The sequence below is a fragment of the Bartonella sp. AA74HLJMH genome, from assembly GCF_042197045.1.
Lineage (GTDB): Bacteria > Pseudomonadota > Alphaproteobacteria > Rhizobiales > Rhizobiaceae > Bartonella.
Genome location: NZ_JBHIRJ010000001.1, coordinates 1 through 230,686, shown reverse-complemented (window position 1 = coordinate 230,686; position 230,686 = coordinate 1). Strand labels below are relative to the sequence as shown.

The window sequence follows — 230,686 nt, the reverse complement described above, 5'->3', positions numbered from 1 at the left end:
CATAAAAGCCAACCATTTGGCACATTTTGCATAGCAAATGTTGCAATGAATCCAGAGGGGAAACTTTCTATCTTTGGTGGTGTAGGGTTTAATAAATACCAACCCTCATGCTCTTTTATTAAAACACCATTATTGTATACCATTTCATAAATGCCATCTGTTTGAAATTCTCCACCTTCTAATGGTATAACCCCCGTATCAGTGGCTTTATAGATAAGCTTTTCTCCTATATTATTAACAGTTATTGTTGTCACGCCAATATTTACACCACAAGCTTTAAAACGTATGACGATATCATTGTTGTATTTCTTTATAGGCGAAACTGTCTTTAAGGTAATTAATGTTGTTTTATCTTCCAAATTTACTATAAAGCTTGAATTAATAGATCCACCATTATCTGCAAGATATTCGCGCACGCGCTGCATCATCGCCCTTGCACTATCATTAACAGAACTAGGCGGCTGTCCTTCTGCCCAATTAATGATACTATCTGAATAAGCATTTTCATCAGCCTTTAGAGACCAATCATAGATATTAGACATTTTAAATCCCCCATTATTTTCATAGTTTTTCTAACAACTTCTCGTTCTGTGCACTAAAATGTGCTGCCGCTGTTTATTGGTACATCATAACCACTGCACCATCCTTATTTACGCATTTTATCTCTCTTCACTCCTTCCAATTTTATAACCTAAATTCACCAGACGCTTTTCATAACATTAGTATTAATGCTTTCTCTTCTAATGTATAATGTAACCACCTCATCTGATGTTACTTAATATCTTGTTTTGTTGCTTTGCTGTTGTTATATAATTATTTTTTCAATCTTGCATCTTGTTGCAAAATTTATAAATACTTCCAAAATTTTTCTTATTATGGATTTCATATAACCATTACTGAATGTAATAACTTATCATCCACATAGAAAGTTTCTGACTTAAACATTATCTTTTTTTATTTTTTTCAATAGTTTAAATCTATCTCGTCGATATTTTATACCATATATTTTAAACAAAGAAATTCTATCTTTTGGCTATCATTTGTATTAAAACTTTAAAAATTAGCTTCAAATTTTTTGCATGCTTCATTATGTTTTTATTCACATGCAAATACTTTGTTCTATTTTATTCAATTGATTTCTGAAATTGTGTCACAAGATTAGCACCAATGTTTTTTTGAATAAGCTTTTGTTCAATCTAAATGTATCACAGAGAATATATTCAATATGGACATTTGCTCCACACTTTCATTAAACTGGAAATAAAATACTTTGAAATATTAAATATCACACACCTTCACAAAATTTGAAGGTTGTATCCGATCCGGAAAAAATTAAAAAGCATAACCCAGCCCCTCCCCCAATTTTTATGAACAATGTCCTTGTTTTTTAAACGCCCCACAACCAACTTTTCCCCTCCCACACTTAGCACATCTCCCTCTATATATTATTATATGTATATTTTTTTTGCAAGAACAATAAATCATTCTAAACAACATCTTGCAATTATTGGTGTTCTTCTTAATTCAAGGCAATATTAAAAAGCATTCTCTAAACTGTTTTGCTAACTCATCTGCTTCATCAATCCAAACAAAAAAATACGCTCCATCAATTTTACACTTGCTATACCCTTAACTATCAAAGAAAACACCTTACAAAATCTTGCATAAGTAGCCAGACAATTGGACTATCCATGGCTTGTTTTTTCCAAATAGAATATCCCCTCCACTCATTACCGACTTTATTTTCAGTGTTCTCTGCAACTTTAACTTCTATCTTCCCTTTAAAATACACATCATTTATTAGCTACACCCTTTACACGCCTTTACCAGCTCTAGATGGGATTATTCTTTACTGTTTTTGAAGCTATTGCTATATTTTCTAATGTAAGAAATATTTTCTTTAGGTAATAAAAAAACCAGTAATTTCAGACGTTATAGATGTATAACGCTATACATAATCTTACCATACATGAATGAAATGTGATCTACTTTACAAAAGATATAATACGTATTGATATGAATATATTGATGAATCCACAAAATAAACACACAAAAAGAAAGATGGAAATATGAGTTTTGGAGATCTTATCGTATGTAGTATATTAGGATTTTTGTTTACAATCTTTTCATTGGAGCGGGATGCTTAAAATCGTTACAGTAGAATGGAAAAAAGAATATTTTAGGTGTTCTTTTCTATTCCTTCCAGCATTTTCTTCGTTATTTAGCGCAGTCGCACTACTTAAATATGTTTTTTTGAACAAGACCTAAAAAACAAGCTGTTTTTATATCCTTCATAATGTGCATAACGAGTTTTATGATGTGAGTGGGACAATGCAAAGCGATTATAAAATGCTATGGTACTCCAAATAAAGAATTCTCTGATGCATTTATCGATGAAGACCTTATTGGCGCATTTGCCTATCTATGGAGTGTACCAATCATCACTGGCTGTATAGCTGCAGCTTTTATATGGCTACCATTTATAACACTGTTAATAACAGTAATATTAGTGGGAATTTGGTTACTCTTCCTCATAATTCCCTACTTATTCAAAAATTGTTTTTCCGCAAATTTATTCAATTTTTATCTTGTTTTATAATAATAATAAGATAATTACATTATAAGTAGTAAGTTTTTCTTGCATATAACACATAATTAGTTATTTTTTATCTGTAAATATTGTTGCACGATATCATATGGCTCTTAAATGAATTTACGTATACTTTTGTGCTAAGATACATCCTTTTGCTTTCCTTTCTCTTCCAACTATTTAAAAGTGTTGATGAAATCTTCATATGAAAAGCCAACGTCCATTTTTATCGTTATTTTTTTATTCATCTTCACAATTTTCAAAAGATTCAAGGCAATATTATTTTTATAATAAAGATTAGGTATTGTTTCACGCTTTTGTTTATCGCATTCTTAATGGGAACATCCCCCTCATAAAGAATAAAGTACCCCAAACAAAATATAATGATATTGCATATTACGCACTTTTTAAGAAATATTGCTCAAAATATACTCCTTTTATTTTACGACAGCGCACGTCAATAATAAAATAGTAAGCCATTATAGATCATCAGCTTTAAGCTTTTGAAGATACAAGTGGAATCCATCATACATTTTGTTGGCTCCCACGTTTTGACAGCCTCACTCTTAGAATGTTCATTAAATGACATTTGGCTTCCTTTCTTCAAGTGCTTTGCCCCATACGCTCCCACTTATGACGTGCAAGGAAGTGTTTTTATACGAAAAGATATATGATGAGAGGATCTTATGGTATTCTGAGTTATTATTTTAATATGAAAAAAATCTCAATCAAAGCCATAAACTATCTACTTTTCCCTGATAATCCGTTTTTAACTTTATTCTGGTTTATAAAAGCTTCAATATCATAGTTTATCACTTCATAATATCTATTTTCACTCTTAAAAACACACCAAAATCGTTTAAAATATATTTTTATGATTGACAATATAGATATTTAAGCCAACCATATTCGTATTAACAAAAATACTTCAAGTGGGAGGAGGCATGCAAATATTAGAATAGATATTGTATCAGTTTTTCAAAATAACTTTTCTTGAGCTGTATTGGGTTTTCTTTGCTACAAAGCAATATTATTCTTATTCACCCGAATGCTCGTGATTGATAATTTGAATACATCTCCATTAACATCGTAACTCCATTAACATCGCAACCTATTTTTGAACTCCGTGTCTATAAGGAAAAAGTTTGTGCAGAAAAATACTCCATCAATCAGTTGTAGCCCCTTTCCCGCTTCACGCAAAATTTATCAACAGAGCCTTCTCTTTTCTGATGTGCGCGTACCATTGCGTGAAATTTCACTGACTGATGGCAGTGGTGAAAAACCTTTAAACGTCTACGATACTTCTGGCCCCTACACAGATAAAGATATGATCATTGATATTACAAAAGGTTTGCCGGCAATTAGCTTGCCTTGGCTCTCTAAGCGGGATGATACTGAAACTTATCCTGCACGATTAGTTAAACCTGAAGATAATGGATTGACTTCTGATAAAAACCTTACACCAGCCTTTAAACAAAAACGTCCTATTTTACGAGCAAAAAATGGCAAAGCAATTACACAAATGGCTTATGCGCGCGCAGGCATTATTACCGAAGAAATGGAATATGTGGCTATACGAGAAAATGAAGGATTAGCAGTAAAAGAACGGCAGAATGTACCATCAAATGAAACATTTTCTGGATCAATACCAGAAATTTATACTGCCGAATTTGTTCGCAATGAAATTGCTTGTGGACGCGCCATTATTCCACAAAACATTAATCATCCAGAGTGCGAACCCATGATTATTGGGCGTAATTTCCGTGTTAAAATTAATGCCAATATTGGCAATTCAGCAGTAACGTCATCTATGGAAGAAGAAGTTGATAAAATGGTTTGGGCCATTCGCTGGGGAGCAGATACAGTTATGGATCTCTCAACAGGTCGAAATATTCATAATATTCGTGAATGGATTATCCGAAATTCTCCTGTGCCCATCGGAACAGTTCCTCTTTATCAAGCACTCGAAAAAGTACAGGGTATTGCCGAAAACTTAACATGGGATATTTTCCGTGATACCCTTATTGAGCAAGCAGAGCAAGGGGTTGATTATTTTACCATTCACGCAGGATTAAGATTACCATTTATTCCTATGACCATTGATCGTGTAACAGGTATTGTTTCACGAGGCGGTTCTATTATGGCAAAATGGTGTCTCCATCATCACAAAGAAAGCTTTCTCTATGAACATTTTGATGAAATTTGTGATATTGCAAAAACATATGATATCTCTCTTTCATTAGGAGATGGGTTACGCCCTGGCTCTATTGCCGATGCCAATGATGAGGCCCAATTTGCAGAGCTTAAAACCTTGGGAGAATTGACAAAAATTGCTTGGAAAAAGGATGTACAGGTTATGATTGAAGGACCAGGACATGTCCCAATGCACAAAATTAAAGAAAATATGGAGCAACAATTAGATCTTTGTCATGAGGCGCCTTTTTATACTTTGGGACCTCTTACAACGGATATTGCTCCTGGTTATGACCATATTACATCAGCAATTGGTGCCGCTATGATTGGATGGTTTGGAACTGCTATGTTGTGTTATGTAACACCTAAAGAACACCTAGGACTCCCCGATAGGAATGACGTAAAAACTGGTGTGATCACTTATAAAATTGCTGCTCATGCCGCTGACCTTGCTAAAGGTTTACCTAGAGCACAATTGCGCGATAATGCTCTTTCGCGTGCACGATTTGATTTTAGATGGCATGATCAATTTAACCTTTCTCTTGATCCAGAAACAGCCTGTGCCTTTCACGATGAGACAATGCCTAAAGAAGCCCATAAATTAGTGCATTTTTGTTCCATGTGTGGACCAAAATTCTGTTCTATGCGTATTTCCCATGATATTCGTGAGGCAGCTGCAATAAGAAAAACAAAAGGGGAAGGTATGATCGCCATGGCCGAAAAATATCAGAAAAATGGTGACCTTTATATGGAAATTGTTCCTCCTCAAAAAAAGAAAGTAAATAGTTGAAGAACATTCTTATCAAAGGTGCAGGTGTAGGCGGCTTAACAGTTGCCTTTATGTTACAGCAAAAAGGTGCTTCTGTTACTGTATCGGCCCCCCCTCATTCACCTATAGGAAGTGCTAGTTGGTATGCAGGAGGAATGCTTGCACCTTACTGTGAAAGGGAAAGTGCAGAACAAATTGTTGAAGATCTTGGTGTACAAGCTATACAATGGTGGCGTAAAACGCTCCCAAACCTTGTCATACAAAAAGGCACTTTAGTGGTTGCACCTACACGAGATAGAGGAGAGCTTGAACGATTTTCTGTGCGTACGCATAATCACAAAACCGTAGATAATACAGAAATAGCTCATCTTGAACCAGATCTTGCGGAACGTTTTAACTGTGCACTCTTTTATGAAAATGAAGCCCATATTGATCCTCGCAAAGCACTTATGGCTTTAAAAGAAAAACTTCTCAACAATGGAGCCTGTTTTGTTGATGTAGAAATAGCTGAAAAAAATTTTGATATTGTTATTGATGCGACAGGAATAGCACGTTTAGGAAAAGATAAAAATATACGGGGCGTACGCGGCGAAATGCTTCTCGTGCGCTGCACCGATATTAAAATTTCGCGTCCAATTCGTCTTCTTCACCCACGGTTTCCTCTCTACATTGTACCTCGACAAGATAATATTTTTATGATTGGTGCAACGATGATTGAAAGTGACTTTGATGGTGCAATCTCTGTAAGATCAATGATGGAACTGCTCAACGCGGCTTATACTTTACATCCTGCTTTTGCTGAAGCAGAAATTATTGAATCTGGCGTTGGTGTTCGTCCATGTTATCCTAATAACTTCCCTTCTGTGCATAAAGATGGTAACTTTATTTCTATTAATGGATTTTATAGACATGGTTTTCTGTTGTCTCCAGAAATGGCAAAACGAGCAATGGAATTGGCATTGGAATAAAACATGCAAATATTTGTTAATGGTGAAACAGTCCAAACAGAAGTTATGACTCTCGGTCTCTTGCTTGAAGAATTGGGGTATGAAGGAAATTGGCTTGCAACTGCTGTTAACGCTGAAGTTGTTCCCATAGATGCACGAAGCCAATTTGTCTTGCATGAAGGAGATAAAATTGAAATTTTAAGCCCAATGCAAGGAGGCTAAAATTATGCTGAATCTTTATGGACGACAATTCTCTTCCCGTCTTCTATTAGGTACAGCGCAATATCCTTCACCAGCAATCCTTCGTGATGCTATTCATAAATCGAATACGGAAATTGTAACTGTTTCCTTGCGCCGTGAAACTGCAGGTGGAAAACAAGGTGGACAATTTTGGAAATTTCTTCAAGAACTTGGGGTAACAGTGCTTCCTAATACTGCTGGTTGTTATACTGTTAAAGAGGCCGTAACCACAGCCCAATTAGCAAGAGATCTTTTTAAAACGGCTTGGATTAAACTCGAAATTATCGGTAATTCAGATACCTTACAGCCAAATATTTTTTCCTTAATTGAAGCTGCTCAAATTTTAAACAATGAAGGTTTCAAAATTTTTGCCTATACAACGGATGATCTCATTGTTGCTGAAAAACTTTTTGACATTGGTTGCCGTGTTATTATGCCTTGGTGTGCTCCTATTGGTTCTGCCAAAGGACCTCATAATACTGATGGATTGCGTTCTATCCGTGCTTACCTTCCTGATGCTACTCTTATTATTGATGCCGGCATTGGACGCCCATCACATGCCGCCATTGCGATGGAACTCGGTTATGATGCAGTACTGCTTAATACCGCAGTTGCTAAAGCAGGTGATCCTGTCTTAATGGCTGAAGCATTTTCTAAAGCTGTTCAAGCAGGACGTATGGGATATAAAGCTGGCATGATCGAAGCACGCAATGTAGCAGTCCCTTCAACACCAATCATTGGAAAAGCGGTATTTTCATGAAACTGGATCCATTTTACCTCATCGTTGATAACGCTGATTGGATTGAACGTTTGCTTCCTCTTGGTATCAAGCTCGTACAATTGCGTATGAAACATGAAAATCAACAAATAATCCGTCAACATATTAAGCGTGCAAAAAACATATGCAATAAATTGGGAGCACAATTAATTATTAATGATCATTGGGAAATAGCAATTGATGAAAAGTGTAATTTTATTCATCTGGGACAAGAAGACCTGAGCAATGCTGATCTTCACGCAATTCGTAAAAGTGGTATAAAAGTTGGTCTTAGTACACATGATGAACATGAATTGGATATCGCACTCTCTGCTAATCCTGAGTATATTGCACTTGGTCCTATTTATCCGACAATCTTAAAAAAAATGAAATGGATGCCGCAAGGACTAGAAAAAATCAAACAATGGAGAAAGCGGATTGGTGTTTTACCTTTGGTGGGTATTGGTGGTTTAACACCAGAACGCGCAGTTGGTGTTTTAAAAGCAGGAGCAAATAGTGCTGCTGTTGTGACTGATATTATCCTCCATAAAAAACCAGAAGAGCGTGTACAGCAGTGGATAAAAGTGACACAAACATGGCGTTGATACCTTCCATTCTTATTGTTGCGGGCACTGATCCAACAGGAGGTGCTGGTATTGTTCGTGATATAGAAACCTCTGCACATTTTCAAATAAAAGCAAATTTAGCAATTACTTGTGTTAACGTGCAAGATGATCATCGCGTTGTCGAAATCATTCCAATGCGTGGAGACCTCGTCGCTGCGCAAATGCGTGCTGCCCTAGAAGCAAATCCAATAAGCGCAATAAAAATCGGTATGACGGGGACAAAAGCAATTATAGCAGCAATCTGTAACGTACTCAAAGACTATCCCCATGTTCCAGTTATTTTGGACCCTGTACTTGTCGCTTCATCAGGAGGAAAACTAATAACGGAAACAATCATCGACACGATGATCGATAAACTGCTTCCTCATGTTGATCTTTTAACACCGAATAGAGAAGAACTCGCTCTTCTTAGCCACAGTCCATTGGCATCTCATGATAAGCAAGCAATACAACAAGCAAAAAAACTTTTGTCATTGGGAGCTCGCTCTATTTTAGTAAAAGGGGGACATGCAGAAGGTCCTCTTGCAATTGATAGATTCATTGACAAAACTGAAGTCATAAATATCTCTACTCGACGTTTAAAAGGAACAATGCGAGGAACAGGTTGCATTCTCTCAAGCGCTATTGCAGCGCATTTAGCATTAAATGAACCTCTCATTTCAGCGGTAAAAAAAGCAAAAGAATATATCCACACATTGCTTTTAACCCATTGTAAAAATAGTTTATAACGTCTTAGTATTTTTTTTCATATAAAATTAATATTTATATATTCATTAATATATTTATTTTTTTAATAAAAATTATTTAAAAAATATAATAATAAAAAAATTTATACTTTATTTTATAAATAAAATACTACAAAAGTAACTTTAATTAAGTATTAAATATATAATACAATGATAACAAATATTATAACACCACTTGCATTCAGTAAAAAAATCTTTTATTATGAATGAGTTTAGTCTGTTTAAAAAGTTGAAATAGCGCAATTTAAACAAATTGTACATTTAAAGATGTATATAATCGCGAACACTCGCATTTTACGATTTGCCTTTTTTGTGAAAAGAGAGAATCCTATCAGCGTTCTTATACATTAATGGCTAGCGAATACATTTAATAAAACTTGAAGGATAATTTTGTTTGATCTATAATCGCTAGATCATTAGAAAAAGTAAAATGTTAAATCAAACGCCGTGCTCAATTTCCTATGAAGAACTCTTAAACTTTTATAAAGAAAGTGGTGCGGATGCCGTTCTGACGGATTTCCCTATTGATCGTTTTAAGCAGTCTGCTTGTTCAGAGAGAAAATTAATATCTGTCGTGAACATTTCTCATAATCAACAAGCATCTCCCAAAACATCTCCAACCGTAAAATTAGATCATCATCAGCTGCATAACTCTAGGACTATACAAAATGAATCCACAGCTATAGAGAGTGCAAAAAGTGCCAAGACACTTGATGAATTAAAATCTGCTCTCCTTGCATTTAATGGCTGTTCATTAAAATTGACAGCAAAAAATACCTGTTTTTCAGATGGAACAGCAGGAAGCCCCCTGATGCTTATAGGCGAAGCACCAGGACGAGACGAGGATATACAAGGAATTCCTTTTGTGGGAAAAGCCGGGATGTTGCTTAATAAAATCCTCGCATCAATTGGCTTAACAAGAAATAATGTTTACATTGCCAACACTATTCCTTGGCGTCCACCAGGAAATCGTACACCAACACCAAGAGAAGTTGCCTTGTGCCGCCCTTTTATTGAACGGCACATTTATTTAGCGCGTCCTCGTGTTCTTATAGCACTGGGAGGTGTTGCTGCACAGTTTCTTACTGGATCTCAAAATGGGATTATCCGAACAAGAGGGAAATGGCATATCTATGAAAGCGAGGATAATATAAAAATACCTGTTATGCCAACTTTCCACCCTGCTTACCTTCTTAGAACCCCTAGTCAAAAGAAGCTTACATGGATAGACTTCTTAGAAGTAAAAAATCGCCTCGACAACCTTTTGTAATTCTTTAATCCTATCTTGCTTCTAAAATTAACACACCCTTCTTTAACTCTTAAAATACAAATGGGAAAAAACTATGAAACAGCCAATAACATCTATTTATCGTTTGGAAGACTACCAACCAACCCCTTACGTTATCCCTAAAACACAACTTTCTTTCCAATTAGCACCGACAAAAACCTATGTTACAGCCATATTGTCTATTGAATCCCGTCACGATACAAAAGAATTAACACCTCTTGTTCTTTCTGGTGATGATCTTACTTTAATTTCCGTTTCTATTAATGATGAGATATTAGCCCCAAACACTTATAAAGTGACGCCTTCACGTTTAGAAATTACAACGCCACCAACGGTTCCTTTTACATTGAAATTGGTTACGGAACTGAATCCTGAAAGCAACCGCCAACTTATGGGGCTTTATCTTTCAAATGGTGTTTATTGCTCACAATGCGAATCGGAAGGTTTTCGTCGTATTACTTATTTTTACGACCGCCCAGATGTTCTTTCTACCTATAGAGTGAAAATTGAAGCAGATACCCAAACAATCCCAATCTTGCTTTCAAATGGTAATCTGGTGGAAACAGGAACTTTAGAAAATAATCGCCATTTTGCCATTTGGGAAGATCCTTATCCCAAACCATCTTATCTCTTTGCTTTAGTAGGTGGAGATCTTGATAAGTTAGAAGACCATTTTACAACTGTATCTGGACGACGTATCGAGCTTGGTATCTATGTAGAAAAAGGAAAAACCGAACGCGCAACCTATGCAATGGATGCTCTTAAACGTTCCATGCGTTGGGATGAACAATGTTTTGGGCGCGAATATGATCTTGATGTTTTCAATATTGTTGCTGTTTCCGACTTTAATATGGGAGCAATGGAAAACAAAGGCCTTAACGTTTTTAATGATAAATATGTTCTTGTCGATCCTGAAACAGCAACCGATCAGGATTATAGAAATGTTGAACGTGTCATTGCACATGAATATTTCCATAATTGGAGCGGTAATCGTATTACCTGTCGCGATTGGTTTCAACTCTGTTTAAAAGAAGGATTCACTGTTTATCGTGATCAGGAATTTTCATCAGATCAAAATGTACGCAGCCTACAGCGAATTGAAAATGTAAAAGCATTAAAAGCGACGCAATTTGCAGAAGATGCAGGACCTCTTGCGCATCCTGTGCGTCCTCGTCAATATAGCCAAATTAATAATTTTTACACAACAACTGTTTATGAAAAAGGTGCTGAAGTTGTTCGCATGATACGGACTATTTTAGGTCCTACTCTTTTTCGTAAAGGCACTGATCTTTATTTTCAACGTTATGATGGACAAGCTTGTACAATTGAAGATTTTATTACCTGTTTTGCTGAAGTGTCTGGTCAAGACTTCTCCCAATTCATGCTATGGTATGAACAGGCAGGAACACCCAATGTAGAAATCGATAGTCATTATAGCGATGGTGTTTTAACAATTCATGCAAAGCAACATATTCCCGCAACCCCACAACAAAATACAAAAAAGCCTATGCTTATCCCTATCGTATTTGGCTTGTTAGGACCTAACGGAGAAAACCTCACCTATGAAGCAGATACAAATATTCAATCAGATGTTATGCTTTTATCCAAGGAAAGCCAAACCTTTACATTAAAGGAACTGCGTGAAAAACCCGTTTTATCACTGCTGCGAGACTTTTCAGCACCAATCATTCTACACACTCCATTCAATGAAAGAGAACTTATTTTTCTTGCACAACATGATGACAATCACATCAATCGCTGGCAATCTCTTAATCATTTAATGACGCAAGCTTTGATTCAAAGCATTCAAGATAAAACACAAGAAAAAGCAACACTCTCTTCTGCTTTGCTAAAGCTGATTGAAACGATCATAACAGATGAAACCTTAGAGCCTGAATTTCGTGCCTTCTGTTTAAATTTACCTAGTGAAGTTGAGCTTGCTCATACAATCGGTAAAAATATTGACCCAGATCGTATTCATTATATCCGCAATCAGTTTTTAGTTTCACTTGCACAAACTCATCAAGAGCTCTTAACAAAATTCTATGGACAAATGCAAACCCAAGAGCCCTATTCACCAAACACTGCACAAGCTGGAAAACGAGCATTAAAGAATATCATACTGGATTACCTTTCCATTGCTGAAACCAATCCAAATCGAGCTGCTATACAATATGCAACAGCTGATAATATGACTGACCGTATGGCTAGTATCGCTGTTCTCGTGAAGCGTTTTAATGAAAGTGAGCAGGCACAAAATGCCTTAAATGATTTTGAAAACCGCTATCGGCATGACCCTTTGGTCATGGATAAATGGTTTTCTATTCAAGCAATGGTTGCTGGCACATCAACACTCGAGAATGTTCAAAAGCTCATGCAACATCCGCTTTTTTCACAAGATAATCCTAATCGTGTACGTTCCCTAATCGGTGTTTTTGCCTCTAACAATCTCACGGGCTTTAATAGGATGGATGGAGCGTCTTATCATTTTCTTTGCCAAGTCATTTTGGAAATTGACAAAAAAAATCCACAGCTTGCTTCACGATTATTAACAATGATGCGCTCTTGGCGACAATTAGAACCTATTCGACAACAAAAACTTGAAACTGAATTAAAAATGATTGCTGCTGCGCCAAAATTATCAAGCGATGTTGCTGATATCATCAACCGTCTGCTTACTTGAAACAAAAAATTATTTTAAATCAATATGCTATAATATTTTTTTAAATAAATTCTATAAACTATTCGATCATCATTAAATCTATAAACAGGCAATCTAAGCCTGTTTATAGATCACGTTTAAAGTACTTTTTTCTTTTCATATTCCAAAATTATAAAAGTAAAATTATTTTTTTAAAAAAAAGACTGGACAGAAGACTCCTGTTTTGATTCATTGCACTCGATGGGGTTACTATGAATATCGAAGCAGTTTTTAAATCACATTATTCCAGAATTAAAGGAACGCGAGATGGCTAAATTGGACGCATATAATGCGCCAAGGGAGGTGTATGCTGATTCAAAATCAAGCGCTCAAAGTCGCAAGGAGCGGACAGAGCGTACCAATCTGTTTTCTGGTCCTGCCTATCAAAAACTTCTTTTTATTGAACCTTGGCTGCGACGTTCACTCCCATTTGTAATTCTTGCATTTCTTGTTACGCTAGCAGCGATCCGTTTCCTATCAATCTATGATTGGCGCAACACAATTGATAAAAACACGCATTCTACCATCACTCTCTTAGCTTCTCATATTACCAATACGATTGACCGTGACTTACTTGCCGCCACTCGACAAGGAAAAGCTGCTGCTCTTTCTCATAATCATTTACAAAATATCCTAACCAATTTTCGTAACAAAGGTTTTATAAAAACCAGCGCTGTTATTGCTATTGTCGATCAAAAAGGCAATGTCCTAGCTTCATCAAGTTCCGAGATTGTCTTAGGAAAACCCTTACAGGATTTTACCTCTGAAAGCATTACTTTACAAGCTCTAGGAAAACATGCTGGAATCATGAAAATTACAATAGGAAAAGATATTCCTGCTCTTGCTTCCTTTCAGCAAACAGAAAATGGACAATATGGGGTATTCATCAGTGAAAAAATGCAACATATTTACATGGAATGGCGGAAAGCTCTCTCGTTAAATATAACCATATTCATTGGAACTAGTGGCGTTATCCTCGCTCTTCTTTATGCTTATTATAACCAAATTGTACGAGCACGCAAAACAGATCTTGTTTCAGAAAAAATTCAAAACCGTATTGATATGGCAATGATGCGTGGACGCTGTGGACTATGGGATTGGAATATGGCAAGTGGACGCGTCTACTGGTCACGAGCAATGTACGAAATGCTCGGCTATGTCCCTCAAGATGCATTGCTCTCAATTTCCCAAATTAGCGCCATTATCAATCCAAATGATGCGAATTTTTTTGATCTTGCTCAGGAATTAATGAGCGGTAAAAAAAAGCATATCGATATTAACGTTCCTATGCGTCATGCTGATGGTCATTATGTATGGATGCGCATTCGTGCCGAAGTGACTGAAGAAGAAGAACCCCATTTGGTTGGTATTTCCTTCGATATTAGTGAACAGCAACAATTGGCTGAACAAACAGCGCAAGCCGACCTTCGTATCCGTGATGCGATTGAAAACATTTCAGAATCTTTCGTCTTGTGGGATGCTGAAGGACGTTTAGTCATGTCCAACAGCAAATTTTGCGAATATGCCGCTATTCCTAAACAAATTCTCCAATCAGGTATCCAACGTGCAACCGTCGAAGCCATGGCACGCCCTGCACTCAGTGAATATCCCCTTAAAGATGATGGTACTGGTAACTTAACCAGTATTCGCCAAACGGCAGATGGTTGTTGGCTCAAAATTAACGAACGACGAACCCAAGATGGAGGATTGGTTTGTATTGGTACTGACATTTCTGAGCTTAAACAACAACAGGAAAAATTTGAAGACAGTGAAAGGCGTCTTTTTTCTTTCATTCAAGAACTCAAGCGCGCGCGAGGGAGTGCTCAACAACGCGCAACAGAAGTTGAAAAACTTAATAAAAGTTTGAAAGCAGAAAAAGAACGCGCCGAAAGTGCTAATAAGGCTAAATCAGAATTTTTAGCCAATATGTCTCATGAATTGCGCACGCCTCTGAATGCTATTCTTGGTTTTTCAGACATCATGTTGCAATCAACTTTTGGCCCTCTTGGCTCACAACGCTATAAGGAATATATGCATGATATTTACAATTCAGGAACCCATCTTCTAACCCTTATCAATGACATTCTTGATATGTCAAAAATCGAAGCAGGAAGATTTACGCTTGATTGTAAAAATACCGATCTTGAGCCCATCATTAGTGAAGCAGTACGAACACTAACGCCCCAAGCTCAAGAAAAAAATATTGTTGTTACAACAAACATTACCCCAGAACTTCATGCTGAAGTTGATGGTCGTGCAATGAAACAGATTTTCCTTAATCTCATCTCTAATGCCGTTAAATTTACGCCTTCTGGCGGAAATATTGATGTCTGCGCTTTCAAGAAAAAAAATAACCTTATTTTTAAAATTACAGATACAGGTGTTGGTATTCCCCAATCAGCAATTAAAAAACTTGGGCAACCTTTTGAACAAGTTGAAAATCAGCTTACTAAGTCTCATACAGGCTCAGGTCTTGGATTAGCCATTTCACGCTCCTTGCTAGAACTCCACAAAGGAAAACTTGAAATTACTTCAAAAGAAATGAAAGGAACAACTGTAACGATTATAATGCCCATCACACAAAGTTAAAATTCTCCATTTTGTTCTCGTTGTAGTAAAATCTGTTTCCGTTTTTCCCCCCAACGATACCCTGAAATAAAACCATTTTTACGCACAACACGATGACAAGGAATGATAACAGCCAATTCGTTACGTGCACAGGCATTAGCAACGGCACGAAAAGCTTTCGGCATACCAATACGGCACGCTAAGATCTCATAGGAAATTGTTTCACCACATGGTATATCACATAATACTGCCCATACTTGTCGTTGAAAAACTGTACCATTTATATCTAAGGGAAAATTATATTTTTTTACCAGCTTAGGTGTTTCTATCATGGCTATAATATGGGCAACTTCTCTCTTAAATGTATTGTCACCTACAACTTGTTGTACATCACCAAAGCGTATCGTAAACTCCTGTAATAATTGCTCTATAGTGTCTCCTAACGCTATATGACAAATCCCTTTTTGAGACCTAGCCACCAAAAGCTTTCCTATTGATACATCTTTCAGACAGAATACTCTCGTTTGGGAAATATTCAGCATTTTAACCTTCTTTATATTTTAAATAAGTCTTGAACATCATCAATAAAGTAAAAGGAGAGTATTCACTCTCTTTAAAAAACAAATAAAATCATTCTGAAATGATCTCCTTAGCCATTGTATTAAAATACACTCTCATCCTTTTATGAAACGGACACATCTATAGATTGACGTTCCCTACCCTAAAACAGAAACTTCGACCAGAGCTGATTTATCAACAATCTTGCTTTTTATATAACAGATTCCAACTGATCCCATTTGATATGGTTTATTTCATAAGCTCTCTACAGACAAATCTTGTCCTGAATTTTATCATATACTAACAAAAAATACCTTAATGTGGTCAATTTTCATACCTTATATTACAGCTCTAAACGGCAGTATTTTACGGAACAACACGATAAGCTTCCCACTTCATTTTACGAAATCCCATTGAACCATAAATAATGTCTTATGTTTTACAAGCAATAGAAAAAGCGCGTGCTCTCTTAGGCAAAAAATGTCATAAAACACAAAATATACCGGCAATGGATTGGAAAGATGTTCCGGCTTTTTATGCTCCACATATGCTTGAATATTCTAATTTGTTAGAGCACTGTTATTATTTTTTTATCAAAGGTCATACTTTTGATAGACTGACGAGATGACTCAACTCAAAAAAGAAATTTATCTTCAATTTTATGAAAAAAAGCATGGAAAAGGTATTTTAATGCTTACTTTCTTTGTCACTTAACTTATAAAATGATTGTAGCCTCAGAACTGAAATATTTTGCCCGCAACAATCGCACATAGATATTTGTCATAGGAAAAAGTCATGCCCAAACGCACAGATATAAAATCTATTCTTATCATCGGAGCAGGACCTATTATCATTGGTCAGGCATGTGAATTTGATTATTCAGGCACTCAAGCCTGTAAAGCATTAAAAGAAGAAGGTTACCGAATTATTTTGGTAAATTCTAATCCTGCCACGATTATGACAGATCCAGATCTAGCTGATGCAACTTATATAGAGCCCATTACTCCTGAAATAGTTGCCAAAATTATTGCCCACGAGCGTCCCGATGCCCTTTTACCCACTATGGGAGGACAAACAGCCCTCAATACTGCTTTATCATTAAAGCGTATGGGTATTTTAGACCGCTATCATGTTGAAATGATAGGAGCCAATGCTGATGCTATTGATAAAGCTGAAGATCGTGCTTTATTCCGCCAAGCGATGGCAAAAATCGGTTTGGAAACGCCACGCTCTATGTTAGCCAATGCAACAGAACTGAAAGAAGAAAATCGCCAACAACACGCAAAAACGTGTGCTGAACTTAAAGCAAAGCTTTCTGGTGCTGCGCTTGACAAAGCACTCGAAGAACTTGAGCGCAACTGGCGACATACCGAAGCTGATCGCAAACAACATTATATCGCTCATGCAACAGCAAAAGCAGTTCAAGCTCTTGATGTTGTTGGGCTTCCAGCTATTATTCGTCCTTCATTCACCCTTGGTGGAACTGGTGGTGGAATCGCTTATAACCGCTCTGAATTCTATGAAATTATTGAACGTGGGCTTGAAGCTTCACCAACAACAGAAGTATTAATTGAAGAAAGTGTTTTAGGGTGGAAAGAATATGAGATGGAAGTTGTTCGTGATAAGAACGACAATTGTATCATCGTTTGTTCTATTGAAAACATTGATCCGATGGGGATTCATACCGGTGATTCGATCACTGTAGCACCTGCTCTCACCTTAACCGATAAAGAATATCAATGTATGCGCAATGCCTCGATTGCTGTTTTGCGAGAAATTGGTGTTGAAACGGGGGGATCCAATGTACAGTTTGCTGTCAATCCTGAAAATGGTCGCCTCATTGTTATTGAAATGAATCCGCGTGTTTCTCGCTCTTCAGCGCTTGCCTCAAAAGCAACGGGGTTTCCCATTGCCAAAGTAGCGGCTAAACTGGCTGTTGGTTATACACTTGATGAATTAAAAAATGATATCACGGGTGGTGCAACACCAGCATCATTTGAACCTTCTATTGACTATATTGTGACAAAAATTCCTCGTTTTGCGTTCGAAAAGTTTCCCGGTTCATCACCTGTCCTCACAACTGCGATGAAATCTGTAGGAGAAGTCATGGCAATTGGACGCACTTTTCAAGAATCGTTACAAAAAGCACTCCGTGGACTTGAAACAGGGCTTACGGGTCTTGATGAAATTGTGATTCCAGAGCATGCTGAAGGTGATGAAAAAAGTTCTATACGCTCCGCCATTGCCATACCAAGCCCTGATCGTCTACGCTATATTGCTCAAGCCATGCGCACAGGCTTACCCTTAAATGAGATTCACCAAATTAGCAAAATTGATCCGTGGTTTTTAAAACAAATAGCCTCCATCATTGAAATGGAGCAGCGTATCCGCATTCATGGATTACCCCAAGACGCAGATAACTTACGTATGTTAAAAGCTATGGGCTTTTCAGATGCGCGATTAGCCTCCCTTACAGGGAAAGAACCCGATTATATCGCAGCTTTACGCAAATCACTGAATGTTAAACACGTCTTCAAACGGATTGATACTTGTGCCGCTGAATTTTCTTCTCCTACAGCCTATATGTATTCAACATATGAAGTTCCTTTTGCAGGTGTAGAGCACTCGGAAGCACACGTTTCTGAACGCAAAAAAATTGCTATTTTAGGCGGTGGACCAAACCGCATTGGGCAAGGTATTGAATTTGATTACTGTTGCTGCCACGCTGCTTTTGCACTGCGTGATGCAGGATTTGAAGCGATTATGATTAACTGTAATCCTGAAACAGTTTCAACCGACTATGATACCTCTGATCGCCTTTACTTTGAATCTTTAACAACAGAAGACGTTATCGCTATTTTAGAAGCAGAACAGGAAAAAGGAGATTTGGTTGGAGTCATCGTCCAATTTGGCGGACAAACACCCTTGAAATTGGCAAGCGCTCTAGAAAAACACAACATCCCCATTCTAGGTACTTCACCTGACGCTATCGACTTAGCAGAAGATAGAGATCGCTTTCAAAAACTGTTATTTAAACTTAATTTAACACAACCTCAAAATGGTATTGCCCACTCCATTGAACAAGCACGCCTCATTGCCCACGAACTAGGCTTCCCCTTGGTTGTACGTCCCTCTTATGTTTTAGGAGGACGTGCTATGCAAATTATCCGTGATGAACGTAGCTTACAAAATTATTTACTTGAGAGTGTCCCTGAATTAATTTCAGAAGATATCAAAGTCCGTTATCCTAACGACACAACAGGACAAATCAATATATTGCTTGGTAAAAATCCGCTTCTCTTTGATACCTATTTAACAGAAGCAATTGAAGTAGATGTTGATTGTCTATGTGATGGCAAAGAAACACTAATCGTTGGTATTATGGAACACATTGAAGAAGCTGGTATCCACTCTGGTGATTCAGCATGTTCTCTACCAGTCCATACGCTCTCAAATAAAATAGTTACTGAATTAGAGCGCCAAACCAAAGCATTAGCACAAGCACTTCATGTTCGCGGCTTAATGAATGTACAATATGCTATAAAAGATGACACCATTTATGTCTTAGAAGTCAATCCCCGTGCTTCACGTACTGTCCCATTTGTTGCAAAAACGATTGGTCGCCCTATTGCTAAAATGGCTGCACGTATTATGGCAGGAGAAACGCTTCATGATGCTCTTCAAGCTTATGGTGGATTACCTTCTTTGCAAAAAAAACAACATATTGCCGTCAAGGAAGCAGTATTTCCTTTTGCTCGTTTTTCAGGTGTTGATACACTTCTTGGTCCAGAAATGCGCTCAACCGGTGAAGTTATGGGACTTGACTATGAATTTTCGCTTGCTTTTGCTAAAGCCCAACTTGGAGCTGGTGTAAAACTCCCTAAAGAAGGAACTTTGTTCGTTTCTGTAAGGGATGAAGATAAAAAACGCATCTTAAATCCTGTAAAACGTTTAACTGAGCTTGGCTTTTCTGTTGTCGCCACAAGTGGAACACAAAAATTTCTCACCGAACACCACGTTGAAGCAAAAAAAATTAACAAAGTTCTAGAGGGACACCCCCATATTGAAGACGCTATTCGTAATCGCCAAATTCAATTGATTTTTAATACAACTAGCACTGCCAGTGCCATCTCAGACTCAAAATCATTACGTTATGCAGCACTCATGCAAAATGTTCCCTATTATACAACAATAGCTGGAGCCGAAGCCGTCGTAGAAGCGATCAAAGCACTCAAAAAAAGGCACCTTGAGGTACGTTCACTACAAAGTTATTTTAGTTGAATTTTTTTCTACTTAGCAAAATATACACTGTTTTCTTATTTTTTCTTTATATAAAAATTGATTAAGACTTGCTTTTTGTTCTAAAAACTTTTATAGAGGTTTCATCGAATTTTCGGTTACGTGACTTTCTTTCCTGTGCAATCTGCACTTTCGACGAAACTTCTCCCACCTAATTTCGATCTACAACCGTATTGAAGAAATGAAAGCTTCAATGCTCAATATAATTATATATTCTAAGGAGTTTCCTATGTCTACAGGAACAGTTAAGTGGTTTAATACAACAAAAGGTTTCGGATTCATTCAGCCTAGCGATGGTAGTGCAGATGTATTTGTACACATTTCTGCCGTCGAGCGTTCAGGTCTAAACAGTCTTAATGAAGGGCAAAAAATCTCTTATGATGTTCTTCAAGATCGTCGTTCAGGAAAATTTGCCGCTGGTAACCTTGCAGCACTTTAAAGTTTAAATTCTGCAATATTTTATTTAGAAATCTTCGTCTGTAAAGACGAAGATTTTTTTATTTTGTATAAAGCATTATTTTACCTTGTTAAAATAAAAGACTGCTTATCTCCTTTGCACAATTTATCAAACCTCTCTTATACTTCCTCAAAAACTTTCATAAAATCTACGAAGAGATTATCTTGTAAAATATCTCAAAAAAGAAGAATATAAAGCCCGTGTAAGAGTATTTTGGAAGTTTTTTATTGCATACAATATAATCTCTTATAGAATATCCTTAAAGCAATAACCATTTGTTGATATAATATAAGGATTTAAAATTATGGCTTTTATTGCCGACAAACTGTCTCGTATCAAACCTTCTGCAACAATTGCTGCTTCTCAAAAGGCCCGCCATTTAAAAGCATTAGGGCGCAATGTTATTGCTTTAAGTGCTGGAGAGCCAGACTTTGATACCCCAGACAACATCAAAAACGCGGCTATTGAAGCTATTCGAAGGGGAGAAACAAAATACCCTCCCATATCAGGAATTCCAGAATTGCGCCAAGCAATTTCTGCAAAGTTTAAAAGAGAAAATAACCTTCTTTACCAACCAGAACAAATTATTGTTGGTACCGGTGGAAAACAAATTCTCTTTAATGCATTCATGGCAACTTTGAATAAAGGAGATGAGGTCATCATTCCATCCCCTTATTGGGTTAGTTATCCAGAAATGGTCGCACTCAACGATGGTACGCCTGTCTTTTTAGAAACAAAAGCCGAATTTTCTTATAAACTCCAACCACAAGAGCTAGAAGCTGCCATTACCCCCAAAACCAAATGGTTCATCTTTAACTCTCCTTCAAATCCATCAGGTGCCGCTTATACACATAATGAATTGAAAAAACTTACAGATGTTTTAGTAAAATATCCTCATGTTTATATCCTTTCCGATGATATATATGAACATCTCACATATGAGGGTTTTACCTTTGTGACTCCAGCTCAAGTAGAACCAGCGCTTTATGAGCGTACACTCACAATGAATGGTGTTTCTAAAGCCTATGCGATGACGGGATGGAGAATCGGTTATGCAGGCGGACCACAAGAATTAATTAAAGCCATGGATACCATTCAAGGACAGCAAACATCTGGAACAAGTGTCATTTCACAATGGGCTGCGGTTGAAGCACTCAACGGGCCACAAGACTTTATTGCTAAAAATAAAAGTATTTTTCAAGCACGCCGTGATCTCGTTGTCTCCATGCTAAATCAAGCTCCTGGCATTCACTGTCCAACGCCTGAGGGTGCTTTTTATGTTTATCCTTCTTGCACCGGACTTATTGGAAAGAAAACACCCAATGGTCAACGTATTACGAATGATGAAGACTTTGCCATAGCGCTTCTAGAAACAGAAGCTGTTGCTGTCGTCCAAGGATCTGCTTTTGGACTTGGATCAACTTTTCGTATTTCTTATGCAACATCAGAAGAATTACTTGAAAAAGCTTGTATACGTATACAGCGTTTTTGCAACAGTTTAATTTAAAATTTTTAATATCATCTCTTGTGATTGTTTTTTGCCGAATGTTAGTATATCCGAGAAAATATCTGAAACTGTGTCATGGTCTAAATCTATCGATTCAGCAAAAATATCTATGAATAAACACAAAAATAGATGCTGTAGATAAAGATCAAAAAAATTTAGCTATCAAATAAATGAATCGGTCTATTATCATAAGAGATGACAAGCCTATTCTACTTTCTCCATTCAATTTATAACTCTAAAAAAGACCGAGCACTTTTAAACACAATTGCCCTTATAATCAAAGGCCCTTACAATAAAATCTCTTCTATTTCTCAGCTTCTTCTTCGTCCTAAAACGAAGAAGAAGCCACCTCCCATCGTTGTGTAAGCAATCCAGTTTCCTTTAAGTTCTATTTAATAACTACTTGATTTACTTCATAGGCTTTATGAACAAGACCTGCCTTAAATATTCACCTCACATTCTAATAAAAAGCACTTCATGTATAAGGTTTTAAATATTTTATATCACACCCCTAAAAGACAGACTTTTACAGTACAATAGAATATCCCCTCTCAAACTCCTCATTGAATTTTAGTATTCTTAAAAAAATTGTTGGATATCCACCAGTTTCGAAATTTTTTCTTTATCATCTTCCCATATATTGCAATTTCTAGGGACTCTTTCAAAAATTAAAAAAAAAGCCGGACATATGTCCGGCAAATTTGGAAAATCCTCAGAGATAAAATCAATCTGATAGATCTTCGTAAGGGAACACTCAAGAAAACGAAACTGGGAGGCAACATAATCAAGAGATAGTATTCTATGTCATTTTATAAGGAAAAGCACAACAAAGACTTAAGCGTATCTGCTATGCAATAAACACATAGCTTTAAATTTGTCTCCATCATGTACCACTCTCTTTAATTAAATAGTAAAAATGTTAACTACACCATCACACGATTGTCCATTTTTCAATATATAATAACCCTCACGGTTGCTAGCATTCATAAAAAACATTTATCCCTCTTTTCAAAAATATTTACCCGTACGAACTCCCTCCACTTTTAATGTGCAACAAATAATTTTAATTGATTCAATATAGGCAAATTTGAAACGAAAGAATATTACGGGAGTCTCAAGTTGCAAAACAGCTAATTATTCCTTATAAATTAAGATATTAATATTAAAAAGACCACTGGCGAGCTTTTAAAAAAATATAATCTCGAAAAGCATTTAACCTTGCCAAATTCTTTAAATTATAAGGATAACAAAAAAAAGTATCAAAAGAAGGAATATCAACCATATCAGGAAAAAGACGCACTAAATGCTCATCATTATTGACGATATAATCAGGAAGCACAGCAATCCCAAGATCACGCATAAGCGCATTCTTTATTGAGATGATATTGTTGATTTGTAAAACTGAAACGCGCAATGATCCATCACTTCTACCAGCCTTTTCCAACCAATTTAAACCAGACAAATAAGGTGGAACAGGTTCACCGAACGAAATAATACGATGCTCATCGAGATCAGACAATTTTTCCGGCTTTCCATAATTTGCAATATACTTTTCCGAAGCATAGACATGCATATGAATTGTAAAGAGTTTTCTTTGTATAAGATCAGGTTGTTTGGGTTGATGTAAGCGAACAGCACAATCCGCATGACACATTGTCAAATCAAGCTCTTCATCGGAAAGCAAAAGCTGAACCTGCATATCAGGATAAAGACTAAGAAATTCTGGCATACGCTCTGCAATCCACCCTGCCCCCATTCCAAAGGTCGAGGTCACACGCAAGTGCCCCGTTGGTTTTGCATAGCTTTCACTTAATTGCAAACGCACACTTTCAAGCTTCATCAAAACATCATGAGCTGTACGATAAAGAGTTTCTCCCTGTTCTGTAAGAATCAAACCACGCGCATGACGTTGAAATAAGGATACCCCAACCTCTTGTTCTAAAGCCGAAACCTGTCGTGAAACGGCTGATTGAGATAAATGAAGTTTTTGAGCAGCATGCGTAAAAGATCCCGCTTCTGCTGCAGCGTGAAAAACCCTTAACTTATCCCAATCCAACGGTGGCGCCACAATTAATTCTACCTCTATATTCTCTATGTTCTCAATGAGTGACTAACGCCTGGGTATATCCAAAAACCGTTCTGCTTCCAACGCTGCCATACATCCTCTTCCCGCAGCTGTTACAGCTTGGCGGAATGTTTCATCTGTCACATCCCCAGCAGCAAAAACACCAGCAATGCTTGTTGCTGTTGAGTCGGGTGCTGTCCATAAATAGCCGCCTCGTTTTTGTTTCAGCTGTCCTTCAAACAGAGAAACAGCAGGATCATGCCCAATGGCAATAAATATGCCCTCTGCATTCACTTTCATCTCGTGACCTGTCTTAACATTTTTCAGACGTGCCCCTGTTACAACAGCGCCCTTTGAATCTTGAGCTGGCAGCCCCACAATTTCTTCAACCACATGATCCCAAAGAACACGCACATTATTACAAGCCAGCAACCTATCTTGTAAAATTTTTTCTGCCCGAAACTGCCCCCGCCTGTGAACCACGCTTACACTTTTAGCCAAATGCGATAAATAAAGTGCTTCTTCAACAGCCGTATTTCCTCCTCCCACGACAATAACGTCCTTATCACGATAAAAAAAGCCATCACATGTAGCACAAGCGGAAACACCTCCGCCCATAAAGGTCTGTTCACTTTCTAAACCAAGCCAGCGCGCTTGAGCTCCTGTTGCAATAATCAGTGCATCACAAGAATATTGTGTTCCTGAATCCCCATATAAGACAAAAGGATACTTCAACAAATCAGCCTTTATAATTGTATCATAGACAATTTTTGTCCCCATATTCTCAGCTTGTTTTGCCATTTGTTCCATCAACCATGGTCCTTGAATGGGATCTGCAAAACCTGGATAATTCTCAACATCAGTTGTAATTGTTAATTGTCCACCCTGCTGCAAGCCCGTCACCAAAACCGGCTTAAGCATTGCTCTTGCTGCATAGATCGCCGCTGTATAACCAGCCGGACCTGAGCCAATAATCAGCAGACGAATATGCGATTGTACCATTAAATCCCCTTCACTTTATTATAAATTAATTATTCTATAAATGATAACGGAATGCAGCCTTTTAAAAAAATATTTTTCAAGAGCCCTAATTATGTTATGTATACTTCTTTTCAAGTTTTATGAAAAGGTCTGATTACTAATTCATCAAGGCACGCTAATGTTAAGAATTAATCCTTATCCTATAAAGAGAACAATGTAACTTCTTATGAGCACAAAACCATAATAAAAAGAGATACAAAGATAGGGAACGATCATTTTTCAATTTATTATCAATGTCTGTGCACGTTTTGCCTTAATCATGGGAGGAGCAATGCTTTTGCCAATTTTTGTGGATTTGCACGACAACAATCGTAATTGGATAAGCTTTCTCTATTCTTGTGCCATAACCACCATGTTAGCAACGCTGATTCTTTTAGCAACTAAGGGAGCTACTTGTCGCTTTTCAGCACGGCTTGGCTTTATGCTCACTGTTTGTCTTTGGCTTACAGGAAGCATCGTAGGTGCCTTACCTCTTTATCTTTCTCCTCTTCCCATTTCTCTAGCAGGAGCCATTTTTGAATCTGTTTCTGGAATTACAACAACAGGCTCCACAGTCCTTTCTGATCTTGATAATTTATCGCGAAGTATTTTATTATGGCGTTCTCTTATATGCTGGATTGGGGGCATTGGTTTTATCGGTTTAGCCCTCTTAATTTTGCCTTCACTGCGTGTGGGTGGCGTGCGACTTTTTCATATGGAATCATCTGATAAATCTGAAAAAATATTGCCTCGCATCAACCAAATTGCTAACGGAATTATCATCGCTTATGTTGGGTTAACATTGGCTTGTATGCTTTCTTATTTTGCTGCAGGCATGAATTTATTTGATGCCATTAACCATGCAATGAGTACAGTAGCAACAGCTGGTTTTTCAACGCATGATGCTTCTTTTGGCTATTTTTCTGATACACCAGCCATCTTAATTATTTCAACAATCTTCATGTTGCTTTCTGCTTTACCTTTCGTACTTTATGTTAAATTAGTCCTTCCTGGACACTCCAAACGCTTCCTTGACCCACAAGTGATTGTTTTTCTCCATATCGTTCTCCTTTTCAGCTTTGCTTTAGCGGCATGGCTACGGTTTTATGATCATCGCGCGTTCCACTTAATTTTTCTTGATGTCATTTTTCACCTTTCATCCATTATTAGCACCACAGGTTATAGCGCTGAAGATTATCAACTTTGGGGACCGTTTGCGCTTGGAATTTTCTTCATTGTTTCTTTTACAGGCGGATGTGCTGGTTCTACTTCTGGTGGCATGAAAATCAATCGCCTCATTATTCTTTGGCGTATTACACAAACAAATATAGAAAAACTTCTTTCTCCTAATGTCGTTGTAAAAGCGCGCTACGATCACTCAAATATATCAAATGATGTTGCTCAAGCCGTTTTGTTTTTTGTCTGTCTTTATATGTTTTGCCTTGTTATCGGCACTGCACTTTTGCTTACAACCGGTCTTGACTTTACCTCTGCCTTTACGGGGGTCTTAACCGCACTTTCAAATGTTGGTCCAGGCTTTGGAGATATTATTGGCCCCACTGGTAATTTCTCTACAATCAACGACCATGCTTTATGGATTTTAAGTTTTCTAATGTTAGCTGGACGCCTTGAAATCATAACAATATTCGTCCTTTTTATTCCCGCTTTCTGGCGTGAACAATTCTAATGCAGAGAGTATTTTATGCTACCATGATAAAAAATTGACAAGATAAAAAGGCGAGAACAGTATGCGTCATAATATTCACCCCTTACTCAATCCACTGAAGATTTTCTAAAATTTCCATACAAATCATCATATCAATGATATAAAAATAATTCAACAAAAACAATCAAATACCAATATTTTCAAAGCCATAACATATAAAACTTCACTTTATTGATCTTCTTTATCAAATAAAGTGGACGCATAGAACATTCTTTTTTACGAATAATCTCTCATGCAAAAAATATGAATATTTGTTGATAAAAGTGTTTTTTCTCTTTAATAGAGTTACACCCTTATAGAAAAAAATGCTATTATATTACGAACTCACAAGCTTGTAAAAAACATCTCACAATACTCATCACCCCCATTTCACGACAGCCCTCATGAAAGATATAAAATGGGCACCATCATTTTTACTTAAATAACAATAAGGTGCAAGTCGGTACAAAAAAATAAGATATAAATTAGTACCACCATATTATTTTCTTTCTATTAATGTCGTAACAGCCTGCATTTCAGACAATTTATAAGAAATCTCTTTACACCCTGTCTTCAATAGTTTTTATCCACCACATGCCTTCTTCCAATTGTGATGTGCAAGAAGATAGCTCTCATTGTTAATATCAACAGATTTAACATAAGAAAATCTTACGCTACTCAAAGCTCTTATTCAAATTGAAAAGGTAAATTATCTATAAAAATCATATATATATATATATATATATATTGATCTTAAATCCATCTTATCATGAATTTATTGAAAATATGTACGACTATTTTATCCATGGAGATACCATCATTATCTTTTTAAGACAAGAAAACGTTTTTTTTGCTATCTATTTAAGTCTTACAAAACCAACAATATCAGCACGACACCGTATAAGATAGTGCATAAATCCCCAGACTTGAGTTAAAGCATTATTTTCTTATTCTAAAATATCAATGAATAAAAGTAGCTTTCTTCTCTCCTAGTATGCTTTATCATAAACTACATATCGCTCTCAAGCGTATACATTTTTAATCTTTTATCCAAAATTTTGGGAACTTCTTATAGTGTTCTACTAAAGACAATATAAATTTTGTAAAATAACATTTATATCATTGAGCTGTTTTCTTGATAACTATGAAAAACCTTTAAGGAAAATACTTTTATCATTCCTCAAGAAGATTTTTGATATAATAATCAAAGTCTTTTTTCTGCAAACAGTTCTTTGTAAACACTTTCAATCTTGCTTGCCTCTTTTTCCAAAGGAAAGTGCGTACGAACATGGGTTAAAGCTTTCTTTCCGGATGCCAATGTTTTTTCTACATCAGCAAAATAAGGTTCAATTGCTGCTGTTAAAGCCGCTCCATCTCCTGCTTTTACAACTGTTCCTGTCGCTTCTACAACCAATTCTTTATAAGCTCCTGCATCACTCGTTACAACCGCAACCTGTGATGCCATTGCTTCTAATGGTGTTAAACCGAAACCTTCTGTACGAGAGGGTGCAACATAAAGTGTTAAACGACGGTACCATAAAGGGATGTCCAGAATCTCACCAAGAAAAATAATGCGATCATCCAGACCAGCCTTAGCAATCTTTTGGCGTAATTCTTTTTCAAAATGATAATATTGCTCTGTCGTACGACCAGCGATAAGTGCTGTCCATTCAGGATAGTCAGGCAATAATGCTATCATGGCATCAACAAATAAATCTGTTCCCTTTGAGTAGCGCAGACGCCCAAAACATCCTACCGCATATTTTCCTGGAAATCCTGTCGAAGAAAAGCAATCATCAAGAGTGTGTGGTGGAGTAAAACGCCTCACATCCACCCCATGCATAATAACCTTATGAGGCACTTCTAAATAGACGCCCGTACGTGTACTGGTAGCGATAACCCTATCCATACAGCGAATCAACCATTTGGTAAAAGGCTTATGATGACGTTGTGAAGCCGATGTGAAGATAAGTTTCAGCTTCATTCGCAAAACATCGCGCAAAAAGATCCCACAAAGCATCTCAATATTGCGTCGTGCATGCCAAATACGAAACGGCTTCCCTTTCGGACTTTTCCAAAGTCCGAAAAGGTCCTTAAAGGCAAGTGTTGGTAAAGTTCGTGGTAAACCAAACCCCAAAGTGGATATACGCACACCCTGTTCGCGTTGCAGTGGAATAAGCTGAATAATCGTAGATGTTACTCCCGACAAACGCCTTTTAAAGTGAGGCGCAATAATTTCAGTTTCGTCCAAAGATACACGCATAATAATCCATATGTTATTTAGATGTACTGAACCTTAATGATCTCGTAATTATGCGCACCACCTGGTGCATTCACCTCAATCACATCACCTTCTTGCTTGCCAATAAGTGCACGTGCGATAGGCGAAGAAATAGAGATTTTACCAACCTTTACATCAGCTTCTTGATCTCCTACGATCTGATACACTTTTTTTTCTTCAGTGTCCTCATCCAAGAGTTTAATGGTTGCGCCAAATTTTATTTTGTCACCTGAAAGACGCGAGACATCTATAACTTCTGCTCGTGCGATATAATCTTCAAGCTCATTTATACGCCCCTCATTATGACTTTGCGCTTCTTTAGCTGCATCATACTCAGCATTTTCAGATAAATCACCATGCGCACGCGCCTCAGAAATTGCTTCAATAATTCGCGGACGCTCCTGTTGTTGACGCCAACGCAACTCTTCTTTAAGACTCTCAAAACCAGCTGTAGTCATCGGAACTTTTTCCATAATCCGTCCCTTTCTATTACACGGAAGGTTTAATAAAAATACAAAAAACGGCTTCCAAAATTACTTTTGGAATCCGAAAACTACGATCTTTTTTATTATATAGTACAGTATCGCTGTTTTCCATATAAAAATAAATAAAGGAAACAAAACATGCACAAATAGTGATTAAAACATCTCATTTTGGTGTTTAAAACGTTAAACTTCACTCTTCTCTTTAAAGTGTCCTAAAGAAGAAAGAATTGTATTTTTTTCTGTTTTATCATAATCTAGTAAAAGAAATTATATAGAATATGAAGAGAGAAGGATAGAAAATCTCTAAAGAAATTCTTTACAGAAAAATGAAAAAAATCGTCATTTTTTTTATGTTTGGCTCTTTCTTTTTAGCCACAACAATATCAGAGGCAGCAGATGCTTTTGTTACGAGAAATCTTAATTTTAGAACAGGTCCCAGCACTCAATATGCACTTTGCGGCTTAATCTCTGCTGGAGAATTAGTTTTTGTTAAAAACTGTGAAGGAAATTGGTGCCATATCCGATATAACACTCAAATAGGTTGGGTGTCATCTCGTTATCTTTCATTTAAAGATGGAAATGATCTTTATCACACATATACAATGTCTTTAATGCCCAAACGTACCGATTATTCTCCATAACAGCCATAATAACTTATGCCCTCTTGAATATCATCATGGCAAAAATGCAATAGTGTTCACGAACAACCACAAATATGCTCCTTCCAAAGAAATACTTCGAAGAATTTGTCTCATAAAAACTTGATCAATATCCTAATGAAAGCTCTAATAAACCAAAATAAATCTGTTCAATAACGTTTTGCTGTTGTCGTAATAAATTTGTAAAAATTAGTATTTTCTTTAAAATCACCAGCACTTTTCTATCAAAGGATACAACAATGAAAAATGGTGTTACTGCAACAGTAGAAGCTCTTTCTGCTCTTATTGCTTCAGGTAATCCTCTTTTTAAGAATGGTGCATTATGGACACCTCACCGCCCCATTCGTCCTGAAAAATCTGAAGGTGGTATTCCATTTCAACTCGAAACATCTTTTAAACCAGCGGGAGATCAACCTCAAGCCATTAAAACTCTGGTCGAGGGAATTCAAAAAAATGAACGTACACAAGTGCTTTTGGGTGTTACCGGCTCAGGGAAAACCTATACAATGGCCAATATCATTGAAAAAACACAGCGTCCAGCTTTAATATTAGCTCCCAATAAAACTCTAGCAGCGCAGCTTTATGGGGAATTTAAAAGTTTTTTTCCCCATAATGCCGTCGAATATTTTGTTTCCTATTATGACTATTATCAACCAGAAGCCTATGTTGCACGCTCAGACACTTATATTGAAAAGGAATCCTCAATTAATGAACAAATCGACCGTATGCGCCATGCTGCAACACGTGCTGTCTTAGAGCGTGATGACGTCATTATTGTCGCATCTGTATCCTGTATCTACGGAATTGGTTCAGTAGAAACTTATACTGCTATGACCTTCCAAATAGCAAAAGGGGACAAACTCAATCAACGAAAACTCTTGGCTGATTTAGTCTCTCAACAGTATTATCGACAAGATATCAATTTCATTCGTGGTTCCTTTCGTGTTCGAGGGGATACAATCGAAATTTTCCCTGCCCACCTCGAAGATCGTGCTTGGCGTATTTCGCTCTTTGGTGATGAAGTGGAAACAATTACGGAATTTGATCCTCTAACGGGTCAAAAAACAGGCGATCTTCAATCGATTAAAATTTATGCCAACTCACACTACGTAACACCACGCCCAACACTTAACCAAGCGATGAAATCGATCAAAATGGAACTCGTTCAACGCCTCGATGAATTAAATGCGGCTGGACGTCTTTTAGAAGCACAACGTTTAGAACAACGTACAATTTTTGATTTAGAAATGTTGGAAACTACCGGCTCATGCTCTGGAATCGAGAATTATTCACGCTATTTAACGGGACGAAAACCCGGAGAACCACCACCAACCTTGTTCGAATACATTCCAAATAATGCTCTTGTTTTTATCGATGAAAGCCACGTAACCATTCCCCAAATTGGTGGCATGTACCGAGGTGACTTTCGTAGAAAAGCAACCTTAGCAGAATATGGTTTTCGCCTCCCTTCTTGTATGGATAACCGTCCTTTGCGCTTTGAAGAATGGGATGCTATGCGCCCACAAACGATTGCTGTCTCCGCAACACCTGGACGGTGGGAAATAGAACAATCTCACGGCACTTTTGCAGAACAAGTTATTCGCCCCACAGGGCTTGTTGACCCACCAACAGAGGTTCGTCCAGCCAAAAATCAAGTCGATGATGTTGTGAATGAAATTCGTAAAACAATTCAAAAAGGCTACCGTACATTGGTGACAGTTCTCACAAAGCGTATGGCCGAAGACTTAACTGAATATCTCCACGAACAAGACATTCGTGTACGCTATATGCATTCTGACATTGATACATTAGAGCGCATTGAAATTCTACGCGATCTTCGGCTTGGCACCTTTGATGTCCTCATCGGTATTAACTTGCTCCGAGAAGGCTTAGATATTCCAGAATGTGGTTTTGTTGCCATTCTAGATGCCGATAAAGAGGGCTTTTTGCGCTCTGAAACTTCCCTCATACAAACAATCGGACGTGCTGCACGTAACGTAGATGGCCGTGTTGTCCTCTATGCAGATACGATCACTGGTTCCATAGAACGAGCCTTACAGGAGACACAAAGACGTCGACAAAAACAAATAGCCTATAATGAAGAACACCATATCACACCGAAAAGTATCAAAAAAAATATCGGAGATATTCTTAATTCAGGCTATGAAACCAACCATATTCATACAAATATCCCTGATGTCATCGAGAAAAAAAATATGGTTGGCAACAATTTAGCATCTCATATTAAACACCTCGAAAAATTAATGCATGAAGCAGCTGCTGATCTTAATTTTGAAGAAGCAGCACGCCTTCGCGATGAAATCAAACAATTACAAAAGATAGAACTAGAACTCGCGGAAAATCCCTTAACACATCATAGCGAACAATCCACCCATGAGCGCGTATTACAACCAAGTCTTTTCTCCAAACCAGACCTTGCACACATGGGACCAACCATGGACACTGGTATTTTGGAAAATCAAAAAGGAAAATCTCGTAAAAACACCCCTAATCAAGCAACAATAAAACGAAAAAAACGCAATCAATGAAGGAGCAAAAAATTTCAAACCGCATAAAATAATCTTCAGCTCTTCTAAAAAAGACGAAAGCTCAAAAGCAAACAGCGTTATCCGAAAAATAGACAACCTCCAACATCAACGGTGCTTCAATTTGTCTAAAACAACATGAGAGAGAACATTTTATAAAAAATTTCTAAAATATATTATCTTTATAAAGTTATACTCTGATATCTAACTCAATATTATTTATCCTTACAAGAAAATATTCAAATAGGGCACTGTCCTATAACACAAATAAAGTAAAATAAGACTTTATCATAGCACCATAAGCCTATGATAAAAAATGATAACTTTTATTCATATCCCTATTGTTCAATTCATATTGTACCAAACAATAAAAAATTATCCCTAAATAAAGAGTTTATATTCCATAGTAAAAAATCGTGGACTCTCAATACAAACTTATTAATTAACCTCAAGCAGAGTACATTAATTGAAATCAAAATTCTGTTATGATTTCATTTTACTGTCTCCGCGATAGATTTAACTAAATAAATTTTTATTTTTTGTCACAATAAAGTCCAAAATTGTTCAGGCTCTATTCAGTTTGAAACGTGTAGGATGTGAAAAATACGATTTACACAAGGAGCATCATTATGAAAAAAGTGATCAGGTTAGCGGTATTATCAGCAATGTCAACTGTGACCGTTTTGATGCCGCTAAATGCAACGCTTGCGGATATGGCATGGAATCGTAGTGACTCTATCTCGAGAGAAATAGATGATATGATGAGGAAGATGCGTAAAGAAACAGATGATGCGATAAAGGAAATGAGGAAGAAAGCTGATATTCTGCCTTGCGGTTTTTCTCGCTCCCATTGTTCTGATAAAAAACGTAGCTTTTTATCTGATGATTTCCAAAAGTTTGTTGATGATTTCCACAAGAGTTCTGATGACGACAAGAGAAGATTTAAAGCCAAACATGAAAGGTCTGTAGCCAAACATAGTAAGACGGAACAACAACAACACCATCATCACCACCACCACCATTATCATCATGTTGAAAACAAAACATATCATTACGTCGAGCGCAAAAAGACAAAACACAGTAATATTCATATAGATAACTCAGGAGATGCTTTAGCGGTGGGTATTCTTGGTCTTGCAACAGGTACGATTCTTGGTACAATTTTAAAAAAACCAGAACAGCCACAAGTGGTTTATCAAATAGTACCACAAAATCAGGTAATTTATCAAAAAGTTCCGCAAAATCAAAGAGTTTATCAAGTGCAGCAAACGGTGGCATATGAGCCACTCCAGCAATCATTAGAATCTGATTGGCTTAACTATTGCAAGAAAAAATACCGTTCCTTTAACCCTAAAACAGGGACCTTTCGAGACCGCAATGGTTTGGAACACATTTGTTATGCCCCAATAAATTAACTTCTGTTCCGTCCTACTAAAAAGTCTTAAATGGCAAAAAAAAACGCTTCAAAGCGTTTTTTATTTGCTCATATATTAAAATCTTGAAGAAAAGGATTATTTTGGCGCTCATAGCCTATGCTACTTTTGGGACCATACCCACAGATAAAACAAACATCATCGCCTAAGGGTAAAACTTTTTCTCGAAGGGATTGCATCAATTTTTCATAAGAACAGAAGGGGAAGTCCGTACGTCCAATAGAACCACGAAAGAGAACATCACCCAAGAGGGCTAAGCGCTCTTTTTCATTGAAATAAATAACATGACCAGGGGAATGCCCCAGTGTATGTAAAACCCTAAACTCATGTCCAGCAAAATACACACACTCACCATCTTCTAACTATATAGAACAACGCCCCATGATGCTTTCGGGTATAAGCCATGATTTAAGAACCATTCTCACCCGTTTTAAACTTCAGCAAGCGTTAGCAAATACTGACTTTGATATCAAGCCGCTTGAACAAGATGTGAGCGACACGCAAAATATGTTAGAAGATTACCTTGCTTTTGCCCGTAGTGAAGAAAGTGAGTGTGTTAAAACTTTTGATTTAAATGCTCTTATGCAAAAATTCTCTACCGATGCGCATCTTCACAAACGTCAATTTTCCTACACCATTGAAAGCCCTACACCAATACAAGCACGCCCACGTGCCTTCACGCGTCTCATCAGCAATCTTGTGTCAAATGCATTTTGTCATGCCAATACTGTCAAACTAACAGCCATATCCCAACAAGAATGTTTCCCATATATCAAAAAAAGTTCCCGCAATATATTATATTTATACAGTTATAATATGATATCGAACTCAATATTTAGCCTCACAAGAGAGTAGTCAAACAGGACTGTATTCAATCACACAAATAAGGTTCTATCTTAGCACCATAAGCCTATAATAAAAAACGATAACTTTTGTTCATACACCTATTGTTCAATTCATATTGTATCAAGCAATAAAAAAGTACTCATCAATAAATAATTTATAACCAATAGTAAAAAATCTGGTGCTCTAAATACAAGCTGCTTAATTAACCTTAAGAAGAGTACATTAATTGAAATCAAAATTCTGTCATGATTTTATTTTACTGTATTGATAATAGTTTTAACTAAATGAATTTTTATTTTTTTGTCACAATAAAGTCCAAAATTGTTCAGGCTCTATTCAGTTTGAAACGTGTAGGATGTGAAAAATACGAATTTACACAAGGAGCATCATTATGAAAAAAGTGATCAGATTAGCGGTATTATCAGCAATGTCTACTGCAACCGTTTTGATGCCATTAGATCCAACGCTTGCGGATATGGCATGGTATCATAACTATGACATGAGAAGGGAGGCTGGTTTACCGTCTCACAATTTTAGCTCCCATTTTTCTCATAGTGAACATCACTCTTTTGATAACCCCCACACGCGTCATTATGTTAGCCATAAATGGGGAGCACAACAACACCATCATGTTGAACACAAGACATATCATTATGTCGAGCGCAAAAAGACAAAACACAGTAGTATTAATATAAATAACTCAGGAGAAGCTTTAGCAATGGGCATTCTTGCTCTTGCAGCAGGTGCACTTCTCGGCAAAATTTTTAAAAAATCAGAACAGCCACAAGTTGTTTATCAAACCGCACCACAGCATCAAATTGTATATCAACAGGTTCCACAAGAACAGATAATTTATGAAGCTCCGCAAACGGTGGAATATGAGCCAGTACAACAATCATTAGAGTCTGATTGGCTTCAATATTGCAAGAAAAAATACCGTTCTTTCAACCCTAAAACAGGAACTTTCCGAGACCATAATGGTTTGGAACACGTTTGTTATGCCCCAATAAATTAACTTCTGTTCTGCTCTACTAAAAAGTCTTAAATGGCAAAAAAAACGCTTCAAAGCGTTTTTTTTTATTTGCTCATATATTAAAATCTTGAAGAAAAGGATTATTTTGTCGCTCATAGCCTATGCTACTTTTGGGACCATGCCCACAGATAAAACAAACATCATCGCCTAAAGGTAAAACTTTTTCTCGAAGGGATTGCATCAATTTTTCATAAGAACAGAAGGGGAAGTCCGTACGTCCAATAGAACCACGAAAGAGAACATCACCCAAGAGCGCTAAGCGCTGTTTTTCATTGAAATAAATAACATGACCAGGGGAATGTCCTGGGGTGTGAAAAACCTTAAACACATGTCCAGCAAAATGAACGCACTCACCATCTTCTAACCATTGGTCAGGAATACAAATGCAAGCATCAGTGATGCCATAATTTTTTGCGCTTTCGCTCACGGCATCCATCACAGGCTTATCATCGCGATGTGAACCGATAATTTTTACATTAAGCGCTTCTTTCACTTGCATTGCTGCTCCTACATGATCAAAATGACCATGTGTTATCCAAATAGCCTCAACGATAACACCATTCTTTTCGATTACGTCTTGAATCCGCGGCCAATCACCACCAGGATCAACGAGAACCCCCGTTTTACATTCACTATCAAAAAGCAAAGTGCAATTTTGTTGGAATGTCGTAACTGGAATAATATGTATATTAAGACTACCCATAATATCCTTTTCAAAAATAACTTTTTTAAATTTATAAATAAAACTTTCTTTCCTTTAAGGTAAAGGTGCTGCTCGACAGCTTTATACAACTTATGTAAACTTGCATTTTGTGTAAACTAAATTTTTATCAAGGTTTTTTAAGAATGAGCAATCACGTTCAAGTTTTGTGTGACGATGCCCCTCACCTTCTTGTGATTGATGACGATACACGCATTCGCAATCTTTTATTTCAGTTTCTCATTAAAAATGGATTTCGTGTTTCAGTTTCAGCTAATGCGAATGAAGCAAGACGACTGTTAGCAAGTTTAGATTTTGATCTTCTTATTGTTGATGTCATGATGCCTGGCGAAAACGGTATTGATCTCACTCATTCACTCCGCCAAACAAAAGATGTCCCTATCTTTATGTTAACAGCTTTATCAGAAATAGACAATCGTATCCGTGGATTAGAAGCAGGGGCAGATGATTATCTGGCTAAGCCGTTTGACCCTCGTGAACTTCTCCTTCGCATCAACGCCATTTTACGACGTGGTTTTCCCCCTCACCAACCCAAAATTGAGCAAATAGTTTTTGGTCCTTATATATTTTCAATTTCACGACGCGAACTCAAAAAAGGAGGAGAAATTATTAAATTAACAGATAAAGAACAAGAAATGATGGTCATGTTTGCCGAAAATGCAGGCGATACAATTCCGCGCCATAAATTCGCGACCGATGACAACAATATAAGTGAACGTGCCATTGATGTGCAGATCAACCGCCTTCGTCGTAAGATCGAAAAAAACCCAGCACTGCCTATATGGCTCCAAACCGTGCGAGGAATAGGGTATAAACTCTCTATTGAATAGGCACAAGAATGATCAAACCTTTAAGATTTTTTCTTCGATGGTTAACGAAAAAAATGCCTAAACGGCTTTATGCTCGCTCTTTGATCATTATCATTGCTCCCATGGTGCTTCTGCAAACGGTCATTGCTTATGTCTTTATGGAACGCCATTGGCAAATGGTAACGGAGCGTCTTTCAACGGCTGTCGTGCATGATATTTCAGCCATTATTGATATTCTTGAAACATATCCCCAACAAGATAACTATGAAGATATCAAGCGTATTGCACAACAACGTATGGGATTAAATATTTCTATTCTATCTCCTACCTCCTTACCCCCTCCAGGACCTAAGCCATTTTTTGCAATTCTTGACTATTTTTTAAGTGAAGAAATCACCCGCCAAATTAACCGTCCCTTCTGGATCGATACCGTAGGAGATTCTGATCTTGTTGAAATCCGTATCCACCTTGGTCACAACATTTTACGCGTCTTTGCTCCACGCAGCCAAGCCTATGCTTCCAATACTGCTATTTTTTTAAGCTGGATGGTAGGAACAGCTCTTGTTTTATTGCTGATAGCAATTTACTTTTTACGCAATCAAATCAAACCGATTCAACAATTGGCTGAAGCAGCAGAAAGCTTTGGACGCGGTCGTCCTTTACCAAAAGGATTTCAACCACAAGGAGCTGATGAAGTCCGTCGTGCAGGCATCGCTTTTTTACGCATGCGTGAACGTATTGAACGCCAAATTGAACAACGTACCATGATGCTCTCAGGAGTAAGTCATGATTTAAGAACCATTCTTACACGCTTTAAACTTCAGCTGGCATTAGTAAATACTGACTTTGATATTAAACCGCTTGAGCAAGATGTAAGTGACATGCAAAATATGTTAGAAGATTATCTTGCTTTTGCTCGTGGTGAAGGAAGTGAAAGTGTCAAGACTTTTGATTTAAATGCTCTTATGCAAAAATTCTCCGCCGATGCTCATCTTCACAAACGTCAATTTTCTTACACTATTGAAGGTCCTACAGAAATACAAGTACGTCCCCGTGCTTTTACACGCTTGGTCAGCAATCTTGTATCAAATGCATTTTGTTACGGCACGACTGTTAAACTAACCGCTAACTCTCAACAAGAATCTTTTATATTAATAATCGATGATAATGGACCTGGAATTCATAAAAATATGCGCACAGAAGTTTTTAAGCCATTCTTTCGACTTGATAAAGCGCGAAATCAAGATGCAAGTGGAACAGGACTTGGTCTTTCTATTGCTCAAGACATAGCACGCAGCCATGGTGGCAATATACAATTAGATGAGAGCCCACTCGGGGGAGTGCGCGCTATTCTTGATGTCCCCCTATGAGCAATATTTCCGCAAACCATCTGTAAAAATAACAGACTGCATATTTTAGGCATTCCCTACAGTTTCAAACAAAGTGTATTGCAGTGCCTTGTAAGCACTTTCTCCCGACAAAGCAACCATCTGAAATGCAACATAATGGCTTTCACAAGCTTTAAGTGCATGTATCAACAATGTTTCAACCTGTATATGAGATGGATGCATCCCACCAGCCAAAAGAAGACCTTGTCGATAAATGACTGAATTATTCCTTTGCCAGTAATCAAAATGTCCCAACAACAACTTTTCATTAATTGCTAGCAATAAGCGCTGTATTTCAGCTGTTCGAGCATTTTTAATAGAGAGATCAAACGAACAAGCTAAATGAAGTGCTTCATGCTCTTCCATCCATGAAAAAGCAAGACGATAGTTTGCGCGTTTTCCTTCCACACAAACGCTAATTTCATCTTGTGCATCCCGCTCAAACGACCAATCATATTCACAGGCAATCTGTTCGATAAAGTCAACAGGGTGCTCTTTTCTTTCTGTGGCGCAAAATGCAAGCCTCATCACAATCCTCAATCATCTTAAAACATTGTCAACAGAATATAAACCGTCTAAACTGTAACAATATTTTGCTACAATCAGAACCTTTACACCAAACAAATACACATAAAAACATCGACAGTACACAAACACCCAGAACACAATCGCGCTGTTTAGGGCAACCTGATAGTCATAAAACGAATCATCAAGTCTTTTCAGTGTATTGATACAATTTCATAGCGCCAGCCCCCCTGATTCAAAAAAATGTACTTTACCCCCAAAAAAAATCAAAAATAAACAAATGCTCCGCTCTAACAGACTCAAGATTAAGCATTTTTTAGTTTCACGCATCATATTGAAAAATTGGGGATATTTTTTTGAAGATTCTTTTTTTAAAACTATTTTACTTTTTTTGTGTCTGCGTTTTTTTTAATCATCTTTTTTTAAATCATCAAGGCGTCTTTTCAAATCAGCGTTATCAGCATGGATTTTCAGCACCATCTCCTTAAAAGTCTCAAACTCTTCGCGAGAAACAAGATCAAGTTTGTTTGCTATCTTTTCAGCCTGCACACGAAAAGCTGTTCCAGCTTCACGTCGTATGCCTTGCGCAACGTCAGCAGCATCCGTTGCTAATTTTGCTAATTCATCAAGAATACGATTTGATCCATTACGCATAACCTTTTTCCTTAAATTTTAATTATTGACGCACGCATTATAGCGTATTCTCATAACATTTAGATACTGTAATTTGTTCCTTTTACTCTATATTTTACATACTGTGCAGATTTTTCATAATGATTTTGTTTAAGATTTTTTAATATTCCTTTTATCACCATATTTTTACCACGATAAATCAGTGGAAATCTATCTCCCTTTCTGACTAGCCTCCCTACTGACTTGACCATTGTGTATTCATCTGTCATTTCTGACCATCAGAGTCACTTCATATTCATCTCGTATAATGTAAGATGCTTAACTCATGAACAATTCGTCTTGTCCAGCCATTGCTTTTCCGTCTTTTCTTGATCCTGTTATTATCCAGCTAGGTCCCGTAACACTTCATTGGTATGGACTTGGTTACGTGCTGGGTATTCTTTTTGCTTGGTGGTATGCACAAAAATTATTAAAAAAAACATCTCTATGGTATAGAGGCCACCCTCCTATGGATAAAGAAAAGATCGGAGATTTTGTTGTCTGGTCTGCCATAAGTGTTGTTGTCGGAGGGCGTTTAGGACAAGTTCTTGTATGGGATCCCATTTACTATTTTAATCATCCAAGTGCTATTATTGCCGTATGGGATGGGGGAATGTCCTTTCATGGCGGACTTATTGGTATTATCATTGCTATGATCTGGTTTGCCCGTAAAAATCATATTAACATACGAGCCATGTTTGATATCATTGCTGCAGGTGCTCCTATTGGTATCGGCATTGTACGAATTTGCAACTTCATCAACCAAGAATTATGGGGCAATATTACTACACATCCTTGGGCTGTTTGTTTTCCTCTCGATCCTTACTATTTACCGCGCCATCCAAGCCAACTTTATGAAGCATTTATGGAAGGATTTCTTCTCTTCATCATCCTGTGTCTTCTTATTTTTTGGTTCAAAGCATTAAAACGTCCCGGTACTGTATCAGGGATATTTATTATAGGCTATGCAATAGCACGCAGCATTTCTGAAATTTACCGTGCGCCTCAAGAAGATCCAGAATGGTTTTCGACTCTTTTCCATTCTACTGGTTTTACCTATGGCATGGCTTTATCTCTTCCCATGCTTCTTGTAGGGTTTTATCTTCTTCTCCACGCCTTTAAATATAAACCGACAGAAAATGGCCAATCTCAAAGAAAAAATTAAAGAAATTATTGTCCTTAATGGACCAATCACTGTTAGCCAATATATGACGTTGGCACTCACCGATCCCCAATTTGGTTATTATCACACACAAACCCCTTTTGGACATGCTGGTGATTTCATTACAGCACCTGAAATAAGCCAATTATTTGGAGAGATGATTGGCATTTGGACTCTTGCAAGCTGGAAAGCTCAAGGGTGCCCTCACCCTTTTATTCTCGCTGAAATAGGTCCAGGACGAGGAACTTTGATGGATGACATTTTGCGAACTATCCAAAAGCTCTCTCAAACGGCATTTAATGCTGCTGAAATTTTTCTGATCGAAATAAGCAAAAAACTTGCAAAAGAACAAAAAAAACGCCTTTGCTCTTATCAAAAACAAATCCATAGCATTGAAAATTTTAATCAAATTCCTTCAAAACCTCTCTTCCTCATTGCTAATGAATTTCTCGATACACTCCCTATCAACCAATATATTAAAGTCAATGGAGAATGGAAAGAGCGCCGCATTACAGTCAATCAAAATGGAGATTTCATCTTTATTGCTGCCCCGCATAAACTTCCCTCTTCTTGTCTACAAACCTGTTGTTCTAAAGTGCCTGACGGAACAATTTTTGAACATGCCCCCTTACGGCATCAATTCATGCAACAAATCAGCCACCATTTAGTGCAAGTGACAGGTTCTGCTTTACTTATCGACTATGGTGCTTGTGAGCTTGCCTTTGGCGATACCTTGCAAGCACTCTCAAAACATAGATTTCGTGATGTTTTTGATGCCCCTGGTGAACATGATTTAACATCCCATGTTGATTTTTCTTTTTTAAAAAACATAGCTCTTGAACAGGGCTGTTTTGCTGAAATCTTAGAGCAAGGAGATTTTCTTTTTAAAATGGGGCTACTGGAGCGCGCAAACCAGCTTGGAGTTGGCAAAAGTGCTCCTTTGCAAGACAAAATCCGCCAAGACATCGAACGGCTCACTAGTCCAGATCAGATGGGAAAATTATTTAAAGTTTTACATTTCAGTGATAAAAATATCTCCATACCTCCCCAATTTTGGTGATCGGCGCTTTTGTCAATAAGCACATCATTATCTGAAATATTCATTGACAAATATGAACATCTCCATCCTCATTTCAAATAATCTCCATAAGGAACTTTTATGAAATCTATCCCTCATCCCATTCTTGCAAAAAATCTTTCTACTTTACACCCCTATGGAATAAAACATGGATTTTTTACACGTCAAGGTGGTGTTTCAAAAAATCTTTATCATAGTCTTAATGTTGGGAAAGGTTCAAATGATCAACTTGAATATGTTGTACAGAATCGTCTTTTGATTGCCAATTATTTTTCTATTGAAGCGCAAAATTTAGTCACAGTTAATCAAATACACTCCTGTAACGTTGTCGTAGCTCATCAAGCAGCTATCGGTGCCCCTCCTCAAGCTGATGCTCTGGTTACAACCACCCCAGAACTCGTTATTGGGGTTCTTACAGCAGATTGCGGACCCATTCTGTTTGCTGATCCACAAGCTAGAGTCATCGCTGCAACTCATGCCGGCTGGCGCGGAAGCTTAAATGGAATTATCGAGAAAACAATTGCTGTTATGGAAAAACAAGGAGCCAAAAGACAATCAATAACAGCAGTCCTTGGACCTTGTATTGGCCCCTATCACTATGAAGTAACAAATGAATTTTACGACCAATTTATTGATTACCACAGCAAATACCAAAAATATTTTTTAAAAACAGACAAAATAAATCGCTTTTATTTTAATCTATGGGCATTTATTATAAACCAACTCAAAGAAGCAGGTGTTAATGCTTCTTGTGTAGAGCTTTGTACCTATCAAGATGAACAGCGTTTTTTCTCCTATCGCCGTGCAATACACCGCAACGAACCCGATTACGGACGGCAGATTTCTGCTATTATGCTGAAAAACAAAAGATGAGCCCCTTTATGCTTGAGAACAATACCAAAACTGCAAAACTAAACTTTTTACCCAAATGTAAAAATAAATCCCATTGTACTTTGCTTTTTTCACGAAATTATCTAGCAGCCCATAAAATATGATAGCCTTCGCTATGCTCATTTTCAATGTTTGGTTATAATGATTGAAGGCAAGATGATACTTCTTTTTATTACTCCCCTTCATTCATCTTAAATATGAAGCATTCCCCATATTGAAAGTATTTTTATAAAGTAATAACCAAAAAGCTTAATCAATATGTATTTCTTTGCCGCATGGAGAAAAACTTTGCTCTAAAAGTAATAAACTTTTGGAAAAAGAGAAAACATACTGCATAGCTCTTTAATAATAATCGATAAAATTGTAAGGCTTTTGTAATTGTTCTCTTGCAATTTAATAAAAAGAAATTAAAAACCGTGTCGCATTCCCACCATGATGATTCAGAGGTTCTACTATGAAACTTTTCTGCGGAAATTCTAATCCACGCCTAGCTGAAGATGTTGCAAATTATTTGAACATCCCCTTAGGCAAAGCAACTGTAAAGCGCTTTGCTGATCAAGAAATTTTCGTAGAACTGCATGAAAATGTACGTGGACAAGATGTTTTTGTTTTGCAATCTACATCCTATCCCGCAAATGATCATTTGATGGAATTACTCATCATGATTGATGCCCTTCGTCGTTCTTCTGCGCGTCGTATTACAGCTGTTATCCCCTATTTTGGCTATGCCCGCCAAGATAGAAAACCAGGACCACGAACTCCTATTTCTGCAAAACTTGTTGCCAACCTCATTACTGAAGCAGGGGCCCATCGTGTTTTAACATTGGACCTTCATGCAGGACAAATTCAAGGTTTTTTTGATATCCCTACGGATAATCTCTATGCTGTTCCTGTCATTTCTCGCGATGTCAAAGTGCATTATTCTCTTGAAAATGTTATCGTTGTTTCACCTGATGTGGGTGGTGTGGTGCGCGCGCGCGCGCTCGCCAAGCGCTTGAACAGTTTGCTCGCTATTGTGGATAAACGTCGCGAAAGCCCCGGTGAATCAGAAGTTATGAATATCATTGGAGATGTATCGGGAAAAGATTGCCTTTTGCTTGATGATATTGTTGATTCAGGTGGAACTTTATGCAATGCAGCAAGTGCTCTGCTTAAACATGGTGCCAATAGTGTCACAGCTTATATCACGCACGGTGTTCTTTCTGGTAATGCAATCGAGCGAATTGCCAATTCAGAGATGAAAGAATTGGTTATTACAGATTCAATTATGCCAACACAAGCTATTGAGAAAACCCATAATATTCGTGTTTTGCCCATTGCCGACCTTATGGGAGAAGCAATAGCAAGGACAGCAGCAGAACAATCGGTTTCCAGCTTATTTGGTTAAAGTGGTTCCTTGGGGTCTCCCGGCGCTGTTTCAACACCAAGATCAGGAAAGGCAACAATACGTTGACCACTAAAATGCGTGTGAATAACAATAAGTCCACGCTCTTCAAAGTAGGTTAAAAGTCGGCGTGCACGGCTTAAAGAATGAGTCCCATAAAGGCGTGCTAAAAATGCATCAGATGGACAAGGCTTTCCCCCTAATGCGGCCTGTGCCACGTTCAAGAAGACTCCTTGAACATCTTCTTCCAAACTTTCTGATATCTGCAAAATATGTTTCCAATGTTCACTGACAGCCGTTTGTTCATCAACAAAAGCCTGAGCAATAGCCAATTTACGCCGAAATTGTGAAAGATTAAAAGGAACCTTTGACATACCATGGATACGACAACGAACTGAAAAATCTTGATAAAGCACCGCTGTTGAACGATAAAAAGCTTCAGAATCCTCAAGAATTTCCCGAATAATATGTTCTGCTTGCCCGTCACGCTCAACATCAGAAAGTTCAGGAAATAAACTTGGGTTTTCTTCTAACAACTCTTGTTTTTTATGCACGACCTCCTCTAACATCTCGTGCATTGACTTTTCCCTCATCGGTTCTCGTGTTTGTTTAAATGGCGTTAAAATTTCCTCTGGTGAAGCAGTAAAAACGAGCTCTTGCACATCATCCCGCTCTGTTGGAAGTGGCATTAATTTAGGGCTAGAAGAGCGTGCCAAAGTTTCAACAGAACCGATAATGATTGGTAAGGGACGTCGTGATAAAGCAGGGCCTAAAGCTATAAAATTTCCCCGTTCAAGATCTCTAAACATTTCCGCTTGGCGACGCTCCATCCCCAAAAGATCAGCGGCGCGCACCATATCAATATCTAAAAAAGTCCGCCCTATTAAAAAATTTGAAGCTTCAGCAGCAACATTTTTGGCAAGCTTAGCCAAACGTTGTGTCGCAATAACACCAGCAAGACCACGTTTACGTCCTCGACACATAAGATTGGTCATAGCACTAAGAGAAATCTTACGTGCTTCATCAGAAACTTCTCCTGCCGCAGTTGGAGCAAACAATTGTGCTTCATCGACAACGACAAGCATAGGATACCAATAATCACGTTCCACATCAAACAGTGCCCCAAGAAAAGCCCCAACAGCACGCATCTGTTGTTCAGTATCCAAGCCTTCAAGATTAAATACCACCGAAACCCGATGTTGTCGAATGCGATGCGCAATACGTGTCAACTCTAGTTCGCTCCGTTGAGCCTCTACAATAACATGACCAAATTTATCTGCCAAAGTTACAAAATCGCCTTCTGGATCAATTACACAATGCTGCACCCACTTAGCACTTTGCTCCAGAAGACGGCGTAAAAGATGTGATTTCCCTGAACCAGAATTACCTTGTACAAGAAGACGTGTCGCCAATAATTCTTCCAAATCAAGAAGTGCTGGCATCGATTTATGCAAAGCACGACTTTCTGACATCTCACCCAAGGCAATCTCAACCTTCATAACATCTCCAGTGTTTGATTTTGAACATATCAGTGCCAGCACATATTGGTTGATTCTCCATCCACACCGTAATTTGTAACATTTCCTCCTTTTTAACGGTAGAAATCATCGATTTTTCCCACAACTCTTGCATCTATGAATAGTTTGAACTATAGAACAAACTTCTGCGTAGACACCCTTGGAGGCAACGTAGAATGGAGTGATCGCTGTTGGTTAGCGCATATCTTCATATCCATGCAAAAACTATTACTGTTTTTGAAGGATCTCCAATCATGTAAAAAGGACTTAAATTATGAGCAAAAGCTACACTCTTAAGGCCGAAAAACGCGAGCGGGTTGGTAAGGGGTCCTCCCGTGAACTTCGCCGCAACGGTCTTATTCCTGCTGTCATTTATGGTGAAAAACAACCACCTTTGGCAATAACAGTTCCCTATAAAGAAATTTTCTACAAAATTCATGCTGGTGGCTTTCGCACCACCATTGCAACGATTATTCTTGACAAGCAAAAAATTATGGTTTTGCCAAAAGATTATCAATTAGATCCCGTGCGTGACTTTCCCCTCCATGTAGACTTTTTGCGCATTTCAGCAAAATCCGTTGTAGAAGTGAATATTCCTGTCCACTTCCTCAATGAAGATACGGCACCTGGACTTAAAAAGGGTGGTGTCCTCAATATTGTTCGGCACGAAATTGAATGTACAGCTCCAGCAAGTGCTATTCCTGAAGCTATTGAAATTGATCTCTCCAGCTACTCTATTGGTGATTCTATTCACATTTCAGCAGTGCAACTGCCAAAAGATGTGACTCCCATCATCCAAGATCGAGACTTTACCATTGCAACCATTGCAGCTCCTGCTGGCATGGATGTCAGCGATGAAACTTCTGAACAAGAAAATGATGAAGAAGACACACAAACTTCATAAAACTCAAAAGGCGGGAATTTTTCCGCCTTAATTTATGAGACATTACCCTTACTCATACTTTGACTGAAGATACACATGTGGCTTATTGCTGGTCTTGGCAATCCTGGTTTACAATATCAAAATAACCGCCATAATATCGGTTTTATGGCTGTTGATGCCATTTATCAGTCCTTCTCTTTTTCTCCATGGTCAAAGAAGTTTCAAGCAGAAATCTCCAATGGTTTCATAAATAATGAGAAAATTTTTCTTATAAAACCACAAACTTTCATGAATCTTTCTGGTCAAGCTATCGGTGAAGCTTTGCGATTTTATAAATTAGATTTAAAGAATTTGATCATCATTTATGATGAACTAGACCTGTCACCGGGGAAAGTTCGTATAAAAATTGGTGGAGGACATAATGGGCATAATGGCATTAAGTCTATTGATGCCCATTGTGGTACTGACTATTGTCGTATACGCATAGGAATTGGTCATCCTGGAAGCAAAGAACTTGTTCATCAACATGTCTTGGGGAATTTTACCAAATCTGATCAAGAATGGTTATCCCCTCTCTTAGAGACAATTGCAAAAAATATCGCTCTCCTTATAAAAGATGATAAATCCCTCTTTATGAATGAAGTTTCACAAACGATAAAACACAATCAGAACCATTAGCTTGCGTGCCCCTGTCGCGTGAAGAATATGAATAAAAACTCTTAAAAAAATCCTCTTATAAACGTTCTCAAAGGCAAAATCTGTTGGCAACGTGAGAAGCTAGAAAATAGAACAGAATACAAGCTTGTATACACCTTTGAAAAAGAAAGGCTTATATTCTCTTTTGAGAGAAAGAGAAGATTGAACAGCAAACACAGCTCTCTCCAATCTTCTCCCCTAAATTAAAAAAAATCATTTGGCTGAATGGTCGACTGTAGCGGATCGTAACCATTTGATTGTTGACTATAAACTGTAGGAATACTCCTATTGTTTTGCAATACCACAACACGCGAACCAATGGGAACACGATCATAAAGATCGATAATATCTTGATTAAGCAAACGGATACACCCACTTGAAATAGCACGCCCAATTGACCACGATTCGTGTGAGCCATGAATACGGAAAAGTGTATCTTTCCCATTTTTGAATAAATAAAGTGCCCGCGCACCTAATGGATTATCGGGCCCTGGTGGCATTCCTTTCCCAAGATGACCATAACGTTCTGGTTCTCGAGCCATCATAGCTGCAGTAGGAGCCCAATTTGGCCACCGACGCTTGCGCTGTATAACCCCCTCACCTTCAAATGCTAGGCCTTCTTTACCGACACCAATCCCATAACGCAAAGCTTTTCCATTTTCACCAATAAGGTAAAGAAAACACTCTTGCGTATCTATAACCAATGTTCCAGGCGCATAAGATGTATAATAAATCACCTCTTGTCGCCAATATTTTGGATCAATTGTCGCAAGATCAACAGCAGGTAACGAATAGGTCTCATTCGTTACAGGACCATACAAAGCCTGTATTTCTGGTGGAATGTATCGAACTTGTTGAAAAGGTACCGATGACATATCTGACTGACGTGTAGCACATCCAGCCAAAGCCAAAAGTGCTGCAATTAAAAAGGCACAACGAGATAACACTCTTCTATTTTCTCCGATTAATTATTTATGCAGATTTGCATACCATGAAAAACTTAGCACAATATTAACATTAATTCGAAGTTTTCTTATCCTTGTAACTAAGGAGAACAATAAGGTAAGAAGAACTAAGGTAAAAAAGTAGATACCTATTACTTTAGACTTTTTTCTCACTTATCGCAAGACCAGGACTATAACTCTTCTGAAAATATGCTATAAAAAGGAAGCTTTATCTTGACCATAAAATTAATAGAAAAGAAAGACTCTCATGGGCTTTAAATGCGGTATTGTCGGATTACCTAATGTCGGGAAATCAACTCTTTTTAATGCATTAACAAAAACAGCCACTGCACAGGCTGCCAATTATCCTTTTTGTACCATTGAACCCAATACCGGAGAAGTTGCTGTTCCAGATTTACGAATGGAAAAAATTGCATCAATCGCTGGTTCAAAAGAAATGATTCCTACACGCATTAACTTCGTCGATATTGCGGGACTTGTGCGAGGAGCTTCAAAAGGCGAAGGTTTAGGAAACAAGTTTTTAGCCAATATTCGCGAAGTCGATGCTATTGTCCACGTTTTACGCTGTTTTCAAAATGAAGATATTACCCATGTAGAGGGACGTATTGATCCTGTTTGTGATGCGACAACGGTTGAAACCGAACTCATGCTTGCGGATCTTGAAAGTCTTGAGAGACGAATCATACAAATCCGTAAACGAGCAACCGGAAAAGACAAAGAAGCTCTCACAATTTTACCTATTATGGAAAAAGCATTAAACATACTGCAACAGGGAACCCCTGTCCGGTTATTACTCAAAGATATTTCTTCCGATGAACACCACATTCTTAAGAGTTTGAATCTTTTAACCTCCAAGCCTGTACTTTATGTTTGTAATGTAAGCGAAAATGACGCCGCTCGTGGAAATAGCTTTACCCAAACAGTTGAAAAAATGGCAACAGAGCAAAATGCGCAAAGCATTATCATTTCTGCTTCTATCGAAGCGGAAATTACACAACTGAGTGATGCTGAAGCATCAGAATATCTCAATGCGCTAGGACTCTTTGAACCGAGTCTCAATCGCCTCATTCGCGCTGGTTACCATTTACTTGATCTCATTACTTACTTCACCTGTGGGCCTAAGGAAACACGAGCATGGACAATTACGCGTGGTACAAAAGCTCCCCAAGCAGCTGGTATTATTCATTCAGATTTTGAGCGCGGTTTCATTCGTGCCCAAACCATCAGCTATAATGACTATATTGCTCTGGGTGGAGAAAGCGGTGCAAAGGAAGCAGGAAAAGCCCGCGATGAAGGAAAGGAATACATTGTGCAAGATGGCGATATCATGTTATTTAAACATAATACTTAAATCTTCACTCTGTCTTAATAGTTTATTTTGAAAACTTTGGTAATAGCTCCTTGGAATCTTGTCGCAAAAATTCTCAAGAGTTTTTAGAACAAAAAAACTGTTGCTAGCATATGATTGTGATAGCAACAGCTTGGTCCATTAAAGAATAGAAATATAAAATTAGCGTGTCCAACGCCCTTCGTATTTAAATGTTGGAGCGTTCTTTAAAGAATCTTTTGTCGCATTTGTAATAAGTTTCCATTTACCATAATCATTTGTCATCTGGATTGTTTCTGGAGAAACGACCACATAACTCTCGCCTATGCCAAGAAAACCACCAACAGCAATAACAAATCCTGCAATATTATTTTCACGTAAAATAATATCTTTTACTTCACCAATATTTTCATCTTCTATATTATATACATTGGCGCCTATAAGACTGGAAGCAACAAAATCCGTTGCTAAAGGTGTCACATAACGCACAGACTTATCTATCCCCACCTGTACAATACCCGTCGAAGAGATCATTTCAGGTTTTGAAGGCACTTCAAAAGACTGAGCATAAGTACTAGAAACCATCAAAATTGACATAAGAGTAGTACATGCAATTTTTTTCATTTTAACATCTCCATTTTTACTTTGCTTTTACTTTATAAAACCTCAATGCATCATAAAAAGATTTGTTCCTTATGCTCTTTATACTCTATACTCTTTTGAGCCTTATCGCTTTACCCTTTTCTCTTTATTTCGTCTTTTATTTCTTTCTCTAATTCTTCTTCTAAACCACACCAAATACGATTTTTTAAAATATAAACAAACCCTGCAAAAATGATTAAAAATAAAATAACACGAAAACCGGTTTTTTTACGGATTTCCATATGAGGATCGGCAGCCCACATCAAAAAAGCAGAAACATCGCGCGCATAATGTTCAATGATTTCTGGGGTTCCATCTTCATAAGCAACCATACCATCACTCAAAGGAGGAGCCATAGTTAAAGAATTACCGGCAATAAAATAAGGATTATACCAATAACCATTCGCAATTTTTATCTCCTTCGGTGCCTTCTGATATCCTGTTAAAAGAGCTGTAATATAATCTGGACCAGCTGTATCATAATGAGTCAATGCATCAGTAATTAAAGCAGGAAACGGCAAAGATACCCCACGTGCACGTGCTATCAATGTCAAATCTGGAGGATAAGCACTATTCAAAATAAATCTTGCTTCTTCTTCATGTGAAAAGGGAGAAGGAAAATAATCCGTTGCAACCCCAGCACGTTTAAAAAATTTTCCTTCTCGATTAGGACCATCGCGCACTTCATATTGCCCCGCCAAAGCTTTGATCTGTTCTTGATCATACCCAAGATCTTTTAAATTACGAAAAGCCACATATTTTAGCCCATGGCAGCTGGAACAAACTTGTCTATAAACCTTTAATCCGCGCCTCAATTGCGCCTTATCATAAAGCCCAAATGGACCTGAAAAACTCCATTCTTGTTTTTTAGGAACCTGTAAAGGAAAAGAAATAAATCCTTCTTCCTGATCAGAGGCATCACTCGCTAAACTCTGAGCAGAAAAACTCATAGCAACAATAACAACCAGCCCGACAAAAACATTTACCATAGTCTCTTTTTTTTCTGTTTTAAATCTTGCATAATTGAAGAAGGAAGAGAACAATTTTTTTCAAACGCTGGCAAAATCGGCAAAATAACCAAAAAAAATATAAAATAATAAACCGTAGCCAATTGTGTCCATAAAAGAATTTTGTCACTTATTTCTCTTGACCCCAACCAACCAAGAAAAACGACATCAATAACCAACGCCCAAAAGAAAATTTTATAAACAGGTCGATATCTTGCTGAACATATTTTAGAGCGGTCTAACCATGGCACAAAAATTAAAATGCAAATCGAACTGACGAATAAAACAAAGCCAACAAAGTTTGAAGAGAAAATACCGATATCAAAAGTTATAGCACGAAGCATCGCATAAAAAGGCAAAAAATACCATTCTGGAACCACACGAAGAGGTGCCTTTAAAGGATCTGCCACACTATAATTTTCAGCCTGCCCCATATAATCGGGCATATAAAACAAAAACCAGGCAAAGAAGATGAGAAAAACAGTAATAGCAAAAATATCTTTGATAAGCGCATAAGGCGAAAATGGAACTGTTTCCTTATCTGATTGTATAGCAAGACCCGTTGGATTGCCTTGCCCAACACAATGAATTGCCCAAATATGCAGCCCCACAAAAAGAAGCAAAATAAATGATAAAACATAATGGAAAACATAAAAACGATTCAACGTTGGTTGTCCTACGACATAACCACCCAGAAGTGTCTCATGCAACCATGTCCCCACCAAAGGTATCGTTTTTAAAAGCCCTGCAATCACTGAAGCCGCTGAAATAGACATCATCCCCCAAACAAGCACATAACCAAAAAATGCTATTGCCATCATGATGATATAAATAAAAATACCTGTAACCCATACCATTTCTCGCATATTTTTATAAGAACCATAATAAAGTCCACGTGCTAAATGGATATAAACAGCAATAAAAAAAAACGAAGAGCCTACACAATGCCATGGACGAAAAAGCCAACCAAACTGCCCTTCACGCCGAAATCGTTCACTAGTTTCAAAAGCCAAATGAATATCCGGAACATAATGCATAGCCAAGACAATACCAGTCAAGAGCTGTGATAAAAGCATAATGGTTAAAATACCGCCAAATGTATAAAAGTAATTAAGATTACGCGGAACAGGAAAAATCACAAATGCATTATAAAAAAAACGAGGAAGAGGAAAACGCTTATCAAACCAACGGGCAAGTGCATTTTTAGGACAATAAGGAGAAAACCTTGTCATAACCTTATCCTATTTTGAGCAAAGTATCAGAAAGAAATTGGTAAGGAGGAATAGCCAAATTATAGTTAGCTGGACCTGACCGCACTCTTCCAGCAGTATCATAAACAGACCCATGACATGGACACAACCACCCTCCAAATTTCCCAGATTGCCCAAGTGTTATACAGCCTAAATGCGTACAAAGATTAATAACAATAAGCCAATTTTCACGTCCTTTACCTGCTGAACGCGCAAAATCTGTTGCTTCCTTTTCACCTTCAAGATTAGGATTGCGCGCTTGACGATCTTTTAGAAGTCTCAATTCAGTAGCGCGCGCATCAGCAATTTCTTTTGCCGTACGATTTCGAATAACAACAGGCTGTCCTCGCCACTTTACCGTTACAGACATCCCCTCTTCAATACCAGAAAGATCAACCTCAACAGAGGAAGATGCCAAAACAGCTTCATATGGACGCAACTGACGGATAAAAGGCCACACAACCGCTCCCATTCCAACTGCTCCTGCAACAGCTGTTACCAAAAACAGAAAATCCCGCCTCGTTTGCTCACCCATGGACTTAACTTAAAGAGACACTTTGCTAAAACATTCTTTTACCATACCCTCTCCCATTGTACAATGCTTGATCACTCCGTTACCTCAACCATAAAAACATCCCCGTAAAAAACTCCTGCCATTTGTATGGTTTATACAAAAAACTGTTTTATAATGATAATTCATCGTTTTACAGAGTAAATGAAATCCCTAAACACCGTAAGGTTTTTTCATTTCAAACCTATTCATATTAATCAATCAAAATTACTCCCCCGCCCGTGAAAATCAGAGATAGCATGTAAATAAACACTTCTAAAGAAAGAAACATAGTCTTGTTATGACCATATCTCAGTAAACAAGTTGAGCTTATCGGTTATTTCTTTAACACATTTACAGCATCTCTCCCTCCCTCAATTCCAACTGGTTGCATGAGTATTTTTTTCGCTTCTGTTTTTGCATAAAAAGCATATTTTGTTGATTTTAATTAAAATTGATGATCTAACCTCATTAAATATCCCACTTTTCAACATAATGAGCCAAGTCATTTCATGGATTGCTCAATAAAAGGAAGTCCCTAATAGGGAGCTTCTCTCTGATCCCAAACAGACCTGTATACATAACTTTTTCCCTGAAATTTAAAGGGAATAAAAATGAACCGTAAAAAACATGTATTTCTCAAAGCATATTTTTCGAATAAATTGTGGTGCTTCTTTACAAAGTCGAAAGAAAAATCATATTACAGAGAACATGACACTTCATATAGCTCTTTTCCAACCTGATATTGCTGGTAATACTGGAACGATTTTACGTCTTAGCGCTTGCTTTGGTTTACATGTGCACATTATTGAACCTGCAGGCTTTAATCTGTCGGATCGTAATCTCAAACGCGCAGGATTGGATTATCTCGAATATGCTTCCTTAGAACGACACATTGATTGGCAACATTTTATAAGCTCCATGAAACACTTTAACCGCCGCCTGTTGCTTTTAAGTACAAAAGCAAAAACATGCTATACGCAGATATGCTATCAAAGAAATGATGTTTTACTTTTTGGTCGTGAAACAGCTGGCGTTCCCGATTATGTTCATGAAGCGGCCGATTACACATTAAAAATTCCCATGCAACCACAGGCACGCTCTCTAAATCTCGCCATGAGCGTAGCCATAACAACAGGAGAAGCATTACGCCAAATTGGTTATCATGAAAGAAACTGTAATCTATAAAAACATAAATTATCACGAAAAACAATAATACAACATAGAAAGAACAGTTAGAGCGTATAATGCCTATCATTTTCCAACAATTAAGTGCTGGTAAAATAAACATTTCTTAGTGCCCATCACATCCATTTCATATCACCTCATATCACCACCTATGAATGATTAAATACTCCTCATAGTAAAAATCCAGTGAACATCCCCCTCTTTATGGTCATACAAGGTGCAAACCGCTACCACTATTCTCTTTATTCGTTCTCATTTTCGAGAATCCTTATCTTTGAGATGATTCATAAGAGACATTTTTCCTCTCTGTAATCATTTTTCCTCACTTGTGACGTGTAAGGCAATAACTTTGATTGATGTAATATGAACAGGTTTGAAATAACCTTACAATATTGTGAACTCTTATTTCACATGAATAATGATTATTATAAATTAATATGTTGACTTAAAAAATATAAACAACAGTGAGTTTATAAACAGAAATATTATAAATCAATTTTTTCTAATAGTGCATGACGATCCATTAAAAATCCGCTTTCAATCCATATCATTTCTAGCTCTTTAAGCTTTTTTCCTAAAAGTACACCTTTTGTAAAACCTTTCTTTATTAAATCGTTACCATTAATAGGAAAAGTTGGAATTTGCCATTTTTGGGCAAATTGATAAAGCTTGACATAACCCTCTGCTTTTTGCAAAGCATCACTTTTTTCCAGATGATCAAGATGTGATGCAGCGACAGACAACGATAATTGATCTAAAACTGGCTGTCGTCCATGAAAATAAATCAGTTTTTGCACAAAATGATCAGAACAGTTTTGGTTTATTATTTCTAACTCTGCCCATTCTTTTAATCGCGTTGTTTCTTTAAGAGAAAAACGCAAGCGCTGTGCCATTTCATGAAGACGCATGGGATCAGGAGGAAGAAGGCTTTCTAGCCGTAACAATGGATCAACTTTCCAACCAAGATCCTGTTCTGTCTTCACCAATGCGTGAATTGCATCAATACCCCATCGTTCTGTTTCAGGAAAAATGAGTGCCAAAATTCTGCTTTGTCGCATCCATAAAAGAGCACGCGTTGGATCAAACGCCGCAAGAAGCTTTTTCATTTCTGCCCAAATACGTTCAGAAGAAAGTTTTTTTAAACCGTGTTTTAAACGAACACATGCCTTCAATCCTTGCACATCAGGTCGCCCTGCTCCATACCACGCAAAAAAGCGAAAAAACCGTAAAATACGCAAATAATCTTCGCCAATACGATCTTCTGCAACCCCAATAAAACGAACTGTTCGGCTAGCAATATCACTCAAACCTCCCACATCATCATAAAGGTTGCCAGCAGCATCACAATAAAGCGCATTTATCGTAAAATCTCGCCGTTCAGCATCTTTTTTCCAATCACGACCAAATGCCACTTTTGCATGACGACCATCTGTTTCAATATCGCAGCGAAGCGTTGTAACCTCATAAGAACATGAATGAGCAACTACTGTTATTGTACCAAAAGCAATCCCTGTAGGAATAGCTTTAAATCCTGCTTCTTCTACACGTGCAATAACCTGTTGCGGCAAACAGGTTGTTGCAATATCAATATCACTAATAGGCTGCCCTAGCAGTTGATTGCGCACTGCTCCCCCTACAATACGCGCCTCTTCCCCCTCCACAGACAAAACACGAAGAAGTGTTTGGATATCACTTTGTTGTAACCACGCAACCTGTTTGAAGTTCTGTCTTATATTCACCCTTTAACCTTTCAAAAAAGTTGTCTTCATTGCTTTAAAAAACTCTCTTCATAAAACAAATTTTTTAAGACATCCCTTATAAAGCACGTCTATTCTTCCAAAGAAACTTTTCTCTTCTATACGAATATGAAAAAAAACGGCATATGATACTTCATTTCTTCTCATTTTCTGTTACAAACAATAAGATATCCATTATCATGCAGAGAAAATTACCATTTTTGCGACAAACGCCTTAAGGAAGAAATATGAGTCAACATGATCCATCATCCAATTCTATAAAAAAGGTCAATATCAATCATGAAGCTCAAGTCATTATTGATGATATTGATACGGCACACAAAGAATTGGATATTTTACAAAAAGAAATTGACAAAGTTATTTTTGGGCAAAATCAGGTAATCGAATATGCTTTAATCGCTATTTTTGCTGGTGGTCACGCCCTTCTTGTCGGTGCTCCAGGACTTGCAAAAACACGTCTTGTTGAAACATTGGGAACAGTCTTAGGGCTTGATGAAAAACGCATCCAATTCACTCCTGACTTAATGCCATCGGATATTATTGGTTCTGAAATTATGGATTCCGATAAAGACGGTAAACGTTCTTTTCGATACATTCAAGGTCCTATTTTTACGCAACTTCTCATGGCCGATGAAATCAATCGTGCTTCCCCACGGACACAGTCAGCCCTTTTACAAGCTATGCAAGAATATCATGTTACTGTTGCAGGTAACCGTTATGATTTGCCACAACCTTTTCATGTTCTTGCAACGCAAAATCCTCTCGAACAAGAAGGGACCTATCCACTTCCTGAAGCACAACTGGATCGCTTTTTGATGCAAATCGATATTGACTATCCTGACCTCACAACAGAGCGACGGATTATTTTAGAAACAACAAAAGAAAAAAAATCAAATGCAAAACCAATTTTATCCGGCAAAAAATTGCAAAAAATTCAAAATATCGTTCGCAAAATGCCTCTTTCAGAAAGTGTGATCGAAGCTATTTTAAAAATTGTCCGCTCATCTCGCCCTCATAAAGACAATAGCCTTGCTAATACTTATGTTTCTTGGGGACCTGGTCCACGGGCATCACAAGCCCTTTCACTTTGTGTTCGCGCCCGTGCTCTTTATTATGGACGCTTAGCCCCTTCACTTGATGATGTTGAAGCATTGGCCTATCCTGTATTACAACACCGCATGGCTCTTAATTTTTCTGCCCGTGCTGAAGATATAACCGTAAAAGATATTATCAATAACCTTGTGAAAGATGCTCTTTGAATGGCACTTGGCAAAAAAGTTTTACAAAAGCCTCCATTGTCGCTGGCAAATGAACTGCATAAGGATACTGGCAAAATGCCATATTTCCTTTTACAAGCGCGTCATATCGCTAATACACTGATAACCGGATGGCACAGACAACGTAAAAGCGGTAATGGGGAAAACTTTTGGCAATTTCGTCCCTATATGGAAGGAGAATCCATTACCCGCATTGATTGGCGTCGCTCAGCGCGTGATGAAAATACGTATCTGCGCGAACACGAATGGCAAACGACACAAACCGTTTGGCTTTGTCCTGATCAGAGCGCATCAATGCATTACTGTTCGCGCTTTTCTAAAATCTCTAAAGGTAATCATGCCATTATTCTTACCCTTACCTTGGCATCCCTTCTTGCACGCAGTGGCGAACATATTGCTATTCCTAACTTAATGTCCCCCACAATGACATCCAATGTCGTAGAACGAATAGCCTTTGCTTTAGAAAATCATTCAGATGAAAATTTATTTCCGGATTTTTCAACGATTACACGCTTTTCACATGTCATTATAATGAGTGATTTTCTCGACTATCCTGAAAAAATCATCCAATATTTAACCGTTTTAACTACAAAACAAGTGACAGCGCATTTAATTGAAATTTCTGATCCCGCAGAAGAAAGCTTTCCCTACACAGGTCACACAGAATTTTTGGATCCCGAAACGAAAGAGAAACATGTTTCCACTAAAGCAGAAGATCTTCGTAAGAGCTATTGTAAACTATATCACGCAAGGCGACAAGAATTGGTAAATTTTTGCGCACGCCAAGGATGGTCTTATCACGTTAGTACAACAGATCAACCTTTAACAGAGACCATTTTTCATCTTGCAAATACAATGAGCGACTCTCCATTGCAAAAAAGGAGGGCACTTTGAGTTTTGCTGCTCCCTTTCTGTTACTAGGGCTTTTGTTCCTACCGGTCATTTGGTGGCTGTTGCGGATAACTCCTCCATCTCCGCGTAAAGAGCTTTTTCCCCCTTTTCGCTTCTTACCCAAACCAACTCATCAACAAGAAACAGCAAAACATACACCTTGGTGGTTGCTCTTGTTGCGTTTAACCATAGCGGCACTTGTTATCATAGCTCTAGCACGCCCCACTTGGAATCAAAAACCAATAAGCTTTTCCGGATCTCAACCCCTTGCACTCATTATTGATAATGGTTGGGTTTCTGTAAAAGAATGGAAACAGCGCATCTCTATCGCTGAAATGCTCCTTGCACAGGCAGAAAAACAGCAAAAAAATATTTATCTTGTTGCAACGGCTGAAAATAATATCTCCAATATAGAGCCCCAACCAGCCAAGATTATAAAACAGCATTTAATGCATTTGCAACCGCGTCCTTGGCCTGTCAACCGTGTGCATGCCTTCAAAAAACTCAGCGAAATAACCAAAGGAAAACCTCTTGATATTGCTTATTTAAGTGATGGATTACAAACAAATGAAGATGAGCAAGCTTTTGCTCTTCTTGAAGAATTAAAACCTAGAAACTTCTTGTGGTATTTGACTGATATTTCCGATTTAACCGGCATAACATCCATAGAAAATAACAATGGAAACATGGGCGCGCGTATTATCCGCTCAACAACACACAGTAATACTCCCGCTATACTCAGCCTTTACGATTCAAATAATCAACTTCTCGGTCAATTTACGAACAATTTCTCTGAAGGAGAAACAACAGCACTTGTTCCTTTTAATGTACCACTTGAACTACGCAATGATATCGCTTGGATAAAAATAAACAATCAAAACCATGCTGCTGCAACCTTCTTGGTAGATAGCCATAACAGGATAAGCCGTGTTGCTCTTCTCTCACCCGATACCAATGAAATGGCACAGCCTTTACTTGCTCCATTTTATTACATTATCAAAGCCTTACAAGGTCATACACAGCTTATAACAGCCGGTGGAAGAGAGCTTTCAACGGATATTGATCATTTGCTTAAACAAAATCCATCTGTTTTGATTATGGGTGACATTGTTAACATACCCCCAAAAGCAGAAAAAAAACTTTCTGATTTTGTGAATAAAGGGGGAACACTCATCCGCTTTGCAGGAGAAAAACTCAGTAGCGCAGAACATTACGATAACCTTCTTCCGATACCACTGCGCCCAGGTCAACGTTCCCTTGGAAGTATTATGTCTTGGACAAAACCACAAAAGCTTGCCCCTTTTGCAAAAAATAGCTTTTTCTTTGGTCTTCCCTTTCCAGGAGATGTTACTGTCTCGCGCCAAATCCTCGCAGAACCAACCCCAGATCTTTTTGAAAAAACGTGGCTTAGCCTTTCGGATGGAACCCCTCTTGTTACCGCAGCAAAACGTGGTAAAGGAACCCTCATTCTCATTCATGTTGCTCCTGACCCAACATGGTCTAACCTTCCTCTTTCTGGCTTTTTTGCACAAATGCTGCAAAAATTAATCACATTAGGTTCTAACGAAAACACAAACCTAACACACAGAGAAAAAAGAACAGTGATACAAAACCCTTGGCGAACTATAGCCGTTGACGGACAATTACAAGTACCACCCTCTGATGTTGTTCCTTTGATCTTTGACTCTCAAAATCCACCCCATCCTTCCTACCATACTCCCCCAGGACTTTATGGTACCAAAAACAATTTTTATGCACTCAATCTCTTAACTCATTCGTCGCACTTGATGAAACAATCATCATTGCCAACTTCTCTTAATAAAAGCCCTTTATCTTACGATACAAAAGAAAAAAATCTTATCGGTCCACTTTTAGGATTAGCCATCTTATTATTCGCCTTTGACAATTTTCTCATTTTATGGATGGGAGATATTTTTTCTTTCATGAAACGGCGTAATATGTTTCTCGTCCCCTTTATAAGTCTTATTGCCTTGTTTTCATATGATCCAACTCTTCATGCACAAACGAAAGAAAATCATCATGATAGTGTACAAGCTGCTGGCGCAACACATCTTGCCTATGTTATAACCAATAATCATGAAATTGATACAACGAGTAAAAGTGGTCTAGAAGCGTTAAGTCAATTTATCGCAGAGCGCACGATGCTTACCCTTGGCTCTGTTACAGCACTTGATCTCGATAAAGATGAACTCTCTTTTTATCCTCTTATTTACTGGCCAATTGATGTTAAGAGTCCTATACCAACCCCCAAAAGCCTTGAAAAAATAAATAACTTTATGAAACATGGGGGAACAATTTTATTTGACACGCGCGATCAGATAAAGAGCAATCTTAATCTTGAAGGAGACGCTACTCCAGAAACGCAAAGATTACGAGATATCTTAAAAGAGTTAAATATTCCATCCATTGAGCCAGCATCAACAGATCATGTTGTTGCACGTTCTTTTTATATTATGCCAGATTTTCCTGGTCTCTACCGTGGTTCACCTTTATGGGTTGAATCCTCATCAACAAACAAAAAAAATAAAAACTCTCTTGCCAACGGCGATAACGTAAGTTCCCTTCTCATCACCGCAAATAACTTTGCCGGGGCTTGGGCGCTCGATGAAAAAGGGACATGGAAATATCCCCTTGTTCCCAATGATCCAATGCAACGTCTATGGGCATTTCGTGCAGGTTTAAATATTGTCCTTTATGTGCTTACAGGAAACTATAAAGCGGATCAAGTTCATGTTCCAGCACTCTTGGAACGCTTTAAAAGAGAAAGAAGGCAATGATATCATTTTTCACTTTTCAGCCTTTTTTACCACTCTTTTGGATTCTGCTCTTAAGCGGAATATCGATTCTTTTTGTCGTTGTTGGTCTTGTTACGCAACGGCAAGGTTCTTTATTTCGTCTGATGGCATTAAGCGCCCTTATCCTTGCTTTGCTCAATCCAATGATCATAAAAGAACAGCGCGAACCACTGAAAAGCACAGTAGGCATTGTCATTGACCGCAGCAAAAGCCAATCATTTGGAACACGTACAAATGATTGTGATGAAGCGCGCAGGCAATTAGTCGAAACACTGGCGCATTATCCACAATTTGAACCACGCTTTATTGAAGCTGGGAAACTTGCTGATAATCAATATGCACCCTCAACGAATTTGTTTGAAGCTTTAACACAGGCACTATCTGATGTACCGTTCTCTCGTTATGCAGGAACCATTTTTATCACCGATGGACAAGTGCATGACATCCCTGACCTATCAGATCTTCATCATGAAGCACCTCTCAATGCCCTGATTACAGGACACTCAGATGAATTTGATCGCCAAATCAAGTTTATTTCTCCTCCACGCTTTGCCCTTGTCAACAAACCACAAACGCTCTCCATTTTGGTAGAGGATAAAGGCCCCGCCAAAAAAACAATATCACAGAAAGCAAATATTACACTAAGCGTCAATGGACAAGACATTGGCCATTATTCTGTAACTCCTGGCGTGATTTTTCAAACTGAAATTACCCTTCCTCATGCTGAAAAAAATATTATCCAAGTTATAACTGATCCACACAAAGGTGAACTAAGCTTTGAAAACAACCGCGCCATAACAATTATTGAAGGAATCAGAGAAAATTTACGCGTTCTTCTTATTTCAGGAGCTCCTTATAATGGAGAACGGACATGGCGAGACCTTTTGAAAGGTGACTCCAATATTGATCTTGTTCACTTTACTATTTTGCGTCCCCCCACCAAAGCAGATAATACGCCCTCAAGCCAATTATCCTTAGTGGTCTTTCCCACAAGAAAACTCTTTGTTGAAGAAATTAATAACTTTGATCTCATCATCCTTGATGGCTACCAGCACTCTACTGTTCTCCCCTTAATCTATTATGATTATATCGCCCAATATGTACAAAAGGGGGGTGCATTGTTGATGGTAACAGGACCTGAATTTACCCAAAAAAACTCACTTGCGAAAACACCTTTAATAAGCATTCTACCGGCATTGCCCAATGGAACTATTATTGAAAAACCTTTTCGCCCCACATTAACCAAAGAAGGTGAGCGCCATCCTGTCACAAGGGGTCTTGCAACACTTAACCTTCCCGCTTCTCAATGGGGGCAATGGTTGCGACAAATTGCTATTCAAAACATAAATAACGGAATCGCCCTCATGAAAGGAGCGGATGAACAACCACTTTTACTTCTCTCGCATGTTGATAAAGGACGTGTAGGCATGTTGCTTTCTGATGAAAGTTGGCTTTGGGCACGAGGTTTCGAAGGCGGTGGTCCTTATGCTGCTCTTTATCGTCGTATTGCCCATTGGCTCATGAAAGAACCAGAACTTGAGGAAGAAAAATTAAGTGCGACCAGCAGCCATCATCATTTAACAATTCGCCGCCAAACTCTAAAAGACCATCCAGAACCCGCTGAAATAATCTTTCCCTCTGGAAAAAAAGAAAATATTACTCTGACCAAAGAGAAAGAAGGCCTTTTTACTGCAACTGTGACCACTGATGAGACAGGAATTTTTAACATTAAAAATGGCGGTTTAACAATACTTTCTTCTGTAGGGATGCTCGATAATCTTGAGTTGTTTGACTTGATTTCAACACAAGAAAAACTAGCCCCCATTATTAAGCACACTGGTGGCTACATCGGACGTTTACACCCTGAAGGAAAAGAAAACATTCATCTTCCTCCATTTAAGCTGATTCAATCAAAAACAAGTCCGTCCTATTCCCCAGCACATTCAATTGTTCTGAAAGAAGCAACAGAAACCCGTTTAATTAATACCTTTTATTTTTCGATATTTTCTGGTTTTTTTGCACTGCTTGCTTGCCTTTTACTGTTGAGCAGCATGTGGTATTATGAAGGCCGTTAAAAAGTCTGAGATTTCGTATAATAGTTTTAAAATTCAGCTTATCTTTTTACGTATTTGCTTGTCTTTTGTAATTAGATAACGTATTGATTTATAACTCAAAATACAGTGGAATTCTCCTTATTTCCAATATCCTCATATTGAAACAATAAAAAACATTCTCTTGCGTATTATTAGAAGGGATGCTGTATGGATAGAAACCATTGAAGAAAAGAGTGAAATACCTCTTATGAATCCTCTTAAAGCAAAGCAAGGATTTTCATAAAATTGGGGGAAAATAGTATGATGTTTTTTATTTGCACCTTGTATAAGTGTAGAGATGGTAGTGTACAGTAAGCCCTATATAGTTCACAGAAGCTTTCCATTATAATATCGAGTACCATCGTGGAATTAGCTCAAACGCATTGAGAAATGTTTTTTTTACAAATATGTGAATCTACAACACAATGATATTTTATTAGGGATATTCTATTTGGAACATTCCGCTTGAGACATTCTTTTTTGCAAGCTAATTTTCATTTTACAATCTTTCTTGCCTTTAAGCACTAACTTATCTTATGTTTATTCTTTAAATCGTTTTTAATACTTTACGAGCTTTTATGTTTTATCTTGCCCATATATCGGATGTACATCTTTCCCCTCTCCCGCAACCTTCCCTTTTTGAACTTTCTGGGAAACGTCTTACCGGTTATCTGAACTGGCAAAAAAAACGTAAGAGTCAGATGGCAACAGATGTCCTAGAAACTTTAATAGATGCCTTGAACAAAACAAAACCTGATCACCTTGTGATCTCTGGTGATCTTGTAAATCTTGCTCTCGATAAAGAATTTGTACAAGCTCATCGTTGGCTACTTAACCTAGGAAAACCTCAAGATATTTCTTTGACATTTGGAAATCACGATGCCTATGTCCGCGGCGCTTTACAAAAAGCATGCACTCTCTTTAAACCTTGGATTACAGGTGACATCCCTCAAAAAAGTGCCTTTCCTTATATGCGCATTCGCAAAGATGTTGCCATCATAGCAGCTTCTTCAGCCATTGCGACATTGCCTTTTCAAGCTTCTGGCTATTTTGGTAAAATGCAAGCGCAAACTTTACCGCTCTTTTTAAAGGAAGCAGCACAGCGCAACCTTTTTCGTGTCGTCATGATTCACCACCCCCCCTTTCCAAAGGCAACGTCTTGGCATAAAAAACTACGGGATATAAAACGTTTTCTAGACGTTATCAAATACCACGGTTGTGAGCTTATTCTTCACGGACATACTCATTTACCCACATTGAATTACATTGAAGGACCAATTAAAAAAATTCCTATTGTTGGTGTTCCTTCCGCATCACAAGCTTTTGGTGATAAAAAACCGCCCGCAGGCTTTAATTTATTTTCCATTGAACGCTTACAAAATCAATGGCATTGCCAATTAAAACGTTATAGCATTATCAACCCCAAAAACGAGATTGCATGTACTGAAACAATTAATCTTTAAACACCTTCATAGTTGCCCAAACAACCAAAAATAAAAATATTTTTATTTCATATCCCTTTGGAAATCATAATTCTTATTTCCCTTTTTCTCCTTAAAAGATAAAGTTTCACCTTCTCTGTCAATAGATCAATTTTTCTCAGACAGTTCCATCTGCTGCCCCACTTATGTGACTAGCTTTTTACAAACTTATCGGTTTTCTTCCTTCCCGCTCTAAAGGACGAAAATTCTACCACATCTGATTTATAAATAATTCGGATTCTTGTCTCACGGGTTCCAGCTGCTAATTGCGCATGTGATTTACTTCACAAAGCTCTACACATAAACCCTGCTTTGAATTTCATCATCCACTCCTCCAAAAGCATCTAATGCGTAAAATCCTTATATTATTACAATGATGATATTTTATAGAATAATAGAGAAGCTCATTCAGCTTCTATACCTGAAAATCAATGGCTAAAAAAGCCAAATAATAACTAAAGTATATAATTTAAATAACCCAACCTACTTGTGATTCATAAACAAATGATGTTGATTGATTTATCGTAAATAGATTTGAAATGATCCATTACTATTTCACTCAAAATTTATTATCGTACATTAAAAAGTTAGGAAAAATAATAGATTATATTTCGATAACAGACATAGGTAATAATGTTTTTTATGTCTCAATAAATTCCTAATTTTCTCTCTATTTTTTCCTATAAATCACTTTATAATACTCTTTATAATTATTTTATTATTGAGTTATATTGCGGATGTAATTTTACGTTCTTTAGAATTTTTTTGCGAGCTTTTTGTTATTAAATAAAATATTTTACGATACCGCAAAACAGAAAAGTTGATTGTATGAAAGATCTTTCAAATAAAATAAAATGCCATTAGCTTGCCAATTCACATGTTGGTTTAAAAAAGCATCTTTTAAAGCACCCAAACCTATTTCCCGACGGTACCTATGAATGATGTAATGTTAAGTCCATTTAGCAACACCATCTTCACGTTTATGGAAAAGCAAGCTAGTATCAAAATCTCACACTTTGCCATCCCCTAATGTAGCGACAGCCTTTAGCACTTAAAATGGTTCATAAGAAGTATTTTTATTCTTTCTTTAATGTTTTATCTCACGACGCCCCCTCTTTTTGACGTGCAAAAGACATGGTTTTGATCGGTTCAATATGGTATAGGTTTAAAATGAGAAAATCTTATGACACTTGGGTCTCTCACTCAACATGACAAAAAGTAATTTATGTTTACAAATCAAAGTATTGTTCGAATAAAATAGTAGCTCTTTTGAGTAAAGGATATTTACTAGAACATATCTGAAAAATAAAAGCCTCATTCGAAAATGAGACTTTTGAAGTGTTTAATTCTGCAAAAAATTAAAATTTATAAGCTACACCCACACGAAAATCATTTGTCTTGTAGCCCATTTCAAATTTATCCTGTATGAACTTCTTTTTGCCAAAATCTGAATAACGATATTCTGCACGTACAATAATATTATCAGTCATTGCAAAATCAATACCACCTCCAAGGGTATAACCAATCATGGTCTTTTTTTCATCATGCAACCAATCAGAAAAATCAACTTCTCCATTTTTGCTATCAGCTACTGCCGCAAAAATATTCTGAAGCTGCGTATAAGCAATCCCTCCAGAAATATAAGGCATCATACGCTCAATCGCAAAACCAACTCTCACCCGTGTAGCACCAGCCCATTTTTGTTTTAAAGTATGACGTACAGCTTTAATAGGTGTTGTCGAATCCTCCTCATGCAAATCTCTTGTTAGACTTGTTTTTTCTACAAGTTTTGGTGTTTCTTCAGTTGGACTTTTTTTCGGTAGATTGACATCTTTAGAATCCTTTTTACCAAACCACATAATATCTGTATCAATACCTATAATAAAACTATTATCGATATCAATATTGGAACCTGCATAAACTCCCCCGATAAAACCAGAAAGTTTAGGTAAATTCTCCTTTCCAATTGGATTCCATATCCCTGTCTCATGTTTTAAATAACTTGCAGTTGTTTTACCTGAAAAGTTACCAATCTGTCCTCCAAGATAAAATCCTGTCCAAGACAAAGCAGGTGCTGGAATAACAGGAACAGGTTGTTCAGGAATAACGATATCCGACGCCTGTACTACAGAAATTGAAATTAAAGAAAATATAGATGTTGAGGCTAAATACTTTGTAATCATAATTGCTCCCCTAAAAGCTAATGTGATACATAAATAATGATAAATCGTTTCACAATTTTTTGAAAAAATCTATAGCAAAAATGACACAGTTAAAAAATTAAAATTAGTTTTAAATAAAGCTTAAATATTATTTATAATTTCCAGAAGCTATTAATCTATAGTAGCTTTTATAGCTTCATATTGATCGTTATTATCTGAAATTATATAAATAATTATAATGTCAATTTTTTGAAAAAATGAGATAACGCTCATAAAAAATATGATTAACTAAATTAATCACTCATCGCTTTTTGTATAAAGAATGATACCTAGAATGGAGAATTTTTTCATCACACTTGAAAAAACAGTAGAGAACTTCACTCTAACCCTCTCAAGCGTCTATGAAATGAAAGACAAAAATTAATATATAAAAATGGAATTAATAATTTTTATTTATTCTTATAGAATTATTTTAATGTTTCATGATTTTTGTAAAAACTGAACAGACCAATTGCCCAGTTTCTGCAATTAATTTTTCCACACGAAGCAAATCAGGTTCCCCAACACTATTCAACAAAAGGTCACTTAATCCAGGTGGCATGTCATTGGGATCAAGAGAATCATTTAAGCAAAGCCGTATAATTTGACTCAAATTTGTATAAAGACGATAGGCATAATGTAAATCAGCAATACATGACTGATTAAGAAAACTGTTTGGTAAGTGATCTAAAATATCCGCTGTCGTCGCTCCAATTTGAAACTCAATGACATGCGTAATAAGAGAAAATTGAGCAATAAACTCCAAATCCATAATGCCACCAGACATCGTTTTTAAATCCCATTGATTTTTTGGCGGCTTTTCTTTTGCAATCAAGGCACGCATTTCACATACTTCTTTTGCAACTTCCTTCTTATCACGAGAAATAGCAATAATTGCACACACTTCATTTTCTAGCTTTTGTAAAAAATCAGGGTCTCCTGCAATGCCTCGAGCCCTTGTTAAAGCAAGATATTCCCATATCCATGCTTCTTGGCGATAATACTTTTTAAAAAATGGAAAAGAAACAGCAATAGGTCCTTTATTGCCTAATGGCCGTAACCTTAAATCAACGACATAAAGAATACCTTGGCTTGTAAGAGTGGATAAAGCAGAAACGAGGCGCTGTGCTAAACGCGTATAATATTGAGAGATATAAAGAGGCTTTTCTCCATCAGATATTTCTGCATCATCATCGTGTTCATAAAGCAAAACGAGGTCAACATCGGAATCTGCTGTTAATTCGCGACTTCCAAGCTTCCCCATACCCAATATGCCAACACGCCCCCCTTTAATACGACCATGAAGACGAGAAAATTCCTCTTGAACGGTAGCAAATGTTTTTGTAATCATAAGATCAGCAAGCGCAGTAAAAGCAAAACCCGCTCTTTCTCCTGTAATTGTACCGTTTAAAATTCGAATACCAATCAAAAAACGTTGTTCATCTGCAAAAATCCTTAAATGATCAAGAATTTCCTCATAAGAAAGAACATTTTCAAGAAAATATTCAAGCCGTTTTTCTAAGTACGTTTTGGTCGGTAATTCTGAAAGAATATTCGGATCTAACATTCCATCAAAAACATGGGACCTGCGTGCAATAATTTCTGCAAGACGTGGAGCAGCCCCCATAATAAGGACAAGCATATCCAAAAGAGAAGGATTAGACTGCAAAAGACTAAAAAGCTGAATTCCTGAAGGTAAGCCCTGTAAAAAACCATCAAAACGCAACATCGCCTCATCAGCTCGTTTTGTCCCACCAAAAGCTTTCAAAAGAGCTGGTGTTAATTCCGTTAATCTCTCGCGTGCTTCGGCTGATTGCGTTGCTTTATAACGACCAAAATGGAGCGTGCGCATAATACGACAAATATCACTTGCTCTTTCGAAGCCTAAACGGCTTAACGTTATTAATGTCTCCGGATCATCTTCTTCACCGGTAAAAACTAAATTACCAATTTCTAAACCAAGTTCTTGCTCATTCTCAAACAGTGCAGCATAATGTTTTTCAACAATCTGAAGTGTTTTTAATAAATCACGGATAAAACTGCTCCTGTCTTGATAACCCATTAAATAGGCAACACTCGTGAATTGAGCAGTATCATTTGGAAGAAGATGTGTTTGTTCATCGAAAAGCATTTGAATACGATGTTCCACATTTCGAAGAAAAGCATAACTTTTTATAAGGCTATTTCTCGTTTTCTCACTGATCCAACCAAGCGTGTGAAGTTCTGCTAACATTGCAACTGTCTGACGTCCACGTAATTGAGGAAAACGTCCACCAGCAATGAGCTGCTGTGTCTGAACAAAAAACTCAATCTCACGAATACCACCACGACCTAACTTTATATTATGCCCATAAGCTGCAATTTGACCGTAATTTTTATGCGCATGAATTTGACGTTTGATCGAATGAATATCAGCAATAGCAGCATAATCTAAATATTTCCGCCACACATAGGGAAAAAGCTCTTTGAGAAAGTTAAAACCTGCCCTCTTATCACCAGCAACTGGACGTGCTTTAATCATGGCTGCTCGTTCCCAATTTTGCCCACGCCCTTCGTAATAACGCAATGCAGTCCTTACTGGTAAGGCCAAAGGGGTTGAACCTGGATCTGGACGAAGACGAAAATCAAGACGAAAAACATATCCTTCCGCAGTGCGTTCTTGAATGATACGGATTAATCGGCGTACCATTTTAGAAAATACGTCAACACTTTCAGAAAGATTACCAATATGAGGTGATGTTTCATCAATGAAAACAATAAGATCAATATCAGAAGAATAATTAAGTTCCCCTGCTCCTAACTTTCCCATCCCTAAAATAATTAAACCACAGTCTTTTTCTGGATTCTCACGGCTTAATAAATTGATCTTACCATGATCATGCGCTTCTCTTAATAGAAAACGTAGTGCTACACTTAATGCTGCTTCGCCCAAACGTGTCAACCAAGCACATGAAACTTCGTAAGTAAAAACACCACCCAAATCAGCTAAAGCAATAAGAACATGCGCTTCTCGTTTTTTGCGCCTTAAAGCAGCCATCAATGAAGTTTCATTTATAGCTTCATCTTTATCAATAGCTGTAATATCATCTATAATTTCGCTCAGCCTTGTTTCTATATCAACATTTAATAAAGCACTAAGATATGATGGGTTGGCAATTAAAACCTCACGCAAAAAAGGAGATAAGGTCATAACCGAACTGATAAAATCAATCTGCGTTCCACTCTCTGAAATGATGGAAACAAGCGATTCTAAACCTTCTTTCCTTGCTTGTTCTTCCATGTCTTTTAACCATTGGGAACCACTTTTATCGAGAGGACATAAAGGGAGAAGCTGTGTTTTTAAAAAAGCTTGTTTCATCTCTGCTCCCTTGAAAAGCATTTTGCTTTCCTTTCTATTGCTTTATACTTTTAAAATAGTTGTTACGTATGAAAGTGAAGAAAAATATCTTTAAGGAAATAACAAAACAGCCCTAAGCCCTGGATTTGCATTTTCAAGTAACAATTCACCCCCGTGAAGCTTCATAACCGCTTTTGCTATACTTAAACCAATCCCAAACCCAGGTTGTGTGCGGCTTTCTTCAAGACGAACAAATCGTTCTGTCACTTTTTCACGTTTATCCTCTGCTATTCCTGGTCCATTATCGCTCACAACAACTAATAAATGTTCATCACGATATTCCATTGATAAGCAAACCTTCGCTTGCCTTCCACCTTTAGGCGCATATTTAATTGCATTATCTATAAGATTAAAAATTGATTGTGCAACAAGCTCACGATTCAATTTTAGCTCTTTATCAAATATATCTCCCAACTGAAGTAAAACACCTGACTCTTCAGCAAAAGGTTCGTAAAGCTCAACAGCATCCTCAATAATCAGTTTCATATTCATCATTTCAAGATGTTCAATTGCACTGCTGGCCTCAATACGTGAAATCATTAAAATCGCATTGAACGTACAAATAAGTTGATCTGATTCTGCAATAACCCTATCAAGGACCTGACGATATTCAAGCTTTGTCTTATTTTCTGAAAGCGCTTCTTCAGCGCGATTTCTAAGACGCGTTAACGGCGTTTTCAGATCATGAGCAATATTATCTGATACTTGACGTAAACCAATATTTAACTCTTCAATGCGGTCTAACATAACATTAAGATTGGTTGACAATCGATCAAACTCATCCCCTACTCCAGAAACAGGTAAACGCCCACTGAAATCACCATCCATCAAGCGCTGTGATGCAGCCGTTACATGATCAATCCTTTGTAAAGCTCTCCTGCCAACAAAAAACCATATGAGTAAAGCGCCTCCAACCATTGCAGCAAGTGCAATGATCACAGCTTTGCGAATAACAACAGCAAAACGTTCTGGCTCATCCAAATCACGTCCTATAAGAATCTTCATAGCATTAGGTAAATCAACAATAACCGCCAAAGCGCGATGTTCACTTGTTTTGCCATGTTCTCCAAAACGGGAATACAAAAAAGAGGTAGAAATAAAACCACTCTGATTCAAAAGACCTAATTCAATACGTGCTACATTTCCTGCTAAAATACGCCCCATAGAATCTGTAACAAGATAAAGAAATGCTCCTGGTTGTCTTGAACGATAATCAATAGTGCGCATTAATAAGGATAATCCCCCATAATTATAAGCATTTTCAATATACTTTAATTCTTCATGTAAAGCCTGTTCAGTTTGCTCTGTTAACAATGAAGCAGAAAATGCCGTCATATAAATAGAAAGTCCTGTTGCCACCAATCCAAACAATAAAATGTAAAGTGCTGAAAGCCTTAGCGCCGTCGTGCGCATTATATTAATCAAACGATTCATGCTTTGTTATCTGGTACTTTCAGCATATATCCAGCTCCACGCACTGTATGGAGAAGGGGAACATCAAAATCTTTTTCAATTTTGGCTCTCAAACGAGAGATATGGACATCAATGACATTCGTTTGTGGATCAAAATGGTAATTCCAAACGTTTTCCAAAAGCATAGTGCGTGTAACAACCTGCCCCGCATAACGCATCAAATATTCAAGTAAACGAAACTCTCGTGGTTGCAATAGAATGTTTCTATCACCTCGTTTTACCGTATGTGCTAACCGATCAAGCTCAAGATTACCTACACAGTAAACAGTTTCTGCTTCTTTAGGATTTTTCCGCCGTTGTAAAACTTCAACACGCGCAAGAAGTTCAGAAAAAGCATAAGGCTTTGTCAAATAATCATCTCCCCCTGCACGCAGCCCCGTTACACGATCATTAACTTGCCCTAAAGCAGACAGAATAAGAACCGGTGTTTCATTGCCTTTAGCGCGCAATTCAGCAATAATAGAAAGACCATCACGATGCAAAAGCATTCGGTCAACAACCATAACGTCATAATTTTCCGTGGTTGCTAAAGCGTATCCCGTATCTCCATCATAAGCAACATCAACAGAATGCCCTACTTCCAAAAATGCTTTTTCGAGATAATGCCCCGTCTCATGATCATCTTCAATAACGAGTATCTTCATAAAACGTATCTCCATTATTTTATTATGTTGTAGGACAAATGTTTAATAAATATTTGTCCTACAACTAAAGCTTTATTTTTTGAAAATTGGAAGAGCAACAAAACGATTTTGATCATTTGTTCGCACTTGTAAGAGTATAGCCTTTCGTCCTAACTGCTGAGCATTTTTGATTGTGTTAATAATATCAGAGACTCGTTTAACTGGTTTATTATTTACTGTCACAATGATATCACCAGGGCGTATCCCTTTATCTGCAGCATCTGAATCGGTATCGACATCCGTTACGACAACCCCTACACCATCATCAGAAGGCATAACAATCAAACCATAATCTTCCAATGTTTCATCTAAATCACTCTGTCCATTTGAATATTTTGAAGTCTCTTTCTTACTTTCATCTTCAGACATTGAAGCGAGTTTAACCTTTATACTCTCCTCCTTACCTGATCTCCAAATCCCTATGGTTACCATTTCTCCTGGTTTAATATTTGCAATACGTTTCGCCAGCTCACGCGCATCAGCAACTTTTTCATTATTCACTGAAATAATTACATCACCCGCTTTAATACCAGCCTTTTCTGCCGGTCCTTTTAACGGATCAGTAACCAAAGCACCTTTGGCTTCTTTCAATCCTATTGAATCGGAAATCTCCTTTGTTACCGGCTGAATCTGAACACCTAACCAACCACGTTGAACTGAACCTTTTTCAATAAGTTGTTGTACAACCTGTTTTACAGTCGCTGCTGGAATAGCAAAAGCAATCCCAACATTTCCTCCAGAAGGAGAAAAAATTGCTGTATTAACCCCAACAACCTTTCCATTAAGATCAAACGTTGGACCACCAGAGTTTCCTCTATTAACAGCAGCATCAATCTGAATAAAATCATCGTACACACCAGTGCCAATATCACGTCCACGTGCAGAAACAATACCTGCTGTCACAGTTCCACCAAGACCAAATGGATTCCCAATGGCAACAACCCAATCCCCAACACGAAGCTTTGAATCATCACCAAAATCAACATAAGAAAATTTTCTTTTATCATTCACTTTTAATACGGCAAGGTCGGTTTTGGGGTCTTTCCCAATGAGCTTTGCGTTCAATTCTGTACCATCATCAAGAACAACAGTATAACTTGTTCCGTCAGAAATCACATGATCATTGGTCACAATGTAACCATCAGACGAAATAAAAAAACCCGATCCAAAAGCAACAGGACGGAGTCTCTGCGATTGGTGCGGAAATTTATTTTTAGGTTTATCAAAATCATAAAACTCTTTAAAAAATCTTTTTAAAGGATGCTGATCTGGTAATTGATCAAGTCCTGGACCACTAAAAAAGTTGCTAAAGAACCTATCTTCTTTCTTTTTATTGCTCTTTACTTGTACTGCTACAACGGCTGGTTTCACTTGAGCAACAATATCGGCAAATCCCTGTTGTTGCATTAACGAAGTAAATACAGAACTTGCATGAGCCTTTGTCATCCACAAGCTTGATGTACATCCACTAAAAAACAGTGCACTTTCCAATATCGCAGAAAAACTCACTGCGACAAATGTTTTAAAGAAAGCCTTTTTAACCATTTATTCTATGCTCCTATTCAATCATACCTTTATTTCAATTCCGATCACTTATAAAATACCAGACCTTACCATTTTCTGTCTAAATTATTAAAGTTTTGTAAGGTTTCAGTATTCCCTAATATAATTACAATAAGATTGTCTGCTCATTGCAGATGATCTGATTTTTTCTTTTATGTAACATTTTTTTAATGCAATGACATTTTTGACTGTTCTTTTTCATTCACATAACGCATGATTATTCCGTTTGAAGTGGAAAAATATGATACTTACGCCAATGATAATAATGATCAAAGGCGAGAACCATAAAAACCAAGTTATCTTATTCAATGGTGGTTTCAAGAGAATAAATTCACCATATCGCTCAACAAGAAAGTCAGTGACTTGCTGATTACTATAGCCCATTTTTAGCCTTTCCCGAATTAAAAGCCGTAAATCACGTGCTAAAGCAGCATCTGAATCATCAATTGATTGATTTTGACAAACCGGACAACGTAAATGCGATGAAATATGGCGTGCTCGCGCTTCAAGAATCTTATCCTTTAAAATCTCATCCGGCTCTACTGCTATTGCTAATCGAAAAGGAAATGTTGCAATTAAAAAAAATACAATCCAAAGAATTTTTTTCATCTCAATGTCTTTTCCAAAAATTTAAAGCAATCACTACCCTATTGTACATGCCAATGCGAAACCAATACCCCAGAAGAGAAAGACATCCCCCCATAGCCATCATGAATGCCCCTAACCAAATACATATTACATAAGGCTTCCACCATACGTGCACAACGAGACCCCGATTATCAATATGTCCCGGTACAATATATAGCTGTGATAAGCCATGATTTTTAAGACCAACTTCTGTTGTTGATGTATTTTGGCTTGAATAAAATCGCTTTGAGGCTGTTACATTACCTACAATGTTTTTATTTTCATATATTTTAAAATAAAACTCCATTGTCGAATAATTCGAACCAACACCATCATACACTGCATCAAAATGAAGCGTTTTATCCGCTATCGTCACCCTATCCCCTACGTTCATGATTAAAATACGTTCTTGCCCAAAACTTGCCACGCAAACAATACCAAATAATGTAACGCCTAATCCCATATGTGCTATTGCTGCACCAAAAGTAGACCATGGCAATCCAAGAAATCTCTTAACGCGTACTGAAAAAGCTCTCTTACCATATCCACTCTTTCCCCATAGATCCGCTAAACTGCCTAAAAAAACAAACGCTGAAAGCCCAATCCCTAAAACTGCAAAAATATCACGCACAGATGTCGCATAAAATATTATAAAACAGACGATACCAACCAATACAAAAACAAACCACAACCGTTCAAAAACTGCAAGAAAATCACCGCGTTTCCATGCCATCATTGTCCCAAACGGAACAAACAACAACAGCAAAACCATTAGCGGTCCACAGGTAAGGTTAAAAAAAGCAGCCCCTACAGAAATTTTTTGCCCTGTTAATATCTCAATAAAATAAGGATAAAGCGTACCAATCAATACTGTTGCTGTTATTGTTGTCAGTAACAAGTTATTTAAAACAATAAACCCTTCACGTGAAATTGGTTGAAAAAATCTTTCTGTTTTTAAAATAGGGGTACGCAAAGCAAAAAGAAGAAAAGCAGCTCCCGTAAAAAAAAATAAAAGAGCAAGAATTGCTTGCCCGCGTGCTGGATCAACAGCAAAACTATGAACAGAAACTAAAAGCCCAGAACGCACAAGAAAAGTTCCCATCAGAGAAAGGGAAAAAGTAAGAAGCGCTAAAAACAGAGTCCAACTTTTCAATATTTCTCGTTTTTCGAGAACAAGAGCAGAATGTAAAAGAGCCGTTCCTGAAAGCCACGGCATAAACGAAACATTTTCAACAGGATCCCAAAACCAATACCCCCCCCATCCTAGCTCATAATAAGCCCAATAAGAGCCAACCATAATACCCAATGTCAAAAAACACCAAGAAAGTAAAAGCCACGGACGAATCCCACGCGCCCAAATTCTATCAACATGTCCCATAATCAATGCCGCAACGGCAAAAGAAAAACAAAGTGAAAAACCGACATAACCTAAATAAAGTAGCGGTGGATGAATTGCTAATGCGATATCTTGTAAAAGAGGATTGAGACCATTTCCCTGCAATGCTGGTGGATTCACGCGTAAAAATGGATTGGATACAAAAAGAATAAATAAAAGAAAAGCAGTTGTAATCCAACTTTGGCAAATTAAAACAAGCGTCTTAAAATCTTCTGGCAAATGTTGGCTAAAAAAAGCCATCAATGCGCTAAAAAAAGCAAGACTTAAAACCCATAACAACATAGAGCCTTCGTGGTTGCCCCAAACACCTGTAATTTTATAGAGCATCGGTTTTTCTGAATGAGAATTCTCAACAACGTTCAAAACAGAAAAATCAGATACGACATAAGCATAAATTATCACTAAAAAAGATAAAAGCAGTAATGTAAAAGTGATATATGTTAGAGGAACAACTGTTTGCATTAACAAACGCTCTCTCCACCAAAAACCTAAAGCAGGTAAAAATGCCCCTAATAAGCTTACTGAAAATGCTGCAGCTAAAAAAATATGACCCAGTTCGACAAGCACAATCGAATTATTTCTCCATAATGTAATGTTTTTTCAAACGATCAGCTGTTTCTTTAGGCATATAAGTTTCATCATGTTTTGCTAAAATACGCATCCCTATAAAAAAGCCCTGTTTATCGAAATGCCCTTCTACGATCACCCCCTGACCTTCACGAAAAAGATCCGGTAAGGCACCATTGAAAACTACTTTTTCATGTTTTTTGTTATCCGTTACAAAAAAAACAACGCCTCTCTCTCCAACATATTGAACAGTTCCCTTTTCAACAAAGCCACCCAAACGCAAAGGGCGCTCCGTTAAAATATCTTCTCTTGTAATTTCAGAGGGCATTCTAAAAAAACTGACCGCATGACGCATTGCATACACTATGAGACTTGCTGCAATTGTCATAACCAAACAACATAATAATATGATCAGTAAGCGCTTTTTTTTTCGCTGCTCTAAAATAACCTTCCATGAGGCAGAATTCTTTAAAGATTGACTGTTCATAGACACTCTGCGAAAAAATTTACGTTATAATTAAGTATCAATATTTTATTTTTTAAAAGCTTTGCACATCTTCTACATAGGTGCAAGATTTCTTTTCTTTGTATGCTCACTCGATAAATCACGTAACTGAATTATCATTTTTTTAACACGTGATTGTCCTGAAAAATTTTCAGGCATTGTGTCAAGAAAGCTTTGTAAAAATTGCACTGCCTGCGCAGTTTTTCCTGCTTGATGCAATGCATCAGCCAACAATAAACGTGGATAAAAATCTGTTGGCGCTAAATCTGCTGCTTTTTGAAAAGCATTTTGCGCTTCTTGCGTTATCACTCCCCCTTCATAACCAACCAATGCTAAACCGTATCCTACAAGCCTTGGAGCTGTTTCTCCATTCAAACGAAGTGCATCTAAATAAGTATTCACTGCTTCTTGAAAAAGGCTTTCTTCGAGATACCCTACCGCTAACGCATCTGCTAGCTTGCCATCATGAGGTGCACGGAAAAAAAGCACTTGTAAACGAATAAGCTTTTCTTGCTTACTAAGAGTTTGAGGATCCTTATCCATTAATTCGCTAAAAAAATAACTTTTCACTTCTGGATTGCCTGTCAGCCCATAAATATTCCATGTCATAAGGAGAACAAACAAGATACTTAAAGCCTTAAGAATATTTCTTTTTTTATAATGCATATAAAGCTTGTTAAACTCAATCATACGCTTATGGCTTCTATAACCACCCACGGTTTGAACTTTCCATTCTTTTTTTATCTCATCGTCAAAACGTAGTGAAAGAAAAAGAACACTTGCCAGAAAAATCAGAAAAAATGCTGCAAAAATCAATAAGAGCATATCGTTTTTTTCCAATACGAACAGAGAATAACTCGCTTACATTTTATCCTCTTCATGAGAAAAGTGATGTGAATTAATAAAAATTCATTTTTTCATGGAGAATATTATAAAATCTATTATATATATCAATTAAACAAAGAAACTAAAAACAATGTTTCCCTACTCTTTGATGTATTATCTGAAAATACTGCTTTACAAACTTTATAGACATTTCTTGCTTAAGGAGAAAATATGTTATTCTCCCATCTTAGGTAATAAAACTTTTGCATACAACCCACCCAAATCAGAACGTGATAAAAAGAGATTGCCACCATATTCACTGACCATATCTGAAACAATTGCTAACCCTAAGCCTGACCCTAGTTTACTTTCATTAAACCGCCGCCCTCTTTTTAATGCTTCATCAATTTTGTCTTCTGTTAAACCAGGACCATCATCTTCTACAAAGATACTAAAATATTCTGTTTCTTCAGCATTTTCTTCTAAACAACAAGAGATCAAAACCTTTGCGCGAGACCACTGAGTAGCATTTTCAATCAAATTCCCTATAATTTCTTCTAAATCTTCCTTCTCTCCAGAAAAAACAATATCATCAACATCCATAATAAATTGAATTTGTTTTTCAGGATTAAGCTTTTTCATAACCCGTACCAAGCGTTCAAGCACACTGCGAACAGACGTATGATAGACAACACTATCGCATTGTGCTGCAATCCGCGCACGCTGAAGATAATGATTGATTTGAGCTTGCATTATTTGCGTTTGCTCTCTCAACAAACTAGCCTTTTCTCCGCGCATCTTATCTGTCTCATTCATAATCACGGATAGAGGCGTCTTCAATGAATGCGCGAGATTACCAACCTGTGTGCGAAATCGCTCGATAATACGCTGATTATTATTAATGAGAGCATTCATCTCTTGTACAAGCGGCATCACTTCGCTTACTAAATCCGTATTCACATAATGAACTCTTCCTTCGCGAATATCATTCAATGCACGTCGAATAAGCTTCAACGGTTGAAAACTAAAGAAAATAATAGCAATATTAATAAGAACACTCCCGATACCGAAACTCCAAAGAAAAATTTGCAAAGTTCGCTTAAATTCCTTTACCTGGGCATGAGCTTCATCGATATTCCCAACAAGCCGAAAACGTGCAATATGATTTTTATTATCAAGAACAACATCACTCTCAATCACTTGTAGCTTTTGACCATTGTTCCCCGTTATCCGATAAGAGCGAAAGAATTTATTGTCAAAAGGTATATCAACATCACTTGGTGTAAATATCTCGCCTGTTCCCAATGAGGGGGATGTCAATCTTCCTTTTAAATTATGGGATATCGCAACAACTTCCCAATACCATCCTGTTGTTGGATCAGAATAACGAATATCATCAATCCCAGCCCCTCCTATCAAAGTACCTTCCGATGACACCGTCACTGTTGCAATAAGACTGTAGAGTTGAGCAGAAAGGATACGCTCTAGGCTTTGTTCAGTCGAACGCTTATAAAATAAAATACTTACTGCAGAAATCGATAAAAGAGAAATAACAACCCATAATGTTGATAAGATCATAACACGTAAACTGAGAGATCGAGTAATTACAAAAAAGAACCTCCTATACCAATTATTCTCTTCAAAAACATTCATTAATCACCTCGCGTTCTCACGCGATATCCCATTCCTCGAATAGTTTCAATCAAATTCACTCCAAGCTTTTTCCGTAACCGACCTACAAAGACTTCCACCGTATTCGAGTCCTTATCAAAATCCTGATCATAAAGATGTTCTGTAAGCTCTGTTCTTGAAATGACCCTGTCACAATGATGCATGAGATACGAAAGCAGTCTGAATTCATAAGATGTTAGTTTAATCAATTGACCATCTACAAAAACACGAGACGTCTTTGTATCCAACAAAACATTTCCGCAACATAATGCACTTGTCGCATGTCCCGTAGTGCGACGAATTAATGCTCGCAAGCGCGCCATCACTTCCTCCAAATGAAATGGCTTCACAACATAATCGTCAGCTCCAGCATCAATACCTTGCACCTTATCAGACCAACGGTCTCGCGCCGTTAGCATTAAAACAGGCATGGAGAGCCCTTCTTGACGCCACTTTTCAACAACACTAATACCATCAATCTGCGGTAAACCTATATCAAGTATCACCGCGTCGTAAGACTCTGTGCTCCCTAAAAAATAAGCCTCTTCACCATCGAAAGCACTATCGGAAACATATCCTGCACGTCTTACAGCTTCTGCTAATTGATGGTGAAGATTCCGATCATCTTCAACGATTAAGATACGCATCACAACACCATCTGCCAAAAACTAATCAGCAGGAACAAAAAATTCAACACGACGTAACTTTTCACCATTACGGGCTGGTACAACAACCACAATTGCACACATGTTCTTTCCATCCTGAACAACCGGTTTTGAACGGACGAGAACCCCGCTCTCTTGTGCGGCAGCCTTCTTACCTACTTCAGCACACCCAGAAGCTAGAACAGAATCTGCTCCTAAAAAAGCTGCTATTATTACGAACAAGATTTTTTTTTCATCATAAATATTTCAATAACCCATCTCTTCTCTTCCTTGATAAAGGATAAAAGAAATAATGGTTTTTTTTAGTCGATTAAAAAATCACAAATGAAAACAATTTATCCTCTATCTTACAGAAGAACATATTAACATTACTCCAAATTTTTAAAAAATCAAAAAAATATTTTTAATAATGAGAATAAAATTTATTCAATAAAATAATAAAATATTAATATACTATCTTACAAAAAATGCATAATTCTAAAACAAATTCTTTCTCTGTTAGAACTATAGAAAAAAAATACTTCTACTCCATATAATTATTGTAGATTTGTTTGGTTGTATTGCTTTGCCATAGGCTCTCTTTAAATGTTTGATTTTTTTAAAAAAAAGAAAGGGCAACACCGTAAGCCATTTCATAGTCCTGCTCTCATTGAATTAGACGCACGATTAGACACAGCGCTTTATCACATTCGTTCTGCTAACAGTTTTTTCTGGAAAAAGGCAAAAATCGTCTCACAAAATTTTCATCTTCAAGGATGGAAACGTTTTATCGTTGAAGTTCTCGATGAAATACTGACATTAGGGTTGTTGGGATTTACTCTTTTCACTATTTTGGGCATTTCTGTTTTTGAACTGACCAAAACAGATTGGTCTTCTCCTAAAAACTTTTCCATTCTTTTTCTAGATCGCTATGGAAATTCCATTGGGCACCGTGGTGCACTGCCGGCAATCTCTGTCCCCGTTGAAGAAATGCCTGACACTGTCATTAAAGCGGTTCTCGCTACAGAAGACCGTCGTTTTTTTGATCATTGGGGCATTGATTTTCAAGGACTTACACGGGCAATTTCACAAAATATGCAAGCTAAAGGTGTGGTTCAAGGTGGTTCAACTCTCACACAACAATTGGCTAAAAATTTATTTTTAACAAACGAAAGAACCATAACACGTAAAATTAAAGAAGCTTATCTTGCTCTTTGGCTAGAAGCAAATTTTAGCAAAAAACAGATTTTGCAACTCTATCTTGACCGAGCCTATATGGGAGGAAACAATTTTGGTATTGCCGCAGCGGCAAAATTTTATTTTGGAAAAAACATACGTCATGTCTCTTTAAGTGAATCTGCTATGTTAGCAGGACTCTTTAAAGCTCCAACAAAATATGCTCCTCATAGTCATCTCTTTGCAGCTCAAACACGTGCCAATATCGTCCTTTCTAATCTTGTTAATAGTGGCTTTATGACGAAGAGCCAAATTATCAATGCGCATCGCCACCCTGCTAAGGCACTTCCCCAAAGAGAAAATAATCAGCCAGATTATTTTCTTGATTGGGCATTCGAGGAAGTCAAAAAAATGCGTAATCAACTTCCAAGCCATAGTTTAATTATTCAAACGACCCTTGATCCGAATATTCAAAAAGCAGCAGAAGAATCAATTGCATATCATTTACATCAGTATGGTCAACAATATCGCGTAACACAAGCTTCCACTGTTATACTCGATAATAACGGTGCCGTATGCGCAATTGTTGGAGGACAAGATTATAAAAAGAGCCAATTTAACAGAGCAACACAAGGCGGACGGCAAACTGGTTCTTCATTCAAACCTTATGTTTACGCAACCGCACTGGAACACGGACTGTCTCCCTCGACAATCGTTTTAGATGCTCCTATCAATTGGGGAGGTTGGACACCAAAAAATAATTCTGGCCGTTATTTGGGGAAAATTGATTTAGCAACAGCTTTAGCTTTTTCTATTAATACAGTCCCTGTGTATCTCACCTATCAATATCTTCACCGCGATACCCAACCTATCATAGATCTCATCAAGAATATGGGGATTAACGCGCATATTTTATCACACAAAACGATGGTTCTGGGCACTTCCAACATGACCCCCATGGATCAAGCAACTGGCTTTAATGTCTTTGCGAATGGCGGGATAGCTGGTAATCGTCATGGGTTTACGCAAATCAAAACAATTGATGGTCGTGTCGTGTGGGATTTCGAACATAACGGAAAAAAACTACACCGAGTTCTGAGTGAACAATCAACAGCTTATATGAACCAAATGATGGTGGGTGTCACGACACGAGGATCTGGTAAGCGTGCTGCTCTACCCATGACTCTCGTCGCTGGGAAAACTGGAACATCACAATCTTATCGTGATGCTTGGTTTGTTGGCTTTACAGGCAATTATACAGGAGCGGTATGGATGGGAAATGATAACTTTTCACCGATGAATCGTGCTTTTGGGGGTGGCGTTCCTGCCATGATATGGCATCGCATCATGCTTGCTGCACATCAAAATATCATGCTCAAACAGCTCTATGGTGTTAAAGATTCTCTCCTTCCTTATCAGCCCCCAGTACTTTCTTCCCATGCAGATTCTGAAGTTCCTCCTCCAATACCCTCTACGCTTTCTCCTGAAACATTGAATATTGTGCGATTGATTAACAAAGATCTGAAAAAAACATCTGTAATTTCTTTGAAAATGAAAACAACTGGAGATTCAACATTTTGAATTCAAGATATTCACTGATGTTTTTTAATATCACCATTTTCTTTTTTATCTTCGCTTTTTCCATTTTATGTGGAACACTGAGTGTCGATTATGTGCTCAATTCCTTTCCTCATTTTGGACTCTTTAGAATTGGAAAATGGAGTGCTTATCCACAAATGGGAACAGCCAATATGGATCCTTATACCCGCGCCCGCACCGCTAAACAAGGCATTGTTTCACTCGGACGAACTGAAGGTATTCAATTCCAGATTTGGCAAGATAACCAAGGGCGTCCACTTCATCATCACTGTCATTATTTACTCAAAGGCACCATCCCTGAAACCCGTCTTTTTACCCTTTATACAGCTGACAAATCCCTAAAACCTTATACTTCATCCAAAGAAATACCTTTTGAACTCCACACTGACAATATTATCTATGAGCATGATGGCTCATTGCGCATCAATATTTCACCCACACCGCAAGCCGGCAATTGGCTTGCAACAGTTAGTCAAAAAGAATTCGGGCTTATTCTTACCTTATACGATACCTCAATCATCTCTGCAACGGCATTACAAAAGCTTACAATGCCATCAATAGAACAAATCCCATCAGGACAAATAAATTGTGACTAGATTCATTTATATCGCACTTCTTGCAATCATTGGCGCTATTATCGTTCATATTTGCGTTCTCTTTCTGATCCCCTATTGGGCACAAGATAATATATGGACAGCACTTAAAAAATCCGGAGCCTCTTATCAATTTGTTGCTTTTACTCCCGATAATCCTATTCAACAATCTGCTGATCCACTCTTTCTTCTTAGAGTCTGCAGATTTAATCTTGAAAATGGGCCTATTCATTTAAAAGCTTTGAAAACACGACAATTTTGGTCACTAGCAGCCTACACACACAACGGAATTATTTTCTATAGCCTTAATGACCGAACAGCCCCTGATGCGACACTCGATCTTATCATTGGAAAACCAATACAAATCATAGAACTCAAAAAATCAAAACCTAAAAAAAATACCAATTCAGTTTTGGTTGCTAAAAATTTGAATGAAGGGTTTGTTATTTTACGTACTTTTGTCCCTTCTTCCCTTGCGAAAAAAGAAAGTGAAGCTTTTCTTTCATCTGCAACCTGCCGCATATTTTATGAATAAAAACGGACTAAACTCTCATTTGTACAACACCTTCCTTTCTATAAAATACATGAAGCCTATCAAAATGGTTATCTTTTTTCTCTATTAATCAAATATTCGAATTCAGATTTATCTGATTGTAGATCCCTAAATTTTTTATTGAGATAGAATGAAATCTCTATTGCACATCATCATATCCTATTTGATTACGCATTATCTGACAGAAAAAACTCCCAGCAATCAGAAGAGAAAATCAAGAGTAAAGTTCTAGAAAAATATGCCGCTAACAACCGTAAAACTTGTTATTTGAGTTTACTTCTTTTTATTTACAAACATTCCCATAAAGTTCGCATCAATAACATGATAAACTATAGAAGAAATACTGATTACCTTCAATGAAGTGCTAAAATAACCGCTGGAAACTTATAAGACATTATGCATCCTTGACCTCAAAAATAAGTGCTTTATTTTTGTTTTATGAGCATAAGCTTTTTGTAAGATATGCACTCTGAAAAAACTTGGCTTATAGTTTACAATTGAGGGGAAAAACTTCATGAAGAAGAGATATGTTCGGTTCATTTCAAGAGCAGCAGTATGGTCCCCTCGATTTGGTGGATTGTCGTTCTTTGTTTTATTATTTTCATTCATTTTACAACGTTTTTCCGTCATTAACGTAACTGATTTCATAATTTTGATAGGTATCTCTACTGGCTGTGTGATTATTTCTCTTTTTCTTGCTGTAAAAGCACTTTACAGCTTATGGGTCTATGGAGCCCTAGGAGGAATGAAAGCTTTAAAAGGAATCATTTATTCACTCATAACTGCTACACCATTGATGTTATTTTTTGGACTTTGGTTTACCTTACCGGATCTTTACGATATTTCTACCGACACACAAAGCCCGCCAGCTTTTTTTCGCACAATACGTCCCAGCGATGCTTTACCGCTCAAAATTGTTTTGACTGAACAAGCAACATTACAGATGTCACAATGGCCAGAAATATCGGGGCGCCGTTATGATGGCTCACCTGATCGTATTCGCGAATCCGTTCTCAATGTTTTAGCAGCCTATGATTGGCCTGTTGTGGCTCAAAGAAAGTTTAAAGGTGAAGAGAATGAATTGTATATTGAAACAATGGCAAAAACTTTTTACCTTGGCTTTATTTCAGATATTGTTATTCGTTTAACTGATGAAGGGGATACAACTTTTGTTGATATGCGTTCTGCTTCTCGTTATTTACCAAGAGATTTGGGGACAAATGCTGCTTTTATTATCGATTTTATGGATGCACTTGATACAGAAATCGCCTCACTTCCTCTTTCTGAAGATAATGAGTAGAGGTTAGAAGTATAGTAAGTTACATTTACTAAATTAGCTTATTTCAAAAATAAATTTTGAGACGTGCAGAAACGCACAAAACATTTATCGTCTCTCGACGGCCATAAGCATTACTGACAAGTTCTTTAAACACCCAAAAGCAACTTATAGCCTCTTTTTAGCGCGTGACATATAGATAAAATATTTGAATTCAAATTCTAAACTTAAATACTATAATTGATTTTACATATATTTTTTATGCTCAGAAATCTCATCATAAAAGTAGGAAAGAAGACTTCTCTAATAAGGAAATTAAGCATTTCTTACAGGCGCATTTTTCCAATGAAAATAGAAAAATACACCCTCATCAAGAAAGATGAAATACATTTATCATAAAATATGATGCATATATAATATAGTTACAGAAAAAATTAACAATAAAATACACATAAATTCATCTGTATTTTACAATAAATGATTATTTCAATTTTATAAAGAAATTTCATAATAATAAAAAAAATATATATTATTACAAATAATAGAAACTTATTTAAATGAAAATAATTTTTTATCAAACATAACTTAAATATAAATACTAATATATAATATATTTAAACGCAACATAAATAAAACAAAACGCCAAAAATAACCCACTAAATGTCTTAATTGCTTCCTTTATACTATTTTTCCAACTGTCATCACTTTATCTATAACTTAATAAAAATATAAAAACAAATATTGAAAATAAAATATCAAAAACATTATTATATAAAGATAATAAATAATCATTTTTCATATAAATAACGTATACAAATAAAAACTGTTATAGAAAGTAATATAACAAATATAATGAACAAAAATGTGCTTAACAACATTTTTTTCACAATTTCTTTGTTACTATAACCTTTAAATTTATACCGTAAAAACATTGCATAGAAAAATATAAAGAAAGCACATGTAGAAGATAATAATTCTGCAATAATACGAATAATATCACTCATAAAAAATAAAATTTACAAATTAATATATAATTATAAATTAATAATGAATAATCATTGTTCATAGAAATAACGTATATAAATAAAAAATGTTATAGAAAATAATATAACGAACAAAAATATTCTTAACAAAATTTTTTTCCAAATTTCTTTTTTACTATAACCTTTAGATTTATAATATGAAAACAATGTATAGAAAAATATAAATAAAGCACCTATAGAAAATAATAATTCTACAATAATACTAATAATCTCATTCATAAAAAAAATCCAAATTAAATATATAATTTTGTAAAATTATGCACCTAAACCTTCCTGTCAAGTTTGTAGACACATAATTATGCCTACAAGCTTGTGCATTGCTTTACCGCTCAAAAGTGTTTTGACTGAACAAACAACATTACAGATGTCACAATGGCCAGAAATATCGGGGCGCCGTTATGATGGATCACCTGACCGTATTCGCGAATCCGTTCTCAATGTTTTAGCTGCGTATGATTGGCCAGTTGTGGCTCAAAAAAAGTTTAAAGGTGAAGAAGATGCGCTTTATATTGAAACAATGGCAAAAACTTTTTACCTTGGCTTTATTTCAGATATTGTTATTCGTTTAACTGGTGAAGGGGATACAACTTTTGTTGATATGCGTTCTGCTTCTCGTTATTCGCCAAGAGATTTGGGGACTAATGCTGTTTTTATTATCGATTTTATGGATGCGCTTGATACAGAAATCTCGTCACTTCCTCTTTCTCAAGATGATGAGTAGAAACTTGTACTTACTTCCAACAGAAAAATCCCTACCAACCTGTCATTTGTTTGCACTATTATTACTTATTACTGAAAGTGCTTTTACTCTTTCAGGACAAAGCTTTTAAACGAAAATATCTCAATCCTAACTTATTTCATAACAAAAATATTGTTTTGTCTCTCATTTGATGTTTTTATTTAAAATATTTTAAGTATTAATATATATTAACTATTAATATACTATGTATTAAACAATAAAAATGATTTATTTTATTAAAAAGTAAATTTATAATATTTGACAAATAATAACAAATTAACTAATAGGTAAGTATTGTAATTAAAATTTAAATTGTTTATTTTTCTTACTTCTAAGCGGGGAGAACATGCGGAGCTTATAAGGGAGGAACAGCTATGTCTAAAAAATCTTTACTCTCCTGTACAGCTATCGCAGCAATTATGCTTTTTGGCAAAAATCTCAACGTACATGCTGAATCTCTTGAAGTTGATAAAGGAGAAGTAAAAAACGTATCAAACAAGACTTATGAATATATTCAAACAACAAATGGTGGAAAAGTCATCGGTAAAAACTTAACACTGACCGGAGGTCATCCAATAAACAACGATTTGGATGCTGTAGTCCTTAGAACCCAATCTTCAATTGAGTTATGGGATACAACCATTAAAAGTGCAAACGATACTCAGCTGCATAGTGGTGTTGGAATATGGCATGGTAGTACATTTAAGATGATAGGAGGTGTTATTGCAGCCGATTATGGCGTTATATCAGACACTGATGACAGTGGCACAACGATATTGGAAAACGTGAAATTATCAAGCGGTAAAGACAACACTTCGATGAGCAAAGGAATCTCCGCTAGAAAAGGCATAATTACTTTAAAAAATGTAACCGTTAATGAAGCAGATTTATCCGTAGCAGCATCTTCTGATGCACATGTGATAATATCTGTCAGTTCCTTTGGCGGTGAGGTACAAGCTAAACAATGCAGTACCATTACTTTAAACGATAATGTCACAGTAACATCTAAAAATGATGGACTCCATGCAGATGGTGAACAATCTAAAATCACAATGACTGGAGGAACTGTAAAGGGGAAAAAAAGTGCTCTGTTGACAGAAAATGGCGGATATATTGATGTCGCCGATATCACTCTCACCGCATATAACAAAGGAACAGGCGCAAAATCCACTGGTCCTAACAGCATGATTGATTTGCATAATAATGCAACCATTAAAGAGACTGTTATTGGACTTGAAACAAACGACAATGGTGTCATTCAAATGACAGGAGGATCTATTGAAATCACAGAAGGCGAAGCAGTAGGTGCATTATTCCTTGACACCGCAAGCAAAAAAAACACGCTGAAAGATGTGAAAATATCAAGTGGAAAAGATGGCTTTCTTATGGAGAAAGGAATCTCCGCTATAAAAGGCATAATTACTTTAAATAATGTAACCGTCACAAAAGCAAAACGCAGCATCTATGCAGATAACAAATCTCAAGTAATGGTTTCTAGTGGATCTTTTGAGGCAAAAGAAGATGCAATCAATGCTCAAAGTGGTAGTACCATTACTTTGGACAATGAGGCTAAAATCACATCATCTGAGGGTGATGGCCTCCATGCAATTGGTGAGCAATCAAAAATTTTTATGACAGGGGGAACTGTTACCGGTAGCAATAGTGTATTATATACAAAAGCTGGTGGATATATTAATGTTAAAGACGTTGCTCTCACAGCAAATGGAAAAGGAACAAAATTCGGCGCATTTGCAAGAGGTTCCAACACCATTGAATTGAATGGAAACACAACAATTAAAAATGCTAAGATCGGTGTTAAAGCCCAAAGTGATAATGCGACAATCAAGATGACAGGAGGATCTATTGAGGTCACAAAAGGCGAAGCAGTAGGTGCATTATTCCTTGACACCGCAAGCAAAAAAAACACGCTGAAAGATGTGAAAATATCAAGTGGAAAAGATGGCTTTCTTATGGAGAAAGGAATCTCCGCTATAAAAGGCATAATTACTTTAAATAATGTAACCGTCACAAAAGCAAAACGCAGCATCTATGCAGATAACAAATCTCAAGTAATGGTTTCTAGTGGATCTTTTGAGGCAAAAGAAGATGCAATCAATGCTCAAAGTGGTAGTACCATTACTTTGGACAATGAGGCTAAAATCACATCATCTGAGGGTGATGGCCTCCATGCAATTGGTGAGCAATCAAAAATTTTTATGACAGGGGGAACTGTTACCGGTAGCAATAGTGTATTATATACAAAAGCTGGTGGATATATTAATGTTAAAGACGTTGCTCTCACAGCAAATGGAAAAGGAACAAAATTCGGCGCATTTGCAAGAGGTTCCAACACCATTGAATTGAATGGAAACACAACAATTAAAAATGCTAAGATCGGTGTTAAAGCCCAAAGTGATAATGCGACAATCAAGATGACAGGAGGATCTATTGAGGTCACAAGAGGTGAAGCAGTAGGTGCATTATTCCTTGAAACCACAAGCAAAGAAAACACGCTGAAAGATGTGAAAATATCAAGCGGTAAAGATGGCTTTCTTATGGAGAAAGGAATAAGTGCTGACAAAGGAAGCATGGTTTCTTTAAATAATGTAACCGTTAAGAATGCAGAAAAAGCTCTCTTGGCTAATGATAATTCCCAAATAACAGTAATGGGCGGAGGTTCCTTTGGTGGAGAAGTACAAACTCTGCAAGGTAGCACAATTACTTTAAATGATAATGTCACAGTAACATCTAAAAATTACGGACTCCATGTAGATGGTGAAGAAGCCAAAATCACAATGACGGGAGGGAGTGTAAGTGCAAAAGGAGCAGCATTTGTCGTAAAAGATGGCGGACATATTGATGTCACAGATATTTCTGCAAAAGCACAGCGCAATGGGATACGCTTTGATAACTCAAAAAACGATCAAACTTTAGAAATAAACCTGACCAATACAAACCTTCTCATCAAAGATGGAACGGGTATTGTTGCCAACAATTCATCAAATGGTAAACTCAACCTCAAAGATTCAGAAATCAGAGCCGATAGGTTATTCATAGGGATAATCCATGATACACCAAAACCTAATCAAATCTTTTCACTCTCCGCAGACCGTTCTGTCTTACAAGGTGGTGTAAGAAATGACGAAAATGGACAAACAAGCTTTGATCTCAAAAACAATACAACATGATTTGTGAACACCAGCACAAAAGAAAAAGATGATGCGGGCAAGTTACTTGATATCACTCAAAAATCACGTTCTGATGTTTCTGCACTCAACCTCAATGACAGCAAAATTGTTTTTGAAAAGCCAGTAGAAAACCATTATCACACATTACATATCGGTTCTGGTAAAAAAGATACTCCAGAGATCTATAACGCTTCTGGAAACGCAGAAATCCACTTTAACATGGCATGGAACGATGGGGTTGCTGTAGATGATCAAAAAACCGATCGCGTTCTCATTCATGGCGATGCATCAGGTACAACAACAGTTTATATCAAGAGTGATGTAGGGGATAAAAACAGTGTAGAAAATGCTGCGGCCCCCTCGAATACAGGCGGTATTTCCCTTATCCAAGTCTCTGGAAAAGCGATGGAAGACTCCTTCAAATTAGCCAATGGTTATATCACAAGAGATGGTTTGCCTTATAAATACACACTAACTGCTTATGGACCAGAATCACGCCATGGCACAGCCAATATTGAGCAAAACCTCTTTGATGAAAAAAATGAAAACTTCTGGGATTTTCGCTTGCATAAAGCATTTCTTGACTCCGGTGGCGGTAGCGGTTCCGGTGGCTCTGTCCCTGGTCCACATGTGGAAGCTGTCGTACCGCAAGTGGCAAGCTATATCGTGATGCCTAACGCTCTCTTCTACGCTGGTTTTACCGACATTACTAAGCAAAGCAAATTGTTAGCTGATATCCGTACAACACAAAATTATTCTTTCTTCTTTTCACCCTATGGTAGCAATGCTACCTTAACCTCTGAGCGTGGTCCCTTCAAATATGGCTATGGCGCTGATATTCGCTATGCTGCCGTACAAGCAGGTGGTGCATTAGCTGCAATGGAAAGCCAAAATATCACCATGCATTTTGGACTTATGGGAACCTATGGGAAACTCTCTTTCACACCTAAGGATATGGAGGGTGCAGACAAAAGCACACTCAATAAATGGGCGGTTACAGCTTATGGCAGTATACAACACAACAATGGCTTATATGTCGATGTCCTAACTTCCTATGGCATGATCGATGGAAATATCACTACGGCTGATATCAAGAATGCCGCAAACTTGAAGGGTGCCAAAACCTTGAGCGCTTTGGTTACCATTGGAAAAGAATTTGCTACAGGAATGGCAGGGATAGAGTTTGAGCCACAAGCACAAATTGTTTATCAACAATTGTCGTTTGACACCATGAAAGATGCTGATAATCTAGAAATTGATATGAAAAATCCTTCCCAATGGTTGGTTCGGATTGGCGGACGTTTAACTAAAACTGTTTCTGCCGAAAGTGATTATCCCTTTTCTTTTTATGGAAAAGTGAACTTTCTTAAAACCTTTAGTGATGATGGGAAAATACAGATTGGTAAGGAATTTGACCTTGATCCTGCCGGAACTGCCATTGAAGGCGGTTTGGGCATCAATGCACAACTCTCCCACAATATCGTACTTCATGGTGATGTTAGTTACCAACAAAAGCTACAAAAAACGGGTATAACAGGAGCGAGCTTTTCTAGTGGAATACGTTATCAGTTCTAAGAAAATGCTGTAAAGTGAGCGTTATTTTCCCATTTGCTTGCATAAAAAGGCTGGACAACTCCATACTGTGTGGCCTTTTTGATTTGCACAAACCTACCGTGGAATACCGGTTATTCTTTTCTTTATAACATACCTACAACACTTCTTGCTGAAAGCAATCCTTTGGATAAAGATTTTGTGACCAAATGACTAGCTTATCTGCCAGTTCCTCCTTCTGGCAATCAGACTGCAAGAATAGAAGGAGAAATACTTATTAGCGCTACCCTTCAATCTCTCCAAGATAAATTAAGAGCGCTAAAAGCACAAGCGGACCGCGTCGAGCGCAGCGGTGCAACACAACATGCGCAATTAGATAGGTTGGAAGATGATCGTCAATTAAGCCAAGGAAAATTAAAAGCTGCAAAAAGCCTGATGGAAACAAAAGTCATTAGCCAAGCCGTTTATTTAGAGCGTTTACATGATTTTAAAAATGTCGAGCATGAAATTTTAACCAATCAAAGACGTTTGGAAGAAAATGCCGCCGAAATAAACACCCTCCGCCAACAACGGAAAAGTCTCATTTCCGATGAAATTGCCCGCTATCGGCAACTTTCGCGTGAAACAGAACTGAATCTTCAAGGATTAAAAGCAAAGCTTGATAGCACTCAATACCATCTTGACCACTTATCACTTTATGCACCTGTTGATGGACGTATCGATGATTTAAGTATCCATACTTTGGGCGGCTTTGTAGAAGCTGGTAAAACGCTCATGCGTATTGTCCCTGGTTCGGGTGGTCTCATTATTGAAGCATTTTTTGATAATCGAGATATTGGTTTTTTAGAAAAGGGCCAACGTGCTTACATCAAGTTTTCTGCCTTTCCGCCTGAACGTTTCGGTGTTATCCACGGTACAGTCGTTAATGTAGGCGCTACAGCGCGCTATAATAAAGAAATTAATGGTGTCTACGCTGTTTTAATCAAAATTGACCAAGATCATATCACTTTGAATAACAAACAACTTAAATTTATCCCTGGCATGACTGTGACAACGGATGTCATTACCTCAAAACGGCGTCTCATTTCTTATTTCTTTGAGCCTATCACCAAAATTTTAGAACAATCTCTAAAGGAAAGATAAAGATTAATGTGTGTGCATAAAAATCCTTCATCATCATTCATAGACCCTCTTACAGCGTTAGGAGCTATGGTTGTTTTAATGCTTACATCTTCCTTATACCGCCGCTGGCGAATCTGGGATATCGAACGAAATTTAGGACCAGCTTTACAGACTAGGCAATACAAGCTCTATAAAAATGAACGTGGAGAATTTTGTGCCTTTATCACTTGGGCTTTTTTAGATGAAAAAAATCATCAATCTATGCTTGATAAGGGAGAGCTTTTGTCCGATGCGGATTGGCAAGGCGGAGAATATATGTGGTTTATTGATTGTGTGGCACCCTATGGACATGCTGCTGGTATGGTACGTGACATGCAGCGACATGTGTTTCCTAATCAGCATTATTGCTACGCTGTTCGGCGTAATGAAGATGGTGGAATACGGAAAATCACCCGCTGGTGTTGCTATAGAGCAAAAAATCCAGTCAAATAGTTTTTCTAAAGCAAGTGCGCATAAATCATTTCCCCCTCGTCTTGTAGAAAAGAATCTTTTAAAAGAGCTCTTTAAGCGATAGCTATAGTAAAAGAAAACCTTACCATATTTAGAGCTAACCCGCTACAAATGGGTATTTTTCAGCTTACAAAACTTGCTATGAATAGCAACAGACGGTTAAGGGGGGACACTCTCAAGCTGAACTTTGATTAACTAATTTCACTAGAATTGGCTGGGGTACCTGGATTCGAACCAGGGAATGCCGGTACCAAAAACCGGTGCCTTACCGCTTGGCTATACCCCAAAAAAACACGCTTTATAGCGACTCTTGCACCTTATAGCGATTCCTGTGATTGGACGCAATATCTGAAAATCAAAGACTTTACTTTTTTATCATAAAATTTCTGAGTCTTGTATGGCATTGCCATCGATACAAATTCGTAGCAGAAACTGATATACAGTTGTGATTTTAACATAAGTAGGAACCATTTATCCATCAATTATTTTGCTCTTTGTATTGATTTTCTAGGAACAGAAAATGAAAATCTTGCAGTTTACTCATGTATCTAATAAATTTGCATATGATTTACTTTTCTTGATATATTAAAATCTCATCTTGCTCAATTTAAGAAAAAAGCTGTCACCACATTGGCAACCGGTAAGTGTATGATAGTGCTGCTGTGCTCTTGCATTAAGCATAAAGATGGTAATGTCCACTAATTTTTACATTATATTATTCATGGGTAGCCCCATAAAATGAAATCAAGCACATTGAAAAATATTTCCTAAAAATAACACTTAATATTCTGTTGAAAACATTATGATACACCAATAAACTGGAAAAGTTTTGCAAAAATTAAAAACATTTTATATGGTATTTGAAAAAATAGAGATACCAAAACAAGGAATAATCGCTATTTCCATTTACTTTTTATTCAAAAGATAATGATATTTATTACCCGCTCATAGATGTAAAAAATCTTCAGAAGCAATCTTTATGTAGACCAATACCCTTTTTGATTGATGAATATACATTTCCTAAAAGCTTCTTTTACAAAAAGAGAGACATTAAAACTAATTTCATACAAACTAGGTATTCAACATTTGCTTTTAAATTCGGTAAATGGCAAATTAGGCTTATGAAATAAGCTTAACAATTAGAATCGAGGAGATTTTTAAATGGCTTTTGAATTGCCCCCGTTGCCTTATGATTACGATGCCCTTTCGCCTTATATGTCACGCGAAACGCTTGAATATCATCATGATAAGCATCACCTTGCTTATCTTACCAACACCAATAATTTTGTGAAAGAGTTAGGCTTAGAAAATGAAAGCCTTGAAGATATTGTTAAAAAAAGTTTTGGAAAAAATATTGGTTTGTTTAATAATGCAGCGCAGTATTACAATCATAACCACTTTTGGCTTTGGATGAAAAAAAATGGTGGTGGCCAAAAACTTCCTGAAAAGTTAGCAAAAGCTATTGACGCTGATCTAGGTGGTTACGACAAATTCCGCGCTGATTTTATTGCTGCTGCTAGTGCCCAATTTGGTTCTGGATGGACGTGGGTTGCTGTTAAAGATGGCAAGCTTGAAATTATGAAAACGCCTAATGGTGAAAATCCCTTAGTGCACAACGCTTGCCCTATTTTGGGTGTTGATGTGTGGGAACATTCCTATTACATTGATTACCGCAATGCTCGACCGAAGTACCTCGAATCCTTTGTAGACCATTTAATTAATTGGGACTATGTTTTGAAACTTTATGAAGAATGTGAATTTTAAACTGTCTCAATAATTTTTTAGTGTATGAAAGTCTCTATAATCCAATAAATTATCGGAGACTTTCATACAGAGATATTATGGATTAGCAAAAGTCTTTTCCTGCTATCTTTAGAATATATGCATAGATATAGGCAACTTCTTCTAGCTTTGAAAAACGTCCAGCTGCACCAGCGTGCCCTGAATCCATATTAATACGTAATAAAACTGCATTATCGTCTGTTTTTAGGTCTCGTAATTTTGCCACCCATTTTGCAGGCTCCCAGTAAGTTACACGAGGATCTGTTAATCCTGCCATCACAAGTATAGGGGGATAGTTTTGAGCTTTGACATTATCGTAAGGGGAATAGGAAGCAATAAGCTTATAATCTTCTTCTGATTCAAGAGGATTCCCCCATTCGGCCCATTCTGGAGGTGTGAGTGGCAATGAAGCATCTAACATTGTCGCTAAAACATCAACAAAAGGCACATTCGCTACGATCCCAGCAAAATCCTGTGGAGCTATATTGGCAATAGCTCCCATCAACATCCCCCCTGCTGAACCACCATGAGCAATCAGCCGGTCGTGAGAAGTAAATTTATTGTTTACAAGGTAACGCCCACAAGCAATAAAATCTGTAAATGTATTGTGCTTAAAGAGATGTTTTCCTTTCTCATACCACTCTACTCCCTTTTCTTTTCCTCCGCGAATATGAGCAATGGCATAAATAAAACCTCTGTTCACTAGAGAAAGTACATTACTATTGAAACTGGCAGGAATAGAAATCCCATAAGCACCATAACCGTAAAGCAGACAAGGCGCACCACCATCAAGAGGAGTGTTTTTGTGGTAAAAAAGTGAAATAGGAATCTTCTCACCATCGTCTGCTATTGCTGTAATCCGTCGTGTTACATATGCATCTTTATTATGCCCAGAAGGAATTATTTGCGTTTTTAAAAGCATTCGTTTACAACTTTTCATCTCATAATCAAACACTTGATCAGGTGTTGTCATAGACGAATAGGAAAAACGAATAGTTGGACTGTTATATTCTGCAACTCCTTGCAGACCTAAAGAATAAGCCTCTTCAGTAAAAGCGATGGAATTAACTTGTTTAGTGGTACGTTCCATTACTTTTATACGTGGAAGCCCCTCAAAACGTTCGATCCAGACAAGAAAATCTTGATAAGCATCATGGGATAATATTAGGCACCCAAGCTGATGTGGGATAAACTCAGACCAATTTTCTGATTGTGGAGATGTATATGGCGCTACCATAATTTTGAAATCTTTTGCATTATCTAAATTGGTTAGAATATAAAAGACATCACCACCCTCTGTAAGTGAATATTCAATACCTTTTTGTCGTTTCCGTACACATTGGGGAACAGTAAAAGGCGCCTCAGCAGGAATTAACCAGATCTCGGATGTTTCATGATCATGAATATTAATATAAATAACATCATTAAGCTTAGAACCGCTTACATCTAAGAAAAAACCTGGATTGTCTTCACGAAACATAAGCTTATCTTGTGATTGATCTGTGTTTAATTGGTGATAATAGAGCTCTGAAGGTCGGTGGTTTTTATCCATCTTAGTATAGAAAAAACCTTCAGACCTAGCATCCCATACAATTTGACCAGATGTATCAGTAATTGTGTCCGTACAGTCAGACAATGTCTCAAAATTACGAATTTTAGCTGTATAGAACTCTGATCCTTTGTCATCATAGGTCCATACCACATGTGTATGGTCAGGAGATTCTTGAACTGAACCAAATTTAAAATATTCTTTGCCTTCTGCCAAGACATCACCATTAAGGTACACGTTTTTTTCTCCGCCATTCCTTGGTGTCCGAAAATAATGTGGTTGTTGGCCTCCGGTAACATAAGAGAATCCGTAAGCAAAAGGACCATGTTTTATAGGAACAGAACTATCATTCTCTTGGATCCTGTTTTTCATTTCGGTAAAAAGCAAATCTCGTAATGGTTTTGTATCAGCCATTTGAGCTGATTGATAAGCATTTTCTTTTTCAAGATAATGTCGAATATTGGGATCAAGACAGTTAGGATCTTTAAAAACATCTTGCCAGTTAGACGCACGTAGCCAATGATAGGGATCATCACGAAAAATACCATGATATATTTCCTTATGAGTGATTCTAGATGCTTTGGGAGGAATTGCAAAAGTGCGAGTCATACACAATCCTATATTAAAATATGTTAATAGCTTCGTTTATATGTTAGAATCACAATGATTGATGCAAGTGTAAAAATCTATAAGTTCTATTCACTTGCAAAAATAGCACCATGATAATTTTTAAAACTAATACCTTTCTGTTCATTACATATCACAGCTATTGTTTTCTAGGGATATAACACCACTTTTATAATGAAAGTGGCTGGTAAAACAATTAAACTATTAGAAAAAGAATTGATTTTTTTTGAAACAGTATAATCGCATAATTTTACAGAAAGGAATAAATATATCTAAAATATTATTATTACTGTATAAAAAATAAAAATATCTTATCTCCTTTTAATGAATAGTTTTATATTAAAAATAATACTATTATGTTATTTTTATAATATAGCATGTTTTTTATTATTAAATTTTATAAATATAAACAATAAAAACAAATTTAAAACTTATTAAAAATAAACTTACTAAACTATAATTATTCAAAATAAAATATAATAATTTATATATTATATTTTTATAATTAGTAATTTTATTTTTACGTTCTCAAAAAAAATAAATAAATTTTATCATATATTTTTTTATATTTGTGATGTATTATATATTATGTATGATATGTTATAGGATAAAAATATATTTTAGCATGTAATAATTTCGTTTTTCTTATTGTATATTATGACAAAAAATAGGTATTTATTTGATTTTTTTGTGTTTTGGCAATTTTATAGAATAATTGAATTGACAAAAAAGATTTTTGTACAATATGAAACTCATGTGCATGAGATCTTTATATCATGAGTATATGCACTATATCTCGATTTTGAATTACTCAATTTTAAATTAAAGGAAACAAGAATGGAACATCGTGCAGTCTTAGAGACTGAAAGCAATTTAGTTATTACATTGGTTGCTGATATTGTTGCTGCCTACGTGAGTAATAATTCTATTCGACCGACTGAAGTGCCAAGTTTAATTGCTGATGTCCATGCTGCTTTTCGTAAAGCAGGGAATCTAGAGTTAACAGAAGTCGAAGTTGAAAAACAAAGGCCTGCCGTTAATCCGAAGCGTTCAGTATTTCCTGATTATCTCATTTGCCTTGAAGATGGAAAGAAGTTTAAATCTCTAAAGCGTCATCTCATGACACATTATGGAATGTTGCCAGAAGAATATCGTGAAAAATGGCAGTTAGATAGTTCTTATCCTATGGTGGCGCCTAATTATGCAAAAACACGATCGGCTTTGGCCAAAGAAATGGGGCTTGGACGCAAAAGCAAACGAAAAAAAACTAAATAATCTTATTTTGCGAAAAAATGGTTTCGTGTATAAAGTTGATTTTAGTATACATGTTTTGTGTGAAGCTTTTGTATATATAGCAATTTCTACCAAGGGGATTACATATAGCTTTCGTTACGAATCCGTTTAATCATTGATTTCAAACCATTTGATCGTTGTGGTGTAAGATTTTCATTTAAACCAAGTTTTTCAAAGAGCTCTTGAGCATCAGAATTGCGAATTTCAGAAGCTTTTTTGCCTGAATAAAAAGCAAGAAGTATGTAAATGAGTCCACGCACAATATGAGCATCGGAATCACCTTGAAACGTCAATATTGGATCTTTGGAGTTATTACGTGAAGATAGAAGCCACACTTGGCTAACACAACCAGGAACTTTGTGAGCATCGTTTCGAGCGCTTTCTGGAAAAGGTGGCAATTCATAGCCAAGCTCGATGACATAACGATAACGATCTTCCCAATTATCCAAAAGCGAAAAGTTCTCTATAATATTACCGATTGTTTCCGCCATTATTTTAGTCCTGTTTCGTTTGAATAATCATTCTTGAATACACTTATAAAAAATAAATATTTATTCTTCCTAACATAAATAACACGAAGAACGTTAAAAATCCTTATTTCAAGATAACATTGCATGGTTTTGTAAGAACTCTTGTATTTCGATTTTGTAAGAAACATTAGGGGAAGTCTCTGATATCATTTTTGTTTCCTAATATGTTCCCTAAATATTCATAAGCAGCTCTTGCACCGTAATATGCGCGCTCACCAAGTGAACTTAAAAAGGATTTTCCTACTTTGCAGGTTTTTATATTACGGTCACAAAATGCGCCTAAGTCATTTAAGGCTTCCTTAAAAGCAACAATCACATCGCTCGTTGTTGTCTCATTATTTTGGGGGCTAGAAGAATGGTTACTGCTTGGATCTGCTACAAAAAATGAAATAATGACAAAAATAAAAAATAAAAAAAATGATAATTTGATTAAAAAACGTATCATGGACAATCAATGTACCGCAGTGGTAAATACAATAAAAGAAGCATTTTATACACTGTTGCTTTATAAACAATTTATAAAATGTGCTTTTTATAAAATTGAGTATTCATGTATTGGATCTATATCATTGGCTTTTTTATAAATATGGCACAATTCCGCTGTATAAAATGGGATACATTGTCTATTCAGTAAAAAATTAACATCAAAATTATACACTTACAAGCTGGTCATGTTAATGAACATACTATGATAAAAAATGAGAGAGATAATCGTGTTGTGTACATAATTATTTTAAATAATAGTCCACCATCTTAGCTTAGTTGAAAAAGCTAAAAAGAGTAAACTCTGTTATTCTGACTCTAGTGTCGATAAAATATTTATATTATCTATAAAATTTTTACTGGAATGTTATGAAAATAGTCAACCTGTCAATAAAAACATCAAAAAATAACTGCATCTCTTATGATTACATCTCAAGCCAGTTTTTTCTATAACATTGTAAACATCAATTTAATTAATACTTAATAGAAGGAATTTATACCAAAATATAATAATATTAAGAGATAATTATTATTACCAAACCGTTTATGGATAAGTAACCATCTATATGTAAATTATAAAGAATAGATAATGATTGTCATCTTTTTAGCGTTATAGGCAAATATTTTCAATTTTATTTTAAATAATAGGCAAACATATGCCCCAAAATGAAGAATAACGTGGCATTATTGTTTAGATAATTATATGTGATAATGCAGTTTGCAAACACCAAAATGATCTTGAATGCTAATCATTTGGTGCTCTCTTTATACACATTAAAGATTTGTATAAAATAAAATGAATAAACGTTGATAAGAACTCTTGTTGATTTATCAACTTATAAATTGATATAATGAAGCCGCTCATTTTAGGAGTTTGAAAGGAAAAATCAATAATGTCAATGCACTTCTCTCTGGCTGGAAGTAAAAACTGATTCATATTCGTTTCCTAATTTATATTTGTTTCTTTGTAAAAAATAAACGCAACTGAAAATAAAAGTAATGGCAACAAAACGAAAGACCTACCGAAAAAAAACTGTAAAACACCGTAAATACTATAGTAGTATTGTTATAACACTTCTTCTTATAATTTTTCATTTTATTTTTTGGAGTGCAAAAACTCTTTATTTCTATACACGAAAAAATACTTTATTTTTTGTTGGATCTTTTCTTTTTAGCATTAGTTTTTTATTTATTTCATTTAATGCTTTATTTTCGCAAATGACAACGCATCAAAATATTTTAACTCAAATGAAATTTTCCTCTGTTCAAAGTATAGGTAAGAGCTCTACTTTATCGGAAAAAGAAGAAAAATCACAAGAACTCTCCCGTGTAACTTCTGTACATTCTCAAAGCCATAAGCACACAAATTCACCTTTACCCTCTCAATCAGCAAGCATGCTGGAAAAGCAAAAAGAACTAGCAAAATTAGGACTTTATGATGGACCATTAGATGGACTGGAAGGACCTAAAACACGCCGAGCCATCACTTTATGGAAACAGCAAACTGCTCAGAGAATGCAAAAGAATGTTCTATCTAATCCCGCAGCAGATGAAATCGCGATATTAATTAAGCAAAGCGAAATAGAAACAAACAATACAAAAAATATGACACACTTAAAAGAAGCTATTTTAGAGCCTTCTGTTGAAGATATTATACAAGTGCAAAAAGCTTTACATATTTTTGGGAATGAGGAGGTTATTGTCACAGGAATAGAAGATCAAAAGACGATAGAAGCCTTAAAACAGTTTCAAAAAATATTTGATCTTCCTGTAACAGGTAAAATTAATCACACAATTTTAATGAAAATGCGTGAAATTGGTTTATTAAATTGAATCTAATCATAATAATCTCTTAATTTATAATGATAATTCATCTTTCGTTTGTTTAATGCTCCCCTCAAACATTCCTTCATCTCAAGCCCTCTTATTTTCAATCAATCAGAATGGTTTTCTTACACATTACATATTGAGCCGTATAATTTGCTTCAAAAAAACCACAACCGATTGCAGAAAAAAGAATATTGCAAAATAGCAAACGCGCTTGTTCTAGCATTTTTATTGCCTCTGATGATAAAAGGACACGAAATTTTTGTAGTATCACGTAAACCTTTCATATTATCGAACCACGAATTGTCCATATATTATCGTCAATTTGATCTTTATAAATATGATGCAAAGAATTTGTGCAAACACCTGTAAGGATAAGTAGACGTAAAGCTAATTGTGTTATGGTTGTTGTTTTGCAAAGTGTCTGATAAAAAACCGGCCTTCTCTCTAATCTATTGCTGGAAAGTTATGTGTTTTATGACATTGTCTTCTTAAGAGAGCGTGTGCGTTTAGTATTGTCTATAAATCAACATCCAAACTTACCGCAGCAGTATGTTTGAAAAAAATGTTAAGACAGTTTAGTACTTCTCTCAGCTGTTATAGCTTTTATATGCCAAATGGAGGCAAGAATATTGCGCATCTCTGTTTGTATAATCTCTTAAAACAGGAAAACAGCCTAATTTGGGAAGAATATGAAATTTTAAGGTAAACACCATTTTTCATCTTTGCCATTTCCTTTTAATTCAGCTTTACGCCTTTCAAAGACATCTAAAGCAATATCTTTAAAATAACGGAAATTACCTATTGCCTCATGCTCTTACTTTATCACATGTCTTTTTGGTCTCACTCCCCCTCACCTAAAACAAAATGTCCCAAACGGAATATACTTGGATTGCCATTCACGGGCTTTCTTAAAAAACATCTCTAAAGCACCCAAAACCACTTCGCAACAACACCCGTGAATAATAATAGCAGGCCCCCCCCCCCACAACAACTGCGCGACAGCGCACATCATCTTTACGCTTGTGAAGAAGCAAGCCGGCACCATTACACACTGTACCTACCTTCAATTTGTGATAGCTCTCACTTGAGACGTTTCATAAGAGGCATATCCTTGCTTTATTTTTTTACCTACAGACGCTCATCCCGCCTGTAACATACAAAAAACATGGTTTTGATTGATTCATTATAAAAGAAGTCGAAATAAGAAGATCTTATGATATTTACAGCTTTCATTCAATATGAGAAATAAAAAATTATCTTTATAAATCAATAGATTGTGTAACTTTGATATTCCTTTATAAATGTAAAGATGGGAGTGCATAATGGAGTTTATAAATTTTGGGAAGATTTTTATAAACTTACGGGGAGTTTTACATAATCCCCATTCCACGAATATCAATGTGAAATGGGGCATCACTGAGAAATGTCTATCTCAAACAGCATGATGCGCAAAAAAAATGCATTTGTTTGCAGCATTCTACTTTGCGTGAGGAGCTCATTCCCCTATAAAAAAGCAAACGCGTAAATTGACTGCACAATAACACGTTTCTCTCTATCAAGAGGTTCGCCAATAAAAAGTGCATTAATAATACATCTTTGTCTATCCTGTGCTTTATATTTTCTCTCATAAACCTCTAACGCGTAACACAACTTATCGTGCATTTTAGAAGCATTTTTATTCCCTTTATTAAAGAAAATAAAAGAATATATAAAAATTTATTTCAGTAATAACGATACAACAAAAAATATTAACCCATTACATCCTTTTTGCTATTGCGGCCTGAGCTGCTGCTAAACGAGCAATTGGCACTCGAAAAGGAGAACACGAAACATAATCCAGGTTATTTTCTTCGCATAAAGCAATAGAGGCAGGATCGCCTCCATGTTCACCGCAAATTCCCAATTTTATTTTTGCACGCTTTGAGCGTCCACGCTGTGCAGCAATGGTAATAAGTTCCCCTACTCCATCACGGTCAATAGACACAAAAGGATCTTGCTCTAAAAGACCTTTTTGAAAATAGGTTGCCAAAAAAGGAGCTGCATCATCACGGGAAATCCCAAAAGTAGTTTGTGTCAAATCGTTTGTTCCAAATGAAAAAAATTCAGCAGTTTCAGCAATTTCATCTGCTCGAAGCGCCGCTCTTGGAAGTTCAATCATCGTCCCAACCATATATTGAATAGTGCTTCCCTTTTCTTTCATCACTTCCTCAGCAACCTGATCAATACGCGCTTTCACAAAATCGAGTTCAGATTTAAGCGCAACCAGTGGCACCATAATTTCAAGCATAACAGGAGATCCAGATTTTTGGGCAGCTTCTGCTGCTGCTTCAAAAATCGCCCGCGCTTGCATTTCTGCAATTTCAGGATAAGTAATAGCTAAACGGCATCCTCGTAATCCAAGCATAGGATTAAATTCGTGCAACTGCTGAGTGCGTTCAGCAAGCACTTCAGCAGAAACACCCATAGCTGTTGCAACATCAAGAATTTCTGCTTTCGTTTTAGGCAAAAATTCATGTAATGGTGGATCTAGCAAGCGGATAGTAACAGGTAAACCACACATAATTTCAAATAATTCACTAAAATCTGAACGCTGCATTGGCAAAAGCTTATCTAGTGCTTTACGACGACCACTTTCATCATGACTTAAAATCATTTCACGCATGGCAACGATACGTTCATCAGAAAAAAACATATGCTCCGTACGGCAAAGACCTATACCTTCAGCCCCAAAAGATCGCCCCATACGGGCATCAGATGGTGTATCAGCATTAGCGCGAACTCTTATACGTCGCATCCCATCAGCCCATTCCATTAATTTTGCAAAGTCTCCGCAAAGCTGAGGCTGCAACATTGCAACTTTCCCTTTGAAAATTTCTCCACTTCCACCATCAATTGTGATAACATCACCTTTTTTTAAGCTTTCTCCTGAGGCAAACAACGTATTTGTGTTATAATCAATCCGCACACTGCCAGCACCAGAAATACATGGTTTTCCCATCCCCCGCGCAACAACAGCAGCGTGACTTGTCATACCGCCACGCGTTGTTAAAATTCCTTCTGCAGCATGCATACCATGAATATCTTCTGGGCTTGTTTCTACACGGACCAAAATAACTTTGCGACCTTCCGCCGACACAGTTTCTGCCTCTTCTGAAGTAAAAACAATTTCACCAGTTGCGGCTCCAGGAGAAGCAGGTAAACCACGTCCTATAACAAAACGTTCTGCTTTAGGATCAAGTGTTGGATGCAAAAGTTGGTCCAGCGACTTTGCATCAATACGCATCACAGCCTCTTCACGGTTTATTAACCCCTCCTCAACCATTTCAATTGCCGTCTTGAGAGCCGCACGAGCCGTGCGTTTTCCTGAACGAGTCTGAAGCATCCATAATTTACCTTTTTCAATGGTAAATTCGAGATCTTGCATATCCCGATAATGCTGCTCAAGCTTCTGCGCAATCTGACATAATTTCAAAAAAGCCTCAGGCATAATTTTTTCTAACGACGGTCTATTTGAACCAGCAACAATACGCGCACTTTCTGTAATATTTTGAGGCGTTCGAATGCCCGCCACAACATCTTCCCCTTGCGCATTAACTAAAAATTCACCATAAAGTTCTTTTTTTCCTGTCGATGGATTGCGTGTAAAAGCAACACCTGTTGCCGAATCTTCTCCCATGTTACCAAAAACCATAGCTTGCACATTAACTGCCGTTCCCCAACTTTCAGGAATGCTATGTAAACGGCGATAAGTAACTGCACGTGCTGTCATCCAACTTGAAAAAACGGCTCCAATTGCCCCCCATAACTGTTGTTCAGGATCTTGTGGAAAAGGGGTTCCTAATTTTTCTTCAACATAGGCTTTATAAGAAATAATAACATTCTTCCAATCATCTGCTGTCATTTCTGTATCAATAGTGTAACCATTGCATGCCTTTGCTTCATCAAGAATCTCTTCAAAATACGAATGGTCTAGCCCCAAAACAACGTTAGAATACATTTGGATAAAACGCCGATAACTATCATAAGCAAAACGTTCATTATTGGCTTGTAAAGCAATGGCTTTTACAGTCTCATCATTCATGCCAAGGTTAAGCACTGTATCCATCATCCCTGGCATAGAAGCCCTAGCCCCTGAACGAACAGACAGCAAAAGTGGCTTTTGCTCACTCCCAAATTCACGTCCTGTTTGTTCACCAACACGTCTTAGTGCTTGCTTAACAGATTCCTGTAGCTCTTCTGGATATGATTTGTCATGGGCGTAATAAAAATTACAAACTTCTGTTGTCAGCGTAAATCCTGGCGGTACGGGCAAACCAAGATTACTCATTTCTGCCAAATTAGCCCCTTTACCTCCGAGAAGGTTACGCTCACTTGCACTTCCTTCTGCCTTTCCATCTCCAAAACTATAAACCCATTTTTTCACTGTACAAATCCTCCCATATCAGCATCAAAACATCATTCAACCGAGGCTCACTTAAAAGCAATGATTTGATCAAAATTGGCTCAAAAACAATATCGCTTCATAAATGCATAATATTAATCCTTCCAAAGGAGATAATGGCCAAAAGTATCACTATCCATCTTCTGGAAGATTAAGATTCAGTTTTTAAGAAAACTATCAATCACCGAAAAAAATTCTTCTACTTTCATGGCACCTTCATATTTACTACCATTAATAAAGAAAGTAGGTGTTGCTGTGACACCAAGCTCTTTACCGCGTTCAAAAGATGCATTTACTTCATCTAAAATGGACTGATTTTTCAAACAAGCAGTAAAACTTTCATCTGTAAAACCAGCCATTAAGCCAATTTTTTTCAATGGTGTTAGAGCATTTTTTCCGAAAGCCCATTCATTTTGTTTTTGAAATAAAACTTCTATCAAAGGAAAATAGCGATCTTCCGGTGCACACCGTGCCAACATAAAACCTGCTGTTGCCCGAGGATCAAAAGCATATTCTCGGAAAATAAGTTTTACTTTTCCTGTTTTGATATATTTTTTACGAATTTGGGGAAGTATATCATTATAAAAATGCGCACAATGGGTACATGTCAACGAAGCATACTCAACAATGACGACTGGTGCATCCGCCTCTCCCTCAAAGCGATCCTTTACTTTACCCGATTGGAGAAGCTCTGCCATATCAACAGTTGCCACTGATTTGGGATCACGCGCTAAAGCAACTGTTACACTGTTTTGTACAATCGTTATGAAGAGAAAAATTATCCCGAAAGATAAAAAAGAACGATATTTTACCATAAATAATACTTTTCTGTTGTTATTAACGAATAGGAATCCAATGCTTTCTCATATATTAAAGAAAAATATATAAAATATCTTTCTATTTATTATTTTTTTCCAAAAAAATGCAACAGCCAAGTTGATAAAGTGCTTGGTGCAAACTTTTATCTTCAATTCCTTCAAGCATTTTTTCCACGCATTTTTTGTCTTGTTCACTCAAAGGCGGTTTTAGAGGCAAGTGATTCATAAAAACCGACATACTCCTTTGCTCAATCTTGATGCGATCAATAGCGATATAGCCAAAAAATCCGTTAATTCTATGAAGTAATTCCTCTGTTTCATGCATCAATTTTAACGCAGCAAATCCTTCACATGCGACAACAAGTGTTGCTGGCTGAAAAACTTCATCTTGATCTGCACGACGTTTCCAAATAATTTTAAGCGGCATTGTATGTTCACTGATATCATAGCCCGCAATTTGTGGCCAATGTTCTATAAGCGCTACATTAAGCCCTGTCCGTTTGCGTAAAACTGGATCAAGTATTTTGTATACCGTCTCAGAAAGAGAATAAAAGATACGTTTTTTAAGTTGTTTTCTCATTTTTAGATCATTGTTCAACCGCTTACTAAATTAAAATCATTTGTTTCATCTAAAAATTGTTGCCTCCTCAATTTATGAAATATCAACAAAATAAAAAGCCTTTTCTCACCAGAGCCTTGACAATAAAAGAGCAAAAAACATGAATTACAAAATAAATATTTTTTTCTTTTGCATTTTATATCTCCCTATGCTTGAAAGCAATCATGTATGAAATTTCTTCGCACCTCCTTGCTTGGTACGATCAAAATCACAGACATCTTCCATGGCGGATTACCCCCGAAAAGCAAAAACAAGGTATCCGTCCTGATCCTTATCAAGTTTGGCTTTCTGAAATCATGCTTCAACAAACAACCGTTGAAACAGTTAAGCCTTATTTTAAAAAGTTTCTAAAACTATGGCCTGATCTTTCCTCTTTAGCAAAAGCCTCACAAGATGATATCATGAAAGCATGGGCTGGACTTGGTTATTATTCACGCGCACGTAATCTTAAAAAATGTGCGCAACAGCTTGTTGAAAACTACGCGGGACAATTTCCACAATCTGTAAAAGAATTGCGAACTCTAGCCGGTATTGGAGATTATACTGCCGCAGCCATTGCTGCGATTGCTTTTAACCACCCTGTAGCAGTGGTTGATGGTAATGTCGAACGTGTGGTAGCGCGACTTTTTGCTATCACTTCAATATTGCAAAAAGCAAAAGGTGAAATTAAAGAAAAAACACAAAAAATTACTGCTTTAAATCGTCCTGGTGACTTTGCTCAAGCAATGATGGATTTGGGAGCAACAATTTGTACTCCACGCAAACCATCTTGTTATACCTGCCCTCTTCAATGTTTATGCAAAGCAGAAAAGATGCAACAACCGGAGTCTTTTCCAGTTAAAGCCCCTAAAAAAGAACGCCCTTCAAAAACAGGTATTGCTTTTGTGGTCCTTAATAAAAAGAAACAAATTTATTTGGAAAAACGACAGACGCAAAAGCTCCTTGGTGGAATGACCCAAATTCCTAACAATATTGGCATAAACAACGAAAATGGGCTACAAAACGCACCCTTTACTGCCAATTGGCAATTCAAAGGACAAATTACGCATGTTTTTACTCACTTTTCTCTAAAACTTGATGTTTACTATACCGAAGATGTTCATGAAATGAATTGTGAAAATGGTTGGTGGTGTAACATTCAACATCTTGCCGAAGAAGCATTACCTACTGTTATGAAAAAAGCCATTTCCGTAGCACTTCCCAATTCTTTTAGATTTAAATAACCTTCCCTATTCATAAAAATGTTTTCTAATGGAGACTTTTGTATCTCTAGCGATCATTTATTAATCTGTAAAAGAAAAATTTTAAAAAATGAAATAACCAATTTTTTCTACAGACAAAAATTAAGGAGCGATAGAAACGCTTAGAAGCTTTAGATTTAAATTTCAGGATCTATCCTTTTTTCGCTTATGACGGAGCAAGTTAGCACCATCGTTATATTTACCAGCCCCCTCAACATCCCTTGGTACGTGAAACGGATTATAAGAGGTACTTTTAGTTCTTTCGTTAACAATTTTTATTCACACGCCAACCCCGTTTATGACATGCAAGAAAGTAATTTTCATCGATTCAATATGGAACAAATTTGAAATAAGAAAACTTGACGATATTCCGAGGGCAATTCGATATGAGTTGCGCTAAATTATCTTTATAATCAATATATTATATGCACTTTACAGATGTACGTATTCAAAAAAGCACTTAATTTTGAACTTCTGAATGAACCTTTTAATTCTGATATTTCATTTTTATAAGCTTATATTGAAATTTTACTGTTTTGGAACTAAAATGAGAACATAGAGTGAAAATTTCTCATTTTAATTTCTTCTAAAAGAAGCATAAAATACTCGCTTGTCGCTTACAAGCGAGATTTAGTGTGTCAATAAAAAACATCTAAGAAAGGCTAAAACACCCTCACGTCCATCTCAATCAAGATCAGGTATCTTGGTGGTCAATAGAATGAAGCGATCAGCTTAGTTCATAAAACACCCGTTTTTAACATTTGTGAACGTATGATCATTCTTAAATGATCTATGGACTTCAACCGTCCATTTTCCTCATAATACCAAAAGGTCCAACCATTACAACTCTGCGAATCTTGAGCCTTTCTTCCCATTGCGTGAATTGAGCCCGCTTCACCACCATGCATAATCGTACCATCAGCTCTTACAATAGCAGATACTTGCTTCTTACGATCATACAGAACTTCTCCAGGATAGAGTAAACCTGCTTCAAGCAAACTGTTGAATGCTACGCGCGGTTCTGCTTTTTTTCTATCCAAAATCGCTAGTTCTGGTTGCGCTAAAGGTTGAACCGCCGCAATTCTCTCACATGCTGCATCGATGTAATCTTGCTCGCGTTCAATCCCAACAAAATCACGCCCTAAAAGCTTGGCAACAGCACCTGTTGTTCCCGAACCAAAAAACGGATCGAGAATAACATCACCAGGTTTACTAGAAGCCATAATAATACGCGCTAATAACGCTTGCGGTTTTTGTGTTGGATGTAATTTACGCCCCGAATCATCCTTTAAACGTTCAGCTCCAGTGCAGAGAGGGAAAAGCCAATCTGAACGCATTTGTAGATCTTCATTTGCCGCTTTTAAGGCATCATAATTAAATGTGTACTTTTTATCTTTTTGATCTCGCACGGCCCAAATAAGCGTCTCATGAGCATTTTGAAAACGGCGCCCTCGAAAATTAGGCATCGGATTATTCTTGCGCCAAATAATATCATTAAGCATCCAAAAACCTAAATCTTGTAATGCCGTCCCAACCCGAAAAATATTATGGTAAGATCCGATAACCCAAAGTGTTCCGTTGGGTTTTAGTACACGACGACAAGCAAGCAACCATGCACGAGTAAAAGCATCATAAGCAGCAAAACTCTCAAACTGATCCCATGCATCATCAACCGCATCAACAAGCGAATGATCTGGACGGTATAAAGCTCCATCCAATTGCAAATTATAGGGTGGATCCGCAAAAATCATATCAACAGAATGTTTTGGAAGTTTTTCTAAAACGGAAACACAATCTCCTTTAAAAATTTTATTGCGCCATGGCATTTGTGAGGGAGTACGAAGAAAATCTTTTTGAAGCTGAATAACTGTCATGAAAAACCCAACAAAATTAACTGAATTTGCCCTATAATCAACCAAAATAGTTTATAGGCCCGCATTACCAATCTATATTTACAAAATAGCGTAAACGTATCGTTAAAGTTCTACAAAATTGATAATTGTTTTTGTTTTTTTAGTAAAAAAAAACTTTCATATGAATGAAACCTTAATTTTCTTTTTTTCAATGTACTGTTCCCATATCTTTTATTTCGTAAAAGAATTAAGAATCATTTTCAAAGCGTATTTTTATGAAATAAGATCTTCTCAATATCGTTTTCATGAAAGTTGTCCATCTCGTAACATGTAAAGGAATATCTTATGCCTCAGATAGATCTTATTATTTTTGATTGTGACGGAGTTCTCGTTGACTCTGAATATCTTGCAGCAAAAATTGGATCTCAATTGCTCAAACAAACAGGATATGAAATATCACCCGAAGAATTGAGTGAGCGTTTTGCAGGGCTTATCTTTCGCGATATTCTTAAACACGTTGAACAGGAAACAGAAAAACCTATTTCTGCTCATCTCATAGATCAAATGACTAATATTTTTCGTACACAAATAAAAACTAAATTACGGGCTATTGATGATGTAAGAGAAGCTGTAGAAATTATCCAAACACGCTATCCCTACTGTATCTGCTCTAATGCAAAAAGCGTAGATATAAAAGAGATGCTCACCACGGTTGATCTCTATGACCTTTTTGAAGGTAAAATATTTTCAGCACCTGAAGTTGGAACAAAAAGAACGAAACCGGCCCCTGATGTTTTCCTTTTTGCCGCACAACAATTACAGGCAGAGCCCCAAAACACTATCGTTATAGAAGATTCACTTCATGGTGTACACGCAGCCATAGCAGCAGGCATGCGTGTCATCGGCTTTACGGGAGGATCACATAGCTATCTTGGCCACTCTAATGCACTTGCAGAAGCTGGTGCAGAAACAGTTATTGCAAAACATGCTCATTTAGGAGAAGTCTTAGAAGCAATGGCAGTATGGCGAGATCTATTATAAAAAATCTCTTGAATATATCAATTTGTAAACTCTTGTAAGAAGCATTTTTATTCAAATGTCCTGCTCTTCTCGCTGCTCCTTTTATAATAACTTCAATAAATGCGCAATTCACGACACGGGTGAATTGCATCTCAATGTGAAGGAAAAATATAGCACCTCATTGAGATCATAAGTCTGTTAACCATTGCACGTACTTAAAAAAAAGCAAAAAACAGGGGTGCAAACTCATAAAAATTAAACCCTGCTTATCTATCTCAACTCCGATATCCCACTCCCAACCTCAGCAGCTCATCCTGATAAATTATTATATTTGTCAAAAAAGAAATATTAAAATTCGCGGAATCTATGGAACACAAGACTTTATTGAAAATGACAAATGCGTCCTTGTTGAGTTACAAAGGCTTATATTTACTCAATCCAAATCTCATAAACTTGTTGAAGGCTTATTTACTTTGCTGCTTAAATAGTATTTTAACAGCATCAATTGGTACAACCTCCCTAAGATTAAAAAAAACAAAAAGAATACACTCTTATGAAGATGTGCATTTTATAAAAAATATTTCATACCAAGTAATTTACAGACAATATATTGATTTATAATCATAATTTATCATGATTCAAATTAAGCAAAAAAACCGAATATTGTAAGATTCTCTCATTTCAAACCTAGATATGCTGAATTAAATAAATAAAGAAATAAAAATGCCTTTTAATGAATCATCTCAAAAGGCAAAAATTGTAGCAACATTAGGAGCGAGAAAAGTGTATGGCAATGCCATCTTTCTTCTTTATAAACGTCAAAAATTCTGATGCCCTAAGAATTTTATATTATGGGGGCTTTATCATCATATCTATCATTGCAAAATAGGCTTGAGTACCTTGAGAACGGTTTCTTTAAAAAAGCACATAAATATGAAACATATAATCATGTTAAACAAGCGACAGCGATACCAATAGTTGCTTAAAATTTTCCGAAAGCACTTAATAGCCTTTTTAAATAAGCAATGAAATCAGATCTTTTCAAAAGTAATCCACTTTCTAAAAATAAAAGCGGCTTTTCAGTTTGGAAAGAAGAAAGTGTTGAAAATATTATCTAATGCTGATCTTTCGGCACTCATAAATATGTCTAAATTATATTCTTCTATACACTGCCTTGCATCATAGTAATATGCTGTTCACATTGGCGATAAAAAGATAATATCATTTATCTCTATCCAATTCGAGCTCTACTTTACACTATGAGAAAATTGTACATTTTTTAGTATCTATAACATATTATTATCTATAAGATAAATGTATATATTTAATAGTAAATTAAGCAGTATTATTCTGCTATAACGATGCAATTAAATAACCATTGAATAATATATATAGAACACACATTCTATAATAATGACTATCTATAATAAATACTATAAATAATAAAATTTTATCGTGTCCATTCATATTTTAATTGTTAATAATATTTTTATAACCACATCATAATTTTCATGTTTTCTATTATACTATCAATAATAAATAAATTTTTATATATTTAATATGTAAAAATTTTGATCAATTTTATTATCTATAAATGTATTTAAAAAAATATATTAATATCATTTATAAAAATTATACGACAACCATATGTTATTTTATATATAACACATAATAAAATATTGTATAAAGTTTTTAAAAAATATAATTTGTAATTATTACCGTTACTTTTTTACAATAACGTTTATAAAAATTATAGTTATATTTTTATATGTATTTTTATTATTGACTAAAAATACATATTGAACTATATTACTTGTGTATAGTGTGAGATACATAAACATTATGTATATTTCTTACATATATAACTTAAAAATATTTGAGGTAAAGTTATGGTAAAAATATTTAAAAATTATATTTTAAGCATTTTTATAGCGAGCACTTTTTTTATTTCACAAACTGTAAATGTTAATGCAAACTATTTGAAAAACGATAATCCAAAAGAGGAATTTTCTGTTTTCCCAATGGAACAAGTAAAATATGCGAAATCCGATGTAGTTTCTACGACTGCTTTCTATGCTCCGTCTGTAAATTATCAAACAGAACATGGAACAATAGGTGAAGGAAAATTTGAAAAGGTCGTTGAGCCTATGACTATAGGAATGGGGCTATTGTTTACTGGACATGTAATGAGCTTTATAGGATCGATAATAAGTTGGATAAAGGACATAGTATTGATGTTCAAATAATTCAACCTCGTCTAGAACTCTATAATAATAGCTTTATTATGTGGCTATAATTCATTGTAAATAATTACATAATGAAGCTCATTATGCTACAAAATATAAATGTTGTAGATTACATCCAAATATCCAAAGTATAAATTAAGTATAAATTTACTCATATATATTGAATAGTATAAATCTTTGAGGTAAATTATGATTAAATTATTTAAAAATCATATATTAAGTATTTTCATTATATCTGCCTTTTCTCTTTCTCAGGTTGTAAATGTGCATGCAAACTCTTTACAAAATAGTACTCATCGTGAGAATATTTTTGTTTCTGCAATAGAACAGAAAAGAAAGGATGCAGTCCATACCGTTTCTCTCTATAGACCTAGTCTAAATCATGGAGTGGGTAATGAAGCTACTATTGAAGGAAAATTTGAAAAGGTTGTTGAACCTCTTACACTCGGGGCTTTTGGTATGGGGATGGCACTTGGATATGCATCAAGTACGATAGGCATGTTTTTAGGATGGATAATAAGTAAAATAATATTGTATTTTAAATCTCGTTAAAATTGAAATTTCATCAGAATAAGACCTTCTCATATGAAATATAAACTATGAACATATTCCGTGTTTATCCATTGTTGATGACAAAAACTAATGAATTATCACACTAAGAGTGAAAAAAGCTTTAAATGCTTCTGTTTCTCTCAATGTGCACTAATTCTGCCGATGCATCTATTCAATTCAGATTAAAATAAAAGTATTGGTGGTAAACTATGATTAAAGTATTGAAAACTTACGTATTAAATATTTTTATAGCAGTTGCTTTTCTGCTTTCACAAGTTATAAATGTTCATGCCAATCATTTGAAAAATGATACTCAATGGGAAACTGTCTCTTTAATAGAACAAGGAAAGAAAAAAGCTATCGATATAGCTGCTCTTTATGTCCCAAGTTTCACTCATAAAGCAAAAAGTGAATCTGCCTTTGAAGGAAAATTTGAGAAAGTGTTTGAACCAATTACGCTAGGAGTTTTTTCTACAGTAGGAGCTTTGGGTTTTGGATTCTTGACTGGATCTGTTATGGCCATATTTAGCGGGATAATCGGATGGGCAATAGGAAAAATTAAAGGCAAATAATTCAAAGATACTTAGTTATTTTTTTCTATTTAAAATGAAAATACTTTACAGCCTGCTTCCCATCATTTAGCAGGCTGTTGTATGTTTTCTATGGATAAACTTTAGGTTACCATACTGTATAGCACAAATATAATATCTATTATTATACAAAGTGATAAATTAAGCTAAAAAAGATTATTCAAAGTATAGATTTGCGCACGAAGTGCCATAAAATTACCTTATAAATCTTCCAATGTGAGTCCTGAGATGTATCATTTTAACATTCAGTTTAGCAGATTTAATTGTTACAAAGTATTAAGAGCATAAAATAACTATAAATGATTGAGTTTTATACAAAAGTTCTTCAGTAAATACCATTCTATCTATTTAATTTTATTATTTAAGAAGGTGTACAAGTGAAGATACGTTGTAAAATTTAAGTGAATGAATGATAGAGAGAAAATTTTTGACTGTAACAGATTTTCTGTGAACATTTGGTGTTTATATCTCAAAAATAAAAATGCTTAAGGCTATTTCCTTTCATTATTGAATTAAAAAGAAGAAAAGAAGCTCTATCCATTTAATAATTTAAATATTATGAAAAACGTGAAATAAATAACTTCACCAATTTGCCAGAAATAAAAAAAGGATAAGACTTATGGAATATATCAGCACGAGAGGTGAAGCTCCTGCTTTAAGCTTTACGGAAACAATCATGACAGGGTTGGCAAGTGATGGGGGACTTTATTTGCCAGATAAATTTCCTCAGCTATCATTTGATGCGTTACGAGCACTTCGTGGTCAGTCCTATACAACAATTGCTAAAACTATTCTGTGGCCCTTTGTGAATAACGAAATCGAATATACAGCTTTTGAAAATATGATCGCTGAATCTTATGCAACCTTTCACCATCCAGCAATCTGTCCGTTACGACAAACTGGAGCAGATGAATTTATCCTTGAACTCTTTCATGGTCCTACTTTAGCTTTTAAAGATGTAGCAATGCAGTTTCTTTCTCGACTGATGGATTATGTTTTGACTGAAAAAAATAGATGTGCAACGATTATTGCTGCAACATCAGGTGATACAGGAGGAGCTGCAATACAGGCTTTTGCTGGAAAAGAACACTCAGATATTTTTATTTTATTTCCTAAAGGACGTGTATCGCCTGTTCAACAACGGCAAATGACAACCAATCATTGTTCCAATGTTCATGCCATTGCCATTGAAGGAAATTTTGATGATTGCCAAGCTCTTGTCAAAGCAATGTTTAATGACCACAATTTTCGTAAAAAAAGAGCACTTTCAGGTGTTAATTCTATAAATTGGGCGCGTATCATGGCGCAAATTGTTTACTATTTTTCATCTGCACTTTCTTTAGGAGCACCTGATAGAGCTGTTTCATTTACTGTTCCTACTGGAAATTTTGGTGATATTTTTGCAGGTTATGTCGCAGCCCGTATGGGATTACCCATTGCTCAACTGGTCATCGCAACGAATGATAACGACATCCTTGTACGTACATTGACCAGTGGTACTTACAAAACACAACCAATAGTCCATACAACATCACCTTCTATGGATATTCAGGTCTCTTCTAATTTTGAACGTTTGCTCTTTGAAAGTGGCAATCGTGATCCAATGTGGATTCGCAATGCAATGGAAAACTTGAAAAAAACGGGTCTCTTTACTCTTGATGAAAAGCAACTCAAAAATATTCGTTCCCTATTTTCCGCTGGAAAAAGCAACATGGCTGCAACAGCTCAAACAATTGATAGTGTCTATAAGGAAAGTGGCTATCTTGTTGATCCACATACAGCGGTCGCTCTTCAAGTAGCGCGTGAAAACAAAAAACCGCATATTCCAATGATCGTTCTTGCCACGGCTCATCCAGCTAAATTTCCTGATACTATTAAAAGCGCTTGTGGCCTTCATGCTCCATGGCCATCTCATCTCAATGATGTAATGAAACACGAAGAACATTTTATAAATCTTGCTAATGATGAAAAAATAGTAAAAGATTATATTTCTTTAAAATCGCGTGCATCTTATTAAAGTTAGCTGCATTAATTTAAATCAAGAATATTCTGATACCCTTACAATGAGGTATTTAGCTTATTTAATGGAGTTGTAAATACATGGATGTAGATATATGTCGCCTTAGTAATGGTTTGACTATCGCCACACATACAATGCAACAAATTGATAGTGTTGCCCTCGGAATATGGGTTAAAGTGGGCTCACGCAATGAAACCTCCACACAGCATGGTATTGCTCATCTTCTTGAGCATATGGCTTTTAAAGGAACCGAAAACCGTACTGCTTTTCAAATTGCAACCGATATTGAAGATGTTGGCGGTGAAATCAATGCTACAACCAGTATTGAAACAACAGCTTACTTTGCACGTGTTCTTAAAAGCGATATCCCACTTGCTATAGATATTTTAGCCGATATTTTAATGCATTCAAAATTTGACGACGATGAACTAGAACGAGAAAAACAAGTAATCTTTCAGGAAATTGGTGCTGCCCATGACACTCCTGATGATATTGTTTTTGATCACTTTACAGAAACAGCCTTTCGTCATCAATCCCTTGGACGCTCTATTTTAGGAACAGCTAAAACTATTCAATCATTTACATCTACTGATCTCCATGATTTCATCAATAAACAATATAGTGCAGATCGTATGATTGTCGTTGCTGCAGGAGCTGTAAAGCACGAAAGTTTCTTGCGAGAAGTTGAAAGTCGTCTTGGTACTTTTCGCTCCCATTCAACCGCACCTCTTACTAATCTTGCAAATTATGTCGGTGGCGACTTTCGTGAATATCGCGATTTAATGGATACACAAGTTGTTCTAGGGTTTGAAGGACGTGCTTATCACGCGCGTGATTTTTATGCAGCCCAAATTCTTTCTATCATTCTTGGTGGTGGTATGTCTTCACGTCTTTTTCAAGAGGTAAGAGAGAAACGTGGATTATGCTATTCTATTTATGCTTTTCATTGGGGATTTTCAGATACTGGGCTTTTTGGTGTTCACGCAGCTACCGGACAAGAAGGGCTCAAAGAACTTATTCCTGTGATTCTTGATGAACTTTCCAAGGTCAGCAAAAATATTCACGCCAACGAACTGCAACGAGCACAAACGCAATATCGTGCAAATCTGACAATGTCACAGGAAAATCCCTCTAGTCAAGCACATCTCATTGCTCGCCAAATACTCCTTTATGGTCGACCAATTCCAATATCGGAAACAATTGAACGCCTCAATCTCATCACTCCTAAAAGATTAACTGATTTAGCACATCGTCTTTTTACAAACTCCACTCCAACACTAACTGCTGTCGGACCTGTAGGACCCCTCATAAATTTTGATGATTTAACGTCAACTCTTTCATACAAGCTAAAGTAAAAACTTCTTTTCAAAGCAGCATCACAATAACATCACATATTTTATCATAAAATTTACCACAAAAGCTCTCCTCATTAAATAAGTTTTGGAAATATTGGGCAAATAGGCGCACAAAACTACCCAATTCATACTTCATGTGATAAAGATTCTAATAAGTGAAGGTATATCCGTGAAATCTGGAAATTCATGGTTTAACTTTGCCCTTTTAAAATATAAAACTTCATTCGCTTCAGGTTCCATTGAAGCAAATGGGTGTGTGGTCTATTTGTATATAAAATCACATAACTTAAGAAAAAGTGATAACAATTTATTATGTAAATAAATTATAAAAGGTGGACGTTTTTTCTCAAAAGTCGAAATGAAAATTAAACATCCTAAAATATTGAGAGTGGGACATTGTGAAGAGTTTGCGTAAAATAATTGACATCATTTTCATTGTAGTCGTTAGTTCTTTTGTCCATCTTACATCAGCACAAGCAATTGAACCAGTTAAAATTTCTTCTCAAGATGCTGCTCTTGATCTCTCAAAAGCAATTGAAATTCACCATACAAACAACTCTATTTTTCAAACAAGTACAGCACCAGGACCAGATGGTATTGTATGGCGTATTGAAGTGCAGGCAAAAAATGAAAAATTTTCCGGAAATTGGGCAGTTTTTTCTCTTGCAAATCCAACAGATGAACAAGTTGATCGTCTCATCGTTGCCCCCCATTACCGCATGGCACGTTCTGGATTTTTTTGGCCAGACCTTGGATCATCAAGGATTCAATCCATAACGCCAAGCGAAGGTTTTTCCCTCGATCGTCAACTTAGTGCAAACTCTGATATCTTTCGTATTACCCTTAACCCTGGTGCTGTTATTACATTTGTGGCCGAACTTAACTCTGCAAATCTACCGCAAATCTATTTATGGCAACCTGAAGCTTATAAAGATGCAATTAATTCTTATACGCTTTATCATGGTATTCTTCTTGGGATATCAGGTCTCTTAGCGCTTTTGTTAACTGTTCTCTTCGTCGTCCGTGGAACAGGGCTGTTTCCTGCAACAGCGGCAGTTGCTTGGGCAGTGCTTTTTTATATTGGTATTGACTTCAACTTTTTAAATAAATTCTTTGCAGTTACACTCACAACCCAACCAATCTGGCGTGCTGGTACAGAAGTAGCACTTACTGCTACACTCTTCATTTTTCTTTTTACCTATCTCAGCCTTAACCGCTGGCATTATCATTTTAGTTACGGTGCTATCGCTTGGACCATTGCGTTTTGCAGTCTAGGAGCCTTTGCTATTTATGATCCCATCAGAGCAGCTGGAATTGCGCGTTTGTCTTTTGGCCTTACCGCTGTGCTTGGTATAATATTAATCATCTATTTCTCAATCAGAAGCTATGACCGCGCCATTATGCTTATTCCAACATGGTTGCTCATTAGCTTTTGGTGTGTTGGAGCCTATGCCTGCATAGCTGGACATTTAAACAATGATATTATCCAGCCAGCATTAGCGGGAGGATTAGTGCTCATTGTTCTTCTCATAAGCTTTACTGTCCTGCAACAAACTTTTTCTAATGACGCTTTCCATGAAGGAATATTTTCCGACCTTGAACAACAAGTACTCGCAGCAAAGGGAGCTGGAAATATTATTTGGGATTGGAATATTGAGCGTGATCGTATTGTTGTACATCCAAACATGGCAACCCTTTTTGGTACTGAAATTCATAACCTCAATGGACCTATGCGCAACTGGATTTCAGCCTTGCACCATGATGATCGTGAACGCTTTCAAGCCGTATTGGATATCATTCTTAAAAATAAAAAAGGGCGCATTGATCAAATTTTTCGGCTTTCTTCCGGTGGTGGTTATTATCATTGGTTTTCTCTTCGTGCACGTCCGGCTATGCAAAAAGATGGAAAAATCACACGTGTCATTGGAACCATTGTCAATATTACTAACCATAAAAAATCCGAAGAACGCTTATTGCATGATGCAATCCACGACAGTTTAACTGGACTTCCTAACCAACAAATTTTCTTTGATAGACTACAAAATTATACCTCTTTAGCGAAAGCAAATATCAAAATTAGACCAACTGTCTTTATGATTGATTTTGACAATTTTCGCCAAATTAATCGCAAATTAGGCATAGCAGTTGGGGATACTGTACTGCTTATAATCGCACGTCGTTTAAATCGTCTCATTAACTTTCAAGACACCTTATCGCGTCTTTCAGCAGACCGCTTTGCAATTATTTTACTCAGTGAAACCGAACCACAAAAAATTGCAGCATTTGCAGATCATTTGCACAAAACAATTTCAGCACCTATTTCACTTTCAGAAAATAAAATAATCCTTTCAACCTCTATCGGATTGGTTACATGGAGTGAAAGCCGATCGACGGCTAAAGATATTTTTAATGATAGTGAGTTAGCGATGATTCGCGCAAAACAAATGGGTGGGAACCATATTGAACCTTTTCGTCCTAATTTTCGCACTTTGGGTCTCGAACATAATACTCTGGAGAAAGATGTTCATTATGCCATAAAACGTAATGAGATGAAAATCCTCTACCATCCTATTCTTAATTTATCAGACGGACATATTATTGGTTTTGAAACAATTGTAGAATGGCATCATCCCACTTATGGAAATTTAAATGTCTCTGATTTCATAAAAATCGTAGAAAATGAACAAATTGTTATGGATTTGTCACAATTTATCATCGATAATGCCATTATTGATCTTATAAATGTACAAGAAAAGTTTTCCCAACAATCTTTCTTTATTTCAATTAATTTACCAAGCGCAGAAATGATTCATCCTCGTTTTATCAGTCAATTGCGTGCCGCTTTGCTTCGCCATCCGCTCCACAAAGGGCGTCTGATGATTGAAATATCTGAATTTGTCTTAAGAAATAATCCTGAACAATCAGCGCACTTTCTTGAACAAATTAAAACACTTGGAATGAATCTCGCACTCGATAATTTTGGAACAGGTTATTCGTCTCTGACCTATCTCGTACGTTATCCATTTGATATGGTTAAACTTGATCGTTCACTTATCTCAATCGACTCTCTTAAGAAGAAAATTGTTCTAAAGTCTATCATTAATATGGCAACAGATCTTAATTTGCAAATTATCGCAGAAGGTGTTGAAAATGAAAAAGAAGCAATCTTCCTCCGTCAAGAAGGCTGTAAATATGTTCAAAGTACACTTGTGACGAAACCGATTGCCATAGAAGAATTAATTACGCTCGTTCAGAGCCATTTCCCTTATAAAATAAAAACATAAGGGATAAAATAACGTGTAAAGTTAAAAAGCTTAGAAAAAACTCTACGCGTGTCCCATTTCAGAAGCAAGATAAGTTGGATCGATACCCATGCGTGTTAAACTTTTATCATACTTGCAGCTTAAATCGCTTTCAAAAAGAAAACTAGGTGATGTAGAACTGATTAGCCAACCATTTGCAGAAATTTCTGCCTCAAGTTGCCCCGCTTTCCATCCAGCATAGCCTAATGCAACCAGTGCATGTTGCGGACCTTGTTCGCAACTGATCGCTTTTAATATATCAATTGTCGCAGTAAAACAGATCTTATCCGCAATAAAAACAGTTTCTTCACAAGCATAATCATCTGAATGAAGGACAAAACCACGCGAAGGATCAACAGGACCACCATAGCGAACTGGAAACTGTTTTATTGGTTCAGAAAGACTTTTTTTTTGGCCACTGTCTATGATTCCTAAGTGAAGCAAAAGCTCTGGAAAATCAATGTGATGCAATTGATTGAGAATGATGCCCATCGCACCGGCATCAGAATGCGCACAAATATAAATAACAGAACGAATAAAGCGTTTGTCATTCATCCCAGGCATTGCTATGAGTAATTGTCCACCTAAAAAGCCATTACACCGCTTCATTAATCTGTTATTCTCCATAATTGACATGATAAAAGTTTGTTCATTTAGCACACTAGGAAAATAAAACTCCAATGAAAAAAAGTTATATATTTACAAATTTACAAAATATCGCAACTTTCTTTTATAAAAAGCTTTTAGTTACTTTAAGCTTAACATTCATAGTTTTAGAATTACTTAACATTCCTGTAAATGCTCAAACAGAACAAAAACTCCAGCTTTTCGCAACATCTTGGTATGAATCAGATGGTGGTCGTATCCGATTAGCGATCACTGAACCTTCTCTTTCTGGAATAAGAGAAGGCATTATTGAAATTGAGCTTAAACCAGGATGGAAAACTTACTGGCGTAATCCAGGTAATTCTGGCATGGCACCATTTTTTAATTTCAACCAACAGATTTCTTATGAAATCTTTTATCCTACTCCACAGCTTTTTGAAACAGAAAATGATTGGTCATTAGGTTATAAAGATAAAGTAATATTGCCCTTCAATCTTTCTGGTTCAAGCAAAAATTTAAGTGGTGCTTTCACTCTTGGATTATGTCACAAAATCTGTCTTCCATTTACTGTTAACTTTGATTTTTCGCCATCTGCTCTTAAAAATAAACAGCTTCCTGCTTCCTTCTTAAAAAAGGCGCAAAATTCTTTGCCCCGCATGACGCAGAATGCACTAAAAATAAGTGCTGAAAAAAATAATAGTACCCTTCTTATAAAAATACAAAATAACAACAAAACCACTCCTTCCTCTCTCTTTTTAGATGGAGGAGAAATGCAAATTGGAGCAGCAAGAAAAGTCAGTGATAACGCAGAATATACACTCTTCAGTGCTCCACTCTATTTCACACCAGAAGAAATAAACCAAAAAATTTTTTATACAGTTGCTTTTAAAGATCACGCCTTAAGTGGAACATTCATATTCCATACGCAGCCAACCCCTCTTGCGTCTCCGTGATAAAAGAAAAAGCTCTCAAAAAGCAATTATGCTGGAAAACGTCCATTTTCACGATATTGAGTAATTGCTTTGCGAGCAAGGGCATCTGCGCGTTCATTTTCTGGATGTCCCGCATGCCCTTTTACCCAGTGCCATCTAACTGTATGACAAGAACTAGCATCCTCAAGAGCTTGCCATAGCTCCATATTTTTAACAGGATTTTTTGATGCAGTGCGCCAATTATTCTTTTTCCAATCTTCAATCCACTTAGATATACCGTTACGTACATAAACTGAGTCTGTATAAAGATCGACCAAACAGGGCTCTTTAAGCGCCTTTAATGCACAAATTGCCGCCATGAGTTCCATTTGATTGTTTGTCGTATGGACCTTACCGCCATAAAGCTCCCGTTCATGACCATTCCAGCGTAAAATTGCTCCCCATCCTCCAACTCCAGGATTCCCTGAGCAAGCACCATCTGTATAAATTTCAACGACTTTTTGTTGAGTTGCCATAAAATTTAAAAACCTAATTCACTTAGCGAATTTACATTACTGAAAAAACAAAGCTTGTGCCAATACTCCCATGGATCTTTCTTAATAACAAAGCTATTAGGCGGTGTATTAAACCAATCATATAGACGTGTGAGTAAGAAACGTAGAGATGCACCACGAGCTAATAAGACCATCTTGTCCAATTCTAAAGGGATCAATGGTCTTATTTTTTGATAATTTTCCAATAACTTACGTGCTTTGGTAAGATTATAGGAATGATCAGGCTCAAAGCACCAAGCATTTAAACAGATCGCTAAATCATAAGCAAAAAAGTCATTACAAGCAAAATAGAAATCTATCATCCCAGAAAGACGATGATTCACAAAAAAAACGTTATCATTAAATAAATCTGCATGAATAATGCCTATTGGTAAATTAAATGGCCAATTTTCCTGTAAAAAAGCCAATTCCAACTCAATTTTTTGTCCAAATTCTTTTAACAATGCATCTTCTTTGGTTTGACAACGTTGCCACAATACCTTCCAATCCATAACAGAAAGAGTATTTTTACGACTGAGTGTAAAATCCTGTCCTGCTAAATGTAATTGTGCTAACCCCGTCCCCACTTCGCCACAATGATCTATATTGGGCTGGCGGATCCACTCTCCTTCCAGAAAAGTAATAATAGCAGCAGGACGTCCTGCTAGTTCACAGATCATCATTCCATCATTTTGAATAACAGGTTGAGGACAAGGAATTCCACGCTGTCCTAAATGCTGCATCAAGCGACAAAAAAAAGGTAAATCATCTTTTGAAATACGCTTTTCATAAAGTGTTAAAATAAATCGCCCTTGTGTTGTCTCTAACATAAAATTAGAATTTTCAATCCCCTCTTCTATACCTTGATAAGACAAAAGTGATCCTATTGCATAACGTGTTAAAAACACTTTTAAATCATTTGGGTGAATATCTGTATAAACGGCCATTATTCTGCTTTCGTTGTAGACATGTCTGTATTCTGATTTTCATTTTTTGCATTATTTGCTTGACCATTAACGAAAGCCATATCTTGAGACGTTAAAATGACGTCGCGTAATTCGCGACTCACTAAAAATTTTTCCGTTTCTACCACTGTTTCAGCTAATTCTATTGTGACATCATAACGCTCACGAAATGCTGAAATAATTTCATCAATAATAATTTCAGGAGCCGAAGCCCCTGCTGAAAGACTGACTATAGAAAGAGATTTTAGGTTTTCAAAATTAATTTCATCAGCGCGCTGAACTAAAATAGCTTGCCGCGCACCAGACTTTTCGGCAACCTCTACTAAACGTCGTGAATTAGAAGAGTTTGGTGCTCCAACAATCAAAAACAAATCACTCCCCTTTGCCGCTGCTTTAACCGCATCTTGTCGATTCGTTGTAGCATAGCAAATTGATTCAGCCGCTGGTGCTGCTAATGTAGGAAAACGTTGTTGTAATATATCGATAATTCCTGCAGTATCTTCAACAGAAAGCGTTGTTTGTGTAACAAATCCTAATTTATCTGGATCATTGGGTTGATAATGCAAAGCATCTTCTATCGTTTCAATAAGCGTCACAACCCCTTCTTCAAGCTGTCCCATTGTCCCTATCACCTCAGGATGACCAGCATGACCAATCAATATAACATGACGACCATGACGTTGATGTCGTATCGCTTGTTTATGAACTTTCGAGACCAACGGACATGTTGCGTCGAGATAAAACAAATTATAGTATCGTGCTTCTTCTGAAACAGATTTTGGTACACCATGAGCAGAAAAAACAACTGGTTGATTGCGATGTTCTTCTGGAATCTCATTAAGTTCTTCGACAAAAACAGCACCCCGTTGCTGTAATCCCTCAACTACGTAGCGGTTGTGTACAATTTCATGACGAACATATACTGGAACACCATATTTTTTTAATGCAAGCAGAACAATCTGGATAGCACGATCAACCCCTGCACAAAATCCACGTGGACCACAAAGACGTATCGTTAAAGGGGGAAGTCCAGACATAAATCATCCTTAATCTCTATAGTTTTAGCTATATATTCAAACAACCTATTATTATACATGAATAAGCAATGTAAAAAAACGTGCAATATCATCTTTTGCATAAGAACACACTCTATCGTGTTTTCTTACAGCATTTTCTTGAAGAAAAGCTCTTTTAAAATTTGCTCTTTCATTTTACGCAACTAAAGAGCGATAAAATACCAAACAAGAGATTCAATCAAAAGAATTCCAAAGATAGCTGCCAAATAAAGTAACGAAAAGAAAAACGTTTTTTTGGCCATCAAAATAGTTTCATTATGTGTATCAGCTTTCCATAAACGATAGGCAAAATAAATAAAGATAATGCTTAAAATTGTTGAAAAAATACCATAAAAAATTCCGCCAAGACCAGTAAAGCAAGGAGCAGCAGCACACAATGCCATCAAAACAGTATAAAATAAAATCTGTTTTTTTGTTGAATGTTCACCTCGTACATTAGGCATCATAGGGATACCTGCAGCCTCATAATCAAGAGATGAAAATAAAGAAAGAGCCCAAAAGTGAGGGGGGGTCCACATAAAAATGATTAAAAATAATAAAAAGCTATCAATACTCACTGTCCCTGTTGTCACGGCCCATCCAATCATTGGTGGAAAAGCCCCAGAAGCACCACCAATAACAATATTTTGTGGTGTGATACGCTTTAACCAAATTGTATAGATAACGACATAAAAGAAAATCGTAAACGCAAGAAAAAATGCCGCAAACCAATTAATGAAGCTCCCCATAACCAATACCGAGAGCATAGAAAGAACCATGCCAAAAATAAATGCCTTTTGGGAGCTAATTTTACCCATGGGAATAGGACGCTTTTTAGTCCGTTCCATCACAGCATCAATGTCAGCATCATACCACATGTTCAGTGCTCCCGCACCACCGCCACCAGCAGCAATACATAAAATTGCTAAAAAACCATACCACGGATTGATAGGAACAGGCGATACAAGCAAACCAACCAGAGCCGTAAAGACCACAAGAGACATAACACGTGGCTTTAATAATGTGATGTAATCACCAATACCGGATTTTGGTGGCGTTGATTTACCATTCACAACCGATAATTCTTCTGAAACTGACATTCCACTCAAAGCCCTTTTCCATTTCTGTCATTCACAAATCCAATATTATCTGACAAATATTATCTAGCGTATGGAAATGACCCATTAAGACCAATCGTATTTTTGAGAAAATATGAAATATCTCTTTCGCACGTATCCCCTAAAAGTAAATGGAAATATTGGCAATAAAAATACATTTTTTCAATCAACGTTCTCTCCACATTACAAATGTATCATAAAAATATATCATATGAATTAATATATTTGGGTAAATACTGATTTTGTGTTATGGTTTTTTATGGGGAATTCATTTTTTTATGTAAATCTATGCATGGTTGTGGGTGTTGAGTCGGATAGGATTTTCTGTGATACTTTATAAATTACTCAAAAAAACTTTTTTTATTGGTGCTGTTCTTTACACGCTTTATAGTAGTTTTATCAGTCATGCATTTGCACAAACACCCTATGCACAAGATGTCCCTGCTCCGCAAACCTATGGTGCATGGACAAAAGTGTGTTCTCTACCACCAGGTACACCTAACATGCAGTGTGAAGTTGTACAAAACGTTCACACACAAGGGCGTCAAGATATTACCTTGCGCGTTACATTTTATAAACTTCCTCAAAAGCAAGGTGCCTTGATGCGTGTTTTTGTTCCGATTCGCGTTGAATTACGTCCTGGCGTTGGAATTAAAATTGACGATAAAAATATGGGTAGAATGGAATATCGTCGTTGTCTTGGTGATAATTGTGTTGCTGAAGCCTTTCTTAAAGAAGACATATTGCAGCTCTTTTTAAAAGGAAAAATGGCAACCTATTTTATCTTTACAACTCCGGAACAAGGGATTGGAGGTTTTGTTGACCTTCATGGTCTTGGCGACGCCTATGCAACCTTACCGACATGAATGAAATCAATACATTTTAAACAATCAAAATCTCATCGTATATTTTGAAAGATTCTTAAAATTAGATTGATAAAAATCTTCTGAGCCCCCATAAAAATAGGATAATTCTTATGAAATCGCTGATTGATCATTTTGATATTGCTTCCTCTAAAGTGCAATCACTTATACAGGAAACACTTCATCATGCTGATGATGGTGAGCTTTACCTTGAGTATACAGAAAGCGAAGCTCTTTTATTTGATAATGGACAGCTTAAAAACGGTTCATTTCATCAAGATATGGGATTTGGACTACGCGTTGTTGCTGGAGAGGCTACTGGATATGCTCACTCTAGTGAGTTATCAGCTGCTGCACTCAAACGTGCCAGTGAAGCTGCTAAAGCTGTTACCTATAATAATCATGCAGGGACTTATAGCATAGCACCTCAACAAACAAACAAAAGACTTTATCAACCGCATAATCCCCTTGATGCTCCATCATTTGAAGAAAAAAGTGCTCTTTTGCAAAAAATTGATGCCTATTTACGTGCTAAAAATGATAAATTGCATCAGGTGACTGTTTCTCTTTCCGGCTCGCTACAACATGTTGAAATTTTACGTGCAGATGGTTATTTGGTTCGTGATATTCGTCCCCTTGTGCGACTTTCTATATCTGTGGTCGCAGCTGAAGGCAATCGTCGTGAAAATGGTTTTTATGGATGTGGAGGGAGACAAGCATTTAACCAATTTATTCATGAAGACAATTGGAAAAAAGCCGCGGATGAAGCCTTACGTATGGCTTTAACAAATTTAGAAGCAGAAGCAGCACCTGCTGGATCTTTTGATGTTGTCTTAGCTAACGGATGGCCTGGTGTTATGCTCCATGAAGCCGTAGGTCATGGTTTAGAAGGTGACTTTAACCGTAAAAAAACATCGGCTTTTGCTGGACTTTTAGGACAACAAGTTGCAGCAAAAGGTGTTACAGTTGTTGATGATGGAACAATTCCACAATGCCGTGGCTCTCTCACTGTCGATGATGAGGGGACCCCTTCAGGATATAACGTTCTCATTGAAGATGGAAAACTCGTTGGTTTTATGCAAGACAGGCTTAATGCACGGCTTATGGGAGGTAAATCAACTGGAAATGGACGGCGTGAATCTTATGCTTATGCACCAATGCCACGAATGACCAATACAATCATGCTAGGAGGAGATAAAACACCTGAAGAAATCCTTTCTTCACTTAAAAGTGGTATCTATGCTGTTTCATTTGGTGGAGGACAAGTTGATATTACTTCCGGAAAATTCGTCTTTGAATGTACTGAAGCATACCGAGTAGAAAATGGCAAAATTTGTGCACCAATCAAAGGTGCAACTCTTATTGGAAATGGACCGGATGCTATGAAACGTATCACAATGATTGGTAATGATAGTAAACTAGATAATGGTATTGGTATGTGCGGAAAAGCAGGGCAAAATGTCCCTGTTGGTGTTGGTCAACCTCATCTTCGAATCAATAATATGACAATCGGTGGAACTGCGCTTATAGAGGAATAAGCTTGCTCATTCCTTCCCAGTATTGCCTCCTTCTCGTCTATTACGACCATTTTGTGAGGGGGAGATTACAATGAATTGATTTATAAAGATAATCTAGCGTTATTCATATTGTATTAGAACCTTGAATACCGCAAGATTCTCTCATTTTAAATCTGTGTCTGTTCGATCAATCAAAATCATTCGTTTATACGTTACAGGCGGGGAGAGTTATATGGATAAAAACTGTACAAGAAAAGACTAAAGATTCCTCTTATGGGCCGTCTCAAGTACCAAGAGTTTTAAGAAACATTAGGGGATGGCAAATATAACGACGGCACAGGCTTATTCAGACACATCTTTTTCGTAAGATATTAGTCTTTTGTGTGGGTTTTTTGTGTGGGGTAACTTGTCTTTTATATTTCATAATAAAAAAGCTTAAAAGAAAAAAGCACTTTCTACATTCAGTGCTCTTAACTCAACGAGAAAAAGGTTATTATTATAGATAAATTTTGGAGAGATTTTATAATAATACTCAGGTAAACTTTTAAAAAAATCTTCATGGCATTTAAAAAATTTTAGGCTAAAGTTTCCAACCTTTCTTTTTTTTCTTTTTGCTCAAAACAGCAACAATTTCGACATGTGGTGACCATAAAAATTGATCAATCGGTATGATTTTTTCTACTGTATACCCCCCTGCAACAAGAAGAGATAAATCACGAGCAAATGTAGTAGGATTACAAGAAATTGCCACAACACGTGATACTGTAGTCTTCGCTAATTCACGTACTTGTTGCTCTGCACCAGCACGGGGAGGATCAAAAACAACACTCTCAAAACATTCAAGTTCCTTTACAGAAAGGGGATGTCGGAAAAGATCACGTTTTTCACAAGTGACCGTTTTTAAACCAGTCGCAAAACGTGCTGCTGTATTTAGATTTCTTAATGCATCTTCATTATTTTCTACTGCATGAACATTCATCTTTTTTGCCATACGCAAGGTAAATGTTCCTACCCCTGAAAACAAATCAACAGCATTCTTTGCTTTTTTTAAATGAGTCAAAATAATATTGCCCATTATATTTTCAGCTTCACAAGTTGCTTGCAGAAAACCACCAGAAGGAAATTCAACACGGACATCTCCAAAGTAAATCTCTGGTTTTTCTCGTTCAACCAAAACTTCACCGTCAACAGATAAACGTATAATCCCATATGAAAGAGCAGCACTGATCATTCTCTGACGAAGTGATTCATGCTGTATAATGCAACCGCTTAAAGCAACATCTAAACCATTTTCAACACATGTTATCGTAACATGAAACCGTTTGGCAGAGCTCTTTAGAAAAGCACAGAGCTCTCTGATATTATGCAACTGAGAAATAAGCTCTGGACGGCTTACTGGGCATTCCTCAAGAGCTACAATCTCATGAGAGAGATAACGGTTAAAACCAACTTTTTGCCCCTGTGGGGTCATGGATGCTGTTAGAGTAATCCGCCGTCGGCTATAAGGTTTACATTCTATTAAAGTCGCAACAACATTATTAAGTCCATACTTTTTAAGCGCCTCAACAACCAATTGTTGTTTCCATACGCGATAAGCATCCATATGCCAATGCTGAAGAGTACACCCTCCACATTCTCCAAAATGCTGACAAAGAGTATCAATGCGTTCTGATGATTTTTCTTTTAATGTTATATATGTTGCATATTTTCCATGAACAGTAATTTCAGCACACTCTCCTGGTAAAGTAAAAGGAACAGAAACGAAGCCGTGAGACGTCTTAGCAATACCATAACCATTTGCTCCGATATGATCGATTATGACATTGTCATTCACTCTTGTTTTTCTCCGAATAGTAAATATTCCACGTTGCCATCACCACCTGTAATAGGGGAAGAAATTAAACCTTTTGCACTCCACCCTGTTTGTGTATTTAACCAAACAAAAAGCGCCTCAGCAGTTTCCTTAGCACTTGATGGACTTAATATTCCTCCCTTACTAAAGTGTTTACGACCAACCTCAAACTGAGGCTTTACCAGTAAAACAGCTTGGGCACCCTTCTTGGCTAAAGACAACACGGGAGGCAACGCAAGTTTGAGCGAAATAAAGCTAACATCTGAAACGATAAGATCAATTTCTCGCCCACCTAAATGTTCCTGTTTAAAATCTCTGACATTCAAGCCTTCTAATAACGTTATAGCACTGTTGCCCAATAAACGTTTATCAAATTGATGATGCCCAACATCAACGGCAATGACATGATCTGCTCCACGCTCTAAGAGAACTTGCGTAAAACCACCTGTTGATGCACCAACATCAATGGCTGTCACTTTGTCCGTTATAATTGGAAATGCATCAAGTGCAGCAATCAATTTTAACGCTGCCCGAGAAACATAATTCTGCGCTGGATCACAAACGGTAATCTCTGCATCATCAAAAACGATTTGCCCAGCTTTAAAAACGATTTCTCCGTTAACTTTAACAGTTTGGCGCATAATTGCATCACGTGCGCGTGAACGTGTCGTAAAAAAGTTTTTTTCAACTAAAAAAATATCGAGTCTTTTTCTGGAAGCCATCTCATACTCGAATTTTCTATCCTGTTCGAATCTCGCGTCCCAAAACAGCAAAAACCGTGTTTAAAATACCCATAGCGTCAAGTCCGACACGTGAAAGAACTTTTTCTGGTGAACCATGATTCAAATATTCATCAGGAAATTTTAGTGTACGAACTTTCAAACCATGCTCTAAGAGCCCTTCTTGCGCTAAAAATTGTAATATGTGCGCTCCAAATCCACCGATTGCCCCTTCTTCAATTGTCACCAATACCTCATGCTCACGTGCCAAACGACGCATCAAATCTTTATCTAAAGGTTTTGCAAACCGTGCATCTGCAACCGTTGTAGACAATTCTTCAGCCTCCAACGCATCAGCAGCTTGCAACACTTCTGACATCCGCGTTCCAAAACAAACCAAAGCGATTCTATTTCCTTCACGCAGAACGCGCCCTTTTCCAATTTCTAATAACTCACCACGTTGCGGTAAATCTATACCAATCCCCTCACCACGCGGATAACGAAAAGAAATTGGTCCCTGATCATAAGCTGCAGCTGTACGCACCATATGCATCAGTTCAAGCTCATCAGAAGGTGCCATAACAACAAACTCAGGAAGAGTCGCCAAAAAAACAATATCAAAACTTCCAGCATGTGTTGCACCATCTGCCCCCACAAAACCTGCTCGGTCAATAGCAAAACGTACCGGTAATTTTTGAATTGATACATCATGAATAATTTGATCATAAGCACGCTGTAAAAAAGTAGAATAAATTGCAACAAAAGGCTTATACCCTTCACAAGCAAGTCCTGCCGCAAAAGTTACGGCATGTTGCTCAGCGATACCAACATCAAACATTTTTTCAGGAAATTTTTTCGCAAAAGAATCAAGTCCTGTCCCTGTTGGCATCGCTGCTGTTATGCCAACAATCTTATCATCATGGCGAGCTTCTTCTATTAAAGCTTTAGAAAATACCTTGGTATAGGGTAGAATATTACTTGATGCTTTTACCTGTTTTCCTGTCGTGACATCAAAACGATTAACACCATGATATTTATCAGACGAGGCCTCTGCAGGTGGATATCCCTTTCCCTTATGGGTTACAACATGCACCAAAACAGGACCATTAGGATATTCACGAACATTTTTAAAAACAGGCAATAAATGCCCCAAATTGTGCCCATCTATGGGTCCAACATAATAAAAGCCAAGCTCATCAAATAAAGTTCCCCCAACCAAAAGGCCACGCGCAAATTCCTCTGAACGACGGGCTTTATCCAAAAAAAACTTTGGCAATTTTTCGCTCAACATCTTTACGCGTTCACGCAAATGACGATAAGAAGGACGAGACACTAATCGTGCAAGATGTGCACTCATAGCACCTGTAGGTGGTGCTATAGACATATCGTTATCATTAAGAACAACAATCAAGCGTGCATTCAAAGCACCAGCGTTGTTCATGGCTTCATAAGCCATGCCCGCAGACATTGCACCATCACCAATGACAGTTATGATATTGCGTCTTGTCTCTGCTTTCAAAGCACTTGCCACTGCCATACCAAGCCCCGCTGAAATAGAAGTAGACGAATGCCCCGCTCCAAATGGATCATACACACTTTCTGAACGTTTTGTAAAACCAGATAATCCGCCCTCCTGACGTAATGTGCGAATTTTTTCTCTACGCCCCGTTAAAATCTTGTGTGGATAGGTTTGATGACCAACATCCCAAATAATCCTATCCTCTGGTGTATTAAAAATATAATGTAATGCAACAGTGAGCTCAACAACACCAAGTCCCGCCCCAAGATGACCACCTGTTACAGAAACCGCATCAATTGTTGCGGTCCGCAACTCATCAGCCAACTGTACCAAATCAGACTCAGGCAATGCCCGCAAATCTTGCGGAAAACAAACACGGTCAAGCAATGGTGTTAAGACCTGAGACAAAAAAAATCCTTCCTATTATCTTAACTCAAGAAAACACAATGATAAAAATATATCTTCTCTACTCTTTTATTTACAGTTTTGCATCTTTTTTACTGAAAAATGCTCTTTTCTATTTGAGATGAGCTATAATTTCCTCATTTTTAACTTATTTTATAAAAAAGAAATCAATAAAACTTTCTGTTTATAAACTAAGGTTATTGCTTCTCTTAAGTCCCACAATAAATATCCAAAAAGATTTAAATTATTTAGCATCAAGTGGTTCCACTCCTTCTGGAAAACCTTCTTCTGAAAGCTGGATTTTTTCAACTTTAGCTTCAGCAACTCTTAAGAGTTTTTCACAATGCTTTTTAAGCGCTTCACCGCGTTCATAAATATCAATGGATTGTTCCAAAGGCACATCGCCACGTTCCAAATTTTCGACAATAACTTCAAGTTGCTTAAGCGCTTGCTCAAAGCTTAAGGTCGTAATATCCCCCTCTTGTATCTCTTTTTTCATATGAACCTCAAAAAATATCTGTTCTGGATATACGAACTCCAAAACCTTCCAAACCTACATAATGATGCTCTTTAGAAGCATAAACAATAACAGAGCCTATTCCTAAATATTTTAAAATTTGTGATCCTAAACCAATTTTGCGCCATTCTTCTTCGCGTTCAATCGCCTGCACATGGTTTTCTGAATTGTTTCTTGTCATGTTTTGAATACCAACAGTTGATTGTATAACAGATCCTTCACGCAAATAAATAAATACGCCACGTTTTTCTTTTTCCATCATACGCCGCATCATCACCATAATATCTGAAGTTTGACAAAAAACGTCACTTATAATGTTTTCATGATGTAAATGCACAGGAATATTCTCACCCTCACGGACATCACCAAAAACAATTGCAATATGCTGAACGACTTCCCAAGGAAGTTGATAACTTTGAACAATAGCGGGACCTACGAATGTTTCAATAGGCATTTCTCCAACATGCTTGATCAATATTTCCTTACGTTGGCGGTAAGCAATTAAATCTGCAACCGTTATAATATGCAACCGATGTTCTTGCGCAAATTTCATAATCTGATCGCCATGTTTAACGCTTCCATCATCATTAACTAACTCACCGATAACACCAACCGGCGGCAAATTAGCTAATTTACATAAATCAACAGCAGCCTCCGTGTGACCTGAACGCATGAGCACTCCCCCTTCATGCGCAATTAAAGGAAAAACATGCCCTGGACGAACAAAATCATCCGCACTTGCATTTGAATTCGCAAGATTACGTACAGCTAATGTACGGTCATGTGCTGAGATCCCTGTTGTTATGCCGTGTTTAAAATCAACAGTAACCGTAAATTGCGTCCCATGTGCAGAGTTATTATCTGGTACCATAGGAGAAAGATTAAACCGTTTTGCTTCTTTTTTTGGCATAGGTGTGCACACAATACCTGTTGTGTGACGAAGAATAAACGCCATCTTTTCTTCTGTACAATGCGCTGCAGCAACAGTTAAATCACCCTCATTTTCACGGTCATCATCATCTGTCACCACAACAATTTCACCGCGTTCAAAAGCTTTAAGTGCAGAAACAATTTTTTTTTCATCATACGCCATTGTTCACCTTTTCAATCACCCAACTTGACCGCGATGTCTTAGATAATGGTCAGCAATAGCACAAGCAACCATCGCTTCACCAACAGGAACGGCACGAATCCCAACACATGGATCATGACGTCCCTTTGTTATAACGTCTATATCATGACCATCAACATCAATGGAACGACGAGGTGTTAAAATTGATGAAGTAGGCTTTACAGCAAAACGCGCAACAATCGGCTGTCCACTCGATATTCCCCCTAAAATACCTCCCGCATGATTTGATAAAAAAAGCGGTTTTCCATCATTTCCCATTCGCATTTCATCGGCATTTTCTTCTCCCCTCAAGCGGGCTGCCGCAAAACCATCACCAATTTCCACACCTTTTACCGCATTAATCGACATAAGTAACGAGGCAATATCTTGATCAAGCTTTGCGTAAATAGGAGCTCCTAAACCTGCCGGAACATTTTCTGCAACGATCTCAACAACCGCACCAACAGATGTCCCCTCTTTACGGAGTTTACTGATATAGTCACTAAAAATGTGAACCATCTCTGCATCAGCTGTAAAAAAAGGATTATTATTAACCTCTGACCAATCCCAACGATCACGATTAATATTATGAGGACCAATTGCTATCACTGCTCCTCGTACAATCAAACCAGGAACGATTTTACGAGCAAATGCACCTGCTGCAACACGTGCTGCCGTCTCCCGTGCCGAAGCACGTCCCCCGCCTCGAAAATCACGAATGCCATATTTAATATCATAAGTATAATCCGCATGTCCTGGACGATACTGATGAGCAATTACTCCATAATCTTGAGAGCGTTGATCTGTGTTTCGAATCAACAGAGAAATTGGTGTACCTGTTGTCACCAATGTCGTTCCATCGTCTTGAACAACAACTCCTGAAAGGACCTCTACTTCATCTGGTTCTCGGCGCTGCGTTGTGTATTTTGATTGTCCTGGCTTGCGTTTATCAAGATAAGCTTGAACTTCTGCAAGAGTAAAAATAATTCCAGGTGGACAACCATCAATGACACAACCAAGAGCAGCACCATGACTTTCACCCCATGTTGTTACACGAAACAAATGACCAAATGTATTATGCGACATGAAAAAAGATCCATTTCTCTGTCAAATATATACAACGATAACGTATGTTGTGTGCTATACACAAAACAGCTCTTTTCTCCCAAATACTCTTGGACACCTTAAATTTGGTCAAATTACTGCTGTCTAATAAAATCTTATAAACCAAACTTTATTCTTTAACGACAGAAATGTCTGGTGCATCAACTGCCTTCATACCTATGATATTATAACCCGAATCGACATGATGGACTTCACCGGTAACAGAACGAGACAAATCTGAAAGAAAATAAAGCGCAGAATCACCAACCTCTTCAATTGTTACCGTACGACGTAATGGAGCATTATATTCATTCCATTTTAAAATATAACGAAAATCACCAATACCAGAAGCCGCTAACGTTTTAATTGGTCCAGCAGATATAGCATTAACACGAATATTTTGGGGACCTAAATCTACCGCTAAATATTTCACGCTCGCTTCAAGAGCGGCTTTGGCAACCCCCATTACATTATAATTGGGAACAACCTTTTCTGCACCATAATAGGTTAGTGTCAAGATTGAACCACCATCTGGCATCAATTTTTCTGCACGCTTCGTTAGAGCTGTTAGGGAATAAACGGAAATATTCATGGTCATCATAAAATTTGATTCGCTGATATCAATATAACGACCACTTAATTCATCTTTATCAGAAAAACCAATAGCATGAACTAAAAAATCAAGTTTTCCCCATTTCTTCTCTATTTCTCTAAAGACCGTATCAATAGAGACACTGTCAGAAACATCACAATGTCCACAAACAAATCCCTTTAATTCTTCAGCCAAAGGCTCGACACGCTTTTTCATTGCTTCACCCTGATAGGTAAAAGCAAGCTCTGCCCCTGCGCCACTTGCCGCTTTAGCGATTCCCCAAGCGATGGAGCGATTATTGGCCAACCCCAAAATTAAACCACGCTTACCGTACAATAAACCATTACCCTTAGCCATCAGCACTGCCCCATTGTTACTTAAAATTAGTATTATTCACCTGCCTATGACACAGGTCAACTTTTTCTTCAAGCAATTGGTTTAAAATCAAACAAAAACTACGCTTTTATATATAAAATTTTTAAAATTAATCTTGTTGCATTTGCAAAAACTGTTCTAGTGCGGCGGCATTTTCATCTCCCGGCAACATAATGCGAACATGCACATAAAGATCATCTCTTGTACCATTTTTTAAACGAAGCCCTTTCCCTTTCAACCGTAAAACGCGATCAGAACTTGACCATGCAGGAATCGTTAAAACCACACGCCCCTCCAACGTCTCAACTTCTTCTTTTGCTCCCAAAACAGCATGTTTAAGAGAAACTGGTAAATCAAGATGGAGTGCTCTTCCTTCAACCCGAAAACGAGGATGTTTTTGAATCTGAATGGTTATTAACGCATCTCCTGCTTGCCCGTGAGGTACCTCTTCTCCCTGACCTTTTAAACGAATAGTCTGTCCGTCTTCAATATAATCTGGCAGTTTAATTTTTAACTTTTTTCCATTTGGAAAAACAGCTTCCACCTTTTCTGCGCCAACCATCTGCTCTAATGTTATGGCAAGATTAGCACGAACATGTGCTCCTTGTTGGGGACGGTTATAGTGTGTGGAATTCGAAAAGCTACCACCTCCTCCAAACAGATCCCGAAAAATATCACTCGCATCAAAACTTGCACCACCTGAAGAGGAAAAATCAAATCCCTTTGCTCTTCCTGAAAAGGGATTTTGTTTATTGCTAAAATTTTCACCAGCACCATAGGCTTGATAAAGCGGTTTTCCTTCCATATCAATTTCACCGCGGTCAAATTGTGCCTTTTTATCTTTATCACCTATAATTTCATAGGCTTGATTAATTTCAGCAAATTTCTCTTTAGCCTTTGTATCATCTTTATTATGGTCTGGATGATATTTCTTCGCTAATCTTCTAAATGCCGATTTAATCTCTTGCGATTTTGCGGTACGTGCCACACCCAGAATCGTGTAGGGATCACGCATATTGCCCTCTTTTCAATTTCTTCGTTTTCAAAATATCAACTGATACGTTGTTCAATATCCCTTATAGCTTCATCAGTCTATTCTAAAGAATAATTTCTTCTTTTCTCTTTATATGTCTATCAATAAACTAAAATACCAGATAAAATGAGATATTTATTTAATATAGCTCCTTGTAGTCTATGCTAAAGTAAAAATAATTAAACTACCATAGAAATACACGATAGCATTGGCTTTTTGAAAATAAGAAAAAATGGTACTGTGACTTCTTGATGATAAAGTAAATGAGAAAATGCCTCACCCATGCTCACTGATATTTGGAGAAACTATGAGCAAAAAAATACCAACAGATGATCATTTTATGCAAATGCAAAAACCTTTTGAACTTTTCGCAAAGTGGCTTGAAGAGGCAACGATAAGTGAAATAAATGATCCGAATGCTATGGCATTAGCAACAGTTGACGAAACAGGACTCCCTAATGTTCGTATGGTTCTCCTCAAAGACTACAGTCCCCAAGGCTTTGTCTTCTATACCAATTATGAAAGCTGTAAAGGACAAGAAATTTTAAAATCAATGAAAGCATCCTTAGGTTTTCATTGGAAATCGCTCCGTCGTCAAGTCAGAATTAGAGGAATTGTTGAAAAAGTAAGTCAACAGGAAGCCGATGCCTATTTCCAATCGCGACCACGTGGTAGTCGAATTGGTGCATGGGCATCTAAACAATCTCAACCTTTAGACAATCGTTTTGTGCTCGAAAAAGCAATTGCTCAATATACTGCGCGTTATGCTCTAGGCAATATTCCACGACCACCTTATTGGTCTGGGTTTCGTGTTAAACCCCTTTCTATAGAGTTCTGGTGCGATCGCCCATTTCGTTTACATGATCGTCTGCTTTTTACACGCGATTGTATTGAAAACAATGATTGGAAAAGACAAAAACTTTATCCCTAATCCTTCAAACTTCATCGTTATGAAGATTTTTTCTTCGCAACAATTAAACAAATATTTTTTATTCGAAAAATTCTAAAAGAAGATGATTTATTTTATTTAAATAGAAGAATTTTATTTTCACTGTAACAGTTGATTAGTAATATTTTCTACTGTATTGCTTAAAAATAGATTAGCAACAAGCTTATTAAAAAAAACATACTGTATTCAGTAGAAACTATGATTTTAGCTAACTTATTTTTAGACCGCAGGATAAAATATCATCCATATACCCCCACATACTAAACCAGCAAAAATCACAAAACCAATAAGCGAATTAGATTTGAAAAGCCTGAGGCATTGTGAACTGTCATCTATATCAATGACTTTAATTTGAATAAACATATGGATGCTTGCCACAAAAATCCCCAAAAAACTAAGAACAGAGACTCCAGCTAAATAAAATGCTAGACTAATGAACATCACAAAACCACCATACAAAAATACTAAAGCACGCTTGGTTGCTTTACCAAAAAGAAGAGCCGTAGAACGGACACCAACAGTAACGTCATCTTCTTTATCTTGATGTGCGTAGATTGTGTCGTATCCTATGGTCCACAAAATTGATCCCACATAAAGCAAGATTGGTGCCCAGCTTAAACTTCCAAAGACAACAGCCCACCCCATTAATGCCCCCCAATTAAATGCAACGCCTAAAAAAAACTGCGGCCAATATGTTACGCGTTTCATAAAAGGATAAAATGCAACAGCTATCAATGACGAAATACCTAGAAAAAAACTAAACCTATTAAATTGTGATAAAACAACTAAACCAACAAAACATTGCACAAGGATAAAAACTCTCGCTTGAAACCGACTCACATGACCTGTTGGCAATGGGCGAGAACGTGTCCTTTCTACCTGAGCATCAATTTTATGGTCAATAAGATCATTCCAAGTACATCCTGCCCCTCGCATAGCAATAGATCCCAGAAAAAAAAGAAAAAGATACCAAACCCAATGAAGAAACATTGATAAAAGAGTATCGTAATGCATGTTATAAGAGAAAAAAGCCATTGTTGTTGACCAAAAACAAGGCCACATCAACAATTGCCAACCGATAGGTCGATCCCAACGCGCCAATTGCGCATAAAACCATAAAGAACGGGGAAGGAAGCTGTAGACCCATTGTTTGGAAGATGCATCCATAACCCGTCCTTGGCTATCATAGGACTGAACATGCGCGATATTTTTATTTTTTTTCATCAAATGATTTACCTTTGGTCTTGCGATAGAGACATTTCATTCTTATGAGAAGGGGATGAGATTAATTATCTTTTATGAGAGGAGCAAGCAATGAATATTCTTCTTATTGGCTCAGGTGGACGAGAACACGCTTTAGCATGGAAAATAGCAGCATCACCACTGCTAACAAAATTATACTGTGCTCCTGGAAATCCTGCAACAACAGAATTTGGTGAAAATATTAATTTAAACATTGATAACCATTCCCTTGTTATTGATTTTTGTAAAGCACATTCTATTGATCTTGTAATTGTAGGACCAGAAGCACCCTTGGTTGCGGGTATAACAGACTCCCTTAATAGCGCTAACATCTGTGTATTTGGTCCTACTCAAAAAGCTGCTCAACTAGAAGGTTCAAAAGCTTTTACAAAAGATTTATGTCGTAAGAATAACATTCCTACAGGAAGTTACCAATGCTTTAATGATGCCTCTAAAGCTAAAGCTTACATTCAGCAACAAGATGTTCCTATTGTTATTAAAGCTGATGGCTTAGCAGCTGGCAAAGGTGTTGTGGTTGCAACAACTATGGAAGAAGCATTTAACGCAGTTGATGCCTGCTTCAAAAGTACATTTGGAGATGCAGGAAACAAAATTGTTGTAGAATCTTTTCTTGAAGGTGAAGAAGCAAGCTTCTTCTGCCTTTGTGATGGTAAAGTTGCTCTTCCTTTTGGATCTGCTCAAGATCATAAACGTGTAGGTGATGGGGATATTGGAGCAAACACCGGTGGTATGGGTGCTTATTCACCAGCGCCCATCATGACCCAAGAAATAGTGAATCGTACTCTCAAAGAAATTGTTGAACCAGCTTTAAAAAGCATGAAAGAAATGGGCGCTCCCTTTAAAGGTATTCTCTTCGTCGGATTAATGATAACGCAAAAAGGACCCGAATTAATTGAATTTAACGTACGATTCGGTGATCCTGAATGTCAAGTTTTAATGATGCGCCTCAAAGAGGACATTTTGCCAATTTTTCTTGCTGCTGCTCAAGGAAAACTTGAAAATAAGCCTCTTCGGTGGTCTGAAAAAGCTGCTCTCACCGTTGTTATGGCTGCTAATGGTTATCCAGACTCTCCCCAAAAAGGTACTGTTATCCGTAACGTTGATCAAGTAAACTCTCTTCCCGATGTGAAAATTTTTCAAGCTGGTACAGTGTTGCGTGATGGAGAACTCATTGCAAATGGTGGACGTGTTCTCAATATAACTGCAACAGGAAAAACGATTACGCATGCACAAAAACGTGCCTATGAAGCTGTTGATTGTATTGATTGGCCAGAAGGTTTTGTTCGTCGTGATATCGGATGGAGAGCCGTTGCGCGAGAAAATTAAATCCTTTGAATATTCTTTTTTTACGATTTTCTTATTTTATATAAGAGCATGATACAAAAATTTTCTCACTGTTTTACGTCGACCATAATTTTGAAAAAATAAGTGTGCTTTCCTTTGAACAATCAAATATTGTAAATAGGATATCTACTCATGATAAAATAGGAAAATTTTCTGAATCTGAAGATGTAATATAAAATAATCATTTTACTGTTGTCTTTACTTTAAACGCATCTTCTCATCATTTTTATAAACACTTTCTTTCTTATAAAATCCTGAGGAAAAACGTATATACTATCATTTCTTTTATTTATCGCGTTTTTAGTGAAATTCCGCTTTTACGAAAAATAAAATGCCCAAAAAAGATAGTTATGTTATTCACATACAAATTCTTAAACAATATCTCTCATGCTTATCATTCCCATTTTACGACACTACCTGCAAATAGTATAAATCCATTCTGCCAGCTTTCTGGAATAAAAATAAAAACCGATACCATCATTGTATTTTCCAATTCTCAATATTACGATAACCCTTTCTATCTAAATGATTTTGATTATAAAAGAGAGATGAAATAAGAATATTCTGCAATATTCAAAGCTTTCATTCAACATGGAGAAATGATTTATAAAAAAAATTCAAAAACACTTCCAGTAATCTTCTGGTGTTTTTAATAATGTGGCAAAAACCCAAAATTATACCGCAAAAAAACAGTTTCTATTGTTATGAAAACCGTTTTTACCTCTCTGAAAAAAGCGTTTTACATCATCGATTCCTGCTGCCAATGTATGGTGTCAAAAAACTCTCATTTACAATCATTGACTTTCTCTTTGTTTTCAAGAACCAAAAGTCACACCAAATCCCGTCTGTAAAGGTCTGAATTCTCATTAAGCGGGTTCCTCTTGCTTCCCACTCATATGCTGCACTTACACAAAGACCAACAAGCAAACTTAAGAATATTCGCCATATCTTCTAAAAACACTTCATGTGTGAAGTTTACATGCCTTATGTTACCTCCCCAAACAACGATGTTTTACAGCACAACAAGATAAATGCTGACGGTCGTACAAAAATGAATGCATGTTAATTTACTGGAGTGCAATTCGATTCGCAATCACCAAACGCAAGCCTAACGGATTGCTATAACGAAGTAAAAAATGCTTTTGTTTAGAATGTGCTGTTGTACCAAAAAATCGATGTAAATCAGAACGATCTTTTACAACCAGAATGCGATTATCTTCATTGATCATAAGCATGGGAAGGCCATAAGTATCCGCCCATAACCGCCAATCCAGAAGAACATTATTCAAATCTCTGGAAACCAAAAGCGGTATACAAGCTTCCTCATCGGCATGAAGTAATTCTAATGCAACAGCTCTTTCTCCTGAACGCGTTTTTACGGTACGTGCTGCAATTCCTTGAAAATGATAAGGGGGTATTAAATGCGATAAGCTTGAAGGCATATCCGTTTTAAAAGAAACACCACGCTCATTTAACGAACAAATAACCTGATTACCCGTTTTGGATGAAAAATATGTCGTCGTTTGTGGCAAATGGCACGGATCTAACCGAAATTCAAGCACCGCTTTTGCCTGATTAAAGCATTGATTAGCCATATACATTATCCCAATTTATCTTAAATAAGATACACCCTTTAGCAGCTTTTTCTCATTGGATTATTAAAAGTTTGAATAAAAAACAACTGGTTTCTTTTTTGGTTATTAAAATCTAAACAAAAATGCATGATCACCATTCTTGAATTATAATACTTTTCCAGGATTCATTATCCCTAAAGGATCGAGTGTTTTTTTAATCCCTTGCATAATATCCAATGCGACAGGCGATTTAAAAGAACGAAGTTCTTCGCGCTTAAGCTGACCAATTCCATGCTCAGCAGAAAATGCACCTCCATAGTCCACCACTAAACTATGAATGCGATGATTCATTGTTGACCATAACTGCAAAAACACTGTCGTATCAGCTCCTACAGGTTGTGTAATATTATAATGTAAATTTCCATCGCCCATGTGTCCAAAACAAATCACCTGTGCTCCTGGAGCAATATCTTCAACAATGAGCGCTGCCTCAGCAATAAAATCAGGAATAGAAGCAAGTGGGATTGCAATATCATGCTTAATGGACCCTCCTGCTAACTTTTGTGCTGATGATATACTTTCTCGTAATTGCCAAAAAAAATCTTGCTGTTTTAAAGATTGCGCAACAACTGCATCTTCTATCACCGCATTCTTTAAAGCTTCTTCTAAAATAGTACTCAATACCGATAACGCCTCATCATTGCCTTGCAACGATGAAATGTTCATTAATACATACCATTCATGTTTCCGCTGAAGAGGAGGCTTCTCACACATCTTATAATCTAAAGCCATTTGCAAACTGGGATTTCCCATGAGCTCAAAACCTGTCAACATCCCTCCTCCATATTCTTGAGCCAGAGATAAAAACTCTAAGGCCTTCGCCGGACTATATAATCCCACCAAAGCAACAGCTTTTCCTTTTATTTTTGGAAACATCTTCAAAACGGCTGCGGTTATAACTCCCAATGTGCCTTCTGCACCAATAAAAAGATCTTTTAAATCATAACCGCTATTGTCTTTTTTAACAAAACGCAAATCATCTAAAATACGCCCATCCGGTAAAACAACTTCTAAACCAAGACAAAGATCACGCATATTGCCATAAGCTAAAACAGCTGTCCCTCCAGCATTCGACGAAAGATTTCCTCCTACTTGGCAAGAACCTTCAGATGCCAAAGAAAGAGGGAAAAAACGACCTGATTCATCCACTTTTTTCTGTAAATCCTGTAAAATAACACCAGCCTCTACAACAACAAAATTTCCCTCAAGATTTATAGCTCTAATCTTATTTAATCGCTCCATGGATAAAAGAACGCTCCCTCCTCCTTCATCTGGTTGTTGTCCCCCCACAAGCCCTGTATTTCCACCCTGTGGCACAATCGGTGTGCGCGTTTTGCTCGCTAACTGCATAATCGATGAGACCTCTGCGCAAGAAGATGGACGTAAAAGTAAAGGTGTTTTTCCATGAAAAAGCCCACGCTCTTCAAGCAAATACGGTGCAATCAAAGCTTGATCCGTTATAGCATGCTTAGCACCAACAATTTCCCTAAACCCTTCAATTAATTCCTGCTCCATGTTCATTTCTCCTTTGGAGCCGCAGCCCGTATAAGACGATCATTGATAGCCTCTCCTAATCCGTATGATGGAATAGGTTCTACTGCGATACATCTCACTTTAAATGAATCTAATTCCTTCATATATTGAAATAAATGAGAGGCTGCCTCTTCCAACTTTCCATCTTCGCTAAGGTTTAAAATAGAAACGGCATTTTCAGCCCCCATAACACGCTTTGAACCAAATGCTAAAAGCGCTTCACCATTTTCCACCTTTTCTACATTCAAACGAACCGTAGCATTGGGAGCATAATGCGATTTTAACATCCCAGGAGCTTCAATCGCCGCCCTTTGATCTATCCGTTTTAAAGGCTTCCCCACAACCTCTTCAATTTCATCAGCCGCAAGCCCGCCTGGACGCAAAAGATAAATATTTTCACCACAAATTTTAATAATCGTTGATTCCAGCCCTATTTTAGCAGGTCCTCCGTCCAATATCAAAGGAACAGATTCCCCCAAAGATGCAAAAACAGCCTCAGCTGAAGTAGGGCTAAGACGCCCCGATTGATTCGCACTAGGAGCAGCAAGTGGACGGCCAAAATGTTGTACCACTTCCGCAAAACGACTGTCTGGAAAACGAACAGCCAAGGTATTCAAACCAGAGGTTGTTAAAGGATGGATATTATGCTGTTCCTTTAAAGGCAAAACCAATGTCAAAGGCCCTGGCCAAAATTCCTCTATTAATTGGCGTGAAAGAAAGTCAATTTTAACATAACGTTCCGCCATTTCGATGCCGCTAACATGCGCAATAAGAGGATTAATTTGCGGACGACCCTTTGTAGAATAAATAGAAGAAATTGCCCTCCCATTGGTTGCATCGCCCGCTAATCCATAAACAGTTTCCGTTGGTAACGCTACTAACTTCCCTTGTTCAAGAAGCGCTATTGCCTCTCTTATCGAAGCACTATCGAGTGGTAGAATCGTCATGACACATCATTTCTATAACACTCTTTTAGTGGTGCAAAACTATAACGATGTAACCCTATAACTGGTCCATATTTATCAAGAGCTGTACGATGCGCTAGCGTTGCATAACCTACATGCTTCTCTAAACCATACCCTTTATAAACTTGTCCTGCACATTCCATCATCCGATCACGCGTTACTTTCGCAATAATAGATGCGGCTGCAATTGAAACCGAACGCTGATCGCCCTTAATCAACGCCATTGCAGGACAGGACAACTCAGAAGGAATATCACGCCCATCAACAAGGACATAGTGGACTGGAATGACTAATCCTATAATACAGCGACGCATTGCTTCTAAAGTTGCTTTTCTAATATTGGATTGATCAATTGTACGAGCACAAAGACTGGCGACTGAAACCGCTAATGCACTTTGCAAAATTTCATGATAAAGTCTATTTCGTTGGAGAAAAGAAAGTTTTTTTGAATCATTTAACCCATTAGGAATACGATCTTTATCCAAGATAACGGCTGCTGTTACCACAGGTCCAGCGAGAGGCCCCCGTCCTACTTCATCAACACCTGCTATATGAAAAAAACCCTGTTTTTGCAAATCCAATTCGCACGAAAAATTTGGTTGTAGCGGAAAATTAAACATCTTTGATAAATCACAAATACAACAAACATACATCTATTTCTGTAGCCTGATCATTTTTTGCAAGCATTACAGTTTTAAATAGCTCTTCAAACATTCCACGAATTCTTGCACAAAAAATAAAAAACACATTTCTTTGGTTACCCTCTTTTATTATGTATAATAAAATCATGATGAAATAAAAGCTTTTATATTTATTTATCAAATATTTCCTAAAGTCATGATAGGTTGTACAAACCAATTTGGGTGCATTGATTTGATAAAAAGAGCTGCTTGTTGCGCCGTTTGTTTATTTTTAAAAATGCCAAAGCAAGTTGCTCCCGTTCCAGACATACGGGAAAAAAGAGCCCCACATTCATCTAATATAGATAACACTTCAGCTAACTGAGGTGCTATTTTTAATGCAGGAGAAAAAAGATCATTACGCGTTTCTTGTAAAACTTCAACTAATGAATCAACACTCTTTAAAGCGTCTGTATTAATTTTTAAAGAAGGATTATGACGCTTCTCTAACGCTTTAAAAACAGCTTGTGTTGAAATCTCTTGTCCATGATTAACCAATACCATTGCTAATGAACAAGCTTCTTTTAGTCGTATCATCTCTTGACCAATTCCTTTAACCAAAAGCGGCTGCTGATATTCTAATGCACAAAGGCACATGGGAACATCAGCACCAAGAACTAAGCTCTTTTTTGCTAATTCTTCGTAAGGGCAATCAAGATTCCACTGCCGACGCAACATGCTGATAACCCCAGCTGCATCACCTGAGCCACCACCAATGCCTGAAGCAACAGGTAATGTTTTTACAAGCCGAAAAAAAGCAGGTTGAGCACATTCCGGAAAAGTCTTATGCATAAAGTCCCTTGTGCGAATAACCAAATTGTCTAAATGAGAAACAAGCCCTTTTGCAAACGACCCCGTCAAAACAAACTGATTATTTTCACAAGGTGCATAGTGTAGACAATCACCGCTAAGACTAAAATAAACCAAACTCTCTATTAAATGATACCCATCAGCACGTTGCCCTACAACATGTAGAGCTAAATTCAATTTAATAGGTGTAAATAAATAGGAATGTCTTTGGAACGAAGTTTGTACATTTGATATCATATGACGTAATATTCACTTACATAGGGTTCTTTTAAAAATTTCCCCCTTTTACCCATACTTTTAGCACGAGCCCTATAAACAGCTTGGAATATTCTTAATCGTTTTCTAAAAAACAATAAATATAAAGAGTTCTCATACAAAATAAACGACATGTTCTCATTCGTATCATTTCAAGCCTTTTTTCTTCTAGTATCTGTTTTTAGATAAAAATCTCTCTGGCTTGAATGATCCTTTCCATCACAAACCATAACGCTGCCAAAGAGCTCGCTCTTCTGCTGCCATCAATGCACTATCAACGACTGTATAAACCGTATGTGCCGTCACTCCTGAAGGCGTTTTAGGTCCTAAAAAACTTTTTGGAGGCATAATAAGTCGAAGTTTTGCATCATTACCAAAGCGCTCCTTAATAACAGAACGTACATCATTCAATCCATCAACCAGACCAAGCCCAACGCTTTGTTTTCCACTCCAAAACATTCCTGTAAAGAGATTCGAATCATCTGATAATTTTTCAGCACGCCGTTCTTTAACCAAATCGATAAAAGTTTGATGCACTTCAAGTTGGAGAGATTTCAAATGCTCAATATCCGCCTTTTTTTCTGGCTGAAATGGATCTAATGTAACTTTGTTCTTTCCTGCTGTGTATACACGCCGTTCGATACCAATTTTCTTCAAAAGTTCCGGAAAACCAAAGGAAGCTGAAACCACTCCAATGGAACCAACAATTGAAGAAGGATCTGCAAAAATTTCATCCCCTGCACAAGCAATCATATAACCACCAGATGCTGCAATATCTTCAATAAACACAAGAACCTTTTTATTTTTTTCTTCTGCCAAGTCACGAATGCGCTTGAAGATAAAACGCGATTGTACAGGTGAACCACCAGGAGAATTAATAATAAGTGCAACAACCGGTGACTTTTTGTGTGCGAAAGCCTTCTCTAAAAGATTTGCACACCTACTGAGGGAAAGGGTACGAGATATAGATGCTGATGAATCCATAATTGCTCCTTGAAGGCGCACCACAGGAATTTCAAGTTTATCGGAAGAAAAACGGCGTGGAATAAAACTTTTAATAAAATCCATCAAAACAAAATCTCCTTATAAATTAAGAACAATTAAATAGGCAAGGACAACAAAAAGGAACAACGTGATACCATCCAAAAGCGCCAATCAACCCCCACATTACAATCAGAAATATAACTTCACCCAAAAGCTAAGCCTCCCTAATGACAAAGTGTAGACTTTAAATAATAAACTAAAAAACACAAGATACTATTAGAAAAGTTCCCACAAGCTTATATATCCATTATTAATTGCATCAACTCGAGGTGAAAAAGTATGGTCATTACCTTCATGTATAACCAATGCCGGTAAAATAGATAAAGCTGCTCTGCTTCCTCGTTTTGCGTAAAATAAAAGACGAATTGCTGCTGTTTTCGCACGGGCATGCACAGGAATTATACAAATACCACCAAAACGCCCTTCTAAAGCATGCAAGATATCTGTCAACGATTGTGGACGTGCAATGAGCCCTAAGTATCCACCTGGCTTAACAATAGCTGCTGCACTCCGCAACCAGTTATCAAACATTGCTTCAGACATAACATGTGCTTCAGATTTTTGTTTATCAGGTGTCTTACGATCGGTGGGATTATTAAAAGGTGGATTCATAATCGCAAAATCAAAGCTATTATCTATCAAACCTGCTTTTATACGGGCATTCCCTTTGAAGGTAACATCTGCTTCTAGCAAACAAATTCGGCTAGCAAATTGTTTATTTTGTTTTAGCATAAGCGTTTTTTGAGCGTAAGATACCATAAAAGCTGAACGTTCAACTAAGGTAACATGAACTTTCAGACAACGCGAAGCAACAGCCAAACCCGCAGCTCCAGCACCTGCACCTAAATCAACAACCTTGCCCTTTAAATCACTCGGAACCAAACTAGCTAATAACATCGCATCCATTCCAGAACGATGACCATATTTATGGGGTTGAACCAAATAAAATTTTCCGCGGTGAAAACTGTCAATTGTTTCACCACTCTGATTCGCTGCTTTATCCATTTAAAAGCCTAATGCTCACCTTTATAAATTGCATTTTTGCCATTCAGCTACTATTTTAAATTTTTTATTATTTCATAACAATAAGATTACACTCGCTAAAGAACATTTCTTGCCAATAACATTCCAAGCTAACACTTTTAAACGACATCAAAAGCTTGAGTCAAAACCAAACCCCCTTTATGCTAATGAATAAAGTAAATTTTATATATGTCCATTGCAATACTCTAGGAGTAAACACATTGAGTGCAGCTATCAAACCAAAACAAATAAGAAATAATCAAATTTCTCTTCAATCTCTTGTCAATCTTACTCAAAAAGATATGGATTGCGTAAATCAATTTATTCTCTCTATGGCAAAATCAGAGGTTGAGATGATCCCTGAAATTTCTAACCATCTTATTTCATCAGGTGGAAAGCGATTACGCCCAATGATTACGCTCGCTTCTGCTCATATGTTTGGTTATCAAAGTGACGGGCATATAAAACTCGCAACAGCTGTTGAATTTATGCATACAGCAACATTGCTACACGATGATGTGATTGACGAAAGTAATTTACGACGTGGAAAATCTACAGCACGGATGATTTGGGGGAATCAAGCAAGTGTACTTGTTGGTGATTTCCTATTGGGCCAGGCCTTTAAAATGATGGTCGATGTCGGTTCCATAGAAGCGCTCTCTGTCCTAGCCAACGCTGCTGCAATTATTGCTGAAGGAGAAGTTATGCAACTTTCTGCCGCAAAAAATATAAAAACCAGCCCTTCAGAATATCTCAAAATCATCGATGCAAAAACAGCAGCACTTTTTTCAGCAGCCGCTGAAGTAGGACCCATTATTGCTGGCTATGGAGATAAAGAGCGTTCTTCATTACGTGAATATGGAACATCCTTAGGTTTAGCTTTCCAATTAATTGATGATGCACTTGACTATAGCGGTAGTGCTCAAAACTTAGGAAAAAATATAGGGGATGATTTTAGAGAAGGAAAAATCACAATGCCTGTTATTCTCGCATATGAGCGTGGGAATATGGTAGAAAAAGATTTCTGGAAAAAAGCGCTTGAAGATGGCAATAATAATGATGAATCCTTCGCACACGCGCAACACTTAATGGAAAAGTATGATAGTATCACAGATACAATAGAACAAGCACGCATCTATGGAAAATATGCAATTGATGCTCTTGTTCCCATGAATGAAAATCCTGCTTATAATGCTCTCGTTGAGACTGTTGAATTTTGTATTGCGCGCGTAAATTGAATTCTTTGCAAGAATCGCAGTATTTCTCAACAAAGTAATGAGATATGATCTATAAACAACACCATCAATTGATTATCTTGAAAAGGATTAGCTCCATGTGCTCTGCAACGGTATCTCGACTTTTTGCCCTCTTTATCGTAGGTATCATGCTGATGCCATCCCTCACCTACAGTAAAATAAGTGCAGCAACTCATACAAGCTCATTTACAGGTGCTTATTTAGCTGGAAGGGTTGCAAATCATGAAAATAAAACAGAACTTGCTATCAATTATTTTAAACAAGCACTGGTTTATCAACCTGATAACATTGAAACACAAAAAGAGCTCCTTGAAGCTATGCTCTCGGTCGGAAACTTTAAAGAAGCTGTCCAACAAGCCCAAAAACTCAAAGAGAACGATGTTATAACTCCCTTTGTTTCCTTAACTTTGTCAGTAGAAAGTCTCATCAAAAAAGATTATAAGAATGCCAAGGCTCTTCTGAAATTAAAGGAACTTCCTACGTCCAATAATCCAATACCTGAACTCATCGGCGCTTGGATTACATTTGGATCTGGACAAAAATCTCAGGCAATCGATGATCTTAAGAAACTCAAAGGTCCTGTCTGGTATGATCTTTTTATATCTTATCATCTAGCACTTATGAGCGACCTTGCAGAACGGCCAAAGGATGCAAAAAAATATTTCATTAAAGCACTGAGTAACAAACAGGGAACTCTTATCGCTCCTAATACTTATGAGCGTATTATCATAGCCTATGCCTCATTCCAATTGCGCCATAATATGCGCAACCAAGCTCTTCAAACAATCCAGCATGGCGAACAAATGTTGTCAGGTCGAGAAGTCCTTAAAAACTTTCAAGAAAAAATTGAAAAAAATTCTTTCTTAGAGAGAGTTATTAAAACACCTCAACAAGGAGCAGCCGAGGTATTATATAATTTTGGAACAGCCCTCAACTACAAAAACTCAGGGCGAATTGCACGTATTTTTAAGCAATTATCTTTCGCATTATACCCTCAAAATGACGCAACACTGTTTCAGCTCGCACACATTTCTGCTAAATTGAACGATCCACATCAAGCAATTAAACTTTATCGCGCTTTATCCCCTAAATCTCCTTATTATAAAGATGGACAACTTCATCTTGCATTCCTTCTTGCCAATAACAACAATTACAAAGAAGCAATAAAATTACTCACATTGTTAAATAAAAAATTTCCCAATGATCGTAATATTTTGATAACGCTCGTTGCTTTTTATATGCAGGATAATAAATTTCTTGAAGCCATTAAAACTCTAGACTACGCTATTACAAAGATAAAAAACTTTCAGCAGGACGATTGGAAACTCTTTTATCAGCGTGGTATTGCTTTTGAACGTTTAAAGCAATGGCCAAAAGCAGAACTTGACTTGCGAAAATCTCTTGAATTTTTCCCAAATCAACCGCAGGTTCTTAATTATTTAGCCTATTCCCTTGTGGAACGTGGTGAGAAGCTTGAAGAATCGCTCCGTATGCTACAAAAAGCCTCTGCTTTACAAGCTCACAACAGTCATATTCTCGATTCTTTAGGGTGGGCTTATTATAAACTAAAAGAATATAATAAAGCAGTGCAAATATTAGAAAATGCTGTCAGATTACAACCTGAGGACCCAACACTAAATGATCATTTAGGGGATGCCTATTGGAAAGTTGGGCGTAAACGTGAAGCAATCTTTCAATGGAACCACGCAATTGACGGAAAACCAGAAAATTCTGAACAAATTCAAGAAAAGTTGAAATTTGGTTTGCAATAAACGATGCTTAACCATAAACCACATGAAATAATAAATAGAGAAACTAAAATTACTTTGGTTTTTTGTTTAGTTCAATATAAAGAGTATAAAGCGTGAAACTGCCTGAACATCTTAACCCCAAACGTTCTTTTCAGGGACTAATATTAACTTTGCAAAATTATTGGGCACACTATGGGTGTGCAATTTTGCAACCTTACGATATGGAAGTCGGAGCTGGGACTTTTCATCCAGCAACAACATTACGCTCTCTAGGACCACGCCCTTGGAAAGTTGCTTATGTCCAACCCTCTCGACGTCCAACAGATGGCCGATATGGTAAGAATCCAAATCGTTTACAACACTATTATCAATTCCAAGTGCTTCTCAAACCCTCTCCGCTCAATCTACAAGAACTTTATATAAAGTCGCTACAAGCTATCGGGCTTGATACAAAACTGCATGATATTCGCTTTGTTGAAGATGATTGGGAAAGTCCCACTCTTGGTGCTTGGGGGCTTGGATGGGAATGTTGGTGCGATGGAATGGAAGTCTCTCAATTTACTTATTTTCAACAAGTGTGCGGCATTGAATGCACTCCTGTTTCAGGGGAACTCACATACGGTCTTGAGCGTCTAGCGATGTATATCCAAGGGGTTGATAACGTCTATGACCTTAACTTTAATGGTTTGGAGGGAGAAAACAAAATAAGTTATAGAGATATTTTTTTACAGGCAGAACAGGAATACTCATATTATAACTTCGAATTTGCTGATACAAAACTGCTCCATCAGCACTTTATCGATGCAGAACGCGAATGCAGCGCACTTCTTGATGCTGGAAAACCAAATAAAGAAAATGTATTCCATCGCTGTGTTTTTCCTGCCTATGATCAATGTATTAAAGCGAGCCATATCTTTAATCTTTTGCAAGCACGTGGCGTTATTTCTGTAACCGAACGACAAAATTACATTCTTCGCGTTCGTAATCTCGCGCGCCGTTGTGGGGAAGCCTTTTTACTCACAGAAGCTGGACAAATATATACTGGAGAAGCCTAATGTCTGATCTTCTTCTTGAACTTTTCAGTGAAGAAATCCCCGCACGTATGCAACGAAAAGCTGCTGCTGATCTTAAGAAATCTGTTACAGATCAACTTGTGAATGCTGGATTGATCTATGAAGCTGCTCGTGAATATTGGACACCTCGGCGGCTAACATTGGACATACGCGGACTTTCCACACGCTCCAAAGATGTCCATGAAGAACGCAAAGGTCCCAGTATAAAATCACCACAGCATGTAATTGATGGTTTTCTACGTGCAACAGGATTAAATGATGTTTCTGAAGCGCATATTGGACATGATGATAAAAAAGGTCATTTTTATATTGCTAAAATTGTTAAAAAAGGTCGAGCTGCAGAAGAAATTATTGCCGATATTTTACCGGATATTATCCGCAACTTTCCGTGGCCGAAATCTATGCGTTGGGGAAAAGATTCAGCACAAAGTGGTACTTTGAAGTGGATTAGACCTTTACAAAACATTCTTTGCATCTTCGGACCAGAAATTGGTGAAACACATGTTATTCCGTTTACAATTGGTTCTCTTAAAAGCAATAATTTAACTTATGGTCATCGTTTCTTAAGTGATGGAGAGCCATTTCAAGTGCGCCGCTTTGATGACTATGTTACTCAACTTGAAACCCATAAAGTCATTCTGGATGCCGAAAGACGAAAGAATATTATTTTAGCTGATGCCCAAAATCTCTGCTTTGCAAACGGTTTAGAACTGGTTCAAGATAATCCCCTCCTAGAAGAAGTTGCTGGTCTTGTTGAATGGCCTGTTATCCTGATGGGTGATTTTGACAAATCATTCCTTGATATTCCTCCAGAAATTATTCGCTTGACCATTCGAGCCAATCAAAAATGTTTTGTCACCCGCAAACAAGGAGAAAAAGTAAAACTTTCTCATCATTTTATTCTCGTTTCTAATATTCTTGCAAATGATGAAGGCAAAGAAATTTCGAAAGGAAATAGTAAGGTTGTCCGTGCCCGTCTTTCTGATGCACTTCATTTTTGGCAAACCGATCAGCATGATTTGCCTGATCTTCAACAATTGGAATCTTCTATAAAAAAATTTGAGCTTGATATAAAAAAACCTCTCGATCAAAGAATGGCGCGACTTGATCATTTGAATGTAACCTTTCATGCTAAATTAGGTACACAAGGTAAAAGAGTAGAACGCATTGCTACACTCGCACAAGAAATTGCCCCTTTGATACAAACAGATCCTCTTTTAGCAAAACGTGCAGCCATCCTTGCAAAAGCTGATTTGCAAACAGAAATTGTCGGAGAATTTCCTGAACTACAAGGTGTTATGGGGCAAAAATACGCCCTTCTTCAAGGGGAAGATCCTCGCGTAGCTGTAGCAATCGAAGACCATTATAAACCTCAAGGACCAACAGATCGTCTTCCACAAGAACCACTTGCTATAACCGTTATGCTCGCCGACAAAATTGACATGCTCGTTGGCTTTTGGCTCATTAATGAAAAACCAACGGGCTCTAAAGATCCCTATGCGTTAAGACGAGCAGCACTGGGAGTTATTAGGCTTGTACTTTCGCGAGATTGGAAAATCAATCTTATGCCACTGTTTCAGTTAGCAATGAATCTTTTCTTACAACAAAAAAATAAATATGAAATCTCTCAAAGAGAAAATTCACAATTGCAGAATCTGCTTCCAGAAAAAACAGAATATATTTTATCAGATCTGTTATTCTTTTTTCATGACCGTTTGAAAATCTATCTAAAAGAGGAAGGTGCTCGTTACGATGCCCTTGAAGCCGTTTTAAATAAAGATTCTGATGATTTTTTATTGATTGCACGTCGTGTCGAATCGCTTATCGCTTTTATCAATACCCACGATGGAATGAACTTTGTAGCCTCTGTAAAACGTACTGCCAATATTCTTGAAAATGAATTTCAAAAAAGCACAACAATAGCGAATGAAATTAATCCTGAGCTCTTTGTCGAGAAAGAAGAAAAGCAGCTCTATCATGCAATCTGTGAAGTAGAAAAACAGGTTCTTGCTCCCATCAATGCAACAAATTTATCATTTGCACTCAGTGTGCTAGCGCCACTTGGAAAATTGATTGATATATTTTTTGAAAAAGTATTGGTGAATGATAAAAAAACTGATGTTCGTGCTAACCGTCTTGCTCTTCTCAAACGCACTCACATTGTTACACAATCGGTTGCAGACTTCTCAAAACTTGTCATTTAAAATCAAAATACCCTATTAACTGATAAAAACAATGAAGATAATTTTTTCTTTTTTATGACTTTTATTAATTAATATTGAGAAAATTATGCAACCAAAGAGACTGTTCTTTATCTCTCAAATATCATTAATTAAGATATGTTTTCATTTTGATAAATGATTCTTTCTCAAGAGACTCTTTGATAAGTTCATCTGCCTTGTTAGAATCTATTTCCCTTGCAATAAGGGTACGTGCTGTAGAAATTGCCAAATCAATCGCCGATGAAGAAACCATGCGTATTGCATCCGCTTCTGCTTGGGCAATTTTTTGTTCTGCCAATTTATTGCGGTTTTTTACATATTCTTCTGCTTTTGCACGGGCCTCAGCAATAACAGATTCAACTTCATGCTTTGCTGCTGCAATAATTTCTTGCGCATCTTTTTCTGCTTCTGCATGTTTGCGTTGATATTCAGCCAATATTTCCTGTGCCTCTTCACGAAGACGCAGAGCCTCATCCAGTTCATCTTTGATACGTTTCGCGCGCGCATCAAGATGGTGTATAACCCTCTGTGGAATTTGGAAATAGACTAAAAGAGCCAAAAAAAGAACTAACCCAACAAATGCCCAAAAAGTATCAGTCATCTTTGTCTTCCTCAATAATCCGCAGTTTTAACAACTGAACGAACAGCCTCTTTGCTGATATCAACGTCAATCAATTTTTTCACAATTTCAAGAGCTACTTCTTCAGCGATAGAACCAACATTTTGCATCGCTTTATCCCGAATTTTTGCTATCTGTTTTTCAGCATCTGCGAGTTTTTTCTCTAGACTCTCTTCAATTTCTTTCCGTTCAAGCTCTGCCTTTTCTTTTAATTCTTCACTAGCTACCTGCGCTATAGCCTGCGCGTTCAAACGCGCTTCTGCTAATTTCCGCTCATAAGTTTCAACAACAATGTCTGCTTCTTGCTTCATGCGCATTGCCTGATCTAAATCAGATGCGATTCGATCTCGCCGTGTTTCAATAACACCGCCAATACGTGGTACAATTACACGGGAGATAAAAAGATAAAACAGTCCGAAAGAAATTGCCAACCAGAAAAAATGCGAACCAAAATGCACAAAATCAAAAGGCGGAAACACACGATTTGCATGCTCTGCTACCTTTTTAATATGTTCTATCGACGTTTCAGTGTTCTGTGCATAAGCGCTTGAAACAAACATCTTCTTTCATCCTTTAAATAGCTTATTAAAGCCCTCTATAACCGATGATAACTGACAAACATCTCTCTGGCATCTCTCTAGTTAAGAGCCTAAAAGGGTAAATCTTTCCTCATGCAAGAACAGATATACCCTTTTGATAATGATTAAACCCCAAAAAGAAGTAATAAAGCAATGAGCAATGAAAAAATTCCCAAAGCTTCTGTTACAGCAAAACCAAAGACGAGACGTCCAAACTGACTATCTGCTGCTGATGGATTCCGTAATGCACCAGAAAGATAGCTACCAAAAATATTACCAAGTCCTAAAGCTGTTCCAGCCATACCAAAGCAAGCAAGACCAGCGCCAATATATTTTGCTGCAAGCACCATTTCCATGTTATTCTCCTTTAAAGCGAAATTGCATTATTCGACGGAAAACCGCCAGTTCTATTAATGTCCTGGATGAATTGCATCATTAAGATACATACAAGTTAAAACCGTAAAGACGTAAGCCTGAAGAAATGCGACCAAAAACTCAAGAGCAGTAATTGCTACAGTCATAATAAGCGGTAAAATCGAACCACCCACACCTACGATTCCTACCCCAATCATTGAAACAACAAACCCAGAAAACACTTTAAGCGTAATATGACCAGCAAGCATATTCGCAAAAAGACGAAGAGAAAGACTAATTGGACGGGAGAGAAAAGAAATAACCTCAATCATTGTCACCAGAGGTAAAACCACAACAGGAACTCCACTGGGAACGAACAGTTTCAAAAAACTGACCCCATGCTTATAAAAGCCATAACCAATCACCGTCAAAATTACCACCATTGCTAACGAAAACGTGATCATGATTTGAGACGTAACCGTATAAAAATAAGGAAAGAGACCAATAAAGTTAGCAACCAAAATAAAAGTAAACAGAGAAAAAACTAAAGGAAAAAACTGCATTCCCTGCACACCAGATGATTCCCGCAGAGTCGATGCTACAAATTCATATGCCATTTCCGAAAGAGACTGCATCCGCGTTGGAACCAATCCACGACTCGATGATGAAATAAAGAGAAAAATAGAAGTTACAACAACCGTGAGAACTGTAAACAATGATACATTTGTAAACGATAAATCCATATTTCCTATGGAAATCTTAATCAGCCTTAAAACCTCAAACTGATGAATAGGATCTGGAGCGTGCGCTGTCACTTCAACCTCATTTATCGGACCTCTCATTGGCCCCTTTATTTTGTTTATCTTGGCGCAATACGCCTTTTTTTCCTAATTGACTGGAGGAAACATACCCCACAGACCGAAGAATACTCAATACACCAGCAGCAAATCCAAAGAAGAGAAAAAATACCAATCCCCAAGGCCATGAACCTGCTAACTTATCAAACCCCAACCCCAAAACAATACCAACTATAACACTTGCCAGAAACTCACTGGAAAGCTTAATTGCACCTGCCATCCTTCCTTGTGATTTTTCCCGCTTATTCCTATGCTCCCGCTTCTTTAATGCTTGCTTGCGCACTAAAGCTACGCTTAAGTTCCTACTACGACATTCCAAATCCTCTGAATGAAGACACTCTCCTTGCTTTTCCTCTTCAGCCTCCTTACGGCTCATAACGGGTTTCTCGCCCATCGCCATCATTGGCTCCTTAATTAAAAAGCAACGTAAGAATACATTTCATAAAACCGTGTGCATCATATTGTTCCCGAATTTATTCGTCAAGATACTAAAAGAAATCTATCACAAGTTATCGTATAAATTTTATTGCAGAAATAACGTATTTTTCAATTTACATGCTTTCTTAAAAAGATATTCCAAGCACCTAAACCGATTTCACGACAGCACCCGTGAATGTATAACGAAAAGTTCACGTGAATAATATAAAACTCATAGAACAACCATTTTTACGCTTAACAAAAGGTGTAAACTAATACCATTTTATTTTCCGACTCCCAATGTTATATCAGTCCTAGTTTTGAAAGAGAACATAGAAAGCTAAAAACAGTATGAGAGCGTTGGTTTTTTCCTTTTATTCGAATAAACTTGCACTTTTTATTTTATGAAAATGAAATAATCAATGGTTTCTATATGATCCTATTCGCAAAGTATTTTACATCCGCCATTACAGGCCTCATCACGAAATGAGCTTGAGGGTATTAAGAGAAGGTCCTTTAAATACAAAATATTAATAAATCCAAAATTTCAAATAGATTAAGCCAATAGAACACAATAAAATTTAAATACGATTACCATACCACTTTATACAATTTTAATCCACTTTTATGAATTTCGCTCTTTACAATTGAATATCCGTAGATTCAGCAAATATTTTTTCTTTTTATTCAGACAAACTATCGTAAGCAAAAGCGCTTATTCATAAGCTTTATTTTTATGAAACGATAATCTAATGCTGCTTTTCAAACAAGCATCATAATTACATTCCCCTACCCTCATATTGCATCTATTCTTGCACTTTAATAACCCATTAAGAGGATTATGTACTCTTTCTTAAATACTCCCTATTAAACTCTTCTCATGACATGCAAATAAATGATTATCAATAAAATTAAAACTTTAGCAAATAAAACTTTTTCTTTTATGAAAAGAACGATCATTTAAAAAACTTATTTTTAAGATTCTTAAGTATAGATTTCATTCACTTAAAAAATTAAAGAGTTATCATTTCTTCTTGGAACGTGTCGCAAAAGGATTATCAGAGGCTCGTAATGATATGCGAACGGGTATACCAGACATATCAAATGTTTCACGTAACCCATTGACAAGATAACGCAAATACGACTGAGGCATACTTTTAGGGCGCGAGCAGGAAATCATAAATCCAGGAGGACGTGTCTTAACCTGTGTGATGTATTTAACCTTAAGTCGACGTCCAGAAACCGCAGGAGGTGGATGATGTGCCACAACAGTTCCAAGCCATTGGTTCAATTTAGCCGTCGAAATGCGACGATTCCATACACGGTGCATCATCATGACATTTTCCATCAGTTTATCAATCCCTTGACCATATTGTCCTGATAAAGGAACAGCTCTCAAACCACGAACTTGAGGAAGAAATCGCGCACATTTTTCATGCAAATCAATCAATGTGGTCTGACTGTTTTCAATAAGGTCCCACTTATTGAAAGCAATAACTGGAACACGCCCTTCACGAATCACAAGATCAGCAATTTGTAAATCCTGCTTTTCAAAAGGTATCGTTGCATCAAAAACAATGACCACCACTTCTGCAAAACGAATAGCACGCAAAGTATCTGCAACAGATAGTTTTTCTAATTTTTCTTGAATTCTCGACTTTCGACGTAAACCTGCAGTATCAAAAAGTTTAATATGACGACCACGCCATTCCCAATCTACAGAAATAGAATCACGCGTGAGTCCTGCTTCTGGTCCTGTTAACAATCGCTCTTGTTTCAACATACTATTGATAAGAGTGGATTTTCCTGTATTGGGACGCCCCGCAATTGCAATCCTAATGGGCTTACTTTCATCGTAAATAAGCTCCTCTTCGTCCAAATCCTTTACATCATCACCAACAGATGCAGGTTGTATCATTCTATCTTCTTCTTTGTTGTTGCCAAAAACATGCTCTGACCCAACAGCATCTATAATTGCATCACGCAGATCACTAAGTCCCAAACCATGTTCAGCCGATATTGGGCATGGCTCCCCCAAACCTAATGACCACGCCTCATACTCTCCTCCTGTTGCCGCTCTTGACTCAGACTTATTGGCAACAAGCACAATTGGCTTTCCTGATTTGCGAACCAATGAAGAAAAATTTAAATCACTTGGTGTTATTCCGCTCTTTGCATCAAATACAAATAAAATAAGATCCGCTTCATCAATTGCAACTTTTGTATGAGAACGCATACGCCCCTCAAGTGTATGATCACCTGCTTCTTCCAGCCCAGCCGTATCAATCACATCAAAACGTAGATCTTGAAGTTTTGCCGCATGAATACGCCGATCACGTGTTACACCAGGCTTATCATCAACCAAAGCCAATTTTTGCCCAACCAAACGATTAAATAGTGTTGACTTCCCAACATTGGGACGACCAACGATAGCAATGGTAAGGCTCATCGATTTATTCCTTATTTGCCTTGCCCTCAGCTTGTATAAGCTCAAGCATCATTCGAGCCCGATCTGTTATCTTTAAACCCAAAGAACCTTCTTCAGAAATTTTCTTAAAATAATAAACCGCCTCATCCATTTTATCCGCCTTATAAGCAGCTAAGCCTAAAGCTTCTCTTGCAGACATACGCATAGGATCGGTATCACTTGCCATATCTTTAATGCGCTTTTCAACATCAGCTAATGTCCCTGTATCAACCAGAATATAAGCCGCCCGAATTTTTGCAACTTTCTGCAAAATCTGCGGTGCTTTCTCATCCGCTGCAACAGAATCAAAGATCTCCACTGACTTAATAATATCACCTTTCTCCATGAGTAAAGAAGCCTCACGTAAACGAGCAAGAAAAGGATACCCCCCAAAATGAGAGGTTTTAACAGTTTCTAATTGCTTTATCGCTTTATCAAAATCACGTGTATCCGCAAGATCAAGACTCTTTACAAATGCATCACCAATATAACCAGCTTTCTTTATTTGTGTATGATGATAAACTTGATAAGCAACTATCATGAATATAAAAAGAATAGCTGCTCCAATAATTGAAAAACCATACCGTCTCCAAAAAGCAAGCGCCTTTTCCTGACGAAATTCAGCATTCACTTCAGCAATAAAACTATCATACGACATATATCATACCTTGAAAAAAGTTACTTCACCTGTGCTTTTACGCATAAATGGATAAAGATGGTAGCCCTAATTAACTAAAAATCTTTAAATTACTCGTTTATTTATTTTAAATCAACATGTAGCCAATTCAATCAGATTTTTGCAACAGTCTTAATCGAAAATGATGTAAGCACCCTGTTTGTTCACATTACAGCTTTTACATATTATGAAAAATTCACTGCCTTAATATTTATCATGATTGCCTATCATCTCAAGCGAACTTTCTCTCCATTATATAGAGGGATAATCTTTTAAAGTCTTCAACCACAATCGTTGGTTGTATTGGATTATACAATTATAATAGAAAAACCAATTCTTGAAAAAACTTGAATAAACAGTAAATTTCCATGAATATATACTAAAACCAAATAGATAAATTTTTATCTGTATCAAAAATACCGAAGCGTCATGATGAAAGTGTGGTATAATTCCAAATCTTCAGTTAAAGCTCTCTATATAAAGTATATCCCTTCAACTTATCTTCATACGATTAACAACCTTTTATAATTGATTCTTAAAGTTTCTAAAAATATCCTATTGTAAGGGCCAAACCCACATAAGCATTGGAACAGCAATAATAACGATCAACACCGCCAATGGAGCACCTAAACGTGGATAATCACTAAAACGATATCCTCCTGGCGCCATCACGAGCATATTACTTTGATGTCCAATAGGTGTAAGAAACTCACAGCCCGCACCAATTGCAACAGCCATCAAAAAAGCTTCAGGCTTATAATGAAGGGAATGAGCAAAACTTGACGCAATTGGTGCTACCATCATCACTGTTGCTGCATTATTCAAAAATGGCGTAACCAACATAGCTGTCACCAACATAAGCGCTAAAGCACCGGATGGCGGGAAAAATATTGCCAATTGGCTCAGCCATTGACCAATGAGATCCGTACATCCTGTTTTCTCTAACGCTTCACTCACTGGAATAAGAGCCGCTAATAGCACTAATATTGGGCCATCTAATGCCTGATACAGATCACGCGCGGGCAAAACACGAAAGATCACCATTGCAGCAGCAGCAGAAAAGAAAGAAAAAGCAACTGGAACAATATGAAAAGCTGTAAAAATAATTGCTATAAATAAAACAGCTAAAGAGATGAAACCATGTCGTAAATTTCCAAACACAATATTTCGTTTTGCTAGGGGCAAGCATTTCAATTCTCTTAATAAATTTGGAATAACTGCATCCTGTCCTTGCAAAACAATCACATCTCCAAGATGGAAAATAATATCATCAAGTCTTCCCCGCACCCTTTCATGTTGACGACTTAACGCAAGCAAATTTACATTATAGCGATCAAATAAAGAAAACTCTTTCGCACTAATACCGATAAGAGGTGAATTATGGGTAATGACTGCTTCAATAATATCAATATCACTGTCCTTATCACCTGCAACAATAGTTCGCCCCTTAGAAAACTCTAAACGAGCAGAGTTCATCACGCTATCTAACCCTGTATGTGATCCTTCCAGCAAAATAATATCATTTTCAGACAAAACAAAATCTGGTAATGGTGAAATAGATACTTTGTTTCTGATGATTTGAATCACCATAACATCACCACTTGATGGCTTAACCAAATCAACAATATTTTTTCCCACAATCGGTGAATTTATTGGAATATGTACTTCTGCAACATAATTACGAATATCAATGGCATCATCAAACGATACACCTGAACGCACACGCACAGGCAAAAGCCAATAAAAACAGACCAAATATACAACACCAGCCGTCGCAACAACCGCACCAACTGGTGTAAAATCAAACATAGTAAAAGGTGTTCCTGCTAAACGTTCTTGCATCGCTGAAATAACAACATTGGGAGATGTTCCTATCTGTGTCATAAGCCCCCCCAACAAAGAACCAAAGGCCATGGGCATCAAAAAGACAGAAGGAGAAACCTGAGAACGACGTGCAAACTGAAAAGCTATCGGAAGCATAATCGCCAAAGCACCAATGTTTTTAACAAACATTGATAATACGACAACAGAAAGAACCAAAAAAGCTAATTGAAGACGCACCGATTTCACGTCTGGCCATATCCGTTGGATAATAAATTCCATTATACCAGAGCGAGATACAGCAGTACTGACAACAAACACACTCCCCACGATAATAACGATATCATTACTAAAACCGCTAAAAGCTTCCTTCGGACTGACAAGACCAAGGGCACAAGCTATTAATAAAGTACAAATAGCAACAAGATCATAACGAAATCGATCCCAAATAAAAACAACCATCATGAGACCAATGATCGAAAAAGCCATTATTTGATTTTCTGTCATAACACTTACCTCTCCCCATTAAATTATAATGAACAAGAACATATTTTTTATGTTTTAAATATTCCTATAAACAGCAGCAAGATAAAAGCAGACATCGAAATATTTTAGGATAATTTTAAAGTGATAAAAAATTATGATGCGCATAAACTTGCCTCTCCTTATTATGCGTGCTTTTCTATAAAGTGCTGAACCCAAAGAAAATTGATAAAAGTTGATAAAGCTATATTGTAAAAAAGATGAGAATAACTCTAATATAGAGAGTAGATAATTGTTGAAACTGGTACACGCTATATTTAAACCTTTGTCGTTGCTTAAAAGAATTTATCTTCACTCTCAATTCAAAGAGTGGTAAAAATGAAAGAAGAAAGAATGGTCAATCTTAATAGTGGGTATCAAAGTAACCTCAGATATTGGCTCACTTGCATTATTGGATTTGTTGCTACCTTGGCAATTATAATTGTTGGTGGATTTTATATTGCAAAACCCTATCTTGACAGTTTTGTAAGAAAAGAAATAGCCCGTCATTCCATAAAAGCCGAAACATCTGAAGTAAGCATTCTAGGTAAAATCAATTTGAAGAATGTGACATTACCTGTTCCAGCTGGTACATCACTTAAAATTGGTGCCATTTCTGCCCGTCCTCCTCTTTCCTTTATTCCCGGAACTTTTACATTTTATAATGTTGATTTAAAGCATAATAATATTCATGTGCAAATTCCCCAAATTTCTCTTCGGAATGTATCCTTAAAAGAAAAGGATAGAACGATAACATCACGTCTTTTACAATCAATGATGCGTATCGAGCTTTCCTCAATTATTGCTCCCAATATACAACTTTCTATAGAAAATAAAAATAACCGAACAGAAACGGTTGAAATCAAGAATTTCCAGCTTTCTGATTTTAGAAATAACCATATCCATTCAGTTAGTATCAAAAATATGGATCTTAAAACGGTCGTAGCAAATGGTGCCAAACAGATGCAACTTATGGCTAAAAGTGATACAATAAAAGCCCATGATATCGACATCAACTATGCCTACTCTATCATTTTTGGAAAAAACAATGCTCTCAATCAAGGTAAAACCGTTACTGGCCCCATTTCTTTGAATAATATAAGTGTCGATATTTTTGAAGAAGCAGAAAAAAACAGCTCTTTCTTCCTTGGGCAGTTTAAAACATCTGGTTTAAAGATGAAACCGCTTGAGCAAACTCCTGAAAAATTAATCAAAGCTTATCTTAATGCAAGAAAAGAGAATAATAAAATCGCTGAAAAAGTAGCACAAAATGGTCTTCTTCTAAACATACTGCTCGCCATTACCTCAGCGGATGCCAAAGTTGATAATATCACCGTTGATATACCGCAGTTGAAAGCAACGCTCGAATCATTCCAATTCAAACCAAGTTTGTGGAAACAACCTATCCCTAAAAAGCTTTTTCTTTCTCTCAATAACCTTTCCGTTTTACCTAAAAAAATGAATGAAAAAGACTTAGAGTTCTTCAAAAATCTGAACTTTGAGCGCTTTAATGTTTCAGGAAAAATTGATATTTCTTACGATGAAAAAAAACGTATGCTCTTTCTTGATACAATGTCTTTCAATATGAAAAACGTTGGATCTGGGAACATCTCGGCTAAGGTTATTGATGTTGATGAAAAGCTTTTTTCTGGTCAGAAAAATATAATGATTGCTGCGTCTCAAGACCTTGGCATCAATGAAATTGATATACAATATACGGATGCAGGTTTCATTGATAAGCTTTTTTCTTATCTTGCGCAAAATCTTAATGACAGCCAACATGATCTAAAAAAGGAACTTTATGACGATTTCTATCTAATGATGACGCAGACCCCAAAAATTCTGCTAAAAAATCATGACGAAGCAGAAAAAATTTCAAAATCCTTAGGAGAATTTGCTAAAAATCCACAAACATTGATCGTTAAAATTAAAGCAAAAGATAATAAAGGTCTCGCAATAGTTGATCTCGAATCTGCTCTACAAAATGATCTATCTAAGGCTTTAAGCAAAGTATATCTCACTATTAAAAATGAAGCGTCGCGTTAAACATTTTGTGCTTTAAACATGATGATCTTGTCTATAAATTAAGAACTTTATTCCTCTTTTTTCTTTTGTATGATACAGAAGATATCATACAAAGTCATTTATACAGAGAGTATAGAATCTAAAATTGACGATGCTTGGAGTTGTTCATGTCTGATTTATCTTCAAATCGCCTGCCTAATCGCGCTTCTCGTGTCACTAATCAAGCGCTTTCTGCTATCGAGCGTTTTCTCCATATTGAAGCTCTTAGTGGTGTTGTTCTTTTATTAGCTGCTGCTTCTGCACTTATTTTTGCCAATTCTAAATATGCTGCTTTCTATGAATCTTTTTGGCATACACCTCTTGGCTTTAATTTGGGTCATTTCACTCTTTCATGGGATTTACATTTCTGGGTTAATGATGCCCTTATGACTATTTTCTTTCTCGTCGCAGGAATGGAAATTCGACGCGAAATTCATGAAGGGGCTCTTGCCGATTTTAAACAAGCAATCTTACCAATTGTTGCTGCAATAGGGGGCGTTTGTGTTCCTGCAATTATTTACTTTATCTTCAATTTTAACGAGGGACATATCCGCGGTTGGGCTGTGCCAACAGCAACAGATATTGCCTTTGCTCTAGGTATTCTTGCTCTTCTAGGGAAAAAAATTCCTTCTAATCTTCATATTATTCTTCTATCATTAGCAATTATTGACGATATTATCGCTGTTCTTATTATTGCTTTTTTCTACTCAACAAACATTGATCCTAGCGGTTTAATGATTGCAGGAGCGGGTATTGCTTTGGTACTATTTTTTCAGTGGATCGGGCTTGCATCAGCATGGCTTTACATTTTACCTGGTGCAATCATTTGGTGGGGTTTAATGGTAACAGGCGTTCACCCATCGCTTGCTGGCGTAATCTTAGGGATGATGACTCCCGTTCTTCCTACCCGTACTCTTGTAGCGCCACTCACCATGCTCAGTAATGCTATGCAAATTCTTCAAGAAAAAAATACAAAAACAGATCTGCATCATATTTCAACAGCATTGAAAAAGATGCGCAAAGGACAACGGGCCATGATCGCCCCAGTAACACGTGTTCAAAAAGCATTGCATCCATGGGTTGCATACGGTATCATGCCAGTTTTTGCCTTCGCAAATGCAGGAGTAAGTTTTGCAAACTTTGATCTTTCTTCTGACAAATCATTCTTGATTGTTCTGGGTGTTGTCATTGGTCTTTTCATCGGTAAGCCTCTTGGTATTATCACTGCCAGTTATATAGCTGTAAAATCAGGGCTATGCCGCCTCCCCCCTCATATGACCTGGACAGGCGTTTTACTCATTGGTTTTTTAGCAGGAATTGGCTTTACAATGTCTATTTTTGTTTCAATGCTCGCTTTTAAAGATATTATTCTGCTTGATGCGGCAAAAATTGGGGTCCTTTGTGGCTCAGGTTTATCTGCCCTTATCGGTCTGGGATATGGATTTATTTATATTAAGCGCAATAAAGGAATTTCTCATAGTTCCTAACAAACTAACTGAAAATACATTTTTATGCAGAACTTTTAAAAAGCGATTTCGCTCATTTGTTGGGTTCGGACGATATTTAATGTAAAAGCTGTTGTCTCGCCTCATCTTTACACTTATGAAGGAGAAAACTAACATCATCATACTATTTACGAGCCTCTAATGTTACAACACCTTTGACTCTTAAGAAGACTTATAAGAGATATTTTTATTCCTTTCTTCAATATTCTTTTACTCATACACCAGCTCCACTCATGATATGTACAGAAATAATTTTAATTGTTTCAATATAAAAGGCTTCGTGGTTTCAGAAAAGCTGCCTTTCGTCGGGACTATTATTTACTATAAAGAAAAAAATAATTATTATAAATCAATATCTTATGTTTAATCATACGAAACAGATAAGAATAAGCAAAATTCAATAATCAGTTAAGTAATTCCATGGTTTATTTTTTTCCAATAAACCACCCTCCTCGTTACTGATTTTATTGCGGTATTCTAAATAACTTTAATTTTTATCTTCTTAAAAGCACATTATTTTTGGATAAAAAATATTTGATTTATCATTATAAATCTTGAATGGAGTCTAGATATCGTATGATTTCCTCATTTCAAATCTGTACATGATGAATCAATCAAGACTATTCTCTTACACGTCACAAGCCGAGGAGAAGTATGGATTATTTGAAGAAAGAAATAAGAATGCTTCATCATATCCATATAAGCGCTGTTCAACAGGAAAACTAAAAATTAAATGATGACGACCAGCTGACACCTTTGATCTAAGTAAAGGAGATGGTGGTCCCCAATAAACTTTACGTTACGCCATCCACAGGCGCCATAATGTGGGGGCTTGGGGAGAGAGATATTTCTTCAAAACAAGCGCGTAAATTGGCACTATAATAGCGTTTTTTTTTACGTGAAAGGCATATACGATTTAAATAACGCAATAAACAAAAATGTGAACCAATGTGTAATATCCATTATTTAAAAGATATTGCTGTCAATACCTTTGAAAATTGTAAAGCAGAATTAAAAGGAAGTTGTAAAATGGAAGTTGGTTTTCACTTTTATGGCTTCATCTCACCCAATTAGGTTTTATCTCCATTTCAGAAATTACCCCACCAGGTATACGCAACATCCTTATTCCTATCTGGTATACAAAAACAGGAGTTGCTCGTAGGCCCCTTATCCGTCTCAATATACCATCAAATATGCATCTGCACTGACATTAGATATTGATACAGGTAACAAAAAACAAAAGATTTATTTGGAATAACAACGTCATAACATCACTACTAGATTGACAATGGAGTGGAAAAATATTCCCGTTTTTTATCATCGACACATCGCTTGTCTCACTCCATGAAAGAATTAAACTTGAAGCATGCTTCCATAGGGAGCACTCTAGTTTACGTAATTAACTCGCGGAAAAAAAGAAAACCCTAGTCATTTAGGCTATTCTAAAACATATGATTGGTGGAAAAATAGAGCATGTATATCGTTGTTCTCCCCTTTTCCCGCTCTTATTTGATATTTATTTTCTTTTTGTTTAAAGAGCTCACTCTATATTTCTTGATACCATAAAATACTCTTCATAGATAATTTAAAAAGCAATATTTCCCAGACTTTCGAATTTATACAACGCCATATAAAATACAAGAAGAGTAAAATAATATGGCTATATTTCTCACAAGAAGAGCTTTACTTACAAAGACCACCATTTGCAAAATATGTAAACATGATAAGAAACTAGCACAATATACTGCAAAAACGAAAGAATGTATTTCATGTGTGATTGGCAGTATGACACAGAAAATACTTATAATAGAGTAGTTAAGGGAAGAAAGTTAACCTAAAAAACATATGGAGGTATCAAAAACTTTGAAAATCTTAATCATAATTCAAAAAAAAGAAATAGACATGAAAAAAAATTTAAGTAATAAAATCATAAAAGCAACACACTATAACATTATCATTAATTTTGATCTATATTTACATGATTTTATGAAAAGTACTTCTGAAAAAGCTATAAACGCATAAGACATGGTAATTTTATAACTTATAGTGCAACATAAATATTATCTATAGAGATATATTTTTTTATTGCCTCGTAATATGGAAAAAATTAAATTTTCAAGATATACATAAAGTCATAAACAATCATTTGATGACAAACTAAACATCTCTAGAAAATACATCATCAATTCTATTTTGGTAATTCCATCACTAATCCAATGAGCTCCCATTTCTCTAAGATTTATAATATTAAATCTGTATTCACGAGGCTGTCCCTCATGTAACATGCATTCTTTGAATAAACGCAGTGCATTGTTCCTTAGTTCTATTAAGGCTTATCGTAAAGTCTTCTCCATCTCACTCTATAGGCTCTAAAACGTTTATAGACGGCATATTTTTTATCCCTTCTTAAACAGTTTTTTACCCAAACATCTTTCTCTTGTAATGTATAAGTGACCATTTTAAATTCATCATGAACAAGTTTAAAATGAGAGAGTCCTGCTGTATTAAATATTCCATTTAAGTTAAAAATATAAATATCCTTAACAAAAATTATTAATATATATTAAAGCTTTACGTTATTGAAACTCTGTTGAAACTAAAAAATACTTATCCCTTATCAAGTGCATAAACAGCATGTAATGTTCTAACCGCAAGTTCAGTGTAAGCACTATCAATCAAAATAGAAATTTTAATTTCTGAGGTCGTAATTGCTTGAATGTTAATACCCTTTTCAGCCAAAGCCTTAAATGCTGTAGCGGCAACACCTGCATGGCTACGCATTCCAATACCAATCACAGATACCTTGGCGAGATCGCTTTCAAACTGGAGAACATCAAATCCAATTTCTTTGCGATTCTTTTCAAGAAGTGTAACGGCTTTTTCTACATCTGATGATGGTACAGTAAAAGTCATATCAGTTTTTGAGCCATCTTCAGAAATATTTTGCACAATCATATCAACATTAATGCTTTCTTCAGCCAAGGGACCAAAAATTGCTGCCGAAATCCCTGGACGATCGGCAAGCCGACGAAGGGAAATTTGTGCTTCATCCTTAGCAAAAGCAATACCAGTAACATTTTGTTGTTCCACAATTTCATCCTCATCGCAAATAAGTGTTCCAGAAGAACTCATTGGATCCTCCATGCCTAACGCATCAGGATCCTCAAAACTTGAACGCACAAAGGTACGAACCTTATGAACCATTGCCAATTCAACAGAACGAACCTGTAAAACCTTTGCACCAAGAGAAGCCATTTCTAGCATTTCTTCAAAAGCTACTTTTGGTAAACGACGCGCTTTCGGCTCTATACGTGGATCCGTTGTATAAACACCATCCACATCCGTATAAATATCACAGCGATCAGCTTGTACAGCAGCGGCTATAGCAACAGCACTTGTATCTGATCCCCCACGCCCTAAGGTAGAAATCCGGTTATCCGGAGATAACCCCTGAAAACCAGCAATAACGGCAACCTGACCTTCCTGAAAACACTCGATTAAAAAAGATCCATCAATATTAGTAATACGTGCACGGCCATGCGCATTGTCTGTATGAATAGGAATTTGCCAACCAAGCCATGAACGTGCATTCACCCCCATTTCTCGAAGTGTCAAAGCCAACAAACCTGACGTAACCTGTTCACCAGAAGCAACCACAACATCATATTCACGAGCATCTCTATGCATAGAGGAAGCATCACTTGTCCACTGAACAAGTTCATTTGTTTTACCAGCCATCGCAGATACGACAACGGCTACCTCATTGCCTGCATCAACCTCTCTTTTGACATGCCGTGCAACATTATGAATACATTCCATGTTTGCTACAGATGTTCCACCAAATTTCATGACAATGCGCGCCATTAATAACACTCTTACCTTTACATCTCTTATCTCAAACAGTAAAATGAGAATTAGATGCTGTATCAACTAACCATTTTCTCGACATAGCGAATATCTATCATTTGTGCAAGTTTCATTATGATTATATTAATTTCTCTTGACTTTGTATAAAATCTACTTGACCTGATCATTAAAAATAAAAGGAAGGCAACATGATCGATGAAACACAAACAACTATTGATCAAAGTGAAATTGATCATTTTTCACGTATTGCTACAGAATGGTGGAATCCACAAGGAAAATTTCGACCTCTTCACCAATTTAACCCAACACGCCTTGCTTACATCAGAGAAAAAATCTGTTTAGAGTTTAATCGTGATCCTTCTTCACTTACGCCCTTTCACAATTTGAAAATTCTTGATATTGGCTGTGGAGGAGGCTTGTTATCTGAACCAATGGCACGTCTTGGTGCTATGGTTGTAGGCGTTGATGCTGCACAAACAAATATTGAAGTCGCAAAAACCCATGCTGCTCAAAATGACCTTTCCATTGATTACCGCACGACGACAGCAGAAGTACTTGCCAATGAAGGAGAAAAATTTGATATTATCCTTAATATGGAAGTTGTTGAACATGTCGCTGACGTTAATCTCTTCATAGCAGCTACAGCAAAAATGTTGAAACCACAAGGGTTGATGTTTGTCTCAACACTCAACCGCACATGGAAAGCATGGGGGCTTGCTATTGTAGGCGCTGAATATATTCTACGTTGGCTTCCTAAAGGAACCCACGATTATAAAAAATTCCTAAAACCTCTAGAACTTAAAAATTTCTTATCAAAAAACGCTCTGACTGTCATTGATGAGATAGGTATTACTTATAACCCATTAAACGACAACTGGAATCGCTCAAAAGACATGGGCGTTAACTATCTCCTTCTTGCAAAACGGTCTTAAGAATATGTAATTTACAAATATTATATGCCTTGTAATAAAGAATTGAGCTTTCCCTCAGCCTCTAAAGCATAAAGATCATCACAACCGCCAACGTGATAATCACCTATGAAAATTTGTGGAAATGTATTACGTCCATTTGCACGCTGTACCATTTCTTGGCGAAGGGATGTGGAAGCATCAATATCTGTATACTTTACGCCTTTTTTATTAAGCAAATCACGTGCTTTTGTACAATAAGGACAGTTAGGGCGTGTATAAATTATTACCTCTTTCATAGTATTATCCTCCAATATTTTTTAATAATATTCATTTTAAATTCCTCTTAAGAAGAGGGAAAAATAGAATCTTCTTTGAGAACACGCGAAAATGTTAGCACATCAACCTGTCGTGCACCTGCATCTTTTAATGCAGCAGCTGCTGCTGTAACTGTTGCACCCGTTGTAAATACATCATCAATCAGCAAAACAGAACATCCTTTGAGATATTTTTTAACTTTATGCGAAACCTTAAAAGCATTTTTTACGTTAAGTTTTCTCTCTCTCGAAGAAAGACTAACCTGCGGACGGGTATGCCGACAACGAACAAGCCAACTCGGTTTTAAAAGCTTTTTTTGTGATGCTGCAATGTAACGTGCAAGCTCAGCAGATTGATTATAACGCCTCTCCCAAAAACGACGAAAATGCAATGGAATGGGAATAATAACATCACAATCATCAATAACCTCGCGTCCAGCAAACATCATCCAATTGGCCATAAATGATGCCAATTCTATATGATCACCATATTTTAAGCGCGTTACTAAAGTTCGTGCAAGCCCTTTATGAACAATGACTGAGCGAACACGTGAAAAAGGATGGGTGTTACGGAGTGCTTCACCACTAAGAAAACCATCCCCCATATCACAAACAAAAGGAGTCCCCATAACAGGACAATAAGGTTTCGTGATAAATTGAAGATCTTTCCAACATTCGGAGCAAATCGTACCATAAGTAGAAACATTTTGCTTACATCCAGGACAAATTGGTGGATAAAGCATCGTTTTCAAGCGTTCAACGAACTTACTTAGTATATCTCCGCTATTTAACGCCGCTTCTCGAAAATACAACATTATAAATTTAGGCTTTTACAAGTTTCCCTCAGAACAAAAGTTCCTTTGTATTTCCTCAATTTATAATTTTAATTCCTTTAAAAACTCTTACCTTCTATAAATTTATTTCTTTCATATTATAAACTTGACAGAGCTTGCACAAATAATGAACCTTTTCAAAATATATTCTTTCATAGATCGAAAGTGTTCTACAATATGTCGCATCCTTTAATTTTTGATCATAACCGCATTGAACAATTCCGAAAACGTGCCTTTCAAAAAGCAAAAAAAGGATGTGACTTTTTACTCTCTCACATGGCAGAAGATCTCTATAAACGCCTTAGCACTGTTGATCGCCTCTTTACATTAGCTCTTGATTTACACAGCCATACAGACCTTGCTGCGCAAGCTTTAATGAAATCTGGAAAAGTTTGTTCCATAGAACGCATTGAGACCGATACGCTTTATCAAAGCCATGATAAAAAATTTCATTTACGTCATCGAGAATTTCTTGATTTACCTCAAAGTTACTGTGACCTTATTGTTTCACTTCTTTCATTACAATTGACCAATGATACCCCTGGTGTTCTAAGCCAGATAAAAAATACCCTTAAACCAGATGGCTTATTTCTTGCTGTTATGGCAGGAGCTGGTACATTAAGAGAATTGCGCGAAAGCCTGCTGCAAGCTGAAAGTGAAATTTATGATGGAGCAAGCCCTAGAATCTACCCTTTTGCCGACATTCGTGATGCAGGCGCTCTTTTACAGCGTATTGGCTTTGCCCTGCCTGTAGCAGACGTTGAAGATATCACAATACGTTATAATACAATGTTTGACCTTATGCACGATCTTAAAGCTATGGGAATGCAAAATGCACTCATCAATCGTTCACGACGCCCTGTATCCAAACGTTTTTTTCTCCGCGCAGCTGAAATCTATGCACAACGATTTAGTGATCCTGATGGACGTATTCGTGCACATTTTTCTTTCATCTGGCTCTCTGGTTGGGCTCCTCATCCCAATCAACAAAAACCGCTACAACCTGGTTCAGCGCAAATATCTCTTACAGATGTTTTACAGCCCAAAAAAATATAATCTAAAATTATTTTTTAAAAATACTTTTATCTGTTGTCCGTAATATTTGACTGGTGACCGTTCCAGCTATCATTGAATCGCTCACGTTTAGAGCAGTCCGTCCCATATCAATTAGCGGTTCAATAGAGATAAGTACAGCAACCAAAGTAACAGGAAGCCCCATAATTGGTAACACAATCAATGCAGCGAAAATAGCACCTCCCCCCACACCAGCAACACCAATAGAACTCAACGTTACAACACCAATAAGCGTAGCAATCCAAGTAGGATCAAGAGGATTAATACCCATAGATGGTGCAATCATGGTCGCAAGCATCGCTGGATAAAGACCAGCACAACCATTTTGTCCAATTGTTGCCCCAAAAGAAGCTGCAAAACTCGCAATGGATTGTGGTACACCTATCCACTGTGTTTGCGCTTCAATATTCAAAGGAATACTTGCAGCACTTGAACGACTGCTAAAAGCAAATGTTAAAACTGGTAAAACCTTTTTGAAAAAACGAAAGGGATTAATCCCAGAAATACCAAGCAATACACCATGAATTCCAAAAATTAAAATAATACCGACATAAGAAGCAATAATAAAAACCAGTAAATTTAAAATATCTGCAATACGCGATATTGCTCCTACTTTCGTCATAAGTGCAAAAATACCATAAGGCGTCAAAGCAATCACAATACGGACTAACCGCATAATCCAAGCTTGTGCCACTTGAATAAATAAAAGCGCTTTTTCTCCTTTTTCTGGCTCATCTTTCTTTAAAAGAAGAACCGATGCACCTAAAAATGACGCAAAAATCACAACACTAATAATTGACGTACGTTTAGCTCCACTCAACTCAGCAAATGGATTTTTAGGAATCATAGACAAAATCATCTTTGGTATATTCATATCTCCAAGTTTAGAAATATGACCTTCAAGAAGAGCAGAAACATTTTGCCCTTCATGCACCAAACCATCGGTTGTTAATCCAAAAAAATTAACCACAAGCACACCAACCAATGCTGAAAGAGCCGTTGTAAAAAGCAATATTGAAATTGTTATTATACTCATCTTTCCGACAGCATAAACAGAATGTAAATGAGCAACTGCTGAAACGATAGAGATAAAAACCAGTGGCATAACAATCATTTGCAACAATAAAATATAGCCTTCACCGACAATGTTAAACCATTCAACGGATTTCAATAAAGTGCTTTCACCCTCTCCATAAATAAACTGCAAAACACTTCCAAAAATCAAGCCAAGGATAAGCCATAGCATAACACGTAGTGAAAGACTCCATTGCATTTTCTTACTTTGAAAAACCAACAATAAAAAAATAACAAATAGAAATAAATTGACGAAAAAATTAAATGTCATTGTCTATGCTCACTATTATTATGGTTGACATAAATAATCTGCATAATCCAAAATCAATGCATGATATTTAAAATTAACCTATAAAGCTTACAAGGCTTTTACAAAATCATTATTTTTTTAATTTATAGATTAAAAGAGAATTTTTTATCTACTAATAACTGTTTAAAGAAAATAAATAAAATTATTTTCTTATTATTTAAATTTTCACTCTCATAAAATAGTTAAAAAAGAGAAATATAAGCAGCATTCATTGCATCTTAATACTGAATAATTCCAGCATATCTTATCCTATAAATCTCCTTACCTCTCTCTTTTTCTATTTGAACTGAAGCGAGCTTTCCAAGCAAGGATGAATTAACAATCGAACATTCATGATTTTTCTAGAAAATACACCAACAAGCTACTTCTGCTCATTTTATGGACTGCACTCTCAATAGCTTTGATCAGCACTTCAAATATAATTATTTTATTGAAAATACTTTTTATACATTCTTTCTTTGCTCTCAATGAAAACTTTTTTATTTTTCAAAGCTCTTTTTATAGTCATAAAAAGGCCTTGAAAGACAAGATGTTGATTTATAATGATAATTTACTGTTTTGCATATTAAATGAGAGTCCCGAATAACGTAAGATTCTCTCATTTCAAACCTGTTTATCTTGAATCAATCAAAATCATTTGCTTGAACGTCACAAGCAGGGCTGGCGTATGAGTAAAAATGTATAAGAAAGGAGTAGAAAGACCTCTTATGAAACATCTTAATGCAAGAGTTGCCGTAACATTGGAGGGCGGAGCTTGAGCAGAAAATATAAATAATATGATTGCTTTTTATAATAGCGCAGTAAAACGTTTTAACGATACCTATTCATATGCTGATCGAACAACACGTGCACGTGCTATAGATAATTTTGTCACTTTAGATATAAAAAAGATAAGTTGGAGTTATAATGTTACGCAAGAACTAATAAGAGGAAAGGTTTTTGAATTTGAAGAGGCATGCCTCACTCAGAGTTCATATCATCCTTTTACGCAACAGTGGTTTTATTATAATCGGAATCTCAACGATGGAATTTACCAAATGCCTCGTATAGTCCTGATAGGACAAAAAGTTGAAAATAGGATGATACAAATTACAGGCATAGGAGCACGAAGCGTTTTTTCTGTATTGATAGCTAAGAATTTGCCTAATCTAGATGCAATAGATACAGGTCAATGCTTTCCACGGTATCTTTATAAAAACGTTGAATCTCTGTAACTGTTCATGATGAAAAACAATCCCATTTGTTTGCAAATTCAATAAAGGAAAGAAAAACATCTGGTTTACAGAGGCGTGATGCCATTACGGATGAAGGACGAGCACATTTTAAAGCTGCTTATCCTAGTGAGAGCATAACAAAGACGATTACAAATTTCTAGATAATGAAAACAATGGAAAAGACTGAGGATATATGATTAAAATGAGAGGCTTTAAGCCTACAAATATTATAAATTTTATGAATAGTACAGTTTAAAGCATTAAAAGCAGTCTTACAGCAGATTTACAATGTATGGGGATAATTAATTGCCTATAATAAGTTGCGCTCATACTGATAAAGATTATTCTGCTATAGAAATGTTGTGCTTTTTTGAATTTTTGTGCGTATTCAAACACTCATTCGTTACAAGCTCAATCTCTTTATCTCGTGCCTCTTTATCAAGAATAATAGTATTTTAATATAATACCCCTTTGCATACAAATAGTTATTTCTTATCTATGAATAGCTTATAATTTCATATAACTCTATGAAGATAATATTTTTTATTTATCAATATTTAATGATGTAATTAACACATTCATTATATATAATAATCTTTATTTCTATCTATTTACATAATATATTTCTTTTTTTATAAAAATAAAATTGAGTTATACATACATAGATCTATCGGTATTTTTTCTACTGTCTTTTTAGCGCACTGAAAGATTGATATCGTAATTTTTGTATAATAAAATACTCTTTCATATAAGCATCGTATATTGAATTATAATAATTGACTATTAGCCGCAAATTATATTTTTTATCCCTTTTAAAAGTAAAAAATATAATTTTCAGACCTATTCATAAGTAGGCTTAGCCAAGTGAATAAAAAATGTTTGATAATAAGCTTTATCTCTTATGAACTATCTTTTGTACAAAGGGACAACATTATGATTACGGAAATATCGTGATATTATTGGGTATAAAAATCACACTCCCCAAGAAATTTTTGTATTGTATCCTTTCCGTTATGAGAAATGTTAAAAGCAAGGTAGGATATGCTCTCTAGAGCAAATGAGTGAATGAACCACCACGGTTATATGCATTTTTAAAAAAGTAGGAAGTATCTTTGCTTCAAATTTAATAGGCACATTCTAAAAATAAAGGTTCTACCGACTCATTCCAAATAGAATAGTAATGGGACAAAAATTTTTCAGCATCTGTTTGTCCCATTGCAACAACCTCTTCTAGAGGATTAAGAAAATTTGTTTCATCAAAACCATTCGTATCATACTGTTTGCGATTTTTTAAGCCTTTGCGAGCAATAGCGAGAGCTTGACGTGCTAACTCTAAAAGAATAGTTTGACGAAAAGGTGTTCTTAACCCTTCTTTAGGAACACGTTGGCGCAACTCTAAAACTTCTTCAAAACACCAATCTTTTGTCAAAGCCTCTGCCTCATTAAGTGCTTCCCTATCATAAAGAAGCCCAACCCAAAAAGCCGACAACGCACAAATGCGCTTCCAAGAACCACAATCAGCTCCCCTCATTTCTAAAAATCTTTTTAAGCGGACTTCAGGAAATAACGTTGATAAGTGATTAATCCAATCTCCCATGTTTGGAATTGAATTTGCAACTTGTCCTTTTAATGCTCCATTCATAAACTGACGAAACGTTATGTGTGTACAATCATAATAACAACCATCACGCACAACAAAATACATTGGAACATCAAGGGCCCATTCAACATAATCAGCAAAACCAAAACGCTCAGAAAATACAAAGGGCAGAACGCCTGTCCTCTGATTATCCGTATTACGCCAAATTTCAGAACGCCACGATAAAAAGCCATTTGGGCGCCCTTCTGTAAAAGGTGAACTTGCAAATAATGCCGTTGCAATGGACTGTAACTTCATGGATACTTGCATTTTTCGCCGCATATCACTTTCAGATGAAAAATCAAGATTAACCTGAACTGTTGATGTGCGATACATCATATTAAGACCATTATACCCCACTTTAGGCATATAATCAGTCATAATCTGATAACGTGATTTAGGCATTCGCGGCGTTTCAGCTAAAGTCCACTTTGGACTAGCTCCAAGACCTAGAAAACCTATACCTAATGGTTCTGCAATTTTTTTGAGAAGAGTTAAATGCTCCATCAACTCGTAATATGTATGGCTTACTGATTTTAATGGTGCACCAGATAATTCAAATTGTCCCCCAGGTTCCAAAGAAATGGCTCCCTGATCAACTGATCCTACGAGCCCAATAATATTCTCTTCATCTAAAATAGGTTTCCATCCTAAGGCGCTTTGCATCCTCTCTAAAAGCGCTCGGATTCCCCTCTCTCCTTCATAAGGAACAGGGTGAAAACCATCTCTATAAAACGGAAATTTTTCATGTTCTGTACCAATGCGCCAATCATCTTCTGCTTTATACCCCCCTTGGAAATAGCTAACCAAAGAATCTAAGTTATAAATTTCACTTTCATCAGTTATATCAAGCGCCATAACTTACCGTATCCTATAATTGGTATCATCATCTTAAATAAATTGTTTAGAATGATTTTACAGATTTCTCAATCCATTGCCCAATCCCCCACGGTAGCATTAAGAAGAGCCAAAGCAGCAACAGCGGCAGTATCAGCGCGTAAAATACGCGGACCTAGTGATATTGGAACCACAAAAGGATGTTTTTTTAAAAAGCTCCGCTCTTCTTCACTAAAGCCACCTTCCGGTCCAATAAGAATACCAGGTGTTGTAACGTCACGCTTTTTAAAAGAAGGTAATGGATTATGCGATTTATGCTCTTCATCACAAAAGAATAAAGGCTGTGTCTCATCCCACTGTGCTAAAAGTTCTGCTAATGATAGAGCCGATACGCATTCAGGAAGAGATAAAATTCCACACTGTTCAGAAGCTTCAATAACATTGGCTTCCATACGCGCCATATTGATACGCGTAACCTGCGTATGATGCGTTATAACAGGCTGCAAAATCGATACCCCCATTTCAACAGCTTTCTGCACCATATAATCCAACCGCGCATTTTTGAGTGGAGCAAAGCAATAAATAAGATTGGAATGCGTCGTTTGTAATCTTTCTTGATGGATAAGCTGAACCACAACAAATTTTTTCTTAACAGTGATAAGTTTAGCAAGCCACTCACCATCCTGTCCATTAAAAAGTAAAATTTCTGCTCCTTCTTTCATACGCAAAACATGCATAAGATAAGAAGCTTGTGCCCCCTCTATCTTTATTTCTTCATTCAAAGCCAATGTCTGTCGGATAAATAATCTTTTAAGTTTATAATTTATGCGCATAAAAATTTTGCCAATGCTCACTATCGTCATCGAGAAAATGAAGAAAAATATATAGCAAAAAGAAAAAATTATATCTATAGAACTATAATATATTAAAGAATTATAGAGTTTTTTTAGCTTTATGAGATAATAATAGGAACTTATAGATCCTTAAGTGATTCTGCTTTCATAAAAGTTTAAATAATGCACCATTCATCTTTGCATTCAGTCATTGATGCATCCGTGGAGGAAAAATATGTCTGCTAAAAAAGCTACAATTATTACGATTACAACCCTCTTAGCCTTTATTTTGATTACAGTGGGAATTGGTTCTGTTGGAGCCGACGGGAAGCATACAATTACCAAAGATGGCTATGGTATTTCTTCTGCGATTCAATAAGCACTGGCCAACATCCCTTAAAAATTTAGTGCAACAAAATATTGCTAGCAGCCTTCTAAGATTTGCATCAATATTATGAATCTCTTGTATTTGAAAGATTTTATAAGAAGCGTTGTTCTTCCTCTCTTCACTCGTTTATCGACATACCAACCACGCTTATAACGTAGAGGGCAATTTTTATGACTTTATCACGAATAGATTTAAAATGAGAGAATCTTACGATAGTGGAATTTCTTATTTAAATTTAAAAACAACTCTAGATTGTAAATAGATGAGTTATAATTATAAAATAAAATGTTGTATAGACGAAAAATAATACTCAATCTGTATCAGTGTCTTTTGTAATTAAAAAATTACCACGATCTTGTCCTTTAGAGCTTAGAGAAAATGTAAAAGGCCATGCAAGGCTATTAGCAAGACATTGGACATCTTTACATAAAGTTTCTGATCTATAGTTTTTGCGTAGTTGTGCCTGTAATATCAGTTCATTTTCCTTCCCTTGCGCAATAGCAGTTGCAATGGTTCCTTGAATGGATAAGCTCAAGTCTGCTGTACGCATTAATGACTCTGTTACCTTCATCATACCTTCTGAAAAGCTTGTCTGAATATCCCAGTGATCAAATGTTGTTGAAAAAGTATCATTATTCATTAAAAGAAATTGTTGTTTATTTGAAAGTCTTGTTTGTAATTCATTCAGATCATATCCTAATAGCCGACCAGAAGACATCTTCAGTGTTAACTCACCCTGCATTTTCGTAAAAATTTCTGGCCAAGAATCAGCAAGTGTTCGTACCGTTGCAGTAAAATTCGTTTTGCTTTGTATAAATGGAATAAATCCCAAGATTTCTAAAGTCTCCTGCATATCAATAGAAGCACCTGAAATATTTCCTCCAATACGCACTTTCTGTCCAGCTGAGGTAACTTCAATATTACTTTGCACAGATCCACCAAAAATATTCGCATGTCCAAGATCAAAAATACCATGACCATCTCTTATTTGTATTGCAGCAGCTAAATTTGTGAGTGAAATATTTCCTATTTTAGCTTGTGGCGCAGAAAGTCGTATATCCACGCCAATACAATCAAAAGTTCTCATGTCAAAGCAGGCATTTTTCTTTTTACCTGAAAAAAACATTGAACCCAAGAGGCTAAGGTCTAGATTATCAAAGGCTAAAGAGCCCATGACATTTGGTACATAATCTTGAAAATCGAGTTTTAAAGCTCCTCGCGCATTGGCTTTCCCCATCGTAAATGTAACATTGTTCATTTGGATATGCATTGGCTGCGCTAAAAAATGAGATTCCCATACAATGGGTATTTTTAATTTATGTCCCCAAAACTGATTTCCACCAACCCAAGACAATGTCTGATTCCATCCAGGAGAACGCATTGACACTTTTCCGTCAAAAATATAATATTCAGATAATCGAGCCTTTCCTGTAAAAGTTATTCCCCCACGTACAGAATTGAGACTTGCCCTAATATGACTTTTGCCTCCAGCAAGAAGCAGCAATGCTTGAGAAGCATCAAGTGATAATTTTGTAAACTCTCCGCGCCAACGCGCATCTGCACGTAACCGTACTTCCTGAGTTGATTCCGGCCAATCTAAAGTTGCATTTAATCCTGTTATTTTGTCTGCTACTCCTGAAAAACTATCGTGATACACAAGAACACCATTTTTAATGACAATCCGTCCAAAAGGTTGTTTTAAAAGGTGCTCTATCTCTGGATGCTCAGGATTATGTTTTAATATTTCACGCGTATTACGTATTGCCACCCCTAATGCACCTTGTGAGCGAGAAAACCGATCAAAAAAATCTGCTATTGTTTTAACAGGCTTTTCCATAACAAATTGAGGACGCATAATCCGCGTCTCTGAAAAAGAAATATGTCCCCAAAGAAGATCGACGACAGAAAGATCAACTTCTATTGATTCAGCTTCCATTAATGGCGCAACATCATCCATTTTTGATGTTAAAGTAACGCCAGAAAGAAATGCTTTAGGATAAGGAAAAAGATGTAACCGCGGTGGATCACGCAATTGCACATTGTAACCCGTCCATGCACTTAAATCCTGCGCTAAACGAATACGAATCGCATCTGTAGAAATAAGATAAGGTAAAACGAGAATCCCCACTCCAAATAAAAAGATAATTGTAATAAAAACTCCGCTCAAAAATTTTATTATTCTGATGCGCACATTATCCCTCTATACTTATCCCCCTATAACAGATTAAAAACAAACTTAAATGATCATAAAAAGTTTTTATAATCCTATAATTCACTATATCCACTTTGTATCTTCATTATTTTTGTTCTTTATCCAAAATTTATTCAAACAGCAATGTTGCTGCTTCTTTATAAAGCAATTATTTAAAAGTCTTCAAAACTATAAATCCACAACATTATAAAACCATTCTTACTGTTCTCATATGAATATTGCTATAAAACTCTATCGTATTATTAGAAAATGCTTTACAAAAAAAACAAACAGCCTTACCGAAAGGATCTCTGAATGAATAATATTATCGACGGAAAAAAACTTGCTGAAGAGATTATTGTGAAAGTTAAGGCCGAAACAGCAAAGCTCCGCCATCACTATAATATACAACCTAGTATCGCTGTTATTATCGTTGGAGATGATCCTGCAAGTCAAGTATATGTCACCTCAAAAAATAAAAAAGCCGAAGAATGTGGGTTTCTTTCAATCAAACATGTCGTTTCCAAAGAAACGCAAGAAAAAGAACTCCTTCAACTTATTGCAACATTAAATTCTGATCCCAAAATTCATGGTATTTTGGTACAGCTGCCTCTCCCTGCTCATATGAATACAAATCGCATAACACAAGCCGTTGCTTTCCAAAAAGATGTTGATGGTTTTCATTATATTAATGTAGGAAAACTCGCGGCAAATGCACTTGAAGATGCAATTATTCCCTGCACTCCAGCTGGTGCCATGATGATGATTGAACAACACTGTGGACGAGATTTATCTGGACTTGATGCTGTCGTTGTTGGACGCTCTAATATTGTTGGAAAACCTATGGCTGCCCTTTTAACAGCAGCCAATGCCACTGTGACAATTGCCCATAGTCGTACCCGTGACCTTGATGATGTGTGTCGAAGCGCTGATATTCTAGTAGCAGCTGTAGGCCGCCCACAAATGATTAAAAAAGACTGGATAAAAGATGGTGCAATTGTTATTGATGTCGGTATTAACCGCGTTGCTGCACCAGAAAAAGGTATAGGGAAAACACGTCTTGTTGGTGATGTCGATTTTGAAAACGTAAAAGAAAAAGCTGCTGCGATCACCCCTGTTCCTGGAGGCGTTGGACCAATGACAATTGCCATGCTTATGGTTAATACACTCAAAGCCGCCGCGCGATCACACAATCTGCCGATACCAAAATTCTAAAAATTGTAACAATTCCTTGTATATGGTTTCATTGTATATGATTCAGCTTATTTATTTTTGCATTTTTCATGTCATAAAAACAGATGCCCCTTGATCTGCACGATTAACGGATTGACGAAAAACATGAAAAAGTTCGCGTCCAATACCATGTTCGTTTTTTGAAAGATCCGGAGATATGATTTTTCGCGCGTTAAATTTTGCTAAATCCTCCAAAAGGGTTAATTTACCCTCATGAGCATCAAGAAAAACAATATCACCATCCTGCAAACGTGCAATGGGGCCATTATCCACTGCTTCTGGTGTCACATGGAGAGCAGCAGGAATTTTTCCTGACGCTCCTGACATACGCCCATCGGTTATCAATGCTACCTTTTGACCGCGATCTTGTAAAACGCCTAAAATGGTCGTTAATTTATGAAGCTCTGGCATACCATTGGCTTTTGGTCCTTGATAGCGAATAACAGCGATAAAGTCTTTATTATGCAACACTCCAGATTTAAAAGATTTTTGTAGTTCCTCTTGATCATTAAAAACAAAGACTGGTGCTTTAATCTGCCAATACTCTGGTTTAACAGAGGAAACTTTTATAATAGCTGTTCCCAAATCTCCTGATAAAACACGAAGACCACCATCAAGCTGAAATGGCTTTCTCCACCCCGCTAACACCTTATGATCACCACTCTCCTTAAGAGCCGCTTCACGCACCACATGACCATCAGCAGAAAGCTTTGCTTCAATTGCATAAGCATTGAGATCTTTACCAAAAACCGTAGAAACATCTTCATGGACCAAGCCTGCCTCGATAAGCTCGCGAATAATAAATCCCATTCCCCCCGCAGCGTAAAAATGATTAATATCTGCTAAACCGTTAGGATAAATGCGCGCTAAAAGAGGCACAACGGATGAAATTTCTGCAATATCATGCCATGTCAATTTAATACCGCAAACAGCAGCCATAGCAATCAAATGAATCGCATGATTGGTAGAACCTCCTGTTGCATTTAATCCTACAATGGCATTCACAAAAGAACGCTCATCAATGATCATACCAAGTGGACTATAATGATCACCAAGATCTGTCATTTCAAGTACACGTTTCGTAGCTTCTTTTGTTAAAGCATCACGCAACGGTGTATTCGCATTAATAAAAGAAGCTCCAGGCATATGAAGCCCCATCATCTCCAGTATCACCTGATTAGAGTTAGCTGTTCCATAAAATGTACATGTTCCTGGTCCATGATAAGAACGTGCTTCTGATGCTAAAAGTGTTTGGCGATCTATTTTATTTTCCGCGTAAAGTTGACGTATCTTCGCTTTTTCATCATTACCTTGACCACTTGTCATGGGACCAGCTGCTATAAAAATTCCTGGTAAATGACCAAATGTTAGGGCACCAATCAATAAACCTGGCACAATTTTATCACACACCCCAAGATACAATGCTGCATCAAAGACATCGTGTGATAAGCTTATAGCTGTTGCCATTGCAATTACTTCACGCGAAAAAAGGGAAAGCTCCATCCCCGCATTTCCCTGCGTAACACCATCGCACATCGCGGGAACACCACCTGCAACCTGTGCAACACCACCAACCATACGGGCCGACTCTTTAATTAAGTGAGGAAATTTTTCAAAAGGTTGATGTGCTGAAAGTATATCGTTATATGCCGTGATAATGCCAATATTCCCAACGATATTTCCCTTCAAACGCTCTTTATCTATTGCACCACAAGCAGCAAAGCCATGAGCCTGATTGGCACATCCTAAAAAACTCCGTTTGGGGCGATGAACTTGTGCTTTCGCAATACGATCTAAGTAAATTTCTCGTGTTGATCGAGAACGTTCATAAATTCTTCGTGTAACTGTAGCAATTGTCTTGGAAAGTGCCATATTTCTCTCCCCCTTTCATTGTTTCTTCCCCTCATTCATTGAGAGAGATTACGTTTTATTCACTTTGTGTCACATATTTTGATTCACTTATTTCATTTTCTGCAGGCGACCAATAAACCTGAACGAGATGAGGGGAATTACGCAAAATTGCCCGAATAGGCATTTCTATTTCAGACCCGTCTTGACAAGCTTCTTCAAAACAATCGCGTTTCTGAAAACCTTCGAAATGGAGAATAACGCAACGAGATTGCATAATAACTGGCAAAGTTAGTGAGAGTCTTGGCTCAACAGCGCTCTTGGCATGAAGGGGTAAAACAAGTGCTTGCGTTCGAAGATCAAGCGCTTGCTTTAAACGATCAGCATCAGGAAAAAAGGAAGCTGTATGTCCATCCTCCCCCATTCCTAAAACAACAACATCAAAGGGTTTAGGCAAAGTATTAACACGACTCGCCGCTGAAAAAGCAGCAAGTTCAGCAGTAATTGCTTTATGATAAAGCCCTACAAAACGTGCTTTTTCGGCAAAATTTTGTAACAAATGACACCGTACCATATGTTCATTTGAACGTTCATCGTGTGTAGGGACAAAACGTTCATCGACCAAAGTGATAATAATATTTTGCCAATCAATATCCGCTTTTGACAAATAATGAAAAAACAATTCTGGTGTTTTACCACCAGACACCGCTAAAACTGCTCTCTTACGCTCAAGAACAGATACACTAAGCTCTGCGGCTACTCGATCTGCTAATGCCAAGGCTAAAGTCTGAGGGGTTTCAAAATCTAAACGGTCAATATTCATTCTATACATACTTATTGCTCTAAACTAAATTGTTCCATATACGCCTATCACGTTCCATGAGGCTCATCGAAGCAGACGGCCCCCACGAACCAGCGTTATAACTGTGAACAGGCTGTTGTATTGCTTCCCATCCCTCAATGATTGGATCAATCCAACGCCAAGCAGCCTCAACTTCATCACGACGCATAAACAGTGTTTGATCTCCACGAATAACATCCATTAATAAACGTTCATAAGCATCAGGATTACGTTCAGAAAATGCAGAAGCAAAACTCATGTCTAATGGAATGTGACAAAACCGCATACCGCCATAACTTGGATCCTTAATCATCAACCATTGTTTTACACCTTCATCAGGTTGGAGACGAATTACAAGCCGATTAGAAAAAATTTCATCTAAACCCACATTAAAAATATTATGAGGAATAGGTTTAAAAACCACAACAATTTCAGACATTCGCGTGAACATGCGCTTACCTGTTCGTAAATAAAAAGGCGTATTAGCCCAACGCCAGTTATCAATCTTAACCTTAAGTGCTACAAATGTTTCACTTTTACTCACTCTTCCCAGATCATCAAAATAAGACTCTACCGATATACCATTTGATAGACCAGAAAGATACTGCCCACGTACAGTATGCTGCCCTACATTATGGACATCAAGCGGTGTTAAAGAATGTAAAACTTTAAGTTTTTCATCGCGCACAGCATTAGCACTGTTGGTAAATGGTATTTCCATCGCAACCAAACAAAGTAATTGTAGCATATGGTTTTGAACCATATCGCGTAGAGCACCAGTGCTTTCATAATATTCTGTACGGCCCTCTAACCCTAAAGATTCAGCAACGGTTATTTGAACATGATCAATATAATTGGAGTTCCATAGCGGTTCATAAAGTGTATTAACAAACCGCAATGCCATTAAATTTTGAACAGTTTCCTTCCCAAGATAATGATCAATACGAAAGATCTGCTCTTCATTAAAGGCGCTTGCAAATACATCATTAAGTGAAACCGCTGTTTTTACATCGCAACCAATTGGTTTTTCAATGATAATCCGTGTTTGTGGTGTCACCAAATCATTTTTTTCCAACTTCATCGCAATATCAGCAAAAAGTGACGAACCAACAGCCAAATAAAAAGCTCGAATATCCGCTGAATCTTGTGACAGAAGGAGGGCTAAATCCTCCCACCCTCGATTTGAGGTAACATCAACAGAAACGTAAGTTAAACGTGCAAGAAAACGATTGAATTCTGTTGAATTTAGATCTTTTGGATGGATATGTTTTTCTAAAGAAATGCGGACAAAATTTTGATATTCTTCACAACTTAAGGAAGTGCGCGAAACCCCAATAATACGTGTTGGCTCACTGAACTGCCCAGCACACTGACAATGATACAAAGCCGGCAAAAGCTTGCGCAACGCCAAATCACCATTGCCACCAAAAACAATACAATCAAAGGAAGAAACTGGAATAATTTTACGCACCATGAACTTGTTTATTTTTCTATTCGATTATGAAATCCCATATCACTTATAAAAGCTTTCATCATTAAAGCAGACAGATACTAAATAAGCCATTAATTTTCTTCATTTCAAGCAATGTTTACATTAAAGGCGATCCAATAAAGAAAACCAACGCATTGCTAAAAATATAAGCGGATAACGCAAAACGCGTCCTCCCGGAAAAGATGAAATCTTTAAGTCTTGGAAATAGGAAAAACGTTCATATTTTCCAGTTAACCATTCTGCGTATAATTTTCCCACGAAAGGAGCCAGCATAACGCCATGCCCTGAATAACCACCACAATAAGTTATCCTTGAGAAAAGTTGGCGAACATAGGGCATGCGTTCAACTGTGATGGCAACCGTTGCTCCCCACCGATGGCTTAAATTGATAGAATGTAATTGAGGATAAATTTCAACAATTTGCCGTTTTATACGTTCATCTAAATTTAGAGGATGCTTATTATCATAACTTTCTACACCACCAAATAAGAGACGATTATCAATGCTTTTGCGAAAATAGCGAACCATAAAACGGGAATCATCAACCGATTCCCCCCCTATAAGAATTGAACTATGCTTTGGTAATGGGTCCGTTGCTCCAATATAAGAGCGAATAGAAACAATATTTTTTTCAATAAAACGCTCCAGACCAAGTTTATACCCATTTGTTGCAAGTAAAACATGCTCTGCTGTTACACTACCTTTTTCTGTTATTACTTTCCAATGTGCTCCCTTGCGCCTTACGGTCGTTACTTGTGACTTCTCATAAAGCTTAGCACCAGCATCTTGTGCTCTTTTTGCCAACCCAATAATCAATTTTAAGGGATTTATATGACCGGTATCCGCATCATAAATACCACCACAATAAAAAGTTGATCCAAGTCGCTCAAATGTTTCAGCCTTATCCATAAAAGTAAGCGCGTGATAGCCATAACGCTGCATCGCCTCAATATGCCGTTGATAAGAGAGAAGCTCACGCCTTTTATGAGTTACAGAAAGCTGTCCTCCTATCAAATCACACGGACAATTAGGCATTGCGCATAAAGCTAAAATATCTCTTTTAGCTTCTTCTGCCAAATCAAACAGAGCCTTACTCCGCTCAAAACCATACTTTTTTTCTAATGTTTCTACCCATTGCCGTTGCCCTGTTCCCAGCTGTCCACCATTGCGCCCTGAAGCACCATCACCAAAACGTGATGCTTCAAATAAAACAACATCTACTCCAGCTTTGGCTAAATGATAAGCAGCCGAAAGACCCGTAAATCCGCCTCCAATAATGACCACATCACACTGTCTGTTTTCACAAAAAGAAGGATACGATGGACGTTCTCTTAAAGCATCTTCATACCAAGAAATTCCTGGAGAAATTGAATTATAATCAATCATCGTCATAAAATTTAAACATTCAGCAGGAGATATTCACGCTCCCACGGACTGATTACTTCCATAAAAGTTTCAAACTCTTGTCGTTTGATTGCAGCATAAGTACTGACAAACACATCCCCTAAAATAGCACGTATCACTGTATCTTGTTCAAACAAATTGACTGCCTCAATGAGCCCACGCGGTAACTCAATATTATCAGCGTTTACATTATTTATCGCTGGCTCATCCGGCTCAATTTTTTGTTGCAAACCAATAAGACCACACGCTAAAGAAGCTGCAAGGGCTAAATAAGGATTCGCATCTGATGAAGGAAGTCTATTCTCAACACGCCGCGCTTGAGGAGCAGAACGGGGAACTCGAAAAGCTGTAGTACGATTATCATATCCCCATCGCAAATTAACAGGAGCCGAATTATCAGGGACAAGACGTCGATAAGAATTCACATAAGGTGCAAGCATCACAAGTACCCCTGGCATATGTTTTTGCAATCCACCAATAAAATGGCGAAAACAGATACTTTCTTCACCATTTTCCTGTGTAAAAATATTCATACCGGTTTTCTTATCAACAACCGATTGGTGAATATGCATAGCAGAACCCGGCTGCCCTTGAATGGGTTTTGCCATAAAAGTTGCATACATATTATGTTTTAGTGCTGCTTCACGAATTGTTCGTTTAAACATAAAAACTTGATCCGCTAACTCAATAGGATCACCATGACGTAAATTAATTTCAAACTGACCTGCTCCTTCTTCATGAATGAGGGTATCAATTTCCAGTCCTTGTGCCTCTGAAAATTGATAAATATCATCAATCAAATCATCAAATTCATTAACACCAGCAATGGAGTACCCCTGTCCACCACCAATTGAACGCCCAGAACGACCAACCGGTGGAACTAACGGATAATCAGGATCGGGATTTTTTTGTACCAAATAAAACTCAATTTCTGGTGCAACAACAGGGCTTAAACCCATTTTTGTGTAAAAATGAACCACTGTTCGTAAAACATTGCGTGGTGTGTAATCCACAACCTGACCATTTTGATACACAAGATCACAAATCACCTGTGCCGTAGGAGCATCTTCCCATGGAACAATGCTTAACGTAGAAAGATCAGGCTCAAGGCGTAAATCACCATCTGCTTTAGGATATTCAAAACCATGACCATCTTCCGGATAATCCCCTGAAATTGTTGCCATAAAAACTGCTGAAGGCAATGCCAATGATGTTTCCGATGTAAATTTTTTAGAAAGCATCATCTTGCCCCGTGGGACCCCTGCTTGATCAGGCGTAATACATTCAATATCCTCTACCTTACGGAAAGCAAGCCATTGTGACACTTGTTCCCAATTGTGCACACCACGTAAACTTTTGAGAAAACGAGAAACAGGTTTAAAATTCTTACTTTTCGTTTGTTTACCATTTTTTACATCCATAACATACCAACTTTAAAAACAATCAAGTCCTATTCTTATTGTATCAGCCCATGCATAAACGACACGAAAAAAATTTATCAACTGATATTTTGAATAATACTATAAGATCCATCAAGGTAAAAGAACTTTACGCTCAACAAGTTATCCTATCACCATAGTGAAAAAATTGATATTTCACGCGATACATCGGTGCGAACCTTCTCCTTATATAAAACAGCGAGAAATACCATATTGTACGTAACCTAATTCCGATTCAAATAATCATATATAAGCAAACATTGACGAGAATAATAAAGGCGAGATATTTAATTTCCTTTTGGTTGTAGCAATGCTTCATATTAAAAGAAAAGAAACTTTTCTTTTAATATGAAGCAAGTTTTGTAACTCTATTGTTATCCACATAGAAGTAAACACCCTAGGATGGTGAGTAGCCTTTACAGCTGTGCTTACAAATACTCACCCCGCCGTAATATGCGTAAATGTATTTTCAGGATAAGTCATACGCTCAGCATTTCCGACATGAAACTTAACCATCGTCTGCATAACAGAGCTATCAACCTTGTTCTGAGCGGATGGTACAGACTCTGCACTTATATCAATTCCCACCGCTTGACATTGCACTTCGCACACAATATTTAGAGCTGAGAATCCAGTAGAGCATACCAAATCTAATAGATAGGAATTTTTGCTAATTGCGCCATGCGGGATCCAACATCTGATAGTCTCCAGCCCACTAGGAGATGTGTTATTTATATCTAAAAAGCCAAAAAATCAGGATATGAGAACACAATAATATCAATTTCCTTTGAACTAACGTCCTTTATCGTCGGTCTTCCACCATCGTAAAATCTATTTTGTATCAGTTTCTTTCACATACTTTGACTTATGATCTCGTGATACTGTGCAGATTGAGTACACATCCCCAGAGCCCAGATTATAATTAAGTTCGTACCATTCTGCTCTTTTATAGAGCTAATATTTGAAAATAAATAACCATAATCTTCAGATATAATACGCCTAGATTCAATAATTACCGTAAGCTTATGTAAATCACAACCCAATTGTGACAATGCCTCATAAATTTTACGAGGGTATTCGTCATTGATCGTCACGGCATCGCAGAACGCTGTGGAAGTCGAATATCCCCCGCCTAGACTGATAAAACTTTTTTGATCCTTCAATGCGTAAATATCCTTTCCAGCCTTAGTTAAGGTGGATACTATTAACTCAGTCGAATTCAAATTAGAGCCCACATGCAAAGGCACCCCATTAAGCCTAATCCTATTGGATTCTAGCAAAGATAATGCGGCACGTAACTTCGCCGCAGTCATACCAAAACACGATCTATCCCTGTTTGCCAGTACATGGCACAATCTCAATGAGATTTTAGGTAGTATATCAAAATGGCGTGCAAGAGTGATGATGTCATGTAATTCGATAATATTATCACACTGGATATTTATATGTTTTCTAATAGGATAACTCTATCTCTTCTCGAAGTTTTACAGGGATATTAAAAAATGTATCTCTACCTTTAAAACCATCTTTTTGCGCTAATGATATCTCATAACCAGACGCAAATTCCAAGTCCCAGCAACATAACAATGATGCCCCGCACGTCCATTAAAATACCCTGCTTTTTCTCGCCCTAGGCATCCATAGCCCGACCACGTAAAACAGGATACCAATTACAATATCATACCATAAGACTGCAAGAGAAAGTTTTTTTATAAATAGACATTTTTTTATCTTTCCATTGCCTCTTAAACAAGCTCATCTGTTCATATAATGAGTTATATGTATAATACATATAACTTCTACAAAAGGAGGATTCATTATGTTCCGTGAAAATCTTTGGTAATACACTCGGATAATTGGATCACCAGTCGCCCGTCAATAATATAGTGCGCGTTAAGAAATTGGGGGAGATAAGCTATGCAACTCGTGGATCATCCTTTTGTGAAATTCGATCAACTCAAGCTGATTTACAACTTCACATATCCGTTATTTCGCACTATTTCAAATGAATTTTACGATTACCTAGACTTTAATAAACTAGCGCACAGTAAGCAGATTCCACAAGCGCATACTATTTCTCTATTATTTGCATATTCCCTTTTGTGAAATCATCTGTTCCTTTTGTCCCTTTCAGAAAGGGGACTACAAGCACGTTAAACAAATCGAATCTTATATGTCAGCGCTTACCACAGAGATCAGAACCAAAGGAAATTTCATTCGCTCGCTTAGAGGGCCCATCCGCAGCATCTATATAGGGGGCAGCACACCATCGCTTTTGTCGGCAGATAATATCCGACACATCGGAAAAGTATTGCATGCCGAATTTGAGCTCTCTTCCTTAACCGAATTTACACTGGAAAGCGAACCGAAGAGCGTCACACGTGATAAACTTTATGCTGCCCGTGAGATCGGCGTTAACCGAATAAACTTCGGTGTACAGAGTTTCATTGAGCGTTTCCGATCATTGTTTAACCTCACCTCAACACGTGAACAAATCAACAATACCGTGGCTTTGTCACAAGAGATAATTGGACATGTCGGTTTCGACCTACTATATGGCATGCACAGCTAGCAAGCCGAAGAACTATTATACGATTTGAAGCAAGTCAGCGAGCTTCATCCTGAAACCATCAACCTCTATGCAATTAACAATCTGGCTATCACGTCGCAACTGCATAAGTCTTACGCACAAAAAGGGCTAAAGCCATCCAGCCTACAGCATCGACAGATGCTTCGATTATTTAGCGATATCGTTATGCGCAGCTGCGGCTATGCGCCGTGTAATGGGCATTCCTATATCAAAATTGCCAATAACACTCCTCTAACGCTCGCTAAAACGAGTTCAGCTAATTATTTCCGCTATCACAAATATTTGCATGGTTATCATGACGATTATGTCGTTGGCTTTGGGGCGTCAGCACTGTCGATTCCCAGCTCACTCGTCACACGAGCCAATCCCAGTCGAAGCGGATACATTACCGACATACAACTTAAAGGAAAATCCAAAGTATACTACAATTGGGTATCAGCGGAGCAACAAGCCTCCAAAGCTTTGTGTATGCGGCTACCTTATAACGGCTATGCCCAAAAAGAAAGAATTGACTGGACTGCACTTCCCTCTTTCGTATGCAATAACCTACAACAGCTCATAGGTGCAGGTCTCATCGCAGAAAGTGATAACAATCTCCAGCTAACCCAGCGTGGTTGGCAATGGTATTCCAACCTTATGTATTTTCTTCTACCTCAGGAAGACAGGAATATTTTGGACGACTATGTCGCAAACATGCTGAATACAACCGCCGTACTTGATGGAACAGCGGAAACCTGTGTGGCATCTTAAGGAGAACAGAATGTTCACGCTTTTTGCCAACAAGAACATACGCTATTTTTGCCTAACCGTTAGTCTGCTCGCCTTACTCAGCGGTGCTTTGCGCACTGCCATCCCGCTATTAGCAAGACAATCTGGATATGGCATAATCGGAGTAAGTTGGGCGCAAGGTCTCTTTTCATTAGCGTGGCCAATTTTCGGCATCCTTGCAGGCGCTTTACTTGATCGCTGCGACAAAATAAAACTTGCCACCTCGGCTCTCCTCATCTTCATGCTACTGCATATTGTCCTGTTCGTACTGCTCATGATACAGATTGCTCCAGCCGAACAAATTTTCTTCTATGCAACCATTGCTGGATTCATCGTCGTTTCTGCCGAAGCTTATATAATGACGATTCCACCACTTATCATGGAGGGAGAGCGATTGATGACCTTCTACTCAATTGTCTTGTTTTTAGATTTCGGGGTCTCCTATTTTCTTGCCCCTGTCATAACAAGCAGCATTTTAGGGCATAGCACACTGCTATTTCTTGGCCTGTTAATCGTGCTTTTTATCACATTGATTTTTACCGCTCGCCGTGCTGTTCCGACATCGCCAACACCTGATAAAGAAAACATCACTTTCCGTTATATCATTGCCGGCTTTCGTTTCATTTTTTCAAATCGGCATCTTACCTCCCTTACATTACTCACATTCTTTCTATCGGTGGTATTTGGAGCATTCCTAACCTCGTTCATCTTCTTCGTTACCGACGGTCGGTATCTGGGCCTACATAGCAGCCAATATGGCGTGATGTTTGCAGCCTACGCGCTTGGTACAATGGCAGGTGCCCTATTTGCGCCGCGTATACGCTATGCACCGGTGCGCCTAGCTGTTCTCACTGACGGTTTAGGAACGGTTGTCTTGCTGTTGATTCCAGCCTTTTCAAAAAGTGCTGTCGTCGTATGGGGCGTCACCTTTATCGCTGGCGTTGGAGCAAGCTTATGGTTTATTGGTGTTACCGCCTTCAGGCAGCGCCTCACACCAAAGCAACTTCTCGGGCGAGCTAATTCTGCTTTTCGAGTGATAGGCTATGCTGGAACGCCGGTCGGAAGCTTTTTGGTCGGCGTCCTTGGTTCTTTTATATCATTGCAGTTTGCTGCCACCTTTATCGCTGGACTACTATTGGTGGCTATCGCAATAACGCTTCCTTTTCTTTGGCAGGCTGATCATATAGACACACCCAATCCTTCCACGAGGTAACAGCTGCTTTAAAAAAAAGACACGGTCAAAAAGGCACACATACCCTATTACGCAATCGATTGATCTGTTCTTTGGACGAGGAAATTATCACCATAGTGGCTGATAGAGCCAGCGGCACTATAGAAGCAGCCAAACAAGCGCTAAAGACAAAACAGCCCCTTTACGTTGCATTGGGCGATGATCTCAACGCCTATATGAAGGATGCAGAGAGCTTATAGCGCACAGAGCGCAATTCTTAACTAAAAACTCCGCGCTAGCAATGCCCACTTATACTCCAGTTAATCCGTCACCCGCTGGACATCAAATGCCTCACCCCTTTACCGCTCCTCAAAATACATTTTGTTGCACTTACGCGCCGTATTCTTCCTTTGTAATCAAAAGAGCAGCCCTCCTTTCCTAGTTTAGGATCTTTGCCTACACAACGCAGCAACAGATGCGACCATATATGCAATCACGCCTTAGGGCCTGCATAGTAGAAAGCTTAGTTCGAGAGATTCATAAAGCCTATATCCCAATAAATTTTCCACCCAATCCACCTTTTAAAAGGGCGGCTTTATATAAACCGTTAGAGCAAGCTATGAAATCCTTAGGTGTATTAGAAATAATTGACGGTTGTTACCTCAGACCAATGTTGATTGACTTTTACTCGTACATATACGCAAGCGGTGCTACTCTTTTCTTAGATAGAAAGGACATAATCGTTACCATCTGACCTATTATTGTTTGAAAATAAAGAAAAAGTATCAGTGCAACTGATGATATTGAAGAGCTATCTCATTATGTAGCTGTACCTAATTACGGCATTGGGAAGCTAGACACGCAATCACCCATTTCTGCGTGCCTTCTGCATGATATTCATAAGATTTGATTACGCGGTAAACGCGGTACGTCCAAAAGCCTTAGCGAATTTCGCAAAGCACAAAATTAGCTTGGCGGTACGCAACTAAAGACAGCGTCATTCGTGCCGCCCACTCTTACCACAGCCCCCACTCTCTCTACCACCATCCCCGCTTAGAATCGCGCCAACTCATCACCGGTGCCTCGTTAAACACCACACCAGTCTCAAGAGCGGTAAAATGCGCCTTGCCGCATTTAATCTTCAGCATTTCTTTAAGGCGCAAATCAAACTCGCTATTCGTTCCTTTTGTTTCCAGTACAAAATAAAGCTTTTGCGCGCCATCTCACTCTAAAAAAACTACCCAATCAGGCGTATAAGAACCAATGGGAGTGGCTATTTTAAAACTTCTTGGCAGTTTAAAAAACAATCTTACATCAGAGTCATTATCGAGATTTTGCGCAAACTCTTTCTCAATACGGCTCTCACAAATCTCATGATCATAAACACTTTTCTCATTGACCACCGTCGGCCCTATGATCGCCTTTTCCGACCTAATTTTACAGATGTAGAATCAATCTTATTGTGATGCGCACATCCAGAGATTATTTTATCCTCTGCATTAGAACCAAAAACATGAACAATACGCAGAGGCTTCGGTAAGAAGGCCAACCGCTCAATCTCAACCTACACGAAAATGCATGTGCAGGCGAATGCCCTCCATAATATGCAATATTTCAAGCCCGTCCATAGGGGTCCCCCTTTTAAAAATTGTACCTATGGCTTATAATAATCTCCAAAATATACATTTAGCCCTTGTCTGAAATAGCTCAATTTTGGATTGATGAGAACGAAAACGCGCTGCGATAATTACGTTGTTCAGCCCTTATGACCGGCAAAGGGCGCCAATATTCCTGTACCACCAACGACTAACTAACGGTATTTCTTATCATTTTTGATCATATCCTCCACCCTTATTGTACATTTTATCAGCAAGATGTGCGCAGCAAGCCCGTACATTTACGCTGCTAAGTCTCCGTGTACGGTTTTCATTCTCAAACGCAAAATCATCTTTAGCCGAAGCAACTTGATATTGCAGAGCTTGTCCATAAAGCGTATGCGCAACTGGTACCAAATATTCACATGACAGTAGCGCATTTTTTGCTGTACTGCCATGAGAGAGAAGACCAACAGCTTTATCCAAAAAAGCATCACAATCTAAATTATCAAAAGCGTTCTTCAAAGTCTCTGAATAAGACCTGTGATAAACAGGGCCTGCAAGAATAACATCGTCAGCGTCTGCGATTGTTTTGACAAATGTATACACTTTAGCATCGCAATGGTAATAACTTATAAAAACAATAACTTTTTTAAATGACTCCTCAACGGCGTATGAATATAAGCACGTTTTTTCTCGTCATTTTTTAAGGTATTAAACTCTTCCAATCTACCGAACTTACTCTTAAATTGTAGCCGAATGATTTTACTAAACCCATATTATTTTAAAAACTCAACAAATAATATTGAGGCTACAATCAAAGACACTTCTTTTCAATATTAAGCAAGTTTTGTAACCTATATTGTTATCTCCATAGAAGTAAAACAGCCTCTATGGATGGTGAGTAGCTAAGCCTTCACAGCTAGTGCTTTACAAGCGCTTTTATAACACTCACTCTGCCCCAAACATAGGATTGCATTTTATTAAATAACCCACGCGCATATAATTAAAGAGAGAAACGATTAAGCTTGCACCAATCATGCCAAGCCAATAGCCAATAAAGTCATATTCAAAAAAATGCGCCATTAGCGCTCCCCCAAATAGGCCTAACCCCCAATAACTTATTGCTACAACAATTGTTGACCAAAACGTATCAAGCAAGCCCACAAGTATGCCATTGAGCATAGCTCCTAAAGTGCCAAAAGCAAAAGACAATAAAATGAACGGAAGCAACTTCCAAGAGAAAACAACAACGCGTTCTGAAGAAATATTAAAGATGGTTGTAAGGATGAATCCATAAGAGAGATAAACAATCCCTGATAAAAACAAGACATAAGCTACAGCAAAAACTGTGACACTCATACGCAATTGTTTTAGAGCCATATTATTCCTATCTGCTCTATACCACGCTGCTATTGTCGCGGCTGCGCTGGAAATCCCCAAAGCCACCACAGAAATAAGCATATCGAGACGCATCCCTATCGTATGCGCGGCCAAAGATTCGACCCCATAAACCGTAATCATGAATGCAATGAACGAAGGAAAGCCCTCCGCAATAAGAATACGTACACCAATGGGTAGCCCTACTCGCAGCAATTTTATTATTCGTGAAATCTCTAACTTTGGTCTCAAATAATTAAAGCGAAAAGAATGAAAAGCAGAATTGCGGGACAAAATTATTGCTGCTGCAATAACAATTAAAATACGGATCAAACTGCTCGCAATTCCTGCACCAAAGACACCTAATCCGCTTACAGAAGCTATACCAAAAATAAGCGGCCAAGAGATAAGAAAATTCACAAGGATAGCCGCAAGCATAACCCAGGTTAACGGCTTTGGATTACCAATTGCTGACAGTAATCCCCGGCTATTCACATAAAGATAAAAAAACACCACCCCTATAGCAGCACCACTATTATATTCCTGCGCTATATTGGCAATTGTCCCATCTTGGCCGAGAAAACACAAAATATTTCTCGTGTTGAGTAAAATGATCGCACTCATCATTCCAATCACAAGGGAAAGCCATATTCCTTGATCAAACCATGCCTTTAATGCATATCTATCTTGTCTACGAAAACTTTCCGCAAGTTTTGGTGCAACCGCGGTAATAATACCTAGCCCAAACAACATAACAAAACTAAATATACTCAGAGCTAACATTGTACCACTCAAGGCTTGCACGCCTAAATGCGCTACAAGCGCTGCATCTGTGAAGGAAATCATCATCTGAGAGATAAACCCAACAGCCAGTGGCATGCCAAGAGAGAGCAATTGCTTCATCACAACAAACATTGTGAAATACCCTTCCATATTGAAGGGCATATTAAGCTCGGATCTTTTAAACAAAACACATTGATTTTTTCCGTAAAGTCTTTCCATCACAAGTCTTGTGTAAAGGATGCATAATGAGAACGCATTAAGATAAGAGGAGATGCCCAGTTCTTAAAAAAGAAGCGCAATGCCCCTTTATTGGTTTTTTGTACAATATTATGCCCCCAAGCAACTACAGTCATTGATAAAAGATCCTCAGCGAGCCGTTTGTTCGTCTTATATATCCATTTTTAGTATTTTTAATCAAACTTTTTGGTACTGCAAGTAATATACCTGTGCTAACCTTTGCTTACTCGCTACTTACATACGTAAAAAAACAAAGCCGACCAAGTTGTCAAAAAACACAGGCATTAGCATTTTTACAATCCATTGTGCCTATACACCAATTAAAAAAGAGCGTTTATGATACATAAGACACCTCGATGCCCCACCGCTCTACGATCTAAAATTATGAAACTTTAGTTCAACAACCAACGCACAATATTTTACGGACGCAAAAGCACCATCTAGCACTCACTAGGAGAGCATTCTATAACTATACGCACCATGTCCACATCACAAAACTATAGAGACTTCATATGAATAATTGCCCTCTCCAAAAATAATAATTTTGTCCACCTCCGAATCCAATCTGAAGTATTCATTTAACAACACATCAATATCATATCCTCTTGATATGCTCGTTCGCGATATTTCTGGCTAATAGCCGCACAATCATTTGGCGCATTCAAATCGGTAAGCATCTCTACTAAAAACGATGGACAGCTATTAATTTCGACTCAATCCATATAAGATGACCCACACACTATTTTTTCCTGTGTCTTTATGTAAGTCATAGGCAAGTCCCTATTCAACTGTATCTTCACTCTCAGACCTCTTCGTTTTTTATTAACTTTTTATCAGTATAAAGCCAGGCCAAATTAAGCGGGTAATTGAACATATACAAACCAAGGCAAAACAAAAAGCTGCTTCTATACAAACATTATTTGCCAACCAACCAATCAGCACAAGCGCTAAAATACCAAAAATACGCGCAAGAAAACTAACAATGGATAAAACCGTATTTGCATTCTTTTGTTGAATATGTTTAAAAAGCTCTGCTTCAAACTGCGTCATAGGAACAGAAAAAAAACTATGAAATACGGTGAATAAAATAATAGGAGCCCAACTGTTTGCAACGAGAAGCAGAGCAAGCATAACAACAGCACTTAGGACGAGTGAGCACAAAGTTATCGCCATAGGAGCATATTTTTGCATAAGATATTTAATTACAAAGCGATTAAATAAGTATTTTACGAGAGTATAAGACACAAAGCACAGGCCAAGAATAAGAATTTTAGTCTTTCCTGTTGCATTGTCTAATACTCCTGTCTGTCCCAAAATAAAAGGTTGCCAAAAATGAAATATTGGCTGCAATGCAGCAACAATAAAACCACATATCAATATGTAATATAACCCGATTTTTGAGGTAACTAAATAAGTAAAAGCTTCTGTTGCATGCAACAAAGAACCCGAGTCTATTTACTGACTATCCGAAGCGGATGCAATACCTATCCCCGTCACCCGACTAAACAAGAATACAAGCACGAGAAACCCGAAAGAACAAAAATAATATGCCGACTGATAATTATCCATACACAAAACAATAAGAACACCTAGCGCACCAGCAACCATATTCATGAATGCCATCAGTTCCCGCTTATAGACGTTTACTTGGTGGTAGATCAAACTACCCTTGTATCCACCGCCGTCGATTAAGCCTTTAATCCATGTACTATCAGCGCCAAAGCATAAAGCAAAGCCTAAAGCATATATAATTTCTGCCGGAATTAAGACAGAAAGATTAGGCGCGTAAATACATAAAAAGAAGAAGAGCGAAAAAAAGAAACATGATAAGATAACATTTTTTTTAACGCCAATTTTATCTCCTAAAATCCCACAAGGCACTTCAAAAATACAAATAGCCGCGCTAAATACAATTTGTAATAAGGATACTGTGCTATACTAACGCCCATAGACAAGAAAAAAAAGCATGGAAGGAACCTGTAATCAGCCGAACCCCGCTCATTGCCCCACAGCCATAGAGCAACTTTTTAACTTCATAATCTATCGTCATTAATATATCCAAAAGCTATAAAGCTGGCAGCTTTTTTTGCCGCCAGCTTTGTATATTTTAAAACTTCAATTCATAGAAGCGCCTCAAGCAGCCATTTTCTGCTCACTTGCTCGGGCTTTGAGCGCAGCAACATCAACCTGTTTAATTTTTTTTCAGTGGTTTATACATATCTTTAGTTTTCATAACTTTACCTCCTGTATTAAATGAAAACAATTAAATTCAACATGAAGTGTACATTATAACTACCTTTTATCAATTTATTATTTTGATATAAAAAGCTTTTCTCCCCTCCCCCTTAAGTATTTCATGCTCCAATCATTCTGTAACAACCACCGCAGCACTTGGAAACTCATGCGCCCCTTCGGGCAAAGTACGCTTATATTCACGCCAATTTATCACCGGCTGGTCGTTAAACGCAACGCTCGTTTGCAGTGCAGCAAAATGCGCTTTGCCGCATTTAATCTTCAGTATTTCTTTAAGTCGCAAATCAAACTCGCTGTTTGCCCCTTTTGTCTCCAGCACAAAGTAAAGCTTTTGTTCGCCATCTCGCTCTAAAAAAACTGCCCAATCAGGCGTATAAGAACCAATGGGAGTGGCTATTTTAAAACTTCTTGGTAGTTTAAAAAACAATCTGACTTCAGGATCATTTTCAAGACTTTGTGCAAACTCTTTCTCCACACTGCTTTCATAAACCACATGATCATACACACTCTTCTCACTCACAACAGCTGTACGCTCTAAATTTGCCACAAGCTCTTCACTGGTAAAAAGCTCTTGCACACTATATTCTTGCCCGACCAGCTTTAAATATTTAATGCCATCAATTGTAAGATTAACATGGGTTTTATTGAGTATTTCTTCTATGCGCTCTAAAAAAGCTTGTGGATTTTTTACAAACTCATGCTCACGTCCACTCTTGGTCAAAATACCAATAATTGTCTTTGTGGTTAATTTCAGCTTTAAGGTCAAATAATGTACAATGTTCGGCAGTGCACAAAAACTATAATCAAGCGCACTCTGCTTTAATAACTGCTCTTCATAGGTCACACCAGCACTATCCAGTTCTATCTCTGCTGTCTGATAAACCAAATGCGCAGGCGCAACTGGCGCCATTTTTTCCACTGCATCCACTGCTTTGGCAACAAACTCTGTGCGATCAAGCTTTGCACGATAAGTGGTCTTTTTATTGATCTTCTCCCACAAGGTCAAAAACTCTGGTGAAGCCACTGTTTGCTTTTTAAGCTTAACCCGCACCTCGCGCGTAGCATTACGAATAATCGGCATGGCTTGGCTCGCTTCTAGCGCCTGCAGCACAGCCTGCTTCTGCCCTTTACTAAAACGTTCACTTAAATCTAACGTCCCAGTCGCCCATTGCGCTTTTAATGTATCTGTAATTTTTCCTGCTGATGTAAGCAAGGCTTTTTCACGCAACTCAACCAATATATCAGCAGCCTCTTGCGAAGACAGAATTTTTGTTTCCGTCACAGCTGTCATATAAATCAGATCTTGCAGCGTCTCAACATTAATAAGCGCGCCCGCATCAGTTTTTTTCACAATTTCTTGACGCAATTCGCGTGGCATTTCCTCCGCCCCTATAGCCTCAAATTCGCTCGCCACTAAATCTTGATCTACTTTAACGACACCCGCCTCATCAATAAAATCTTTTGCAACAAGTATTTTAACAATTTTTTGTGCTTGCGATACTTCCACTTTAGCGGCCACATATTTTACATCTTCATAAATACGGCCAACCAAATGCTCCATCTGCAATGTACCAAGTTTATAACCAATATCCGCCTCTAATTCTTTTTGCAATGTACTCACAAACTCAGCAAAGCTTTCATTCACCATAACATGCAGCACATTTATATCTTTATCTTCTACCTGTTCACCGTGCTGGTTTACGCACAAGCGCAAACCGCGACCAATCTTTTGCCGTGCGGTAAAATTCGATTTTTGCTCAATCAACATACACACTTGAAACACATTCGGATTATCCCAGCCTTCTCTCAAGGCCGAATGCGAAAAGATAAAACGCAAGGGGCATGCAAAAGATAATAACCACTCCTTATCACGCATAATCGTGTTATAAGTGTCATCATCAGCTTGGCTGTCGCCCTTTGTATCCTTATAGACGCCTTTTTTGTCTTGCGAGAAATAACCGCCGTGCACGTTTCGAACATTTTGCGCAAACTTAGTTCGCAAGGAGGCATATTTCTTTTTCGCCAACAGCTCTTCGTAACATTCTTCAAACATACGCTCATAAAGTGCTGGCTCTTCATCAGAGCTACGATATTTAGCCACCTCATCAATAAAAAAAAGTGATAAAACTTTAATCCCTAAAGGCGCAAGCCGCAATTCTTTATCTAAATGTGTTTCTATAGTGCGATAAATTTGCGCGCGTTTAAGCTCTATTGTACTCACATCACCAAGGGCGTGGCCAAATTTGACAATTTCAGTATCAGAAAACTCAACGGCTTCATCCCCCGCCATGCAATTGATACCCGAAACAATATACCCCCTATAAAGCTCACGCCCGCCCGTAACGCGATACAGATCATCGCCTTGTCTCACTGTAACTGTTTTGCGGCTCACAATGCCATTCTTTCCCGCAATATCCAACTCTAAGCGCGCCTTAAAGCCATGTTTGTGTGATACGGATTTCAAGGCAATATAGGGACGGTTAAAATTTTGCTCTATCTGATTAGAAGAGACACAAATTTGCTTTACCAGTCCTTTTTTATAAGCATCAACAGGTGTTAAACGATATAAAAGATTAATCTCATCTTTATGCGTGGCACTATAGCGGAAAACACAAAGTGGATTAAGGCTCGCAATAGCCTCCTTCGCTTTTGCTGTATTATCCACCGATTGCGGTTCATCTATGATCACAATCGGATTTGTATCTTGGATATAGCGCATAGCACTTTCGCCATTCAGTCTATCTTGCGGAAGGTTGATAATATTTTCTGCTTTTTTAAATGCATCAATATTGATAATCATAATTTCAATATTGGTAGAGCTTGCAAATTGGCGAATTTGCGAAAGATCTTTTGAATTATAAATAAAATAACGATAGGGCAGATTATCAAACTCTGCTTGAAAATGCTCCCTTGTTACCTGAAGTGATTTATACACCCCTTCGCGAATAGCAACACTTGGTACGACGATAATAAATTTGGTAAAGCCATAGCGTTGATTTAACTCAAAAATCGTCTTGCTATAGACATAAGTTTTGCCTGTTCCCGTTTCCATCTCAATAGAAAACTGCTTTTGCTCTAGCGTCTCACTCGCCACGAGTTTATTGTTCTGTTGCACCTCTTGTAAATTTGCTAATATGCTTTCATCACTAATCAATAATTGATTACCATAACCAAATTCATTTAACGCTAATTGTCCTTGTTCTGAACACAAGAAAATAGAAGAATCTCGTCGTGGTTGGCCTTTAAATAAATCAATGACGCTTTTAACCGCATCATTTTGAAATTCTTGTTGTTTAAATTTAAGTTTCATATCGCCGCCCCAATCGTCTCTCTATAGTTTAAATTTTATCAAAACTTACTTCATTGTCTTTAAAGATAAAGTCGCAATTAATAAGCGCCTCATCACTTTTAAAGGCCGCATCAAGCGCTACGATTTTTACGGGCAAATACTTTATCATCTCTTCCGCATCTTCGGGGTCAAAGGGCGGATCTATGGCTATAATCACTAAGACATCGCCTTCGTTCTCGCCTATATAATAGAATTTTTTGCCATTGATTGGTAAAGGATAAATTTTTAAATCCAATGGCCAACCATATTTAAGTATGATCTCGAAGATAATATCTTGATGAGAGCGCTCGGGATTCACCCCCCGCAAAATATGATCCAAACGCATTTGCAATTGTTCTTTAACATCAAATGCATCCGGATCAATCGGGCTATCGTCCCATATGGAAAAGTTGGAACTATCGAGCTCTAGCACGCGAAATCCGGTGTCTAGAGGCTTCTCGCTTATGAATTCTGCTTCATGCTTTTGCTTGATTTGTGCACCAGCGCGGCGAATACGTTCACTACCTATATCGCAGATAGTTTTATAACCAGCCTTATAAGCTTCGCTTTTCTCATCACACAATTCAGGCAATTGCACCATGATGAATTTGCGATTTCCACCATCTTCGGCATTCAAAGCCATCACTGCATGCGCTGTTGTACTAGAGCCAGCAAAAAAATCGAGAATGATGTCGTCTTTGTTCGTGCCGATTTGCATGAGCAATTTTATGAGTTTGGTAGGTTTAATATATTCAAACAATCCTTGAACATGCATTAATTGATCAATTTCACGTTTGGAAAAAGCGGTATCACCTGAAAACTCTCGTTTAAAAATTCCTGCAAATTCTTCATCAAAATTGGCATCGATCTCCTTGCCGAAAAAAGTCGTAGGAACCAACCCATCTTGAGTCTCATTTAAAAACCTTTTAATCATAGGATAGGATGCGCCTTCGCCCCATATGATCTCATCATTAGCAATTTTTTCTTTCAAAACTTTTTCGCTAAAAGCCCAGTAACGGCCTTGTGGCCTTTTCAGAACCACCCCATTCGGCTTGGTAACTGTATAATCTGCAGCATAAGGCTTATGCGCAGTAATAGGGTCTGCTTTCCAAGGACCCTTGGGGTGATTATCTGGATTCTTATACGCTGAGCTATCCTGTCGTGGTAGTAAATTCCTCTTAAAATTTTCCTTATACTTTGCGTAGCATATAATATATTCATGGCTGACAGAAAAATATTTCGCTGAATTCTTGCGCGTGTGAACCTTCTCCCACACTAATTGAGCAACAAAATTCTCTTCGCCAAAAACCTCGTCGCACACTTTGCGCAAATTATGCGCCTCGTGATCATCTATTGAGATAAATATCACCCCATCGTCACGCAATAAGGTCTGAGCCAAACGCAAGCGCGGATAAATCATATTGAGCCACGCCGTATGAAACCGCCCCATTGTTTCAGGGTTTGACTTCGTTGTCTGCTTGGTCACTTCCTTATATCGCGCCAATGGGTCTTTAAAATCATCATCATAGATAAAATCATTCCCCGTATTATAGGGCGGGTCGATATAGATCATCTTCACTTGGCCAAAATAAGCCCGCTGGATAAGTTTTAACACTTCAAGATTATCGCCCTTAATATAAAGATTATGTGTATTATCAAAGTTTACGCTCTCCTCGCGCTTCGGGCGCAATGTCGCAAGTGAAGGCTTTTGCGCAAGCTTTAAACTTGCTCCTTTGCCCTTCCATTCAAATTTGAACTTCTCAAAATCATTATCAATATATTCGCCGCATAGATTAAGAAGCTGATCTATATCCAGCTTTCCCTCAGCAAAACACTGCGGAAAGGCTGCTTTTAACTTTTCTATGTCTGGATTAATAGGGCTTTGACTCATGCCCTCTATTTTATCTTCACCCGCTATTATACTCATCTTTGCGCTTCTCCGTTACGCTTAGTATAAAATATGTCTATGAATATTTCTTTTGTACGTCGCAATTCCTTTTATCCTATTTATTTCTATATCCTCTGCAAATTTACTTTCATGAAAAGTGTCGTATAAGCTGTTCTCTTTATTTTTTAAAGTTTCTTGTGCTTGTTTTATGTCTTTTTGCTTACGCAAATCGGCTAGATCAATTCGCATTACCACATTTTGATCATTTTGCTTTTCTTTGATTTACTCTGAAAAAGCAATAATTTCGCGCCCTAAATTAGCCGCTGTTTGGCATAATTAAAGACAGCGATTTTATATTTTTTCTTGTGTGCTATTATGGCACTTACAAATATTATCAATAAGCTTATCAATTGGCACAAGCACATCCAAAATATGTCTATCTTTTAGCCTTGTCATATTTCTTACAAATCGAAGAACTGTATCGTCAATTTGACGACATGCCACCATGGGTCATTTTAAAATTGCGTCACATGTGGCTTGGTCAAGCACATACAAGTACTATCCTGCCAACGAAAACATAAATTTCTTCATCATTTATTTCGACGCAATAAAAACCATTTCACAAGGGATTATGTCAGCACCCACTTCTAGTTCTCCCTTGTCGGCACAAGCAAGATTTGCTAAAATACCTTTTACGGAGTGAAAAACACCCTCAAACGCCCACCAGCAGACTGAAAATCCTTCCCATGCCATAAAACGCTTTGCCTTTATAGGTTTTATACTGTGTGTCAGATTCATAATAAAATATAGCTCTTATCATTTTGTCCCTGAGTGATTTGTATTGCCTTATCAATCATATAATTAGGCTCATGTACAAACCATGCTTTTATAATCTGCCATAGGAATGTATTAATCTCTTGCACTCGCTCCTTAAATATATTGCGGCATAATTTTTACATTATCAGCAACGCTGGTATTAATTGCCAACCTTCATGACAATAAGTTTTAACAAAGCTTTCCCCTGCTTCTTTTTGTCGTCCCGTCAGTTAAACTCTTGCTTTAAACCTTCTTCGGTTTTACGTCTATATATAGCGCCGCGTATTGGTTTTATCGCTTGTTTAAGCACCTTTCTTGTCCCCAGTCATCCTCTCATCCCCGCCTTACAAGGCCAAAAAACAAATGGCCATTCCAATTGATGCCGGTAATATGCTTAGCAATAGCTTTCAAGCTTTTGTAAATCTTGCCCTCATTGATAGCCTTTTGACACCACAAGCACATGATGCGTTTGTCCTAAATAATCGTCACTGAAATAAGTGTGCCATAAGGCTTTGGGCTCCTACATTAACGTATACTTTACAGTGGCTATTTCTTGCTCTAATTGTTTACAACTCATTGTCTAATCCTCTCAACACAGGAATGTTCTATTTCCTCGATTAGTCCAGAAAATAGTGTGTGTTCACAAAGTTAGACAAAAATGCAATTTATTCTTTTTCATTGGATAGCTCAACTCCCTCCACGCTTAGAACCAATAAACCTAAGCTTATTGCTGCTATAAGTTTACCGCGCACCCAAAACGAGAAATTTATATCCTATTGAAAAAATAAATTTAGAAGATCCCTTCTTAAACAAAGTCTCGACTAAATAAGATGGTTTGAGCATTTTTAGCAAAAAGAGATAAAAATTCACTATCTCAAGGATCTTAACTACGTTATCGATCATACGCAAAAAAAGCTGAGAAGTGCAGATTTCTAAAAGAAATGAGAATAGTTTTATAAAGAGAAATGGTACTGCAAGCGATACATCGGTTCGAACGTTCTCTTTAAAAACACACCGTAATTACAAGCGGCTTCAAAAAACAGCCTTACTAATATAATATTAGCTAGAGGGTTACATGTATATCGCAATAATAATGCACTCATTCCCGCAAGAGTGCTCCACATATTATGGCGTAGACTGTATAAACTCTGCCGCTCTTGCATACTCAGACGTAAGGCCACTTAGTCGTATAGCAGCCGCAGTTTCAACGTAAAACAGCGGACGCTTCTGTATCATAATACTTGACAGAAGCATCAACAGCTAAGGATATAGGAACTAATTTATATTTTTTCGAAATGTTATATATAAATTTAATGTGCCGCCCCAAAACACACCACCAGTGAACCCACTTAAAAGACCAAAAAGAAGGTTAAAATCAAATGCATATTTCAAATCAGGTACAACCTTGAGAAAAACAATCAATGTGAATTTGATGACAAAAGCGATAAGAATAAATGTCAGCGTCAACGGCGTACCAGGCAGAATAATGAAATCCGTTCCTTCTTTGATTTTTAAACGCGCAGTAGCACGCCAGAGCAACCAGCCAACGCCAACGCCGATCATCAGCCCTGCCAACATTGAGACTGCTCCCCAGCGCAGGAACGCCAGCTCTTTAATCACATCGCTTGCGCCCAAAAAAAGAAAGACTAACGGCAATAGAAAAAGGCGGTTAACCTTCATTTCCCTATCTTTCAATGCGATTATTCCCCTCGCAATGAGAAAAATAAGCAAAATCCAGGCCCATAAAGGAGTTCCAGTCAGAATGTTAAACAATGACATATTATGCTCCATGATGTTTGATGCGATAAAAATATCGCATCATGTTAGGAAAATATTTAGAAAAAAAGATACCAACACAAACTAAACCCATATTGATCCACCAAAGCTGGGGAGTCCCTTCAAAAAAACATTGGGCAGCCCATTAGCAAAAAATATGATAACCCAAATCCATGTAATATATTTATTGATGAGATACAACATAATATGTCTACGTTTTTCCTCACAGACACCAGCACTGGCATAAAAAATAGTAAAGGGTTTCTTTAGTAAAAGGCTAATCAATTTTATCTTCACCCGCTATTATACTCATCACTGCATTTCCCCTTATGCTCAGTATAGAAGAATAGAATATTTATTTTCATGCATATTGCAAGCTTACTGTAAAAAAACAAAACCTTATAGGGGAATTATAGCGATTCTACTTAAACAGAGGCCTTAGGTTCGTATCACGCGCGCCACCCACAAGATGCATACCGACCATAAAATGAGCAATTTTATAACATATTGAAAAATAAATATAAATTGAGCGGAGACCTTTTAAAAAAGTCTCCGCTCAATGAGACGTTTTGGCCATTTTGGGCGAAAAAGAGGAAAATACACCCGCGCAAGGCCTCGGCTCTGTTATCAGTCAAAGGCAAAAAACGCCGAAAACTGCGTCTTTTAACCGCTTTACAAAACACTGGAAAGGAGAATGAGAAAAGTTGTAAGGAAATCAATGGTACGGTTGGTGGGATTTGAACCTACGACCTCTGGTGCCACAAACCAGCGCTCTAACCAACTGAGCTACAACCGCATAAAATCAAATGTATCATAACTATTCACGATTTCGTAAACATTTATTCTTTGCTTATGTGACATAAGGAAGATCAACAAAGTTTGCAAGCCCCTTTAAAAAAATCTCGCAATTTTTTGTGAAGAAAAAAGCGTTTTTTACAAAGGAAATTTTGCCCAATGCTCAAGACTATGATCACGATAGCCTTTTATGTTATCAACTCCATCTTGTTGCATCATCTGCAAAACCTCTTGCAGAATAGTTATGACAAGATTTGGACCTTCATAAACCATCCCACTATATAATTGAATCAAATCTGCACCAGCTTTTACTTTTTCCAAAGCAGTCTGTGCATCCTTTATACCGCCAACACCGATAATTGCAATCTCCTTCCCTAATTTTTGACGCATTTTTGCAAGCATAATAGTAGAACGCTCAAAGAGTGGACGTCCAGAAAGCCCACCCTCTTCATTACGGAAGTGACTATTGTTAAGACCTTGGCGTGAAAGAGTTGTGTTAGAAACAATCAGCCCATTAAAATCAGAAAGTTTTATTTCTTCAGCAACATCATCTAATTCTTTCTCTGATAAATCGGGGGCAATTTTTAAAAAAATGGGAATGGAGAATCCATGCTTGTTCTCTTGCTCATTTCGCGCTTGCGAAATTGCACTCAACAAAAGATGCAAACTGTCACGGGCCTGTAAATCACGTAAACCTGGTGTATTAGGAGAAGAAATATTAACCGTAAAATAATCAGCAACATCATAAAAATGAGCAATACCAACAGTATAATCATCAATCTTATCGACCGTATCCTTATTGGCTCCAATGTTGACTCCTATAACACCAGTTTTTTTACACGCATGCAATCTATTGTAAACAACTTGATGTCCGTCATTATTAAAGCCCATTCTATTAATAATCGCTTCATCTTCTTTTAAACGAAAAAGCCGTGGTTTAGGATTTCCAATCTGAGGCTTTGGTGTCACTGTCCCAATTTCAGTAAAACCAAATCCTAACCGAAAAATACCATCTACAACCTCTGCATTTTTATCAAACCCCGCTGCAAGACCAATAAAATTTTCAAACTCAAGACCAGCAACAGTTACACACAAACGTTTGTCGATAACCTTTTGACAACCATTTAATCCACTTTTCAGCCCAAGAATCGCTAAACCGTGTGCTTGCTCTGGATCCAACATAAATAAGGCAGAACGGCCAATACAACGAAAAAAACTCATCAATTCTTCTCCACAACATAAAAATGATCCATCGCACCTCACCTCTACCTTTTAACACAAAAGATTTCCAATCAAAGCAAGCATATTATCCCAATAATATTCCCCTTCTAGAAGAAAACTCATCACATAATAGCCATACATGTTTATATTGGTTATACTATGTAAAGAACTTTTTATTCTTAAAAAATGTTTCTCTTTTTCGACATTTTTTAAAGATTAAAATATGAATCCTAATCTTATAAAATTCAGCATGAATTGGAACATCAATGGCTCTTACCATAGTCATGGTTTTATGACGTCTTATGCAGGCACGCTCATAATTTTCTTAAAAATGCAGGCAAATTATCTCTATTCCCAAAGTTCCTTTGTGTAATATTGTTTTCAATAGAAACAAAGCTTGTTCTATAAAGCTATTTTTTCCTAGCATTTACAGGATACATGGTTCATAAAATCATCTAAATTCATACTATTGTTGCACTATTTAGAGCAACAGAATGTTCAATCAATTTGTACTCTATTGATAATCTGCGTTGTTTTCTTTGCCATTTCTGATGTATTAAATACAATTTTGCATCTATTAAGTGCTCTGCCTAACATATATTTTAAGTAATGACAGTTGATTATTGAACTCAAACATCATACCAACGACTGCCAAACCAAAATGATCTTGCAAACCCTAGAGCTCTGCTATTTATAAACTGATACAATCTTCCAGCAGATGAAATGTGTTTCTTCCATCCGAATTATCGCCATTTTAGCTCATGTAACCCAATACAAATAGCTTTTAGATAAGCCATAATGCCCTCCTAATTGCTATTATCGCTTACTAAATTAAGAGGAATTAAATTATAAGTTTTACTCCTGTCTCATCTATCTATTTCTTCTATCAGTGCTGAAATATATTTTTTATTCCTAAATTCTCTTTTTATGACAAAATGTTATGCTAATATATGCACTTCATTTGAAAAGCTTTCTGATAGCTCAACTTTCAACACTACTCATTTTGTAGTATTGTGTAAAAATCTCTCTTTTTAATGTTATCATAAAGATCTTGAGGCAATTATATAAATTAAGCTACAGTTTTCTACTTTCTGTTGAAAAAGCAGCTATAGTTTTTATCAAAAAAGCTTTTTTCTAGGAAGTATTCTATGTACATTCAAATAGAGCCCTAAAGCCCTTTATTAAACCTTATAAAGTTCTTTGAAAATAATATTAATATCGTAATATAATCCTAAAAATAAAATCTGCCCTTTCCTTTTTCATCAAAAGCGGTAAGTAAATTACCGTATATCGCTTATATAAAGGGGAAAATGCAATGCTTAAAGAATTCAAAGAATTTGCCCTAAAAGGTAATATGATTGATCTTGCTATCGGTGTGATTATAGGGGGTGCTTTTGGTAGCTTGGTCAACTCAATTGTCAATGATATTTTTATGCCAATCATTGGGCTGATTACAGGTGGGATTGATTTTTCTAATATGTTTATTCAACTTGCTGGCGAAAAACAAGCAACATTGAGTGCCGCCAAAGCAGCTGGAGCAACCATTAGCTATGGACACTTTATTACTTTACTTATCAATTTTCTCATTATTGCTTGGGTTCTTTTTTTATTCGTTAAGGCTATGAATAAAATTCGTAGAAAAGAAGAAGAAAGCCCCCAAAAAACGTCTTTAGAAGAACAACTTTTAACAGAAATTAGAGATCTTTTGGCTAAAAAAAAATAATTTTATGCCAGATTTACATCATGGAACACGAGGAAAAAACATTTCCACAGTTGTTCCATGATTGGGTTTTGAGAACAGTAAAAATTGTCCCCCTCTTTCTTCCACCATTGCTTTACACATTGGGAGGCCTAAACCTGTTCCCATAAAAGCGCTATCACCAGATCGTCCATCTTTGCGCTCTACTTGACCATAAAGTTGCAGTGCCTGTATAATCTCTTCTTCGTTCATCCCTATACCATTATCACTCACTGAAATTTTTACACGTTCTTTTCTATAAGAAACGTGAACAATAATCTGTCCACCCAAAGGTGTAAAACGAATAGCATTGGAAAGAAGATTCCATATAATCTGGCGAAACACTTGTTGTGATACAGGAATAAATGGAACGTGAGGTGGAGCAACAATACGCATGATAATGCCGTTCTGATTGGCTTGAGTTTCAAGAAAAGCTATCGTCGCACGTAAACAAGATATTACATCAAATGTTTCAGAAATAAGGGAAGAATCAATCTGGTTATCGGAACCAGAATAATTTATCTTCGAGCACTCTAGTAATTGATTAATCAGCAATAATATATGTTTTCCAGAGGAAATAATATCGCGTAAATATCCATGATAGCGCTCATTTTCTATCGAACCAAAACGGCCTTCTCTCATAATTTCTGCAAAACCAATAAGAGCATTCAAAGGTGTTCGTATTTCATGAACAACTCCAACGATTTTATCCTCTTCTGCTTTTTTTTCTCCTGATGGAACTGTTTGTGTCCTATCACGCAACATAACAGCATAATTGCCTTGCTTTGCCAAAAATACAATCGTTATCAAAACGGTTATATTTTTATGATTTTTTGTCATTAAATCAGCGGTTTCACTGCGATTTAAAACCTGATTTTTTTCCTCCATACGGATTGATTTAAAATACTTTTCAACCAAAAGTCGGCTTTGCAAAGTAAATAATGAAGAGAATGGTTGTCCTCGTAGTTCATTTATTTCATAACCCATTAATGCTAAGGCTGCCCTACTCGCTGATTGAACAAAGCCCTCTTCATCCAACCATAAAACACCATCTGTTGCTGTATCCAACAATGATAAAACTGCAGCGGGCTCTTTTACGAGAGCTTGTTCTATAGCATTTACCGGCAATGTTTGTGCATATGGTAACTGAATAGCTGTTTCTTCAACTAAATTTTCTTCTTTTACCGATGAATTCAATTCATCACGCAATTGCTCTGCAATTTCACGAAAAGCTGAGCGTTCTATCTCCGTAAGACATGGCATTTCTGTTTCTAGCTTTTCATTTCTTTTTTCTTGGACTTTTTTTTGTATTTTTAAAACACCAAAGCCACGAAACCCCTTAAGCTGCTTTTTAACATCAAAAATTGGCAAAGCCGACAATTCAACATCAAGCCATTGTAAGCAACCATCAACAGGCCATTGAACAATCTCTTTACTCCAAGGCATAGCCGCTTCAATAAAACGACTGAGAACCAGATATCGATCATCATTAAATTGATGAGCAAGCTCATGAAAACTACACCCTAAAATAGAAGAAGAGAGAGGACCAACAACTTCAGCTAGCTCTTTTGAGACTTCACAAAACAAACCATTGTGATCGATTTCCCACGTAAAAGGCCGTGGCAAAAGCTCTGGTGTAAAACGAAAAGCTTCTTGCTGACATTTTAATTCATTTGTATTTAACTTTAACTCATCTGCTTTTAATGGCATAACTAAAACTAAAAAGTGTTGAATTTACTCTCAAATGAATAATGCTAATTTGTTTACAATTATCTATTCTGGTTAAAATAACTTGATATCTCATATCAATTGTCTGTAGCAAAATTTTGACTGTTTCATCAACAAAACAAGAATAAAAAGAAGCTTCCAGCTCTTGTTGCTTATTCACCCATTATGTAATAAATCTTGTTACAATAATGGTAACATCTCCCTCGCATAAATAGTACTCAAAAAGAATACACTTATTTTACACATTCATGCGCCTTTTTTGAAAAGATATCTCCCAAGATCCCCAAGCTTATTTTACGACGTCATCTGTAAATGGTGTAATGTAAAAGTCCCTATAGAGGATATCAAGGCATTGTGCATTACCATTTTTATACTTATAAAAGAGCTGGTTAGCACCATCATTATACTAATTTCAGCCCCTAATGTTACCAATAGTTCTCGGCATTTGAAGGCGTTCATAAGCAGCCTTTTTATTTTTTAACTTTTTTACTCCTACATTATTATGATACGCAAGAAAATGGTTTTAATTGTTTCAACAGAAACAGATTTGAAATGAGAAAATCTTACAATGTTTGAGACTTTTATTCACTGTGAATAATGATAAATTACTATAAATCAATATACTGCATTATCAAAATCTCTTTTTCAAATAAAGCTTCTCGTAAGAACATCTTTCTTGAGCCAATAATATCAAATGATAATAAATTCAGCGTGACGCTTTAAAGTATCCTATGCAACAGAACTTGCATATTGGGCATTTTTCTTATGATGCTCTCAATAATCTCCCAAAGATCTTTCTTTCATTAGAATCGCTACAAAAGAAAAAACAAAAAATACGCCACCGCACTATTTTATTAAAAAATTTCTCTGTAAAAAAGAGAACACAAATTATCTGTTTTCATATAAAGATTTGTTTAATTTCTTTATATTCCAGATCATTTAGAAATGTTAAAAACATCTCATAATCTCCTTTGATATCAGCTTGTTTACCTCATCAGAAGTCTTAATACAAAAGATCGCTTTTGCTTTATTACTCTCCATTTAAATTTTTAATATTATATAAAAAAATAAAACAAGCACATTTAAATAATAACTGTCAGATATTTAAAAAATTGCATATTTTTAAATGCGTTTGTTTATTTTCCTTCATTGAGTAAAATTTCACGTTTTCCAACATGATTAGCGGCTCCAACAATGCCTTTTTCTTCCATTCGCTCGACGAGAGAAGCTGCTTTATTATAGCCGATTGAAAGTCGGCGCTGAATATAAGATGTTGAACATTTTTTATCACGCATAACAATTTTTACAGCTTGGTTATAAAGTTCCTCACCCTCTTCATCAAAATTTTCTTCCTCAGAAATTTCAGCAGCTGAATCAGCAGAAGTATCCTCTTTGTTATCGTCTTCATTATCTGTTACCGTTGCTAAATAATCAGGTTTACCTTGCATTTTTAGATGTGCAACGATGGATTCAACTTCTTCATCAGAAACAAAAGGGCCATGAACGCGCACAATGCGTCCACCACCTGCCATATGAAGCATATCCCCCTGACCTAAAAGTGTTTCAGCACCTTGTTCACCCAAGATCGTACGACTATCAATTTTTGATGTTACTTGAAAAGAAATGCGGGTAGGAAAGTTCGCTTTAATTGTACCTGTGATAACATCAACAGAAGGACGTTGCGTTGCCATAATAAGATGAATACCTGCCGCACGCGCCATTTGCGCTAAGCGCTGAATAGCATTCTCTATCTCTTTCCCTGCCACCATCATAAGATCAGCCATCTCATCAACAATCACAACAATATAAGGAAGCTGCGTGAGATCCATGGCTTCTTCATGATAAAGCATTTCCCCTGTTTCCTTATCAAAACCCGACTGAACAGTACACATGATCGTTTCGCCTTTTTGAGCCGCAAGTGCAACGCGTGCATTAAAACCATCAATATTACGCACACCCAACTTAGCCATTTTGCGATAACGTTCTTCCATTTCACGAACAGCCCATTTTAAAGCTGTTACCGCTTTTTTGGGATCTGTTACAACAGGTGTTAAAAGATGTGGTATGCCATCATAAACAGAGAGCTCTAACATTTTAGGATCAACCATAATCAAACGACATTGCTTTGGTGTCATACGATAAAGAATCGACAAAATCATTGTATTAATTGCAACAGACTTGCCTGATCCTGTTGTTCCTGCAACCAATAAATGAGGCATTTTTGCTAATTCTGCAATGACCGGTTCACCATTAATCCCCTTCCCCAAAGCAAGAGCAAGTTTAAATTCACTTTCACGAAAAGAACGTGTTTGGATTAATTCCCGTAAATAAACGGTTTCACGAACCGCATTGGGTAACTCAATCCCGATAACATTACGTCCAGGAATTACAGCAACGCGTGTAGAAATAGCAGACATAGAACGCGCAATATCATCAGAAAGATTAATAACGCGCGATGACTTTACGCCCGCGGCGGGTTCAAATTCATACATTGTTACCACAGGCCCTGGATGAACATGGATAACTTCACCCTTAATGCCAAAATCTTCCAAAACACTTTCCAAAAGTCCAGCACCACGTTCTAATGTTTCTTGAGGAATCATCGTACCTTCATGAAAAACAGGTTCCTGTAATAAGTTGATCGGAGGAAATTCATAAACATCACAGTCAATAGATTGAATATTTTGCATAAAAGCAGAATCATAATTACCTAATGGCATACGAGTAGATTGCAATGTTTTAGTTTTACTGTTTGCTTGCATCACAGAAAAATCTTTTGAATTCTTTTTGACGGCTTTATTTATACAATCAACAGTATTATTGGCGACAATATTATTGGTATTTTCAGTCTCTATACTAGCTCCTGCATCACTTAACGCCCCTGTATTACTTAACGTATGAGCAGAATCTTCAACAGAAAGCTTAGAATGACACTCTTTAGTAGTATCATTATTTGTATGCATTAAATCAGAAATTTTCTCAACACCTCGCATCCTTTCCGCTGGAGATTCTGATGTAATTGAATCATAGAGTTGTGGAAAGCGGTATTCAAGAACACGGTAAAGAGCAGTTATTGACTCATCAAAGGCTGTGGGAATATCCGGTGTGAGTTCATTTGTCGTGTCAAGTGATGTTCTATCCTCTTTTGAAGTTTGAGTCTCCACATGTTCAAATATCAAAGATTCACACTCAAAAAATGCATCATCGGAAAGATGCAAAGCAGGTTTTATTTTTTGTAGCACATTTTCCACTTGTAATTTACGTTCTTGTTTATCCTCCTCAAGTGGAATATTTGCTGACGGCATACGAGTAGTTTGACGTGACAACTGCTTCAAAACCGTTGAATGACAAACTGATGTTTTATTCTCTATTGATTGAGGATTAATGACTTTTTTTGTCGAAAGAATATTTGTTGTTTTCTTGTTACAACGTACAATATCTGTATCTGTAATTTTTTTTTGATCTTGCTTCGTAAAAATTTTAAACTGTTTTGCAAAAACTGGATCTGTTTCTATACGACGACGCAAAATCTCAACTTCTGGGGTTCTCGTGAAACGGACGTTTTTTCCGAGGGCAAATGCCTTTTTCCACACTTCCGGATAAGGAAATATCTCAGTAATCTTAACAGATAAATCTTCTCTTGATGCACCTTTTGTACCATCATCAGAAAAAGAAGACGTAGAAATAGATTTTGTTTTCGAATTATGCATGGCACCCAACAAATTTATAGCAATGAGAAAAATAACCTTTTCAAAAAGAATTCGTAGAAACTATCATACGAAGGTTAATAACCTTTTGCTGATGGTTACTTTTTAATGAAAAAAATAATGCCATAATGCATATTCATAATCTGCCTTTTGCATATTTACGATATAAATTGCTCAGTTTATGGTGTCATAGAGCTCGTATTTCATTTGTTTTGAAGAAAACTTCATGATAAAAAAGCTTCAAGAAAATTGTCTATGCCTCTCTTTCTCTCCCTTTGCATAAGAGAAACTAGTCTCAATAATACAATGAGCATTGCTCTATTGAATTCTCCATGCTCAATTATCACGATATAATCTAATTTCTCGCGTTTTTATAAGATTACCCTTGTTATCCTCGTTTAAAAAGGCTTAGACTAAGACAATCATAATTACATAAATACAAATAGAAAAAAGGGAGTGAATTATGTTTAATAAACGGAAATTTTATATCAATGGTCTATGGGATGAGCCAAGCATTCCTCACGATTTTGACGTCATTAATCCATCAACAGAGGAGGCTTGTGCTGTCATTAGCCTTGGAAGTACAAAAGATGCCGATAAAGCAATTAATGCGGCTAAAGAAGCGTTTCAAAAATGGAAAACAACGTCACCAAATGAGCGTCTTGGATTTGTTGAAAAAATTCTAGAGATCTACGAAAAACGTTCCAAAGACATGGCAAAAACCATTTCAATGGAAATGGGAGCACCAATTGATATGGCGCTTAATGCGCAAACTGCAACCGGAAGTTCCCATATTCGCAATTTTATCGAAGCTTATAAAGAGTTTTCGTTCCAAGAAACTTTAATAAAGGGAAATGAGCAAGCAATCCTTCACTACGATCCTATCGGCGTCGTAGGATTAATTACGCCATGGAATTGGCCCATGAATCAAGTAACTCTTAAAGTTATTCCTGCTCTCTTGGCTGGCTGTACCATGGTGTTAAAGCCCTCTGAAATTGCGCCTCTTTCTGCTATGCTTTTTGCTGAATTTTTAGATGAAGCCGCACTTCCAGCCGGTGTTTTTAATTTAATCAATGGTGATGGTGCGACTGTCGGCTCTTACCTCTCTGCACATCCAGATTTAGAAATGATCAGCTTTACTGGTTCAACTAGAGCAGGAAAAGATATTTCTAAAAATGCCAGCGCTACTTTAAAAAGAGTCTGTCTGGAACTTGGCGGAAAAGGAGCGAATATTATCTTTGCTGATGCCGACTCAGATGCTATTCAACGTGGTGCACGACATTGCTTTTATAATAGTGGACAAAGTTGTAATGCACCGACTCGTATGCTTGTGGAACAGAGCATCTATGACAAAGCCGTGAAAATAGCCAAGGATATTGCAGAAACAACAAAAGTAGGACCAAACTGCCAAGAAGGAAATCATATTGGGCCCGTTGTTTCAAAAAAACAATATGATAAAATTCAAGACCTTATCCAATCGGGAATTGATGAAGGTGCAACTCTTGTTGCAGGCGGGACTGGTTTACCAAAAGGAATGGAACGCGGTTATTATGTCCGTCCAACAGTCTTTGCTGATGTAAAACCTCATATGCGTATTTTTAAAGAAGAAATCTTTGGTCCAGTTCTCTCGATTCTTTCTTTTAGTACAGAAGAAGAAGCCGTCGCTTTAGCGAATGAGACTGAGTATGGTCTTACAAACTATATTCAATCACAAGATCGCAACAAATATCGTCGTATTGCGGCACAAGTACGCTCTGGTATGGTAGAAGTTAATGGACATGGATTACCCAGTGGAAGCTACTTTGGAGGTGTAAAATTTTCTGGGCGCGCTCGTGAAGGAGGACATTGGGGAATTAAAGAATTTCTCGATAGTAAAGCAATTTCGTACTGGTAAAATCTTATTAAAAACTTAATAGGAATCGTATGGTAATACAGAAAATAACGGATGAAGGTGCTCTTGGGCAACGTCTTGATCAGTGGCTCGCAAAACAATATCATGATGTGCTCTCACGTTCGCGTTTGCAAACCCTCATCCGTGAAGGCTGTCTTAAAATTGATGGTCAATTCATAAAGGAACCAAAAACAAAATTAAAACCTAACCAAATAATTGAATTGGAAATGCCGGACCTTCGTGATGCAGAACCTAGCGCTGAAGCCATTGCATTGGACATTCTTTTTGAAGATGATCATATCATTGTTATTAACAAACCAGCTGGTCTTGTTGTTCATCCTGGGAATGGAAATTGGACCGGTACATTGGTTAATGCCCTTATTTACCACTGTGGGAATAGTTTATCTGGTATAGGTGGTGTTAAACGCCCTGGTATTGTCCATCGTCTTGATAAAAATACAAGCGGTGTTATGGTTGTTGCAAAAAATGATCTAGCTCATAAAAGTCTCAGTGCTCAATTTTCTGATCATGGACGTACCTGCGCATTAGATCGACGCTACCATGCCTTGATTTGGGGAACACCTCAGCGCAATGTCTGGACAATTGATGCATCACTTGGCCGTTCGCCCTATAACCGGACAAAGCAAGCTGTCATCCATAACCAAAACCCTTATGCTCGTCATGCTGTTACACATGTTTCTCTGCTTGAAAAATATGGCTCTCATGCAGACTCAACATCTTTTGCTAGCCTTCTGGAATGTCGCTTGGAAACTGGACGCACCCATCAAATCCGTGTTCATATGACTCATATAGGGCATCCACTCATAGGCGATACAGTTTATGGAAACGCTTTTAAAACAAAATCAAACATATTCAACCCCACTATTAGAAATGCAATCGATCAATTCAACCGACATGCACTCCATGCTGCAAGTCTTACTTTTGAACATCCTTCTACCGGTAAAGTTATGTCGTTTTCCGCACCACTGCCTCAAGATATGGCTAAACTTATTGAGCTTTTTAAAAAAATGAATTGAAACTTTTCCCCTTCTCAAGATTTCACAATAAAATATCTTTTTTTGAACAAAATTGAAAAATATGCTAAAGTGAGGTTATGAGGATAGTTAGCTATCTAAAACATAGAATTTGCCTTATCAGGGAATTCAGACAAAAGGAGGGTGCTATATGGCCCATATGAATTTATTATCAGTAATGACAGGTGATGGTGGTTTAAACCGTTACTTGGAAGAAGTGCGTCGTTTTCCAATGCTTGAGCCAAAAGAAGAGTATATGTTAGCTCAGCGTTACCGTGAGCATAATGATCTAAAAGCTGCGCATAGGCTAGTAACCAGCCATTTGCGTCTCGTAGCTAAAATCGCGATGGGATATCGGGGCTACGGACTTCCCATTGGGGAAGTCATTTCAGAAGGCAATGTTGGACTCATGCAAGCTGTTAAACGTTTCGAACCAGAGCGGGGTTTTCGTCTTGCAACCTATGCAATATGGTGGATTAAAGCGTCAATCCAAGAATATGTATTGCGCTCTTGGAGTTTGGTGAAAATGGGGACAACAGCTAATCAAAAGCGCTTGTTTTTCAACCTTCGTAAGTTAAAAAGTAAACTTCAAGCACTTGATAGTGGTGATCTCAATGCAGAACAAGTGAAAGAAATTGCAACCCAGTTGAATGTCACAGAAGATGAAGTTGTATCAATGAATCGTAGGCTTGGTGGTGACACTTCACTCAACGCACCAATTCGAACAAAAGAAGGGGAAAACAGTGAGTTGCAAGATTGGTTGGTGGATGAATCTAACGATCAAGAACAAATTTTGATTGAAAAAAGTGAATTAGAAAATCGCCGTTCCATGCTCATAAATGCCATGGACAATCTCAATGAACGCGAAAAGCGTATATTTAAAGCGCGTCGTTTAAACGATGTACCACTAACCCTAGAAGAACTCTCTGGTGAATTTAATATTAGTCGAGAACGAGTAAGACAAATTGAAATGCGTGCATTTGAAAAAGTGCAAAACTCTATCAAAGATTCTACTTTATCTCAAAGTCAAGTATAAAACCTAGAGTTAAGTATAAAGCCAATGGTTTGCACATTCTTTAAATGTGAAAATGAAAAAAAGCATGCCTTGGCTTTATACTTGTAAATTAGCCTATCGAATTCTTTAAGTTATTGATATGTAAAGCTTTATTGAATATATTTGGTATATAATTGATAAAGACGGTCGTAGAAAATTCTTCACAGCCGTTTATTCTTTTGCATCTATGTTTTATTTTTTTGACCAAGAACTGTTAACTTATCTTGTTGTGCAAGCCATTGTCCAATAACTTCATTAAAAATAGACTTACCTGTTGGTCCTTTTGCAAAGGTTAATTCACTTATACGCCCGTTTTTATCCGTTAACACCAAACGCATCCAATCTAATTCTCGCATCAATTGTAAATTTCGATCAAGAAATGGATGATTTCCACTCAATGCGACAAGAAAAAAGTCATCGTTAATCTTTGCAGCAATGGTTCTTGTTAAAGCCTGTCCAATGGATTGTTCACTTGCTTTAAAGGTTAATGCTTGAACATTGCTTATAGCTTTACCTGAAAATTTATCAGAAAGAATAAAAACAAGGTCCATAATATATGCAGCAGGAAATGACTGATCGGTATTACGACGTAAAATTAACCGTAATGATACCCCTTCATCAGGAATTGTTATATCACCTTGTATAGTTGTTTCTTCTGGAGCCCCCTTCACTTGAGATTCTTTTATAAGCGTCCAGCGAGCACTTCCCGTTGCTATCTTTTCTGCATCATAATTTGTACGTGCTTGATAGAAAACAGCTTCACCTGATTTTTCAAGCGATTGCAAATTGCTATCAACAACTGTTGAGAGTACTTCTTCATCCGAAGAATCTATCGCTTGTTTTAAACCAACATCAATTTCACTTCCATCCTCTAATAAGCGTTGTGTTAACTTTCTCTTAATTGGAAAAGCCTTTGGTACTCTGTGAGAAGCTTGAAGATTTTCTTCTAAAAACTGATGATCATTTGATACAAATACACGCTCACCAACAAAAAAAATACCAACAAGTAAAACAACAAAACTAACAACAGAAACAGCACTTATCACAATACGCCTTTGCACTAACGATTTATTAGCACGACGTAAAGCCTGAGAAAAAATGTGCGAAACAATATGCGGATTATCTTCCTGCGAAGGAGAAATCTTTAACACACTGCTATTAACATGCTGAGAAGGCACATCAGCCTCCATATTAACAGGCTCTGCATCTGGTATATCTGATACACAAAGCTCAACAAATACCTTGTTATCCTTTGAACGTGTAACAAAATCTTGCTTTCTTTTTATGTTTACCTCTGACAATTCATTATTTTTTGGTAATATAGTTTTTTTTGTAACTTTCTTATCTTCATTTATATTTGTGGGATTCCACCCAATAACTGAAGAAAGCCGTTTCTTTTCAACTGCTAAATATTCTCCTTCAACAGTTGCAATAGAACTTTGAAGAATCTTTCTTTGTTCATCCGCTATTGCTTGTGGTATTTTTGCTGTTACAAATTGATGTTCTAGTGTTTCGGTAGCCCGCTTATAAATCCGCTTACGCACTTGTGGTGTAATATTATTTTGTGCATTAATTGTCTTTTTTAAGATTCCAACGAAATCTACCATTTCCTCTATAATCTCTCTTAAACTGAGAAAAATCAATAGTAAAGCCAAAAAACTTTATTTTAGCCTTCTAAATTGGTTGCCATTTAATATTGGTACAACTATTGCAATAATGTAAAATGAATATGAAAAATAAACAATGCTATTTTGCACCTTTCTTTTACGTGCTCTTAAAAACTTTTTTTGTAAAAAGATACAAAAACGAACAGAGAGCATATATAGAAATCTAAAAACAATAATCAATTAACAAAGGGATCCGTAATAAGAATAGTATCTTCACGCTCTGGACTTGTGGATAATAAAGCCACTTTTGTATTAATCAGTTCTTCAATATAGCGTATATATTTAATAGCCTGCACTGGTAAATCTTCCCACCTCAATGCATGTGCTGTTTCTTCCTTCCAACCTTCTAATGTTGCATAAATAGGCTTCACCCGATCCTGAGCTCCCATGGAAGAAGGTAAATAATCAATCCTTTTACCATCAAGCTCATAACCAATACAAATTTTTATTTCATCCAAACCATCTAAAACATCAAGTTTTGTCAATGCTATACCTTGAACACCGCAAATTGTTACCATCTGACGTACTAAGACAGCATCAAACCAACCACATCGACGCTTTCGACCCGTTACAACACCAAATTCATGTCCACGCACTCCTAGAAATTCACCAATATCATTTATCTGCTCTGTCGGGAACGGCCCTTCTCCAACGCGTGTAGTATAAGCTTTTGCAATACCCAAAACATAATGAATTGCATCAGGTCCCATCCCCGAACCTGTACATGCTTGCCCAGCAACTGTATTAGATGACGTTACATAAGGATAAGTTCCAAAATCATTATCTAATAAAGCACCTTGCGCACCTTCAAAAAGAATGTGTTTCCCTCCTCGATAACCTTCATCTAAAAGACGCCACGTACAATCCATAAAGGGCAAAATTTTATCCGCAACTTGCATCAATTCATCATAAAGTGCTCGAGAATCAATCTCTGAAACACCCATCCCACGACGCAAAGCATTATGATGCCTCAAAAGCCGCTCAATCTTAGCCATAAGTGTATCTTTTTCTGCTAAATCCATCACTCGGATAGCACGACGTCCCACCTTATCTTCATAAGCCGGTCCAATACCGCGCTTTGTTGTACCAATCTTTAAACCAGATAAACCGCTTTCTCGAATTGCATCAAGATCACGATGCAAAGAAAGAATCAAAGGAGCATTTTCAGCAATACGCAAAATTTCTGGTGTGATTTTTACACCCTGATTACATAGTTTTTTTACTTCTGCAACAAAATGATGAGGGTCAACAACAACACCATTACCAATAATTGATAACTTGCCACGCACTAAACCAGACGGTAAAAGTGATAATTTATAACTGACTCCATCAACAACCAATGTATGGCCAGCATTATGCCCCCCCTGATATCTCACCACGATATCTGCTCGCTCAGACAACCAATCTACAATTTTACCTTTGCCTTCATCACCCCATTGTGTACCGACAACAACTACATTGGCCATAACTTTCTCCGTCGTGTTTGGTCAAAAAAACCAGCATTCAAAAACAAACTCTTCTTTATAACGAAACCTTAGAGCAAGTGCGACTCCTCATTTCAGATTTTTCTCAATCTTCAAGTGATTAAATTTTCAAATTTATGATAATAAAGATAAGCAAGTACCCAAATATTCTCAATCTGTCATTTTCGCTACAAAAAGTAAAAACATTAGAGATTTTAATTTGTGCGTATCCAACACCTGACAAAGCATTCATTCCCCGTCTTAATCTTTTACAATTCATGTAATATTTAGAGGCTGTTTGTCTGATACAAGAATACGAAAGATCATCATAATCTCTCGTATCCTTTTTTGTTTAAAAACACGTTGTGAAAATCACCAGTAATTATTTAAAGCTGTGCTTTTTCAACTTGGAACGCCCACTCAAGCCATTGTGTTAAAATTTCAAGATCGGAAGCCTCAATTGTTATACCCGCCCAAATTCGAAGCCCAGGAGGAGCATCGCGATACGAACCGATATCATAAGCAACCCCTTCCTCATCAAGACGCTTCACAACCGCTTTTATAAAAGATACTCGCCTTTCCGTATCCAAAGCAGTAATCACTGGATCCACAATATCTAAACAAATAGCGGTGTTAGAACGCACTTCAGGATCTTTTGCCAAATATTCTAACCATGGCGTTTTGCGAACAAAAGCATCAAGTACAGAAAAATTTTTCTCAACCCGTGCTCTTAATGCCGCTGCACCTCCTAGAGATTTTGCCCACTTCAACCCATCAAGGAAATCCTCAACACAAAGCATAGAAGGTGTATTGATGATCTTTCCTTTAAAAATATCTTCGTTCAATTTTCCATTTTTTGTCATATAGAAAAGTTGGGGCATAGGCCAAGCTGGAACATGATTCTCAAGCCTCTCAACAGCACGAGGACTTAAAATCACCATACCATGTGCAGCCTCACCTCCCAAAACTTTCTGCCATGAAAAAGTAACAACATCTAATTTTGAAAAATCAAGATATTGCGCAAAAGCTGCCGATGTTGCATCACAAATGGTCAATCCAGCCCGCTTATGCGGAATGAAATCCGCATTAGGAATACGCACACCAGAAGTTGTCCCATTCCATGTAAAAACAACATCCCGATCAAAGTCAAGTTGTGTTAAATCTGGTATTTCACCATAAGGAGCTTCAAAACGACGCACATCAGAAAGCTTTAATTGCTCGACAACATCTTTATTCCACCCAAACCCAAAACTTTCCCACGCTGCCATATCAATGCCACGCTCACCTAATAGAGACCATAGAGCAGCCTCAACAGCACCGGTATCTGATCCTGGCATAATTCCTATACGATGATCAGAAGGAACCTCAAGAATCTCACGGGTTAAATTAACAACTTCAGCAAGTTTTAATTCTGCTTCTCTAGATCTATGTGAACGCCCAACTAATGCATTTTTAAGAACATCAAGAGTCCAACCAGGCCGTTTGCTACAAGGACCTGAAGAAAAATTAGTATTATTGGGACGATTACTTGGTTTTTGTAACATTATCATTATTTCTCCCCTTTTAGATGTTTTTCTTTCTTTATAAAGAAAAACAAATTATTATAAAGACTAATCAATAATCTTTTTAGAAAAAAGTCAAAAATGTTGTCTCTTATTTCGTATGCTTAGAATTTAGGGAAACTTTATAAAAAAATCTTTCTTAATCATTCTTCTCGATCGATTCTTTTAATTTTTTTCGTATCACCACCACGATAAGACAGCATTCTAATAACAATACACTAAAGTGTCCAATATACCTATCAAATTTATTTTATGATAAAGATTCATTGATAACGCTCTAGAATAGGGAGGTAAACTTATTAAAAAATCAATTATTTTTCTTTTGATGACTGGACAGAGAAAATTTTAATGTTATAACCGCAAACGCTTTATGTTTTTTTGAAGCATGCCCAGATAGCTCAGTTGGTAGAGCAGCGGACTGAAAATCCGCGTGTCCGTGGTTCGAATCCGCGTCTGGGCACCACTTTTTGTGTTTAAAATATTGAAATATATAGTTTTTTTCTTTAAATAGCTATTTTCAGACCACCTTTTAGACCACCTTCTACAGTTTATATAATTTTACCTAATTTGTTCTTATTTGCTCCTTATTTTTCTTTGGAGTGAAGTCTAAGATCTCTTTTTTTCTCCATCTCACTGCTCTTCCCAGCTTATAAGGTTGGGGAAACTCTCCTTGAAGCACCCAATTGCGAATCGTTGTTGTAGATACACTAAAAAGCTGTGCACACTCACGTGTCGTTACATATCTATCTCCATCATCAAATATCATCTCATTACCTTTCTCTTTTTTATATTAATTAAATGGGTGGGAGTGCTGGGAGGAGAGAGCACCCCCATAGGTTTAAGCAGCTTTTGTCAAAATCTTTTGCATCTCTTGTTCTATTTCCCCTAAAAAGATTTCGACCGCTTTATTAATCTCTTCAATGTGTTCCTCATCGCGGAGGATGCGTTTGATTTTCATTCTCAAACCAGTAGATTTGCCTACAAAGTTTGGATTATAGCTCATGAAATCACACCATTTGCGTCCAGTGCATGCCATTTGGAATTGCATTTGTGCATGATATTCTGGTTTGATTTCGTCATACATAAAGAAGCGCAAATGCGTGGTTGATTGTGGACATTTGACTTCGATTAAACCGTCCTCTCCAATGAACCCATCAGGACTTGCACCAGCCATTTTCATTTTTGGGTGGGGGATAAACCCGCATCTTGTGACTTCTGCGTCATAAATGAATTCATATTCTCTTAAGGCATTCTCTTCATGTTCAATGCCCCATTGCATAGCAGGTGTTGTATAAGATTGGCTTATTTCCCCTATTAAGCGTTCTGTCATGAGTTTCGTTTTGTAATCTTCATATTTGCTTGTAGGCAAACCTTTTGCTGTCTTACTGAGTACGTTGTAAACGTTTGAAGCAGTGACTTTACCTAAGCGCGCTTGAAACCATTCTGCTGTTCTTTGCTCCATTTCACACCGCCGTTTGTTGCTCTTGTGGTGGTAAGGATTGTTGTGCTTTATTCATTTGCTTTCGTTGCTTTTTTTTCAAAGAAAACAAAGCGGTTTGTGCTTGTTTATAAGACATATCTGTTAGATTTTTTACTCCTATGAAAGAGAGAAGCCTACTTTCTTCAGATTGTGTTTTTTTAATTAATTCTTTGATTTCA

General features: G+C 37.1%; 167 protein-coding genes, 3 tRNA genes and 9 pseudogenes (1 of these 179 cut by a window edge). 79 read left to right on the top strand and 100 right to left on the bottom strand.

From position 1 onward, the window contains the following. Positions 1 to 542 carry the 5' portion of a tail fiber protein gene (locus tag ACFINH_RS00900; protein WP_375631689.1) on the bottom strand. Its footprint begins 433 nt before the window's first position, so 542 of the gene's 975 nt are visible here — the first part of the coding sequence; its start codon is at positions 540 to 542; its stop codon lies beyond the left edge, outside the window. Between the two features lie 3,195 nt (positions 543 to 3,737). On the opposite strand from ACFINH_RS00900, the gene thiC reads away from it, so the two are divergent. The 9 genes from thiC to ACFINH_RS00855 all read left to right on the top strand — a co-directional run bounded on the left by thiC (position 3,738) and on the right by ACFINH_RS00855 (position 15,446). Continuing rightward, the gene (thiC, locus tag ACFINH_RS00895; protein ID WP_375631687.1) at positions 3,738 to 5,573 is read left to right on the top strand and encodes a phosphomethylpyrimidine synthase ThiC; all 1,836 of its coding nucleotides are present in this window, start codon (positions 3,738 to 3,740) and stop codon (positions 5,571 to 5,573) included. Continuing rightward, positions 5,570 to 6,520 carry a glycine oxidase ThiO gene (thiO, locus tag ACFINH_RS00890; RefSeq protein ID WP_375631685.1) on the top strand — a complete coding sequence of 317 codons (951 nt, stop codon included), beginning with the start codon at positions 5,570 to 5,572 and terminating at the stop codon, positions 6,518 to 6,520. The genes thiC and thiO overlap by 4 nt, the downstream gene beginning before the upstream one ends. Positions 6,521 to 6,523: 3 nt before the next feature. Next, the gene (gene thiS / locus ACFINH_RS00885) at positions 6,524 to 6,721 is read left to right on the top strand and encodes a sulfur carrier protein ThiS (RefSeq protein WP_273791115.1); all 198 of its coding nucleotides are present in this window, start codon (positions 6,524 to 6,526) and stop codon (positions 6,719 to 6,721) included. A 4-nt stretch (positions 6,722 to 6,725) separates the two neighbouring features. Further along, a complete protein-coding gene (locus tag ACFINH_RS00880; RefSeq protein ID WP_375631683.1) occupies positions 6,726 to 7,499 on the top strand; it encodes a thiazole synthase in 774 nt (257 codons plus the stop codon). Then, positions 7,496 to 8,101 carry a thiamine phosphate synthase gene (locus ACFINH_RS00875; protein ID WP_375631681.1) on the top strand — a complete coding sequence of 202 codons (606 nt, stop codon included), beginning with the start codon at positions 7,496 to 7,498 and terminating at the stop codon, positions 8,099 to 8,101. Before ACFINH_RS00880 ends, ACFINH_RS00875 begins: the two co-directional genes overlap by 4 nt. Continuing rightward, positions 8,092 to 8,850 carry a hydroxymethylpyrimidine/phosphomethylpyrimidine kinase gene (locus tag ACFINH_RS00870; protein WP_375631679.1) on the top strand — a complete coding sequence of 253 codons (759 nt, stop codon included), beginning with the start codon at positions 8,092 to 8,094 and terminating at the stop codon, positions 8,848 to 8,850. The genes ACFINH_RS00875 and ACFINH_RS00870 overlap by 10 nt, the downstream gene beginning before the upstream one ends. A gap of 448 nt (positions 8,851 to 9,298) precedes the next feature. Continuing rightward, complete coding sequence (locus ACFINH_RS00865) at positions 9,299 to 10,138, top strand: uracil-DNA glycosylase family protein (protein ID WP_375631677.1); 840 nt, start codon at positions 9,299 to 9,301, stop codon at positions 10,136 to 10,138. 73 nt (positions 10,139 to 10,211) lie between these two features. Then, entirely contained in the window at positions 10,212 to 12,839 is a 2,628-nt protein-coding gene (gene pepN, locus ACFINH_RS00860; RefSeq protein WP_375631675.1) for an aminopeptidase N, read from the top strand. Positions 12,840 to 13,124: 285 nt separating this feature from the next. Beyond that, on the top strand, positions 13,125 to 15,446 hold the full coding sequence (locus ACFINH_RS00855; RefSeq protein WP_375631672.1) for an ATP-binding protein: 2,322 nt from the start codon (positions 13,125 to 13,127) through the stop codon (positions 15,444 to 15,446). Here the strand turns inward: ACFINH_RS00855 and ACFINH_RS00850 are convergent. Next, entirely contained in the window at positions 15,443 to 15,967 is a 525-nt protein-coding gene (locus ACFINH_RS00850) for a methylated-DNA--[protein]-cysteine S-methyltransferase (RefSeq protein WP_375631670.1), read from the bottom strand. The genes ACFINH_RS00855 and ACFINH_RS00850 overlap by 4 nt on opposite strands. Positions 15,968 to 16,422: 455 nt before the next feature. Here ACFINH_RS00850 and ACFINH_RS00845 point away from each other — a divergent pair. From ACFINH_RS00845 to ACFINH_RS00830, 4 genes and pseudogenes are all read left to right on the top strand, one after another. Beyond that, positions 16,423 to 16,521, top strand: a pseudogene (locus tag ACFINH_RS00845) (integrase); the annotation flags it as partial. A 257-nt stretch (positions 16,522 to 16,778) separates the two neighbouring features. Then, positions 16,779 to 20,264 carry a carbamoyl-phosphate synthase large subunit gene (carB, locus tag ACFINH_RS00840; RefSeq protein ID WP_375631668.1) on the top strand — a complete coding sequence of 1,162 codons (3,486 nt, stop codon included), beginning with the start codon at positions 16,779 to 16,781 and terminating at the stop codon, positions 20,262 to 20,264. A 247-nt stretch (positions 20,265 to 20,511) separates the two neighbouring features. Continuing rightward, the gene (locus tag ACFINH_RS00835; protein ID WP_012754908.1) at positions 20,512 to 20,721 is read left to right on the top strand and encodes a cold-shock protein; all 210 of its coding nucleotides are present in this window, start codon (positions 20,512 to 20,514) and stop codon (positions 20,719 to 20,721) included. Between the two features lie 322 nt (positions 20,722 to 21,043). Further along, positions 21,044 to 22,246, top strand: a complete 1,203-nt coding sequence (locus tag ACFINH_RS00830; RefSeq protein ID WP_375612967.1) for a pyridoxal phosphate-dependent aminotransferase — start codon at positions 21,044 to 21,046, stop codon at positions 22,244 to 22,246. A gap of 1,162 nt (positions 22,247 to 23,408) precedes the next feature. Here the strand turns inward: ACFINH_RS00830 and ACFINH_RS00825 are convergent. Further along, positions 23,409 to 24,314: a LysR family transcriptional regulator gene (locus ACFINH_RS00825; protein ID WP_273791217.1), complete on the bottom strand. Its 906-nt coding sequence runs from the start codon at positions 24,312 to 24,314 to the stop codon at positions 23,409 to 23,411. 42 nt (positions 24,315 to 24,356) lie between these two features. Further along, on the bottom strand, positions 24,357 to 25,313 hold the full coding sequence (gene trxB, locus ACFINH_RS00820) for a thioredoxin-disulfide reductase (RefSeq protein WP_375631666.1): 957 nt from the start codon (positions 25,311 to 25,313) through the stop codon (positions 24,357 to 24,359). A 310-nt stretch (positions 25,314 to 25,623) separates the two neighbouring features. On the opposite strand from trxB, the gene ACFINH_RS00815 reads away from it, so the two are divergent. Further along, on the top strand, positions 25,624 to 27,018 hold the full coding sequence (locus ACFINH_RS00815; RefSeq protein WP_375631664.1) for a TrkH family potassium uptake protein: 1,395 nt from the start codon (positions 25,624 to 25,626) through the stop codon (positions 27,016 to 27,018). Between the two features lie 1,222 nt (positions 27,019 to 28,240). Here the strand turns inward: ACFINH_RS00815 and ACFINH_RS00810 are convergent. Together ACFINH_RS00810 and greA are read right to left on the bottom strand one after the other, a co-directional pair. Next, positions 28,241 to 29,299, bottom strand: a complete 1,059-nt coding sequence (locus ACFINH_RS00810; RefSeq protein ID WP_375631662.1) for a glycosyltransferase family 4 protein — start codon at positions 29,297 to 29,299, stop codon at positions 28,241 to 28,243. Between the two features lie 17 nt (positions 29,300 to 29,316). After that, a complete protein-coding gene (greA, locus tag ACFINH_RS00805) occupies positions 29,317 to 29,790 on the bottom strand; it encodes a transcription elongation factor GreA (protein WP_375631660.1) in 474 nt (157 codons plus the stop codon). Positions 29,791 to 30,128: 338 nt separating this feature from the next. Between greA and ACFINH_RS00800 the strand changes: the two genes are divergently transcribed. From ACFINH_RS00800 to ACFINH_RS00790, 3 genes are all read left to right on the top strand, one after another. Further along, the gene (locus ACFINH_RS00800) at positions 30,129 to 30,443 is read left to right on the top strand and encodes an SH3 domain-containing protein (protein WP_375612971.1); all 315 of its coding nucleotides are present in this window, start codon (positions 30,129 to 30,131) and stop codon (positions 30,441 to 30,443) included. A 257-nt stretch (positions 30,444 to 30,700) separates the two neighbouring features. Continuing rightward, positions 30,701 to 33,010: an excinuclease ABC subunit UvrB gene (gene uvrB, locus ACFINH_RS00795; RefSeq protein WP_375631658.1), complete on the top strand. Its 2,310-nt coding sequence runs from the start codon at positions 30,701 to 30,703 to the stop codon at positions 33,008 to 33,010. Between the two features lie 626 nt (positions 33,011 to 33,636). After that, complete coding sequence (locus tag ACFINH_RS00790; protein WP_375631656.1) at positions 33,637 to 34,422, top strand: BA14K family protein; 786 nt, start codon at positions 33,637 to 33,639, stop codon at positions 34,420 to 34,422. Positions 34,423 to 34,490: 68 nt separating this feature from the next. Here the strand turns inward: ACFINH_RS00790 and ACFINH_RS00785 are convergent. Beyond that, positions 34,491 to 34,802, bottom strand: a pseudogene (locus ACFINH_RS00785) (MBL fold metallo-hydrolase); the annotation flags it as partial. A gap of 4 nt (positions 34,803 to 34,806) precedes the next feature. Between ACFINH_RS00785 and ACFINH_RS00780 the strand changes: the two are divergent. After that, a pseudogene (locus ACFINH_RS00780) lies at positions 34,807 to 35,205 on the top strand (sensor histidine kinase); the annotation flags it as partial. A gap of 472 nt (positions 35,206 to 35,677) precedes the next feature. Further along, positions 35,678 to 36,301 carry a BA14K family protein gene (locus ACFINH_RS00775; protein ID WP_375631654.1) on the top strand — a complete coding sequence of 208 codons (624 nt, stop codon included), beginning with the start codon at positions 35,678 to 35,680 and terminating at the stop codon, positions 36,299 to 36,301. A gap of 70 nt (positions 36,302 to 36,371) precedes the next feature. On the opposite strand, the gene ACFINH_RS00770 is transcribed toward ACFINH_RS00775, so the two are convergent. After that, positions 36,372 to 37,022, bottom strand: coding sequence for an MBL fold metallo-hydrolase (locus tag ACFINH_RS00770; RefSeq protein ID WP_375631652.1), 651 nt, complete (start codon positions 37,020 to 37,022; stop codon positions 36,372 to 36,374). Between the two features lie 143 nt (positions 37,023 to 37,165). Here ACFINH_RS00770 and ACFINH_RS00765 point away from each other — a divergent pair, with 143 nt between their 5' ends. After that, complete coding sequence (locus tag ACFINH_RS00765) at positions 37,166 to 37,870, top strand: response regulator (RefSeq protein ID WP_375631650.1); 705 nt, start codon at positions 37,166 to 37,168, stop codon at positions 37,868 to 37,870. Between the two features lie 8 nt (positions 37,871 to 37,878). Continuing rightward, positions 37,879 to 39,219 (top strand): ATP-binding protein, encoded by a 1,341-nt coding sequence (locus tag ACFINH_RS00760; RefSeq protein ID WP_375631648.1) that lies wholly within the window; start codon positions 37,879 to 37,881, stop codon positions 39,217 to 39,219. A gap of 45 nt (positions 39,220 to 39,264) precedes the next feature. Here ACFINH_RS00760 and ACFINH_RS00755 read toward each other — a convergent pair whose 3' ends face one another. Continuing rightward, positions 39,265 to 39,765, bottom strand: a complete 501-nt coding sequence (locus tag ACFINH_RS00755) for a YbjN domain-containing protein (protein ID WP_273724125.1) — start codon at positions 39,763 to 39,765, stop codon at positions 39,265 to 39,267. A gap of 405 nt (positions 39,766 to 40,170) precedes the next feature. After that, positions 40,171 to 40,416: an accessory factor UbiK family protein gene (locus ACFINH_RS00750; RefSeq protein WP_273791228.1), complete on the bottom strand. Its 246-nt coding sequence runs from the start codon at positions 40,414 to 40,416 to the stop codon at positions 40,171 to 40,173. Between the two features lie 304 nt (positions 40,417 to 40,720). Between ACFINH_RS00750 and lgt the strand changes: the two genes are divergently transcribed. From lgt to ACFINH_RS00730, 4 genes are all read left to right on the top strand, one after another. Then, positions 40,721 to 41,599 carry a prolipoprotein diacylglyceryl transferase gene (lgt, locus tag ACFINH_RS00745; protein ID WP_375631646.1) on the top strand — a complete coding sequence of 293 codons (879 nt, stop codon included), beginning with the start codon at positions 40,721 to 40,723 and terminating at the stop codon, positions 41,597 to 41,599. Further along, the gene (locus ACFINH_RS00740; protein WP_375631644.1) at positions 41,574 to 42,656 is read left to right on the top strand and encodes a class I SAM-dependent methyltransferase; all 1,083 of its coding nucleotides are present in this window, start codon (positions 41,574 to 41,576) and stop codon (positions 42,654 to 42,656) included. Before lgt ends, ACFINH_RS00740 begins: the two co-directional genes overlap by 26 nt. Positions 42,657 to 42,755: 99 nt before the next feature. Beyond that, complete coding sequence (gene pgeF, locus ACFINH_RS00735; protein ID WP_375631642.1) at positions 42,756 to 43,547, top strand: peptidoglycan editing factor PgeF; 792 nt, start codon at positions 42,756 to 42,758, stop codon at positions 43,545 to 43,547. Positions 43,548 to 44,019: 472 nt separating this feature from the next. Continuing rightward, complete coding sequence (locus tag ACFINH_RS00730) at positions 44,020 to 44,952, top strand: ribose-phosphate pyrophosphokinase (protein ID WP_375606345.1); 933 nt, start codon at positions 44,020 to 44,022, stop codon at positions 44,950 to 44,952. Here the strand turns inward: ACFINH_RS00730 and ACFINH_RS00725 are convergent. Beyond that, the gene (locus tag ACFINH_RS00725) at positions 44,949 to 46,448 is read right to left on the bottom strand and encodes a helicase HerA domain-containing protein (RefSeq protein ID WP_375611181.1); all 1,500 of its coding nucleotides are present in this window, start codon (positions 46,446 to 46,448) and stop codon (positions 44,949 to 44,951) included. The two genes, ACFINH_RS00730 and ACFINH_RS00725, sit on opposite strands and share 4 nt — an antisense overlap. A gap of 292 nt (positions 46,449 to 46,740) precedes the next feature. Here ACFINH_RS00725 and ACFINH_RS00720 point away from each other — a divergent pair, with 292 nt between their 5' ends. Both ACFINH_RS00720 and pth read left to right on the top strand, forming a co-directional pair. Then, a complete protein-coding gene (locus ACFINH_RS00720; protein ID WP_375611180.1) occupies positions 46,741 to 47,370 on the top strand; it encodes a 50S ribosomal protein L25/general stress protein Ctc in 630 nt (209 codons plus the stop codon). Positions 47,371 to 47,445: 75 nt separating this feature from the next. Continuing rightward, the gene (gene pth / locus ACFINH_RS00715) at positions 47,446 to 48,027 is read left to right on the top strand and encodes an aminoacyl-tRNA hydrolase (protein ID WP_375631640.1); all 582 of its coding nucleotides are present in this window, start codon (positions 47,446 to 47,448) and stop codon (positions 48,025 to 48,027) included. A 221-nt stretch (positions 48,028 to 48,248) separates the two neighbouring features. On the opposite strand, the gene ACFINH_RS00710 is transcribed toward pth, so the two are convergent. Further along, positions 48,249 to 48,992 (bottom strand): L,D-transpeptidase, encoded by a 744-nt coding sequence (locus ACFINH_RS00710; RefSeq protein WP_375611178.1) that lies wholly within the window; start codon positions 48,990 to 48,992, stop codon positions 48,249 to 48,251. A gap of 265 nt (positions 48,993 to 49,257) precedes the next feature. Between ACFINH_RS00710 and ychF the strand changes: the two genes are divergently transcribed. Then, a complete protein-coding gene (ychF, locus tag ACFINH_RS00705) occupies positions 49,258 to 50,361 on the top strand; it encodes a redox-regulated ATPase YchF (protein WP_375631638.1) in 1,104 nt (367 codons plus the stop codon). 159 nt (positions 50,362 to 50,520) lie between these two features. Here the strand turns inward: ychF and ACFINH_RS00700 are convergent, their stop codons facing one another. The 4 genes from ACFINH_RS00700 to petA form a co-directional block, all read right to left on the bottom strand. After that, positions 50,521 to 50,961, bottom strand: coding sequence for a PRC-barrel domain-containing protein (locus tag ACFINH_RS00700; protein WP_375611176.1), 441 nt, complete (start codon positions 50,959 to 50,961; stop codon positions 50,521 to 50,523). Between the two features lie 110 nt (positions 50,962 to 51,071). Then, a complete protein-coding gene (locus tag ACFINH_RS00695) occupies positions 51,072 to 51,968 on the bottom strand; it encodes a cytochrome c1 (RefSeq protein ID WP_375631636.1) in 897 nt (298 codons plus the stop codon). After that, the gene (locus ACFINH_RS00690; RefSeq protein WP_375611174.1) at positions 51,962 to 53,218 is read right to left on the bottom strand and encodes a cytochrome bc complex cytochrome b subunit; all 1,257 of its coding nucleotides are present in this window, start codon (positions 53,216 to 53,218) and stop codon (positions 51,962 to 51,964) included. The genes ACFINH_RS00695 and ACFINH_RS00690 overlap by 7 nt, the downstream gene beginning before the upstream one ends. A gap of 4 nt (positions 53,219 to 53,222) precedes the next feature. Continuing rightward, positions 53,223 to 53,771 (bottom strand): ubiquinol-cytochrome c reductase iron-sulfur subunit, encoded by a 549-nt coding sequence (gene petA, locus ACFINH_RS00685; RefSeq protein ID WP_375631634.1) that lies wholly within the window; start codon positions 53,769 to 53,771, stop codon positions 53,223 to 53,225. 726 nt (positions 53,772 to 54,497) lie between these two features. Between petA and ACFINH_RS00680 the strand changes: the two genes are divergently transcribed. Beyond that, positions 54,498 to 54,974, top strand: a complete 477-nt coding sequence (locus ACFINH_RS00680) for a tRNA (cytidine(34)-2'-O)-methyltransferase (RefSeq protein WP_375612986.1) — start codon at positions 54,498 to 54,500, stop codon at positions 54,972 to 54,974. 485 nt (positions 54,975 to 55,459) lie between these two features. Here ACFINH_RS00680 and ACFINH_RS00675 read toward each other — a convergent pair whose 3' ends face one another. Continuing rightward, positions 55,460 to 56,713 carry a CCA tRNA nucleotidyltransferase gene (locus ACFINH_RS00675; RefSeq protein WP_375612987.1) on the bottom strand — a complete coding sequence of 418 codons (1,254 nt, stop codon included), beginning with the start codon at positions 56,711 to 56,713 and terminating at the stop codon, positions 55,460 to 55,462. 245 nt (positions 56,714 to 56,958) lie between these two features. Here ACFINH_RS00675 and ACFINH_RS00670 point away from each other — a divergent pair, with 245 nt between their 5' ends. The 5 genes from ACFINH_RS00670 to ACFINH_RS00650 all read left to right on the top strand — a co-directional run bounded on the left by ACFINH_RS00670 (position 56,959) and on the right by ACFINH_RS00650 (position 65,271). Next, a complete protein-coding gene (locus ACFINH_RS00670; protein WP_375612988.1) occupies positions 56,959 to 57,990 on the top strand; it encodes an AAA family ATPase in 1,032 nt (343 codons plus the stop codon). Continuing rightward, complete coding sequence (locus tag ACFINH_RS00665; RefSeq protein ID WP_375612989.1) at positions 57,991 to 58,902, top strand: DUF58 domain-containing protein; 912 nt, start codon at positions 57,991 to 57,993, stop codon at positions 58,900 to 58,902. After that, positions 58,899 to 61,697, top strand: a complete 2,799-nt coding sequence (locus ACFINH_RS00660; RefSeq protein WP_375631632.1) for a DUF4159 domain-containing protein — start codon at positions 58,899 to 58,901, stop codon at positions 61,695 to 61,697. The genes ACFINH_RS00665 and ACFINH_RS00660 overlap by 4 nt, the downstream gene beginning before the upstream one ends. Further along, positions 61,694 to 63,790 (top strand): glutamine amidotransferase, encoded by a 2,097-nt coding sequence (locus ACFINH_RS00655; protein ID WP_375631630.1) that lies wholly within the window; start codon positions 61,694 to 61,696, stop codon positions 63,788 to 63,790. Before ACFINH_RS00660 ends, ACFINH_RS00655 begins: the two co-directional genes overlap by 4 nt. A gap of 596 nt (positions 63,791 to 64,386) precedes the next feature. After that, positions 64,387 to 65,271 (top strand): metallophosphoesterase family protein, encoded by an 885-nt coding sequence (locus ACFINH_RS00650; protein WP_375628204.1) that lies wholly within the window; start codon positions 64,387 to 64,389, stop codon positions 65,269 to 65,271. A 1,376-nt stretch (positions 65,272 to 66,647) separates the two neighbouring features. On the opposite strand, the gene ACFINH_RS00645 is transcribed toward ACFINH_RS00650, so the two are convergent. The 12 genes from ACFINH_RS00645 to ACFINH_RS00590 all read right to left on the bottom strand — a co-directional run bounded on the left by ACFINH_RS00645 (position 66,648) and on the right by ACFINH_RS00590 (position 81,075). Continuing rightward, positions 66,648 to 67,472: an outer membrane protein gene (locus ACFINH_RS00645; RefSeq protein WP_375612993.1), complete on the bottom strand. Its 825-nt coding sequence runs from the start codon at positions 67,470 to 67,472 to the stop codon at positions 66,648 to 66,650. Between the two features lie 451 nt (positions 67,473 to 67,923). Continuing rightward, positions 67,924 to 70,848 carry a bifunctional [glutamine synthetase] adenylyltransferase/[glutamine synthetase]-adenylyl-L-tyrosine phosphorylase gene (locus tag ACFINH_RS00640; RefSeq protein ID WP_375631628.1) on the bottom strand — a complete coding sequence of 975 codons (2,925 nt, stop codon included), beginning with the start codon at positions 70,846 to 70,848 and terminating at the stop codon, positions 67,924 to 67,926. A gap of 90 nt (positions 70,849 to 70,938) precedes the next feature. Continuing rightward, positions 70,939 to 72,321 carry a sensor histidine kinase gene (locus ACFINH_RS00635; RefSeq protein ID WP_375631626.1) on the bottom strand — a complete coding sequence of 461 codons (1,383 nt, stop codon included), beginning with the start codon at positions 72,319 to 72,321 and terminating at the stop codon, positions 70,939 to 70,941. Beyond that, entirely contained in the window at positions 72,318 to 73,004 is a 687-nt protein-coding gene (locus tag ACFINH_RS00630; RefSeq protein WP_273791552.1) for a response regulator transcription factor, read from the bottom strand. Before ACFINH_RS00630 ends, ACFINH_RS00635 begins: the two co-directional genes overlap by 4 nt. Positions 73,005 to 73,076: 72 nt before the next feature. Then, positions 73,077 to 74,588, bottom strand: a complete 1,512-nt coding sequence (locus ACFINH_RS00625) for a Do family serine endopeptidase (protein WP_375611163.1) — start codon at positions 74,586 to 74,588, stop codon at positions 73,077 to 73,079. A 216-nt stretch (positions 74,589 to 74,804) separates the two neighbouring features. Further along, positions 74,805 to 75,215: a cytochrome c-type biogenesis protein CcmH gene (locus ACFINH_RS00620; protein WP_375611162.1), complete on the bottom strand. Its 411-nt coding sequence runs from the start codon at positions 75,213 to 75,215 to the stop codon at positions 74,805 to 74,807. Position 75,216: 1 nt separating this feature from the next. Further along, entirely contained in the window at positions 75,217 to 77,196 is a 1,980-nt protein-coding gene (locus ACFINH_RS00615) for a heme lyase CcmF/NrfE family subunit (RefSeq protein ID WP_375612996.1), read from the bottom strand. A 7-nt stretch (positions 77,197 to 77,203) separates the two neighbouring features. After that, positions 77,204 to 77,683, bottom strand: a complete 480-nt coding sequence (gene ccmE / locus ACFINH_RS00610; protein WP_375611160.1) for a cytochrome c maturation protein CcmE — start codon at positions 77,681 to 77,683, stop codon at positions 77,204 to 77,206. Between the two features lie 72 nt (positions 77,684 to 77,755). Further along, positions 77,756 to 78,526, bottom strand: coding sequence for a tetratricopeptide repeat protein (locus tag ACFINH_RS00605; protein ID WP_375612997.1), 771 nt, complete (start codon positions 78,524 to 78,526; stop codon positions 77,756 to 77,758). A 234-nt stretch (positions 78,527 to 78,760) separates the two neighbouring features. Next, complete coding sequence (locus tag ACFINH_RS00600) at positions 78,761 to 80,179, bottom strand: ATP-binding protein (RefSeq protein WP_375611158.1); 1,419 nt, start codon at positions 80,177 to 80,179, stop codon at positions 78,761 to 78,763. After that, complete coding sequence (locus ACFINH_RS00595) at positions 80,179 to 80,844, bottom strand: response regulator transcription factor (protein WP_375631805.1); 666 nt, start codon at positions 80,842 to 80,844, stop codon at positions 80,179 to 80,181. The genes ACFINH_RS00600 and ACFINH_RS00595 overlap by 1 nt, the downstream gene beginning before the upstream one ends. Positions 80,845 to 80,865: 21 nt before the next feature. Continuing rightward, on the bottom strand, positions 80,866 to 81,075 hold the full coding sequence (locus ACFINH_RS00590) for a hypothetical protein (protein WP_375631803.1): 210 nt from the start codon (positions 81,073 to 81,075) through the stop codon (positions 80,866 to 80,868). A 372-nt stretch (positions 81,076 to 81,447) separates the two neighbouring features. Between ACFINH_RS00590 and ACFINH_RS00585 the strand changes: the two genes are divergently transcribed. The 8 genes and pseudogenes from ACFINH_RS00585 to ACFINH_RS00545 all read left to right on the top strand — a co-directional run bounded on the left by ACFINH_RS00585 (position 81,448) and on the right by ACFINH_RS00545 (position 94,173). Continuing rightward, positions 81,448 to 83,598 carry a transglycosylase domain-containing protein gene (locus ACFINH_RS00585; protein WP_375631624.1) on the top strand — a complete coding sequence of 717 codons (2,151 nt, stop codon included), beginning with the start codon at positions 81,448 to 81,450 and terminating at the stop codon, positions 83,596 to 83,598. Positions 83,599 to 83,615: 17 nt separating this feature from the next. Next, entirely contained in the window at positions 83,616 to 84,212 is a 597-nt protein-coding gene (locus tag ACFINH_RS00580; protein WP_375631622.1) for a DUF1214 domain-containing protein, read from the top strand. After that, on the top strand, positions 84,205 to 84,744 hold the full coding sequence (locus ACFINH_RS00575; RefSeq protein ID WP_375631620.1) for a hypothetical protein: 540 nt from the start codon (positions 84,205 to 84,207) through the stop codon (positions 84,742 to 84,744). Before ACFINH_RS00580 ends, ACFINH_RS00575 begins: the two co-directional genes overlap by 8 nt. Positions 84,745 to 85,276: 532 nt before the next feature. Further along, positions 85,277 to 86,062 carry a DUF1499 domain-containing protein gene (locus ACFINH_RS00570; protein WP_375631618.1) on the top strand — a complete coding sequence of 262 codons (786 nt, stop codon included), beginning with the start codon at positions 85,277 to 85,279 and terminating at the stop codon, positions 86,060 to 86,062. Positions 86,063 to 87,400: 1,338 nt separating this feature from the next. Beyond that, positions 87,401 to 87,802: pseudogene (locus ACFINH_RS00565) on the top strand (DUF1499 domain-containing protein); the annotation flags it as partial. Positions 87,803 to 89,790: 1,988 nt separating this feature from the next. Beyond that, a pseudogene (locus tag ACFINH_RS10445) lies at positions 89,791 to 92,583 on the top strand (autotransporter outer membrane beta-barrel domain-containing protein). Positions 92,584 to 92,781: 198 nt separating this feature from the next. Then, positions 92,782 to 93,702: an HlyD family type I secretion periplasmic adaptor subunit gene (locus tag ACFINH_RS00550; RefSeq protein WP_375631801.1), complete on the top strand. Its 921-nt coding sequence runs from the start codon at positions 92,782 to 92,784 to the stop codon at positions 93,700 to 93,702. Between the two features lie 6 nt (positions 93,703 to 93,708). Continuing rightward, on the top strand, positions 93,709 to 94,173 hold the full coding sequence (locus tag ACFINH_RS00545; RefSeq protein ID WP_375631612.1) for a toxin-activating lysine-acyltransferase: 465 nt from the start codon (positions 93,709 to 93,711) through the stop codon (positions 94,171 to 94,173). A gap of 229 nt (positions 94,174 to 94,402) precedes the next feature. Here the strand turns inward: ACFINH_RS00545 and ACFINH_RS00540 are convergent. Next, positions 94,403 to 94,477 (bottom strand) — tRNA-Gln (locus tag ACFINH_RS00540). An 875-nt stretch (positions 94,478 to 95,352) separates the two neighbouring features. Here ACFINH_RS00540 and ACFINH_RS00535 point away from each other — a divergent pair. Further along, positions 95,353 to 95,955: a superoxide dismutase gene (locus tag ACFINH_RS00535; protein WP_375631610.1), complete on the top strand. Its 603-nt coding sequence runs from the start codon at positions 95,353 to 95,355 to the stop codon at positions 95,953 to 95,955. An 82-nt stretch (positions 95,956 to 96,037) separates the two neighbouring features. On the opposite strand, the gene ACFINH_RS00530 is transcribed toward ACFINH_RS00535, so the two are convergent. Further along, positions 96,038 to 98,131: a S9 family peptidase gene (locus ACFINH_RS00530; protein ID WP_375631608.1), complete on the bottom strand. Its 2,094-nt coding sequence runs from the start codon at positions 98,129 to 98,131 to the stop codon at positions 96,038 to 96,040. 855 nt (positions 98,132 to 98,986) lie between these two features. Here ACFINH_RS00530 and ACFINH_RS00525 point away from each other — a divergent pair. Then, positions 98,987 to 99,424, top strand: coding sequence for a MucR family transcriptional regulator (locus ACFINH_RS00525; RefSeq protein WP_012754848.1), 438 nt, complete (start codon positions 98,987 to 98,989; stop codon positions 99,422 to 99,424). A 98-nt stretch (positions 99,425 to 99,522) separates the two neighbouring features. On the opposite strand, the gene ACFINH_RS00520 is transcribed toward ACFINH_RS00525, so the two are convergent. Together ACFINH_RS00520 and ACFINH_RS00515 are read right to left on the bottom strand one after the other, a co-directional pair. Beyond that, positions 99,523 to 99,933, bottom strand: coding sequence for a SufE family protein (locus ACFINH_RS00520; RefSeq protein WP_375611146.1), 411 nt, complete (start codon positions 99,931 to 99,933; stop codon positions 99,523 to 99,525). A gap of 108 nt (positions 99,934 to 100,041) precedes the next feature. After that, positions 100,042 to 100,417: pseudogene (locus ACFINH_RS00515) on the bottom strand (DUF5330 domain-containing protein). Between the two features lie 1,037 nt (positions 100,418 to 101,454). On the opposite strand from ACFINH_RS00515, the gene ACFINH_RS00510 reads away from it, so the two are divergent. Beyond that, positions 101,455 to 102,288 (top strand): peptidoglycan-binding domain-containing protein, encoded by an 834-nt coding sequence (locus tag ACFINH_RS00510; RefSeq protein WP_375613011.1) that lies wholly within the window; start codon positions 101,455 to 101,457, stop codon positions 102,286 to 102,288. 1,753 nt (positions 102,289 to 104,041) lie between these two features. Here the strand turns inward: ACFINH_RS00510 and ppdK are convergent. From ppdK to ACFINH_RS00495, 3 genes are all read right to left on the bottom strand, one after another. Next, complete coding sequence (gene ppdK / locus ACFINH_RS00505; RefSeq protein WP_375631606.1) at positions 104,042 to 106,708, bottom strand: pyruvate, phosphate dikinase; 2,667 nt, start codon at positions 106,706 to 106,708, stop codon at positions 104,042 to 104,044. A gap of 176 nt (positions 106,709 to 106,884) precedes the next feature. Then, complete coding sequence (locus ACFINH_RS00500; RefSeq protein ID WP_375611143.1) at positions 106,885 to 107,541, bottom strand: DsbA family protein; 657 nt, start codon at positions 107,539 to 107,541, stop codon at positions 106,885 to 106,887. Positions 107,542 to 107,623: 82 nt separating this feature from the next. Further along, positions 107,624 to 108,124, bottom strand: a complete 501-nt coding sequence (locus tag ACFINH_RS00495) for a DUF721 domain-containing protein (RefSeq protein WP_375631604.1) — start codon at positions 108,122 to 108,124, stop codon at positions 107,624 to 107,626. 203 nt (positions 108,125 to 108,327) lie between these two features. Here ACFINH_RS00495 and mutY point away from each other — a divergent pair, with 203 nt between their 5' ends. Beyond that, the gene (gene mutY / locus ACFINH_RS00490) at positions 108,328 to 109,386 is read left to right on the top strand and encodes an A/G-specific adenine glycosylase (protein WP_375631602.1); all 1,059 of its coding nucleotides are present in this window, start codon (positions 108,328 to 108,330) and stop codon (positions 109,384 to 109,386) included. Between the two features lie 755 nt (positions 109,387 to 110,141). Here the strand turns inward: mutY and ACFINH_RS00485 are convergent. Beyond that, a complete protein-coding gene (locus ACFINH_RS00485; protein WP_375613050.1) occupies positions 110,142 to 111,230 on the bottom strand; it encodes a site-specific DNA-methyltransferase in 1,089 nt (362 codons plus the stop codon). Positions 111,231 to 111,602: 372 nt separating this feature from the next. On the opposite strand from ACFINH_RS00485, the gene ACFINH_RS00480 reads away from it, so the two are divergent. From ACFINH_RS00480 to ACFINH_RS00450, 7 genes are all read left to right on the top strand, one after another. Next, positions 111,603 to 112,298, top strand: a complete 696-nt coding sequence (locus ACFINH_RS00480) for an HAD family hydrolase (protein WP_375620663.1) — start codon at positions 111,603 to 111,605, stop codon at positions 112,296 to 112,298. Between the two features lie 1,868 nt (positions 112,299 to 114,166). Next, positions 114,167 to 114,523 (top strand): hypothetical protein, encoded by a 357-nt coding sequence (locus ACFINH_RS00475; RefSeq protein ID WP_375628294.1) that lies wholly within the window; start codon positions 114,167 to 114,169, stop codon positions 114,521 to 114,523. Between the two features lie 189 nt (positions 114,524 to 114,712). Next, positions 114,713 to 115,075, top strand: a complete 363-nt coding sequence (locus ACFINH_RS00470; RefSeq protein ID WP_375631599.1) for a hypothetical protein — start codon at positions 114,713 to 114,715, stop codon at positions 115,073 to 115,075. A 209-nt stretch (positions 115,076 to 115,284) separates the two neighbouring features. After that, entirely contained in the window at positions 115,285 to 115,647 is a 363-nt protein-coding gene (locus ACFINH_RS00465; RefSeq protein ID WP_375613017.1) for a hypothetical protein, read from the top strand. Positions 115,648 to 116,284: 637 nt separating this feature from the next. Then, positions 116,285 to 117,682: a threonine synthase gene (gene thrC, locus ACFINH_RS00460; protein ID WP_375631597.1), complete on the top strand. Its 1,398-nt coding sequence runs from the start codon at positions 116,285 to 116,287 to the stop codon at positions 117,680 to 117,682. 83 nt (positions 117,683 to 117,765) lie between these two features. Then, complete coding sequence (locus tag ACFINH_RS00455; RefSeq protein WP_375611135.1) at positions 117,766 to 119,040, top strand: M16 family metallopeptidase; 1,275 nt, start codon at positions 117,766 to 117,768, stop codon at positions 119,038 to 119,040. Between the two features lie 398 nt (positions 119,041 to 119,438). After that, complete coding sequence (locus ACFINH_RS00450; RefSeq protein WP_375606401.1) at positions 119,439 to 122,324, top strand: EAL domain-containing protein; 2,886 nt, start codon at positions 119,439 to 119,441, stop codon at positions 122,322 to 122,324. Positions 122,325 to 122,366: 42 nt separating this feature from the next. On the opposite strand, the gene ACFINH_RS00445 is transcribed toward ACFINH_RS00450, so the two are convergent. Further along, positions 122,367 to 122,951 (bottom strand): YqgE/AlgH family protein, encoded by a 585-nt coding sequence (locus tag ACFINH_RS00445; protein ID WP_375631595.1) that lies wholly within the window; start codon positions 122,949 to 122,951, stop codon positions 122,367 to 122,369. A gap of 71 nt (positions 122,952 to 123,022) precedes the next feature. Here ACFINH_RS00445 and ACFINH_RS00440 point away from each other — a divergent pair, with 71 nt between their 5' ends. Beyond that, complete coding sequence (locus ACFINH_RS00440; RefSeq protein WP_375628302.1) at positions 123,023 to 123,901, top strand: protein-disulfide reductase DsbD domain-containing protein; 879 nt, start codon at positions 123,023 to 123,025, stop codon at positions 123,899 to 123,901. A 26-nt stretch (positions 123,902 to 123,927) separates the two neighbouring features. Here the strand turns inward: ACFINH_RS00440 and rnhA are convergent, their stop codons facing one another. The 4 genes from rnhA to cyoE form a co-directional block, all read right to left on the bottom strand. Continuing rightward, on the bottom strand, positions 123,928 to 124,395 hold the full coding sequence (gene rnhA, locus ACFINH_RS00435) for a ribonuclease HI (RefSeq protein ID WP_375611132.1): 468 nt from the start codon (positions 124,393 to 124,395) through the stop codon (positions 123,928 to 123,930). Between the two features lie 5 nt (positions 124,396 to 124,400). Further along, on the bottom strand, positions 124,401 to 125,360 hold the full coding sequence (locus ACFINH_RS00430; protein ID WP_375631592.1) for a homoserine kinase: 960 nt from the start codon (positions 125,358 to 125,360) through the stop codon (positions 124,401 to 124,403). Beyond that, complete coding sequence (gene ispH, locus ACFINH_RS00425) at positions 125,360 to 126,415, bottom strand: 4-hydroxy-3-methylbut-2-enyl diphosphate reductase (protein ID WP_375611130.1); 1,056 nt, start codon at positions 126,413 to 126,415, stop codon at positions 125,360 to 125,362. Before ispH ends, ACFINH_RS00430 begins: the two co-directional genes overlap by 1 nt. Before the next feature lie 182 nt (positions 126,416 to 126,597). After that, the gene (gene cyoE, locus ACFINH_RS00420) at positions 126,598 to 127,533 is read right to left on the bottom strand and encodes a heme o synthase (protein ID WP_375613023.1); all 936 of its coding nucleotides are present in this window, start codon (positions 127,531 to 127,533) and stop codon (positions 126,598 to 126,600) included. Between the two features lie 344 nt (positions 127,534 to 127,877). Here cyoE and ACFINH_RS00415 point away from each other — a divergent pair, with 344 nt between their 5' ends. Both ACFINH_RS00415 and tldD read left to right on the top strand, forming a co-directional pair. After that, entirely contained in the window at positions 127,878 to 128,417 is a 540-nt protein-coding gene (locus ACFINH_RS00415) for an invasion associated locus B family protein (RefSeq protein WP_375611128.1), read from the top strand. Positions 128,418 to 128,527: 110 nt separating this feature from the next. Further along, positions 128,528 to 129,952: a metalloprotease TldD gene (tldD, locus tag ACFINH_RS00410; protein WP_375611127.1), complete on the top strand. Its 1,425-nt coding sequence runs from the start codon at positions 128,528 to 128,530 to the stop codon at positions 129,950 to 129,952. Positions 129,953 to 130,511: 559 nt separating this feature from the next. On the opposite strand, the gene ACFINH_RS00405 is transcribed toward tldD, so the two are convergent. The 8 genes from ACFINH_RS00405 to ACFINH_RS00370 all read right to left on the bottom strand — a co-directional run bounded on the left by ACFINH_RS00405 (position 130,512) and on the right by ACFINH_RS00370 (position 139,140). After that, a complete protein-coding gene (locus ACFINH_RS00405; RefSeq protein ID WP_375631589.1) occupies positions 130,512 to 131,765 on the bottom strand; it encodes a class I SAM-dependent RNA methyltransferase in 1,254 nt (417 codons plus the stop codon). After that, a complete protein-coding gene (locus tag ACFINH_RS00400; protein ID WP_375631587.1) occupies positions 131,762 to 132,505 on the bottom strand; it encodes a TlyA family RNA methyltransferase in 744 nt (247 codons plus the stop codon). Before ACFINH_RS00400 ends, ACFINH_RS00405 begins: the two co-directional genes overlap by 4 nt. 16 nt (positions 132,506 to 132,521) lie before the next feature. Further along, positions 132,522 to 134,429, bottom strand: coding sequence for a 1-deoxy-D-xylulose-5-phosphate synthase (gene dxs, locus ACFINH_RS00395; RefSeq protein WP_375631585.1), 1,908 nt, complete (start codon positions 134,427 to 134,429; stop codon positions 132,522 to 132,524). Between the two features lie 241 nt (positions 134,430 to 134,670). Continuing rightward, a complete protein-coding gene (locus tag ACFINH_RS00390; RefSeq protein WP_375611123.1) occupies positions 134,671 to 134,925 on the bottom strand; it encodes an exodeoxyribonuclease VII small subunit in 255 nt (84 codons plus the stop codon). A 7-nt stretch (positions 134,926 to 134,932) separates the two neighbouring features. Continuing rightward, entirely contained in the window at positions 134,933 to 136,036 is a 1,104-nt protein-coding gene (ribB, locus tag ACFINH_RS00385; RefSeq protein ID WP_375631583.1) for a 3,4-dihydroxy-2-butanone-4-phosphate synthase, read from the bottom strand. Between the two features lie 15 nt (positions 136,037 to 136,051). Further along, on the bottom strand, positions 136,052 to 137,140 hold the full coding sequence (gene aroC, locus ACFINH_RS00380; protein ID WP_375631580.1) for a chorismate synthase: 1,089 nt from the start codon (positions 137,138 to 137,140) through the stop codon (positions 136,052 to 136,054). A gap of 148 nt (positions 137,141 to 137,288) precedes the next feature. Then, positions 137,289 to 138,107 (bottom strand): enoyl-ACP reductase FabI, encoded by an 819-nt coding sequence (fabI, locus tag ACFINH_RS00375; protein ID WP_375619738.1) that lies wholly within the window; start codon positions 138,105 to 138,107, stop codon positions 137,289 to 137,291. A gap of 127 nt (positions 138,108 to 138,234) precedes the next feature. Then, positions 138,235 to 139,140, bottom strand: coding sequence for a DnaJ C-terminal domain-containing protein (locus ACFINH_RS00370; RefSeq protein WP_375620646.1), 906 nt, complete (start codon positions 139,138 to 139,140; stop codon positions 138,235 to 138,237). Between the two features lie 325 nt (positions 139,141 to 139,465). On the opposite strand from ACFINH_RS00370, the gene pdxH reads away from it, so the two are divergent. Beyond that, the gene (gene pdxH, locus ACFINH_RS00365) at positions 139,466 to 140,089 is read left to right on the top strand and encodes a pyridoxamine 5'-phosphate oxidase (protein WP_375631578.1); all 624 of its coding nucleotides are present in this window, start codon (positions 139,466 to 139,468) and stop codon (positions 140,087 to 140,089) included. 237 nt (positions 140,090 to 140,326) lie between these two features. Here the strand turns inward: pdxH and ubiA are convergent, their stop codons facing one another. After that, complete coding sequence (ubiA, locus tag ACFINH_RS00360) at positions 140,327 to 141,331, bottom strand: 4-hydroxybenzoate octaprenyltransferase (protein ID WP_375631576.1); 1,005 nt, start codon at positions 141,329 to 141,331, stop codon at positions 140,327 to 140,329. 90 nt (positions 141,332 to 141,421) lie between these two features. Between ubiA and purD the strand changes: the two genes are divergently transcribed. Then, positions 141,422 to 142,696, top strand: a complete 1,275-nt coding sequence (gene purD, locus ACFINH_RS00355) for a phosphoribosylamine--glycine ligase (protein WP_375631574.1) — start codon at positions 141,422 to 141,424, stop codon at positions 142,694 to 142,696. 1,085 nt (positions 142,697 to 143,781) lie between these two features. On the opposite strand, the gene ACFINH_RS00350 is transcribed toward purD, so the two are convergent. The 7 genes from ACFINH_RS00350 to ACFINH_RS00320 all read right to left on the bottom strand — a co-directional run bounded on the left by ACFINH_RS00350 (position 143,782) and on the right by ACFINH_RS00320 (position 150,640). Next, positions 143,782 to 144,309 carry a DUF6101 family protein gene (locus tag ACFINH_RS00350; RefSeq protein ID WP_375628324.1) on the bottom strand — a complete coding sequence of 176 codons (528 nt, stop codon included), beginning with the start codon at positions 144,307 to 144,309 and terminating at the stop codon, positions 143,782 to 143,784. 144 nt (positions 144,310 to 144,453) lie between these two features. Further along, positions 144,454 to 145,863 carry an FAD-binding oxidoreductase gene (locus tag ACFINH_RS00345; RefSeq protein ID WP_375631572.1) on the bottom strand — a complete coding sequence of 470 codons (1,410 nt, stop codon included), beginning with the start codon at positions 145,861 to 145,863 and terminating at the stop codon, positions 144,454 to 144,456. A gap of 2 nt (positions 145,864 to 145,865) precedes the next feature. After that, positions 145,866 to 146,828 (bottom strand): L-threonylcarbamoyladenylate synthase, encoded by a 963-nt coding sequence (locus ACFINH_RS00340; protein ID WP_375613034.1) that lies wholly within the window; start codon positions 146,826 to 146,828, stop codon positions 145,866 to 145,868. Beyond that, complete coding sequence (locus ACFINH_RS00335; protein ID WP_375631570.1) at positions 146,825 to 147,499, bottom strand: ribonuclease HII; 675 nt, start codon at positions 147,497 to 147,499, stop codon at positions 146,825 to 146,827. Before ACFINH_RS00335 ends, ACFINH_RS00340 begins: the two co-directional genes overlap by 4 nt. A 165-nt stretch (positions 147,500 to 147,664) precedes the next feature. Further along, positions 147,665 to 148,573 (bottom strand): 4-(cytidine 5'-diphospho)-2-C-methyl-D-erythritol kinase, encoded by a 909-nt coding sequence (locus ACFINH_RS00330; RefSeq protein ID WP_375631568.1) that lies wholly within the window; start codon positions 148,571 to 148,573, stop codon positions 147,665 to 147,667. Between the two features lie 237 nt (positions 148,574 to 148,810). Next, positions 148,811 to 149,659 carry a S49 family peptidase gene (locus ACFINH_RS00325; RefSeq protein WP_375612095.1) on the bottom strand — a complete coding sequence of 283 codons (849 nt, stop codon included), beginning with the start codon at positions 149,657 to 149,659 and terminating at the stop codon, positions 148,811 to 148,813. A gap of 192 nt (positions 149,660 to 149,851) precedes the next feature. After that, positions 149,852 to 150,640 carry a tRNA1(Val) (adenine(37)-N6)-methyltransferase gene (locus tag ACFINH_RS00320; protein ID WP_375612094.1) on the bottom strand — a complete coding sequence of 263 codons (789 nt, stop codon included), beginning with the start codon at positions 150,638 to 150,640 and terminating at the stop codon, positions 149,852 to 149,854. 239 nt (positions 150,641 to 150,879) lie between these two features. Here ACFINH_RS00320 and ACFINH_RS00315 point away from each other — a divergent pair, with 239 nt between their 5' ends. The 4 genes from ACFINH_RS00315 (at position 150,880) to glyS (ending at position 156,942) form a co-directional block, all read left to right on the top strand. Continuing rightward, a complete protein-coding gene (locus tag ACFINH_RS00315) occupies positions 150,880 to 151,896 on the top strand; it encodes a polyprenyl synthetase family protein (RefSeq protein ID WP_375631566.1) in 1,017 nt (338 codons plus the stop codon). 95 nt (positions 151,897 to 151,991) lie between these two features. Continuing rightward, positions 151,992 to 153,686, top strand: coding sequence for a tetratricopeptide repeat protein (locus tag ACFINH_RS00310; protein WP_375612092.1), 1,695 nt, complete (start codon positions 151,992 to 151,994; stop codon positions 153,684 to 153,686). Positions 153,687 to 153,778: 92 nt separating this feature from the next. Then, on the top strand, positions 153,779 to 154,720 hold the full coding sequence (locus ACFINH_RS00305; RefSeq protein WP_375621090.1) for a glycine--tRNA ligase subunit alpha: 942 nt from the start codon (positions 153,779 to 153,781) through the stop codon (positions 154,718 to 154,720). Beyond that, on the top strand, positions 154,720 to 156,942 hold the full coding sequence (glyS, locus tag ACFINH_RS00300; protein WP_375631563.1) for a glycine--tRNA ligase subunit beta: 2,223 nt from the start codon (positions 154,720 to 154,722) through the stop codon (positions 156,940 to 156,942). Before ACFINH_RS00305 ends, glyS begins: the two co-directional genes overlap by 1 nt. A 124-nt stretch (positions 156,943 to 157,066) precedes the next feature. On the opposite strand, the gene ACFINH_RS00295 is transcribed toward glyS, so the two are convergent. From ACFINH_RS00295 to ACFINH_RS00260, 8 genes are all read right to left on the bottom strand, one after another. Continuing rightward, complete coding sequence (locus tag ACFINH_RS00295; protein WP_375612090.1) at positions 157,067 to 157,561, bottom strand: F0F1 ATP synthase subunit B; 495 nt, start codon at positions 157,559 to 157,561, stop codon at positions 157,067 to 157,069. An 11-nt stretch (positions 157,562 to 157,572) separates the two neighbouring features. Further along, positions 157,573 to 158,139, bottom strand: a complete 567-nt coding sequence (locus tag ACFINH_RS00290) for a F0F1 ATP synthase subunit B (RefSeq protein ID WP_273790398.1) — start codon at positions 158,137 to 158,139, stop codon at positions 157,573 to 157,575. Positions 158,140 to 158,282: 143 nt separating this feature from the next. After that, positions 158,283 to 158,513, bottom strand: coding sequence for a F0F1 ATP synthase subunit C (locus ACFINH_RS00285; protein ID WP_005773968.1), 231 nt, complete (start codon positions 158,511 to 158,513; stop codon positions 158,283 to 158,285). Between the two features lie 54 nt (positions 158,514 to 158,567). Continuing rightward, complete coding sequence (locus tag ACFINH_RS00280; RefSeq protein WP_375612111.1) at positions 158,568 to 159,326, bottom strand: F0F1 ATP synthase subunit A; 759 nt, start codon at positions 159,324 to 159,326, stop codon at positions 158,568 to 158,570. 7 nt (positions 159,327 to 159,333) lie between these two features. Next, positions 159,334 to 159,768: an AtpZ/AtpI family protein gene (locus tag ACFINH_RS00275; protein ID WP_375631561.1), complete on the bottom strand. Its 435-nt coding sequence runs from the start codon at positions 159,766 to 159,768 to the stop codon at positions 159,334 to 159,336. A gap of 1,041 nt (positions 159,769 to 160,809) precedes the next feature. Further along, positions 160,810 to 162,234: a ribosome biogenesis GTPase Der gene (gene der, locus ACFINH_RS00270; RefSeq protein ID WP_375631559.1), complete on the bottom strand. Its 1,425-nt coding sequence runs from the start codon at positions 162,232 to 162,234 to the stop codon at positions 160,810 to 160,812. Between the two features lie 4 nt (positions 162,235 to 162,238). Continuing rightward, entirely contained in the window at positions 162,239 to 162,910 is a 672-nt protein-coding gene (locus ACFINH_RS00265; protein WP_375631557.1) for a tetratricopeptide repeat protein, read from the bottom strand. Between the two features lie 573 nt (positions 162,911 to 163,483). Further along, positions 163,484 to 165,256, bottom strand: a complete 1,773-nt coding sequence (locus ACFINH_RS00260; protein ID WP_375631555.1) for an SLC13 family permease — start codon at positions 165,254 to 165,256, stop codon at positions 163,484 to 163,486. A 354-nt stretch (positions 165,257 to 165,610) separates the two neighbouring features. On the opposite strand from ACFINH_RS00260, the gene ACFINH_RS00255 reads away from it, so the two are divergent. Next, the gene (locus ACFINH_RS00255; protein WP_375631552.1) at positions 165,611 to 167,317 is read left to right on the top strand and encodes a hypothetical protein; all 1,707 of its coding nucleotides are present in this window, start codon (positions 165,611 to 165,613) and stop codon (positions 167,315 to 167,317) included. A gap of 146 nt (positions 167,318 to 167,463) precedes the next feature. Next, on the top strand, positions 167,464 to 168,822 hold the full coding sequence (nhaA, locus tag ACFINH_RS00250) for a Na+/H+ antiporter NhaA (RefSeq protein ID WP_375618444.1): 1,359 nt from the start codon (positions 167,464 to 167,466) through the stop codon (positions 168,820 to 168,822). Between the two features lie 2,625 nt (positions 168,823 to 171,447). Here nhaA and ACFINH_RS00245 read toward each other — a convergent pair. Beyond that, on the bottom strand, positions 171,448 to 172,704 hold the full coding sequence (locus ACFINH_RS00245) for an aspartate kinase (RefSeq protein WP_375629782.1): 1,257 nt from the start codon (positions 172,702 to 172,704) through the stop codon (positions 171,448 to 171,450). A gap of 191 nt (positions 172,705 to 172,895) precedes the next feature. Here ACFINH_RS00245 and ubiG point away from each other — a divergent pair, with 191 nt between their 5' ends. After that, positions 172,896 to 173,639 (top strand): bifunctional 2-polyprenyl-6-hydroxyphenol methylase/3-demethylubiquinol 3-O-methyltransferase UbiG, encoded by a 744-nt coding sequence (ubiG, locus tag ACFINH_RS00240; RefSeq protein ID WP_375631550.1) that lies wholly within the window; start codon positions 172,896 to 172,898, stop codon positions 173,637 to 173,639. Between the two features lie 20 nt (positions 173,640 to 173,659). Here the strand turns inward: ubiG and grxC are convergent, their stop codons facing one another. Both grxC and ACFINH_RS00230 read right to left on the bottom strand, forming a co-directional pair. After that, complete coding sequence (gene grxC, locus ACFINH_RS00235; RefSeq protein ID WP_375612081.1) at positions 173,660 to 173,914, bottom strand: glutaredoxin 3; 255 nt, start codon at positions 173,912 to 173,914, stop codon at positions 173,660 to 173,662. 47 nt (positions 173,915 to 173,961) lie between these two features. Continuing rightward, positions 173,962 to 174,747 (bottom strand): ComF family protein, encoded by a 786-nt coding sequence (locus tag ACFINH_RS00230; protein ID WP_273790388.1) that lies wholly within the window; start codon positions 174,745 to 174,747, stop codon positions 173,962 to 173,964. Between the two features lie 195 nt (positions 174,748 to 174,942). Here ACFINH_RS00230 and ACFINH_RS00225 point away from each other — a divergent pair, with 195 nt between their 5' ends. After that, on the top strand, positions 174,943 to 175,821 hold the full coding sequence (locus ACFINH_RS00225; protein ID WP_375631547.1) for a methyltransferase: 879 nt from the start codon (positions 174,943 to 174,945) through the stop codon (positions 175,819 to 175,821). A gap of 7 nt (positions 175,822 to 175,828) precedes the next feature. On the opposite strand, the gene ACFINH_RS00220 is transcribed toward ACFINH_RS00225, so the two are convergent. Continuing rightward, positions 175,829 to 177,184 carry an L-cystine transporter gene (locus tag ACFINH_RS00220; RefSeq protein ID WP_375631545.1) on the bottom strand — a complete coding sequence of 452 codons (1,356 nt, stop codon included), beginning with the start codon at positions 177,182 to 177,184 and terminating at the stop codon, positions 175,829 to 175,831. Between the two features lie 797 nt (positions 177,185 to 177,981). On the opposite strand from ACFINH_RS00220, the pseudogene ACFINH_RS00215 reads away from it, so the two are divergent. After that, positions 177,982 to 178,580: pseudogene (locus tag ACFINH_RS00215) on the top strand (type ISP restriction/modification enzyme); the annotation flags it as partial. A gap of 980 nt (positions 178,581 to 179,560) precedes the next feature. Here ACFINH_RS00215 and ACFINH_RS00210 read toward each other — a convergent pair. Next, a complete protein-coding gene (locus tag ACFINH_RS00210; protein WP_375631543.1) occupies positions 179,561 to 180,934 on the bottom strand; it encodes a glutamate--cysteine ligase in 1,374 nt (457 codons plus the stop codon). 68 nt (positions 180,935 to 181,002) lie between these two features. After that, positions 181,003 to 181,746, bottom strand: a complete 744-nt coding sequence (locus ACFINH_RS00205) for a 16S rRNA (uracil(1498)-N(3))-methyltransferase (protein WP_375613542.1) — start codon at positions 181,744 to 181,746, stop codon at positions 181,003 to 181,005. A gap of 235 nt (positions 181,747 to 181,981) precedes the next feature. Between ACFINH_RS00205 and ACFINH_RS00200 the strand changes: the two genes are divergently transcribed. Continuing rightward, positions 181,982 to 182,125, top strand: a complete 144-nt coding sequence (locus tag ACFINH_RS00200; protein WP_273790383.1) for a hypothetical protein — start codon at positions 181,982 to 181,984, stop codon at positions 182,123 to 182,125. Between the two features lie 319 nt (positions 182,126 to 182,444). Here the strand turns inward: ACFINH_RS00200 and ACFINH_RS00195 are convergent, their stop codons facing one another. Beyond that, entirely contained in the window at positions 182,445 to 184,325 is a 1,881-nt protein-coding gene (locus ACFINH_RS00195) for an AsmA family protein (RefSeq protein WP_375631541.1), read from the bottom strand. A gap of 315 nt (positions 184,326 to 184,640) precedes the next feature. Here ACFINH_RS00195 and folD point away from each other — a divergent pair, with 315 nt between their 5' ends. Next, complete coding sequence (gene folD, locus ACFINH_RS00190; protein WP_375629801.1) at positions 184,641 to 185,540, top strand: bifunctional methylenetetrahydrofolate dehydrogenase/methenyltetrahydrofolate cyclohydrolase FolD; 900 nt, start codon at positions 184,641 to 184,643, stop codon at positions 185,538 to 185,540. A 66-nt stretch (positions 185,541 to 185,606) separates the two neighbouring features. On the opposite strand, the gene edd is transcribed toward folD, so the two are convergent. From edd to ACFINH_RS00155, 7 genes are all read right to left on the bottom strand, one after another. Then, positions 185,607 to 187,430 (bottom strand): phosphogluconate dehydratase, encoded by a 1,824-nt coding sequence (gene edd, locus ACFINH_RS00185; protein ID WP_375631538.1) that lies wholly within the window; start codon positions 187,428 to 187,430, stop codon positions 185,607 to 185,609. A gap of 55 nt (positions 187,431 to 187,485) precedes the next feature. Further along, positions 187,486 to 188,238 (bottom strand): 6-phosphogluconolactonase, encoded by a 753-nt coding sequence (gene pgl / locus ACFINH_RS00180; protein WP_375631536.1) that lies wholly within the window; start codon positions 188,236 to 188,238, stop codon positions 187,486 to 187,488. Positions 188,239 to 188,248: 10 nt separating this feature from the next. Continuing rightward, positions 188,249 to 189,721 (bottom strand): glucose-6-phosphate dehydrogenase, encoded by a 1,473-nt coding sequence (gene zwf, locus ACFINH_RS00175; RefSeq protein WP_375631534.1) that lies wholly within the window; start codon positions 189,719 to 189,721, stop codon positions 188,249 to 188,251. Positions 189,722 to 189,841: 120 nt separating this feature from the next. Next, complete coding sequence (locus ACFINH_RS00170; RefSeq protein ID WP_375631799.1) at positions 189,842 to 191,125, bottom strand: NAD(P)/FAD-dependent oxidoreductase; 1,284 nt, start codon at positions 191,123 to 191,125, stop codon at positions 189,842 to 189,844. A gap of 11 nt (positions 191,126 to 191,136) precedes the next feature. Further along, positions 191,137 to 192,564, bottom strand: coding sequence for a glutamine synthetase family protein (locus ACFINH_RS00165; protein ID WP_375631532.1), 1,428 nt, complete (start codon positions 192,562 to 192,564; stop codon positions 191,137 to 191,139). A 456-nt stretch (positions 192,565 to 193,020) separates the two neighbouring features. Next, positions 193,021 to 193,257, bottom strand: coding sequence for a class I SAM-dependent methyltransferase (locus ACFINH_RS00160; RefSeq protein WP_375631797.1), 237 nt, complete (start codon positions 193,255 to 193,257; stop codon positions 193,021 to 193,023). A gap of 176 nt (positions 193,258 to 193,433) precedes the next feature. Then, on the bottom strand, positions 193,434 to 194,021 hold the full coding sequence (locus tag ACFINH_RS00155) for a hypothetical protein (RefSeq protein WP_375631795.1): 588 nt from the start codon (positions 194,019 to 194,021) through the stop codon (positions 193,434 to 193,436). Positions 194,022 to 194,668: 647 nt separating this feature from the next. On the opposite strand from ACFINH_RS00155, the gene ACFINH_RS00150 reads away from it, so the two are divergent. The 4 genes from ACFINH_RS00150 (at position 194,669) to ACFINH_RS00135 (ending at position 197,371) form a co-directional block, all read left to right on the top strand. After that, positions 194,669 to 195,154 carry a radical SAM protein gene (locus tag ACFINH_RS00150; RefSeq protein WP_375631530.1) on the top strand — a complete coding sequence of 162 codons (486 nt, stop codon included), beginning with the start codon at positions 194,669 to 194,671 and terminating at the stop codon, positions 195,152 to 195,154. A gap of 24 nt (positions 195,155 to 195,178) precedes the next feature. Continuing rightward, positions 195,179 to 195,922 carry a hypothetical protein gene (locus ACFINH_RS00145; RefSeq protein ID WP_375631528.1) on the top strand — a complete coding sequence of 248 codons (744 nt, stop codon included), beginning with the start codon at positions 195,179 to 195,181 and terminating at the stop codon, positions 195,920 to 195,922. Positions 195,923 to 195,932: 10 nt separating this feature from the next. Beyond that, entirely contained in the window at positions 195,933 to 197,153 is a 1,221-nt protein-coding gene (locus tag ACFINH_RS00140) for an MFS transporter (protein ID WP_375631526.1), read from the top strand. 95 nt (positions 197,154 to 197,248) lie between these two features. Beyond that, entirely contained in the window at positions 197,249 to 197,371 is a 123-nt protein-coding gene (locus ACFINH_RS00135; protein WP_375631524.1) for a hypothetical protein, read from the top strand. Between the two features lie 777 nt (positions 197,372 to 198,148). Here ACFINH_RS00135 and ACFINH_RS00130 read toward each other — a convergent pair. The 10 genes and pseudogenes from ACFINH_RS00130 to ACFINH_RS00085 all read right to left on the bottom strand — a co-directional run bounded on the left by ACFINH_RS00130 (position 198,149) and on the right by ACFINH_RS00085 (position 211,170). Beyond that, a pseudogene (locus ACFINH_RS00130) lies at positions 198,149 to 198,514 on the bottom strand (hypothetical protein). A 423-nt stretch (positions 198,515 to 198,937) separates the two neighbouring features. Then, a complete protein-coding gene (locus ACFINH_RS00125; RefSeq protein ID WP_375631522.1) occupies positions 198,938 to 199,315 on the bottom strand; it encodes an NADPH-dependent FMN reductase in 378 nt (125 codons plus the stop codon). 342 nt (positions 199,316 to 199,657) lie between these two features. Then, positions 199,658 to 201,001, bottom strand: coding sequence for an MATE family efflux transporter (locus tag ACFINH_RS00120; protein WP_375631520.1), 1,344 nt, complete (start codon positions 200,999 to 201,001; stop codon positions 199,658 to 199,660). Positions 201,002 to 201,928: 927 nt separating this feature from the next. After that, positions 201,929 to 202,546: a hypothetical protein gene (locus ACFINH_RS00115; RefSeq protein WP_375631518.1), complete on the bottom strand. Its 618-nt coding sequence runs from the start codon at positions 202,544 to 202,546 to the stop codon at positions 201,929 to 201,931. A gap of 15 nt (positions 202,547 to 202,561) precedes the next feature. Beyond that, on the bottom strand, positions 202,562 to 202,729 hold the full coding sequence (locus ACFINH_RS00110; RefSeq protein WP_375631516.1) for a hypothetical protein: 168 nt from the start codon (positions 202,727 to 202,729) through the stop codon (positions 202,562 to 202,564). Positions 202,730 to 203,471: 742 nt separating this feature from the next. Next, on the bottom strand, positions 203,472 to 206,669 hold the full coding sequence (locus ACFINH_RS00105) for a DEAD/DEAH box helicase family protein (protein ID WP_375631514.1): 3,198 nt from the start codon (positions 206,667 to 206,669) through the stop codon (positions 203,472 to 203,474). Positions 206,670 to 206,697: 28 nt separating this feature from the next. Then, positions 206,698 to 208,614 (bottom strand): site-specific DNA-methyltransferase, encoded by a 1,917-nt coding sequence (locus tag ACFINH_RS00100; protein WP_375631512.1) that lies wholly within the window; start codon positions 208,612 to 208,614, stop codon positions 206,698 to 206,700. A gap of 555 nt (positions 208,615 to 209,169) precedes the next feature. Then, complete coding sequence (locus ACFINH_RS00095) at positions 209,170 to 209,373, bottom strand: hypothetical protein (protein ID WP_375631510.1); 204 nt, start codon at positions 209,371 to 209,373, stop codon at positions 209,170 to 209,172. Positions 209,374 to 209,724: 351 nt separating this feature from the next. Next, positions 209,725 to 209,853 (bottom strand): DUF2924 domain-containing protein, encoded by a 129-nt coding sequence (locus ACFINH_RS00090; protein ID WP_375631508.1) that lies wholly within the window; start codon positions 209,851 to 209,853, stop codon positions 209,725 to 209,727. An 813-nt stretch (positions 209,854 to 210,666) separates the two neighbouring features. Then, on the bottom strand, positions 210,667 to 211,170 hold the full coding sequence (locus ACFINH_RS00085; protein ID WP_375631507.1) for a hypothetical protein: 504 nt from the start codon (positions 211,168 to 211,170) through the stop codon (positions 210,667 to 210,669). Between the two features lie 504 nt (positions 211,171 to 211,674). Here ACFINH_RS00085 and ACFINH_RS00080 point away from each other — a divergent pair. Continuing rightward, positions 211,675 to 211,908, top strand: coding sequence for a hypothetical protein (locus tag ACFINH_RS00080; RefSeq protein ID WP_375631505.1), 234 nt, complete (start codon positions 211,675 to 211,677; stop codon positions 211,906 to 211,908). Here the strand turns inward: ACFINH_RS00080 and ACFINH_RS00075 are convergent. Both ACFINH_RS00075 and ACFINH_RS00070 read right to left on the bottom strand, forming a co-directional pair. Beyond that, a tRNA-His gene (locus ACFINH_RS00075) sits at positions 211,887 to 211,963 on the bottom strand. The genes ACFINH_RS00080 and ACFINH_RS00075 overlap by 22 nt on opposite strands. 137 nt (positions 211,964 to 212,100) lie before the next feature. Next, complete coding sequence (locus ACFINH_RS00070; protein ID WP_375631504.1) at positions 212,101 to 213,183, bottom strand: quinone-dependent dihydroorotate dehydrogenase; 1,083 nt, start codon at positions 213,181 to 213,183, stop codon at positions 212,101 to 212,103. A gap of 1,315 nt (positions 213,184 to 214,498) precedes the next feature. Here ACFINH_RS00070 and mscL point away from each other — a divergent pair. Then, positions 214,499 to 214,906 (top strand): large conductance mechanosensitive channel protein MscL, encoded by a 408-nt coding sequence (gene mscL / locus ACFINH_RS00065; protein ID WP_375631502.1) that lies wholly within the window; start codon positions 214,499 to 214,501, stop codon positions 214,904 to 214,906. 18 nt (positions 214,907 to 214,924) lie between these two features. Here mscL and ACFINH_RS00060 read toward each other — a convergent pair whose 3' ends face one another. Next, positions 214,925 to 216,631 (bottom strand): ATP-binding protein, encoded by a 1,707-nt coding sequence (locus ACFINH_RS00060; RefSeq protein WP_375631500.1) that lies wholly within the window; start codon positions 216,629 to 216,631, stop codon positions 214,925 to 214,927. Between the two features lie 1,154 nt (positions 216,632 to 217,785). After that, entirely contained in the window at positions 217,786 to 220,359 is a 2,574-nt protein-coding gene (locus ACFINH_RS00055; protein ID WP_375631498.1) for a DNA translocase FtsK, read from the bottom strand. 460 nt (positions 220,360 to 220,819) lie between these two features. On the opposite strand from ACFINH_RS00055, the gene ACFINH_RS00050 reads away from it, so the two are divergent. The 3 genes from ACFINH_RS00050 (at position 220,820) to rpoH (ending at position 224,317) form a co-directional block, all read left to right on the top strand. Further along, positions 220,820 to 222,250 (top strand): aldehyde dehydrogenase family protein, encoded by a 1,431-nt coding sequence (locus ACFINH_RS00050; protein WP_375631496.1) that lies wholly within the window; start codon positions 220,820 to 220,822, stop codon positions 222,248 to 222,250. Positions 222,251 to 222,279: 29 nt separating this feature from the next. After that, positions 222,280 to 223,284 carry an RluA family pseudouridine synthase gene (locus tag ACFINH_RS00045; RefSeq protein ID WP_375629611.1) on the top strand — a complete coding sequence of 335 codons (1,005 nt, stop codon included), beginning with the start codon at positions 222,280 to 222,282 and terminating at the stop codon, positions 223,282 to 223,284. Between the two features lie 148 nt (positions 223,285 to 223,432). Further along, a complete protein-coding gene (gene rpoH / locus ACFINH_RS00040) occupies positions 223,433 to 224,317 on the top strand; it encodes an RNA polymerase sigma factor RpoH (protein WP_375618560.1) in 885 nt (294 codons plus the stop codon). 203 nt (positions 224,318 to 224,520) lie between these two features. Here rpoH and ACFINH_RS00035 read toward each other — a convergent pair whose 3' ends face one another. The 3 genes from ACFINH_RS00035 to ACFINH_RS00025 all read right to left on the bottom strand — a co-directional run bounded on the left by ACFINH_RS00035 (position 224,521) and on the right by ACFINH_RS00025 (position 229,015). Further along, positions 224,521 to 225,942 carry a hypothetical protein gene (locus ACFINH_RS00035; RefSeq protein WP_375631495.1) on the bottom strand — a complete coding sequence of 474 codons (1,422 nt, stop codon included), beginning with the start codon at positions 225,940 to 225,942 and terminating at the stop codon, positions 224,521 to 224,523. A 236-nt stretch (positions 225,943 to 226,178) separates the two neighbouring features. Beyond that, positions 226,179 to 227,468, bottom strand: coding sequence for an adenylosuccinate synthase (locus ACFINH_RS00030; RefSeq protein ID WP_375612054.1), 1,290 nt, complete (start codon positions 227,466 to 227,468; stop codon positions 226,179 to 226,181). Between the two features lie 383 nt (positions 227,469 to 227,851). Then, positions 227,852 to 229,015 carry a phosphoserine transaminase gene (locus tag ACFINH_RS00025; protein WP_375612053.1) on the bottom strand — a complete coding sequence of 388 codons (1,164 nt, stop codon included), beginning with the start codon at positions 229,013 to 229,015 and terminating at the stop codon, positions 227,852 to 227,854. A gap of 399 nt (positions 229,016 to 229,414) precedes the next feature. Between ACFINH_RS00025 and ACFINH_RS00020 the strand changes: the two genes are divergently transcribed. Next, positions 229,415 to 229,490: transfer RNA gene (locus tag ACFINH_RS00020), tRNA-Phe, on the top strand. Between the two features lie 99 nt (positions 229,491 to 229,589). On the opposite strand, the gene ACFINH_RS00015 is transcribed toward ACFINH_RS00020, so the two are convergent. The 3 genes and pseudogenes from ACFINH_RS00015 to ACFINH_RS00005 all read right to left on the bottom strand — a co-directional run. Beyond that, positions 229,590 to 229,793 carry a helix-turn-helix transcriptional regulator gene (locus tag ACFINH_RS00015; RefSeq protein WP_375631494.1) on the bottom strand — a complete coding sequence of 68 codons (204 nt, stop codon included), beginning with the start codon at positions 229,791 to 229,793 and terminating at the stop codon, positions 229,590 to 229,592. A 72-nt stretch (positions 229,794 to 229,865) separates the two neighbouring features. Then, positions 229,866 to 230,489 carry a lambda exonuclease family protein gene (locus tag ACFINH_RS00010; protein WP_375631491.1) on the bottom strand — a complete coding sequence of 208 codons (624 nt, stop codon included), beginning with the start codon at positions 230,487 to 230,489 and terminating at the stop codon, positions 229,866 to 229,868. A gap of 1 nt (position 230,490) precedes the next feature. Continuing rightward, a pseudogene (locus tag ACFINH_RS00005) lies at positions 230,491 to 230,686 on the bottom strand (recombinase); the annotation flags it as partial.

Bases quoted from the DNA above. Each gene is read 5' to 3' on its own strand.
- ACFINH_RS00400 (WP_375631587.1), bottom strand. From the start codon at position 132,505: ATGGCTTCCAGAAAAAGACTCGATATTTTTTTAGTTGAAAAAAACTTT.
- ccmE (WP_375611160.1), bottom strand. From the start codon at position 77,683: ATGAACAGTCAATCTTTAAAGAATTCTGCCTCATGGAAGGTTATTTTA.
- ACFINH_RS00390 (WP_375611123.1), bottom strand. From the start codon at position 134,925: ATGAAAAAAGAGATACAAGAGGGGGATATTACGACCTTAAGCTTTGAG.
- ACFINH_RS00585 (WP_375631624.1), top strand. From the start codon at position 81,448: ATGTTTGATTTTTTTAAAAAAAAGAAAGGGCAACACCGTAAGCCATTT.
- ACFINH_RS00055 (WP_375631498.1), bottom strand. From the start codon at position 220,359: ATGCATAATTCGAAAACAAAATCTATTTCTACGTCTTCTTTTTCTGAT.
- ACFINH_RS00225 (WP_375631547.1), top strand. From the start codon at position 174,943: ATGTCGCATCCTTTAATTTTTGATCATAACCGCATTGAACAATTCCGA.
- ACFINH_RS00730 (WP_375606345.1), top strand. From the start codon at position 44,020: ATGAAACTTTTCTGCGGAAATTCTAATCCACGCCTAGCTGAAGATGTT.
- ACFINH_RS00345 (WP_375631572.1), bottom strand. From the start codon at position 145,863: ATGGAGCAGGAATTAATTGAAGGGTTTAGGGAAATTGTTGGTGCTAAG.
- ACFINH_RS00210 (WP_375631543.1), bottom strand. From the start codon at position 180,934: ATGGCGCTTGATATAACTGATGAAAGTGAAATTTATAACTTAGATTCT.
- folD (WP_375629801.1), top strand. From the start codon at position 184,641: ATGAATAATATTATCGACGGAAAAAAACTTGCTGAAGAGATTATTGTG.
- ribB (WP_375631583.1), bottom strand. From the start codon at position 136,036: ATGGCGTATGATGAAAAAAAAATTGTTTCTGCACTTAAAGCTTTTGAA.
- ACFINH_RS00285 (WP_005773968.1), bottom strand. From the start codon at position 158,513: ATGGAAATGGTGCTTGCAGCAAAATATATTGGCGCTGGTCTTGCTTGC.
- ACFINH_RS00035 (WP_375631495.1), bottom strand. From the start codon at position 225,942: ATGGTAGATTTCGTTGGAATCTTAAAAAAGACAATTAATGCACAAAAT.
- trxB (WP_375631666.1), bottom strand. From the start codon at position 25,313: ATGGTACAATCGCATATTCGTCTGCTGATTATTGGCTCAGGTCCGGCT.
- pgl (WP_375631536.1), bottom strand. From the start codon at position 188,238: ATGTATAGAATGAATATTGACCGTTTAGATTTTGAAACCCCTCAGACT.
- pdxH (WP_375631578.1), top strand. From the start codon at position 139,466: ATGAGCAAAAAAATACCAACAGATGATCATTTTATGCAAATGCAAAAA.
- uvrB (WP_375631658.1), top strand. From the start codon at position 30,701: ATGAAAAATGGTGTTACTGCAACAGTAGAAGCTCTTTCTGCTCTTATT.
- carB (WP_375631668.1), top strand. From the start codon at position 16,779: ATGCCCAAACGCACAGATATAAAATCTATTCTTATCATCGGAGCAGGA.
- ACFINH_RS00165 (WP_375631532.1), bottom strand. From the start codon at position 192,564: ATGGATGTAAAAAATGGTAAACAAACGAAAAGTAAGAATTTTAAACCT.
- ACFINH_RS00765 (WP_375631650.1), top strand. From the start codon at position 37,166: ATGAGCAATCACGTTCAAGTTTTGTGTGACGATGCCCCTCACCTTCTT.
- ACFINH_RS00330 (WP_375631568.1), bottom strand. From the start codon at position 148,573: ATGATATCAAATGTACAAACTTCGTTCCAAAGACATTCCTATTTATTT.
- ACFINH_RS00100 (WP_375631512.1), bottom strand. From the start codon at position 208,614: ATGAGTATAATAGCGGGTGAAGATAAAATAGAGGGCATGAGTCAAAGC.
- ACFINH_RS00030 (WP_375612054.1), bottom strand. From the start codon at position 227,468: ATGGCCAATGTAGTTGTTGTCGGTACACAATGGGGTGATGAAGGCAAA.
- ACFINH_RS00120 (WP_375631520.1), bottom strand. From the start codon at position 201,001: ATGTTTGTTGTGATGAAGCAATTGCTCTCTCTTGGCATGCCACTGGCT.
- ACFINH_RS00725 (WP_375611181.1), bottom strand. From the start codon at position 46,448: ATGAAGGTTGAGATTGCCTTGGGTGAGATGTCAGAAAGTCGTGCTTTG.
- ACFINH_RS00295 (WP_375612090.1), bottom strand. From the start codon at position 157,561: ATGACTGATACTTTTTGGGCATTTGTTGGGTTAGTTCTTTTTTTGGCT.
- ACFINH_RS00775 (WP_375631654.1), top strand. From the start codon at position 35,678: ATGAAAAAAGTGATCAGATTAGCGGTATTATCAGCAATGTCTACTGCA.
- ACFINH_RS00430 (WP_375631592.1), bottom strand. From the start codon at position 125,360: ATGGCCGTTTATACAGATATTCACCCAAATGATTTAAAAGTGTTTTTA.
- edd (WP_375631538.1), bottom strand. From the start codon at position 187,430: ATGGCACTTTCCAAGACAATTGCTACAGTTACACGAAGAATTTATGAA.
- lgt (WP_375631646.1), top strand. From the start codon at position 40,721: ATGAACAATTCGTCTTGTCCAGCCATTGCTTTTCCGTCTTTTCTTGAT.
- ACFINH_RS00200 (WP_273790383.1), top strand. From the start codon at position 181,982: ATGTCTGCTAAAAAAGCTACAATTATTACGATTACAACCCTCTTAGCC.
- ACFINH_RS00760 (WP_375631648.1), top strand. From the start codon at position 37,879: ATGATCAAACCTTTAAGATTTTTTCTTCGATGGTTAACGAAAAAAATG.
- ACFINH_RS00475 (WP_375628294.1), top strand. From the start codon at position 114,167: ATGGTAAAAATATTTAAAAATTATATTTTAAGCATTTTTATAGCGAGC.
- ACFINH_RS00090 (WP_375631508.1), bottom strand. From the start codon at position 209,853: ATGTGCTTGTGGTGTCAAAAGGCTATCAATGAGGGCAAGATTTACAAA.
- ACFINH_RS00275 (WP_375631561.1), bottom strand. From the start codon at position 159,768: ATGGCGATGGGCGAGAAACCCGTTATGAGCCGTAAGGAGGCTGAAGAG.
- thiS (WP_273791115.1), top strand. From the start codon at position 6,524: ATGCAAATATTTGTTAATGGTGAAACAGTCCAAACAGAAGTTATGACT.
- ACFINH_RS00350 (WP_375628324.1), bottom strand. From the start codon at position 144,309: ATGGCTAATCAATGCTTTAATCAGGCAAAAGCGGTGCTTGAATTTCGG.
- fabI (WP_375619738.1), bottom strand. From the start codon at position 138,107: ATGGCTAAGGGTAATGGTTTATTGTACGGTAAGCGTGGTTTAATTTTG.
- ACFINH_RS00170 (WP_375631799.1), bottom strand. From the start codon at position 191,125: ATGATTGATTATAATTCAATTTCTCCAGGAATTTCTTGGTATGAAGAT.
- ACFINH_RS00520 (WP_375611146.1), bottom strand. From the start codon at position 99,933: ATGGCGGAAACAATCGGTAATATTATAGAGAACTTTTCGCTTTTGGAT.
- ACFINH_RS00025 (WP_375612053.1), bottom strand. From the start codon at position 229,015: ATGATAATGTTACAAAAACCAAGTAATCGTCCCAATAATACTAATTTT.
- ACFINH_RS00485 (WP_375613050.1), bottom strand. From the start codon at position 111,230: ATGCCATGGCGCAATAAAATTTTTAAAGGAGATTGTGTTTCCGTTTTA.
- ACFINH_RS00085 (WP_375631507.1), bottom strand. From the start codon at position 211,170: ATGTCATTGTTTAACATTCTGACTGGAACTCCTTTATGGGCCTGGATT.
- rpoH (WP_375618560.1), top strand. From the start codon at position 223,433: ATGGCCCATATGAATTTATTATCAGTAATGACAGGTGATGGTGGTTTA.
- ACFINH_RS00230 (WP_273790388.1), bottom strand. From the start codon at position 174,747: ATGTTGTATTTTCGAGAAGCGGCGTTAAATAGCGGAGATATACTAAGT.
- cyoE (WP_375613023.1), bottom strand. From the start codon at position 127,533: ATGTCAGTTTCAGAAGAATTATCGGTTGTGAATGGTAAATCAACGCCA.
- rnhA (WP_375611132.1), bottom strand. From the start codon at position 124,395: ATGGCAACTCAACAAAAAGTCGTTGAAATTTATACAGATGGTGCTTGC.
- petA (WP_375631634.1), bottom strand. From the start codon at position 53,771: ATGGGTGAGCAAACGAGGCGGGATTTTCTGTTTTTGGTAACAGCTGTT.
- ACFINH_RS00455 (WP_375611135.1), top strand. From the start codon at position 117,766: ATGGATGTAGATATATGTCGCCTTAGTAATGGTTTGACTATCGCCACA.
- ACFINH_RS00535 (WP_375631610.1), top strand. From the start codon at position 95,353: ATGGCTTTTGAATTGCCCCCGTTGCCTTATGATTACGATGCCCTTTCG.
- ACFINH_RS00440 (WP_375628302.1), top strand. From the start codon at position 123,023: ATGAAAAAAAGTTATATATTTACAAATTTACAAAATATCGCAACTTTC.
- ACFINH_RS00530 (WP_375631608.1), bottom strand. From the start codon at position 98,131: ATGACTCGCACTTTTGCAATTCCTCCCAAAGCATCTAGAATCACTCAT.
- ACFINH_RS00810 (WP_375631662.1), bottom strand. From the start codon at position 29,299: ATGCGTGTATCTTTGGACGAAACTGAAATTATTGCGCCTCACTTTAAA.
- ACFINH_RS00370 (WP_375620646.1), bottom strand. From the start codon at position 139,140: ATGCGTGATCCCTACACGATTCTGGGTGTGGCACGTACCGCAAAATCG.
- ACFINH_RS00325 (WP_375612095.1), bottom strand. From the start codon at position 149,659: ATGGATTTTATTAAAAGTTTTATTCCACGCCGTTTTTCTTCCGATAAA.
- ACFINH_RS00640 (WP_375631628.1), bottom strand. From the start codon at position 70,848: ATGAAACAAGCTTTTTTAAAAACACAGCTTCTCCCTTTATGTCCTCTC.
- ACFINH_RS00870 (WP_375631679.1), top strand. From the start codon at position 8,092: ATGGCGTTGATACCTTCCATTCTTATTGTTGCGGGCACTGATCCAACA.
- ACFINH_RS00205 (WP_375613542.1), bottom strand. From the start codon at position 181,746: ATGCGCATAAATTATAAACTTAAAAGATTATTTATCCGACAGACATTG.
- ACFINH_RS00720 (WP_375611180.1), top strand. From the start codon at position 46,741: ATGAGCAAAAGCTACACTCTTAAGGCCGAAAAACGCGAGCGGGTTGGT.
- ACFINH_RS00815 (WP_375631664.1), top strand. From the start codon at position 25,624: ATGCTTTTGCCAATTTTTGTGGATTTGCACGACAACAATCGTAATTGG.
- ACFINH_RS00320 (WP_375612094.1), bottom strand. From the start codon at position 150,640: ATGGATAAAGCAGCGAATCAGAGTGGTGAAACAATTGACAGTTTTCAC.
- ACFINH_RS00470 (WP_375631599.1), top strand. From the start codon at position 114,713: ATGATTAAATTATTTAAAAATCATATATTAAGTATTTTCATTATATCT.
- ispH (WP_375611130.1), bottom strand. From the start codon at position 126,415: ATGTCTGGACTTCCCCCTTTAACGATACGTCTTTGTGGTCCACGTGGA.
- ACFINH_RS00265 (WP_375631557.1), bottom strand. From the start codon at position 162,910: ATGTCGTATGATAGTTTTATTGCTGAAGTGAATGCTGAATTTCGTCAG.
- ACFINH_RS00600 (WP_375611158.1), bottom strand. From the start codon at position 80,179: ATGAATGTTTTTGAAGAGAATAATTGGTATAGGAGGTTCTTTTTTGTA.
- ACFINH_RS00620 (WP_375611162.1), bottom strand. From the start codon at position 75,215: ATGAAAAAAATTCTTTGGATTGTATTTTTTTTAATTGCAACATTTCCT.
- ACFINH_RS00105 (WP_375631514.1), bottom strand. From the start codon at position 206,669: ATGAAACTTAAATTTAAACAACAAGAATTTCAAAATGATGCGGTTAAA.
- ACFINH_RS00310 (WP_375612092.1), top strand. From the start codon at position 151,992: ATGTGCTCTGCAACGGTATCTCGACTTTTTGCCCTCTTTATCGTAGGT.
- ACFINH_RS00800 (WP_375612971.1), top strand. From the start codon at position 30,129: ATGAAAAAAATCGTCATTTTTTTTATGTTTGGCTCTTTCTTTTTAGCC.
- pepN (WP_375631675.1), top strand. From the start codon at position 10,212: ATGAAACAGCCAATAACATCTATTTATCGTTTGGAAGACTACCAACCA.
- ACFINH_RS00335 (WP_375631570.1), bottom strand. From the start codon at position 147,499: ATGTATGTTTGTTGTATTTGTGATTTATCAAAGATGTTTAATTTTCCG.
- ACFINH_RS00010 (WP_375631491.1), bottom strand. From the start codon at position 230,489: ATGGAGCAAAGAACAGCAGAATGGTTTCAAGCGCGCTTAGGTAAAGTC.
- ACFINH_RS00340 (WP_375613034.1), bottom strand. From the start codon at position 146,828: ATGACGATTCTACCACTCGATAGTGCTTCGATAAGAGAGGCAATAGCG.
- ACFINH_RS00700 (WP_375611176.1), bottom strand. From the start codon at position 50,961: ATGAAAAAAATTGCATGTACTACTCTTATGTCAATTTTGATGGTTTCT.
- ACFINH_RS00850 (WP_375631670.1), bottom strand. From the start codon at position 15,967: ATGCTGAATATTTCCCAAACGAGAGTATTCTGTCTGAAAGATGTATCA.
- ACFINH_RS00605 (WP_375612997.1), bottom strand. From the start codon at position 78,526: ATGCTCTTATTGATTTTTGCAGCATTTTTTCTGATTTTTCTGGCAAGT.
- zwf (WP_375631534.1), bottom strand. From the start codon at position 189,721: ATGGTGCGTAAAATTATTCCAGTTTCTTCCTTTGATTGTATTGTTTTT.
- ACFINH_RS00445 (WP_375631595.1), bottom strand. From the start codon at position 122,951: ATGAAGCGGTGTAATGGCTTTTTAGGTGGACAATTACTCATAGCAATG.
- ACFINH_RS00570 (WP_375631618.1), top strand. From the start codon at position 85,277: ATGAAGAAGAGATATGTTCGGTTCATTTCAAGAGCAGCAGTATGGTCC.
- ACFINH_RS00140 (WP_375631526.1), top strand. From the start codon at position 195,933: ATGTTCACGCTTTTTGCCAACAAGAACATACGCTATTTTTGCCTAACC.
- ACFINH_RS00635 (WP_375631626.1), bottom strand. From the start codon at position 72,321: ATGAATCGTTTGATTAATATAATGCGCACGACGGCGCTAAGGCTTTCA.
- mscL (WP_375631502.1), top strand. From the start codon at position 214,499: ATGCTTAAAGAATTCAAAGAATTTGCCCTAAAAGGTAATATGATTGAT.
- ACFINH_RS00545 (WP_375631612.1), top strand. From the start codon at position 93,709: ATGTGTGTGCATAAAAATCCTTCATCATCATTCATAGACCCTCTTACA.
- mutY (WP_375631602.1), top strand. From the start codon at position 108,328: ATGTATGAAATTTCTTCGCACCTCCTTGCTTGGTACGATCAAAATCAC.
- ACFINH_RS00015 (WP_375631494.1), bottom strand. From the start codon at position 229,793: ATGATATTTGATGATGGAGATAGATATGTAACGACACGTGAGTGTGCA.
- ACFINH_RS00050 (WP_375631496.1), top strand. From the start codon at position 220,820: ATGTTTAATAAACGGAAATTTTATATCAATGGTCTATGGGATGAGCCA.
- greA (WP_375631660.1), bottom strand. From the start codon at position 29,790: ATGGAAAAAGTTCCGATGACTACAGCTGGTTTTGAGAGTCTTAAAGAA.
- ubiG (WP_375631550.1), top strand. From the start codon at position 172,896: ATGATCGATGAAACACAAACAACTATTGATCAAAGTGAAATTGATCAT.
- ACFINH_RS00645 (WP_375612993.1), bottom strand. From the start codon at position 67,472: ATGATTACAAAGTATTTAGCCTCAACATCTATATTTTCTTTAATTTCA.
- pgeF (WP_375631642.1), top strand. From the start codon at position 42,756: ATGAAATCTATCCCTCATCCCATTCTTGCAAAAAATCTTTCTACTTTA.
- ACFINH_RS00770 (WP_375631652.1), bottom strand. From the start codon at position 37,022: ATGGGTAGTCTTAATATACATATTATTCCAGTTACGACATTCCAACAA.
- ACFINH_RS00625 (WP_375611163.1), bottom strand. From the start codon at position 74,588: ATGGTTAAAAAGGCTTTCTTTAAAACATTTGTCGCAGTGAGTTTTTCT.
- ACFINH_RS00245 (WP_375629782.1), bottom strand. From the start codon at position 172,704: ATGGCGCGCATTGTCATGAAATTTGGTGGAACATCTGTAGCAAACATG.
- ACFINH_RS00880 (WP_375631683.1), top strand. From the start codon at position 6,726: ATGCTGAATCTTTATGGACGACAATTCTCTTCCCGTCTTCTATTAGGT.
- ACFINH_RS00865 (WP_375631677.1), top strand. From the start codon at position 9,299: ATGTTAAATCAAACGCCGTGCTCAATTTCCTATGAAGAACTCTTAAAC.
- ACFINH_RS00595 (WP_375631805.1), bottom strand. From the start codon at position 80,844: ATGCGTATCTTAATCGTTGAAGATGATCGGAATCTTCACCATCAATTA.
- ACFINH_RS00835 (WP_012754908.1), top strand. From the start codon at position 20,512: ATGTCTACAGGAACAGTTAAGTGGTTTAATACAACAAAAGGTTTCGGA.
- ACFINH_RS00095 (WP_375631510.1), bottom strand. From the start codon at position 209,373: ATGAATCTGACACACAGTATAAAACCTATAAAGGCAAAGCGTTTTATG.
- ychF (WP_375631638.1), top strand. From the start codon at position 49,258: ATGGGCTTTAAATGCGGTATTGTCGGATTACCTAATGTCGGGAAATCA.
- ACFINH_RS00755 (WP_273724125.1), bottom strand. From the start codon at position 39,765: ATGAGGCTTGCATTTTGCGCCACAGAAAGAAAAGAGCACCCTGTTGAC.
- ACFINH_RS00495 (WP_375631604.1), bottom strand. From the start codon at position 108,124: ATGAGAAAACAACTTAAAAAACGTATCTTTTATTCTCTTTCTGAGACG.
- ACFINH_RS00690 (WP_375611174.1), bottom strand. From the start codon at position 53,218: ATGACAAGGTTTTCTCCTTATTGTCCTAAAAATGCACTTGCCCGTTGG.
- ACFINH_RS00480 (WP_375620663.1), top strand. From the start codon at position 111,603: ATGCCTCAGATAGATCTTATTATTTTTGATTGTGACGGAGTTCTCGTT.
- ACFINH_RS00110 (WP_375631516.1), bottom strand. From the start codon at position 202,729: ATGGCATTCATGAATATGGTTGCTGGTGCGCTAGGTGTTCTTATTGTT.
- ACFINH_RS00260 (WP_375631555.1), bottom strand. From the start codon at position 165,256: ATGACAGAAAATCAAATAATGGCTTTTTCGATCATTGGTCTCATGATG.
- ACFINH_RS00070 (WP_375631504.1), bottom strand. From the start codon at position 213,183: ATGAGTTTTTTTCGTTGTATTGGCCGTTCTGCCTTATTTATGTTGGAT.
- ACFINH_RS00220 (WP_375631545.1), bottom strand. From the start codon at position 177,184: ATGACATTTAATTTTTTCGTCAATTTATTTCTATTTGTTATTTTTTTA.
- ACFINH_RS00680 (WP_375612986.1), top strand. From the start codon at position 54,498: ATGACACTTCATATAGCTCTTTTCCAACCTGATATTGCTGGTAATACT.
- ACFINH_RS00580 (WP_375631622.1), top strand. From the start codon at position 83,616: ATGTTTTTTAATATCACCATTTTCTTTTTTATCTTCGCTTTTTCCATT.
- ACFINH_RS00045 (WP_375629611.1), top strand. From the start codon at position 222,280: ATGGTAATACAGAAAATAACGGATGAAGGTGCTCTTGGGCAACGTCTT.
- tldD (WP_375611127.1), top strand. From the start codon at position 128,528: ATGAAATCGCTGATTGATCATTTTGATATTGCTTCCTCTAAAGTGCAA.
- ACFINH_RS00255 (WP_375631552.1), top strand. From the start codon at position 165,611: ATGAAAGAAGAAAGAATGGTCAATCTTAATAGTGGGTATCAAAGTAAC.
- glyS (WP_375631563.1), top strand. From the start codon at position 154,720: ATGTCTGATCTTCTTCTTGAACTTTTCAGTGAAGAAATCCCCGCACGT.
- grxC (WP_375612081.1), bottom strand. From the start codon at position 173,914: ATGAAAGAGGTAATAATTTATACACGCCCTAACTGTCCTTATTGTACA.
- ACFINH_RS00790 (WP_375631656.1), top strand. From the start codon at position 33,637: ATGAAAAAAGTGATCAGGTTAGCGGTATTATCAGCAATGTCAACTGTG.
- aroC (WP_375631580.1), bottom strand. From the start codon at position 137,140: ATGTCGCATAATACATTTGGTCATTTGTTTCGTGTAACAACATGGGGT.
- ACFINH_RS00525 (WP_012754848.1), top strand. From the start codon at position 98,987: ATGGAACATCGTGCAGTCTTAGAGACTGAAAGCAATTTAGTTATTACA.
- ACFINH_RS00695 (WP_375631636.1), bottom strand. From the start codon at position 51,968: ATGGTAAATGTTTTTGTCGGGCTGGTTGTTATTGTTGCTATGAGTTTT.
- nhaA (WP_375618444.1), top strand. From the start codon at position 167,464: ATGTCTGATTTATCTTCAAATCGCCTGCCTAATCGCGCTTCTCGTGTC.
- purD (WP_375631574.1), top strand. From the start codon at position 141,422: ATGAATATTCTTCTTATTGGCTCAGGTGGACGAGAACACGCTTTAGCA.
- ACFINH_RS00855 (WP_375631672.1), top strand. From the start codon at position 13,125: ATGGCTAAATTGGACGCATATAATGCGCCAAGGGAGGTGTATGCTGAT.
- ACFINH_RS00650 (WP_375628204.1), top strand. From the start codon at position 64,387: ATGTTTTATCTTGCCCATATATCGGATGTACATCTTTCCCCTCTCCCG.
- ACFINH_RS00830 (WP_375612967.1), top strand. From the start codon at position 21,044: ATGGCTTTTATTGCCGACAAACTGTCTCGTATCAAACCTTCTGCAACA.
- ubiA (WP_375631576.1), bottom strand. From the start codon at position 141,331: ATGAAAAAAAATAAAAATATCGCGCATGTTCAGTCCTATGATAGCCAA.
- ACFINH_RS00060 (WP_375631500.1), bottom strand. From the start codon at position 216,631: ATGCCATTAAAAGCAGATGAGTTAAAGTTAAATACAAATGAATTAAAA.
- ACFINH_RS00510 (WP_375613011.1), top strand. From the start codon at position 101,455: ATGGCAACAAAACGAAAGACCTACCGAAAAAAAACTGTAAAACACCGT.
- ACFINH_RS00655 (WP_375631630.1), top strand. From the start codon at position 61,694: ATGATATCATTTTTCACTTTTCAGCCTTTTTTACCACTCTTTTGGATT.
- ACFINH_RS00670 (WP_375612988.1), top strand. From the start codon at position 56,959: ATGAGTCAACATGATCCATCATCCAATTCTATAAAAAAGGTCAATATC.
- pth (WP_375631640.1), top strand. From the start codon at position 47,446: ATGTGGCTTATTGCTGGTCTTGGCAATCCTGGTTTACAATATCAAAAT.
- ACFINH_RS00875 (WP_375631681.1), top strand. From the start codon at position 7,496: ATGAAACTGGATCCATTTTACCTCATCGTTGATAACGCTGATTGGATT.
- ACFINH_RS00630 (WP_273791552.1), bottom strand. From the start codon at position 73,004: ATGAAGATACTCGTTATTGAAGATGATCATGAGACGGGGCATTATCTC.
- ACFINH_RS00750 (WP_273791228.1), bottom strand. From the start codon at position 40,416: ATGCGTAATGGATCAAATCGTATTCTTGATGAATTAGCAAAATTAGCA.
- ACFINH_RS00500 (WP_375611143.1), bottom strand. From the start codon at position 107,541: ATGGTAAAATATCGTTCTTTTTTATCTTTCGGGATAATTTTTCTCTTC.
- ACFINH_RS00665 (WP_375612989.1), top strand. From the start codon at position 57,991: ATGGCACTTGGCAAAAAAGTTTTACAAAAGCCTCCATTGTCGCTGGCA.
- ACFINH_RS00290 (WP_273790398.1), bottom strand. From the start codon at position 158,139: ATGTTTGTTTCAAGCGCTTATGCACAGAACACTGAAACGTCGATAGAA.
- thrC (WP_375631597.1), top strand. From the start codon at position 116,285: ATGGAATATATCAGCACGAGAGGTGAAGCTCCTGCTTTAAGCTTTACG.
- der (WP_375631559.1), bottom strand. From the start codon at position 162,234: ATGAGCCTTACCATTGCTATCGTTGGTCGTCCCAATGTTGGGAAGTCA.
- ACFINH_RS00740 (WP_375631644.1), top strand. From the start codon at position 41,574: ATGGCCAATCTCAAAGAAAAAATTAAAGAAATTATTGTCCTTAATGGA.
- ACFINH_RS00465 (WP_375613017.1), top strand. From the start codon at position 115,285: ATGATTAAAGTATTGAAAACTTACGTATTAAATATTTTTATAGCAGTT.